The organism is Arthrobacter sp. D2-10 (assembly GCF_054161285.1).
In genome coordinates this window covers 2,178,555-2,409,240 of sequence record NZ_CP096431.1, presented here as the reverse complement: position 1 = coordinate 2,409,240, position 230,686 = coordinate 2,178,555, and the positions used below count along the sequence as shown (strand labels likewise).

207 protein-coding genes, 2 tRNA genes, 1 other RNA gene, 1 pseudogene and 1 riboswitch (2 of these 212 only partly in view) are annotated in these 230,686 nt (G+C 63.1%); of the genes and pseudogenes, 139 read left to right on the top strand and 72 right to left on the bottom strand.

Annotated features, from left to right (window positions below; all coding sequences use genetic code 11):
- From hemE to hemL, 8 genes are all read left to right on the top strand, one after another.
- Window positions 1-655: the 3' portion of a uroporphyrinogen decarboxylase gene (gene hemE, locus M1D74_RS11190; RefSeq protein WP_458115372.1), read on the top strand. Its footprint begins 413 nt before the window's first position; 655 of the gene's 1,068 nt are visible here — the last part of the coding sequence; its start codon lies off the left edge, out of view; the stop codon is at window positions 653-655.
- Complete coding sequence (gene hemG / locus M1D74_RS11185; RefSeq protein ID WP_309070689.1) at window positions 652-2,094, top strand: protoporphyrinogen oxidase; 1,443 nt, start codon at window positions 652-654, stop codon at window positions 2,092-2,094. Before hemE ends, hemG begins: the two co-directional genes overlap by 4 nt.
- Window positions 2,095-2,181: 87 nt before the next feature.
- Window positions 2,182-2,907, top strand: a complete 726-nt coding sequence (gene hemQ, locus M1D74_RS11180) for a hydrogen peroxide-dependent heme synthase (RefSeq protein ID WP_458115371.1) — start codon at window positions 2,182-2,184, stop codon at window positions 2,905-2,907.
- Window positions 2,904-4,106, top strand: a complete 1,203-nt coding sequence (locus M1D74_RS11175; protein WP_458115370.1) for a ferrochelatase — start codon at window positions 2,904-2,906, stop codon at window positions 4,104-4,106. The genes hemQ and M1D74_RS11175 overlap by 4 nt, the downstream gene beginning before the upstream one ends.
- Entirely contained in the window at window positions 4,103-5,059 is a 957-nt protein-coding gene (hemC, locus tag M1D74_RS11170; RefSeq protein WP_309123592.1) for a hydroxymethylbilane synthase, read from the top strand. Before M1D74_RS11175 ends, hemC begins: the two co-directional genes overlap by 4 nt.
- Entirely contained in the window at window positions 5,056-5,907 is an 852-nt protein-coding gene (locus M1D74_RS11165; RefSeq protein ID WP_458115369.1) for a uroporphyrinogen-III synthase, read from the top strand. The genes hemC and M1D74_RS11165 overlap by 4 nt, the downstream gene beginning before the upstream one ends.
- 3 nt (window positions 5,908-5,910) lie before the next feature.
- Window positions 5,911-6,894: a porphobilinogen synthase gene (gene hemB / locus M1D74_RS11160; protein ID WP_458115368.1), complete on the top strand. Its 984-nt coding sequence runs from the start codon at window positions 5,911-5,913 to the stop codon at window positions 6,892-6,894.
- The gene (gene hemL / locus M1D74_RS11155; RefSeq protein ID WP_309070943.1) at window positions 6,895-8,217 is read left to right on the top strand and encodes a glutamate-1-semialdehyde 2,1-aminomutase; all 1,323 of its coding nucleotides are present in this window, start codon (window positions 6,895-6,897) and stop codon (window positions 8,215-8,217) included.
- A gap of 104 nt (window positions 8,218-8,321) precedes the next feature.
- Here the strand turns inward: hemL and M1D74_RS11150 are convergent, their stop codons facing one another.
- From M1D74_RS11150 to M1D74_RS11135, 4 genes are all read right to left on the bottom strand, one after another.
- Window positions 8,322-9,164, bottom strand: coding sequence for a MetQ/NlpA family ABC transporter substrate-binding protein (locus M1D74_RS11150; RefSeq protein WP_309070942.1), 843 nt, complete (start codon window positions 9,162-9,164; stop codon window positions 8,322-8,324).
- A 127-nt stretch (window positions 9,165-9,291) separates the two neighbouring features.
- Complete coding sequence (locus tag M1D74_RS11145; RefSeq protein ID WP_309123594.1) at window positions 9,292-10,047, bottom strand: methionine ABC transporter permease; 756 nt, start codon at window positions 10,045-10,047, stop codon at window positions 9,292-9,294.
- Entirely contained in the window at window positions 10,044-11,024 is a 981-nt protein-coding gene (locus M1D74_RS11140) for a methionine ABC transporter ATP-binding protein (protein WP_309070940.1), read from the bottom strand. Before M1D74_RS11140 ends, M1D74_RS11145 begins: the two co-directional genes overlap by 4 nt.
- 311 nt (window positions 11,025-11,335) lie before the next feature.
- Complete coding sequence (locus tag M1D74_RS11135; RefSeq protein ID WP_458115367.1) at window positions 11,336-12,022, bottom strand: exonuclease domain-containing protein; 687 nt, start codon at window positions 12,020-12,022, stop codon at window positions 11,336-11,338.
- Window positions 12,023-12,121: 99 nt separating this feature from the next.
- Here M1D74_RS11135 and M1D74_RS11130 point away from each other — a divergent pair, with 99 nt between their 5' ends.
- Genes M1D74_RS11130 through M1D74_RS11120 form a run of 3 tightly spaced genes read left to right on the top strand, consistent with a single transcriptional unit; the run spans window position 12,122 to window position 19,322 of the window.
- Window positions 12,122-12,562 (top strand): MGMT family protein, encoded by a 441-nt coding sequence (locus tag M1D74_RS11130; protein WP_309070938.1) that lies wholly within the window; start codon window positions 12,122-12,124, stop codon window positions 12,560-12,562.
- A complete protein-coding gene (locus tag M1D74_RS11125) occupies window positions 12,559-15,843 on the top strand; it encodes an ATP-dependent helicase (RefSeq protein WP_458115366.1) in 3,285 nt (1,094 codons plus the stop codon). Before M1D74_RS11130 ends, M1D74_RS11125 begins: the two co-directional genes overlap by 4 nt.
- Window positions 15,840-19,322 (top strand): ATP-dependent helicase, encoded by a 3,483-nt coding sequence (locus M1D74_RS11120; protein WP_458115365.1) that lies wholly within the window; start codon window positions 15,840-15,842, stop codon window positions 19,320-19,322. Before M1D74_RS11125 ends, M1D74_RS11120 begins: the two co-directional genes overlap by 4 nt.
- Here M1D74_RS11120 and M1D74_RS11115 read toward each other — a convergent pair.
- Window positions 19,319-20,461 carry a macrolide 2'-phosphotransferase gene (locus M1D74_RS11115; protein WP_458115364.1) on the bottom strand — a complete coding sequence of 381 codons (1,143 nt, stop codon included), beginning with the start codon at window positions 20,459-20,461 and terminating at the stop codon, window positions 19,319-19,321. The genes M1D74_RS11120 and M1D74_RS11115 overlap by 4 nt on opposite strands.
- A 131-nt stretch (window positions 20,462-20,592) precedes the next feature.
- Here M1D74_RS11115 and nudC point away from each other — a divergent pair, with 131 nt between their 5' ends.
- The 3 genes from nudC to M1D74_RS11100 are packed head-to-tail and all read left to right on the top strand — an operon-like array spanning window position 20,593 to window position 24,236.
- Window positions 20,593-21,570 carry an NAD(+) diphosphatase gene (nudC, locus tag M1D74_RS11110; protein ID WP_458115363.1) on the top strand — a complete coding sequence of 326 codons (978 nt, stop codon included), beginning with the start codon at window positions 20,593-20,595 and terminating at the stop codon, window positions 21,568-21,570.
- Window positions 21,570-23,675 (top strand): ATP-dependent DNA helicase UvrD2, encoded by a 2,106-nt coding sequence (locus tag M1D74_RS11105; RefSeq protein ID WP_458115362.1) that lies wholly within the window; start codon window positions 21,570-21,572, stop codon window positions 23,673-23,675. The genes nudC and M1D74_RS11105 overlap by 1 nt, the downstream gene beginning before the upstream one ends.
- Before the next feature lie 27 nt (window positions 23,676-23,702).
- Entirely contained in the window at window positions 23,703-24,236 is a 534-nt protein-coding gene (locus M1D74_RS11100; protein ID WP_309070932.1) for a M48 metallopeptidase family protein, read from the top strand.
- 14 nt (window positions 24,237-24,250) lie between these two features.
- Here M1D74_RS11100 and M1D74_RS11095 read toward each other — a convergent pair whose 3' ends face one another.
- Entirely contained in the window at window positions 24,251-25,678 is a 1,428-nt protein-coding gene (locus M1D74_RS11095) for a zinc-dependent metalloprotease (protein WP_458115361.1), read from the bottom strand.
- A gap of 294 nt (window positions 25,679-25,972) precedes the next feature.
- Between M1D74_RS11095 and M1D74_RS11090 the strand changes: the two genes are divergently transcribed.
- The 4 genes from M1D74_RS11090 (at window position 25,973) to M1D74_RS11075 (ending at window position 31,032) form a co-directional block, all read left to right on the top strand.
- The gene (locus M1D74_RS11090; RefSeq protein WP_458115360.1) at window positions 25,973-27,085 is read left to right on the top strand and encodes a YlbL family protein; all 1,113 of its coding nucleotides are present in this window, start codon (window positions 25,973-25,975) and stop codon (window positions 27,083-27,085) included.
- 248 nt (window positions 27,086-27,333) lie between these two features.
- Window positions 27,334-30,279, top strand: coding sequence for a UPF0182 family membrane protein (locus tag M1D74_RS11085; protein ID WP_375164370.1), 2,946 nt, complete (start codon window positions 27,334-27,336; stop codon window positions 30,277-30,279).
- A gap of 56 nt (window positions 30,280-30,335) precedes the next feature.
- Window positions 30,336-30,409: transfer RNA gene (locus tag M1D74_RS11080), tRNA-Met, on the top strand.
- Window positions 30,410-30,507: 98 nt separating this feature from the next.
- A complete protein-coding gene (locus tag M1D74_RS11075; RefSeq protein ID WP_309123600.1) occupies window positions 30,508-31,032 on the top strand; it encodes a DUF6328 family protein in 525 nt (174 codons plus the stop codon).
- Here M1D74_RS11075 and M1D74_RS11070 read toward each other — a convergent pair.
- The 3 genes from M1D74_RS11070 to M1D74_RS11060 all read right to left on the bottom strand — a co-directional run bounded on the left by M1D74_RS11070 (window position 31,001) and on the right by M1D74_RS11060 (window position 35,456).
- Window positions 31,001-32,389 (bottom strand): cryptochrome/photolyase family protein, encoded by a 1,389-nt coding sequence (locus M1D74_RS11070; RefSeq protein WP_458115359.1) that lies wholly within the window; start codon window positions 32,387-32,389, stop codon window positions 31,001-31,003. The genes M1D74_RS11075 and M1D74_RS11070 overlap by 32 nt on opposite strands.
- A gap of 135 nt (window positions 32,390-32,524) precedes the next feature.
- Entirely contained in the window at window positions 32,525-33,289 is a 765-nt protein-coding gene (locus M1D74_RS11065) for a PspA/IM30 family protein (RefSeq protein ID WP_309070927.1), read from the bottom strand.
- 52 nt (window positions 33,290-33,341) lie between these two features.
- Complete coding sequence (locus tag M1D74_RS11060; RefSeq protein ID WP_458115358.1) at window positions 33,342-35,456, bottom strand: TPM domain-containing protein; 2,115 nt, start codon at window positions 35,454-35,456, stop codon at window positions 33,342-33,344.
- 293 nt (window positions 35,457-35,749) lie between these two features.
- On the opposite strand from M1D74_RS11060, the gene M1D74_RS11055 reads away from it, so the two are divergent.
- The 4 genes from M1D74_RS11055 (at window position 35,750) to M1D74_RS11040 (ending at window position 39,881) form a co-directional block, all read left to right on the top strand.
- Window positions 35,750-37,180 carry a S1C family serine protease gene (locus M1D74_RS11055; protein ID WP_458115357.1) on the top strand — a complete coding sequence of 477 codons (1,431 nt, stop codon included), beginning with the start codon at window positions 35,750-35,752 and terminating at the stop codon, window positions 37,178-37,180.
- Window positions 37,181-37,310: 130 nt separating this feature from the next.
- Window positions 37,311-38,129: an electron transfer flavoprotein subunit beta/FixA family protein gene (locus tag M1D74_RS11050; protein WP_458115356.1), complete on the top strand. Its 819-nt coding sequence runs from the start codon at window positions 37,311-37,313 to the stop codon at window positions 38,127-38,129.
- 44 nt (window positions 38,130-38,173) lie between these two features.
- Window positions 38,174-39,121 carry an electron transfer flavoprotein subunit alpha/FixB family protein gene (locus M1D74_RS11045; protein WP_458115355.1) on the top strand — a complete coding sequence of 316 codons (948 nt, stop codon included), beginning with the start codon at window positions 38,174-38,176 and terminating at the stop codon, window positions 39,119-39,121.
- A gap of 1 nt (window position 39,122) precedes the next feature.
- On the top strand, window positions 39,123-39,881 hold the full coding sequence (locus M1D74_RS11040) for a PIG-L deacetylase family protein (protein WP_309071418.1): 759 nt from the start codon (window positions 39,123-39,125) through the stop codon (window positions 39,879-39,881).
- Here the strand turns inward: M1D74_RS11040 and M1D74_RS11035 are convergent, their stop codons facing one another.
- From M1D74_RS11035 to M1D74_RS11015, 5 genes are all read right to left on the bottom strand, one after another.
- Window positions 39,882-40,673 carry an anti-sigma factor gene (locus tag M1D74_RS11035; protein ID WP_458115354.1) on the bottom strand — a complete coding sequence of 264 codons (792 nt, stop codon included), beginning with the start codon at window positions 40,671-40,673 and terminating at the stop codon, window positions 39,882-39,884. It abuts the gene before it with no gap.
- A gap of 16 nt (window positions 40,674-40,689) precedes the next feature.
- On the bottom strand, window positions 40,690-41,307 hold the full coding sequence (gene sigK, locus M1D74_RS11030; RefSeq protein WP_309071416.1) for an ECF RNA polymerase sigma factor SigK: 618 nt from the start codon (window positions 41,305-41,307) through the stop codon (window positions 40,690-40,692).
- A gap of 192 nt (window positions 41,308-41,499) precedes the next feature.
- Window positions 41,500-42,297, bottom strand: a complete 798-nt coding sequence (locus M1D74_RS11025) for a methyltransferase domain-containing protein (RefSeq protein ID WP_458115353.1) — start codon at window positions 42,295-42,297, stop codon at window positions 41,500-41,502.
- Window positions 42,294-42,788 carry a tRNA (cytidine(34)-2'-O)-methyltransferase gene (locus tag M1D74_RS11020; RefSeq protein ID WP_309071414.1) on the bottom strand — a complete coding sequence of 165 codons (495 nt, stop codon included), beginning with the start codon at window positions 42,786-42,788 and terminating at the stop codon, window positions 42,294-42,296. The genes M1D74_RS11025 and M1D74_RS11020 overlap by 4 nt, the downstream gene beginning before the upstream one ends.
- A gap of 9 nt (window positions 42,789-42,797) precedes the next feature.
- On the bottom strand, window positions 42,798-43,724 hold the full coding sequence (locus M1D74_RS11015) for a J domain-containing protein (protein WP_458115352.1): 927 nt from the start codon (window positions 43,722-43,724) through the stop codon (window positions 42,798-42,800).
- 52 nt (window positions 43,725-43,776) lie between these two features.
- Between M1D74_RS11015 and M1D74_RS11010 the strand changes: the two genes are divergently transcribed.
- From M1D74_RS11010 to M1D74_RS11000, 3 genes are all read left to right on the top strand, one after another.
- Complete coding sequence (locus M1D74_RS11010; RefSeq protein WP_458115351.1) at window positions 43,777-43,971, top strand: hypothetical protein; 195 nt, start codon at window positions 43,777-43,779, stop codon at window positions 43,969-43,971.
- Entirely contained in the window at window positions 43,968-44,861 is an 894-nt protein-coding gene (locus M1D74_RS11005; RefSeq protein ID WP_458115350.1) for a diacylglycerol/lipid kinase family protein, read from the top strand. Before M1D74_RS11010 ends, M1D74_RS11005 begins: the two co-directional genes overlap by 4 nt.
- A gap of 96 nt (window positions 44,862-44,957) precedes the next feature.
- Window positions 44,958-45,677: a hypothetical protein gene (locus tag M1D74_RS11000; RefSeq protein ID WP_458115349.1), complete on the top strand. Its 720-nt coding sequence runs from the start codon at window positions 44,958-44,960 to the stop codon at window positions 45,675-45,677.
- On the opposite strand, the gene M1D74_RS10995 is transcribed toward M1D74_RS11000, so the two are convergent.
- The gene (locus M1D74_RS10995; RefSeq protein ID WP_309071409.1) at window positions 45,674-46,420 is read right to left on the bottom strand and encodes a pyrimidine reductase family protein; all 747 of its coding nucleotides are present in this window, start codon (window positions 46,418-46,420) and stop codon (window positions 45,674-45,676) included. The genes M1D74_RS11000 and M1D74_RS10995 overlap by 4 nt on opposite strands.
- Window positions 46,417-47,346 carry a dihydropteroate synthase gene (gene folP, locus M1D74_RS10990; protein ID WP_458115348.1) on the bottom strand — a complete coding sequence of 310 codons (930 nt, stop codon included), beginning with the start codon at window positions 47,344-47,346 and terminating at the stop codon, window positions 46,417-46,419. The genes M1D74_RS10995 and folP overlap by 4 nt, the downstream gene beginning before the upstream one ends.
- 96 nt (window positions 47,347-47,442) lie before the next feature.
- On the opposite strand from folP, the gene M1D74_RS10985 reads away from it, so the two are divergent.
- From M1D74_RS10985 to M1D74_RS10970, 4 genes are read left to right on the top strand one after another with little or no spacing between them, the layout of a single operon-like run.
- The gene (locus M1D74_RS10985; protein ID WP_458115347.1) at window positions 47,443-48,654 is read left to right on the top strand and encodes a cysteine desulfurase family protein; all 1,212 of its coding nucleotides are present in this window, start codon (window positions 47,443-47,445) and stop codon (window positions 48,652-48,654) included.
- The gene (gene mnmA / locus M1D74_RS10980) at window positions 48,651-49,790 is read left to right on the top strand and encodes a tRNA 2-thiouridine(34) synthase MnmA (protein WP_309071406.1); all 1,140 of its coding nucleotides are present in this window, start codon (window positions 48,651-48,653) and stop codon (window positions 49,788-49,790) included. The genes M1D74_RS10985 and mnmA overlap by 4 nt, the downstream gene beginning before the upstream one ends.
- 60 nt (window positions 49,791-49,850) lie before the next feature.
- Window positions 49,851-50,216 (top strand): chorismate mutase, encoded by a 366-nt coding sequence (locus tag M1D74_RS10975; protein WP_309071405.1) that lies wholly within the window; start codon window positions 49,851-49,853, stop codon window positions 50,214-50,216.
- On the top strand, window positions 50,206-51,261 hold the full coding sequence (locus tag M1D74_RS10970) for a hypothetical protein (protein WP_458115346.1): 1,056 nt from the start codon (window positions 50,206-50,208) through the stop codon (window positions 51,259-51,261). The genes M1D74_RS10975 and M1D74_RS10970 overlap by 11 nt, the downstream gene beginning before the upstream one ends.
- Before the next feature lie 3 nt (window positions 51,262-51,264).
- Here the strand turns inward: M1D74_RS10970 and M1D74_RS10965 are convergent, their stop codons facing one another.
- The 6 genes from M1D74_RS10965 to M1D74_RS10940 all read right to left on the bottom strand — a co-directional run bounded on the left by M1D74_RS10965 (window position 51,265) and on the right by M1D74_RS10940 (window position 57,521).
- Complete coding sequence (locus tag M1D74_RS10965; protein WP_458115345.1) at window positions 51,265-51,939, bottom strand: DUF4166 domain-containing protein; 675 nt, start codon at window positions 51,937-51,939, stop codon at window positions 51,265-51,267.
- An 88-nt stretch (window positions 51,940-52,027) separates the two neighbouring features.
- Window positions 52,028-53,320, bottom strand: a complete 1,293-nt coding sequence (locus M1D74_RS10960; RefSeq protein ID WP_458115344.1) for a DUF58 domain-containing protein — start codon at window positions 53,318-53,320, stop codon at window positions 52,028-52,030.
- 16 nt (window positions 53,321-53,336) lie between these two features.
- Window positions 53,337-54,386: an AAA family ATPase gene (locus tag M1D74_RS10955; RefSeq protein ID WP_458115343.1), complete on the bottom strand. Its 1,050-nt coding sequence runs from the start codon at window positions 54,384-54,386 to the stop codon at window positions 53,337-53,339.
- The gene (locus M1D74_RS10950) at window positions 54,383-55,627 is read right to left on the bottom strand and encodes a DUF4350 domain-containing protein (RefSeq protein ID WP_458115342.1); all 1,245 of its coding nucleotides are present in this window, start codon (window positions 55,625-55,627) and stop codon (window positions 54,383-54,385) included. The genes M1D74_RS10955 and M1D74_RS10950 overlap by 4 nt, the downstream gene beginning before the upstream one ends.
- Window positions 55,624-56,301 carry a DUF4129 domain-containing protein gene (locus tag M1D74_RS10945; protein WP_458115341.1) on the bottom strand — a complete coding sequence of 226 codons (678 nt, stop codon included), beginning with the start codon at window positions 56,299-56,301 and terminating at the stop codon, window positions 55,624-55,626. The genes M1D74_RS10950 and M1D74_RS10945 overlap by 4 nt, the downstream gene beginning before the upstream one ends.
- 5 nt (window positions 56,302-56,306) lie before the next feature.
- Window positions 56,307-57,521, bottom strand: a complete 1,215-nt coding sequence (locus M1D74_RS10940) for a glycerophosphoryl diester phosphodiesterase membrane domain-containing protein (protein WP_458115340.1) — start codon at window positions 57,519-57,521, stop codon at window positions 56,307-56,309.
- Window positions 57,522-57,822: 301 nt separating this feature from the next.
- Here M1D74_RS10940 and mtrA point away from each other — a divergent pair, with 301 nt between their 5' ends.
- The 7 genes and pseudogenes from mtrA (at window position 57,823) to secA (ending at window position 67,835) form a co-directional block, all read left to right on the top strand.
- Window positions 57,823-58,500 carry an MtrAB system response regulator MtrA gene (gene mtrA, locus M1D74_RS10935; protein WP_309071062.1) on the top strand — a complete coding sequence of 226 codons (678 nt, stop codon included), beginning with the start codon at window positions 57,823-57,825 and terminating at the stop codon, window positions 58,498-58,500.
- A gap of 77 nt (window positions 58,501-58,577) precedes the next feature.
- The gene (mtrB, locus tag M1D74_RS10930; protein ID WP_458115339.1) at window positions 58,578-60,218 is read left to right on the top strand and encodes an MtrAB system histidine kinase MtrB; all 1,641 of its coding nucleotides are present in this window, start codon (window positions 58,578-58,580) and stop codon (window positions 60,216-60,218) included.
- Window positions 60,215-61,912 carry an LpqB family beta-propeller domain-containing protein gene (locus tag M1D74_RS10925; protein ID WP_309071064.1) on the top strand — a complete coding sequence of 566 codons (1,698 nt, stop codon included), beginning with the start codon at window positions 60,215-60,217 and terminating at the stop codon, window positions 61,910-61,912. Before mtrB ends, M1D74_RS10925 begins: the two co-directional genes overlap by 4 nt.
- Window positions 61,913-61,987: 75 nt before the next feature.
- Window positions 61,988-62,932 carry a ComF family protein gene (locus tag M1D74_RS10920; RefSeq protein WP_458115338.1) on the top strand — a complete coding sequence of 315 codons (945 nt, stop codon included), beginning with the start codon at window positions 61,988-61,990 and terminating at the stop codon, window positions 62,930-62,932.
- Window positions 62,933-63,042: 110 nt separating this feature from the next.
- Entirely contained in the window at window positions 63,043-63,768 is a 726-nt protein-coding gene (gene hpf / locus M1D74_RS10915; protein ID WP_309071066.1) for a ribosome hibernation-promoting factor, HPF/YfiA family, read from the top strand.
- Window positions 63,769-63,796: 28 nt separating this feature from the next.
- Window positions 63,797-65,113: pseudogene (locus tag M1D74_RS10910) on the top strand (winged helix-turn-helix domain-containing protein).
- Window positions 65,097-67,835, top strand: coding sequence for a preprotein translocase subunit SecA (secA, locus tag M1D74_RS10905; RefSeq protein ID WP_309123612.1), 2,739 nt, complete (start codon window positions 65,097-65,099; stop codon window positions 67,833-67,835). The pseudogene M1D74_RS10910 and the gene secA overlap by 17 nt, the downstream one beginning before the upstream one ends.
- Before the next feature lie 33 nt (window positions 67,836-67,868).
- Here the strand turns inward: secA and M1D74_RS10900 are convergent, their stop codons facing one another.
- Together M1D74_RS10900 and M1D74_RS10895 are read right to left on the bottom strand one after the other, a co-directional pair.
- Complete coding sequence (locus tag M1D74_RS10900; protein ID WP_458115337.1) at window positions 67,869-68,414, bottom strand: Rv3235 family protein; 546 nt, start codon at window positions 68,412-68,414, stop codon at window positions 67,869-67,871.
- A 13-nt stretch (window positions 68,415-68,427) separates the two neighbouring features.
- Complete coding sequence (locus M1D74_RS10895) at window positions 68,428-69,192, bottom strand: LysM peptidoglycan-binding domain-containing protein (RefSeq protein WP_458115336.1); 765 nt, start codon at window positions 69,190-69,192, stop codon at window positions 68,428-68,430.
- Between the two features lie 118 nt (window positions 69,193-69,310).
- Here M1D74_RS10895 and M1D74_RS10890 point away from each other — a divergent pair, with 118 nt between their 5' ends.
- The gene (locus M1D74_RS10890; RefSeq protein WP_458115335.1) at window positions 69,311-69,859 is read left to right on the top strand and encodes a hypothetical protein; all 549 of its coding nucleotides are present in this window, start codon (window positions 69,311-69,313) and stop codon (window positions 69,857-69,859) included.
- Window positions 69,860-69,918: 59 nt separating this feature from the next.
- Here the strand turns inward: M1D74_RS10890 and M1D74_RS10885 are convergent, their stop codons facing one another.
- Window positions 69,919-70,146 carry a helix-turn-helix domain-containing protein gene (locus M1D74_RS10885; protein WP_309071072.1) on the bottom strand — a complete coding sequence of 76 codons (228 nt, stop codon included), beginning with the start codon at window positions 70,144-70,146 and terminating at the stop codon, window positions 69,919-69,921.
- 213 nt (window positions 70,147-70,359) lie between these two features.
- Here M1D74_RS10885 and M1D74_RS10880 point away from each other — a divergent pair, with 213 nt between their 5' ends.
- Genes M1D74_RS10880 through M1D74_RS10865 form a run of 4 tightly spaced genes read left to right on the top strand, consistent with a single transcriptional unit; the run spans window position 70,360 to window position 78,746 of the window.
- Complete coding sequence (locus M1D74_RS10880; RefSeq protein ID WP_458115334.1) at window positions 70,360-71,016, top strand: hypothetical protein; 657 nt, start codon at window positions 70,360-70,362, stop codon at window positions 71,014-71,016.
- The gene (locus M1D74_RS10875) at window positions 71,013-72,338 is read left to right on the top strand and encodes an AAA family ATPase (protein ID WP_458115333.1); all 1,326 of its coding nucleotides are present in this window, start codon (window positions 71,013-71,015) and stop codon (window positions 72,336-72,338) included. The genes M1D74_RS10880 and M1D74_RS10875 overlap by 4 nt, the downstream gene beginning before the upstream one ends.
- Before the next feature lie 46 nt (window positions 72,339-72,384).
- Entirely contained in the window at window positions 72,385-77,226 is a 4,842-nt protein-coding gene (locus M1D74_RS10870; protein WP_458115332.1) for an NAD-glutamate dehydrogenase, read from the top strand.
- An 11-nt stretch (window positions 77,227-77,237) separates the two neighbouring features.
- Complete coding sequence (locus M1D74_RS10865) at window positions 77,238-78,746, top strand: sensor histidine kinase (RefSeq protein ID WP_458115331.1); 1,509 nt, start codon at window positions 77,238-77,240, stop codon at window positions 78,744-78,746.
- A 78-nt stretch (window positions 78,747-78,824) separates the two neighbouring features.
- Here M1D74_RS10865 and M1D74_RS10860 read toward each other — a convergent pair whose 3' ends face one another.
- The gene (locus M1D74_RS10860; RefSeq protein WP_056549944.1) at window positions 78,825-79,073 is read right to left on the bottom strand and encodes a WhiB family transcriptional regulator; all 249 of its coding nucleotides are present in this window, start codon (window positions 79,071-79,073) and stop codon (window positions 78,825-78,827) included.
- Window positions 79,074-79,311: 238 nt separating this feature from the next.
- Here M1D74_RS10860 and M1D74_RS10855 point away from each other — a divergent pair, with 238 nt between their 5' ends.
- A complete protein-coding gene (locus tag M1D74_RS10855) occupies window positions 79,312-79,743 on the top strand; it encodes a hypothetical protein (RefSeq protein WP_309071077.1) in 432 nt (143 codons plus the stop codon).
- Between the two features lie 41 nt (window positions 79,744-79,784).
- Here the strand turns inward: M1D74_RS10855 and M1D74_RS10850 are convergent, their stop codons facing one another.
- A complete protein-coding gene (locus M1D74_RS10850; RefSeq protein WP_458115330.1) occupies window positions 79,785-83,648 on the bottom strand; it encodes an FtsK/SpoIIIE domain-containing protein in 3,864 nt (1,287 codons plus the stop codon).
- 172 nt (window positions 83,649-83,820) lie between these two features.
- On the opposite strand from M1D74_RS10850, the gene M1D74_RS10845 reads away from it, so the two are divergent.
- The 6 genes from M1D74_RS10845 to M1D74_RS10820 all read left to right on the top strand — a co-directional run bounded on the left by M1D74_RS10845 (window position 83,821) and on the right by M1D74_RS10820 (window position 91,060).
- Window positions 83,821-85,881, top strand: a complete 2,061-nt coding sequence (locus M1D74_RS10845) for an acyltransferase family protein (protein ID WP_458115329.1) — start codon at window positions 83,821-83,823, stop codon at window positions 85,879-85,881.
- 67 nt (window positions 85,882-85,948) lie between these two features.
- Window positions 85,949-87,238: a nucleotide sugar dehydrogenase gene (locus M1D74_RS10840; RefSeq protein WP_458115328.1), complete on the top strand. Its 1,290-nt coding sequence runs from the start codon at window positions 85,949-85,951 to the stop codon at window positions 87,236-87,238.
- Window positions 87,239-87,262: 24 nt separating this feature from the next.
- On the top strand, window positions 87,263-87,859 hold the full coding sequence (locus M1D74_RS10835) for an acyltransferase (protein WP_458115327.1): 597 nt from the start codon (window positions 87,263-87,265) through the stop codon (window positions 87,857-87,859).
- Complete coding sequence (locus M1D74_RS10830) at window positions 87,856-88,947, top strand: DegT/DnrJ/EryC1/StrS family aminotransferase (RefSeq protein WP_458115326.1); 1,092 nt, start codon at window positions 87,856-87,858, stop codon at window positions 88,945-88,947. Before M1D74_RS10835 ends, M1D74_RS10830 begins: the two co-directional genes overlap by 4 nt.
- On the top strand, window positions 88,947-89,939 hold the full coding sequence (locus tag M1D74_RS10825; protein ID WP_458115325.1) for a Gfo/Idh/MocA family oxidoreductase: 993 nt from the start codon (window positions 88,947-88,949) through the stop codon (window positions 89,937-89,939). The genes M1D74_RS10830 and M1D74_RS10825 overlap by 1 nt, the downstream gene beginning before the upstream one ends.
- Window positions 89,936-91,060 (top strand): glycosyltransferase family 4 protein, encoded by a 1,125-nt coding sequence (locus M1D74_RS10820; RefSeq protein WP_458115324.1) that lies wholly within the window; start codon window positions 89,936-89,938, stop codon window positions 91,058-91,060. Before M1D74_RS10825 ends, M1D74_RS10820 begins: the two co-directional genes overlap by 4 nt.
- A 33-nt stretch (window positions 91,061-91,093) precedes the next feature.
- On the opposite strand, the gene wecB is transcribed toward M1D74_RS10820, so the two are convergent.
- Together wecB and M1D74_RS10810 are read right to left on the bottom strand one after the other, a co-directional pair.
- Complete coding sequence (gene wecB / locus M1D74_RS10815; RefSeq protein ID WP_458115323.1) at window positions 91,094-92,158, bottom strand: non-hydrolyzing UDP-N-acetylglucosamine 2-epimerase; 1,065 nt, start codon at window positions 92,156-92,158, stop codon at window positions 91,094-91,096.
- A gap of 31 nt (window positions 92,159-92,189) precedes the next feature.
- Complete coding sequence (locus M1D74_RS10810; RefSeq protein ID WP_458115322.1) at window positions 92,190-93,269, bottom strand: hypothetical protein; 1,080 nt, start codon at window positions 93,267-93,269, stop codon at window positions 92,190-92,192.
- 271 nt (window positions 93,270-93,540) lie between these two features.
- Here M1D74_RS10810 and M1D74_RS10805 point away from each other — a divergent pair, with 271 nt between their 5' ends.
- Together M1D74_RS10805 and M1D74_RS10800 are read left to right on the top strand one after the other, a co-directional pair.
- Complete coding sequence (locus M1D74_RS10805) at window positions 93,541-94,656, top strand: glycosyltransferase (RefSeq protein WP_458115321.1); 1,116 nt, start codon at window positions 93,541-93,543, stop codon at window positions 94,654-94,656.
- A gap of 3 nt (window positions 94,657-94,659) precedes the next feature.
- Window positions 94,660-95,763: a glycosyltransferase gene (locus M1D74_RS10800; RefSeq protein ID WP_458115320.1), complete on the top strand. Its 1,104-nt coding sequence runs from the start codon at window positions 94,660-94,662 to the stop codon at window positions 95,761-95,763.
- A gap of 23 nt (window positions 95,764-95,786) precedes the next feature.
- Here the strand turns inward: M1D74_RS10800 and M1D74_RS10795 are convergent, their stop codons facing one another.
- Window positions 95,787-97,265, bottom strand: coding sequence for a lipopolysaccharide biosynthesis protein (locus tag M1D74_RS10795; protein ID WP_458115319.1), 1,479 nt, complete (start codon window positions 97,263-97,265; stop codon window positions 95,787-95,789).
- A gap of 140 nt (window positions 97,266-97,405) precedes the next feature.
- Here M1D74_RS10795 and glf point away from each other — a divergent pair, with 140 nt between their 5' ends.
- Genes glf through M1D74_RS10775 form a run of 4 tightly spaced genes read left to right on the top strand, consistent with a single transcriptional unit; the run spans window position 97,406 to window position 102,185 of the window.
- Window positions 97,406-98,593 carry a UDP-galactopyranose mutase gene (glf, locus tag M1D74_RS10790; RefSeq protein WP_458115318.1) on the top strand — a complete coding sequence of 396 codons (1,188 nt, stop codon included), beginning with the start codon at window positions 97,406-97,408 and terminating at the stop codon, window positions 98,591-98,593.
- Entirely contained in the window at window positions 98,590-100,599 is a 2,010-nt protein-coding gene (locus tag M1D74_RS10785) for a glycosyltransferase (RefSeq protein ID WP_458115317.1), read from the top strand. The genes glf and M1D74_RS10785 overlap by 4 nt, the downstream gene beginning before the upstream one ends.
- On the top strand, window positions 100,596-101,459 hold the full coding sequence (locus tag M1D74_RS10780) for an ABC transporter permease (protein ID WP_458115316.1): 864 nt from the start codon (window positions 100,596-100,598) through the stop codon (window positions 101,457-101,459). The genes M1D74_RS10785 and M1D74_RS10780 overlap by 4 nt, the downstream gene beginning before the upstream one ends.
- Complete coding sequence (locus M1D74_RS10775; RefSeq protein ID WP_458115315.1) at window positions 101,460-102,185, top strand: ABC transporter ATP-binding protein; 726 nt, start codon at window positions 101,460-101,462, stop codon at window positions 102,183-102,185.
- Between the two features lie 197 nt (window positions 102,186-102,382).
- On the opposite strand, the gene M1D74_RS10770 is transcribed toward M1D74_RS10775, so the two are convergent.
- Window positions 102,383-104,344, bottom strand: a complete 1,962-nt coding sequence (locus M1D74_RS10770; RefSeq protein WP_458115314.1) for a DUF6541 family protein — start codon at window positions 104,342-104,344, stop codon at window positions 102,383-102,385.
- Between the two features lie 130 nt (window positions 104,345-104,474).
- On the opposite strand from M1D74_RS10770, the gene M1D74_RS10765 reads away from it, so the two are divergent.
- From M1D74_RS10765 to M1D74_RS10740, 6 genes are all read left to right on the top strand, one after another.
- Complete coding sequence (locus M1D74_RS10765) at window positions 104,475-105,140, top strand: glycosyltransferase family 2 protein (RefSeq protein WP_458115313.1); 666 nt, start codon at window positions 104,475-104,477, stop codon at window positions 105,138-105,140.
- Window positions 105,141-105,146: 6 nt separating this feature from the next.
- On the top strand, window positions 105,147-105,500 hold the full coding sequence (locus M1D74_RS10760; RefSeq protein WP_458115312.1) for a DUF2304 family protein: 354 nt from the start codon (window positions 105,147-105,149) through the stop codon (window positions 105,498-105,500).
- A 95-nt stretch (window positions 105,501-105,595) separates the two neighbouring features.
- Window positions 105,596-107,392, top strand: coding sequence for an ABC transporter ATP-binding protein (locus tag M1D74_RS10755; protein ID WP_458115311.1), 1,797 nt, complete (start codon window positions 105,596-105,598; stop codon window positions 107,390-107,392).
- A 118-nt stretch (window positions 107,393-107,510) separates the two neighbouring features.
- A complete protein-coding gene (locus M1D74_RS10750) occupies window positions 107,511-108,617 on the top strand; it encodes a glycosyltransferase family 1 protein (RefSeq protein ID WP_458115310.1) in 1,107 nt (368 codons plus the stop codon).
- A gap of 59 nt (window positions 108,618-108,676) precedes the next feature.
- The gene (locus tag M1D74_RS10745; protein ID WP_458115309.1) at window positions 108,677-109,870 is read left to right on the top strand and encodes a glycosyltransferase family 1 protein; all 1,194 of its coding nucleotides are present in this window, start codon (window positions 108,677-108,679) and stop codon (window positions 109,868-109,870) included.
- The gene (locus M1D74_RS10740; RefSeq protein WP_458115308.1) at window positions 109,863-110,861 is read left to right on the top strand and encodes a glycosyltransferase family 4 protein; all 999 of its coding nucleotides are present in this window, start codon (window positions 109,863-109,865) and stop codon (window positions 110,859-110,861) included. The genes M1D74_RS10745 and M1D74_RS10740 overlap by 8 nt, the downstream gene beginning before the upstream one ends.
- An 85-nt stretch (window positions 110,862-110,946) precedes the next feature.
- Here M1D74_RS10740 and M1D74_RS10735 read toward each other — a convergent pair whose 3' ends face one another.
- Complete coding sequence (locus tag M1D74_RS10735; protein WP_458115307.1) at window positions 110,947-113,619, bottom strand: GH25 family lysozyme; 2,673 nt, start codon at window positions 113,617-113,619, stop codon at window positions 110,947-110,949.
- 257 nt (window positions 113,620-113,876) lie between these two features.
- On the opposite strand from M1D74_RS10735, the gene M1D74_RS10730 reads away from it, so the two are divergent.
- The 17 genes from M1D74_RS10730 to M1D74_RS10650 all read left to right on the top strand — a co-directional run bounded on the left by M1D74_RS10730 (window position 113,877) and on the right by M1D74_RS10650 (window position 128,774).
- Window positions 113,877-115,100, top strand: coding sequence for a CpaF family protein (locus tag M1D74_RS10730; RefSeq protein ID WP_458115306.1), 1,224 nt, complete (start codon window positions 113,877-113,879; stop codon window positions 115,098-115,100).
- Window positions 115,097-115,954 carry a type II secretion system F family protein gene (locus M1D74_RS10725; RefSeq protein ID WP_458115305.1) on the top strand — a complete coding sequence of 286 codons (858 nt, stop codon included), beginning with the start codon at window positions 115,097-115,099 and terminating at the stop codon, window positions 115,952-115,954. Before M1D74_RS10730 ends, M1D74_RS10725 begins: the two co-directional genes overlap by 4 nt.
- Window positions 115,954-116,883 (top strand): type II secretion system F family protein, encoded by a 930-nt coding sequence (locus M1D74_RS10720; protein ID WP_309072740.1) that lies wholly within the window; start codon window positions 115,954-115,956, stop codon window positions 116,881-116,883. The genes M1D74_RS10725 and M1D74_RS10720 overlap by 1 nt, the downstream gene beginning before the upstream one ends.
- Window positions 116,884-116,942: 59 nt before the next feature.
- Window positions 116,943-117,161, top strand: coding sequence for a hypothetical protein (locus M1D74_RS10715; protein WP_309072739.1), 219 nt, complete (start codon window positions 116,943-116,945; stop codon window positions 117,159-117,161).
- Between the two features lie 4 nt (window positions 117,162-117,165).
- A complete protein-coding gene (locus M1D74_RS10710) occupies window positions 117,166-117,582 on the top strand; it encodes a TadE/TadG family type IV pilus assembly protein (RefSeq protein WP_458115304.1) in 417 nt (138 codons plus the stop codon).
- On the top strand, window positions 117,563-118,015 hold the full coding sequence (locus tag M1D74_RS10705; RefSeq protein WP_458115303.1) for a hypothetical protein: 453 nt from the start codon (window positions 117,563-117,565) through the stop codon (window positions 118,013-118,015). The genes M1D74_RS10710 and M1D74_RS10705 overlap by 20 nt, the downstream gene beginning before the upstream one ends.
- Window positions 118,012-118,500 (top strand): pilus assembly protein TadG-related protein, encoded by a 489-nt coding sequence (locus M1D74_RS10700; protein ID WP_458115302.1) that lies wholly within the window; start codon window positions 118,012-118,014, stop codon window positions 118,498-118,500. Before M1D74_RS10705 ends, M1D74_RS10700 begins: the two co-directional genes overlap by 4 nt.
- A 37-nt stretch (window positions 118,501-118,537) precedes the next feature.
- Window positions 118,538-119,653, top strand: a complete 1,116-nt coding sequence (prfB, locus tag M1D74_RS10695; protein WP_309072632.1) for a peptide chain release factor 2 — start codon at window positions 118,538-118,540, stop codon at window positions 119,651-119,653.
- Between the two features lie 149 nt (window positions 119,654-119,802).
- The gene (ftsE, locus tag M1D74_RS10690; RefSeq protein WP_458115301.1) at window positions 119,803-120,516 is read left to right on the top strand and encodes a cell division ATP-binding protein FtsE; all 714 of its coding nucleotides are present in this window, start codon (window positions 119,803-119,805) and stop codon (window positions 120,514-120,516) included.
- Complete coding sequence (gene ftsX, locus M1D74_RS10685; RefSeq protein ID WP_458115300.1) at window positions 120,513-121,424, top strand: permease-like cell division protein FtsX; 912 nt, start codon at window positions 120,513-120,515, stop codon at window positions 121,422-121,424. The genes ftsE and ftsX overlap by 4 nt, the downstream gene beginning before the upstream one ends.
- Window positions 121,425-121,452: 28 nt before the next feature.
- A complete protein-coding gene (locus M1D74_RS10680; protein ID WP_458115299.1) occupies window positions 121,453-122,985 on the top strand; it encodes a peptidoglycan DD-metalloendopeptidase family protein in 1,533 nt (510 codons plus the stop codon).
- Window positions 122,986-123,113: 128 nt separating this feature from the next.
- Window positions 123,114-123,587, top strand: a complete 474-nt coding sequence (gene smpB / locus M1D74_RS10675; protein WP_309070734.1) for an SsrA-binding protein SmpB — start codon at window positions 123,114-123,116, stop codon at window positions 123,585-123,587.
- Window positions 123,584-123,955, top strand: coding sequence for a hypothetical protein (locus tag M1D74_RS10670; RefSeq protein WP_458115298.1), 372 nt, complete (start codon window positions 123,584-123,586; stop codon window positions 123,953-123,955). Before smpB ends, M1D74_RS10670 begins: the two co-directional genes overlap by 4 nt.
- A 119-nt stretch (window positions 123,956-124,074) precedes the next feature.
- Window positions 124,075-124,442: a transfer-messenger RNA gene (gene ssrA, locus M1D74_RS10665) on the top strand.
- A gap of 149 nt (window positions 124,443-124,591) precedes the next feature.
- Window positions 124,592-126,772, top strand: a complete 2,181-nt coding sequence (locus M1D74_RS10660) for a S8 family serine peptidase (protein WP_458115297.1) — start codon at window positions 124,592-124,594, stop codon at window positions 126,770-126,772.
- A gap of 42 nt (window positions 126,773-126,814) precedes the next feature.
- Window positions 126,815-127,039 carry a hypothetical protein gene (locus M1D74_RS10655; protein WP_309070737.1) on the top strand — a complete coding sequence of 75 codons (225 nt, stop codon included), beginning with the start codon at window positions 126,815-126,817 and terminating at the stop codon, window positions 127,037-127,039.
- Between the two features lie 7 nt (window positions 127,040-127,046).
- Entirely contained in the window at window positions 127,047-128,774 is a 1,728-nt protein-coding gene (locus tag M1D74_RS10650; RefSeq protein WP_458115296.1) for an alpha-glucosidase, read from the top strand.
- Window positions 128,775-128,841: 67 nt separating this feature from the next.
- On the opposite strand, the gene M1D74_RS10645 is transcribed toward M1D74_RS10650, so the two are convergent.
- From M1D74_RS10645 to M1D74_RS10615, 7 genes are all read right to left on the bottom strand, one after another.
- Window positions 128,842-129,942 carry a carboxylate-amine ligase gene (locus M1D74_RS10645; protein ID WP_458115295.1) on the bottom strand — a complete coding sequence of 367 codons (1,101 nt, stop codon included), beginning with the start codon at window positions 129,940-129,942 and terminating at the stop codon, window positions 128,842-128,844.
- A gap of 71 nt (window positions 129,943-130,013) precedes the next feature.
- Window positions 130,014-130,412 (bottom strand): fluoride efflux transporter FluC, encoded by a 399-nt coding sequence (locus M1D74_RS10640; protein WP_309070740.1) that lies wholly within the window; start codon window positions 130,410-130,412, stop codon window positions 130,014-130,016.
- Window positions 130,409-130,810 (bottom strand): fluoride efflux transporter FluC, encoded by a 402-nt coding sequence (locus tag M1D74_RS10635; protein ID WP_458115294.1) that lies wholly within the window; start codon window positions 130,808-130,810, stop codon window positions 130,409-130,411. Before M1D74_RS10635 ends, M1D74_RS10640 begins: the two co-directional genes overlap by 4 nt.
- Entirely contained in the window at window positions 130,807-131,532 is a 726-nt protein-coding gene (locus tag M1D74_RS10630; protein WP_458115293.1) for a metal-dependent transcriptional regulator, read from the bottom strand. The genes M1D74_RS10635 and M1D74_RS10630 overlap by 4 nt, the downstream gene beginning before the upstream one ends.
- A 1-nt stretch (window position 131,533) precedes the next feature.
- A complete protein-coding gene (locus M1D74_RS10625; RefSeq protein ID WP_458115292.1) occupies window positions 131,534-132,415 on the bottom strand; it encodes a metal ABC transporter permease in 882 nt (293 codons plus the stop codon).
- Window positions 132,416-133,198 carry a metal ABC transporter ATP-binding protein gene (locus M1D74_RS10620; RefSeq protein WP_458115291.1) on the bottom strand — a complete coding sequence of 261 codons (783 nt, stop codon included), beginning with the start codon at window positions 133,196-133,198 and terminating at the stop codon, window positions 132,416-132,418. It lies immediately after the preceding gene.
- Window positions 133,195-134,076 (bottom strand): metal ABC transporter substrate-binding protein, encoded by an 882-nt coding sequence (locus M1D74_RS10615; protein WP_458115290.1) that lies wholly within the window; start codon window positions 134,074-134,076, stop codon window positions 133,195-133,197. Before M1D74_RS10615 ends, M1D74_RS10620 begins: the two co-directional genes overlap by 4 nt.
- Window positions 134,077-134,196: 120 nt before the next feature.
- Between M1D74_RS10615 and M1D74_RS10610 the strand changes: the two genes are divergently transcribed.
- Both M1D74_RS10610 and M1D74_RS10605 read left to right on the top strand, forming a co-directional pair.
- Window positions 134,197-134,514, top strand: a complete 318-nt coding sequence (locus tag M1D74_RS10610; RefSeq protein WP_309070746.1) for a hypothetical protein — start codon at window positions 134,197-134,199, stop codon at window positions 134,512-134,514.
- A 77-nt stretch (window positions 134,515-134,591) separates the two neighbouring features.
- Window positions 134,592-134,756, top strand: coding sequence for a hypothetical protein (locus tag M1D74_RS10605; protein WP_309070747.1), 165 nt, complete (start codon window positions 134,592-134,594; stop codon window positions 134,754-134,756).
- Here M1D74_RS10605 and M1D74_RS10600 read toward each other — a convergent pair.
- The 7 genes from M1D74_RS10600 to M1D74_RS10570 form a co-directional block, all read right to left on the bottom strand.
- The gene (locus M1D74_RS10600) at window positions 134,753-135,511 is read right to left on the bottom strand and encodes a class I SAM-dependent methyltransferase (RefSeq protein ID WP_458115289.1); all 759 of its coding nucleotides are present in this window, start codon (window positions 135,509-135,511) and stop codon (window positions 134,753-134,755) included. The two genes, M1D74_RS10605 and M1D74_RS10600, sit on opposite strands and share 4 nt — an antisense overlap.
- Window positions 135,512-135,604: 93 nt before the next feature.
- Window positions 135,605-136,963, bottom strand: coding sequence for an aminotransferase class V-fold PLP-dependent enzyme (locus tag M1D74_RS10595; protein ID WP_458115288.1), 1,359 nt, complete (start codon window positions 136,961-136,963; stop codon window positions 135,605-135,607).
- A 43-nt stretch (window positions 136,964-137,006) separates the two neighbouring features.
- A riboswitch (SAM riboswitch) is annotated at window positions 137,007-137,121 on the bottom strand.
- Window positions 137,122-137,178: 57 nt separating this feature from the next.
- Entirely contained in the window at window positions 137,179-138,003 is an 825-nt protein-coding gene (hisN, locus tag M1D74_RS10590; protein ID WP_458115287.1) for a histidinol-phosphatase, read from the bottom strand.
- A gap of 153 nt (window positions 138,004-138,156) precedes the next feature.
- On the bottom strand, window positions 138,157-138,360 hold the full coding sequence (locus M1D74_RS10585) for a cold-shock protein (protein ID WP_026545912.1): 204 nt from the start codon (window positions 138,358-138,360) through the stop codon (window positions 138,157-138,159).
- A gap of 175 nt (window positions 138,361-138,535) precedes the next feature.
- Entirely contained in the window at window positions 138,536-139,657 is a 1,122-nt protein-coding gene (gene rsgA, locus M1D74_RS10580; RefSeq protein ID WP_458115286.1) for a ribosome small subunit-dependent GTPase A, read from the bottom strand.
- Window positions 139,654-140,988, bottom strand: a complete 1,335-nt coding sequence (gene aroA, locus M1D74_RS10575) for a 3-phosphoshikimate 1-carboxyvinyltransferase (RefSeq protein WP_458115285.1) — start codon at window positions 140,986-140,988, stop codon at window positions 139,654-139,656. The genes rsgA and aroA overlap by 4 nt, the downstream gene beginning before the upstream one ends.
- 5 nt (window positions 140,989-140,993) lie before the next feature.
- Window positions 140,994-141,542, bottom strand: coding sequence for a DoxX family protein (locus M1D74_RS10570; protein ID WP_458115284.1), 549 nt, complete (start codon window positions 141,540-141,542; stop codon window positions 140,994-140,996).
- A 207-nt stretch (window positions 141,543-141,749) separates the two neighbouring features.
- Between M1D74_RS10570 and M1D74_RS10565 the strand changes: the two genes are divergently transcribed.
- Together M1D74_RS10565 and rsrA are read left to right on the top strand one after the other, a co-directional pair.
- Window positions 141,750-142,535, top strand: coding sequence for a sigma-70 family RNA polymerase sigma factor (locus tag M1D74_RS10565; RefSeq protein WP_375164386.1), 786 nt, complete (start codon window positions 141,750-141,752; stop codon window positions 142,533-142,535).
- Window positions 142,532-142,792 (top strand): mycothiol system anti-sigma-R factor, encoded by a 261-nt coding sequence (gene rsrA / locus M1D74_RS10560; protein ID WP_309070755.1) that lies wholly within the window; start codon window positions 142,532-142,534, stop codon window positions 142,790-142,792. Before M1D74_RS10565 ends, rsrA begins: the two co-directional genes overlap by 4 nt.
- Window positions 142,793-142,884: 92 nt before the next feature.
- On the opposite strand, the gene M1D74_RS10555 is transcribed toward rsrA, so the two are convergent.
- Window positions 142,885-142,959 carry a 50S ribosomal protein bL37 gene (locus M1D74_RS10555; RefSeq protein WP_369299106.1) on the bottom strand — a complete coding sequence of 25 codons (75 nt, stop codon included), beginning with the start codon at window positions 142,957-142,959 and terminating at the stop codon, window positions 142,885-142,887.
- Between the two features lie 185 nt (window positions 142,960-143,144).
- On the opposite strand from M1D74_RS10555, the gene M1D74_RS10550 reads away from it, so the two are divergent.
- Window positions 143,145-144,116 (top strand): zinc-binding dehydrogenase, encoded by a 972-nt coding sequence (locus M1D74_RS10550; protein WP_309123746.1) that lies wholly within the window; start codon window positions 143,145-143,147, stop codon window positions 144,114-144,116.
- Window positions 144,117-144,140: 24 nt separating this feature from the next.
- Here the strand turns inward: M1D74_RS10550 and M1D74_RS10545 are convergent, their stop codons facing one another.
- From M1D74_RS10545 to M1D74_RS10530, 4 genes are all read right to left on the bottom strand, one after another.
- Entirely contained in the window at window positions 144,141-144,761 is a 621-nt protein-coding gene (locus tag M1D74_RS10545) for a PadR family transcriptional regulator (RefSeq protein WP_458115283.1), read from the bottom strand.
- Entirely contained in the window at window positions 144,761-145,609 is an 849-nt protein-coding gene (locus tag M1D74_RS10540) for a DUF4097 family beta strand repeat-containing protein (RefSeq protein ID WP_458115282.1), read from the bottom strand. The genes M1D74_RS10545 and M1D74_RS10540 overlap by 1 nt, the downstream gene beginning before the upstream one ends.
- Window positions 145,610-145,723: 114 nt before the next feature.
- The gene (locus tag M1D74_RS10535) at window positions 145,724-146,323 is read right to left on the bottom strand and encodes a GDSL-type esterase/lipase family protein (RefSeq protein ID WP_458115281.1); all 600 of its coding nucleotides are present in this window, start codon (window positions 146,321-146,323) and stop codon (window positions 145,724-145,726) included.
- A gap of 131 nt (window positions 146,324-146,454) precedes the next feature.
- Window positions 146,455-150,270 (bottom strand): multifunctional oxoglutarate decarboxylase/oxoglutarate dehydrogenase thiamine pyrophosphate-binding subunit/dihydrolipoyllysine-residue succinyltransferase subunit, encoded by a 3,816-nt coding sequence (locus M1D74_RS10530; RefSeq protein ID WP_458115280.1) that lies wholly within the window; start codon window positions 150,268-150,270, stop codon window positions 146,455-146,457.
- 221 nt (window positions 150,271-150,491) lie between these two features.
- On the opposite strand from M1D74_RS10530, the gene guaB1 reads away from it, so the two are divergent.
- From guaB1 to M1D74_RS10515, 3 genes are all read left to right on the top strand, one after another.
- Entirely contained in the window at window positions 150,492-151,943 is a 1,452-nt protein-coding gene (guaB1, locus tag M1D74_RS10525; RefSeq protein WP_309070761.1) for a GMP reductase, read from the top strand.
- A 378-nt stretch (window positions 151,944-152,321) separates the two neighbouring features.
- Window positions 152,322-153,671 (top strand): hemolysin family protein, encoded by a 1,350-nt coding sequence (locus tag M1D74_RS10520; RefSeq protein WP_309070762.1) that lies wholly within the window; start codon window positions 152,322-152,324, stop codon window positions 153,669-153,671.
- A complete protein-coding gene (locus tag M1D74_RS10515) occupies window positions 153,668-154,768 on the top strand; it encodes a hemolysin family protein (protein ID WP_309070763.1) in 1,101 nt (366 codons plus the stop codon). Before M1D74_RS10520 ends, M1D74_RS10515 begins: the two co-directional genes overlap by 4 nt.
- A gap of 65 nt (window positions 154,769-154,833) precedes the next feature.
- Here the strand turns inward: M1D74_RS10515 and M1D74_RS10510 are convergent, their stop codons facing one another.
- A complete protein-coding gene (locus M1D74_RS10510; RefSeq protein WP_309070764.1) occupies window positions 154,834-155,622 on the bottom strand; it encodes a nitroreductase family protein in 789 nt (262 codons plus the stop codon).
- A gap of 21 nt (window positions 155,623-155,643) precedes the next feature.
- Window positions 155,644-155,982, bottom strand: coding sequence for a hypothetical protein (locus M1D74_RS10505; RefSeq protein ID WP_458115279.1), 339 nt, complete (start codon window positions 155,980-155,982; stop codon window positions 155,644-155,646).
- 149 nt (window positions 155,983-156,131) lie between these two features.
- On the opposite strand from M1D74_RS10505, the gene M1D74_RS10500 reads away from it, so the two are divergent.
- The 3 genes from M1D74_RS10500 to M1D74_RS10490 are packed head-to-tail and all read left to right on the top strand — an operon-like array spanning window position 156,132 to window position 158,868.
- A complete protein-coding gene (locus tag M1D74_RS10500; protein ID WP_309123748.1) occupies window positions 156,132-157,121 on the top strand; it encodes a metal ABC transporter substrate-binding protein in 990 nt (329 codons plus the stop codon).
- A 44-nt stretch (window positions 157,122-157,165) separates the two neighbouring features.
- Entirely contained in the window at window positions 157,166-157,990 is an 825-nt protein-coding gene (locus M1D74_RS10495; protein ID WP_458115278.1) for a metal ABC transporter ATP-binding protein, read from the top strand.
- Entirely contained in the window at window positions 157,987-158,868 is an 882-nt protein-coding gene (locus M1D74_RS10490; protein ID WP_458115277.1) for a metal ABC transporter permease, read from the top strand. The genes M1D74_RS10495 and M1D74_RS10490 overlap by 4 nt, the downstream gene beginning before the upstream one ends.
- 12 nt (window positions 158,869-158,880) lie before the next feature.
- Here the strand turns inward: M1D74_RS10490 and M1D74_RS10485 are convergent, their stop codons facing one another.
- Entirely contained in the window at window positions 158,881-159,312 is a 432-nt protein-coding gene (locus M1D74_RS10485; RefSeq protein WP_309070769.1) for a Fur family transcriptional regulator, read from the bottom strand.
- A 117-nt stretch (window positions 159,313-159,429) separates the two neighbouring features.
- On the opposite strand from M1D74_RS10485, the gene M1D74_RS10480 reads away from it, so the two are divergent.
- A complete protein-coding gene (locus M1D74_RS10480) occupies window positions 159,430-160,089 on the top strand; it encodes an MBL fold metallo-hydrolase (RefSeq protein WP_309123749.1) in 660 nt (219 codons plus the stop codon).
- Window positions 160,016-160,228 carry a pentapeptide repeat-containing protein gene (locus M1D74_RS10475; protein WP_458115276.1) on the top strand — a complete coding sequence of 71 codons (213 nt, stop codon included), beginning with the start codon at window positions 160,016-160,018 and terminating at the stop codon, window positions 160,226-160,228. Before M1D74_RS10480 ends, M1D74_RS10475 begins: the two co-directional genes overlap by 74 nt.
- Here the strand turns inward: M1D74_RS10475 and M1D74_RS10470 are convergent.
- Window positions 160,161-161,837 (bottom strand): alkaline phosphatase D family protein, encoded by a 1,677-nt coding sequence (locus tag M1D74_RS10470; RefSeq protein ID WP_458115275.1) that lies wholly within the window; start codon window positions 161,835-161,837, stop codon window positions 160,161-160,163. The two genes, M1D74_RS10475 and M1D74_RS10470, sit on opposite strands and share 68 nt — an antisense overlap.
- A 149-nt stretch (window positions 161,838-161,986) precedes the next feature.
- On the opposite strand from M1D74_RS10470, the gene M1D74_RS10465 reads away from it, so the two are divergent.
- From M1D74_RS10465 to M1D74_RS10455, 3 genes are read left to right on the top strand one after another with little or no spacing between them, the layout of a single operon-like run.
- Complete coding sequence (locus M1D74_RS10465; protein ID WP_458115274.1) at window positions 161,987-162,817, top strand: sulfurtransferase; 831 nt, start codon at window positions 161,987-161,989, stop codon at window positions 162,815-162,817.
- A 53-nt stretch (window positions 162,818-162,870) separates the two neighbouring features.
- Window positions 162,871-163,932: an NAD(P)-dependent alcohol dehydrogenase gene (locus M1D74_RS10460; protein ID WP_309072331.1), complete on the top strand. Its 1,062-nt coding sequence runs from the start codon at window positions 162,871-162,873 to the stop codon at window positions 163,930-163,932.
- On the top strand, window positions 163,929-164,357 hold the full coding sequence (locus M1D74_RS10455) for an HIT family protein (protein ID WP_458115273.1): 429 nt from the start codon (window positions 163,929-163,931) through the stop codon (window positions 164,355-164,357). The genes M1D74_RS10460 and M1D74_RS10455 overlap by 4 nt, the downstream gene beginning before the upstream one ends.
- On the opposite strand, the gene hrpA is transcribed toward M1D74_RS10455, so the two are convergent.
- The 3 genes from hrpA to M1D74_RS10440 all read right to left on the bottom strand — a co-directional run bounded on the left by hrpA (window position 164,354) and on the right by M1D74_RS10440 (window position 170,047).
- Window positions 164,354-168,256: an ATP-dependent RNA helicase HrpA gene (gene hrpA / locus M1D74_RS10450; RefSeq protein ID WP_458115272.1), complete on the bottom strand. Its 3,903-nt coding sequence runs from the start codon at window positions 168,254-168,256 to the stop codon at window positions 164,354-164,356. The genes M1D74_RS10455 and hrpA overlap by 4 nt on opposite strands.
- Window positions 168,257-168,326: 70 nt before the next feature.
- Entirely contained in the window at window positions 168,327-168,986 is a 660-nt protein-coding gene (locus tag M1D74_RS10445) for a DNA alkylation repair protein (RefSeq protein WP_458117175.1), read from the bottom strand.
- A 53-nt stretch (window positions 168,987-169,039) separates the two neighbouring features.
- A complete protein-coding gene (locus tag M1D74_RS10440) occupies window positions 169,040-170,047 on the bottom strand; it encodes a helix-turn-helix transcriptional regulator (protein ID WP_309072329.1) in 1,008 nt (335 codons plus the stop codon).
- Window positions 170,048-170,134: 87 nt separating this feature from the next.
- Here M1D74_RS10440 and M1D74_RS10435 point away from each other — a divergent pair, with 87 nt between their 5' ends.
- A complete protein-coding gene (locus M1D74_RS10435; protein ID WP_458115271.1) occupies window positions 170,135-170,704 on the top strand; it encodes a DinB family protein in 570 nt (189 codons plus the stop codon).
- 58 nt (window positions 170,705-170,762) lie between these two features.
- On the opposite strand, the gene M1D74_RS10430 is transcribed toward M1D74_RS10435, so the two are convergent.
- From M1D74_RS10430 to M1D74_RS10415, 4 genes are all read right to left on the bottom strand, one after another.
- Window positions 170,763-170,835 (bottom strand) — tRNA-Arg (locus tag M1D74_RS10430).
- A gap of 98 nt (window positions 170,836-170,933) precedes the next feature.
- Window positions 170,934-172,466 carry an FAD-dependent oxidoreductase gene (locus M1D74_RS10425; protein ID WP_458115270.1) on the bottom strand — a complete coding sequence of 511 codons (1,533 nt, stop codon included), beginning with the start codon at window positions 172,464-172,466 and terminating at the stop codon, window positions 170,934-170,936.
- On the bottom strand, window positions 172,467-173,339 hold the full coding sequence (locus M1D74_RS10420) for an FAD:protein FMN transferase (protein ID WP_458115269.1): 873 nt from the start codon (window positions 173,337-173,339) through the stop codon (window positions 172,467-172,469).
- On the bottom strand, window positions 173,336-173,794 hold the full coding sequence (locus M1D74_RS10415) for an FMN-binding protein (protein WP_309072415.1): 459 nt from the start codon (window positions 173,792-173,794) through the stop codon (window positions 173,336-173,338). The genes M1D74_RS10420 and M1D74_RS10415 overlap by 4 nt, the downstream gene beginning before the upstream one ends.
- A gap of 150 nt (window positions 173,795-173,944) precedes the next feature.
- Between M1D74_RS10415 and argS the strand changes: the two genes are divergently transcribed.
- From argS to M1D74_RS10370, 9 genes are all read left to right on the top strand, one after another.
- Window positions 173,945-175,594, top strand: a complete 1,650-nt coding sequence (gene argS, locus M1D74_RS10410; RefSeq protein ID WP_458115268.1) for an arginine--tRNA ligase — start codon at window positions 173,945-173,947, stop codon at window positions 175,592-175,594.
- Window position 175,595: 1 nt separating this feature from the next.
- Complete coding sequence (gene lysA, locus M1D74_RS10405) at window positions 175,596-177,056, top strand: diaminopimelate decarboxylase (RefSeq protein WP_458115267.1); 1,461 nt, start codon at window positions 175,596-175,598, stop codon at window positions 177,054-177,056.
- An 8-nt stretch (window positions 177,057-177,064) separates the two neighbouring features.
- The gene (locus M1D74_RS10400) at window positions 177,065-178,399 is read left to right on the top strand and encodes a homoserine dehydrogenase (protein WP_458115266.1); all 1,335 of its coding nucleotides are present in this window, start codon (window positions 177,065-177,067) and stop codon (window positions 178,397-178,399) included.
- Window positions 178,399-179,529, top strand: coding sequence for a threonine synthase (thrC, locus tag M1D74_RS10395; RefSeq protein WP_458115265.1), 1,131 nt, complete (start codon window positions 178,399-178,401; stop codon window positions 179,527-179,529). The genes M1D74_RS10400 and thrC overlap by 1 nt, the downstream gene beginning before the upstream one ends.
- Window positions 179,522-180,496 (top strand): homoserine kinase, encoded by a 975-nt coding sequence (gene thrB, locus M1D74_RS10390; RefSeq protein WP_458115264.1) that lies wholly within the window; start codon window positions 179,522-179,524, stop codon window positions 180,494-180,496. The genes thrC and thrB overlap by 8 nt, the downstream gene beginning before the upstream one ends.
- 346 nt (window positions 180,497-180,842) lie before the next feature.
- Complete coding sequence (gene rho / locus M1D74_RS10385; protein ID WP_458115263.1) at window positions 180,843-182,957, top strand: transcription termination factor Rho; 2,115 nt, start codon at window positions 180,843-180,845, stop codon at window positions 182,955-182,957.
- A 215-nt stretch (window positions 182,958-183,172) separates the two neighbouring features.
- Window positions 183,173-184,249, top strand: coding sequence for a peptide chain release factor 1 (gene prfA / locus M1D74_RS10380; protein WP_458117174.1), 1,077 nt, complete (start codon window positions 183,173-183,175; stop codon window positions 184,247-184,249).
- A 17-nt stretch (window positions 184,250-184,266) separates the two neighbouring features.
- Window positions 184,267-185,130: a peptide chain release factor N(5)-glutamine methyltransferase gene (prmC, locus tag M1D74_RS10375; protein ID WP_309072272.1), complete on the top strand. Its 864-nt coding sequence runs from the start codon at window positions 184,267-184,269 to the stop codon at window positions 185,128-185,130.
- A gap of 4 nt (window positions 185,131-185,134) precedes the next feature.
- On the top strand, window positions 185,135-185,953 hold the full coding sequence (locus M1D74_RS10370) for an L-threonylcarbamoyladenylate synthase (RefSeq protein ID WP_458115262.1): 819 nt from the start codon (window positions 185,135-185,137) through the stop codon (window positions 185,951-185,953).
- Here the strand turns inward: M1D74_RS10370 and M1D74_RS10365 are convergent.
- The 3 genes from M1D74_RS10365 to M1D74_RS10355 are packed head-to-tail and all read right to left on the bottom strand — an operon-like array spanning window position 185,895 to window position 188,711.
- A complete protein-coding gene (locus tag M1D74_RS10365; protein WP_458115261.1) occupies window positions 185,895-186,848 on the bottom strand; it encodes an NAD-dependent epimerase/dehydratase family protein in 954 nt (317 codons plus the stop codon). The two genes, M1D74_RS10370 and M1D74_RS10365, sit on opposite strands and share 59 nt — an antisense overlap.
- Window positions 186,845-187,804: a glycosyltransferase gene (locus tag M1D74_RS10360; protein ID WP_458115260.1), complete on the bottom strand. Its 960-nt coding sequence runs from the start codon at window positions 187,802-187,804 to the stop codon at window positions 186,845-186,847. The genes M1D74_RS10365 and M1D74_RS10360 overlap by 4 nt, the downstream gene beginning before the upstream one ends.
- Before the next feature lie 7 nt (window positions 187,805-187,811).
- Complete coding sequence (locus M1D74_RS10355; protein ID WP_309072055.1) at window positions 187,812-188,711, bottom strand: glycosyltransferase; 900 nt, start codon at window positions 188,709-188,711, stop codon at window positions 187,812-187,814.
- Window positions 188,712-188,889: 178 nt separating this feature from the next.
- Between M1D74_RS10355 and M1D74_RS10350 the strand changes: the two genes are divergently transcribed.
- The 13 genes from M1D74_RS10350 (at window position 188,890) to M1D74_RS10290 (ending at window position 200,283) form a co-directional block, all read left to right on the top strand.
- The gene (locus tag M1D74_RS10350) at window positions 188,890-190,752 is read left to right on the top strand and encodes a polysaccharide biosynthesis protein (protein WP_309072056.1); all 1,863 of its coding nucleotides are present in this window, start codon (window positions 188,890-188,892) and stop codon (window positions 190,750-190,752) included.
- A 2-nt stretch (window positions 190,753-190,754) separates the two neighbouring features.
- Window positions 190,755-191,765 carry an MraY family glycosyltransferase gene (locus M1D74_RS10345; protein WP_309072057.1) on the top strand — a complete coding sequence of 337 codons (1,011 nt, stop codon included), beginning with the start codon at window positions 190,755-190,757 and terminating at the stop codon, window positions 191,763-191,765.
- A gap of 100 nt (window positions 191,766-191,865) precedes the next feature.
- Entirely contained in the window at window positions 191,866-192,360 is a 495-nt protein-coding gene (locus tag M1D74_RS10340; RefSeq protein ID WP_309072058.1) for a hypothetical protein, read from the top strand.
- Window positions 192,347-192,688: a hypothetical protein gene (locus M1D74_RS10335; RefSeq protein WP_375164403.1), complete on the top strand. Its 342-nt coding sequence runs from the start codon at window positions 192,347-192,349 to the stop codon at window positions 192,686-192,688. The genes M1D74_RS10340 and M1D74_RS10335 overlap by 14 nt, the downstream gene beginning before the upstream one ends.
- Window positions 192,689-192,763: 75 nt before the next feature.
- Entirely contained in the window at window positions 192,764-193,588 is an 825-nt protein-coding gene (gene atpB, locus M1D74_RS10330; RefSeq protein ID WP_309072060.1) for a F0F1 ATP synthase subunit A, read from the top strand.
- 76 nt (window positions 193,589-193,664) lie between these two features.
- The gene (atpE, locus tag M1D74_RS10325; RefSeq protein ID WP_009356484.1) at window positions 193,665-193,868 is read left to right on the top strand and encodes an ATP synthase F0 subunit C; all 204 of its coding nucleotides are present in this window, start codon (window positions 193,665-193,667) and stop codon (window positions 193,866-193,868) included.
- 50 nt (window positions 193,869-193,918) lie between these two features.
- Window positions 193,919-194,470, top strand: coding sequence for a F0F1 ATP synthase subunit B (locus M1D74_RS10320; RefSeq protein WP_309072061.1), 552 nt, complete (start codon window positions 193,919-193,921; stop codon window positions 194,468-194,470).
- Window positions 194,470-195,285: a F0F1 ATP synthase subunit delta gene (locus M1D74_RS10315; protein WP_309072062.1), complete on the top strand. Its 816-nt coding sequence runs from the start codon at window positions 194,470-194,472 to the stop codon at window positions 195,283-195,285. Before M1D74_RS10320 ends, M1D74_RS10315 begins: the two co-directional genes overlap by 1 nt.
- A gap of 106 nt (window positions 195,286-195,391) precedes the next feature.
- Window positions 195,392-197,026, top strand: a complete 1,635-nt coding sequence (gene atpA, locus M1D74_RS10310; protein WP_309072063.1) for a F0F1 ATP synthase subunit alpha — start codon at window positions 195,392-195,394, stop codon at window positions 197,024-197,026.
- 84 nt (window positions 197,027-197,110) lie between these two features.
- Entirely contained in the window at window positions 197,111-198,004 is an 894-nt protein-coding gene (locus M1D74_RS10305; protein WP_458115259.1) for a F0F1 ATP synthase subunit gamma, read from the top strand.
- A gap of 81 nt (window positions 198,005-198,085) precedes the next feature.
- Complete coding sequence (gene atpD / locus M1D74_RS10300) at window positions 198,086-199,549, top strand: F0F1 ATP synthase subunit beta (RefSeq protein ID WP_309072065.1); 1,464 nt, start codon at window positions 198,086-198,088, stop codon at window positions 199,547-199,549.
- Window positions 199,550-199,555: 6 nt separating this feature from the next.
- On the top strand, window positions 199,556-199,840 hold the full coding sequence (locus M1D74_RS10295; protein ID WP_204531162.1) for a F0F1 ATP synthase subunit epsilon: 285 nt from the start codon (window positions 199,556-199,558) through the stop codon (window positions 199,838-199,840).
- 11 nt (window positions 199,841-199,851) lie between these two features.
- The gene (locus M1D74_RS10290; RefSeq protein WP_458115258.1) at window positions 199,852-200,283 is read left to right on the top strand and encodes a DUF2550 domain-containing protein; all 432 of its coding nucleotides are present in this window, start codon (window positions 199,852-199,854) and stop codon (window positions 200,281-200,283) included.
- Between the two features lie 108 nt (window positions 200,284-200,391).
- Here the strand turns inward: M1D74_RS10290 and M1D74_RS10285 are convergent, their stop codons facing one another.
- Together M1D74_RS10285 and nucS are read right to left on the bottom strand one after the other, a co-directional pair.
- Entirely contained in the window at window positions 200,392-200,595 is a 204-nt protein-coding gene (locus M1D74_RS10285; RefSeq protein WP_026545871.1) for a cold-shock protein, read from the bottom strand.
- A 317-nt stretch (window positions 200,596-200,912) separates the two neighbouring features.
- Window positions 200,913-201,608, bottom strand: a complete 696-nt coding sequence (nucS, locus tag M1D74_RS10280) for an endonuclease NucS (protein WP_309072214.1) — start codon at window positions 201,606-201,608, stop codon at window positions 200,913-200,915.
- A gap of 65 nt (window positions 201,609-201,673) precedes the next feature.
- Between nucS and M1D74_RS10275 the strand changes: the two genes are divergently transcribed.
- Together M1D74_RS10275 and M1D74_RS10270 are read left to right on the top strand one after the other, a co-directional pair.
- Window positions 201,674-201,994, top strand: coding sequence for a hypothetical protein (locus tag M1D74_RS10275; protein WP_458115257.1), 321 nt, complete (start codon window positions 201,674-201,676; stop codon window positions 201,992-201,994).
- A gap of 54 nt (window positions 201,995-202,048) precedes the next feature.
- Complete coding sequence (locus M1D74_RS10270) at window positions 202,049-202,837, top strand: alpha/beta hydrolase (RefSeq protein ID WP_458115256.1); 789 nt, start codon at window positions 202,049-202,051, stop codon at window positions 202,835-202,837.
- A 17-nt stretch (window positions 202,838-202,854) separates the two neighbouring features.
- Here the strand turns inward: M1D74_RS10270 and M1D74_RS10265 are convergent, their stop codons facing one another.
- A complete protein-coding gene (locus M1D74_RS10265; protein WP_375164846.1) occupies window positions 202,855-204,180 on the bottom strand; it encodes an AI-2E family transporter in 1,326 nt (441 codons plus the stop codon).
- Window positions 204,181-204,387: 207 nt separating this feature from the next.
- Here M1D74_RS10265 and M1D74_RS10260 point away from each other — a divergent pair, with 207 nt between their 5' ends.
- The 7 genes from M1D74_RS10260 to M1D74_RS10230 all read left to right on the top strand — a co-directional run bounded on the left by M1D74_RS10260 (window position 204,388) and on the right by M1D74_RS10230 (window position 213,284).
- A complete protein-coding gene (locus tag M1D74_RS10260) occupies window positions 204,388-206,088 on the top strand; it encodes a hypothetical protein (protein ID WP_458115255.1) in 1,701 nt (566 codons plus the stop codon).
- A 61-nt stretch (window positions 206,089-206,149) separates the two neighbouring features.
- Entirely contained in the window at window positions 206,150-207,151 is a 1,002-nt protein-coding gene (locus tag M1D74_RS10255) for a tetratricopeptide repeat protein (protein WP_309123911.1), read from the top strand.
- 113 nt (window positions 207,152-207,264) lie between these two features.
- Complete coding sequence (locus tag M1D74_RS10250) at window positions 207,265-208,104, top strand: ABC transporter ATP-binding protein (RefSeq protein ID WP_458115254.1); 840 nt, start codon at window positions 207,265-207,267, stop codon at window positions 208,102-208,104.
- A complete protein-coding gene (locus tag M1D74_RS10245; RefSeq protein ID WP_458115253.1) occupies window positions 208,086-209,657 on the top strand; it encodes a transporter in 1,572 nt (523 codons plus the stop codon). Before M1D74_RS10250 ends, M1D74_RS10245 begins: the two co-directional genes overlap by 19 nt.
- Window positions 209,658-209,696: 39 nt before the next feature.
- The gene (locus tag M1D74_RS10240; protein WP_309072207.1) at window positions 209,697-209,993 is read left to right on the top strand and encodes a DUF3039 domain-containing protein; all 297 of its coding nucleotides are present in this window, start codon (window positions 209,697-209,699) and stop codon (window positions 209,991-209,993) included.
- A 67-nt stretch (window positions 209,994-210,060) separates the two neighbouring features.
- On the top strand, window positions 210,061-211,512 hold the full coding sequence (locus M1D74_RS10235; protein ID WP_458115252.1) for an MFS transporter: 1,452 nt from the start codon (window positions 210,061-210,063) through the stop codon (window positions 211,510-211,512).
- Window positions 211,509-213,284 (top strand): DEAD/DEAH box helicase, encoded by a 1,776-nt coding sequence (locus tag M1D74_RS10230; RefSeq protein ID WP_309123909.1) that lies wholly within the window; start codon window positions 211,509-211,511, stop codon window positions 213,282-213,284. Before M1D74_RS10235 ends, M1D74_RS10230 begins: the two co-directional genes overlap by 4 nt.
- 74 nt (window positions 213,285-213,358) lie before the next feature.
- On the opposite strand, the gene M1D74_RS10225 is transcribed toward M1D74_RS10230, so the two are convergent.
- Together M1D74_RS10225 and M1D74_RS10220 are read right to left on the bottom strand one after the other, a co-directional pair.
- Window positions 213,359-213,982, bottom strand: coding sequence for an isochorismatase family protein (locus tag M1D74_RS10225; protein ID WP_309071080.1), 624 nt, complete (start codon window positions 213,980-213,982; stop codon window positions 213,359-213,361).
- Window positions 213,979-215,247 carry a nicotinate phosphoribosyltransferase gene (locus M1D74_RS10220; protein ID WP_458117173.1) on the bottom strand — a complete coding sequence of 423 codons (1,269 nt, stop codon included), beginning with the start codon at window positions 215,245-215,247 and terminating at the stop codon, window positions 213,979-213,981. Before M1D74_RS10220 ends, M1D74_RS10225 begins: the two co-directional genes overlap by 4 nt.
- 212 nt (window positions 215,248-215,459) lie before the next feature.
- Between M1D74_RS10220 and clpS the strand changes: the two genes are divergently transcribed.
- The 11 genes from clpS (at window position 215,460) to M1D74_RS10165 (ending at window position 223,650) form a co-directional block, all read left to right on the top strand.
- A complete protein-coding gene (clpS, locus tag M1D74_RS10215) occupies window positions 215,460-215,765 on the top strand; it encodes an ATP-dependent Clp protease adapter ClpS (protein WP_309071082.1) in 306 nt (101 codons plus the stop codon).
- A gap of 9 nt (window positions 215,766-215,774) precedes the next feature.
- Window positions 215,775-216,341, top strand: a complete 567-nt coding sequence (locus tag M1D74_RS10210) for a DUF2017 domain-containing protein (RefSeq protein ID WP_309071083.1) — start codon at window positions 215,775-215,777, stop codon at window positions 216,339-216,341.
- 105 nt (window positions 216,342-216,446) lie between these two features.
- Entirely contained in the window at window positions 216,447-217,403 is a 957-nt protein-coding gene (murI, locus tag M1D74_RS10205) for a glutamate racemase (RefSeq protein WP_458115251.1), read from the top strand.
- Entirely contained in the window at window positions 217,400-218,191 is a 792-nt protein-coding gene (locus M1D74_RS10200) for an MBL fold metallo-hydrolase (protein WP_309071085.1), read from the top strand. Before murI ends, M1D74_RS10200 begins: the two co-directional genes overlap by 4 nt.
- Before the next feature lie 64 nt (window positions 218,192-218,255).
- Window positions 218,256-219,059: a ribonuclease PH gene (rph, locus tag M1D74_RS10195; protein ID WP_309071086.1), complete on the top strand. Its 804-nt coding sequence runs from the start codon at window positions 218,256-218,258 to the stop codon at window positions 219,057-219,059.
- Window positions 219,052-219,687, top strand: coding sequence for an RdgB/HAM1 family non-canonical purine NTP pyrophosphatase (rdgB, locus tag M1D74_RS10190; protein WP_458115250.1), 636 nt, complete (start codon window positions 219,052-219,054; stop codon window positions 219,685-219,687). Before rph ends, rdgB begins: the two co-directional genes overlap by 8 nt.
- An 85-nt stretch (window positions 219,688-219,772) precedes the next feature.
- A complete protein-coding gene (locus M1D74_RS10185; RefSeq protein WP_309071088.1) occupies window positions 219,773-220,432 on the top strand; it encodes a DedA family protein in 660 nt (219 codons plus the stop codon).
- Between the two features lie 174 nt (window positions 220,433-220,606).
- Window positions 220,607-220,984 (top strand): GntR family transcriptional regulator, encoded by a 378-nt coding sequence (locus M1D74_RS10180; RefSeq protein ID WP_458117172.1) that lies wholly within the window; start codon window positions 220,607-220,609, stop codon window positions 220,982-220,984.
- On the top strand, window positions 220,981-221,901 hold the full coding sequence (locus M1D74_RS10175) for an ABC transporter ATP-binding protein (protein ID WP_458115249.1): 921 nt from the start codon (window positions 220,981-220,983) through the stop codon (window positions 221,899-221,901). Before M1D74_RS10180 ends, M1D74_RS10175 begins: the two co-directional genes overlap by 4 nt.
- Window positions 221,898-222,581, top strand: coding sequence for a hypothetical protein (locus M1D74_RS10170; protein ID WP_309071090.1), 684 nt, complete (start codon window positions 221,898-221,900; stop codon window positions 222,579-222,581). The genes M1D74_RS10175 and M1D74_RS10170 overlap by 4 nt, the downstream gene beginning before the upstream one ends.
- A 79-nt stretch (window positions 222,582-222,660) precedes the next feature.
- Complete coding sequence (locus M1D74_RS10165) at window positions 222,661-223,650, top strand: exonuclease domain-containing protein (protein ID WP_458115248.1); 990 nt, start codon at window positions 222,661-222,663, stop codon at window positions 223,648-223,650.
- 37 nt (window positions 223,651-223,687) lie between these two features.
- Here M1D74_RS10165 and M1D74_RS10160 read toward each other — a convergent pair whose 3' ends face one another.
- Window positions 223,688-224,641, bottom strand: a complete 954-nt coding sequence (locus M1D74_RS10160; protein WP_458115247.1) for an ADP-ribosylglycohydrolase family protein — start codon at window positions 224,639-224,641, stop codon at window positions 223,688-223,690.
- 152 nt (window positions 224,642-224,793) lie between these two features.
- On the opposite strand from M1D74_RS10160, the gene M1D74_RS10155 reads away from it, so the two are divergent.
- From M1D74_RS10155 to M1D74_RS10145, 3 genes are all read left to right on the top strand, one after another.
- Window positions 224,794-225,957 (top strand): exonuclease SbcCD subunit D, encoded by a 1,164-nt coding sequence (locus M1D74_RS10155; protein ID WP_458115246.1) that lies wholly within the window; start codon window positions 224,794-224,796, stop codon window positions 225,955-225,957.
- The gene (locus M1D74_RS10150) at window positions 225,954-229,049 is read left to right on the top strand and encodes an AAA family ATPase (protein WP_458115245.1); all 3,096 of its coding nucleotides are present in this window, start codon (window positions 225,954-225,956) and stop codon (window positions 229,047-229,049) included. Before M1D74_RS10155 ends, M1D74_RS10150 begins: the two co-directional genes overlap by 4 nt.
- A 71-nt stretch (window positions 229,050-229,120) precedes the next feature.
- Window positions 229,121-230,479, top strand: coding sequence for an MFS transporter (locus M1D74_RS10145; protein WP_458115244.1), 1,359 nt, complete (start codon window positions 229,121-229,123; stop codon window positions 230,477-230,479).
- Here the strand turns inward: M1D74_RS10145 and M1D74_RS10140 are convergent.
- Window positions 230,472-230,686, bottom strand: partial view of an IclR family transcriptional regulator gene (locus tag M1D74_RS10140; RefSeq protein WP_458115243.1) — the 3' end only. Its footprint extends 493 nt past the window's final position; only the last 215 of its 708 coding nucleotides appear in the window; its start codon lies off the right edge, out of view — the gene reads right to left on this strand; the stop codon is at window positions 230,472-230,474. The two genes, M1D74_RS10145 and M1D74_RS10140, sit on opposite strands and share 8 nt — an antisense overlap.

The window sequence follows — 230,686 nt, the reverse complement described above, 5'->3', positions numbered from 1 at the left end:
TACCGTCTCAGAACTGGGCACTACGCCGTTGATCGGTTTCGCTGGGGCACCTTTCACCCTCGCCGCCTACATGGTTGAGGGCAGGCCGTCACGCGACCACCTTGGCCCGCGCACCATGATGCACGCAGACCCGGCCGCCTGGCGTGCCCTCACTGAATGGGCAGCGGACGCATCAGGCAAATTCCTGCGCGCCCAGCTGGAAGCCGGAGCCAGTGCCGGCCAGCTTTTCGATTCGTGGGCCGGATCGCTGGGGCTCAGGGACTACATCGAGCATGTTGCGCCTGCGTCCTCCCGTGCCCTGGACCACGTCCGCGGCCTCGGTGCACCACTCGTGCACTTCGGAACGGGGACCTCGGAGCTGCTCGTAGCCATGCGGGACGTCGGCGTTGACGTCGTCGGGGTCGACTACCGCCTCCCGCTCGACGAGGCGAACAGGCGGCTCGGCGGAACAGTAGCGCTTCAGGGAAACATTGACCCCGCGCTGCTCTCAGCACCGTGGGAGGTACTCGAAGCGCATGTACGGGAAGTTCTCGACGCCGGCTCAGCAGCTCCCGGGCACGTGGTCAATCTCGGTCACGGTGTCCCGCCGGAAGCGGACCCCGACGTGCTGACCCGGGTCGTTTCGCTTATCCACTCGGTGCCGCCCGCCCCATGAGCCGCGAAAAGCAGGTCGAGGCAGGTCCCGGCGTCGTCGTCATCGGAGGCGGTATCGCAGGGCTCTGCGCGGCGCGTGAGCTCGTGGCGGCCGGCCTGCGTGTGACCGTGCTCGAATCGTCGGAGAGGTTCGGCGGGTCAGTGGCCAGCCACGAACTGGCCGGCCTCACGCTCGACGCCGGTGCAGAGTCCTTCTCGACCCGCTCCGACACCGTGCCGGCCCTGGCACGGGAACTGGGCCTTGGGAGCCTGGTCTGCAGTCCCGATCCCGTCGGCGCGTGGTTGCACCTGCCCGGGCCCGAGGGCGGCTCCACCGCCGTCCCGCTTCCGAAATCCGGGCTGCTCGGGATCCCGGCAGATGTACGGGATCCGGACCTGCCGCGGCTGATCGGCCGGGCAGCCAGCGTACGGGCCGGTCTTGACCGCGCCCTGCCCCTGGGCGGACTGCTGAACCAGGATCAGCTCAGTCTGGGAGCGGTTGTGCGGGCACGGATGGGCTCCGAGGTATTGAAGCGGCTGGTGGCTCCCGTCGTCGGGGGTGTTCTCTCTGCCGATCCGGACGATCTCGATGTTGATGCCGCCGTGCCGGGACTGCGGGCGATGATGCGCAAGCACGGGTCACTCGGTGCGGCCGTCGGCGCGATGCGGCAGGCCGCTCCCGCCGGAACTGCCGTTGCCGGTCTGGACGGCGGAATGCACCAGCTCGCCACAGCCCTTATCGAGCGCCTCAGGCAGGACGGCGCGAACCTGCAGGCGCAGCAGGACGTTCGAAGCCTCGTCCGTACCGGCGACGGCTGGACCGTGAACACTCAGAACGGGTCGTTGGCCGCCGACGCCGTCATCGTTGCCACCGGCGGTCCCACCGCGGTTGACCTGCTGGCGCCGACAGTGCCGCGACTGCACGATGACCGGCCGGCGGTGGTGCCCGCAGTGGCGCTGGTGAGCCTGGTGATGGACGTACCCGAACTCGACGCCGCGCCACGCGGGACGGGTGTTCTGGTTGCCCGTGATGTTCCGGATGTCCGGGCGAAGGCCCTTACGCACGCCACAGCCAAATGGTCCTGGCTGGCGGAACGCGCGGGCCCCGGTAACCACGTGGTGCGCCTCTCCTACGGCAGGGGAGCGGACGACGACGACTCGGCGAGGCTCGCTGACGACGACCTGTATGAACTGGCCCTGCGGGACGCTTCGGTGCTGCTCGGCGTGGAAGTCAACCCGACCGACGTCGTCGACTGGGATGTGGTCCGGTGGACCAATGCGCTGCCCCACGCCACGCTGGGCCACAGGGACCGCGTGGCGCGCATCCGGGCTGCCGCCGCGGAGGTAAGTGGTCTGGAGATCACCGGCGCCTGGCTGGCCGGCACCGGCCTGGTGGCGGTAATCGATAACGCTCGGGACCGCGGGGCGGCGCTCGCGCGGCGTCTTCAGCCGGGCCGCTAACGCGGTGAGCCGGGAGGTTGATAAACTTCTACCGGCTGTAGAACCGATCAATTTTTATTTGCCTGTTGACAGGAGCAGACTGGATTCATGAGCGAGAAGGCGGGGCACGACCACGTGCAGAGTACCTCCACCAGCGACACCCTCCAGAGCGGCGACGGGAACGGTGGTTCCGAGTTCTACACTCTCTGGACCGTCTTCAAGCGGTCAGCGGCCGCGCCAGACGACGGCGGTGCGCTCGAATCCGCAGTGTCGGAGCTTGAGGCGGCCGGCGTCGTCGTACGCGGTTTCTACGACGTATCCGCGATGCGCGCCGAAGCCGACATCATGGTCTGGCTCCACGGTCCGAAGCCCGAGGAGCTCCAGGCCGGTGTGCGTACCCTGCGGAGAACCGCAACTCTGGCCGACGCCGAGATCGTCTGGTCGGCCATGGGCGTACACCGGGATGCGGAGTTCTCCAAGAGCCACTCGCCGGCGTTCTCGCGCGGTGTGGCGCCGGAACAATGGGTCTGCGTCTATCCCTTTGTCCGCTCGTACGACTGGTACATCCTGCCCAGCGAGGAACGCCGGGAAATGCTGTACGACCACGGCATGAAGGGACGCCAGTACCCGCAGGTCATCTCCAACACGGTGTCCTCCTTCGCGCTCGGCGACTGGGAATGGATCCTCGCTCTTGAGGCTCCCGAACTGGTCGATCTGGTTGACCTCATGCGGCATCTTCGGGAGACCGAGGCACGCCGTCATGTCCGCGAGGAAGTTCCGTTCTACACAGGCCGGCGGATCAACGCCAAGGAAGTAGCAGAGGTACTCCGATGAGCACGCACACCTTCCACCCCCTCGAGGGCGTCGACGAGGACGGCCGGATGGCGCCGAAGAAGTACGACGCGATCGTGCTGGCCTCCTTCGGTGGCCCCGAGGGTCAGGAAGACGTCATTCCGTTCCTGCGCAACGTCACCCGCGGCCGCGGTATCCCGGATGAGCGTCTCGAAGAGGTCTCGCATCACTACCGCGCGTTCGGCGGGATCAGTCCGATCAACCAGCAGAACCGTGAGCTGAAGGCCGCAATGGAGGCCGAGCTGGCCCGCCGGGGCATCGACCTGCCGGTGCTGTGGGGAAACCGGAACTGGGCGCCCTTCATCGCTGACACCCTGAAAGAGGCGTACGACGCCGGTCACCGCCGAATCCTGGCCGTCACCACGAGTGCGTATTCCTGCTACTCCAGCTGCCGGCAGTACCGGGAAGATCTCGGCATGGCGCTGGTGGAGACCGGCTTGGCCGGACAGCTCGAGGTGGACAAGGTGCGCCAGTACTTCGACCACCCGGGCTTCGTCGAGCCGTTCGTCGAGGGCGTCAGCAAGGGGCTGAAGTCAGTGCGTGAGCGCCTCGCTGCCGCAGGCGAGGCCGACGCACCCGTGCACATCATGTTCGCGACTCACTCAATTCCCATGACCGACGCCGAGGCCGCCGGTCCCCGTGACGCGGACGGAGGACCCCTCCTCGAGGACGGCGCCTACGTTGCCCAGCACCTGGCCACGGCGCAGTCCGTTCTGGATCGCGTGCCGGAAGCAGCCGGCGCCGAGTGGTCGCTGGTCTACCAGTCACGTTCCGGCGCTCCCCACGTTCCCTGGCTCGAGCCGGACATCAACGATGCCCTCGGTGACCTCGCGGCGACCGGCGCGAAGGGCGTGGTCATCGTCCCGCTCGGGTTCGTCAGTGACCACATGGAGGTGGTCTGGGACCTCGACACTGAAGCCATGGAAACGTGTGCCGAACTCGGACTGGTGGCAGAACGAGTCCCCACGCCGGGAACGCACGCCAAGTTCGTTGCCGGGCTGATCGACCTCGTCAGCGAGCGGACTGCGGACAACACCATTGTCGAACGTCCCGCCACCACGGATCTGGGCCCCTGGTACGACGTCTGCCGTCCCAACTGCTGTGCCAACCGGCGCGGAGAGAAACCGACCGTCGCGGGTGCCGACTCAACGGTGGGGCTTCCGGAAACAGAACAGGCATGACTCAAGCCGTACGGGTCGGAACCCGGGCCAGCGCCCTGGCACTGACGCAGACCACGACCGTCGCCGAAGCCCTCTCCGGCCTTGGCGGGTTCGACTACGAGCTTGTCCGGGTCAGCACAACAGGTGACGTCAACCGCGCGTCGCTGTCGCAGATAGGCGGCACAGGGGTGTTCGTGGCTGCTCTGCGGGAGGCACTGCTGGATGACAGCTGCGACGTCGCGGTTCACTCGCTGAAGGATCTTCCAACCGGCGACGCGGAGGGGCTCACGGTGGGAGCTGTGCCGGAACGCGCGGACATCCGCGACGCGCTCTGTGCGCGTGACGGGCTGACACTCGCCGAGCTGCCGCCAGGTGCCAGCGTAGGCACGGGCTCGCCTCGCCGTGCCGCGCAGCTGCGCGCTGCACGACCAGACCTCTCGGTCATCGACATCCGCGGCAACGTCGATACGCGACTCGGGCGGGTGGCTGGTCTGGTGGACGGGGGACCGGGTGACCTCGACGCCGTCGTGCTGGCAGCAGCTGGTCTTTCGAGGCTGGGTCGTGAGAATCTCATCACCGAGTACCTGGACCCCGCGCTCATGCTTCCGGCTCCTGGCCAGGGAGCCCTGGCTGTCGAGTGCCGGACCGGTGACGCCGGAGCTTCTGCCTTTGCCGAGGCTCTCCGGCAGTATGACCACATGCCTACCCGGCTGGCGGTCACCGCTGAGCGTGCCGTCCTGCGCCGGCTGGAGGCGGGCTGCACCGCCCCCATCGGAGCTCATGCTGCCGTGGACACAGGTGTCCTGACCCTTGAGGCAGTGGTGTGCAGTGCGGACGGCAGCAGGCTGCTGCGGCGGACACAGACGACGACGGCACTCACCGTGGAGGGGGCGGCCGCCGTCGGCGTCGTCCTCGCCGAGGAGCTCCTTGCCCACGGGGCAGCGGAGATTGCCGAGCTGACTCCAGGTTCATGACCGTCGGCTCATCGGTCGGCAGCCTGTCCGGGCTCACCGTAGCTTTGCTGCGCAGTCCGGACCGGGGAGCTGCGATGTCGTCTGAGCTTGTCCGGCGGGGAGCCGAGACGTTGCTGGTTCCCCTGGTGGACTGGGAGCTGCCCGCGGACACGAGCGAGCTGGACCGGCTTCTCGACGCGGCGCCCACGTACGACTGGATGGTGATAACCAGCGTGACCACAGTGCGTGCCCTTGCCCACCGGGCTGAAGCCCGACGGCTGTCACTGGCATCGCTTGTGGGTTCCGCCAGGGTCGCCGCGGTTGGCACCGCTTCCCGGGACGCCCTGGTGGAAAGAGGAGTGCGGGTCCATCTGGTTCCTTCCGAGGACCAATCCGCGGAGGGGCTCCTGGCCGCCTTGCCCGCGGAGCCTGCGCGGGCGCTGCTCCCGCAGTCTGACCTTGCTGCCGACACCCTGGAGAAGGGGCTGACCGGGCGCGGCTGGACCGTCGATGCAGTCACTGCCTATTGCACCGTGGATCATCCAGCAGCCGCGGAGCGGCGGCTGAGCGGACCCGCTGAGATCGCTGCCCACGCCGCTCGAACGGTGACGCGGGAGGAGCTGTCGGAGGGGATACTGCACGGGACGATTGACGCCGTCGTGCTTACCTCGCCCAGCATCGCCGGGCGCCTGCATGCCATGATGGGAACCCTGCCCGAGACCGTGATGACAGTCGCGATCGGGCGACGGACGGAGCGGGACGCCTCCGCCCTCGGACTAAGGATCGACGCAACAGCCGCGTCCCCCAGCCCAACAGGAATCGCAGATGCGGTGAGCAACGCCGTCGTCAATCATCGGAAGAGGACCTGACCCATGAGCTTCCCTCAGCACCGGCCACGCCGACTTCGCTCGACCCCGGCTATCCGCCGGCTCACCGCTGAGAACCGTCTCAGCCCGTCTGAGCTGATTCTGCCCGCCTTCATCCGGGAGGGCCTGAGTGAGCCTGCCGCTATCAGCTCGATGCCCGGCGTCGTCCAGCACACCACCGACACACTGAAGCGCGCCGCCGTCGAAGCTGCGGATCTCGGCGTCGGAGGCATCATGCTCTTCGGTATACCGGCCCAGCGTGATGCCACCGGCAGCGCCGGTCTCGACCCCCACGGCGTCCTGAACCGGGCTATCGCTGATGTGCGCTCGGAGGTGGGGGATGCCCTCGTCGTGATGAGCGACGTCTGCCTGGATGAATTCACCGATCACGGGCACTGCGGCGTATTGGATGCCGATGGTGCTGTGGACAATGATGCCACGCTGGACCTCTACGCACAGATGGCCGTTGTACAGGCTGAGGCAGGTGCCCACGTCCTTGGACCCTCAGGCATGATGGACGGCCAGGTAGGAGTCATCCGCCAGGCCCTCGACGCAGCCGGTCATCAGGAGACCGCCGTCCTGGCTTACGCCGCCAAGTACGCATCGGCTTTCTACGGCCCGTTCCGGGAAGCGGTGGACTCGCAGCTGACCGGCGACCGCCGGACCTACCAGATGGACGCGGCCAACCGCCGGGAGGCCCTCGTCGAGGTCAAGCTCGATCTTGAGGAAGGTGCCGACATGGTGATGGTGAAGCCGGCCATGAGTTACCTCGATATCGTGGCGGATGTCGCCGCGATGTCGCCCGTCCCGGTTGCGGCCTACCAGATCTCGGGAGAGTACGCCATGATCGAGGCGGCCGCTGCGAACGGCTGGATCGACCGGCGTCGTTCCATCGAGGAATCAGTGCTGGGAATCAAGCGTGCCGGCGCGCAGATCATCCTCACGTACTGGGCAACTGAACTGGCCACCTGGCTGAAGGAGAGCAAGTAAATGACACAGTCCGAAGACCTGTTTGCGCGCGCACAGACCCTGATGCCCGGTGGGGTGAACTCGCCGGTGCGGGCCTTCGGCTCGGTCGGCGGCACGCCGAGATTCCTGGTGTCTGCGCAGCGGGCGTATGTGACGGACGCCGACGGCCGCGAGTACGTTGACCTCGTCTGCTCCTGGGGCCCGGCGCTCCTTGGACACGCCCATCCGGCCGTGCTCGAGGCCGTTCACCGTGCCGCGGACAGGGGACTGTCCTTCGGCGCTTCGACCCCGGCTGAAGCCGACCTGGCGCAGTTGGTCCGCGAGCGGGTGTCCGCCGTCGAACGCATCCGGATGGTCTCGACCGGGACCGAAGCCACCATGACGGCAGTGCGCCTGGCGCGCGGCTACACGGGCCGGAACCTCATCGTGAAGTTCGCGGGCTGCTACCACGGTCACCTTGACGGGCTCCTCGCCGCAGCCGGATCGGGAGTGGCAACTCTTGCCCTTCCCGGATCTGCAGGGGTCACGGATGCCACAGCTGCCGAAACACTGGTACTGCCGTACAACGACGTTGCAGCAGTCGAAGCGGCGTTCGCTGAGCACGGTGGATCGATCGCCGCAGTCATCACCGAAGCGGCTCCCGCGAACATGGGCGTGGTCGAACCGGCCCCCGGTTTCAATGCGGCGCTGTCGCGTATCACCGCCGAGCACGGGGCACTGCTGATCGTGGATGAAGTTTTAACGGGATTCCGTGTGGGTCCCGGCGGCTACTGGGGGCTAACCGGCAAGGATGAAGGCTGGGCTCCGGATCTCTTGACCTTCGGCAAGGTCATTGGCGGCGGGCTTCCGGCGGCAGCACTTGGCGGCCGCGCGGACGTCATGGAATATCTGGCGCCTTTGGGGCCGGTCTACCAGGCCGGAACCCTTTCGGGGAACCCGCTCGCCATGGCTGCGGGTGTCGCCCAGCTGACCCACGCCACTGACGAGGTGTACCGCACGATCGATGCCCGTTCGCTGGAGCTGTCCGCGGCTGTGTCGGAGGAGCTCACGCGGGCCGGCGTCGATCATTCTGTCCAGCGGGCGGGAAACCTGTTCAGCATTGCTTTCGGCACCTCGGAGCGCGGCGTACGCAACTATGCTGACGCCCAGGCACAGGAGACTTTCCGCTACGCGCCGTTCTTCCACTCAATGCTGGACTCCGGGGTTTACCTGCCGCCGTCTGTCTTTGAGGCCTGGTTCCTCTCCTCGGCCCACGACGACGCCGCCATGGAACGCATTGTGGCCGCATTGCCCGCAGCCGCTCGGGCTGCAGCCGCCGCGGGCGCTACGCCGTCGGGAGTATAGGTCGGCATCCGTCCGGAACGTCCTGGAACAGTAATGGCCGGCGGACCCGTGAGGGTACGCCGGCCATTCTTCTGTGTACATCTTTGCGGATTACCGCGGGCGGCTTAGAAGCCGGGGGCTACGTCCCCGTTCGGCCAGGTCTCCTCGATGTACTGCTTCACCTCGGGGGAGTGCAGCAGTTCCTCAAGCTTGGCGATCCGCGCATCACCCTCGGAGGATGCGTTCCATGCCAGGAAGTTGGCGTACGGGTTGTTCTCGACGGACTCGACAATCAGGGCGTCCTCAGTGCTGAGGCCGGCATCCAGGATGTAGTTGCCGTTGATGATTGCAACGTCCACGGTGGGGTCCTGCAGGTCGTTGAGCAACAGTTCGGGCTGGTTCTCCACGAACTCGAGACCCTTCGGGTTCTGCTCTTCAGTCAGGGACAGCACCGAAGCGTCGGCCTCAATGTTCTCGAGCAGGCCTGCTTCCTGGAGCAGCGTCAGTGCGCGCGCCTGGTTCGAGGGGTCGTTTGTGATCGCTACGCGACCGCCGTCGGGTACTGCTGAGACGTCGTCGTGCTTCTCGGAGAACGCAGCATAAGGCTCGATGTGGACGCCCTCACCGTGCGCGAACTCGTAGCCCTGGCTTTCAACCTGGCTCTCGTAGTAGGGCAGGTGCTGGAAGTAGTTAGCATCCAGGTCGCCCTCGCTCAGCGCGATGTTCGGCGTGGTGTAGTCGTCGAACTCCTGAATTTCGAGTTCGATACCGCTTCCCTCGGCGAGGTTGTCGCGGACAAATTCGAGGATCTGGGCATGGGGTACGGGGCTTGCACCGACGGTGACCGTGGCCGGACTGGCGGGGTCGAGGGTTTCAACGGCGGCGGGAGCGCTGTCGCCCGCACCGCATGCTGAGAGGGTGAGAAGTGTGGCCAGCCCGGCGGCTGCCAGCGAGAACTGCTTACGCATGGTGATGTGCGTTCCTTTCTTTGGACCGGCGGTCGGGTGGGACCGTGGACGCCGGGAGGATGACGGCTGGCGGCTACCGGCCGTCGTCGGCCCCGCCTGGCGGGCGGAGCAAGTTGGGGGAGCGCCTTCAGACGCCGATCACGTTGTTGGCTGCTTCCTGACGACGGTTCCGCCTGCTGCGGCGGGCACCTGCCGTGGCGGCAGTCCGGTGGTCCACACGCTGAGCGAGGCGGTCGCCGATCAACTGGATGATCTGCACGATGGCGACGATGATCACGATGATGACCACCATGACCGTAGTGTCGAACCGCTGGAGTCCGTAGTTATACGCGAGCCGGCCCAGGCCTCCACCACCGATGATTCCGGCCATTGCCGAGTATCCGACAAGGGTGACAAGCGTGGTGGTGAACGCCGCGATGAGCGACGGGAGAGCTTCGGCGATCATGACCTTGGTGATCACCTGGAGACGAGTCGATCCCATAACCAGTGCAGCATCAATTTTTCCGGACGACACATCACGCAGGCTGGTCTCGACGAGGCGGGCGAAGAACGGGATGGCGCCGATGCTCAGGGATACGGAAGCTGCGACTGGACCGATGGAGGAACCGGTCAGGAACCGGGCGAGCGGGATCAGGGACACCATCAGGATGGCGAAGGGAATGGACCGGGTGATGTTGACGACGACGTCGCTCACAATGCGGTTGGTCACGGGCATCGGCCGGAGCCCGCCGGGGCTGCTGGTATGCAGGAAGATTCCCAGCGGGAGACCGATAAGCAGAGTGAAGAATCCCGAGATGCCGATCATCTGAAGCGTGGCGAGGAACTCCTCAGGAAGCGCCTGGGTGATTCCGGGATTTTTGAAAAGGCTGTCGAGGAAATTCACGCTGCCACCTCCACATGTACGCCGGCACCCTCAAGGTAGGCGGTGATCTCGCTGAGCGGCACGGGAGAGTCAACCTCTACCCGGAGTCGGCCGAAACGTGACCCTGCCAGAGTTTCCACGGTTCCTGCGATGACGTTCACATTGGCGTCGAACCGCCGGGTCAACTCCGACAGGATCGGTGCTGAGGCCGTCTCACCGACAAGCAGCAGATCAAGCTCGGGCAGGGTCGCATCGAGAGAGCTTGAGGGCAACGGCATCAGGGACTTCCCCAGGGAGCCGGAGCGGTCGCCCACAACTTCGTGAAGGGGTCCGTGCTCGATGATTCGGCCGCGCTCAAGAAGCGAGACCGAGTCGCAGATCCGCTTTACGACGTGCATCTCATGCGTGATGACCAGAACGGTCAAATTCAGGGTACGGGTCAGGTTCCTGATGAGCGTCAGGATGTCCTCGGTGGTCGCGGGATCAAGCGCCGAGGTCGGTTCGTCGCACAGCAGCACATCCGGATCCGAAGCCAGAGCGCGGGCAATGCCCACCCGCTGCTTCTGACCGCCCGAAAGCTGGGACGGATAGGCATCAGCGAACTCGGTGAGGCCAACAAGGCCAAGGAGTTCGTCGACCTTGCGGCTGATCTCGGATTTCGGGGTCTTTACAAGCTCGAGCGGATGAGCGACGTTCTGCGCTGCAGTCCGGGAATCCATCAGGTTGGCGTGCTGGAAGACCATGCCGATCCGGCGACGGGCTGTGCGGATCTCAGAATCCTTGACGCTGGTCAGTTCGCGACCATCAATGACGACGGATCCCGAGGTTGGGCGGTCGAGGAGTGTCAGGCAACGGACAAGCGTTGACTTGCCGGCCCCGGAGTGTCCGACGATTCCGTGGATGGAACCTTTCGGTACTGCGAGGGTGACGTCGTCCAGTGCTGTAACGGTTCGCTCACCCTGGCGGTAGGTTTTGCGCAGGTTGGTGACTGTGATCATTCGTCCTCATGCTGTCTGGGAGTTCACAGGATCTCTGTGAACTCCGCTACTCCGCGAGCAGGAAAGCGGCATCCTTCAGGGCGTCGTTCGGGAGTGTGATGGGTCCTCAGCCGGCCGGAATTCGGCGCGGATGGACGCAGAGTAATGCCAAGCAAGTATGGCACGGTCGAAAGATCCGACTGAAATTTAGTGCGGGGGATCACGTCGCCGGCTATGAAGAAGTAGTATCCCGGGGCGGGGTCGAATAATCTTCGATCTGATGGACGAGCGGCACCTACTTGGGGTCGTTGCTGCGTGACCTGCCTGTAGATTCAGCACGCAATTGCAGGCCATCCGCCCTCGACCACCGCTGCTGGGTCACTGCGGCGTAGATATTCCTGGAAACTTTCAGCCTGGCGACGAGCCCAGGTCACCTGGAATCCATGCAGGTCGGGCGCCGGCTTTTGAAGCTGATGGAACCGGTCTGCAAGCACTGCACCGACGCCGAGTGTGGCCAGGACGTCAGCTGCGGAGGTATGCGCGTTCTCAAGGGGGACGCCGTAATGGGCGCATGTCGCGCTGAGCGTTCGTTTCCCGCGGCGGTAACGGTCCGCGTACTTGTCCATGACATAGGGATCCAGCACAGGGAATGGGTTGGGCGTGAAGACGTTATGCCTGGAACCTTCGCTGGCGAGGACCGTGAAGTCATAGCGGGCGTTGAACGCCAGGACGGGAATGCTCCTCCGAAAGTAGCAACGCAACACTTCGGCTACCTCGTGCACTACCTGCGCGGCAGGTGCTCCCTGTTCTCTTGCGGTGCTGGTGGAGATCCCGTGGATGGATGTTGCCTCACTGGGGATGTCCACGCCTGGATCGGCAAGCCACTCGTGGTGGTGCAGGACTTCTCCCTGCCCGTCGACGAGGATGATCGAGGCGGTGACGATGCGCGCAGTGAGCGGATCGCGGCCGGTGGTTTCAAGGTCAAAAGCCGCCCTGGGATGCATGTGCCAGCTGTTCATGGCCCAGACGGTATCCGCCGGGTATGACAATCTTGTTCGCCGACGCCGCGCCGGCGACCCGACATCGTTCCCCTCCAGGGCTTTCGGTACTGTGGTTCGGTGCGCGGCAGAGGTCTGGACTATGAAGAGGCGGTCCTGGACATCGTCAAGCTCATTCCCTCCGGGAAAGTTCTGACGTATGGCGACATAGCGGAGGTCCTCGAAACTGGCGGACCGCGTCAGGTGGGAGCAGTCATGTCCCGGGGCCCCGTCGACGTGCCGTGGTGGCGGGTTCTGAGCGCCGACGGCAGGCCGCCCCAGAGACTGGAGACCGCCGCCGTCGAGCACTATCTAAGAGAATCCACCGCTTTGCGGAAGGTTGCAGGCAGGGGGAGCAGGTCCGGAGCCGGGTACCGCGTGAACCTGGCCGTGGCCCGCTGGAACCCGACTCCTGACGAAGAGGACGCGTTGCAGCGCGTGCGCGCGTCTCTGGAATGCGTTCCCGGGCGCGGAGATCGCTCGTTCGGATTGTCGGAGGCGGATGATGGTGTGGAGCCATGAGTAGTAGTTCCTTTCGGGACACGGCACCCACGCCGTCCATAGTCAGTCTGAGGTCGCCTTCGGGTGCGGCTCAGCTCTTACAGCGGCCCCGCCTCGACCCGGAACAACGGGAAGTGTTGGGTCTCGGGGCAGGGGTAGGTCCGGTACTGGTTCTCGGCGGTCCGGGCACAGGCAAGACCGAAGTCCTGATCGAGACAGCGGTCAGCAGAATTACGGATGGTGAGGTGGATCCGGGCCGGGTCCTGATTCTGGCCCCCACCCGGCTGGCAGCAGCACGCCTTCGTGATGACGTGACGGCACGGCTGCACCGCAGCATCAGTGCGCCTCCCGCCCGGACCTGGTCGTCCTATGCCTTCGACCTCATCCGCCGGGCCCGTGTGGCAGGCCTTCTGCCTGAGCTGACACGCTCCCCGCGGCTTTTATCGGGCGCGGAACAGGACCTCATCATCAAGGAGCTCCTCGAGGGACACCGCAGGCTTGGATTGCTCGATGCCCTCTGGCCGGAGGGACTACGTCAGGCACTGGGGACGAGGGGATTCCGTCAGGAGGTGAGGCAACTCTTTGACAGGGTCAGTGAGTACAGCCTGCATGCGGATGAACTGGCAGAGCTTGGGCGCAGGTTTGATCGCCCCGACTGGGTGTCCGCAGCCGCGCTGTACAGCGAGTACCGGGATGTTCTGGACCTCAGAATGCCGGAAGCGTTCGATCCCGCGGGAATCCTCACGGCAGCCCGCGGCATCCTCGAAACAAACCCGGACTTCTTGAGCGAAGAACGGGACAAGTACGCGCTGATCCTGATTGATGATTATCAGGAGTCGAACACGGCAGTGCACGCGTTGTGCGGAGTGCTGGCAGAAGGAAAGGATTGCCTGATCTCGGCATGCCCGGACACCGCAGTGCAGGGATTCCGCGGCGCACGCCCCGAACTGGCAGCACGTCTCCCAGAGATTCTGGGGCAGGTGCACACTGTCCAACTGACCGGTTCGCACCGTCTAGCGGGTGCGCTCGCCGAGAGATGGGCCGCCATCGCGGCAAGGACACCGGTGAGCGGGACACCGGTGGGATACCGACGGCTGACCGTGCCGGAAATGGGCCCCGACGCCCAGTCCCAGTCCTCCGGGCATGGCGTCGTGTCGGTGCATGTGGTCGATTCCGGATATCACGAGCAGCGCTACGTCGCACAGCGGATCCTGGAAGCCCATGTCGAGCAGGGCAGAAGCTTTGACGAGATCGCCGTCATCACAAGAACCGGCGCACAGGTGTCCGAACTGCAACGGTATCTCGCGGGGCAGGACATACCGGTGAGCGTTCCACCGGCTGAACGAGCCATCCGCGATGAACCCGCTGTGCGCCCACTACTGGAAATCCTCAGCGTGGTCACGGGCGCTCAGGAACTGGACGCCGAGTTGGCCGTTTCGATCATGACCTCCCGGATCGGCGGCGTCGGTGCCCTGGAGATCCGTAGGCTGCGCCAGCTGCTGAGGCAGGAGGAACGGTTGACCGGGGGAGAGCGGGACTCCGATCAACTGATCGTCGATCTACTGGCTCAACCGCACATTGACGACCCCCGCCCGCAGTTCCGGCCCGCCCGTCGGCTGCACTCGATGGTGAGTGCGGGCCGTGAGGCGTTGCAGGACGAGGCGAGCACGCCCGAAACGGTCCTGTGGTCCGTGTGGTCGGCATCCGGGCTCTCTTCGCGGTGGGAAGAGGCGGCATTGCGGCACGGACCCGCGGCGGCGCGAGCCGACAGGGACCTGGATGCCGTCGTCGCGCTCTTTCAGACCGCTGAACGCTACGTGGACCAGGTACCCGGGGCCCCTGCATCCGGTTTCCTGGAATACCTGCTGAGCCAGGAACTCCCCATGGACACTCTTGCCGCCCGTGCACAGAAGGGTGCAGCTGTGGCAATCATGACCCCGGCCGCAGCAGCTGGACGCCAGTGGCCGGTAGTCATCCTCGCCGGAGTGCAGGAAGGTGTATGGCCGAACCTGAGGATCAGGGGTGAGTTGCTCGGATCGGGGGACCTCGTCGCCCTGCTTGAGCATGGCCGCGAGTTTCGACACCATCGCGACCCGCTTTCACTCATGCAGTTCACCAGAGCGGACGAACTGCGAAGTTTCTCTTCGGCGGTGAGCCGTGCAGCCGAGGAGCTGATCTGTGTAGCCGTTTCCTCGGAAGATCAGCAGCCCTCGTCATTCCTCGAGATTCTCGACCCCCTGCCGTTCGGGATCTACGAACGCCCGCGCACCGAGGTGAAGCGGCCTCTCACCCTTCGGGCGCTGGTTGCCGAACTCCGCAGGTACACCCAGCAGCCTGACCGTGACCCCGACGCTGCCGCTGAAGCAGTGCATCATCTGGGGATGATGATGTTGCACCGTCCCCTTGTCCCGGGCGCAGATCCCGCGCAGTGGTGGGGGTTGGCCGGTCTCTCATCAACCGATCCTGTGGTGCCTCCCGAAGCGGTCATTCCCGTCTCCCCCTCGAAGGTGGAGGCAGTACTCGCTTCGCCGCTGAACTGGTTCGTCTCGGCTGCCGGCGGCGAGCGGCCCACCGACTTCGCCCGTTCTCTCGGAACGCTCGTCCATTCGATTGCCCAGGACATGCCGGATGCCACCGGTAATCAGTATGCTGCGGAACTGGTCCGCCGATGGCCGGCTCTCGGCATGAAGGACACCTGGGAGTCGAAAAGCGACCTGCGGCGTGCCGAGCACATGGTGAGGAAACTTGGAGCCTACCTGGTGGAGATGCGGAAGGCGGACCGTTCCCTGCTACGTGCAGAGGTGGACTTCAGCGTCGATCTAACCGTCCTCGTCAACGGTTCGGAACGTCAGGCCAGGCTCCGCGGTTCTGTAGATCGCCTTGAACTGACACATGACGGACATGTCTTCATCGTGGATCTTAAGACAGGCAAGTCAGCCCCGCCAGATTCCGAGGTCTCCTCCCACCCGCAATTGGCGGCGTACCAGGTCGCTGCGCTGGCCGGGGCTTTCGGTGAGTCGGACCGCCCGTCACATGATCAGCCCGAGGGATCGCGGTCCGTCGGGGGAGCCGCCCTGGTGCATCTCGGCACGAGCGCGAAGGCACCCAAGGTCCAGGACCAGCCAGCTCTGCACCCTGACGATCCCTGGGCACACGAGATGATTGAGCAGGCGGCGGGACTGATGTCAGCTGCCGAGTTCGAGGCAGTCCATGATCCTAAACGTTCGGCTTACGGCGGCGGTGCATGCCGTCTCCCGGAGATATGTCCGCTCTGCGTCGAAGGAAGGCAGGTAACCGAATGAGCACCGATACGGCTCATACGGCAGCGGTGCCGCCCAAGCCGGAACAGCACCTCTCTGCGGAATCACTGGCTCGCTTGCTTGCGGGCGGTAATGATGCTGACGTTCACTACCCCACGCCGGAACAAACGCGCATCATTGAGGCGCCGCTGCAGCCGCAGCTGGTCATCGCTGGAGCAGGCTCAGGAAAGACCAAGACCATGGCCGACCGCGTCGTGTGGCTGGTGGCCAATGGATTGGTGCGGCCGGAGCAGATCCTTGGGGTCACGTTCACCCGGAAAGCGGCCGGGGAATTGGCCGCACGCATTCGCCAGCAACTTCACGCCTTGTATCGGGCGCAAGGGGAGGGCGTTTTCGAATCCGGAGAAGACCGGCTGGAACCTACCATCTCCACCTATCACTCCTATGCCAACGGCATCGTTCAGGACTACGGCCTGCGCATAGGAGTGGAACGCGACGCCGTCATGCTTGGCACGGCACAGTCCTGGCAGCTGGCGGGCAGGATCGTCGAGTCCCACCGCGGTCCGTGGGAACACCTTTCCGCAGCAAAGGCTACGCTGACCAACGCAGTCCTGACCATGGCGTCGGAATGTGCGGAGCACCTCGTGGAACCTGCTGCCGTGCGGGCATCGTTGTTGGAACACATCGAATCAATGACTACCCGCCCTTATGAGGCAAACAAACCGAAAGCCTCCACCCAGCGCGCAAAAGACCTCCTGGACAAATTGCGAACGCGAGTTACCGTCACTGAGCTCGTGGAGCGGTATACCCAAGCCAAACAACATGCAGGGCAGCTCGACTACGGCGACCTCGTTTCACTGGCAGCACGTATTGTCAGCGAAGTTCCGCAGGCCGTCGAGGTCGAGCGACAGAAGTACTCGGTCGTCCTCCTTGACGAGTTTCAGGACACCTCGCACGCTCAGATGGTCCTTTTCTCCAGGTTATTCGGTGACGGCAGGTCTGTGACGGCAGTGGGCGACCCGCACCAGTCCATTTACGGTTTCCGGGGCGCTTCAGCAGGGCAACTGGGTACCTTCAGATCGCGCTTCCCGCTGCATACGGACAAAGGGCGGAATCCGGCGCCCATGGTCAACCTCTCGGTGGCATGGCGGAACTCCACGAGCATTCTGGGAGCGGCGAACGCCGTGGCGGCTCCGCTCAACGTTCCGCCTCCTTGGGTTGGTCCGCAGCAGCAGCTTCAGGTGCCCGGGCTGTTGCCCCGGCCCAACGCACCAACCGGAGAGGTTTACCTTGCACGCTATCTCAGCGAGAGCGCCGCCCAGGAGGCCGACCCCTCCGACCCCGATAGCCCGCTCGCCAACGAGGCTGCTGCGCTGACGCGATTCATCCAGGCAAAACGCCGCCAGTTTTTCGACATGGATGAGGACGGGCGGCCGCTGCGGCCGACTATCGCCGTCCTCTGCCGTGGCCGCCGCCAATTCGAACCGCTTCGCCGAGCGCTTCAATCGGCCGGTATACCCGTACAGATCATCGGCCTCGGCGGACTCCTTCGCACACCGGAGGTCATCGAAATTCTCTCGGTTCTCCGGGTCCTCGGCGACCCCGAACGATCCGACGCAATGTTGCGCCTTCTCGCCGGAGCACGCTGGCGTCTGGGCAGCGCGGATCTGATGGCGCTGGGCGACTGGGCCCGTCAGCTCGCCTATGATCGCGACGCCCGTATCCACCGCCTCAAATCCGCCAGCGAGGCGCCGGAGGAGGGCACTTCGGTCAAAGGTCAGGCAGGAGGAGCATCCGAGAGCGAAAGTCATAGCGAGTCTGTTCCGACGCCGACAGAGGACTCGGAGCCGGCCAGCCTTGTGGACGCCGTCGATCATCTACCGCCGGCTGGATGGGTCTCGGGCAGCGGCCGCACTCTCTCACCTGCAGCAAGAGAACGACTCATGCTGCTTCGGGACGAACTCCGCGGGCTCCGTCAGTCAGTCGGAGACGATCTGCATACCCTGATCGGCGAGATAGAACAGACACTCCTGCTCGACATCGAACTCGCAGCGAAACCGGGGGTGAGCGTCCACGAGGCACGACGAAACCTGGACGCCTTCGCTGACGCCGTCAGCAGTTTTGTTTCGACCTCGGATCGTATCGACCTGCCCGCCTTTCTCGCCTGGCTGGAGGCGGCCGACGCGGAAGAAGACGGACTGCCGGTAACGGCCCTGGAGACCAGCAGGGAAGCGGTTCAACTCCTCACGGTTCACGCGTCCAAAGGTTTGGAATGGGACGTTGTACTGGTGCCGGGCATGAACGAGGGTTCCTTTCCCAGCGGTACAGGCTCGCGCTGGAGCTCAGGGGACTCATCTGTTCCGTGGCCGCTGCGCGGTGATGCTCCTGAACTGCCGCAGTGGGACTGGGACCAGCCCGACCAGAAGTCATGGCTCGAGAGCGAGAAGCTCTTTGCCGAAGACGCCCTCACCCACAGCGAACGGGAGGAAAGGCGGCTTGCTTACGTGGCCCTCACCAGGGCACGCCATGTCCTGTTCTGTTCCGCCTCGGCATGGGGAGGCGGAAGATCCAAGCCGACGGCCCCCAGCCGTTACCTTGAACAGTTGCGGGAGCTTGCGGCTGCCGGTGCACAGGGTTACCGCGAACTCGCTTGGATCGAAGATACCGCGGTCGGTGACGAGAACCCGGCGCGCGCCCACAGCGACCGGGCGGTATGGCCCATCGATCCGCTGCGCGAGCGCCGCGACACCGTGGAACAGGCAGCAGCGGCTGTCCGTGCAGCGGCGCATGACCTAGGGTCCGCGGACCACGAGGCACCCACCCGCGAACAACCTGCTCCCGGACGATGGGGTAACGAAGTCCGGAAAGCCCTCGCCCGTCAGCAGAGTAGGGCTGTCCTGGCGCCGGTCGAGCTTCCCACCCATATCTCTGCCTCGCTGATGGTTGAACTAACGGAAGACAGCGCGGCTGTGGCCAGGCGATTGCGACGGCCGGTGCCACGTCGTCCCGGCTCGGCTGCCCGGCGCGGCACTGCCTTCCACGCGTGGATCGAGGAGTTCTACGGCACAACGGGAATGCTCGACCTGGGGGAGTTCCCCGGGGCCGCCGACTCCTTCGTGGAAGAGGGCTTACAACTGGAGGTGCTCACGGACACGTTCAGGAAGTCGCCGTGGGCGGATCGCGTTCCGTATGGCATCGAAGTGCCGGTGGAAACCCGTGTCGAGTCTGTTGTGGTGCGCGGTCGGGTGGACGCGGTCTTCAGGGACGACGACGGCGGCTGGGACCTTATCGACTGGAAGACAGGGCGACCTCCCGCAGCGGGAAGCAGGGAGGCGAAGTCAATTCAGCTGGCCGTCTACCGGCTTGCATGGGCGCGCGTGATGGATGTGCCGCTGGCATCAGTGAGAGCCGCGTTCTACTACGTGGCTGAGGACCTGCTCGTACGGCCGCACGACCTCGCGGACGGCAGAGCGCTTGAAGGCATCATCCGCCGCGCAACAGCCGCAAGCGGGTCCGGCTAGGGTCGGGGCACCACGGGCAGGGCGGATGTTTCCAGGTTTTCCTGGTCCTGCGGCGCTGGAGATTCTGTGCCCGGTGCCTGGTGCGCAGGAGGTTCGGTGTTCGAGGGGCCGGAAACCCGTGTGCTACCCGGGCGGTTATCTGCTTCGATAATGATTCGGGATGTGCCGGAGGGTGTTTCTACATCCTCGGCTGAGTCGTCTTCAGCCGCGGCGGCAACGGCCGCCTCTTCGGCCGCAAGATCAGCAGAAAGCGTGCGCATCATTTCTTCTGCCTCTTCGATCATGTCCTCATCGCCCAGGGCGAGGCCGCGCACCATCCATTGAGCCAGGGCAAACTCTGCAGCGAGTGATGCCCGCCGCAACAGGTGATCATCGGTTGCATCCGTTCGGGCGCCGAGGTAGGCCGCATGTACTTCATCGGAGAAATGCGCGTCCTGTGTCGCCGCCAACCAGGCGAAGTCATCCGCCGGGTCCCCCACCGACAGGTCGGTCCAGCCGGTGACAGCACACACCCGTCCCGCCGCGAGGAGCAGATTGTCTTCGTGGATGTCCCCGTGGATCACGGTGGGATTGAAGCGCCACAGCGAGACGTCTTCCAGCGCATGCTCCCATCGGCGTAACAGGTCTGACGGGATTCTCCCGGTTGTGGCCGCCTGGTCGAGCTCGTTGAGACGCCGCTGCCGCACTTCATTCGCTTCGTACGCGGGCAGGTCCGCTTCACTGACGAGCGTCCGCGGGAGTTCATGGATGGTGGCTATCGACCGGCCGATTTCCCTCGCCAACTCACGACCGCCCGCTGCGAGATCATCGAGGGATCGCGTCGAACCCTCGATGTGCGAGTAGACGAAGGTGCGCAGGTCGCCGATCCGCACCGTGCCCGCGACGTGGGGGACGAGGAATGGAAGCTCCGCCCTCACTCCGGGCGTGAAGGCGCGCAGTACCTGCAGCTCTGTTTCCAGCCGCATGCTCGCCTCGGCATGCCGGGGTGCACGGACGCGCCACTGTTTGCCTGAGCCATCAATCAGAAGGGCCGATTCGAAATCGGCGGGATCATCGGGTGCGCCGGAGACACCCGTCGGGGAGAGACCCGGCACGGCCGCGCTGGCGAGGGCGGCAAGTTCCATTGGCGAGCGTTTCACATCATCCACCGTAAGCGCGCAAGGTCATGTGCCCGAATGTCCCGGACGGCGAGTCGCTGCTCGCCATCACTATTCCTCCAGAAAAGTGCTCCGAATGTCCTTTTGGGGGTGCGGGACCGTACCGTAGAAATATGACCCAAGCCGTCGGCATGCAGGCAGCCGGTACTGCCAGCCTCCCCCCACTCGGATCCCTGCCTCTGGCCCGCGGCACGGCTGATCGCGGCTCAACCTTCCGCACCACCCCTGATCTGTTCGACCGGCTGTGGGAGGAACCCGGGACCCGGATCCTTCATCTTGCCCAACGGCGTGCGCCCGTTCAACAGCGGAGGCTCGTGCTGAGTCCTGTGTCAGAGGTCGTTCGCCCGGAGAATCCGATTTACCTCGGCAGCACAGTTGAACCAACGCCGGACCTACCCTCCGGCACGCACATCGTCCTTGTGCAGTACGAGGAAGTTCAACCTGAGGTTTCACCGGAAGAGTCGTGGGTCACGTTGCGGGACGCCGCGGCTGAACTGACCCCTCAGGAATCGGGCCTGTTCGTTGAAGCCGTGGCCATCTCCAACTGGCACGCCACCCATACGCACTGTCCGCGCTGCGGTCAACGAACTGACCCGATCGACGGCGGTTGGGTCCGGCGATGCCCGGCCGATGAGAGCCAGCATTTTCCACGGACGGATCCGGCAATCATCGTGACGGTGACGGACGAGGAGGACCGCCTGCTCCTGGGATCTTCCGCCGCCTGGCCGGAAAATCGCTTCTCCACTCTCGCAGGGTTTGTCGAACCGGGTGAGTCTCTTGAAGCTGCCGTGATACGCGAAGTGGAGGAAGAGTCGGGCATCGTCGTGCATTCGCCGACTTATCTGGGATCGCAGCCCTGGCCGTTCCCGGCCTCCCTGATGCTGGGCTTCACCGCCAGGGCATCGCACGCTGAGCCCATGGCCGACGGCGTCGAAATCAGGGAGGTGCGCTGGTTCACCCGGGAGGAACTGTTCGTCGGCCTTCGGGAAGAGCGCTTGTCCGTGGCCTCTGGAGCATCCATTGCACGCGCGCTCATCGAGAATTGGTACGGTGGCCCCCTCGATGAAGAACCGTCCGCCGGGAGACCGTAGTGGAGGGTTCCGTCGAAGAAAAGATCCTCGCCGGCCTCGATGACGAACAGCGCGCGGTGGCATCTCAATTGAGCGGTCCGCTCTGCGTTCTTGCCGGAGCCGGAACGGGAAAGACCCGGGCAATCACCCACCGTATTGCGTACGGTGTGCACACGGGAGTGTACAAACCCCAACAGGTCCTTGCGGTGACCTTCACTGCACGGGCAGCAGCGGAGATGCGCACACGTCTCCGCGATCTGGGAGCCCAGGGCGTACAGGCGCGCACCTTCCACGCGGCTGCCTTGCGTCAACTTCAGTATTTCTGGCCGCAGGCAGTCGGAGGAACGCTGCCTGCTCTCGTCGACCATAAGGCGCAACTGCTGGCGGAAGCTTCGCGCCGGCTGAGGCTGAGTACTGACCGCGCCACCATCCGGGACCTCGCTGCTGAAATCGAATGGGCAAAGGTATCCATGCTGACGCCGGACACCTACGTCGAGGCTGCCAGCGGCCGGGTGGAACCGGCGGGTATGGATACCACCACGGTTGCCCGTGTGTTCAGCACCTATGAGGATCTTAAAGTGGATCGCAACGTCATCGACTTTGAGGACGTACTGCTCATCACGGTGGGAATACTGCAGGAAGATGCCAAGGTGGCAGCGACCGTCCGTGCTCAGTACCGGCACTTCGTGGTGGATGAATACCAGGACGTGTCGCCGCTGCAACAGCGCCTGCTGGACTTGTGGCTGGGGGAGCGGGATGAGCTCTGTGTCGTGGGAGATGCCAGCCAGACCATCTATTCCTTCACCGGCGCCACCAGCGCCCACCTGCTGAACTTCACCGGGAGGTATCAGAAGGCCCAGGTCATCAAGCTCGTCCGGGACTATCGTTCGACGCCCCAGGTCGTGCACCTTGCCAATTCGCTGCTCGCTGCCAGAACAGCCGAAGTTGAGCGTCGGGGCGGCGCCGGCACCTGGGCTACGCCGCTACAACTGATTGCCCAACGACCTCCGGGGCCGGCGCCCAGCTTCACTGAGTGCAGCGACGATGAAGCAGAGGCCACTGATGTCGCTCGACGGATCTCGGCCCTGCTCGATGAGGGCGTGCCCGCCAGCGAAATCGCAATCCTCTACCGGACCAACGGCCAGTCAGAGGCGTATGAGCAGGCCCTCGCGACCGCGGGCATTGGATACCAGTTGCGCGGAGCGGAACGATTCTTCGCACGGCGTGAAGTACGGGAGAGCCTGCTTCAGCTTCGGGCTGCCGCGCGCGCGGCGACTGACGATGATGTGCCGCAGCTGGTGCGCGATGTCCTCGCATCCCTCGGGTACACCGGCGAAGCTCCGCAGAGCTCCGGTGCCGTCCGTGAGAAGTGGGAGTCGCTGGCCGCGCTGGTCTCACTCGCCGACGAGCTTCACGCGGCGCGCTCAGAGCAGGGCTTCACACTCCAAGACTTCGTCGTCGAACTCGACGAAAGGGCGGCTGCACAGCACGCACCCACAGTTCAGGGCGTAACCCTCGCGTCACTGCACTCAGCGAAAGGCCTCGAGTGGGACGCCGTGTTCCTCGTAGGGCTGAGCGAGGGACTGATGCCCATCTCGTTCGCCGATACGCCGGACGCCGTCGATGAGGAGCGCCGCCTCCTCTACGTCGGCATAACCCGTGCCCGCAAGCACCTTGCCCTCTCCTGGTCTACCTCCCGCACTCCGGGCGGTCGGGCATCGCGGAAGCCTTCCCGGTTCCTCGACGGCCTCCGTCCTGACTCCGGTGGTACACGATCCTTCCGACAACCTACTGCCCGACGCGAGCGGAAGATGTCTGCGCCTGCGAACTGCCGCAGCTGCGGGAAGGTCCTCGGAACGGGAGCCGAACGCAAGATCGGCCGTTGCGGGGACTGCCCTGCGAATTACAGCGAGGAGACGTTCGAAGCGCTGCGGAACTGGCGTCTGCAGGCAGCCCGGGAAACGGACGTTCCTGCCTTCGTTGTCTTCACAGACGCCACACTGGTCGCGATCGCAGAAGCTCGTCCTGACTCGCTGGAGAAATTGGCGCAGCTTGCCGGTGTCGGCCCAACCAAGCTGGAACGTTACGGGGAGTCGGTGCTTAGCGTCCTTGCGCAGGGCAGCTGAGAGCGCACACGTGGAAGGAAACGCCGCATGACCGCGAATAATTCGCCGGCACCATACCCGGTGGAGGTGCGTCGGTCGGCCCGCCGTCGCCGGACGGTCAGCGTGGACCTGCGCGACGGCGTTGCAGTGGTTTCGATTCCGGCTTCCTTCAGCGCGCGCCAGGAAAAGCAGTGGGTGGAGAGAATGGTTGCCAAGCTTCACGCGAATTCCCAGCGGCCGGCACACTCCGAATCCGGGTTGAGCGACCGGGCCTCCGAGCTTTCAAAGCAATACCTGGTCGGAAGGGGCATGCCCACGAGCATCCGCTGGGTCACGAACCAGAACTCCCGCTGGGGATCCGCGACACCCGCTTCCGGCGCTATCCGGTTGTCCCACAAGCTGCAGGGGATGCCGGACTGGGTTATCGACTACGTGATCCTGCACGAAATGGCACACCTCATCGAGCCAACACACAACGCGACTTTCTGGAGTCTGCTCAAAAGCTACCCGCACACCGAAACCGCCAAAGCGTTCCTGCTTGGTGCAGCCTATGCAGCAGACCACGGTCTGAGCGGCCGGTAACCCGGCCGCTCGGGTCAGCGGCCGTCGTCGCTTGTGCCGTTTGAGGTATCGTCGCCGTCGTCAGCTGCAGGAGGAGCATCCTCGTCCTGGGACTTCTCATCCGCGGTTGGCTCGAAACCGCCGGCGAGGAGTTTTTCCAGGGCGGCGTCGACGTCTGCGTCCTCTGATTCGGCCAGCTGCCGCCGCTTGCTGAATCCTGCCGGATCGTCAAGGTCTTCAGGTGTGGGAAGCAGATCGGGATGCTGCCAGATGGCATCCCGCCCAGCGATTCCGCGCTCCTGGCGCAACTGTTCCCACAGGGCAGCGGCATCGCGCAGGCGCCGGGGGCGTAGTTCCAGGCCCACAAGCGAGGCAAACGCGTTCTCCGCGGGGCCACCGGTGGCGCGGCGGCGGCGAACCATCTCGCGAAGCGCGACCGACGACTCAAGCTTGGCGGTGGCGGCCGCACTCAACTCATCGACCCAGCCTTCGACAAGGGCCAGAGTGGTCTCCAGACGAGCGAGAGCCGCTTCCTGGGAGGCAGTGCGCTCCGGCATGAAAACGCCCTCGGAAAGCGCGCCCTGCAGCGACTCGGGATTCGACGGATCGATGTCGCGGGCGACTTCCTCGATCTTCGACATGTCGATGTGAATGCCGCGGGCGTAACTCTCAATTGCACCCAGAAGGTGTCCCGTCAACCAGGGCACCTGGGTGAACAGCCGAACGTGCGCAGCCTCCCGCACCGCGAGGAACAGTCGGACATCGTAGTCGGAGATATCCAGGCCTTCACCGAATGCCTCAACGTTAGCCGGGAGGAGGGCCATGCTGTGTTCAGCCAGGGGTATGCCGATGTCAGTGGAACTGACGACGTCGCGCGAGAGCGCACCGACCGCCTGCCCCAGTTGCATCCCGAACATTGCGCCGCCCATGTTCTGAAGCATCGATGCCGCACCGCCCATCATGGACTTCATTTCTTCCGGCATCTGTTCCGTGATGGCGTTGGAGAGCGCGAGCGCGATGCTGGTAGCTACCGGTTCCGTGAGCCGCCGCCAAGTGTCCATGGTGGCTTCGACCCATTCGGCGCGGGACCACGCCTTGCCCAATAGGGCTGTGGACGGGAAGTCGGTGACGGGGTCCAGCCACATCTCGGCGAGCCTGAGTGCGTCGTCCACCTCACGCTTCGCGGTGCTGCTCACTGAGGGATCCCCGCCGGTCGCGGCGGCGCGGCGGGCCTGATCGCGGGCGAGACTCCAATTCACCGGGCCTTCAGACCGTGCCGCAAACATGGCCTGAACCTGCTGCATCATCATCGCCATGGCCTGGGGGTCATTGGGCAGCCCTGCTGCCTTCGCGATTTCCTGTGGGTCGATGCCCTGCATGTTCCCGCCCATGAGACGCTCAAGCATCTCAGAGAGCGGATCCTTGGGAGTGTCGTCTTCGTTGTTCGACGGATTGGAACTCATCGATACCACCGGTCCTTGGTCGAAACTGGTTGAAGCTGGACGGAGCATGGCAAGCCGGACGGGATCCGGCGGGGGCTTCGAAGGTGCCCTACTCCAACCTGCAGCTGCGGTCGCTCAGGACCTCAAACGTTACCGGGAGCCAATGGACTTGTCCTGCACAGCGTGAATGAGTTCGCTCTAGGCAAAGCACCTACGTTTGCAGGGGCGCCTCGAGCGCAGGGTGGGCTTGTAGGCTTGGAGTGGAATGCCCTGAAATCTCGCCATCCCGGGATACTTGGCGCCCCCAAATCGAAGGTGAACCACTTGATTCAGCCCCTCGCCCAGAGAACGGACAGGCCCCGGCACGACCCCGTGAAACGGGATCCCCGCTTCACGGTGATGTCGGTTTCCGGCCTGCTTGCGGTTGGCCTTGGCGCTGCGGCAGTCCTCCTGCCGTCCCCGTACGTGGTCGAGTCTCCCGGTCCGACATTCAACACCATCGGCGCGATCAACGACGAACCGTTGATTTCCATCGACGGACAAGAGACCTACCCCACGGGCGGTGCGTTGGATCTCACGACCGTGTTCGTCGCTGGCGGGCCCGGTCAGAGCGTCAGCATCTTCGACGCGTTCCGTGCCTGGGCAGACCCATCCCAGGCCGTAACCCCTCGTGAACTGGTTTATCCCCCGGACGTTTCCGAGTCGGACGTCGAACAGCAGAACGCACAGGCAATGACCTCATCGCAGGAATCGGCGGTTGCTGCAGCCCTGGCCCACCTGGAAATCCCGTACGAGGAAACTCTTTCTGTCGTGGGATTCGCACCTGAGTCTGCCGCCGAAGGGCTTCTGCAGGAGGGAGACCAGCTCAACCGTGTCGGGAACGAGGAGATCGAAGCGTTGCAGCCGCTCAAGGATGCGCTGAATGCCTCGGGCGGCGACGACGTGAACATCACCGTCACGCGTGACGGTGAAACGGTCGTCGAAACGGTGAAGCCACGCAAGGGGGAGTCCGGTGACTATCAGCTGGGCGTCTTCCTGATGTCCGAATTCCAGTTCCCGTTCGACGTCGACATCGCCCTCGACAACGTGGGTGGCCCGTCAGCCGGCATGATGTTCGCGCTGGGAATCGTGGACAAGCTGACTGATGGGCAGTTGACGGGCGGGAAGCATTTCGCCGGCACCGGGACCATCGACTCCTCAGGCGCTGTCGGACCCATCGGCGGCATCCGGCAGAAACTGGCGGGCGCCCGGGAATCTGGAGCGGAAGTCTTTCTCGCTCCGGCGGCTAACTGCGGTGAAGTCGCCGGTCATGTTCCCGACGGCTTGAGGGTGGTCCGCGTTGAGACCCTTGAGGACGCGGTGACAGCCGTCCGCACTCTGGGTGAAGAGAACGACGGCGGTGCTGATCTGCCGTCCTGCGAGGACTGATTTCGCCGGTGAGACCCGCGATGGACACGATTGGGAAACGATTCACGGCCGGCCCCCGCCGGGCGGAACTGAATTGTGTGGCCCGTACGTGCACAGGGCAGAATAACAACAGTGGACCCATGCGCCGCTGAGCGCACACAGCACTCCGTACCCCCGAGGATGAGGTAATAGTGACATCCGGACCAGACCGGCCATTCAGCAGCAGGCCGAGCCAACCGTACTCGGCCCCAAGCAGGCGGCGTGGACCGCTGATTCCTACCCTGATCGTTCTCGGTCTGCTGGTGGTGGGATTCGTGTACTTCTCCCAGGTCTACGCCGACGTGCTCTGGTACAACCAGCTTGGATTCCTTGAGGTATTTGTCACCGAGAATCTCGCACGTATCGGTCTCTTTGTCGCCGCCTTCCTGATCATGGGCGCAAGCGTCTATCTGAGTCTGCGGATCGCATACCGATCACGGCCGATCTACGCGCCGGACAGCAGCATCCAGGACAACCTGAACCGTTACCAGGCTCAACTCGAGCCCATTCGCCGGCTGCTCATGCTCGGCATCCCTCTTGTGCTCGGCGCTTTCGCGGGCACGGCGGCCTCGTCCCAGTGGGAGCGCATGCTCCTCTTCTTTAACACCGAGGCATTTGGTGAGGAGGACCCCCAGTTCGGACTGGACATCGGGTTCTACGTTTTCACCTTGCCGTTCCTCGGATTCCTGATCGGTTTCCTTGTCAGTGTTGTGGTGATCAGCGGCATTGCAGGTGTGCTCACCCACTACCTGTACGGTGGCATCCGTCTGGAGGAAAAAGGGCTGTTCACAAGTAGGGCTGCCCGGACGCACATCGCGGTTCTCGCAGCACTATTCCTGATTCTTCAGGGCGTGAACTATTGGCTGGATCGGTACGCCACGGTTACCAGCGGCGACGGCAAGTGGGCCGGTGCCCTGTATACCGATGTCAACGCGGTCATTCCGACCAAGGCAATCCTCGCCGCCGCCGCTGTCATCGTCGCTGTGCTTTTCATCGTTTCCGCGATCATCGGGCGGTGGCGTCTGCCCATGATCGGCACGGCGATGCTGGTCATCACCGCCATTCTTGCCGGTGGTGTCTACCCGTGGGTGATACAGCGCTTCCAGGTAGTCCCCTCGGAATTCAGTCGTGAAGAGCCCTTTATTGAACGCAACATGACCATGACACGTGCCGCCTACGGTCTCGATGAAGTGCAGGTCAATGACTATGGTGTCGAGGACGTCCCCCAGGAAGGAGCGCTCAACGAAGACGGCGAGACGACCGCCAATATCCGGCTTCTTGACCCCAACCTGGTGAGCGACGCGTTCAGTCAGCTCCAGCAGTTCCGTCAGTACTATCAGTTCCCCGAAATCCTCAACGTCGACCGCTACGAGATCGACGGTGAGATCGAGGACACCGTCATCGCGGTCCGCGAGCTCAACACGGCCGGCGTTCCCGAAGGCTGGATCAACGAACACGTCTACTACACGCATGGTTACGGCGTGGTGGCTGCTGCGGGTTCCACTGTGGAACCCGACGGTCGTCCGGAGTTCATCCAGTCCGGCATCCCTTCGACCGGTGTACTCGGCGACGAGACCACGTTCGAACCCCGCATCTACTTCGGCGAGGAATCTCCCGAATACTCAATCGTGGGTGCCCCGGATGGAGCAACACCCCTGGAAATCGACCGTCCGCAGACGGAGGAATCCGACCAAGAGGCGCGCAGCACCTTCCAGGGTGAGGGCGGCCCGCAGGTGGGGAACTTCTTCAACCGGCTCGTGTATGCCCTGAAGTTCCAATCGACGGATTTGCTCCTCTCCGACCAGGTGAACGGCGAATCGCAGATTCTCTACGACCGGGACCCTGTCGACCGTGTCGAGAAGGTGGCACCGTACCTGACGCTGGATAGCAACACCTACCCGGCCATCGTCGACGGGCGCGTCAAGTGGATCATCGACGGATACACCACCACCGCGGACTACCCGTACTCCACGCAGCAGGAACTCCAGTCAGCAACGGTTGACTCACTCACTGCGGAAGGTGTTACCGCGGCCCTACCGGCAGAACAGGTGAACTACATCCGCAACGCGGTGAAGGCAACGGTTGATGCCTATGACGGCTCGGTCAACCTGTATGCCTGGGATGACCAGGACCCCATCCTGAAGGCCTGGCAAAAGGTCTACCCGACGTCCCTGCAGCCCTTCAGCGAGATGTCGGCAGACCTCATGGCACACGTCCGGTACCCGGAAGACCTGTTCAAGGTTCAGCGTGAACTGCTTGCCCGCTACCACGTGACCGAGACCCAACCCTTCTACAGCAACAACCAGGCCTGGGCGGTCCCTGTGGACCCAACGCTGGAGGACGGCGAGCAGAACGTCAAGCAGCCTCCGTTCTACCTCTCGCTGCAGATGCCCGATCAGGATTCCGCCAGCTTCTCGCTCACCACTCCATTCATCCCGTTTGTTCCCGAAGGCCAGGAACCACGAAACATCCTTTACGGGTTCCTCGCGGCGGACGGCGACGCGGGCACCGGTGAGGACGGGGTCAAGGCGGAGAGCTATGGAACACTCCGGCTGCTTGATTCTTCCGGGCAGGATTCGGCGGTTGGCCCGGGCCAGGCAGCGAACCTCTTCAACTCCGACACCGAAGTGTCACAGCAGTTGAACCTTCTGCGCCAGGGCGCGTCCGAGGTGATCAGCGGAAACCTGCTCACCCTGCCCATCGGCGGCGGCATCGCTTACGTGCAGCCCGTATACGTCCAGTCCTCGGGAGATTCGTCCTTCCCCGTCCTGCGGCGCGTGCTGGTGAGCTTCGGCGAGCAGGTCGGTTTTGCTCCGACGCTGGATGAAGCCCTGGATCAGGTGTTCCAAGGCGACTCTGGGGCAGTAACGGGCGACAGTGAAAATGTCGGTGAAACGCCGGACGACCCGGCTGCTCCACCTGCAGGGGAAGAACCGACGGCGGAGCCTACCGAAGAGCCCACCACGCCGGCCGATCCGGGTACGGGTGATCCGGCCGCCGATCTTCGGGCTGCTCTGCAGGAAGCTAACACCGCCATCCAAGAGGGCCAGACGGCCCTCGCAGAAGGCGACTTCGCAGCCTATGGGGAAGCGCAGGAGCGGCTCGACCAGGCCCTGCAGCGGGCTTTGGACGCTGAAACGCGCCTCTCGGAGGCTTCTGGAGGAGCCACCGAATAGGGTGAATCAGCCCGATTTGGGATCCGAGCCCGCGGCGGGTAGAGTAGTAATCACGCCGCGGGGTGGAGCAGTTCGGTAGCTCGCTGGGCTCATAACCCAGAGGTCGCAAGTTCAAATCTTGCCCCCGCAACAAGTAGATGAAGGTCCTGGAAGTTCGGCTTCCAGGACCTTCTCTGTTTCCTCAGCCGGTTTCGCCCGTCGGCAGCGCCGCTCACCTACACTATGTCCATGATCGATCAGGGACCGGTGGGTGGTGATGAAGAACGGGGAGAAACCGCGCTGCAACGCGTCGACCGTAACTGGCTTGAACTATTGCAGGAACTCCGCGTGCTTCAGACCGGTATCCAGATCCTCACGGGATTCCTCCTGACGCTGCCCTTCCAGTCCCGTTTCAGCGATCTTGATGCGTTCCAGGTGACCGTGTATCTGGTCCTGGTGGTGCTCTCCGCCCTCATCACGGCGCTGCTGCTGAGCACCGTGATCATGCACCGGACGTTCTTCCGGTTGAGGATCAAGGAAACGCTTGTGCGCAACGCAGACCGGATTCTGCGCATGACCATGCTCCTGGTAGCGCTGGTCCTGGTGGGGACCACCGGTCTCATCTTCGATATCGTGTTGAACCGGACGGCGGGAACCATTACTGCGGTCGGTCTGTTCGTGCTCATTCTCGCTCTCTGGGTGGTCGTTCCAGAGATGCTCAAGCGGCGGTCGGTGAGAGCTGCTAACCCTGACGCAGCTCCTGGTATGCGGTGAGCGCCCTGTTGCGTGAGTCCTTGAGATCGAGCAGCGGCGCGGGGTATCCCGGCGGCGCGTCCTTCCACGGTTCGTGGACATGGGCTGCGGAGCGCAGCTCCGGCACCCACCGCCGGAGGTAGTCGCCGGCGGCGTCGAACTTCCTGCTCTGAGTTACTGGATTGAAGATGCGGAAATAGGGGGCGGCGTCTGCTCCCGAGCCGGCCACCCACTGCCAGTTCGCGGCATTATTCGCCGGATCTGCGTCAACGAGGGTGTCCCAGAACCACTGTTCGCCCACTCTCCAGTCCACCATCATGTTCTTCACAAGAAATGATCCGACGGCCATGCGAACCCGGTTATGCATCCAGCCGGTGTGCCACAGTTGACGCATCCCGGCGTCGATCAGGGGATAACCCGTGCGGCCATAACGCCAGGCGTTCAGTTCCTCCGGGTCCGGTTGCTGCCACGGAAAGGCGTTGAATTCCGTTCTGTAGTTGTCGGTGGCGAGGTGCGGGTGATGATAGAGCAGCTGCCAGCAGAACTCACGCCAACCGATCTCCTGGATGAAGACGGCAAGGTCATTTGCTACCGATGGTGCTGATCCGGCGCGAGCGGCATGCCAGACCTGAAAGGGGCTGATCTCGCCGAACCGGAGGTGAGGAGACAGACGGCTCGTGCCCTCCACATTGGGCAGTTGCCGGGCCTGTGCGTAACCGTCAACAGTGTCACTGAGGAAATTCGCAAGCAGATCCTGTGCGGTCTTCTCACCCGGCGTCCATGTCTCACGGAGACCCCCTGCCCAGTCAGGAGTGCGGGGGAGCAGTTGCCAGCTGTCGAGCTCAGCAGAAGGGAGTGAAGGACCCCTCAGGGCGGACGGAGCCTCGAGAGGCATGCGCGGGTCGGGCAGGCGCCGGCAAGCCCTCCAGAAGGGACTGAACACTCGGTACGGGGAGCCGCTTCCGGTAGTTACCTCCCACGGTTCGAACAAAAGGTTCGCCTGAAAGCTGCTCACCTCACATCCGCCGGCGCGCAAGGACGCTTTGAGTGACGCATCAACAGTTCGCTCGGCCTGCGCGTACCGACGATTCCAGTAGACGGCATCCGCTCCTGCCTCTTCGACAAGGCGCGGTATTGCATTCGAAGCCCGGCCCGCCCGAAGGACCAGCGGGATTCCGCGCGCTTCTAGTCCAGCGGAGAGGGCCGTCAGGGAGTGATGGAGCCACCAACGGGAGGCGCTGCCGAGCGGTCTTATGTCCTCGCTCGCCTCATCCAGCACGTAACAGACGACGACGTCACCCCTCTCCGCTGCTGCGTGCAGGGCAGGGTTGTCGGCTAGACGGAGGTCGTCGCGAAGCCATACTACGGTCAGAGCCATACAGGTCAATCTACCGGCGGGCTACAGGCGTCGTTTATGCCGGCCCTAGCCTTATGCGCTTTCGATAGGGCAGGAGGCCTGAAAACAGGACGGCGGCTCCGTCAGGAACCGCCGTCTTGCGTTCAGAAACTGCCGTCAGTATTTGGGAACTTCCTCACCCTGCTCGATGGCGGACTGGCCGGCGCCTGCGCTGCCAGACTTCAGAGCGGCGAGCCGGGCCTCGATCTCGCTCTGCTCACCGAGGTCCTCCAGGCTTTCGAACTGCGCGTCAAGACTCGAGTTGGCAAGTTCAGCCTGCCCGAGGACGCGTGCTTCCTCGCGACGGATCTTCTCTTCGAATCGGCCGACTTCACTGGTGGGATCCATGAAGTCGATGCTCTTCATGGCGTCATGAACCTGCGCCTGAGCTGCTGCCGTGCGGGAGCGGGCAATGAGCTCATCACGCTTGCTGGTCAGCTCGTTGAGCTTCCCCTTCATCTGGTTAAGCCCGCCCTTGAGCTTCTCCACGATCTCAGTCTGAGACGCGATGGTCGGCTCGGCGCCCTTGGCCTCGTTCTCGGCGGTAATCTGGCGCTGGATCGCGACCTTGGCCAGATTGTCGAACTTCTCAGCGTCCGCCGTGTCGCCGGACGCCCGGTACTCGTCGGCCTTCTTGGATGCTGCCAGGGCCTTGTTGCCCCAGGTGCGGGCGTTCTCCCGGTCCTCGTTGTAATCCTCCTGCAGCATCCGCAGGTTGCCGATGGTCTGCGCAACCGCACTTTCGGCCTCCGCGATGCTGTTGGAGTAATCGCGCACCATCTGGTCGAGCATCTTCTGCGGATCTTCCGCCTGATCAAGCAGCGCGTTGATGTTGGCCTTTGCCAGTGTTGCCATACGTCCGAATATTGATTGCTTTACCATGGGATACCTTTCGATCTGCCTGACTATTTACTGCCTGGTTGAGGTCGCTCTCCTAGAAATCTCCGAAGCCGCCTCCGAAGTCACCGAAACCGCCGCCGCCGGCATCGAACCCGCCGAAACCGCCTCCACCGAACATGCCGCCGTCCCCGCCGCTGAAGCCTCCGCCGTCTCCGCCGAAGAAGCCCCCACCGTGGCCGCCGCCACCGTTGAGGATGGAGCCGATCAGGATACCGCCGAGCAGGGCACCCCCCATGCCGTCACCACGGCCACCGAACATACCGCCTCCACCGAAACCACCCATCCTTCCGCCGAAGCCGTCCACATCGCTCTGCGCGATCTGGCCGGCCTGCTCCGCAAGTGACACGGCCTGCTGAGCGTGCGACAACGCGGTGACCGGATCCTGCGACTGAATGCGCACCGCGTAATCGAGGTTGCGTTCCGCTTCAGCCAGACGTGTCCTGGCTTCGCTGCCCACCCCTCCGCGTCGAGCCCGAATATAATCGGCGGTACCGGATATCCGTGATTGGGCAGCCATGATGGTGTGCTGCAGCGTCTCGCGTGCCCGGCGGGTCTGCTCCGCCTGGTCACGGACGCCCCCAACGGCAGCGTCAAGCTGTGTGTGGGCGTTCTCGACCCGCTGAAGAAGCGAGACGGGATCGATCCTGCCCGACGCAATCTCCCGCTGTACAGACTCAAGGGCGGCGGTTGCACCGGCAACTGGACCTGCAAGTTCCGGATTGGATCCAGCAGCGACCATCGCCTGTGCCTGGGCAAGGTCCTGGGCCGTCTCTGAGACGGCTCTTTCCATCTCCCGCTCAGCGGTGGACAGCTCGGCGGCACGCCGGTCTATGGCTTCCAGCAGGACCTTTGTCTGGTGGACCCCTTCTTCAGTGGCTCGGACGGCTACAACTGCCGCGCTGGTGTTGCCCTCTGTCAGTTGCCTCTGGGCTGTCGAAGCAGCGTTGTCGACGAACTGCAGCCGCTCCCGTGCCTGGTCAACATTGTCCTCGATCTGCGATGTGGCTGAGCCAGCGTAACGTCCCTGAAGCTGGCGCAGCGTTCCCTCTGCCGCCGCAAGACGTGCGCTGACATCCGCAGCTGCGGCCTGTGCCTCAGCGAGGGCCTGGGGCGCATTGCGTTCCAGCTTCCGCAGGGCATCGAAATCGGCTTTGTGCTCCTGGAGGCTGGCGTTGACTGAATCACACCTGCGGATGATGTCGCCGAGCCACTTCCGCTGATCCTCTTCGGTGTCGGGGATGTGGTCGTCGAGCTGCTGCTGCAACTTGAAGGACTCGCTCATGTGAGCCCTCGCAGCGGCGATATCCTCCGCGAAGGGCTTAACGGCCTCATCACCGTATTGGGCCTGGGCGAAACCCAGCTCCTGCTCGCTGGACTTGATGGCGTCATCGGCTGCGATGAGCAGGGTTCCGGCACGGCGCCGGAGATCTTCCACGCTGAGTGACGCCAGCGGATCCAGCACCTGACCGTCCGCTCCGCGGCCCGGTCCGAACTCGATCTCTGAGGCCGACTGGGTCTGCTGCTGCTGCAAGCCGCGGTTTTTACCCTTGGACCTCAGGTAGAAGTAACCGCCGACTCCGGCAAGTACGAGTAGCCCGCCGATGAAAAGGAATGAGCCCCCACCCCCGCCGTCGGCGGAAGTCCCGGCGGTACCAATGGCGCCGCCGTCGAGAACCTGGTCAACCCCGGTTACGGCTGCGATCGCAGCCCCTGCCCAGTCACCCCCACTCAGCTCCGGTCTGGCGAGACTCTCGTAGATAGCTGTGGATTCATTGTCGATCTCGCTTGAACTATCGGCGAGAATGCCACCTCTGCTTTCATCGACGCTGACAACGAAAATCGCGTCGTCGGCCTGAAATGAGCTCGCTTCAGCAGTTGCCGCGGCCCAGTCGCGGGGGCTGGACGGGTTGCTGAAGGAATCGATGTAGGCAACGTGCAGGGTATAGCCGTGCTCGCTCTGCAGCTGCCCGATCGCCTGCTCCACTTGTTGCTGCTCTGCGTCGGAGAGGACATCAGCCTGGTCAATCACGGTCTCAGAACTGAAGTCGACCGGGTCAACGGCAAATGCCGGAGTTGCGAGGAGTGGGCTGAGCAGAACCAGTGTTCCAACTCCCGCGGCGGAGCAGACGCGCGTGATGCTTGACTTCATTCACAACCCTTCAGCCATGTCCGCCGGGCGCTCCGGGAACGGGCGAACCGCCGTAATGCAAGGCATTAATCCCCCGGTCCGCCTGATTGCGATTCTATGGCGCGCTTCTGGGGCAGTCCACCGAGAGCGCTATGCCCCGAGCGAAACTGCATACGGTGCGACAGATCGGCCTATGCGGGAGAATGAAAGTGAAGGCTCCATTCGGCTGGTTCACAGCGCTCGTACAGGAAACATCAGCTTTTAATACAGCCTGATTTGCCATAGTTCAGGAAGCACCAGTGAAAGGACAAACGATGACCGAGAACAACGGGTCGTACGATGGACCGCTTCCACCCCGCCCGCAGAATCCCCCCAGCCACAACCCAAATATCCCGCCCACGCAACAGCATCAGGCCCACCCCCTCACGGCGCCGATCGACACAACCGGACAGGAACGCGGGGAGTCCTTCGCGGCACATCCACGGCCGCAGGGCACGGCGAATGGATATGGACCCTACGCCACCCCCGGCGGACCCCCGAAGAAGCGCGAGTCCAAGAAGCGGGTGGGAACAGGCACGTTCATTACGGGAATGCTCGTTGCGGGCCTCCTCGGCGGTGGCGTCGCTGTCGGTGCCGACGCGCTGCTGGACTCCGGCGACCCGGCCTCAAACAACGGCGGCTCGCAGGCGCAGTCCGTTGTGGTCAACGACACCGAGAACGTCAACGAAATCACTGGCGCTGCTGCCAAAGCCTCGCCCAGCGTAGTGACTATCTCCGTCAACGGCGGCGGTTCCGGGGGATCCGGGTCGGGCATCATTCTCGACGCGGAGGGCCACATTCTCACCAACACGCACGTGGTGACCCTCGGCGGCCAGGTTGCAGACGCGGCAGTAGAAGTCCGAACCAATGACGGGCGGGTTTTCCCGGCAGAGATCGTCGGAACAGACCCGCTATCCGACCTTGCAGTGATCAAGATCGACGCTCCGGACCTCCAGCCGGCAACACTGGCGGACTCCTCCGAACTGAACGTGGGAGACGTCGCCATCGCGATCGGCGCACCCCTTGGTCTCAGCGGAACCGTCACGGACGGCATCGTGTCGACCCTCAACAGGACCATCAGCGTGCAGTCCTCGGCGGTTCCGGAAGAACAGGCCGACGCACCCGAGCAGGATCCGGGCGACGGATTCAACTTCCTCCCGCCTGACGGCTCCCAGGCGCCGCAGCAGGGAGGCCAGGGTTCGATCTACCTCAATGTGATTCAAACCGACGCGGCGATCAACCAGGGGAACTCCGGAGGAGCGCTGGTCGATTCACAGGGCCACATCATCGGAGTGAACGTGGCAATCGCGTCGGCCGGAACGGGCGAGAGCGCCGGCAACATCGGCGTCGGATTCTCGATCCCGATCAACTACGCGAAGCGCGTGGCTGAGGAAATTATCGCCAACGGCGAGGCGACCCACGGGTTCCTCGGGGTGAGTGTCGGCGCCGCATCCGGCAGCGGGGAGGGCAGTTCCTTCTCCGTCGGCGCCCAGGTCCAGTCCGTCGAGGCCGGCAGCCCGGCAGAATCCGCCGGTATCAGGGAAGGGGACATCATCACCCGAGTCGGCGACTTGTCGATTGAGGATCCGAAGTCCCTGACCGCAGCGGTACGGATGCTCGCCGAAGGGGAGTCCACCCAGGTGGAACTGAAACGCGGTGAGGAGACCCTGACCCTCGATGTCACGGTCGGACAGGCACCCGCCTAGAGCAAGCGAAAACCACCGAGCAGCAGCCCCCGTTCGAGGGGGCTGCTGCTTCGTCATATAGCTGCGGTAAACGGCATGCCTGTGTGGTTAGCTTGTGTGCGGGCAGCTACTAGCCGGAGGAAAGGCACCAATGGACGAGACACATTCCGCGCTGAATATCGCAGTGTTGGTGAAGCACGTACCGGATGCGCAGTTCGACCGTCACCTCAACGGAGAGCACAACACCACCGATCGCTCGGAAAGCATCCTGTCGGAACTCGATGAGTACGCTCTCGAAGCGGCACTGCAGCTGGTGGAAGCCCTGGGTGGAACGGACCACAAAGTCACGGCCGTCACAATGGGCCCGTCGCAGGCGGTCAATGCCGTGAAGAAGGCCCTGCAAATCGGTGCCCACGAGGGCGTCCATCTCAGTGACGACGCCCTGGCCGGATCGGATGCCTCCGGCACGTCGCGTGCCCTCGCCGCCGTCGTGCGCCATCTTGGCGACGTCGATCTGGTGGTGACCGGCATGGCCTCCACCGACGGGGAGACCTCCCTTGTCCCGGCACAGCTCGCTGAACTGCTCAACCTTCCGCAGGTCACGTTCGCCTCGAAACTGGAACTGCAGCACGACGGCGGCGCCTGGCAGCTCACGGCGCAGCGCGAGAGCGACAATGTGGCCGAGACCGTGGAAAGCAATCTTCCGGCAGTCGTCTCGGTTACGGACCAGATCAATGAGCCGCGGTACCCGAACTTCAAGGGCATCATGGCGGCCAAGAAGAAGCAGATCACCACCCTCGGTCTGGCCGACGTCGGACTGGAGGCTTCGGAGGTCGGGCTCACAGGTGCCTGGACCCGGGTCAATGAGGCGCAGCAGCGCCCGCCGCGCTCGCAAGGCGTCATCATCACCGACGAAGGCGACGCCGGACGCCGGCTGGTTGACTTTCTCACCGAGCAAAAGCTGCTCTGACCGCAGAGCCTCCCAGCGACACAACTCTTCAAGGAGCCTTTGGTATGGCAAAAGTCCTCGTATACATCGACACGCCCGGTAAGAACCTGCACAAGACCGATCGAGAACTGTTGACCCTTGCGGGAAGCCTCGGCGAGCCGGCGGCCGCGGTGCTCGGTGACCTGACCGACGGCGTTGCAGCGGAGCTTGGCGCTTACGGCGCAGGGACCGTCTACCGTCCTTCATCCGATGGGCTTGGTGAGCTGCTGGTGGCAGGGAAAGCCGCATTCCTCGCCGCAGCGGCCCAGGAATCACAGGCCGACGCCGTGCTCCTCGGCAACACGTTCGAAGCCAAGGAGATCGCAGCACGGACCGGTATCCGTCTGTCCTCGGGCGTCATCACTGATGCAGTAGCGGTGAATGAGGACTTCAGTGCGACGAAATCGGTCTTCGCAGGGTCATACAGCGTGAACTGCGCCGTGACGACCGGACGTCCCATCATCACGGTCAAGGCCAATACCATCGAGGTTGCAAACCCGGAGGGCGGTTCCGCGCCCGAAATACGCACGGTGGACGTGGCAGTGCCGGACGCGGCCGCACACATTACAGGACGGACCGAAAAGACTGCGAGCGGCAGGCCGTCGTTGGATGAAGCCCGGATCGTGGTGGCCGGCGGCAGGGGAGTGGACGGTAACTTTGGTCCCGTCGAAGACCTCGCGGATGCGTTGGGTGCAGCTGTCGGGGCGTCAAGGGCAGCGACCGACGCCGGGTGGATCGATCATTCGGCTCAAATCGGCCAGACCGGCAAGACGGTCTCCCCGCAGCTCTACATTTCGGCTGGTATCTCGGGTGCTATCCAGCAGAAGGCAGGAATGCAGACCGCGAAGGTGATCGTCGCAGTCAACAAGGATCCGGATGCCCCGGTGTTCGAGATCGCCGACTTCGGCGTTGTGGGAGACCTGGCAACCGTCCTGCCGCAAGCGACCGAAGAAATCAAGAAGCGCCAGAGCTGAAATGGCCAAAGTCCCTGAACAGTCGTTGGACGGCGTGAGCCGTGTTCTCTGTTTCGTAGCGCACCCGGATGACATTGATTTCGGTGCGGCGGGGACGGTCGCACGATGGCGTGCGGGCGGCGTCGTCGTTGAGTACTGCATCATGACCGACGGTGATGCCGGGGGATTTTCCGACGAGCACCGGCCCGACATCGTGGAGTTGCGTCGCGAGGAGCAGCGCGCCGCTGCGCGTCTGGTCGGTGTTGAGAATGTGCATTTTCTTGGTCATCGGGATGGCTATCTGGAGCCTAGCCAAGAGCTCGTTGCGAGCGTTGTTGAACTCATTCGAACGGTGCGTCCGCAGGTAGTCCTCTCCATGCACCCTGAGCGCAACTGGGAGCGAATTCAGAAAAGCCATCCGGATCACCTCGCATGCGGGGAAGCGGTCACGCGCGCGATCTATCCGGCCGTAGAAAATCCGTACGCCTTCCCTGAACTCGCCGCCCGGGGACTCGACGCCTACCGGGTGCCGTGGCTTTGGTTCTTCGGCGGGCCCACCCAACTCGAAAACCACTTCGTCGACGTGACCGACCACGTGGAAGACAAGATGCGGGCTCTGCGGTTCCACGCCAGCCAGCACCCTGACATCGAGCGCATGGACAGCGCAGTCCGGGGGTTTCTCGCCGCCAATGCTCGCCGTGGCGGTCTGCCGGAAGGGCGCAGCGCGGAAGTCTTCCAGGTTGTGCCTATCAACACTGACGAGACGATTGCCGGTTTCTGACTAGGCGTCCCCGAAAGGAATCTGCACGACGATCGGAAGGGTCGGCGTCTCAGATCCGCCTTCCGGCTCCACAGTGATCGCAAGTCCGCTGTAGGTGTTGATGCCTTCGATAGCCAGCTCGGTATGGGCGACGTCCTCGCCGGTCATCGTCCCCAGCGATTCAGGGGAAGCACCGTCAGCAGGGACCCGCCACATCTGGTAGACCTTGCCTTCCGGCGGGGACGGCACACCGTCCAGGGTAACGACGGCTGCATCCCGGGACTCCGAGAACGCCAGTACAGCGGTACCGGTGTCACCGATCTCAACCTCTTCGCGCTGGACATCGTCCGCCTGCAGAACTTGCTCCTGAACTGATGATGGCTGCAGGTTCTGCGCCACAGTGACACCGCCGACGGCAACGACCACTGCAGCCGCGGCGGCGAGCAGCCACCTCGCGGCCGGGGACTGGCCCCGGCGCGCGTTGCGGCGTGCGCTCAACTCATCCGTCGCTGAAGCGCCTGCCGGCTCGGCAGCTGACGGTCCGTCAGCCGGAAGATTCGCAACAATGCGTGAGAGCAGGTCGGCGGGGGGTTCTTCCTCATGGGTTGCGAACGACTGCGCCAGTGCCTCACGTGTCGAGCGGACCCGGCGGTGGAAGGTCTCGCGTACCTCGGGAGCGGCGTCTGAGATGTAGTCCTCGAGTGTGGTGCGCTCCTCGTCAGTCACAGCATCCAGGGCGTACATCTCGGCCCACTCGGCGACCAGGCCTTTGGCCAGGTCCTGCCGGAGATCGTCTGTAAAGTGCTTGTTCATTTCCTTGTCCTGCATCTCAGTTCACCCCCAAACATGTTTTCAACCGAATCAGTCCGTCCCTGATTCTCGACTTGATCGTGGGCACCGCCACGCCAAGTTTTTCTGCCACTTCGCGATACGTCAGGCCGCCGTAATAAGCGAGCCGAACGGACTCCTGCTGCGTCTTCGTCAGTGTTTCCAGACACTGGACCACAGCTTCGGCCTCCAGGCGCTGCGTCACTGTATCGACGACGTCGTCATGGTCCTTCACCTGCATCGCCGCTCCGTACCGAGCCTCCCGGTCGGTGGAGCTCTGTTCGGAGCGCACTCTGTCCACGGCCCGGCGATGCGCCAGAGTCATGAGCCAAGCCATAGGGCTGCCGGCGTCCGGGTTGAAACGGTCGGCCATGTTCCACACCTGCAGGTAAACCTCCTGCGTTGTGTCCTCACTGAGTTCGGGATCGATGAGCACTCGTCGGGCGAGGCCGTAAACCCTGCGGGACGTCTGTGCATAGAACTCAGCAAAGGCGCTCTGGTCCTGCAGGGCGACCCGCGCTAGAAGATCAGCGAGGTCAACCGCTCCTGAGGATTCACCGGCAGCCTGGTCGGGGTCCGACCTGGCGGGCGTTATCCGGCTCACACGTGGCGTATCCATAGGTTTCAAGCATAAAGCGCCCCGCCGGGTATCCCGAACAGGTCGAGCGGCCGCGCGGGTCAGTACGTGACCAACCACCGTTCCGCCCATGCTGCACCGCCCGTTTCTGCGCCAGTCTTCACCGGCCTGCTGCCGGTACTACCCCTCATTCGAAACGGCGGGCGAAACGGATGGGTCAGCCTACGCTGGGGGCTAGGGGCGGGTCGCGACGGCGATCAACGAGTCAGCGTTGAGGGTCATGTCCTGTCCCAGGCTTTCGAGGAACCGCGTTCGTACCCGTTCCCTGCCGTCCGGGTCGGACGGCAGCATGAAGCGGTACCCCGTGCCGAGTACCAGCGTCCAGGTCAGTTCGGCGTCGAGCGGTACCTGCAGGGGCGTCTCGTGTACCTCAATCGATTCGAACCCCACTGTGGTGAGGAAAGCATGCAGTTTCTCGGCCGATGCGACCTCTGCCATCTGGCGTGTCGCTTTGGGGACAGCAGCTTCCCGCAACTGCGGCTGTTCCTCGAAGCACACCTCGCGCAGGAGCGATGCGAAGGGTTCGTGGGCGTGTTCCTGCCAGGTGCTCACCGCCAGCTTGCCGCCGCTGCGCAACTGCGACGCGAGGTGGACGGCGCCGGCAGCCATGTCGGGAAGGAAGAAGAGGCCATACCCGCACAGCACTGCATCATAGGGTTCGCCCGAGGTCCAGGTGGAGGCGTCTGCGTTCACGAAGTTGACCGAGCTGAGATCCAGCGCGGCTGCCTTTGCTTCGGCGAGTGCAAGCAGCTCGACAGACAGGTCCACAGCGTCCACCCGTCCTTCGGGACCCACCTCCTGTGCGGCGGGAATGGTACCCGAACCGCTGCCGCAGCACGCGTCCAGAACTCTGTGTCCCAGGTGTAGGTCCGCGGCGGCCACCAGCACGTTTCCCATGGTGTTCCACAGAACGGGTGCCAGGCGCTCAAAATGCTCCGCGCCGTCGTCGAAAAGGTTACCTACGCCGGTCATGAGTGCTCCTTTGCGACGGGTTGCACATCCTGTGCGCCCCCGAACCCCTGCTGGCGCCATGCTTCGTACACCACGATCGATGCCGAGTTGGCCAGATTCAGGGACCGGCGTGAAGGCAGCATGGGGAGGCGCACCCTGGCTGTCACGGCGGGGTGGTTCTTCACCTCGAGGGGAAGCCCGACAGATTCCGGCCCGAACAGCAGGACATCACCTGGCCGGTACTGGATATCTGAGTAAGTGACTGTTCCCTCGGAGGTATAGGCAAAGAGCCTCTCAGGCCGGAGCACGCCGAGCGCTGTATCGAGGTCCGGGTGAACCGTCAGTACGGCGAGGTCGTGGTAGTCCAGCCCGGCCCGTCGGAGCTTCGTGTCATCAAGGTCGAAGCCCAGCGGTTCCACCAGATGGAGCTCAGCTCCGGTGACCGCAGCCAGCCGAATGGCGTTGCCGGTATTGCCGGGAATTTCGGGCGTGTAGAAGAGGATGCGGAACACTGTGCAATCCTAGCGTCCGGCCGCGTCGAGCAGCCTCGCAAGCACCGGCACCTGCACAGTGTTGGGCTGAGGACCCTCGGACAGGAAGCGCCGTAGCTCCCGGAGGAGCGTCCCGGCATTGGCGACGTGCACGGACGCCAGTGCCGAGCGGTCGAGGGAGGGCGGGTAATCGACAATCGGCTCGAACGGATTGTCCAGCCTGCCGTGAAGCACCAGCCAACCGCGCACGTTGCACTCCGGGAACAGGTCCTGCACCTGACGCACCGTCTGGGTGATGCGCACATCGCCGGCCTGCCGCCCGCGGTGCCGCAGCCGGTGTCCGTCCCAGGAGTAGTTCCCCGGCGGTGCCACGAGTGAGTCCACCACGGCGATGCGGTAGCCCGCCAACAGCGCATGCCCTACTTCGACTCCGCCGCCGAACGCCAGCCCGTTGACGAGCCGCGCCGCAGGAAAGCCGGGCAGCAGGCTGCCCTCGACGAGGCGTGCAGTGGCGCGTTCCCCGTCGTATCGCGCCGTCGCCCCGGGGCGAAGGCGGGCAAGGGCGCCCGGTTGACGGGCTGTACCGTGAACCTGCTGCTGCGCGAGGGTGAGCGGGACCGAACCGGCTGTTGCGCCGCCGTCGTACGGGGGCTCATACCGGGGCGGCAGGGCGTGAGCCTCGGATGGAGCGGGCCGCGATGGCCGCGAAGAGTTGGATCTCGGCCGGGCATCGGGCAGCGGATCCTCCACTCCGAGTGTGCGGTCGTAGCGCCGGCGGCGTTCGGGATCGGCAAGCATCTCATAGGCCACGGCCACGTCATGGAACAGTTCCGCACTTCCGCCGGCATCAGGATGGGCCGTCCGCGCAGCCCGGCGGTAGGCGTCCTTGATCTCCTTCGCGGTCGCACTCCTGCTCACCCCAAGCACGGCGTAGTACGTGCGTTCGGGGGCTGCCATGGTGGCCTTTCATCCGGAAGGGGATCGGGAACGGTGTTCGCAGGTTCCGCGCTTGACTGTAAACGGTGCGTCCACCTCCGGCAAATGGGCCGATAACATCGAAAGCATGGCGGGCAAGGATCAGGCACCGAGCAGGTTGGACTGGTACGGGCTGAGCGGCGAGCGGGAGGACTGTGGAAGAGCCCGCTTCGTCGACGCTTCACAGGCGATGGTCATCGCGGAGCCACACGGCAGGGTAGTCCGGTGAGGCTTGTCCTTGCAGTGAATCCGACGGCCGGATCCGGCGCAGGCGCACGCGCAATGCCCGGTACGCTGGCCGGGCTGGAGGCTTCCGGCCACACGCTTCGGGTGGTGGGGCTACAGGGCCTTTCATCTCTGCATGCCGAGCTTGAGACAGCGCTCGCGGGAGACCCGGACGGACTCATCGCAATCGGCGGAGACGGTCTCGTGCATGTGGCGATCAATGCGCTCGCCGGTACCAGTGTGCCGCTGGGCATCATTCCGGCGGGCACGGGCAATGACATCGCGCGGTCTCTGGGCGTTCCGCTCGGCTCGCCGTCGGCCGCGCTCGCCGTCATTTTGAAGTCGCTGACCGGTGATTCGCGGTTAATTGACCTCGGACGGATTCGCGGCTCCGACCGCCCCGACGTCTGGTTTGCGGCCGCCTGTTCGGCAGGATTGGATGCGGTGGTGAACGCCCGGGCGAACCGCTGGTCCTGGCCGCGGGGGCGGGCGCGGTACGTTCTGGCGCTGTTCCGCGAGCTGCCATTCTTCCGGCCGCCGCAGTATCGGTTGAGCGCCGACGGCCACCGGACCGATCCGCACGCGGTACTTGTCTGCATCGCAAACATGCGCTCCATCGGCGGGGGCATGTTGATCGCACCTGATGCACGCCCGGATGACGGTCAACTGGACCTCCTCGTGATTGACCCGCTGCCGCGCCTGCGTCTTCTTATGCTGTTTCCGCTCCTCTTCTCCGGCGGGCATGTTCGGTTGCGGGCAGTCCACATTCGCCGGGTGTCGTCGGTTGAGCTTGAGGTGCGGGACGTCGAACTGTTTGCCGATGGCGAGCCGGTCGGGGACGGCCCGGTGCAGATCGACGTTGTGCCGCGGGTGCTCAGGGTGCTCGCGCCGTAGGAACAAACCGTATGGGCACGCCTCCCCATGGGTGCCATGCACCGCGCTCGGTAGAGTGGGCAGGGCAATTCGGAAGGTCCAGACGTTAGGGAGTGCGTGGTGCAGACATGGCGCAATAGACCGCTTCCGGCGTGCCTGGTCCTGCTCTGCCTTGCTCCGGTGCTCGCCGGGTGCCGTATAGAAGTGCCGGTGATGCCGGGTGCTGAGACCCCCGCCAGCAGCACGACGGCGCCGGTGCAGCCTGCGCCGGTGGACAACGCAGCGGCGGAGGCTTCCGGTCCGCCCGAACTTCCCCCGCTTCCCCGCGCCGACATCGTGGGCAACGACATGACGTTTGACCGCGGTGGGTACATCGAGCAGGCGGATATGGTCGCGTTCTCCGACGGCATCACCCGCACCCCGGGCTGGACCCAGAAGAAGCTGCTCGTCAACGGGGAGTCCGTCTACGTCAGCGAGTCCGGATGTACTGCGTCGTTGCGATACACACCCGCTCAGGGTCCGCTCCTGGTCGACGGCGACGACCGCGCGTCCACCGAGGCTCTGTTCCGCTTCATGGACCCGAGTATCCTGCCCGAATATCTGGTCATCACGGAATGGCTGTGGGGAGAGTCCGCGGGCGAATCGAAGGCCTCAGTCGAGTTCCTGACGTACATCCAGGAGGCGACGGGGGATACGCCCGCCAGCGCGATTTCGCTGCGGCTCTTTCACGCCACCGGCACGGGGTTGGCGTTCGTCGTGTCTTGCCCGTCGGACGAAAATCTCACAGCCGCCGTCGCAGACATCCGGAGCCGAATCTCGGTTGTTCCGCCGGGCTAGGCCCCGCCCGACCTCACCCAGCGACCGAAGAGGGCGGAGTTCGATTCAAGCAGTGAGGCAAGCGTCATCGCTCGCAGTTGCGGGTTGTCAGCGCCGGCCGAAATGCGGGTGCCCTCGCCGCCGGTCAACAGGGGGCTCACGGAAAGGCACAGCTCATTGACGGAGTCCTCGGCGATGAACCCTCCGAAGATGCCCGGTCCGCCTTCGCACAGTATCCGTCCCAACCCGCGGCTATGGAGCCAGTCTGCGCAGGTACGGGAATCGATGCGGTCCTCACCCACGACGACGACGTCGGCCACTTCGGAGAGTGATCGCACCCGCTCCGGGTTCGCAGTCGCTGCTGTGAACAGAACCGGGCGAACCGGAGACCGTTGGAAAAGCTCGCTGTCCCGATCCAGCCCGAGAGTGCCGGAGATGATCGCGAGCGCCGGATGGCCGGACATCCCGTGAGCTACGCGCCACCGGGTGTCCTCTTCGCTGACGAGCGGTCCCGCGTATCCCTCGGCCCGCACCGTCCCTGCTCCCACCAGGATGACGTCGCACAACCTGCGGAGGAGACCAAACAAACGGCGGTCGCCCTCGTTGCCCAGGGGTGCGGAAACGCCTTGGTGTGTTGCGGACCCGTCGAGACTGGCGATGAAGTTGAAACGTACCCATGGGCTATGGGCCGGGTAAGCGTACAGGGCGAGCAGATCCTCGTCTGTCCGATCGACGGCACCCGCCGGGAGGACCTGGTTGATCATGGCTGGTTGAACTCTCCCATGTTGTGCCGGAGGTAGACCGGCTCACGCCACCCCATCGCTGCTTCGATTAGATTGATGGTGGACCGCGCGGCAGTGACGTTATGCATCCGGAGAATCCTCGCCCCGCCGAGCGCGCACATGACAGCTGCAGCGAGGGAACCCTCATCCCGGGCCTTCTTCGGCCGATCCAGGGTTTCACCGATGAAGTCCTTGTTGGATACAGCCGCAAGGGTCGGGTACCCGAGTCCGGCGATTTCTGAGAACCGCCGTGTGATCTCAAGGGAGTGCATCGTGTTCTTGTTCAGATCGTGGCCGGGATCAACCAGGATCCGGTCCTCACTGATACCCAGGGAAACCGCGAGCTCAACCTGGCGCACGAGGAAGTCGGCTACCTCGGTCACCACGTCGGTGTAGTTCGGCCGGCCAAGAACGGTCCTCGGTTCGGCCAGACTGTGAGTGATCACGACGTGGGCGCCCGTCTGCGAGATCACCGCGGCAAGATCGCGGTTGCGCAGGCCGGTGGTGTCATTGACGACGTTGGCGCCGGCCTTGATTGCCTGTTCCGCCACCTCCGGGAGGAACGTGTCCGCTGAGATGACGACGTCGGAGGCTTCCCGCACGGCCTGGATGACAGGAACAATACGGTTAGCTTCCTCGGCGGCCGGTATCCCAGGCCCAGGAGCGAAGGGCGCCCCGCCGATGTCAACCCAGTCCGCGCCGTCGGCGACTGCCTGAAGTGACGCGTCCACCGCCGCCTCCAGCGCAAAGGTGCGTCCGCCGTCGTAAAACGAATCAGGAGTGCGGTTGATGATGGCCATGAGGGCGATCTGGTTGTCGAAATCAAGGACCCGTGATCCGAAGTCATGCCTGGCGTGCAGCAGTTGGGGAATGAACTGGGCGCCTGTGCGCACGGGGAGCTTTTCCACAGCTTATTTCTATCAGGCGTTCCTGACCGTTCCTCCCGGGGGAGACAACTCACAGGCCCGTTCGGCTTTGGCGACACCCAACGATAGAATTGCGGGGTGCCCGTGTACCTTGACCACGCGGCGACCACGCCCCTCTCGGCGCCCGCGCTCGCCGCTCTCACCACCGAACTCAGCCGTAGCGGCAACCCCTCGTCGCTGCACGGCTCGGGCCGCCGTGCCCGCCGGGTGGTCGAGGACTCCCGGGAAACCATTGCGCGGGCCGCCGGCGCGCATCCCTCGGAAGTCATCTTCACCTCCGGCGGAACCGAAGCGGACAACCTCGCCGTCAAGGGTCTCTTCTGGGCCCGCCGCGACGCGGACCCGCGCCGCCTACGGATACTGTGCAGCGCCGTCGAACATCACGCCGTTCAGGACACCGTCGAGTGGCTGGAACGTCACGAAGGCGCCGAAGTTACCTGGTTGCCGGTCACCGACGAGGGGATCGTCCGGATGGACGTGCTCGAGCGGGAGCTCGCCGCCGCCGCCGACGAGATCGCGCTGGTCACCGTCATGTGGGCCAACAACGAGGTGGGCGCGCTCCAGCCCATAGCGGACATTGCCGCTGCCGCTGCCCGCCACGGCATCCCCCTGCACTCCGACGCTGTTCAGGCGTTCGGGTCAGTTCCGGTGTCCTTTGCGGATTCCGGACTTGCCACCATGGCGATCAGCGGGCACAAGATCGGAGGCCCTGTAGGTGTCGGAGCCTTGCTGGTGGGTCGGGCAGTGAAACTGACCCCGGTCCAGCACGGTGGCGGACAGGAGCGCGACATCCGATCGGGCACCCTTGACGCCGCGGGCATCGCCGCCTTCGCAGCAGCAGCCGACGACGTCGTCACCAACCTCTCAGTTGAGTCCGCACGTATTTCCGGTCTGCGCGACCAGCTGATTTCCGGCGTCGAACGCGTTGTTCCGGAAGCTGTCCTGAGGGGCCCGCGCACACAGCGGCTGCCGGGAAACGCCCACTTCACCTTCCCGGGATGCGAGGGAGACTCGCTGCTCTTCCTGCTCGACGTGGCGGGAGTGGAGTCCTCCACAGGGTCTGCCTGCACCGCCGGAGTGCCGCGGCCATCGCACGTCCTCCTGGCCATGGGGCTGACCGAAACCGAGGCGCGTGGTGCCCAGCGTTTCAGCCTCGGGCATACATCGACGCCTGAAGACGTTGACACCTTGGTGGCCGCGTTGCCCGACGCGTACGAGCGAGCGCGGAAGGCTGGGATGTCCGGCCACGCATCATCCATCCAGACAGCAGGAACGGGTTTCAGTTCATGAAGGTACTCGCAGCGATGAGCGGCGGAGTCGATTCGGCCGTCGCGGCTGCCCGCGCCGTTGAGGCGGGGCACGACGTCGTCGGTGTTCATCTAGCGCTATCCCGGATGCCGGGAACCCTACGAACCGGAAGCCGTGGATGCTGCACCATCGAGGACAGCCGGGACGCCTGGCGTGCCTGCGACATCCTCGGCATCCCGTACTACGTCTGGGACTTCTCCGAGCGGTTCAAGGAGGACGTGGTTGACGACTTCATCGCCGAGTACGCTGCCGGTCGTACCCCCAACCCATGCATGCGGTGCAACGAGCGGATCAAGTTCGCTGCGCTGCTGGAAAAAGCGCTAGCCCTCGGGTTCGACGCCGTCTGCACCGGCCACTACGCGAAGGTGATAGAGAATGCCGACGGCAGCCGGGAGCTGCACCGTGCGGCCGACTGGGCAAAGGACCAGTCATACGTCCTGGGCGTTCTCACGCATGAGCAGCTGAAGCACTCGATGTTCCCGCTCGCGGACACGCCGTCCAAGGCCGAGGTGCGCGCGGAGGCTGAGCGGCGGGGCCTGTCGGTCGCCAACAAGCCCGACAGCCATGACATCTGTTTCATCCCCGACGGCGACACGCGCGGTTGGCTGGAGGAACGCATCGAGCTCACCGAGGGCAACATCGTCGATGTGGACGGTGAAACCATCGGCACCCATCCGGGAGCGAACGCCTTCACCGTCGGGCAGCGTAAGGGCCTGAAACTAGGACGCCCGGCACCGGACGGAAAGCCCCGATTCGTGCTTGAAATCCGACCGAAGGAAAACACGGTAGTCGTCGGTCCCGAGCGCATGCTCGCGGTCGATCAGCTGCGGGGCATCAAGGTCTCCTGGGCGGGTCTGCCCATTCCCGCCGTCGAGAGCGGGGAGGAGTTCGACTGCATGGCCCAGGTGCGCGCCCACGGTGACCCCGTGGACGCCCGCGCGCAGGTCGAGTACGACGACGATGGTCGCCAGAGTCTCGTGGTGCGGTTGATCGAGCCGATGCGCGGTGTCGCTCCCGGACAGACAGTGGTCATCTACCAGGGCACCCGCGTGCTGGGGCAGGCGACGCTGGATTCCGCCCGCTCGCTTGAGCGGCCGGACCTTGCGGCAGCGCGCTGACCCTTCGGCGTCCCGGGACACAATGCGCTGTGCGTCTGCCGGTTCTGCTTAACTGGAACCATGACTGAGAAAACCCGGCGCTTCGACCCCGCGGCGAGTTCAATCGCCGGTGAGGTCGACCCCGCCGTCATGGAAGAACTGCTCTCAGTTCGGGGCAGCATCGACAACATCGACGCGACCCTGGTCTATCTGCTGGCTGAACGGTTCAAGGCAACCCAGCGGGTGGGTCATCTGAAGGCTGAGCACAAGCTTCCTCCAGCTGATCCCGCTCGTGAAGCCGCGCAAATTGCGCGGCTGCGGGCGCTCGCGGAAGAAGCCCACCTTGATCCGGCCTTTGCCGAGAAGTTCCTGAACTTCATCATCTCCGAGGTCATTCGCCATCATCAGGACATCTCACAGAATCATTCCTCGCGCGATGGTGCTTGATCCCGCTGCGGCGTCGCACGCCGTTGTGCCCGACTCCGGCGCGGTGACGGTCACCGCCCTCGGTGACTGGCCGGGCCAGGATCCGGTCGAAGCGCTGCGGATCATCCGCGGTGAGCTGGGCAGCCCGAACCTGCCGTTCCTGCCATCCCTTCCCGAACGCGGTGTAGGCAGTGACGAGGTCGGCAGGACCGCCGGACTGCTGCCGGAACTTCCGGTCGATCTGCAGCCGCATGGCTGGAGACTCGTTGACCGCCCCGGACGGGATATCCGGCGGGCGGTGTCAGCGCTCTCCACAGACTTCAACGTCCTCGCGGATCTCGTGGGGGCCGAGGAGCGTCCCACCCATGAACTCAAGGTGCACTGTCGGGGACCGCTGTCCCTCGCGGCCAACCTGCACCTGCACAACGGTGAACGAGCCCTGCTGGACCACGGGGCCAGGCGTGACCTCCGCGATGCACTGGTCGACGGCGTCGGATCGCTTCTGGCTCGGGCCGCTGCGGCCAGTCCCGGGGCTGCCCTCACTCTCCAGCTGGACGAACCCGAAATTGCGGAAGTCCTGCAAGGTGCCATCCCGACCGCCAGCGGATACCGGACCCTCCGCGCCGTAGGGGAGCAGGAAGTCATCGAAGCCTGGACGCTGCTGGCCGAGGGCGCGCGCGCAGCCGGGGCTGCCGCCGTCGTGCTTTCCCTGAGTGAAGCGGAACGGATAGCGCTGCTTCAGCGCGTGCCCGACGTGGGATTCGCTGTCCCGGTCAGCGGAGTGACCAACCGGGACTGGGAAGCGATAGCCGAACTGGTCGAGGCGGGACGCACCCTGTGGGCGGGTGTACAGGTGCCCGGCCGCAAGCCCCTGCGTGTGCAGGAAACAGCCGATGCGCTTCTGCGGCCGTGGCGGGGACTCGGACTGGCCCTTCAGTCGCTCGGATCAATCCGGCTTGTCCCCTCCGAAAGCCTTGCGGAGCGCGGGGCGGATCACAGCCGCCGCGTGCTCTCCCACCTTCACCAGAGCGCCGACGCGCTCAACCAGGCCATCGCCGACGCCTGACGCTCAGGTTCGCGGCTCCCACCGTGCCGGGGCGACGTCAGCGGGCAGGCCGCCGTCGTAATCAACCAGGTCATAGGTGAACCACCCGGCGTACACCAGGACTGGCCCGAGCTGCCGGTGCAGGACGTTCGTCTTGATGCGGAACCGGCTCTCGGCGCCGTCCCACCACTGCTCCATGTACGCCTGTGCGCCGACCACGTCGGGCAGCCCCAGTCTCAGCCGGCCGGCGAACAGGCGCGTTGATGACGAGATCATTCGCATATGGCCGTCGGCCGTCACCTCGCAGGTCAGCGCCGTGGCCATGCGGCGATGACGCCCGAGGTAGTCGACCAGGCTGTCCCCGGCCCAGGACGTGGTGTCTTCGAACACTCGGGATACGGTGCTGAACGAGATGTCGCGGCGCGCGGTCAGGGAGGGCCTGCCGTACGGATCGGAATGGGCCCAGTTCCGCACCGTGAACTCGACGTCGTTCTCGTACTCGGGGAAGAAGCTGTTTTCCTTCGCAGCCAACGCGAAAAAGGGCCTCACGAGAGGGGCAGGACTCCCCGCTACCGCAAAGACGCCGCGGCCAAGGCCGAATGCATGGGAGCCCTCGTTCAGGCTGAAGTACTCCTGGAGCTCCGGTTGCAGGCGTCCGAACTCCGCTCCGAGCGCGCGCTGGTACACCGACGGCGTCATACACTTCTCCTTCGTAAATTCCGGTCAATGGAGGTGCAGGCAGGGAAGCGTGCAGGACTCGGGGGGCTTATGATTCGCTTCCCGGCATTCACAGGCGCCCGGTCGCTTTGAGACGAATGTAGACATCAGCCAGCTTCGACGGAAGCTCGTGGGGAGGCTCGTCCACTACTTCGGCGCCGAGCTGCCGAAGCCGCTCCTTGATGGCAGCCCGGTCTAGGAGCGCGCGTTCCGCGGCTGCAGCCCGGTAGGTCTCCGCGGCGGTGCCTCGCTGACTGCGCAGCTCATCGAGATGCGGGTCCCGCACAGATGCAACGACGACCACGTGCTGTGCGGTGAGGGATGGAAGCATGGGAAGCAGGCCTTCCTCCACTGCGCCCGAATCGAGTGCGGTCAGGAGTACCACCAGGCTGCGGTGCGCGGAGATGGAGCGCACCTGTGAAGGAATCCGCGAAAAGTCGGCTTCAATGAGCTCTGACTCCAGCGGAGCCATCGCCGACACGAGCGAAGCGAGCATATTCCCCTTGGCCGCCGATTGCACCCGTGCACGAGGACGCCGGTCGAAAGCGAGAAAGTCCACACGGTCCCCGCCGCGCTGGGCCAGCACCGACAGGAGGAGAGACGATTCGATCCCCGTGTCCAGACGGGGCTCATCCTCGATCCGTGCTGCCGAGGTGCGGGAGGTGTCGAGCACGATCACCACCCTGCGGTCACGTTCGGGTCGCCAGGTTCGCACCACCGTATCCCGTCGGCGAGCTGACGCGCGCCAGTCAATGGACCGGACGTCATCCCCGCGGACGTAGTCCCGCAGCGAATCGAATTCAGTGCCGGCACCACGGATCTGCACTGCGGCGCGGCCGTCGAGTTCACGCAACCGCCTCAACTTCGACGGCAGGAGCCGTTTGGAATGAAACGGCGGCAACACCCGTAGGGTGCCGGGCATCGGAATGGTAACCTGCCGGGCAGCCAATCCGAGAGGGCCGGCACTGCGGATGGTCACGTGGTGAACGGATAGGTCGCCGCGACGACGGGGGACCAACCGGACCTGTAGGTTGCGGCCTTCGCCTGCAGGAATGCTCAGGTGATGCACCGGATTCTGGGCACCGGCTGAAGGTTGCCACCCCTCACGTATCCAGCCCCGAAACGTCCGCCTGGCGTGATTGCGTACCGTCAGGGTGCTCGTTGTCTCCTCGGTGAGACGGACGGTTTCCGGAAGCTTGCGCTGGAGGCCAATCGCACGGGGAGAAGCGGCGAGCACCAGGTCGACGACGCAGCCCGCAACAAGCAGCGCGAGCCACACAGCGATAGACACAGCGCCCGGATAGAGGATCACCGGAATGACGCCGAGAGCGGCCAGGAGGACGAGGCGGGCAGTGATACTCATGCTGGGAAGCTCACGACTACCTCGGCACGGGAACGGTTGCCAAGATGTTCCCCAGCACGGTGTCGACGCTCACGCCGTCCATTTGCGCTTCAGGGCGCAGCGCCACCCGGTGCCGGAGGGCGGGTAGAGCCAGGGCCTTGACGTCATCAGGCGTGACGAAGTCGCGGCCGGACAGCCAGGCCCACGCCCGGGAGGTGTTCAGCAAGGCCGTGGCCCCACGGGGTGAGACTCCGAGCTGGAATGAGGGCGCAGTACGGGTAGCCCGCACGAGGTCGACGATGTAGCTCAACACCTCCGGCGCCATGCCCACCCGCTGAACTGCCTGCCTTGCTGCCGCAAGGTCACTCTCACCGGCGACAGCTCGCACGCCTGCAGCATTGAGGTCGCGCGGATCGAATCCCGCGCTGTGCCGTCGAATAACCTCGATCTCATCATCGCGCCCGGGCAACGGAAGGGTCAGCTTCAAGAGGAAGCGGTCCAGTTGGGCCTCGGGAAGCGGGTACGTACCCTCATATTCCACGGGATTCTGGGTCGCCGCCACGATGAAAGGCTCCGGCAGGGGCCGGCTCACGCCGTCTACGGATACCTGCCTCTCCTCCATCGCCTCAAGCAGAGCCGCCTGTGTCTTGGGCGGGGTGCGGTTGATCTCGTCCGCGAGGAGGATGTTGGTGAAGACGGGACCCTCACGGAACGTGAACTCAGCCGTGCGGGATTCAAAGATCAGGGATCCGGTCACATCACCCGGCATGAGGTCCGGGGTGAACTGGACCCGTTTGGTATCGAGGCTCAGGGCCGCGGAAACACTCCGGACCAACAGGGTCTTTGCCACACCCGGTACGCCCTCCAGCAGGACGTGCCCCTTCGCGAGGAGAGCAATTAATAGGCCGGTAACTGCCGCGTCCTGCCCGACGACGGCTTTGGCCACCTCTTCGCGGACTGCAACGAGGGCTCGGCGTGTTGGGTCCGCCCGGGACGCCTCGCCCGACGACGGCGTCACCTGTGAAGCTCCATTGGCTCCAGGCTGGTACGCCGGGGGAGCTGGCGTGTGCTGGGGGTGCTGATTCATGAACGACGGATCTCCTGTTCGAGTTTTTCCAATTCCTGGCTCCACTGCACCAACTGGGCATCGGAGCGTGGGCTGTAGGAGTTGAGCAGCTGGTCGAGGTCGCCAAACTCCCGGCCGGTCTTCTGTGCAGCAGCGGCAACAACGGTCGCCCTGCTGCTGGAGGGCGGTATGCGCAGGGCTGAGGCCAGGCGATTCAGAGTGGCCGCGCGAAGGGTCTGGACGGCGTGGTCCACCGACCCCGCATCCTGGTAAAGGCGTGCACGTCCGGCGGCGGTTTCAGCAGAGCGCACGACGACGGGCAGCGGCTCCGTGACCAGCGGTCCCAAGCGGCGGCCTCGCCAAAGGATGGCGAGCAGGGCGGTGATCAACAGCCAGATCATCAACGGATTGACGAAGTCCGGCAGCAGGCTCAGCGGATCAACCGGTCCGGAACTTATGGCGAGGTCGTTTTCCGTGGGCTGGTACCAGACGAGGGTGGACGTGCTGCCCAGAACCCGAAGTGCAAGCGCTGCGTTGCCCTGCTCGTCAATGAAACCGTTGCTGATGATGTCGCCGTTACCCAGGACGGCCACCCTTGCGTCTGCGGTAGTCGCGAATACTCCGGCCGGACGTCCGCCTTCACCCGCGGGAAGCGGAAAGCAGGTCACCGCGCCTCGATAGGACAATCCACCCGGACTCACAGCCGCAGCGGCTCGGGCATCGGGATCAGCGCACGCTGCCTGCAGAGGCTCCTCGACGTCCGCAGGCACAACTCCGGCAGACCTTATTCCGTTTGCGAGCTGCGTCAGCATGCCCAGGCTCGGTTCGATCAGGACGGTGCGGTCGGCAAGGCCCCCGATGTTTCCGAGCTGCCCCGCAGTAAGCCAGGTATTGGGATCGTGCAGGAGCAGCGTGTCGTCCGGCCCCTCCAGCCGGTCGATGGCATCCTCGAGCGATTCCGCACGGACAACCTCTACCCCCTCGGCGCGGAGGACCTCCGCCACCGCCCGCGCTCCCTCCGGGGCAGCGTTGTCGGGCGAAAGCGGATCCTGCGCGCCGGAACCCGCGAACACAACACCGATGACGACGACGATCCCAAGGAGAACACCGAGAGCAATCCACCCTCGTGCCCGGGTGAGCCTGTCCAGAACGGTCGAACGCGCGCTACCGCCGTCCCCCATGATCTCATTGCCGGCCTCCTGTTCGATTTTCTTCGGAGGCAGCTCGTGTGCAGGTGGACCCGACTGGATGACGCTGCTCATACCGGCACCGTCCACTGCTGGCTTACGGTCCGGTGCCGGGGTTGTGAACGGAGCAGCACCTGATCGAGCTCCACTGTTCGCTGGTAATCGCCCTGGGTTGCAGGGCGCGCGCCGTAATGCACCTCGTTGAAGCGGAGCGCCAACCAGTCGAGATCGCCTGATTGAGCATTGAAGAGGTCCTGCAGCTGCCGGGCCACCTCGACAGCGGTGCGTCCGGCCTGCTCGTCGATGATTACCCGCTCCTCGGCAGAGCGGGTAATGGCGCGGAAACGTTCAGTCAGAGCCTCATCCCACTGGCTGTTCCGGGCAGCCGCGTCGGCAGCAGCCCGGTGCGTCTGCGCAGAGCTGCGGGCTGATGCCTGAAAGACCGACGGCTCGGGGCGCCTTCTGGCGTTCAATCGCGGTTTGATCAGGAGAATAGCTACAGCAATAACGACGACGGCGCCCACCGCAAGCAGGATCGTCCCTAATCCGGCGTCAACGCTGCGGATCTGACCGAGGAGCTCGCCCAGCCAGTTGAGGAACGCTGTCCACGCGCGTTCCAACAGGGAAGGTTCAGCTTCCTGGTAGATGCCTTTTGCGAGCTCATCCTGAAGGAGCCGGCGGCCTTCGTCGTCGTCCGGTTGAAGTGGCACGGTGGACGGAAGGAGCCGTGACTCGGGTCCGTCCTGCATGAAGCTCAAATTTCCGGTCCGCTGCGAGGGGGCGGGGGAGCGGAAGCTCCAGGGCCGCCTGCTGACTGCCCCGGGATGGGGGAGTAAGTGCCCTTTGCCCGGGCCTCGTTCTCGCGCAACAGGACGATGTCGAACCCCTCCCGCCGTATCCGGAGGTCCACGTAGAGCAGGGCTGTGACGCCCGCCTGGAACGCGAAGCCGACTGCGGTGAAGACAGCTGTCACTGCCTGGGCAATCAACAGCACCGGAAGGGACTCGAGCAGCGCCGCTTCCGTCGACGCGGGCGCGGTGGAGAAGGACCCGAATCCGAAAGCGAGGAACGAGACGGGCGCGGCCACAACCTGGGTGATGATCGAAACGATGATGGATGTCAGCACGAGGATGCCAAAGGTCCGCCACCAGTTGCCGGTTGTGAGTGTCCAGGACCGGCGAAGCGCTGCTATGGGGCCGACTCCTTCCAGCATCAGGGCGGCGGGAGCCATGACCCACTTGATGTTGAGCCAGATTGCAGCGGCGACTGCTGCAAGGACACCAATGATCACGATGGCAATAGCAGCGTCTTCGAGTGCCAGCGACAACCCCACCAGGATGAGTACGAGGACGACGACTGAAACCGTCCACAAAAGGAAAAGGATTGCTCCGAGGCCGATCAACGGGAGGATACGGCGGCCGGCGAGCTTCCATAGCTCCGCAAACCCTGTTCGTTCATCGAGTACCGCCCGGGCGATCGGAATAATCAGGACGCCCTGCAGGATGAGGACACCTACCGATGTCAGAAGGATCAGAACGGAACCGACCGAAAGCGCCGAGGCTACCAGCCCGGTCACTTCTGCCGACGATGCCGTGATCGGATCGAAGGTAGCTAGTGATCCTGTCAGGCCGATGGTCAGCAGAACAGTGAGAACAGCGACGATCACCTGGAACAGGATCGCCGTTCCGAAGGTCGAGAGGGGATTGCGGCGGCAGGCCTGGAATGCGCCGTCAAGTATCTCGCCGAGACCCAGCGGGCGCAGGGGAATGATGCCGGGCTTCGGTGGTGCCTGATATCCGTGGAAGTGGCCGGGCGGAGGGACCGGCCATCCGGGCTGCTGGCCCCACTGAGGCTGTTGCTGGTTCTGGCCCCACTGAGGCTGTTGCTGGTTCTGGCCCCACTGGGGCTGCCCGGACGGGGACTGCCATGGCCGGTCCTCTGGATTCCCTCCCGGGACGTTCCCGCTCATGCTTATCCCCTTACGCCTCATGTCTGTTCACTGCGCGCGATCCGGTCGAGCTGCCTCATGCTTCACAGCGCGATCTGTCGCGGCTCTTCCGGCACCTTCACCTAGAACTATAGTTACCGGCGCGGTCGATTCCGCCTGAACGCGATCACGTTCAGGGACTGCCCCGTTCCATTCTTCTCCACCGCCGGTTCGTCGGCAGTGGTTCCCGGGAAGTTTCCTGTAAATCGTCCTCTAGGATGACAAAGGCATGCCAGGCGCGCGCCGATGCGACATTGATGGGGCAATGGGAGAATATGAGGATATGAAGGCACGCATTCTGGTCATAGATGACGACGAAGCACTGGCTGAGATGATCGGCATCGTGCTGCGCAATGACGGGTTCGACCCGGTGTTCTGCGCAGACGGCGCGCAGGCGGTAGATGTCTTCAGAAGCACCAAGCCGGACCTCGTTCTTCTAGACCTCATGCTTCCAGGGATGGACGGCATAGAGGTGTGCCGGCAGATCCGCAATGAGTCCGATCTGCCGATTGTGATGCTGACTGCCAAATCGGACACGTCCGACGTCGTCCGCGGACTTGAATCCGGAGCTGACGACTATGTGCCTAAACCATTCAAGCCGGCCGAGCTGGTGGCGAGAGTCCGCGCTCGCTTGCGGCCGGGTGACCAGAAGGCACCTGAAACCCTGCGGATCGGCGAGGTCAGCATCGACGTGGCGGGGCACTCCGTAACACGGGCTGGGGAACGCATTTCTTTGACACCCCTTGAGTTCGACCTCCTCGTCGCCCTTGCGCGGAAGCCCTGGCAGGTATTCACCCGCGAGTTGCTGCTTGAGCAGGTGTGGGGGTACCGGCACGCAGCAGACACCCGGCTCGTTAACGTACATGTGCAGCGGCTGCGCTCGAAGATTGAGCGGGATCCCGAAGCACCGGAAATCGTACTCACTGTTCGCGGCGTCGGATATAAGGCAGGACAAGCGTAATTTTGGAAGGGCGTGCAGGTCGGTCCCTGAGCTCGGTGTCCACCGGCGCCGCGCGGGGCTGGCGGTGGGTTCATTCCATGACGGCGCAGGTCTCGCGGCGCTGGCGCCGGTCGCTGCTGTTCCGGACTGTGACTTCCACTCTGGTACTCACCGCCGTCGCGCTGATGGCTGTCGGCGCTTTCCTCTCCAGTCAGATCGCCAATGGGCTTTATCAGGAGAGGCTTGAGCAGTTCAAGGTTGAGGCCAGTGCCGGCTTGAGTGAGGTGCGGGAAATTTTCGCGCAGACTTCGGTCACCGACCGTGAGTCCACTGCCCAGTTGGTGCGCGATACCCTGCCCAGCCTCGAAGGCGGGGGAGCGGACGCGCCCAGGCAGTTCGTGCTCAACAGCGTGCCCAATCAGGAAACCCCTATCTTCGTGACACCGACCGCGAGCTCAAATCTGGTGGAGTCCTCAGCCATTCCGGACGCTCTCGCTGAAGCCGTCCGGAACGGGGACGACCAGTACTGGTCCCCAATTACCCTCGCCACTTCCGCATCCGGCACGGAGTTCAACGTGCCCGGTATCGCCTTCGGCACCAAGGTGACACTGCCTCCCGAGCAGACGGAATACTCGCTGTACCTCATCTACGATCTGTCCTCGATGCAGGCCACTCTGGACTACATCCACGGGGTCACCTGGATCGGCGGGACGCTGCTTCTCGTGACCATCGGCGCCATCGTCTGGCTCGTCACGAGGAGCGTGGTGGGTCCCGTCAGCCATGCTGCGCTGGTTTCCGAGAAGCTGGCCGCGGGACAGCTACAGGAGCGCATGGAGACTCAGGGCGAGGATGAAGTCGCGCGGCTGGGGGCTTCCTTCAACCATATGGCCGCCAGTCTCCAGGACCAGATCACCCAACTCGCCCAGTTGTCGCAGATGCAGCAGCGTTTTGTTTCCGATGTCTCGCACGAGCTGAGGACGCCTCTCACCACAGTCCGCATGGCGGCCGAGGTACTGCACGACGCGCGCCAGGACTTTGATCCCGTGAATCGGCGATCAGCGGAGATTCTTTATAACCAGGTGGAGCGCTTTCAGGCACTGCTTGCGGACCTTCTGGAAATTTCCCGATTCGACGCAGGCGCAGCGGTGCTCGACGCCGAGCCGACGGACATCTTCCAACTCGTTCATCACGTCATTGAGGGAACGAAGCCGCTGGCAGAGAGTCACAACTCCGACGTCACGATCATTTCGAGTGAGTCCAAGTGCGTGGTGGACGTCGATCCCCGGCGGATTGACCGCATCCTGAGGAATCTAGTTGTCAACGCCCTGGAGCACGGCGAAGGAAAGCCAATCAACATTTATATTGCCTCCAATCCTGATGCAGTGGCGGTGGCTGTTCGGGATCATGGCATCGGTATGACTCCGCTCGATGCAGCCCGGGTATTCGACAGGTTCTGGCGAGCTGATCCCGCTCGTGCGCGGACAACCGGCGGCAGCGGGCTCGGGCTCTCCATCGCCACCGAGGATGCCAGGTTGCACGGTGCCTGGCTCCAGGCCTGGGGTTCACCCGGAGAAGGTTCCTGCTTCCGCCTCACTCTGCCCAAGCGCCGGGACTCAGTGCTGAAGGTCTCGCCGCTTCCGCTCCCGCCGCGCCAGGCCGCCCTGCCTCCCGGACGGAACGCCGGCACCACCCCCGACGCTGTGCCGTCGATGCACGGAGTTCCGGGAGGGGACCAATGAGATGCGCTGACCGTTCCCTGCGAGCCATTGCAGCGCTCTCGCTTCTTGGGATGCTGGGGGCCTGCTCGGCAATTCCGACGGCCGGACCCGTGGGCACCATCGAAGCCACGGCCGAGGCTGAAACGGATGCTCTCTTCGTCAACAACCCGGCGCCCCCGCGCGAGGGTGCAAGCGCAACAGAGGCGCTCTCCGGTTTCCTCGTAGCGGGAATCGGTGTGTCCGAGAACTACAGTGTGGCTCGCGAATACCTGACGCCCGCGCTGTCGCAGGTCTGGGAGCCCGAGGAACAGATAACGATCTACCGGTCGGATCCCAAGATCAGTTCCACTCCTACTGAAGGCCAGCTGCAGCTGCAGGTGGAGGTCGCCGGATACATTGATGCCGCCGGCATTCGAAGGGACGTGGGTCCGGGCACCACTGAGACCATCACAGTGCGGATGGAACAGGTCCGAGGACAATGGCGGGTTGCGGAGATACCCAGCGGAATCATGATTTCGGCGGCGGACGCGGAGATTCTCCTGCAGCCGCATGAGCTCTACTTCTACAGCAGTTCCTACCGGTACTGGGTGCCGGATGTTCGCTGGTTCGTGAATCGTCAGGGCATTGCCACCAACATAGTCCAAGCGCTGATCGATGGCCCGGCACCGTATCTGCAGGGGGCAGTGACCAGTGCTTTCCCTGAGAACGCAGCCCTCGCCGTTGAATCCGTTCCGATCGAGTCAGGAACGGCTACGGTCGATTTCACCGCTGATATACGTACGGCGACGGATAACCTGCGGCGCCTGCAGATGGAACAACAGCTGAGCGTCACACTGTCCGGGCTGAATACGGTGAACTCAGTGGAGCTTCGCGCCGGCCAACCCATACCAATCGAACCTGATCCCGACCTGGTGCAGCCTGAACTGAATTCAGCCGTGCCAAGCAGGCAGGTCGTGCTCAGCGAGGACGAACTGGCTTTTTTTGAGGGCGGCCAGCTCATCTCCGTGGAAGATGTGCCGTCCATAGCGGAGTTCGACCCCGTGGACCCGGCTATGTCCTATGACGGCAGAAATTTCGCCTTTCTCAACGAGGACCGCACGGAGTTATTGGCTACAGGTGAAGGACAGACGGTAAGGGCGGTCACAGCCGGCTCGAGCTTGACGACACCGAGCTATGACCCAGCCAACTGGATCTGGACGGCGGGTACATCAGACGGACGGTCATACATTCGCGCCGTTCCGCCCGGCGGAAGCGCGAGCAACGCCGTTGAGGTCCTCGCGCCGTGGCTCGGCAACAGGACCATCAGTGAAATCAGGATCTCGCGCGACGGGGCTCGGGCACTTATCGTTGCCCAGCAGTCGGGGCAGAGCCAATTGCTGCTGTCCGGGATCAGCCGGAGCGAAGACGGTGTACCAAAGACACTGAGTGATCCTGTGTCACTCAACCCGCCCGGGACAATCGACACAGCAAAGTGGGTGACGGAAACCTCTGTTGTGGTTGCTGATACTGCAAGCGAAGGACCAGTGACGGTCACGCTGATCCCATTCGCCGCCGAGGCAGACGATTACCTGCCACTCGAAGGGCTGGAGCATCTCAGCGCCGGTACGGGACGCACCAATGTCTATGCTCAGAGCGGTGACAGTATTTGGGGGGTAGTAGGTAATACCTGGACAGACCAGAGCGTTACGGCACGCGATCCCGCTTTTGCCGGATAATCCTTAGGCCGGGTCTATTATCCACACTGTGCTGGATTCGTTTTTCTCCGTCTAGCGTTGTGGGACGGTGGAGACATGCGGCAACGACTGGAGCGATATCTGGACGAGGCGCGTCTGCATCCTCTCTGGGATCGGACCGGTGGGGCGCTGCGGGAGTTCTGGTCCTTGATTCTGCCCACGGAATGCGTGGTTTGTGAGCAGGCTGACAGCTCATTGTGCGTTGATTGCGCAGTGATTCTGCGGCGGGCAACAGTGCGCCCCTTCCGAGCGGAGCACGGAGCGGAGGGATTGCCGGAAGCGGAAGCTGGGCTTGCGGTCTCCTTAAACCCGGCTGTGCATCTCTTTTCCCCTCTACCCGTCGTCGCTGCCGGCGAGTACGCCAAGGCGGTGGCGGCCGCCATCCTGGCATTCAAGAACCACGGCCACACTGACATCGCACGCTGGCTTCAGGCTGCGCTTGCCGGTGCTCTCCATGACGCCAGGTGGAGGCTCTGCGGGGACTATGAACACGTGCTGCTCATTCCTGTTCCTTCCCGGGGTGTCTCTATCCGGCGGCGTGGCTATGACCCGTTGGGTCTTCTGCTCGGTGGTCTGGCCAAGCGACGGGAGTTCCCGGCTGGAACAAGGGTTGTCGGTGCGGTCCGACTCAGCCGGCCTTCGCTTGGCCCGGCAACCCTTGTGCCGGACGGATTGTCCCAGAAGTCTCTTGGGCGGCGAGGCAGGCGCCGGAATGTGCATGGCAGCATGGAGGCATCTCCGATGATCCGGAACATCCCAAAGGGTGCGCCCTGCCTCATCGTCGACGACGTCCTGACAACGGGCGCCACCATCGCCGAGACTGCACGCGTACTTCGTGCCGCCGGAATCATCGTGGCGGGTGCTGTCGTCGTCGCTGCAACTCCCGCCCCACGCGGAGAGAATCAGGCGACGGTTACGGCCTTTCCAGCTTCCGTAGAGGGAGCTTCCAGCGAACCCACCGAAAAAAACCGGCGGGTAGGGGTGAATTCAAACAACGGGTGAACTACCGTGAAGTATGGGTATCACAACGAAGACAGTTACCCATCGACAGCGGCTGGAAGGAGCACATCCTCGGCCGCTGTTGTGTCACCTGAGCGATTTTGGAGGGCACTATGGAATTCATGATCAACGGACGGAACCTCGCAGTCTCTGACCGATTCCGGGAATACGCGGAAGAGAAGATCGACAAAATCGAACAACTGGGGGACAAGGTCCAGCGGCTTGACGCAAAAGTGACGAAGGAACCAAACGCGCGTCAGGCAGACAGTGCACTTACGGTTGAGCTCACCGTTCTGCAGAAGGGTCCGGTTATCCGGGCCGAGGCATCAGCTGCGGACAAGTTCGCCGCGTTCGACCTCGCATACAGCAAGTTGCTCGAGCGGCTTCGCAGGGCGCGGGACCGTCGGAAGGTACACCACGGACGGCACACACCCGTAGCAGTCCGGGAAGCGACTGCCACGCTGGAACCCGCCAGCACGGAGCAACCCATCTATGCGGCATCTGCCAATCACACGGGCAATACCGACGCTGACACCGGCGATCAAACCGGATACGAAATTGACACCGACATCCCGGCGGGCGATTCACCGGTCCTTATCCGTCGGAAGGTCTTTTCGGGAACCCCGATGAGCCTTGACGATGCGGTCGACAATATGGAGCTTGTCGGCCACGATTTCTACCTTTTTGTGGATTCACAGACGGGTGCGCCCTCGGTTGTTTACCGGCGACAGGGTTGGACCTATGGAGTGATCACGCTTGACTCTAAGTGCGCGGACGGTCCCGAGGACCCGCACGAGGAGCTCGTTGCATACCGAGCGCGAGAATCGGCAACCGCCTGAGGACTGAACTGGCACCTATGATCGAGCAATGACCCTTTCCCTGACTCTCCTCCAGGCACGTCGGATTGCGCTGGAGGCGCAGGGACTGGCACGGGAGCGGCCCACCAGATCCCCGGGAACACGGGAGGTGGGCCGTACCCTTGCCCAGCTGCAACTCCTTCAGATCGACTCCGTCAACGTACTCTCGCGAAGCCACTACCTGCCCCTTTTCGCTCGCTTGGGCCCGTACGATCGATCGATCCTCGACCGGTTTTCGTCCCGGGCTCCGCGGCGTCTGGTCGAGTATTGGGCGCACGAAGCCAGCCTGATCTTGCCCGAGCTGTACCCCTATCTTGTCGCAACGCAGAGCCGGAAATGGGCGGGCGCATCTTCCCTTCCCACGGATACCAGACAGGAACTCAGTAGGAGGATCCTTGAACTGTTAGGTACGAGCCGGCCACTGACTGCAGCGCAGGTTCAGGATCGGATCGGCCATACCGAAGTGAAGACTTACGATCGATGGGGCTGGAACTGGAGCTCGGTGAAGAGGGTACTTGAGGACCTCTTTCAGCATGGGCTCATTTCATCGGCGGGCAGGACCGCGCAGTTTGAGCGCCGCTACGCGCTGACGAAGTAGGTTCTGCCGAACAGGTCGCTGGCCGGGCTGGAGGTTCCGGCGGAAGACGCTTACCTGCACTTGACGGAACGCGCTGCCCGCGCGCTCGGGGTTGGTACCGTCCGGTGCATTGCGGACTATTTCCGCATACCCATCAAGGCGGCGACCGCGGCTATCCATACCCTCACACAGCGAGGGACTTTGGTTCCGGTTTCGATTGACTCCTGGGCACAGCCCGCCTATAGATATGCCGGATCCGTCTTGCCCCGGGCTGCAACAGGCAGAGCGCTCCTCAGCCCCTTTGACTCGGCTGTCTTCGAACGTCGGCGGCTCGAGGCGCTGTTCGACTTCCACTATCGCCTTGAGATATACACTCCGGCAGAGAAACGCAAGTATGGCTATTACGTGCTTCCCTTCCTCCTCAGAAACTCTATGGTTGCGAGGGTGGATCTCAAGGCGGACCGTGCTCAGAATCAGCTGCTGGTGCGGGCTGCCCACGGCGAACCTTCTGCACCGGCAGACACCGTCGTCGAACTTGCAGCGGAACTGGTTCTCATGGCTGGCTGGCTGGAACTCGACGAAGTGGTGGTTGAACCGCGGGGAGATCTGCACCAGCCGTTGGCTGCCCATCTGGCCGAAGAGTACGGGTGGGAACTAAATCGGGGGACAGCACGTCTCTCACGTAGACTGATTTCGCCAGGAAACGGCGTACCTAGATTGGGAGCAAAAACCAGTGCCATCACTTCTTGAACGAGTCCTTCGTACCGGCGATAAGAAGACACTGAAGCAACTCCGCAACTACGCCGACGCGATCAACGTACTCGAAGACGAATTCCGCGCCCTCAGTGACGAGGAGCTGCGTGGAGAAACCGACAAGCTGAAGAAGCGTTATCAAGACGGCGAAACCCTCGAGGCGCTGCTGCCCGAAGCATTCGCAGCTGTGAGGGAAGCCGCCGGCCGCACACTCGGACTCCGCCATTTCGACGTCCAGTTGATGGGCGGCGCAGCCCTGCATCTCGGAAACATCGCTGAGATGAAGACGGGTGAAGGCAAGACGCTCGTCGCGACTGCGCCCGCCTACCTGAACGCACTCACGGGTAAGGGCGTCCACGTCGTCACAACGAACGACTACCTGGCCGAGTATCAGTCCGACCTGATGGGCCGTGTCTTCCGTTTCCTCGGACTGAGCTGCGGATGCATCCTGTCCAAGCAGGACCCTGCTACCCGACGAGCACAATACGCAGCGGATATTACCTACGGCACGAACAACGAGTTCGGGTTTGATTACCTGCGCGACAACATGGCCTGGAGCGCAGCAGAGCTGGTTCAGCGTGGGCACAATTTCGCGATCGTCGATGAGGTGGATTCGATCCTGATCGATGAGGCGAGGACGCCGCTGATCATCTCGGGTCAGGCATCCGGAGACGTGAACCGGTGGTATACGGAATTCTCCAAGGTCGTCACTCGGCTCACGAGGGAAACCGACTATGAAGTCGACGAGAAGAAGCGGACCGTCGGTGTTCTCGAGAGCGGCATCGAGAAGGTTGAGGACTACCTCGGGATCCACAATCTTTACGAATCGGCGAACACGCCCCTGATCGGGTTCCTCAACAATGCGATCAAGGCCAAGGAACTTTTCAAGCGTGACAAGGACTACGTCGTTCTCAACGGCGAAGTCATGATTGTCGACGAGCACACCGGTCGTATCCTTGCGGGCCGGCGCTACAACGAGGGAATGCATCAGGCGATCGAGGCCAAAGAGGGCGTCGAGATCAAGGCAGAGAACCAGACTCTGGCTACTGTCACGCTTCAGAATTACTTCCGTCTCTACGGCAAGCTTTCGGGCATGACAGGCACAGCTGAAACCGAGGCGGCCGAGTTCATGGGCACCTACAAACTGGGTGTCGTTCCCATTCCGACCAACCGGCCCATGGTCCGTGAAGACCGCTCTGACCTCATCTACAAGAATGAAGTCGCCAAATTCGATGCTGTCGTCAAGGACATCGTGGAGCGTCACGAGAAGGGCCAGCCGGTCCTGGTTGGCACTACCTCGGTCGAGAAAAGCGAGTATCTGTCCAAGCAGTTGGCCAAAGCAGGCATTCGCCACGAGGTCCTGAATGCAAAGAATCACGCGCGTGAGGCAGCGATTGTCGCACAGGCGGGGCGCAAAGGTGCAGTCACCGTAGCAACCAATATGGCGGGTCGCGGTACGGACATCATGCTCGGCGGAAACGCGGAGTTCAACGCGGTCGCCGCGATGGAGAAGAAGGGCCTTCACCCGGCCGAGAATCCTGAAGAGTACGAGGCGGAATGGCCGAAGGCACTCGCGGAGGCGAAGGATGCGGTTGAGGCCGAGCAGGAAGAGGTCCGAGAGCTTGGCGGGCTTTACGTGCTCGGTACTGAACGGCATGAATCCCGCCGTATCGACAACCAGCTGAGAGGCCGTTCCGGCCGTCAGGGTGACCCCGGTGCATCCCGCTTCTACCTGTCGCTCACCGACGATTTGATGCGTCTGTTCAACTCCGGTGCCGCTGAGCGCATCATGAACAGCTCGTCAATGCCCGACGACGTCGCCCTCGAATCGAAGATGGTATCCAAGGCTATTGAAAGCGCTCAGGGCCAAGTCGAAAGCCGCAACGCCGAGCAGCGCAAGAACGTTTTGAAGTACGACGACGTTCTCAACCGGCAGCGCGAAGCGATCTACAGTGATCGGCGACGAATCCTGGAGGGTGACGACCTGCACGAGAAGGTCGAGCACTTCCTGGAAGATGTCGTCACCGCAATGGTCGACGAAGCCACGGCCCAGGGCCACGGCGACGATTGGGACTACGAGCTTCTGTGGAGCAACCTGAAGACGCTCTATCCGATCAGCCTGACCATCGACGAAGTAGTTGAGGAAGCCGGCGGAAAGTCGAAAGTTACCCGGGACTTCCTTCACGCGGAGATCCTGTCGGACGCAAAAGTGGCCTACAAGCAGCGGGAGGAAGCTCTCGGTGAAAAGTCAATGCGCGAGCTGGAGCGCCGCGTAGTGCTCTCCGTGATCGGTCGAAAGTGGCAGGAACACCTGTATGAAATGGACTACCTGAAAGAGGGCATCGGCCTTCGGGCCATGGCCCAGCGTGATCCGCTCGTTGAGTATCAGCGCGAAGGTTTTGTGCTGTTCCAAGCCATGATGGAAGCCATCCGCGAGGAGAGCATTGGCTACATCTTCAATCTCGAGGTTGAGGTTACCCCCGCCCAGCAGACCGGGCTCCCAGGAGTGGCGGATGGTCGCGGACTCGTGGGCACCCCCACTATCAAGGCTGCAGGTCTTGAGGCACCGGAGAAGCCGGCCAGCTTGGCATTCACCGCCCCCAATGCGCAGGGCGAGGTGGAGACCCGGGTTGAACGCAGCGGAAGCGCCTCCGACGGGGATGCAGTGAAGGGCGGACGGGCCGAACAGCGCGCAACGGCAAAGCGCCGACGGAAGTAGCTCGGGCAGGACCCAACGCAGCGGCGAGGCGCGTCATCCAATCTCGAGTTCCGTGACGCGCCATTGACCGCGCCATCGCTCAATCCTGAGAGCGATTGCCCTGGCCCGCTTCTGCTCTGCCGCCACTACAGAAGCCTCAAAGACACTTGGTGTTATGGCGCATATGCGTACCGCCCGGATGAGGATATTGCGGTGAAGTCGCAGGGGGCGAGCGGCGGCATTCGCTCTAGGAGATGCTCCGTGCAACCCATCTATGCTGCGAACCAGGTTGGAACGCAGCTGAAGACGCTCATAGCTGCGTCCGTCGAGTAGCCGTGCCATTTGCTGTAAGGGCCTTGTGCCGCCGAGAACCTCAAGTGAACCTCGGGCGACTTTACGAGCCAGAGCCTCGAGTTCCAGCGGGATCTCTGGTTCTGCTGTCGGCGCAGGTGCCGGCGGACGTGGGAGCGGAAGTACCGCGGCGTCGACCGTTCCGGTGGACGCAAACGTAGGCGACTGCACGATGGGTCTGGGCGCTCCGCTGGCCTCGGCGAGGGAATCGACACTGTGCGGTAGCGGCATGTGTGAGATGGTGCTCATGTCAGTTCCTCGCTTATTTCGATTCGGAAGGGGCAGCCGAGGGCGCTTTGAGTACTTGGCCGGGCTGAAGTAGTTCGGGGTCCTCGCCGATTACTGATCGGTTCGCCTCATACCACCGGGGCCAAGCTTCCGCCACGCTCGCATCCGACGCATGTGGATCCAGATGTCGGGCGGCAATTGTCCAGAGGGAGTCGCCAGGCTCAACGACTGTCTCCACCTGGGCTGTGGCGCTGGGGGATGAGCGGCCTTCCCTTGATTTCTTCACCAGTAGCCCGCCACCCGGCAGTGGGGTTGTCGGTTGCCAGGACGGCTCAAGCATGTGCCGTGACTCAACCGGTATCCATTGGGGAGTGAGAACCGCATCCTCAAGGACGGTGTTGATCTGCTCGGAGGCAGAGGAGGCAGAGGAGGCAGAGGAGGCAGACGTAAGGCCGGTTGCCGCTTGAGCTGCCGGCAGCACCGCAAGGTTCATGCCCAGGGCGAGGCAGGCCGTCCGTCGCATGAAGACAGGAGCGAGCGCTCCAACCCGGCGGGCGGCGTCAGTGCTGCCTCCTCGGCGAAGGAGTTCCGCGCTGACCGCGAGACAGAAACTTAACGCCCACCAAAGCACCACGAGACCGCCAATACCTGTTACCCCGAGCCCAATCAGCCTGGTGAGTGCCGTACCAGGTGCGGCATCCTGACCGTCGGCAAGAAATCTCCCCAATGAAAGGAGCGTGATTCCAAGAATGAATACGACAGCGGCCAATCCCGAGCCACCCCTGCCTGAGATTCGCACCCCCGCATTTGATGCAGTTTGATGTGATTTGCTGCTTTGCATGGCTACTTGTCTACCCTGAATGTCATTCGATGTCTACCAGTTGACCGAGGGAAGAATGGAACCATAGGGTGAACTAATGCGTTGGACCGCCCTCTTCGAGGATCTTGAGACTCAGCTCGATGCCGCAACGCGTGTTGCGGATGACGCAGAGATCGCGGACAGAGTGCGTCGTGGCCATAGTGAAGTGCCACTGGCCGATCGACTTCGGGGCCAGCTGGGACTCACGCTCAGGGTGAGCACGTTCGGCGGTGAAATCTTCCAGGGCCAATTGACGCACGTGGGCGCGGAATGGTTGGTTTTGCGAGGCCAGACAGCCGAGATTGTTGTACCACTGACGGCCATACGCTTTGTCGACGGCCTGAGCCGAACCGTAGTCGGGGAGAAATCGCAGGTGTTAAGGGCCCTCGGATTGGGATCCGTTCTGCGGACTCTCGCCAGGGATCGCGCTCGGGTAGTCATCCATACGGTCGATGGCGGTCCACGGCTTGAGGGAGTCATCGATCGCGTGGGAAAGGATTTTGCGGAGATTGCTGTGGTACTGCCGGGTGAGGCGCGGCGCGCGGCCACGGTGTCGGCTGTCTATGCGGTCCCGTTCGCTGGCATAGCTGCGGTTTCTTCGCGCTGAGGGCAAAGACGGACGCGGGTGGCCTACACCGAATGCGCGGTCAGCGCTGCAAGGAGGCGCTACACATCCTGCTCGACGTGCAATCCTTCCTTCACGCTGGCGGCAGTCTTTTGGTAGGCGCGGGCGATGTAGTCCTCGAGAACCTGGGTCTCGACCCGCCACTGCCCTCTGCCACCCACCTGAATGGCCGGTAGTTCACCCGAGCGCACCAGCGCGTAGGTCTGCGACGAGGAGATATTGAGCACCTCACCAACATCCGCGAGGGTCATGAATCGTTTCTGTGCCACTAAAGCCGCCTTCCCTTCGTACAAGGCAGGAAACCTTATCTGTACATCTTGCCACCTCGGAGGCGCGGTCGGTGCCGTTATCCACAGTTTGACGTCAATCGTGCAAAGTCGTTTCCGTTTGCCGTGCCCCTGAAAGACAATTGGTTTTTGAAGCGCGTGGTCTCACCGCGCTTCGCCTAAACGGCAGCACCAGGGGAGTAGGGGAAACAACGCGTGAGTCTCACATTCGATAGTCCGGCAAATGCGGATACGCCACTTCGGCTGCGCAAGCCCTCATGGAAGGATCCGCGGTTGCTCGTCGGGCTGCTGCTGGTGTGTGTGTCCATCGCCGGGGTCATAGTCATTGTCGAGAATGCGGATAGGACGGTCGGCGTCTATGCAGCCAGGAAGGACCTTCCCGTCGGTCAGGAACTCACAGAGGATAGCCTGCGGGTCGTGCCGGTGCACCTGGGCGAGGTTGAGGGATCCTATGTGACCGTGAGCGATGGGCTGCCTCACGACGCTGTGGCTCAGCGCATGCTTTCAGCGGGAGAGCTCCTCCCTGCGTCCGGTATCGGATCCGCCGATGCTCTCGACCGGAAGCCGGTGGGCTTGACCATTGAGGAGCCGCTCCCGATAGCCACTGCCATCGGGGATCGCGTCGACGTGTGGATCTCCCCGCGAGGAGAGGGGAACGAGTTTTTGGAGCCGGAGTTGCTGCTTGAAAGCGCCGAGATCTATGACTACTCAGAACAGGATTCCGCGTTGGGCGCTACCCAGTCGGCGCGGGTGTTCGTGCTCGTCGGTGAAGAGAGCCTCCCGGCTCTTCTCGATGCGCTTTCCAATGAAGCCAAGATCGCAGTTCTCGTCAACGCGGGCAGCACAAAGTGACTATCCCCGTAGTGACCGTAGGGCGTTCAGCCAGCGACTGCGTAACAGGCCTTGAACAACTGCGCGGACCGGTCACTGTGGTTCGCCGCTGCGACGAATTCGCCGACATGATCGCAGCTTGCCAGACCGGAGTTGCGCGCGCTGCGATAGTTGCAGTCGACGCCGGCGAGATAACGACGACTCTGGTCGAGCGCCTGCGCGCGGCGGAAGTCGCCATTGTCGCGTTGGCAGACGACGACGACGCTCGGGAACGGATGCGCGCGCTAGGCGTGCGACACACCCGCTCGGCGATAGATCCGGGTGTACTTGCGGAGGAGGTCGCTGCTGCTGTAGCCGACTTGGAACAGCATCGCAGCGGCGTTCCGAGCGTTGCTTTTGCTGACCCGTCGTACGCTCTAGCCCCGATGATTCCGCCCTCTGGTCAAAGTCAGGAACCGGCTGGCGACGGAACCGTGATTGCTGTCTGGGGCCCTACGGGTGCCACTGGCCGCACTACGGTCGCAGTCAATATCGCGGCGGAACTGGCCGCGACGGGCTCTCGGATCCTGTTGATGGACGCAGACACATACGGCGCGAGCGTGGCCGCTTTCCTTGGGCTCCTGGATGAGTCAGCCGGCATCGCTCAAGCCTGCAGGATCGCGGATCAGGGAGTATTGGACCCACCTTCTCTGAAGCGGGTGTGTGCTGAGGTGAACGTAGGAGGAAATTCTCTGTACGTCCTGACAGGCGTCACGCGGGCGGATCGGTGGGCAGAGGTAAGGCCTTCGGCGCTCTCCGCTTTGCTTACTGTTGCGCGTTCTGTCTTTGACACCGTTGTCATTGACTGTGCGTTCGGCATCGAGGCTGATGAGGAGCTGAGCTTTGATACCCTCGCTCCCCGCCGTAACGGGGCAACTCTGCGTTGTCTTGAACTCGCGGACGAGGTGTACGTGGTGGGTTCGGCGGACTCCGTTGGAGTGCCTCGACTGGTTCGAGCTCTTGCGGAACTGGATGAAGCGGTGCCAACCGCAGTGCCGCGAGTCGTCTTCAACAAGGTGAGGGCGGCTTCTGTGGGTCGATCACCTGATCGGCAGTTACGGGAGGCATGGGACAGGTTCGGTCCATCAACTCCGATCTCGGCTTTCCTGCCGGCAGACTTCGACGCCGCCGACGCCGCCCTCCTCAACGGCGAGGCGCTCTGCGAGACGGCCCCCGGCTCACCGCTCCGAAGTGCCATCGCCGGGCTTGTGGATGCACCGGTTGAACAACGGAGACGGCGCCCTGCTGGCTCATCTCACAACGAAATGAAGTTTTTCGGTAACGGCGTTAGGCTCTCACAGTAAGGGGGTCGCGAAGGGGCGGCCTTTCATCTCGTTACGGAGGCGGTTCATGTCGTCTGGATCCAGCACCACGGAACAGTCCAGCTCTGACACTTCACTCACCGAGTTCTTTCAGCACTACTACCAGCACCTCGCGGATGACGACGCCGGCGCCTACTCGCCGGACGCGCTGACGGAACGGGCGCTCGAGCATCGCTCTGTGGCCTCCATCCGGTCGACCGGTGAGGCGCGAGTGGAAGTGTTCGATCAGGATGACGCGAGCATCGTCATGATCGTCACGGACGACATGCCATTCCTCGTCGATTCCGTGACTGCCGAACTCGTACGTCAGCAAGCCGCCATCCGATTGGTCGTCCACCCGACCTTCGTTGCAGTGCGGAACCGCGCATCGTCAGAACTGCTGAAGCTGCGGCGCGTTCCCTCCTCCGCCGGCTCATCCAGCGGAGATACCGCGGCGTTGCCTAATCTGACTGATCTGGTGGCCGAAGGCGACATCAGTGCGCATGTCGAGTCCTGGATTGCGGTGGAGGTGGCCCGAATCGTCGACGAGACCCGGCGGGCTGAACTTATCGAGGGTCTGTACCGGATTCTCTCGGATGTGCGTGCCGCCGTCGAGGACTGGACGGCAATGCGAATCAAGCTCCGTGAGGTATCGGACACGCTGAAAAGCGTCCCAGACAACGCGGGTGTTCCAGGTCTGGATCAGGCACAGGAACTCCTGGCCTGGCTGGACCAGGGCAACTTCACCTTTTTAGGCTTCAAGGAATACGACCTTGAAACCATCGACGGGGAGGACGTTCTTCGTGTCCGCGACGACAGCGGGCTAGGCCTGTTGCGCCACCCGATTGACGGTCGGCCTATCCAGCATCTGACTCAGGCCGGACGCGCAAAGGCTCGGGAAAAGCAGCCGCTCGTCATCACCAAGGCGAACTCAAGGTCGACCGTCCACCGCGCTGCCTACCTCGACTACATCGGGATCAAGCGATTCGATCAGCAGGGGAACGTCTGCGGTGAACGGCGCTTCATTGGACTGTTCGCAACCAGCGCTTACACCGGATCCGTCCGCAATGTGCCGATCATTCGGGACAAGGTGAACGAGGTCCTGCACCGATGCGGATTCCCGTCCGACTCCCACTCAGGCAAGGACTTGCTTTCGATCCTGGAGACCTATCCGCGGGACGAGCTGTTTCAGATAGACGTCGATGATCTGGTCACTACAGCCATGGGCATCCTGCGTCTACAGGAGAGGCGCCGTACCAGGCTGTTCCTACGTCCTGACACGTACGGGCGCTTCATGTCCGCTCTTGTCTACCTTCCGCGGGACCGCTACACAACCAGCGTTCGGCTGCGGATAGAAGACGAGTTGCGTCGTACCTTCAATGCCGAGTCCATCGACTACGAGGCGCGGATGAGTGAGTCAGCCCTCGCGCGACTGTTCTTCCGGATTCGGCTTCCCAAGGGCGCTGAAGTGGCACATGTCGAGTTGGCGGAGTTGGAACAGCGCCTTGTGATGGCTGCTCGTTCCTGGTCCGAGGGAATTGACGAGGTGGCACGGAACCGTCTGAGCCGACAGGAGGCAGAGCAGTTCTCCGGCCTATGGGCGGAAGCCTTTCCAGCGGCTTATCGAGTGGACTATGAAGTCGAAGACGCGCTCGAAGACATCGAGCGCTTCTCTATCTACGACCGCACAGATACACCTGGTCCGATCATGCACGTTTACGTGCCGACGGGAGCGGGTGAGCACCTGGAGGAGGACGCGCGGCTCAAGCTCTACTTGACCGAGCCCAAGAGCCTCAGCCAGATCCTGCCTTTCCTGCATAATCTCGGACTGGAGGTGCTCGACGAGCGTCCCTTCGAGATCGAGCGTTCTGATGGCCGGGATTTCTTCCTCTACGACCTGGGCTTGCGATATCCGGCCGGCATCGATCCGGAAGGCACCGGGGAATTGTTGGAGGGCGCATTCGCTGCTGCCGTCGCCAACGCCAGTGAATCAGACTCGTTCGACCGACTCGTGCTGAAGGAGAACCTTCACTGGCGAAAGGTCGCCATCCTTCGCAGCTATGCCAAGTACATGCGCCAGATGGGCAATATGAACTCGTATGGCTTCATCAGCGATACCCTTTTGGCCAACCCTGAAGTGACACGCAGATTGGTCGGGCTCTTTGAGGCCCGATTTGATCCGGATCTCAGTTCGACGCAGCGAGCAGAGGCCACGGCGCTGGTGCGTCAGGAACTGGATTCCAGTCTTGAGCAAGTCCCGACACTCGATGCAGACCGTGTGCTGCGGACATTCGCCAATGTTATCGAAGCGACCCTTCGCACGAACTACTTCCAGAACAAGCGCCACATCAGTTACAAGCTGAGCACTGCTGCGATCGACGGCGCTCCGCATCCCCGTCCGAAGTTCGAGATTTGGGTGTATTCGCCTCAGATCGAGGGTGTGCACTTGCGCTTTGGAGATATCGCCCGTGGAGGTCTGCGGTGGTCCGATCGTAGGGAAGACTTCCGAACGGAGATACTCGGCCTCGTCAAGGCCCAGACGGTGAAGAACGCCGTGATCGTGCCCACCGGAGCGAAAGGCGGTTTCTACGCCAAGCAATTGCCGGATCCTGCCCAGGACCGGGCCGGCTGGATGGCGGAAGGTCAGGCAAGCTACCGAACATTCATCCGAGCCCTTCTCGATGTCACCGACAATCTGGTGACCACAGAAGAGGGCGAGCAGGTAGTCCCACCCGAAAGGGTGGTTCGGCATGACGGGGATGACAGCTACCTGGTGGTTGCGGCGGACAAGGGCACCGCATCGTTCTCGGACATAGCGAATGAACTTTCAGCGGAATACGGCTTCTGGCTGGGTGATGCCTTCGCCTCCGGCGGCTCCGTCGGGTACGACCACAAGGCAATGGGCATCACTGCCCGCGGCGCCTGGGAGTCGGTGAAGCACCACTTCAGCGAATTCGGCGTCGATACGCAGACCGAGGACTTCACGGTTGCCGGTGTCGGAGACATGAGCGGCGACGTCTTCGGGAACGGCATGTTGCTGTCGGCACACATCCGACTAGTTGCGGCCTTCGACCACCGGCATATCTTCCTCGATCCCAATCCGGACGCATCGGCGTCGTTCGCTGAGCGTAAGCGGCTCTTCGAACTGCCCCGGTCCAGCTGGGCGGATTACAGCCCTGAACTGATCAGCGACGGCGGCGGCGTATATGCGCGTAACGTGAAATCCGTTCCTATCAGCGAGCAGGTGCGGGCGGCGCTTGGTCTGGACGAGTCCGTCATTGCGTTGAGTCCTCCGGAGCTTCTGCGAGCAATCCTCACTGCCCCGGTCGACCTCCTCTACAACGGTGGAATCGGTACCTACGTCAAGGCTTCAACCGAGACCCACAGCGATGTCGGAGACAAGGCAAACGACGCGATCAGGGTCGACGGTAACCAGTTGCGGGCACGGGTCGTCGGTGAAGGCGGAAACCTCGGGATGACGCAGCGCGGACGGATCGAGGCGGCACTCAGTGGAGTGATCCTCAATACGGACGCGATCGATAATTCAGCGGGCGTTGACTGTTCCGATCATGAGGTCAACATCAAGATCTTCGTTGACCGGATGGTGCGTATCGGCCGCCTCCGGGCGGACGAGCGTGCTCAGTTCCTCCACTCAATGACTGATGAAGTAGCCGAGCTCGTTCTGCAGGACAACATTGACCAGAACGTGCTGCTGCTCAATGACCGGCAGCGGGTTCTCGAGTGGAGCCCCACGTTCGAACGGCTGATGGACTGGCTGGAGTCGCACGCGGACTTGAATCGCGAACTGGAAGCACTGCCGACCACGAAAGAGCTGAGGGCGCGAGTCGAGCGGGGGCAGGGGCTTACTTCGCCCGAGCTGTCCGTTCTGGCTGCTTACGCCAAGATCGAACTCACCAAGGCGCTGACCAAGAGCGACCTTGCAGACGATCCGTGGTTCAAGGACACGCTTCGTCGTTACTTCCCGCAGCAACTGGTTGAACGCTTCGACGAAGAGCTCGACAGCCATCCGCTGCGCCGCGAGATCATCTCCACGGTCATCGCAAACGACATGGTCAACCTGGGAGGCATCACCTTCGTTTTCCGGGTCATGGAGGAAACCTCGGTCAGCGAGCCTGTAGTGGCGCGTGCATTTGTGGCGCTGCGTGAGATTTACGAGCTTGACCGGGTCGTCGGCGAACTCGCCGAACTGCCTCCCAGTTTCCCGGTTGAACACCGGACAGCGGTGCACCTTGATGTTCGACGGCTGTTGGACCGGGCGGTTCGGTGGTTCGTCAACCATGTAGGACGCGGCACAACTGTGCAGGAAGATATCGCAGCCTTCAAGCCGCTGATCGATCCGCTGCGCACCCGACTAGTCAGCTACGTCCGCGGGGGAGACCTGGAGCGGGTTCGCAGCTGGTACCGGCGCGCCGAGGAGTGGGGACTGCCTGACTCGATCGCACATTACTGGGCAGAGCAGTTCGAGTCGTTCGCTCTGCTTGACATCGCACTCATTTCCCGTCGTGTCGATGAACCGGTGGAGCGCATCGCAGAGGTCTACTATGCGATCTACGACCGCTTCAATGTGGACGATCTGCTCGAACGCATCACTTCGCTGCCGAGGGAAGACAGATGGCAGGCGCTGGCTCGCGCGGCCCTGCGGGATGACCTCTACTCCACGGTGTCCGAGATGACTGTCTCCGTCATGAACAGTTCGGCACAGATGGCATCGTCGGACGCCTCGAGCAGGCTTCAGGAGTGGGAGCAGCTCAACGCAGAACACTTGGAACGGGCGAAAAAGATGTTCGCTGAGGTGAATCAGCTTGAGCGCGATGATATGGCGTCGCTCTCCGTTGCATTACGCTTGCTGCGTTCAATCGTGCGGCAGTAAGGAATAAGTCGATGGCAATCTTCACGGATCCAATCCGGGAACATACAGGGTTTGCTCCGGGAGATGCTGAGTGGCTGCACCTGCTGGTGGGGGACTGGCAAATGGTCGCGGACCTCGCGTTCGCCGACCTCGCACTCTGGTTCCCTCTGCACGACGGCGGATACGTTGCTCTTGCACACGTCCGCCCCTCGACGTCCCATACTGTCTTTCACAGCGACTTTGTGGGGGAGCGCATACGGGCTGACCTTCAACCGCTGGTAGACAAGGCTTGGGAGAGCCAGCAGATCGAACGTTCCGGGGAAACCAACTGGACCACCGAGATGGCCATGCGCGTTGAGGCTGTGCCGATGGTGCGAAATGGGCGGACGCTGGCCGTCGTCACCTCGCACATGGATCTCTCCAGCTCGCGTATGCCCTCGAGGTTGGAATTGACCTATCGTCAGTGTGCGTACGACCTCCTACGGATGGGCACGCTCGGACTTTGGCCCGACTTCGCCACTCCGACGGGATCAAGGCGCGGTGCGCCGCGGGTCGGTGACGGTCTGATCCGGCTCGATGTTGACGGTGTCGTGCAGTACGCAAGCCCTAACGGCGTGTCGGCGTTCCGAAGGCTCGGCGACGTCGAGACGCTGGAGGGCCGTCCGCTCGCGGAGATCGTCACCTCCCTGCTGAAGGACCGCAGGATGGTAGACGAGACGCTTCCGCTCGTGCTCACGGGCAAAATGCCTTGGCGGACGGAGATTGAGTCGCGCGGAGTAAGTCTCTCTTTGCGCGCCATTCCGCTGCGTGACGATAAGGAACGCTTCGGAGCTCTAGTGCTCTGCCGGGACGTCTCCGAGCTTCGGCGCAGAGAAATGGAGCTGGTGTCCAAAGACGCCACCATCCGGGAAATACACCACCGGGTGAAGAACAACCTGCAGACCGTCGCCGCTCTGTTGAGGATGCAGTCCCGGCGCATGGTGAGCGATGAAGCGAAGCAAGGCCTTGAGCAGGCTATGCGCAGGGTGGCCACGATTGCGCTGGTGCATGAAACCCTCTCCCAGGGCCTGTCCCAGAGCGTTGACTTTGATGAACTCATTGCCAGGCAGTTCCGTCTGTCGGCAGAGGTCGCGTCCCCTAACCAGGCCGTGCGGACCGAGAGGTCAGGTGAGTTCGGGGAGCTCCCCAGCGACTTCGCCACCCCGCTGGCACTGGTGATCAACGAGCTGGTGACGAATGCCGTTGAGCACGGTCTGGCCGACAAACCGGGGACGGTGTGGCTAAGGGCGAACCGGAGCGTGAGCGACGAGGGTGAAGTGCTTACGGTTTCCATCATGGACGACGGGGCGGGACTGCCCTCCGAAGGGTATAGCGAAGGCTTGGGCCTGCAGATCGTGCGTACGCTGGTGATGAGCGAGCTTGGGGGAACGATCGAGTGGGCATCACGCGAGGGCGGCGGAACCGTCGTGACAATCGAAATGGGTATCCCCGGAGCCGGTCGCAAGACGGGCGCAATCGGCGCTCCGCCGACCCGGAGCTGATCCTCGCAGGGCAAGGCCGCAAACGCGCTGAAGGGAGGGCATCAGGCGATGCCCTCCCTTCAGCATGTACAAGGTTTGCTAGGAAGCGCGGCGGGCCCGGGCTGCGCGGCGCTTGAGCGCGCGGCGCTCGTCTTCGCTCAGGCCGCCCCAAACTCCGGCGTCCTGGCCGGACTCGATGGCCCACTGCAGGCAGGTGTCTATCACCTGGCAGCGGCGGCAGACGCTCTTCGCTTCCTCAATCTGAAGCAGGGCGGGCCCTGTATTGCCGACCGGGAAGAACAGCTCCGGGTCTTTGTCTAGGCAGGCAGCGCGGCTACGCCAGTCCATGCTGATCACTTTCTCCTTACGACTCGCGAGCTTTGTGAAAACATTCACGAGGGGTGTCATAGTAAAGGGGGCCACTACGGCCCCCGCATTTTCCTTCATAAAGGCTGTCACGTTACGCGGGCGCAAACAAGGGGTAACGAACAGGTAATCGCCTCAAACGGTGAGGGATGCGTCACACAGTTGACATCGACGCAAAGCGGTCGTAGATGTCATTGACTATGTCCGGTAGTGTGCCACTGTGTCAAGACCCGTACCCCTGTCCCAGCCTGACGGAAGCACGCGGCCTGTTGGGGTGAAGCTCATTGCCTTAATTCTCCTGTGTGAGGCAGCAGGGCTGCTCGCAATTGCCGGGTGGTTTGCCCTCGGTCTTCTGACCAGCACGCCTGCGTCCCTCGGTGGTGCAGTGTTCATGCTGGTCCTTCTGCTTGTCTTCGCCGTGTGGCTCCTCGTCGTCGGTCACTTCTTCTTTCGGGGATATCGCTGGACCCGTTCAGCGGCGCTGGTGTTCCAGTTTTTCGTCATAGTTGTAGCGATTCCCACGCTGACAAGTGGCGTGATTTGGGTCGGCCTCCTGCTTCTCATCCCTGCAGCAGTGGTGACGCATCAACTCTTCACGCGTCCCGTCATGACGTACACGCGCAGGTCCGGCGACGGTATACCGATGCTCTAGGGCTCTCGTTGACAGGTGTTCCATCTAGTCAGGAGCCCGTTTCAGGTGCAGAGCGCGATCTGAATCTCCGTCGACCCACGTGAGTTGACCAAAATGCCGCGACCGGGTGGAGCCTTGCCGTCTACGTCAACACGGAGGCCGAATATTTCTCCGTCCGTTTGCGCCCGAGGGCCGAGAATAACGCCTAAAGGGTTGACGCGCAGGCGGGCCAGTGCAGGGCTCGTGCCCAGCGCAGGTGAGGGTGAACCGGCGAATACTGCCCTGGCGCCGGTTGACACCATAGCGGCGAGAGTCTGGTGTGTTTCTCGGGACAGCTGGTCGGCGTCGTCGATTAGCAGCAGATCCTCTGGGCCGGCTACTTTCGAAGCACGCTGCCAATAGGCTTCCGGGTCTTCTCCTGCTGCTGGTCGTGAACATCGAACCGACCGCGGGGCCGTCTGCGCGATGAGATCAAGGGCCTGCGATTTGCCTGTTCCTGCAGCTCCCACAAGCAGAGCGACAGCACGCTGCGGCAGATCGATGTGAACCGTTGCCAAGTCGTCTCCACCTACGCCAATCGGAACATGTACCACCCGTGGACGCGCGGTTGCTGAAGATCGGAGGGACGCGCTGCTGACGGAGCTGGGCAGCGTTGACACTTTGAACGGGGGGCGGGTTGGAGACGTTGACGGCCCCACCGCAGAGGCGGTGAGCAGTTGGGCCACCGAGCCGATGTCTGTACTGAGTCTCCCCTGCACGAAAGCGCGACCGGGGACAGCATCCATCGGCGGTAGCTTCGGCCAGCTGAGCAACGATTCCGGGCTGGCATCGAGGGGCAGGTAAAGCCGGTTGGGCAGCAGCGTGAAGAACCTGCTGGCGATGAGTTCGCGTTCACCCGCGATGATGAGGGCGATTCCGCACGCTTCACCGTCTCGGGCGATGTCTTGTAAAGCGTCTTCCGCCCAGGCGAAGCGTCCCGACCGAAAGGCCGCGGCCCACCGGCCCCACCCGGTGACAACCACTGTGATCGACGATTCTTCAACCGAAGTCCCGACTTCCCCAAGTCGGTCAGCGACAAGTTCGGCGATCCGCTGAAGCACCCGGGCTGCTCGCTTAACTTCGGAGGGGGTCACGTAGGCACCGACCTGAGGAGCGTGCCTGAAGGATCGCAGCGCTGAGGTGGCATCGAGCAGGTAGAGGTGCCGGTCGGGGAGCGCGCGAAGGTGCTCTGCGGTCACGGCGGGAACCACAACCTCAAGTCCTCCGCTGCCCTGACCCAGGAAAGCAAGATGGGCGTGGCGGGCGGGATTCCACGCCAGAGACCGTTGTTCTTGTTTCTCCGGGATATCAAGGAGCCCCAACTGAAGGACATCGGGCGGGAGTGTCCGCGGTAGCACGACCATCGCGGGCAAAGGTGGGAGCACCGGTTGGCATAGCGCCGGAAGCGGTAAGCTTCGGGCCACGTCGACTGCAGTCCGCACGATGACCTGAAGACCGTCCTTTCCGGCGAGGGTTTTCGGCACTGCGACGGGGTTGCCTGTTACAACCGACGGGCCTGCCGACATCGCCGCGGTGAAGGTGAGGATCGACGCCGACTGCCACGAAGGGTCTGCATCCGTCGTCGCTGTCTGAAACTCGACTGGCGGTGCCGACGCTACGCGCAGGTACCCGCGTCCGGGTGAACCAATCGGGAGGGAACTGGCGACCGGCGAGTCGAGGACGTCCTGCGATTCCATCGCAGACTGCATTCTCAGGGCAACGCTTGCCGTAATGTTGGCGCGGATTTCGGACGTGATTGCGCCCTGCGGACGTTGTGTTGCAAGCAACAGGTGCATTCCGAGGGATCGGCCGAGAACGGCGATCCGCATGAGCTCATGAACGGAACCCGGAACCTCCTCGCTCAGAATTCGGAACTCGTCAATCACTATGACGAGGCGCGGTAACTGTTCCGCTGATTTCCCGCGATGCTCGCGGAAGTTCGATGCTCCAGTCTCCGCGAAGGCACGTTCCCTGCGCTTGACCTCGGCGGTGAGCGAGACGAGAGCGCGCGAAACGTCGGCGGGGGACAGATCGGTAAGAATGCCGGTCACGTGGGGGAGTGAAGCGAGGGCGCCGAGCCCGGAACCTCCCTTGAAATCTATGAAGAGAAAGTTCAGGTTGGCGGGCGAATACTTCATCGCAAGACCCAGGACCATCGTCCTGAGGAATTCGGATTTTCCGGAGCCGGTTGTGCCCGCTACGAGCAGGTGAGGGCCATCAGCTACGAGGTCGAGGTTGACGGGCGCGGAAGCCGACGAACCGACTGGCGTGCCCAGATGCATGCCGTCCCAAGGCTCGCACCACCTCGCCACGACGCTCGCATCGTCGGTCGTGATCAGATCTTTCAGCGTTACCGCGGCAGGGATTGACCCGTCCGCTGGGCTCACAGTAGTCCGACCGCCACGGGCGGCGACCGCGCGAGCCAATCCCTCGAACGTCTCACCACGCATGTAATCAGGTTGGAAGGTGAGCGATCCAGCCGGGCTGGAAAGCGTCGGCTCGGCAGAGAAGTAATCCGCGGTCCACGGCCCATTTTTAGATCCCGTGGATGACACGAAATGCAAGATCCGCAGCCCGGGCGTTGACACCACAGGGTCTGCGTCAAGCAACACAAGGGAGGAGTATCGGCCGGTTGCGAGGAGTTCGATGAGACGATCAGGATGTGCAACGAGCGTGACGCCCGGCAGAAAGCGAGCCGCCGCCGGTAGCTGTGAAATTGACCCGAAGCACAATATCTCTTCCGCCTCTCTGATTGTGGCGAGTTGGAGGAGTAGGAGATGGGCAACGCGGAGGACTGTCTCGCCCGGGCCTCGAACGAGCAGGTGCAGTGGCTTTCCACCATTGGGTTCCGTTAGGGGCAGAAGCACAGGCATTCCCTTGAGGCACGGCGGTACCCAGCCTGGGGCCTTCGACCCGAGCGCGATATTTGCGGGCTGATCAGCAGTTCCCAACCGCAAGTACAAGCCTGCGGAGGATGAGTGGGAGGGCTGAATCGAGGGGTGTACGAGCGGCTGCAAAGCAGCGGCTGCCAGCAACCCGACGTCGGGTGCCGCGCACCGTCGTCGTGCGCTGTCCGCAGCTACAGCGGCAGCGACAGCTGCCCCGAACGCACGCGTCTTCCTGCGCCCGTTGACCAGTGGGACCAAGCCGGTGACAGCGGATAGTGCGCTGAACGCGAGGAAAAACCACATACCGGTGGCGACTGCCAAACCTATCCCGAGCACAAGCGGCAGCAGGGATGTGAGGATCAGCAGGCGCTGGCCCTCAGGAGGCGGAGGAGCGCTCACCTCGCACGGTTCGCTGACGTCCACTGCCGAAGTTGGCTCGGTAGGTGCATCGTTGAGGATGAGAGCGCATCGGCTCCGGCCCATGACAATGTCGGAATCCGTGGACACCACGGTCTCCGCAACCTGTTCTCCGTTCACCCAGACACCGTTCGCGGATCGCCGGTCGCGCAGCGTGAGGGAGTTGTTGGTGACGGACAGGACGGCATGGACTCGGGAGAGTTCGGGATCCTGGATGGTGATATCCGCAGAGCCGCGCCCGATGGTGTATGTCCCGCGGGATAATGAGACAACCTTGCCGGCGTCGGGACCGGAGCGCACAAGGAAGAAGAGATTTCCTGGACGGGATGAACTCCCCGCTTGAAGTGGACCAGTCGTGGCCACGATGACTGCCCCTGAGGTGAACGGCGGGACGCCGGGCTGAAGTACGCTGAGCGGCTTCTCGCCGACAAAAAAATACTCGACGCCGGCCCGCTCGCTGAACTGTTGGTGCAACTGTTCACCGGTGGCCAGGTGCACCCTCGTGATGACGAGTTCCTCTGTGGCTGCACCTCCAGGCAGGCTTGCACCGGGCCCTGCCGCCAGCGTCACATGCAGATCCATGATCAGAGCCTATGGGCGCCGAAGGAGTCGTGTCTCGGGTCACCGGTTCCTGTGGATAAACCCTTACTACCCGCGATGACCCACGTCAAGGCGCCTCCCGGTGCAGGGTAAAGTTTGTCGTCGGGCCTCGTGAAGAAGGCCCTCCGACTAGGATTCCCTGGAGACACACTTGGTGGCAGGTTTGGCAGCGATTGACAGAGAGCGGCCGTCGGGCGCAGCCGGAAAGGACGCGTCATATCGGCCCGAAATTCAGGGGCTTCGGGCGTTCGCTGTACTCTTGGTGGTCGTCTATCACATCTGGTTCGATCGCGTATCCGGCGGTGTTGACGTATTCCTGCTGATTTCGTCCTTCCTCCTCACCCTGTCGTTCCTACGCAAGGGCGAAAGTGGTCGCAGCTTCGAGCTGGGACGTTACTGGTCACAAGTGTTCAACAGACTCCTTCCGGCCGCCGCGACCGTGATGCTTGGCACATTGGCTGCCACGCTGTTGTTCGTTCCGCAATCCCGCTGGAGCGAAATCTTGGACCAAACGTGGGCCTCCCTGTTCTACGTCCAGAACTGGCTGTTGGCAGAGCGGTCAGTTGATTACTACGCACCGGACGACAGCCTTGCGAGCCCCCTCCAGCACTTCTGGTCCTTGTCTATCCAAGGACAGATCTTCATGCTTTGGCCGCTCCTCTTCTCGTTGTGCGCACTGCTCGCAAAACTCGGACGATTTCGATTCCGGCTCATCGTCGTCATTGTCTTCGGTGCCGTCTTTTGCGCTTCGCTCGCCTATTCGGTAGCGGAAACCTATACCAACCAGTCCTACGCTTATTTCGACACTCGGGCACGCCTCTGGGAGTTCGCGCTTGGAACTTTGCTTGCAGCCGCGCTTCCGTACATTTCACTGCCGCGTTCACTTCGCCTAGTGATTGGCTGGCTCGCGCTGTTGGCCATGGTCACCGGAGGATTCATACTCAACGTTGAGCGTGAATTCCCCGGTTACATCGCACTCTGGCCCCTTCTCGCCGGCGGCGCCATCATGGTGGCGGGTCCTACCGGCAGCCGGTTTGGAGCGGACAGGTTCCTGAGTTGGAAACCGCTGGTTCGCATTGGCGACTATTCCTATGCCCTCTACCTGTGGCACTGGCCGATCATGGTGATATACCTCATCTTCCGTTCCCGCTCCGAGGTAGGACCACTTTCCGGTGCAGCGATCATCGGTGTTTCTCTCTTCCTCGCTTACCTGACGACGCGCTTCGTGGAGGAACCTATCCGGGGGAGGAAACGTGTAAGCCGGCGATACGCAGCAGCGGCGATCGTGGTTTCATGCCTGACGGTGGCGCTGCCGCTAACGGCCTGGCAGGGCGCCCTCAAGATACAGGCTGACCGGCTTAGCGCCCAGACTATCGCCGACAACCCCGGTGCGCGGGTGCTGGCGGGACTGGTTGAACCGGTCGGAGAGTATCAGGCCGCGATCATTCCAGCAGCCAGTGACATTCAGGGTGAGTGGGCGTCGCTGTCTGACTTGTGCATGGGCAGCGACCTCGCTCCCGAGGAGGATCGCCTGGCCGAGCACTGCAGCCATAACGGCATCGATCCTTCCGCGAGCGAGCGCACGCTTGTGGTGGTTGGCGATTCGCACGCCGAACAGTGGCTCGGGGTGATGCGTCCCTTGGCCGAGCAAAACGGGTGGACGCTGGTCGCGCTGCTCGACGGCGGCTGCGACTTCGGTGTACCCGCTGAGAGTCGAGGAGCCGACTGCAGGGACTTCAATGAAGCAGCACTTACTTACATCAGCAGACTCAGCCCGGACGCCGTCTTTGCCGTGGCTACCGAAGCGCATCCTGACACGGCACAGGATACGGTTGTTCCCGGTTTCCCTGCTGCCTCCAAGATGCTTCTTGCGCAGGACATTGAAGTTATCGGCATCCGAGACAACCCGAGATACTCGTTCAACATGACCAGCTGTCTGAATCAGTCCAAGGGGGACGTGACCCGGTGCAGCCGGGACCGCAACGTGACCCTGAATGACAAACCCCCGTTCGGGGAGATCCTGAACGTCGCGCCAGGCACCCTTCTCCTCGACGCGACTGACTTGATTTGTTCAGATTCCGCGTGCGAACCGGTTGTTGGAAACACCTATGTCTATATCGATGACAATCACCTCACGGAGACTTACGTGGAGTCCATGTACCCGGCGTTCCTCGAGATGTTCAAGGAAGTGACCGGATGGGCGGATCTCCGGTAGGAACGATAGTCTTGGTCACTGAATTGTCGGGTCGAACCAACGCCCTAGAGAAAAAGGTCATTTCGTCTTGAAAATTGCTGTCATTGCCCTCGGGAAGATCGGCCTGCCACTCGCGGTCCAGTTCGCGTCAAAGGGGCACGAAGTGGTGGGCGTCGACGTCAACGCACAGGTCGTCGAGTCCATCAATAACGCCGTGGAGCCCTTCCCCGGTGAAGCGCACCTTCAGGAGAAGCTCTCCGAACTCGTGCCTGCAGGCAAACTTCGAGCAACAACCGATTACGCGCAGGCCGTCCCCAATGCAGACGCTGTAGTCCTCGTGGTGCCCTTGTTCGTGGACTCAGATGCCAAACCGGATTTTGGTTGGATGGACGGTGCAACCGCCGAACTCGCCAAACACCTGACGCCGGGCACGCTTGTTTCCTACGAGACGACGCTCCCGGTCGGGACCACCCGGAACCGCTGGAAGCCCATGCTTGAGGAAGGCTCCGGTCTTGTCGAGGGCCAGGACTTCCACCTGGTGTTCTCCCCTGAGCGCGTATTGACAGGACGCGTCTTTGAGGATCTGCGCAAGTATCCCAAGCTCGTGGGCGGCCTTTCCGATGACGGAGCCAAGGTAGCGATCGAGTTCTACGAGTCCGTGCTTGATTTCGACGAGCGCCCTGACCTGGTTCGCGGCAACGGAGTGTGGGATCTTGGCTCAGCCGAAGCATCGGAACTGGCTAAGCTCACTGAAACAACCTACCGCGACGTGAACATCGGTTTGGCGAACCAGTTCGCCCGGTTCGCCGCGACAGCGGGTATCGACATTTATAAGGTCATCGAAGCGTCGAACTCCCAGCCCTATAGCCACATCCACCAGCCAGGAATCGCCGTCGGCGGTCACTGCATTCCCGTCTATCCCCGCCTTTACCTCTGGAATGATCCTTCCGCAACGGTCGTTCGGGCCGCCCGCGAGGCTAACGCGGCGATGCCCGAATATACCGTCGGACTGCTGGAGGGCGCCCATGGCACCCTTGACGGCGCCACCGTCGTCGTTCTCGGTGCTGCGTACCGGGGGGAAGTCAAGGAGACCGCCTTCTCGGGCGTTTTTGCGACGGTTGAAGCGCTCAAGCAGCGAGGCGCGAAAGTCCTTGTGCACGACCCGCTGTATACCGACGATGAGCTGGCAGCGCTGGGCTTCGATGCCTACCATGTTGGCGAACCCGTCGATGCGGCAGTGGTGCAGGCGAACCACGCGGAGTACGCGGCGTTGTCGCCGGCCGATCTCCCAGGAGTGAAGACGTTCATTGATGGTCGGCGGGTAAGCACCGCTGATCAGTGGGCCGGAGTCACCTATAGGGTCATCGGTAAAGCCTGATTCGCGCAACGAAAGGGAATTCCCATGACTTACATCGCCGATAGCGCTGACGTCTCGGAAGAGGCCGAACTGGGCGAGGGTACGAAGGTGTGGCATCTGGCACAGGTCCGTGAGAAAGCCAAACTCGGAGCCAACTGCATTGTTGGCCGTGGCGCCTACATTGGGACGGGAGTCCTGATGGGGGAGAACACCAAGGTTCAGAACTATGCCCTGGTCTATGAACCAGCAACGCTCGGGAAGGGCGTCTTCATCGGCCCGGCCGTTGTCCTGACGAATGACACCTACCCACGCTCCGTGTCACCGGACGGCACGCTGAAGAGCGCGCATGACTGGACGCCCGTGGGTGTCACCATTGAGGACGGCGCTTCCATCGGCGCACGTGCTGTGTGCGTCGCCCCGGTGACTATTGGCGCCTGGGCTACAGTGGCCGCCGGCGCCGTCGTAACCAAGGACGTACCCGCTTATGGGCTCATGGCCGGAGTGCCTGCGCGCCGTCTGGGGTGGGTGGGCAAAGCCGGTCACCCGCTCAAGGAGCAGGACGGGCTGTGGATTTGCCCTGAGACCGGTGAGAAATATAGCGAGACAGACGGAACATTGGCCCCAGTAGAGGAACAGAAATGAGCACAGGATTCATTCCGGCAGCGAAGCCGATTGTAGGGGATGAGGAGCGGGCAGCAGTTGATGCAGTGCTCCTTTCAGGCATGCTGGCGCAAGGCGCCGAGGTCGCGGAATTCGAGAAGGAGTTCTCGGATGTGCTCCTCGACGGGCGCGCGTCTGTCGCGGTGAACTCGGGGACGTCCGGGCTGCATCTCGGTCTGTTGGCTGCGGGGATCGGTCCGGGCGATGAAGTGATCGTTCCTTCCTTCACTTTTGCTGCAACGGCGAACTCGGTAGCACTCACGGGTGCGACGCCGGTATTCGCCGATATCGAGCTGGACCACTATTGCCTTGACATCAGCCATGTCGAGTCGCTGATTTCGGACAGGACCAAGGCGATCATGCCGGTTCACCTGTATGGGCATCCGGCCAACATTGTCGCCTTCCGGGAGTTGGCTGACGCCCGCGGCATAAAACTTTTCGAGGATGCCGCACAGGCTCACGGTGCCGGACTGAACGGACGGAAGGTCGGCACCTTCGGCGATTTCGGGATGTTCTCGCTGTACCCGACCAAGAACATGACCTCAGGCGAGGGCGGAATGGTGTCGACCGGAGACTCCACGATCGAACGGAATCTTCGTCTTCTGCGTAATCAGGGCATGGAGCGCCAGTACGAGAACGAGCTCGTCGGCTTCAATGCGCGCATGACGAACCTTCATGCAGCGATCGGACGCGTGCAGCTGACCAAGGTACTTGGCTGGACTGCCCAGCGCCAGTCAAACGCAGCGTTCTTCAACGACAACCTCGAAGGCGTCGGGACCCCGACCGTAGCGGAGGGGGCCGAGCATGTGTACCACCAGTACACCATTCGCATCACCGGAGACCGGGATGGTTTTGCAGCCGCGCTGAAGGATGAGTACAACATCGGCAGCGGCGTTTACTACCCGATCCCCAATCACCGCCTGCCCTCGTTCAACCGCAGCGAGGACCTCCCGAACACCGAAGTCGCAGCACAAGAGGTGCTCTCCCTCCCGGTGTATCCTTCGCTCGATGAGGAGGACCTGGACCGGATCGTGTCCGCGGTGAACAAGCTCGCGGGAGCGGGCGCCTGATGGCGGATCTGCGAGTAGGCCTGATCGGTTTGGGGATGATGGGCCGTCACCACGCCCGCGTGGTGCGCGAACTCGACGGTGTCCAGTTGGTCGCGGTTGCCGATGCCTTCGGCGACCCGCACGGTGTTGCCGGGAACCTGTCGTTGTGCGGGTCCGTGGACGAGCTGATCGACCAGGGGATCGACATGGCGGTGTGCGCAGTGCCGACGGGTCTGCATGAGGAAGTCGGCCTCGCGCTTGCCGCTGCCGGAGTGCACACGATGGTTGAAAAACCGATCGCCTCCACGATCGAAGGCGGGGTGAAGCTGGCTGATGCGTTTGAAGACGCTGGACTGGTGGGCGCCGTGGGACACATCGAACGGTTCAATCCCGCTTTGCAGTCGCTGCGGTCCCGTATCGAAAACGGCGACCTTGGCGACGTCTACCAGGTGGCAACCCGTCGTCAGGGACCGTTCCCTTCACGCATAGCCGATGTCGGCGTCGTGAAGGACCTGGGCACTCATGATATCGACCTCACTGCGTGGCTCGCCCAGTCACCCTACAAGTCTGTCTCTGCCCGAACCAGTACACGGTCAGGCCGCCCTCATGAAGACATGGTGACCGCGTCATGCCAACTGGCAAACGGCGTGATCACATCCCACTTGGTGAACTGGCTTTCGCCCATGAAGGAACGGCTGACGGTGGTCACCGGAGAGACAGGTGCTTTCGTAGCTGACACGCTCACAGCTGATCTGACGTTCTACGAGAACGGCACCATCAATACTGAGTGGGAAGCTGTATCGAACTTCCGGGGCGTCAGCGAAGGCAATATCACCCGGTTGGCGCTCACCAAGCGTGAGCCGTTGAAAGCGGAGCATGAGGCGTTTCGCGATGCGGTGTCGGGCAAGCGCCATGACGTTGTAACAATGCGCGAAGGACTCAACACCCTGCGGGTGGCCGAAGCAATGATTGAGTCGGCCCGTAGCGGAAGAATGGTGGATCTCGGCGCGTGACTATTCGAACAGTAATTGCAACGAGGCTTTATCCCCCGGAAGTAGGAGCCGCAGCTTTCCGCCTACGCGCGCTCGTGAACGCGCTTCAGCGATCTGGCGCTGGAGTGAGAGTAATGACGACAGTCCCACCATCCGAGTATATGAAGGAGCCTGGAGTATCCCGATGGCCGGTCTTGCGAGACCGGGGGGGGAATGTTCGGGGTTATGTCCAGTATTTAAGCTTCGACCTTCCTCTGTTCTTCCGACTGCTTCTTAGCCGGGCGGATGTGGTCGTGTGCGAACCTCCTCCAACTACAGGACTCATTGTCGCGATGTCCTCCTGGATCAGGAGACGTACGTATATCTACTACGCAGCTGACATCTGGACGGATGCAGTGATGGCAATGGGCGCTCCACGCCCGGTCGTTTCGATCATGCGGTGGGTCGAGGGAGTGGCGCTGAGGAAAGCCACGAACGTACTGGCGATATCCGACGGAGTGGCGCAACAGTTGCCCCAATTTGGGGTCCCGTCCCATCGTGTAACTGTTGTAGGGAACGGAGTAGATACGGACACATTCAACCCGAACGGACCGCACGAAGAACCCGGACACCCATACTTCGTCTATACCGGCACCATGTCCGAATGGCAGGGTGCTGAGATCTTCATCGAGGCGCTGAAGGAGTTCGAAGAAGATGTGAGGATTTACTTCCTGGGTCAAGGGGCGTCTGAGTCCAAGCTGCGCGAACTTGCCGAGCAGGTTGTTTCCGGCCGAGTCACCTTTCTGGGGGTGCGGCCGCCGGGGGAAACTGCTTCATGGATCCGCGGAGCAGCGGCAGCGCTGGTCAGCATAGTGCCCGGGAAGGGCTACGACTTTGCCAAACCGACCAAGATTTACGCCGCTGCCGCCTGCGGCACTCCCGTTATCTACGCCGGTGTCGGTGAGTCAGCCACCATGGTGGCTGAGAACTATCTGGGCGTAAGCGTCGCTTACGATCCGAGACACGTAGCAGAGGTGATGCGTCGCTTCCTCATAGAGCAAGATGACGCCCGACAGCTGCGCGTGGATTGGGTGAACAACAATGCGTCGCTGCGTATGGCGGGCGAACGCGCTGCTGCGGCCGTCTTATCCCACCGGAGTTAGGAGCGGGGACGAGCGCAGGCTCAGGAAACCGGGTTACGACCTTTTGGCGTCAAGAAGGGCAGTTACCACCTGATGCGCTGCTTTCCCGGTTCCATACGGCGCGGCCTCAGTAGCAGGGGGTAATGGACGGGTCACCGCTCGCCCGATTTGACTCAAGTCCTCTGACACAAGTGCGTTCCACCCTAGCTCCACCGTTTCCACCCACTCAGTTTCAGGCCTTACTGTCGTGCAGGGAACCCGAAGTAGGAACGCTTCTTTCTGCAGACCGCCAGAGTCCGTGATGACGCCTGCAGAGTTCTGAACAGCGTTGATGAGTTGGGGGTAGGCAAGCGGATCGATGGATCGGAGGGATCCCCGGTTGAGAGCGATCCCGTGGTCCTTCGCCAGCGAGCGAAGACGCGGATGAGCCAGGAGGAGAACCGGCTTGTCGAGCTCGGCGAGCTGCGTAACGATGGCGGAAAGCCGAGCTGCATCGTCCGTATTGTCTGGCCGATGGATGGTGCTTACGTAATATTCTCCGGCGGACAAGTTGTTGGGCAGCGGTTCTCGCTTTCCTGTTACTGCATCCCTGGTCAGGTACAGCACATCCGTCATAACATCCCCGACCAGCACGCTGCGATCAGCTAGCCCTTCGCTGGCAAGGTGGGTCATTGCCACTTCAGTTGGGGCAAGAAGCAGATCTGCCGCGTGATCAGTCAATACACGATTGTGTTCTTCCGGCATTCGTCGATTGAATGAGCGCAAACCGGCTTCCAGATGCGCGACCGGAATGTGCATCTTCACGGCGGCTACCGCAGCAGCGAGCGTTGAGTTTGTGTCTCCGTAAACGAGCACCCAGTCGGGCTGAGCCTGCTCAAGCACCTCTTCCAACCCGGCGAGCATGGCCCCCGTCTGCCGTCCATGCGGCCCGGATCCAACAGCTAGATTGAAATTCGGCGTTGGTATGTTGAGATCTTGGAAGAACACGTCTGACATCAGCTCGTCATAATGCTGACCGGTATGGGCGATAAGGTGGTCCGCTTTGCCTTGCATGGCTGAGGCTATGGGAGCGAGTTTAACGAACTGAGGGCGCGCGCCGACCACGCTGAGAATACGCATAACAAGCAGTGTAGTTTCTCTTTTCAGCTGATCATGCAGCGGTTGGCTTCAGCAGCCTTCGAAGGATGTCTCTCTCGGAGTTCTCATCGGTCTGTGAGCTCAGCAAGGTAGCGGCCCGGTGAGCGTTCTCCTTCAGTCTCTGAATGTCTGCACGGCTTATTGATCGAATTGTCTCAACCAAAGACTCTGAAGAGAAGTCGCGGGTGATCGCGCCCAGATCATGCTCTTTGATCAGCCGATCAGTTTCAGGAGACGGGCTGAACACTACGCCAAGTCGAGCCTGAACGAAGTCGAAGAACTTGTTCGGAAGCATCAGCGCGTGGTTGCGTGTCTGTGGAGGGAGGCTGAAAACTCCCAGGTCATATGCGTTAAGAACCAAGGGAAGCTCATGCGGCAGTACCGGCGACAGCAGTCGGACGTTGCCGTAACTGGTGGCCAAGGCTTCGAGTTCAGCCTTGTACCGGCCTCCGTCCCGTGCCGGCACGAGATACATGTCAAGCGAATATTCGTGTCCCAAGACGCCCGCGGCGTGAATCATCCCCTCGAGATTCCTGCCCGGCACTGCCCCGCCGCTATGTACGAGACGAATAACTCCCGGGTCCATCGGTGAGGGCTTGAGGTCTTCGAACGGCCGTGCGTTTCGCACGGTGGTTGTGGTCACCCCGAAATGTGACTGATACAGCTGCGCTATGGAGTCATTGACAACGGTGACAGCAGTGGCAGCTGGCAGATACTTTTTACAGATCCAGGTAATGAAGGGCTTTATAAGGATCTTCCATGACTTCACGTGGACTCGTTCTTCGGGCGCCCACTCATGCATGTCTCCCCAAACAGGAACATCGGGTCCGGCAATGCGGCGGGCGAGAGGAAGTGCCCGAGCTTCATTCGCGACCACCAGGTCGAAGGGAGCCTCTCCTACCAGTTCCAGACCTCGTTTGACAGCCGGTGCCCGGAACTCAACCGCCCGAAAGGCTCGAACCGCGAGTAGAAGGACGCCTAACGGCGTTTGAGGTAAAGAAGGTAGATGGGTCTCTATCCTCATGTGGTTGGATGACTGTGTCGGTTTCTTGCCGTAGGAAAGAGTCGTGACGTCACCGAATTCGCTCAGCACGGCGAGCTGGCGCAGCACACGCGCATCGGAGCAGATGTCCGAGAAGGAGATACAAAGAATTCGTGCCCGCATAGAACTCAGCTTAGCGGCGGGCTGAGCGATCAAAGCCCGTCCCAGGTGTTCGGGTAACCTAGACGCGACAGCCGTTTGTTTTCACCCTTATGTCGACTTACAGGAGAACTTGTGAAGTTTCAGCTCGTCGGTGAGCACCAACGATGAGGGGGTCGATCACCGAGCCGGGGTATTTGTCGAGGATAGGAGAGGCGGACGGATGAGGGTTCTTGCTGTAACAACCTGGTACCCCTCTTCAAGCAATCCCACCGAAGCACCGTTCAATCATGAACACGTTAAGGCTATAGGTTTGCGCCACTCCGTTCGCGTAGTGCACGTCAGGTTGCACTCAAAAGGATCGCCTCGGTCATCGGTGTATGACGGCGTTGACGTCTTAACACTGCCCGTCAGTCTTGGCCGCCCATGGAGTTTTGCTCGCGCCGCATTGCGTTTGCTGCGCGAAGCTCGTTCAAGTGATCTTGTGCACACCATGGCGTTCTCAAGCGCCCTCGTCATGGCGCCAGTCTGGACGTTCCTACGGCTTCCTTGGGTCCACACTGAGCATTGGAACGGTGTATCGAACCCTTCTAGCGTTGGGCCCCTTTGGGAGAAATTCGCCTGGAGCAGGCACGTGCTTCGTCTACCTCATCGGGTCACCGGGGTCACACAGCAACTAGCGGACTCGCTGCAGAAGTTCTCACGGACAGGAGCCGCATCAGTCGTGCCTTGCGTCGTCAACAACACTAGGCCGATCGTGCCCAGGTCCTCCAGCGGCACGTTGCGTCTCGTTGCGGTGGGTGGCCTTCAGCTTCGAAAACGGCCTTATCTCGCGCTGGAGACGATAAGGCGACTCGTGGACATGGACATTAATGTGGAATATGAGTGGGTAGGTGGTGGCCCGCTCGAATCGGACGTTCGAACTTGTGCGTCGCGGCTGGGTATTGCCGACCGCGTGCACTTCGCCGGCTCTGTCCACCCTGCTCAGGTCCTTGAGCGTATAGAAGGAGCGGATCTCTTCTTCTTGCCGTCTGCACAGGAGAACTTCTTCACAGCGGCTGCCGAAGCTCTGTCCGCTGACAGGCCCGTGGTTGCCGCGCTCGTCGGCGGGTACGACGACTACTGCACCAGCGAAAACAGCGTACTCGTGAAAGAACCAAATGCAGAGTCTCTTTCGCAAGCTATCCTCGAAGCTCGCGATCGCTTACTTCCCATGCCGATTGGCGCATTGGCCGAACCCATTCGCGTGCGGTTCAGCCCGGATTCCGTGTCGCTTCTTTTCGATGGCATCTATGGTGCAGCTACCCGGCGCGCCGTAAACGTTGCATCTGGGCGGTGAGCGTTGGTTCCCCCCGAGCAGCAGGATTTTGCCGTTGACCTGGTGATCGCCGTCCACAACACAGCGCGGCCTGTCGGACGGGCCGTTGAGTCGGTAGCACGGTCCGGACTGGTGCTGGGTGAACAGGGCGGCGTTCGCGTCACTGTCGTTTGTCATAACGTGAGCATCGAGGAGATAGCAGCACAGATCGGTGAAAACCTGAGGGACAAGATCCGATATCTTCATCTGCGCGATGGTATTCGAAGCCCCGCTGGACCTCTTAATATGGGTTTGGACCACGCGACTGCTCGGTACAGCGCGGTGATGGGTAGTGACGACATGCATGAGCCAGGCGCACTGCGAGACTGGTTCGACCTAGCTGAAAAGTACGGCTCCGACGCCGTAATTGCGCGCCAGCGGCACGCTGACGGGCGCAAAATCAGGACGCCAGTCTTGCGCGTTGGTCGGACCCGTGACCTCGACCCCGTCAAGGACCGGTTGTCTTATCGGACGGCTCCGCTCGGGCTGATTCGTACGGCAACGATCCGCCGACTTGGTCTGCGCTTCTCGGAAGGTCTTCCGACAGGCGAAGACCAAGAGTTTTCCGCGAAGCTTTGGTTTGGAGCGGATCGCATAGATTATGCCGCGCGGGCAGGGCAATATGTCGTTGGTGCTGATGCCGCCGATAGGGTGACATACGCACGTAGAGCAGTGTCGCAGGAGCTTGAATTTGTAGTTCGTCTTGCGCGCAGCGACTGGTACCTCAGTAGGTCACAACGGACGAAGAACGCCATCGCAACCAAACTCACTCGCGTCCACTTTTTCAATCTCATTCTTACCAGGCACGAGTCAGGCGGTTGGTCCAATCAAGACCTGGGTGAATTGAGATCGATTTTGAACGAGTTGCTCGCTACGGCTGAGACTGCGGTGTGTCCGCTGAGTATCGCTGATAGGCGCCTGATCGATGCGATCCTTGAACCACATTCCACGGAAGGCCGCTTAGTTGAGCTCGCGCTCGCCCGCCGTCGATTCGGTCGAATCGACACAGTACTTCCACAAGTAGTGCGTTTCGCGTGGAGCCCTGAGTCCCCGGTTCGGTTCTTGCCGGCATCGGCCATGTTGCGTTGATCTCGGATTCGCCCGTCAGTGGGTTATCTAGGGCGCCGCAAGACGCTTCTCCCTCTCCGCATTCCCGAAGTGAAAGCTGTGGCGTTGAGCAGCGACCAGATCACCACAAAGACGCCTGAGCAGGCGATGTTCCACCAGATGGCCCCTCCCGTCGAGTGCTGCCCGACCAAGGCGACTACCATGGCGAGATAGGCTACGGTCAGCCGTGCGAGCACCGGAAGCCAAGCCATCGAGTCCCTTCTCCAAACGATCAAGAAGGGCACCGTGCCGCTGATGAGAGCCCCGGTAAGGTACCCGACTGCTGAACCTGATGCCCCCAAAAGCGGCCCCAGCCAGAGCATGACTGCCACTCCCGCCACTAGTGCTGTGAAGTTCACCGCAGCGAGTTCTCTAATGCCTCGCTCCTCAGTGCCATTCAACCTTGCGTTCGCAGCATTGAAGCTTGTCACCGAGACGGCAACAAGTAGTGTCCCTAAGTACGTCGCACCCTGGGTGAACTGAAACCCGAATACGATCAGCATTGCTACTTCAGCCCAGATCACACCGAAAACGAATAAGGGCATAAAGAAAGCAATGGTTATATTCATGATCCTCCCGAGCTCCTGCCGCATCCCCAAAAGGTCCCCGGCCGCGAACTTGGTGACCAGAGAGGGTCCCATAGCCGTCAGCATGGCACTGGAGAGCATCGAAGCAGGGGTGGCGAGTTGCACGGCGGCGCTGTATAGGCCGAGTTCTACGCCGCTGGACCATGAACGCGCGAGGACGATGGATAACTGCAGCAGTCCTCCAGCCGCCATGATGTTGAGCGAAGACCAAGCCGAAAACCGGAGGATTTCCCGTTTCCGCTCCGGGGACAGCTTCCCGGAAGCGTTGGCAGGCCAAGCGGTAACGGCGAACAGCGTATAACCGGCCACCAGCGGTAGTAGCAATACCGCCTCCCAACCCGCGACCAGCACGCCCATGAGAAGTGTCAGACTGAGTGCGGATGCAAGGATGTCCCACACAGCGGTGGTAACAAAATGACCGTAGCCGACCCTAAGGCCCCGCGAGAAGCTATATCCGGATAGTGCGACAGTGAGAGCGCCAGCCATTATTCCGGCAAGCCAGCCAGCCCCAAACTGGAACACGACGACGAGGGCAGCTACGGTGCTGAGGATGCAGCCTGCGATAGTCGATGAGCTCGCTACGAAGCGTTCGGTGGCGCGCGCTGTCTGCAGATCTTCTTCGCCCCGTGCAAGCGCAATGAACTTGCCAGCGGCGTTGGCACCCGCAGCAGGCCAGAAAAGTACAAGGAACGATGCGAGGGCTAGGACAGAGGCGAGGTCGCCAAGGGCAGCGGGCCCGAGGACACGTCCGACTAATACGCTATACCCAAGACGCGTCAATCCTTGAACGAAGATGCCCGTTACCGTAAGACCGAACGCGGCTCCCAGGCCGCCAGGCGCCGGGGCAAGAACGGGCGCCGGAAACAGAACGCGGCGAAGGGTAAGGCGTGCCGTCACAGGTTGGAAGTCGTAGCTGTCATATACAGATCTTATCTGCGCAAGAGGTGTGCGTAGGAGGGCTGGAGTCGGAGTCGGGTAACCTTGTGGCGCGGGCAGTGCACACATGTTGTCCGTAGCTATCCAGTACAGGAGATTTTGTGAACGTTGACCTCGTCATCGTAGGTTCCGGCTTTTTTGGCCTGACAATCGCTGAGCGTGCGGCCGAGGACCTCGGTCTGAAAGTAGCGGTGCTGGACCGTCGGCACCACATCGGCGGAAACGCCTACAGCGAGAATGAACAGCAGACCGGCATTGAGGTTCATCGATACGGCGCTCACCTTTTTCATACGTCGAACGAACGCGTGTGGGAGTACGTCAACCGCTTCACCGACTTCACCAGCTACCAGCACAAGGTGTACACGAGCCACAAGGGCGAGGTATACCCCATGCCGATCAACCTCGGCACCATCAATCAGTTCTTCCGCACCTCGATGGGGCCGGGCGAGGCCCGCGCGCTCATCCAGGAGCAGGCGGGTGAGCTGGCGGGAACCGACCCCGAGAACCTCAACGATAAAGGGATACAGCTCATCGGCCGTCCCCTGTATGAGGCCTTCATCAAGTACTACACCGGCAAGCAGTGGCAGACGGACCCCAAAAACCTTCCAGCCGAAATCATCTCCCGGTTGCCCGTGCGTTATACCTATGACAACCGGTACTTCAACGACAAGTACGAAGGTTTGCCGGTGGATGGTTACACCGCCTGGATCGAGCGGATGGCTGCCCACCCCAACATCACCGTCGAGCTCAATACGGACTTCTTCGATGACGGCCACCCCTATTCGCGGAGTTCCACTCTGGGCCAGGTTCCGGTTGTGTACACCGGCGCGGTTGACCGGTACTTTGACTACGCAGAGGGCGATCTTTCGTGGCGGACCATCGACCTCGAGGAGGAAGTGCTTCCCATCGAGGACTACCAGGGTTGCCCGGTGATGAATTACCCTGACGAAAATGTCCCCTATACCCGCATCCATGAGTTTCGGCACTTCCACCCCGAGCGCGACTACACCAAGGACGCAACGGTGATCATGCGTGAGTTCTCACGGTTCGCCGAAAAGGACGATGAGCCCTACTACCCGGTGAATACTGAAGCTGACCGTGCGAAGCTCCTTGCTTACCGCGACCTCGCCCGAGGCGAGGACATGGTGCTTTTTGGAGGTCGTCTCGGCACCTACAAGTACCTCGACATGCACATGGCCATCGGGTCGGCGCTGTCGATGTTCGATAACAAGATCAAGCCCCACTTCAACGGTGGCGCACGGCTCGAAAGCGGAGGCGTGGAGGAATGAGCACGACGACGGCGACACACGGGAACAACAGCGAAGACACCGCGCAGTGGCAGACACTTCAGCGTGTCATCTTTCCTCAGGAGAGCAACCTCGACACTGCAGCGCTCTACATCGACAGTGGTAACGCGCTCAGTGTGCAGCTCAACACCATGGACGGCAGCGCGTCGCAGGACCGCTCCCCGTCCGGAAGCTTCAGCAACGCCAAGCAGATCCATGCCGAGGATTTTCGATCACGTCATTCGACACTGGTCCGTCGGGGCGAACGCCTTTCCTTCGGCAGTTACTTCAACGCATTCCCGGCGAGCTACTGGCGCAAATGGACTTCACTTCGGGAAATTCGCCTATCGGTTTCGACTTCCGGGCAGGGCAGCATCAGTGTGTACAAATCCAACGCCCGAGGTTCGTTGCAGCACGTCGACACGCAACGGGTTTCCGATGCGGCGACGACCACTTTCGACCTCTCCCTGAAGCCCTTCGGGGACGGAGGGTGGTACTGGTTCGACCTGGTGGCCGGTTCGGAGGACTTCCTGCTTGAATCTGCCCAGTGGCGCGCCCGCGAGGAGCCGAGGGAGCCGGGAAGCATTACTCTCGAGATCACAACCCTGAACAAGCCTGATTTCTGCCTGAACAACCTGCAGATCCTCGCCGACCACCCAGAGAATCTCGAGCGTCTGAAAGAAATCCTCGTTGTCGATCAGGGAACCCAGAAGGTTGCCGATGAACCTGGATTCCACGAGGTCCGTGCTGCCCTTCAGGGGAAGCTGCGCATAATCGACCAGGACAACCTGGGCGGTTCGGGAGGCTTCGCCAGGGGCATGTACGAAGCCGTTGAGAACGGAAGTGACTATGTGCTCCTGCTCGACGATGACATCGTCGTCGAGCCTGAGAGCATTTCCCGTCTCCTGACCTTCGCCGATCGCTGCAAGACTCCGACCATTGTCGGCGGCCACATGTTCGATCTGTACAACCGGACGGTCCTTCATACATTCGGCGAGACGGTCAATCCGTGGCGTTTCCAGCCAGACCAGCCAGTGGCCGAACAGATACTCGGCCACGACTTCGTGCGGTCCAACCTGCGTCAGACGCCCTGGTTGCACCGCCGGGTGGATGTGGACTACAACGGGTGGTGGATGGCCCTGATCCCCACGGCAGTGATCCGCGACATCGGACTTTCACTCCCTGTATTCATCAAGTGGGATGACGCTGAGTACGGCCTCCGTGCCAAAGCCGCCGGTTATCCGACTGTCTCCCTGCCCGGTGCCGGCGTCTGGCATGTGTCGTGGATTGACAAGGACGACCTGGTGGGCTGGCAGGCCTACTTCCACACGCGCAACAGGCTGATTGCAGCGCTGCTCCATAGCCCGTATGAGCACGGCGGCAGGGTAGTCCGTGAAACCGGCTACATGGACATCAAGCACCTGATTTCGATGCAGTACTACACCGCCATGGGCCGGCTGATGGCGTTGCGGGATGTCCTCAAAGGTCCCGGCCAGTTGCACGCGATTCTTCCGACCAAGCTCCCGGAGATCAGGGCGATGGCGAGTCAATACCCGGACTCCCAGTTCCGCAATGACCCGGATGCCTTTCCCGCGCCGAAAATGGACAAGCCGCCACGACACGGTATGGGTTTCAGAGCACCCTCTCATCTCCAGCTCGTGCCCTGGGCTGCGAAGACTATCGTTCGGCAGCTGAGCAAGCCCATCGCGAACACCAGCAAGGAGCGGCCCCAGGCCTTCGTTGCCCACCAGGACAACAAGTGGTGGCGAATGTCGCAGTACGACAGCGCTGTGGTTTCCAATGCCGAGGGGACCGGTGCTTCCTGGTACCAGCGTGACCCGCGGAAGCTTCGGGCCATGCTTGCGGAATCCGCCAGGCTCAATGCGGAGATCCTTCGCGAGTGGCCAAGACTGCGCGAGCTATACCGGAAGGAACTGCCGGAGATCACCTCGTTTGACGCGTGGAAGAAGACCTTCGAGGCGCATTCGCAGAACGGAACCCGGGATTGAGCACAGAATTGACGACGCCCGGGCTCGGGCGTGGTTTAAAGGACGTGCTTCGCTCACGATTCCTGCTCAAACTGCTCGTCGCAAAGGAAATCAAGGTCCGTTATCGCGGATCGGTACTGGGTCTCCTCTGGTCATACGTCAAGCCGGGTGTGCAGTTCGTGGTCTTCTGGTTCGCTCTTGGGATTTTCCTGGGCATGAACCGGAACACTGAGAACTATCCGATCTACCTGTTTTCCGGAATCATCCTCATCAACTTCTTCACCGAGGCATTAGGCAACGCCTCCCGTTCCATTGTTGGAAATGGCGGGTTGATCAAGAAAATCTACCTGCCGAGGGAACTCTTCCCCGTTGCCTCCGTGTGGGTATCGGCGGTCCACTTCGTCCCGCAGCTGGTCGTGCTGCTCATTGCATGCCTCTTGACCGGGTGGGCACCCGGTGTGCCACAGATCGCTGCCGCTGTACTGGGGTTCGTTATCGTCGCTCTCCTCGCAACGGGTTTGGGCCTGTTCTTCGGCGCCGCCAACGTCTACTTCCGTGACTCCGAGAACTTCGTCGACATGCTGCTGATGATAGCTACCTGGGCGTCGCCGGTGCTCTATTCGTGGACCATGGTGCGCGACACGCTGGGGGAGACCTTTCTCACCCTGTACCTGCTCAATCCGATAACCATCGCCGTCGAACTGTTTCACGTAGCTTTCTGGCAGCCTACGACTGACGCTGCAACCGACCCGGCGAGCCTGATGCCGCCGAACCTGTTCACTGTTTGGTCTCCCCTCGCGGTGGGAATTGCAGTACTGGTGATCGTGCTGGGTCAGTACACCTTCCGCCGCCTTGAAGGCCGATTCGCCCAGGAGCTATGAGTGAGTACTGCAATCGAGGTCGAGAGCGTCACGAAACAATTCGTCCTTCGACATACCCGCTCCATTAAGGAAGCGTTCGTCTGGTTGGTCAAGGGGCGTAAAGGCGATCTGTCCCAGAAATTCCATGCCCTCAGTGAAGTGACTCTCACGATCGAGGAAGGCGAGGCCGTCGCTCTGCTCGGACTGAACGGCTCCGGGAAGAGTACATTGCTCAAGCACATCTCCGGAGTCATGTTGCCTGATTCTGGACGTGTACGGACTCGCGGCAGGGTTGCGGGGCTGATCGAGGTCGGTGCCGGTTTCCACCCGGATCTGAGCGGCAGGGACAACGTCTTCCTCAACGGAGCGATACTGGGGATGACCGAAGCACAGATCCTCGACCGGTTTGACTCCATCGTCGAATTCTCGGAGATCGGGCAGTTCATTGACACAGAGGTGAAGTTCTACTCCTCCGGAATGTACTTGCGGTTGGCTTTTTCCGTTGCCGTTCACACCAACCCTGAGGTGTTTCTGGTCGACGAGATTCTCGCCGTGGGGGATGAGCCTTTCCAGAAGAAATGCATCTCGAAGATCAAGGAGTTGGCAGCGGCAGGTAAGACGCTTGTCGTCGTGAGCCATGACCTTGATCTTGTAGCTCAGATATGTGACAGGGGGATCGTCCTGGAAAGGGGCAAGGTCCGCTTTGATGGGCCTGTCAATGAAGCGGTGGCCGAGCTCCGCGGCTAGAGCACCCGTATGACCTAGCACCCGGACGGTTCCCTCAGCAGTAGATTACTGTCTCTAGCGACAGCTCGTAATCCGCTGAGGTTCTTCGGCGCGCCTGATCAGCCGATCACCATCGTGTGAACGAAGTGGAAACCTGACTATAGACGCGCCTGAATATCAACAATGCATCGGGCTAAAGCGCCGCTCGCCGACCGTCATCAACAACCAACGGCTTTCCAGAGGGAAGCCTCGCCCTCTTGAGCGACGAGCTCAAAACCGGTGGCTGGCGATATGCTGTCGGTCCCCTTAAACGGGTGAGAACCACCATGAACCTCATCCGGACCGAAGTCCAGGACGAAGACTTGCCCCATGTTCTCGACCACGGAGCAGACCTCGGGATTCGTCAGCATTTCGTCCAGTTCATTGAGGAGAACCTGTGCCTGCGGGTTCTGCCCCTGTGCTACGTGCGGCGATGGCGTGGAGCGGTCGGCTAAGGCATATACCAGAGATGCGCCCGTGTAGGGGTTGCCCACAACTGTTGCCGACTCCGGCACCAATTCCGGTACTCGCTCGAGCAGTGCAGCCTCATCAGCGGAGATGAGAGGGGAATTTTCGCTGATGCCGTAACTCTCGGAGGCAGTTCGAACCGCGTATGTCACCGAATCGCCCTGCGTAGCCGCGATCAACAGGATAAGAGCGATGGCATTTAGTCCAATTGAAGCGGAGCCGGCGTGAAGATTGTCCGTGCGCACGACTTGTGCCGCCATGCGCTCGTACGCGTCACTGACCGCTCTCCAACCCAGCAGAATGACGGGCAGGAGCGCGATAGGCAGCAGAGCTGCAAGACGGTATGCGTCGTTGTACCAAATCCCTGTGATGAAGTAGCGAACGTCGTCATTGGGGAAAGAAGTGACGACTACATATAGGAATGAGCCCAAGAGCATCGGAATGAGTGTCCAGCGGTGTAGCTGAAACCGGAGGGCCGAGTACATCCCGGTGAGAATGAGCGCGAGCATGAGCCATGCAATCGGTGCTCTCATAGGGGCCAGCGTCGCTATCTCTCCAAGCGCCTGTGCGCTGGTTTGAGTTGGCGGCCAGAATGATGCTCCTCGTGTGGGTCTCGCAATGGTCCAAATCTCGCGAACAACGTAGGTCGATACCGTCAGGACCCCTACCATCGCCGTAGCAGACAGGAGCTTCCTCCTGAGATCCCCTGGGGCGAGTAGACGTTTGAGGAATGGGAGGGGGGTGAAGAGCAGCACAACCAACATCAGGAAAAGAAGCGCGCTCGGGTGGGCTAGTCCAAGCCCAGGGACAAGCGCGCCGAGAAATAGTCCGATTACCCGACGATCCGTAGGCGTCCTCCTCACCATGCCTACCCGGAAGAGTTCGCAAACCAAGGCGATGGCTGCAGGAAGTATCGCTAAAGCCAAAAGATATGGATACAAGACACCAAAATTGATCATGAGGTATGGGAACGCACCGAATCCGGTTGATATGACCGCTGTGCCGAGCATGACCAATGGGCGTGGGCGGCATAGGACGGTCGCGATCAACAGGCATGACGCTGGCCAGATGAACGCGCCAATTACTAATGACGCCGCCGTTATGGCCACTGGAATCGAGGCGCCGGTGAATAGATGGATAAGGGCAACGAAATCATGCCACGCTGCCGGGTAGAAGATGTTTGGCCCTGTACCCAACATACCCATTGTCAAGGACGTACCTGAGCCGCTGTCGGCAATATAGCGGACGGCGCTCATGTGAAATATGTTGTCGTACGTCTGTGAAAAATTGTCGGGGCGCTCGATAATCTTAATGAAGTTCGATCCAATGAGGCTGCTTGCGACCGCCAGTGCAGTAAGCGGGACACTCCAGTTCATGCGAACCACGGTGTGATGACCTGTAGGAGGCACTAGCGGGCAACGCAACATCCGCCGTGCAAGCAGCGCAACCGTACAGCTAGCTACAGTAAGTCCCAGCAGTGGAATGAAGCCGAACCTGATCGAGAGCGGCGCGGCAACAATCGCAGAGAGCGCGACAAGTGAGATTGAAAGCGGAGCGGCCAGAGCAAGGAGGTGATAGCTCCGCGCTCCCGCGGTATAGGCCAACAACCCGCCCGGCACGAAGGCCAAGGCCAGAGCACATGCGAAGGCAGGCGCAATTTGGATCCAGGACATCAAAGACTTTCGAATGGCTGAGACTGGTCGGAGGCACACATACGTAACCAGCCATCGAGCATATCACCGCGTCTGGCGCCTTCCACTGGAGTGATCAGAGCTTCTGAGGCTCTGTGGAATACTGAACGACGTGAGTCATGCCTGGATTGTCATCCCTATGTACAACGAAGCGACCGTAGTTGGCGGGGTCGTGCGAGACCTGCGGAACCACTTTGAGCACGTTGTGTGCATCGATGACGGGAGCACAGATGGTTCTCAGGACGTGGCCCGGGCCGCCGGCGCCGTTATCGTGCAACATCCGATCAATCTCGGGCAAGGGGCGGCCCTGCAGACCGGCTTTGAGTACGCTCTACAGGATCCCGACATGGATGCTGTTGTAACGTTCGACGCAGACGGACAACACCGTAAAGTTGACGCCCTCGCGATGCTTGAGCGAATTCGGGCCGGGGAAGCCGACGTTGTTTTGGGCTCCCGCTTCCTCGACGACCGGACGAACGTCTCCCGGATGAAGCGGCTCGTTTTGAAGACGGCGGCAATCCAGTCGCGTCTTGCGACTGGCTTGGACCTCACTGACGCACATAACGGGCTTCGTGTGCTCGGAAGAGATTTCGTTCAGAACGTTCATCTGACGCAGAACCGCATGGCTCATGCGTCCGAAATCGTGCACCGGATCGCGGAGTTGCAGCCCCGATGGGTGGAGCATCCGGTGGAGATCGTGTATACCGACTATTCAAAGTCTAAAGGCCAATCCTTGCTGAACTCGGTCAATATCCTTGCTGAATTGTTTTTGAGGTAGGTAATCGTGATCATTTTCATTCAGCTCGCTCTGGTCCTCGCGGTCGCGGCATCCGCGCTCGTCCTCATGCGCGGCGGTAGCAATGCTCGGCATCTCGCTATTCGGCGTATGCTCTTGATTGCTTTCGGATTTGCTGCGGCATTCTCCATATTCTTCCCATCAGTGATGTCGACTGTCGCCTCATGGTTCGGAATAGGACGTGGAACCGACCTGGTGTTGTACGGTCTCGTCGTTTCCTTTTTGGTTTTTATGGCCACCACCTACCAGCGCTTCCGCCAGACGGAGCTGAGCATCACTCGTTTAGCGCGTCGGATCGCCATAGATGAAGCCGAGCGGCCGTGGGAGGTTGCGTCCAAGTAGCCCGTGGCCATAGGCTGTTTCCGGCACTGCGGAGGGCTTGGACGTGGGTAGCGGAGCTCCCCGGAAGCCGCCACTGAGCTAGTCTTTCTGTAGCCATGAATTCACTCATTCAGATAAATAAGCGGTTGCTTCGCGTCTTACCGGACTCCGCGCGCCGCTTCCTCGTCCGCTATGCGGTACTTTCCTCCTCCCTCGCGTTGATCGACGTAGTCGCCCTTGGCCTGTTGGCTATAACACTCTCAAGCATCATTACCGAGCGACCAATCAGTCTGGGTCCTGTCACTCTCGATTCAGTCCCTGACTACGCCGCGGTACTTGTGGTTTTTTGCGTCTTGATAATCGCCAAGAGCGCTCTGAACGTCGTGTTGCTCAAGGTCGCTACTACACGGTTTGCTGCTCACGAAGTTGCCATCGGCGACCGGTTGCTCGCTGCATACATGAGGGCTCCCTGGGTGGACCGGCTGAAGCGAAACTCGTCGGAGCTCGTGCGCTCCGTCGATTCAGGCGTGTCGATCACTGTTTCCGGAGTCCTGATGCCCTCAATGGGCCTAGCCGGAGAGATTGTTTCAGTCCTTGCAGTAGTTGTCGTGCTGCTGGTGAGCAACTGGATTACCGCCATCACGGCCATCATCTATCTTGGCCTAGTTGCATTATTTCTCTCCCGCGGGATCTCTCGGCGCGCAGTCGCCAACGGTCGGCGGAACCGCCAGTTCTCCCTGCGCACGGTGCGCCTTATCACCGAGGCGATGGGAGCACTGAAGGAAGTGACGCTTAAAGGTGCCACCGAGGACGTGGAGAAGGCCGTCCACGAGAACAGGATCCATTCCTCACGCGCTCGCTCAATGGCGCTCTTTCTGGGGCAGGTCCCCCGATTCGTGCTCGAATCCGCACTGATAGGAGGATTCGTCCTCGTGGGGATCGTCGGCATGTTGACCAGTCCCACTGGAGTTGACCCCGTGACTAACACTCTCGCGTCGATTGCACTTTTCGGGGTGGCAGGCTTCCGGATAGTCCCCTCGCTGACCCGCTTTCAGTCGATCCTTTCAACAGTGCATTCCAGCACGCCGTTTGCTGAGCAGGTTCTCTCGGACATCAAGGAGGCCGAGGCCCGGGCAAAGGAGCAGGAGTCCCCGGACCAGTCCGAGCTTCCTGATGGCGTCCCCGACATAGTCCTCAGCGATGTTAGTTTCACGTATCCCGGTGCGGACCTCCCTGCACTGATTGACGTGAACATGAGTATTCCGGCCGGATCCCGTGTGGCCATCGTCGGGTCCTCAGGAGCCGGCAAGTCGACCCTGGTCGATCTGTTGCTCGGTTTGCTTCTGCCGAGCAACGGGGAAGTTCTCATCGGCGGCGTGCCGATGAATCAGGTGCTGCATTCCTGGCGTTCACGGGTCGGATATGTGCCGCAGGAAGTATCTCTGTTCGACGCTTCAATTGCCCAGAACGTCGCGTTGACATGGGACCCGGAGCAGGTGGACCCCGAGCGCGTTCGAAGGGCGCTCAAGCGGGCCCAGATGCTGAACGCAGTGGAAGCGCGTCCCAACGGGATCTATGGTGCTGCCGGGGAGCGGGGAATGGCACTGTCCGGCGGCCAGCGGCAGCGACTTGGCATTGCACGCGGTCTCTATGCCGATCCCGTCGTGCTGGTGCTCGATGAGGCAACAAGTGCCCTTGACACGTCGACCGAAGCGGCTGTGACCGATGCCATCCGTAACTTGGCCGGCAGGATCACCACAATCACCGTGGCCCACCGCTTGTCCACCATCAAGGACAGCGACATTGTGTTCTTCTTTGCTGACGGGCGGCTTGCGGCCCAGGGGACCTTCACCGAGGTGGTGGAGTCTATGCCGGACTTCGCGAGGCAGGCTACATTGGCGGGACTCGTCTGAACATTGACCACTTGTTCCTGGATCCAGAGGGATGGAAATGATGACTGCAGACAGACGTGACACATCACGACCGCGGGTCCTGGTTCTGTCGTTCTCGCCTATCATTCGGGATCCGCGGGTGCTGCGCCAGATTGCCCTCTTCCGTGAGTTTGCGGACGTCATCTCCTGTGGGTACGGGGAGTCGCCGGAAGGAGTCGTCGAGCACATCCAGATTCCGGATCGTTTCAAGACTTGGCGCACGAGCTACAAGAAGGTAGCGGCACTTCTGGCCACCCGTCGGCACAGGCGGCTCTATTTCAGGGCGGAGCGAGTCCGGTTCGTGCAGGACCGAATCCCCGAGGGCAGCATGGACGTGGTGATAGCAAATGACGTGCTTGCCGTTCCGCTGGCATTATCCCTACGGCCGGAGAGAGGTGTGCATGCCGACCTTCATGAGTACGCTCCCCGCCAGGGAGAAAACAATCTGAAATGGCGGCTGCTTGTGGGCCCCTTGATGGACTGGGCCTGTCGCGAGTACGTGACAACAGCAGATTCCGTATCGACCGTGGGCAAGAGGATTGCCGAGGAGTATGCCTCGGTGTACGGCATTGCCGAGCCCACCGTGGTGCCTAATGCCTCAGGATACGACGACAGGTTTGCGCCTACCCCCGTTCAGTCACCGCTGCGGCTTATCCACACAGGAGCCGCAGGCCGCGGACGGCAGATTGAGGTAATGATAGATGCCGTCGAGCGGGTCAATCAGCTCCGTCCCGGGACGGCGACAATGGATCTGGTGCTCGTGCCGGGTGAGCAACGGTATATCGATGAGCTGACAGCCCGTGCAGCTTCCGTACCCGGCGGAGCGGTGCGTATGAAACCTCCGGTACCGTTCGACCAGATCGTGCCCATGCTGCAGAACTACGACGTCGGCATCTTTGTCTGTCCACCGAGCACGTTCAACCTGGAACACACGCTGCCAAACAAATTCTTCGAATTCATTCAGGCCCGTCTCGCGATTGTGATCGGTCCCTCACCGGAAATGGCCCGGCTGATCCACGAGTACGGTGTGGGATGCGTGGCCGCGGGATTCGACGCGGAGTCGACCGCGCGTGTCATCCTGTCACTCACGGAGGAGCGGGTGGCCGAGCTGAAGGAGAACGCCCACAGGGCGGCGGTTCCATTGAGTTCAGAGCAACTGACCCGCCCATGGATCGATGCCGTGAAGAAGCTCGCCGCCGTCGGCTGACGTCGTGTGAATGTCCGACCCAGCCTGCGGCCTGAACCAATGTCGATAGAGTGAAAAATATGCCGCACGATGAAGCTCCTGGATCCACCCGCCCACAGGTACTTGTCCTTTCGTTTTCACGAATAGCCCGCGATCCCCGCGTGCTCAGGCAGATCCGTCTATTCCAGGAGTTCTCCGACGTCGTCTCCTGCGGTTACGGGCCCTCGCCTGACGGTGTGATCCGGCACGTTGAAATCCCCGATAACCTCCCTGTCTGGTACTCGAGCAAGGCTCGTGTGAGGTTCCTCCTGGGCGCGCGCCGGTACCACCGCCTTTATTTCGGGGCCGATAAGGTCCGGCTGGTGCAGGAACACTTTCCCGCGGGCAGCGTGGACGTCGTAGTCGCGAACGACGTCCTGGCCGTTCCATTGGCTGTCTCCCTGCGCCCGCGCAGGGGAATGCACGCCGACCTTCACGAGTATGCACCCAAGCAGGCCGAGGACGACCTGAAATGGCGCTTGCTGATGGGCCCTTTCATGGACTGGGCCTGCCGGCAGTTTGTCACCAAGGCGGATTCTGTATCCACAGTGGCTGACGGCATAGCGGAAAAGTACGCCGCTACATACGGGATACCGAAGCCCTCAGTGGTGCCGAACGCTTCCGCTTATGACGATCGTTTCAGCCCGTCTCCTGTTCAGTCACCTCTGAGGTTGGTTCATACCGGCGCGGCCGGTCGTGTACGGAGAATCGAAGTGATGATCGAAGCCGTCCGGCGCGCCAACCAACTCCGTCCCGGCACCGCGACGCTGGACCTGGTGCTTGTGCCGGGGGACCAACGGTACATTGACGAATTGGCGCAGAAGGCCGCCACCGTGCCTCATGGGGCAGTGCGGATGAAGCCGGCGGTCCCTTTCGAGCAGATCGTCCCCATGCTGCGGGCCTACGACATCGGGTTCTACCTTTGTCCGCCCAGTAACTTCAATATGGAACATGCGTTGCCCAACAAGCTGTTCGAATTCATTCAGGCGCGGCTTGCCCTTCTCATAGGTCCCTCTCCGGAAATGCAGGCACTGGTTGAGCGTCACGGCGTCGGGCTCGTAGCGGGGGGATTCGACGCGGAGTCCGCCGCAGCCGTTCTCGCTGGTATGACAGAAGCTGACGTGGCGCGGATGAAGGAAGCTTCGCACTGCGCAGCATGGGAGTTGAGTGCCGAAGCGACGAGCAGTGCGTGGTCTGCCGCCGTCCGAGAGATTGCTGGTATCAGCAATGGTTGAGTCGACGAACCGCATTCGCGCGCTTCACATCCACGATGCTGCGAGCACCGCTAGGAACCTGGTCGATCACGCCAACGAGACAGGACAAAGCTGGACCACAACGGATATCCCCTGGTATTACCGGAAGGTGTGGGCCGGCCCCCTGAAGCATCCGGCACTCCGGGCGCGCCCGGTGCTGTGGGACGGCACGCTGGCGCTGAAGAGCACGCAGACGGACGTGGTTCACCTTCACACGGGGGGGCTTTCTCCTCACATGCGGTGGGTGCGGCGACCGTGGGTGTTGCACCTGCACGGCACCGATGTGCGAAGCCGGCAGTATGAGGGGTGGGGGGATAAGCTGCACTTCGGCGCCCAACATGCTGCCGCAGTCCTCTATTCAACGCCCGATCTGCTGTCTCACGTTCGTAACATCAACCCCCGGTCAGAAGCGATCTACTTCCCCGTTCCGGTCCGGTTGGATCAGGCGCCAGACTGGTCACCAGTCCCGAACCGCGTGATTTTTGCCTCCCGATGGGAGGAAGTGAAGGGCAGTGAAGCCCAGATCGAGGTCGCACGGCGCCTACGCAGTGAACTCCCCGAGGCCGAACTGCTGGGACTCGATTGGGGAGAGGACGCTGACGCCGCGCGTGCTGCGGGGGTCGAACTTGTACCCAGAATGCCCTACCAGGAGTACAAAGCCTGGCTGGGGAGCGCCGCCGTCGTCGTCGGACAGATGACAAGCATCCTTGCAGGAAGTGAGCTTGAAGCGCTGTCGATCGGCGTACCTCTGGTCAGCAGCGCTTCACATGAGTTCTACCCCGATCTGGTTCGTTTGAGTGGCCCCACACCGGAAGGGGTGGCGCAGGCAGCCGCGGACATTCTCGCTGACCCGGAACAGGGCTCCCGACGGCAAGCAGGCAAGAAGTTCATCGCCCAGCATCACGACGTAAGGGTTGGCGTGCAATCCCTGCTGGAGTTGTATGGGCGGCTTCTTGGCGAGGACCTGGGTTAGTCCGCAGCCGTCTCACGTTCAGGTCGGTTCGACGGCGCAGTTGAAGCCGCCGTGCTTTCAGCGTGTCCGTTCGAGCCGAACACGGTCATCGAGTGAAGTCGGTGCCTGAGATGGTGTAGGTGTTCCAGCCGGTGCCGATGGGTGTGGGGGTGCCGAAGCCGGTGGTGGTGAAGGGGTAGTACGTGAGGTTTCCGGTGGTTGTGCGTCCGATAAGTCCACGGCTGGTTGGGCCGTTGAAGCTGTCGACGGCGTTGACCGCGTCGATTATGTCCCAACCGGTTCCGACGGTGGTGCGTGAGCCGGAGACGATGGTTCCGGTTCCGCTGCCGGTGTAGCGCAGCAGGTTGTTGTGGGAGTCGCGTGAGAGCAGGTCCATGCGTCCGTCGAGGTTGTGGTCGGCCATGACGATGGGCATGTTGGTGAAGCCGGATCCGATTCTGACGGCGTTGCCGAGTCGGTGGGTGGAGGTGTGTGGCCAGTAGTGCAGGGTGCCGTCAGGGCGGGCGCCGACTACCGTGATGCCTTGTCCTTTGACCCAGGGGCCGACGGCGATGCTGATGCCTTGCCAGCCGGAGCCGATCTGGATGGGAGCGTTGAAGCCTCCGGTGGGTTTGCCGGGGTAATAGCTAAGGGTTCCGTTGTTCCACTGGGTGAGGATGTCGATGGTGCCGTCGACGTTCCAGTCGACGGGGTTGATGGATGCGGCCCCGGTCCAGCCCGAACCGATCTGGAAGCGGGTACCGAAGCCACCTGTGCCGCTGGCCGGGTAGTTCCACAATCGACCGGAGGAGTCGATCGCCACCATATCCGCCAATGAACGCACAGACGGCAGCTGCGGAGCAGGACTCGGCGTGGGCGCGGGTTCAGGCTCAGGTGCGGGTGCCAGTTCGGGGGCCGGAGCAACCGGCGTGAAGTCGGTGCCTGAGATGGTGTAGGTGTTCCAGCCGGTGCCGATGGGTGTGGAGGTGCCGAAGCCGGTGGTGGTGAAGGGGTAGTACGTGAGGTTTCCGGTGGTTGTGCGTCCGATAAGTCCACGGCTGGTTGGGCCGTTGAAGCTGTCGACGGCGTTGACCGCGTCGATTATGTCCCAACCGGTTCCGACGGTTGTGCGGGAACCGGAGACGATGGTGCCGGTTCCGCTGCCGGTGTAGCGCAGGAGGTTGTTGTTGGAGTCGCGTGAGAGCAGGTCCATGCGGCTGTCGAGGTTGTGGTCGGCCATGACGATGGGCATGTTGGTGAAGCCAGATCCGATTCTGACGGCGTTGCCGAGTCGGTGGGTTGAGGTGTGTGGCCAGTAGTGGAGGGTGCCGTCCGGGCGGGCGCCGACTACCGTGATGCCTTGTCCTTTGACCCAGGGGCCGACGGCGATGCTGATGCCTTGCCAGCCGGATCCGATCTGGATGGGAGCGTTGAAGCCTCCGGTGGGTTTGCCGGGGTAGTAGTTCAGAGTTCCGTTGTCCCACTGGGCGAGGATGTCAATGGTGCCGTCGGCGTTCCAGTCGACGGGGTTGATGGATGCGGCCCCGCTCCAGCCCGAACCGATTTGGAAGCGGGTACCGAAGCCACCTGTGCCGTTGGCTGGGTAGTTCCACAGTCGACCGGAGGAGTCGATCGCCACCATATCCGCCAATGAACGTACAGACGGCAGCTGAGGAGCAGGAGTCGGCGTCTCGCCGCCGCGAGCGAAGTTCTGCAAGTCCGTGAGGGTGCCGTTCCAGTGGTTCCAGTCACCGACCACGGGGCCATCATCGGTGTACTGCCACACGCTGTAGTAACCCCAGCCTGCCGGGATCGCTGGACGGGTTGTCTGGTAGTGCGCAACGTGCAAAGCATGGTCGGACAACGCAGTGGAGTTGTTGGTGCAGTAGTTCCACCAGCCAGCGGTTGTGTAGATCATGGGCTTCCGGCCAGTGAGAACAACCATCCGATTCGAGAAGTCGCGTACCCAACTCACAAGTTGCGAGGCCGACATCCCGTAACACGTGTCGCCCTTACCCGAGGGCAACGTCTTCGCATCGTAGGGGTTGTACTCGAAATCCAGCAGGGGCGGAAGCGTTCGTCCGTCGGCGGACCAGCCTCCGCCGCGGGCTACAAAGTAGTCTGCTTGCGCAGCGCCTGAGCTGTTACTAGGGATGGCGAAGTGGTAGGCACCCCGTATGAAGCCTTGTGAGTACGACTGCGAATACTGGTTCGCGAAGGTGTTGCTCTCGTGATAGTTGCCTTCAGTGGCCTTTACGTAGGCGAAGCGGGCACCGTTTGCCCATACAGAAGCCCAGTCGACCGTCCCCTGCCAGTTCGAGACATCAACACCCAAGACGCCGCCCGAAGGACGCCAGGTGGTTGCCTGCGGAGTTACCAGGGTCCCATCGCTTGCGGCTGCCCCGTGCTCGAGTGGGGATGGGATCGCTTTCCCATCCAGCTCACGAGTTGGCGGAACCGGTGAATCGCCGCCCTCCGCCATCCTCGACAGCCCTTGTCCCATGCGCGCGCTGCCTAATTCAGAAGCATCGCCCACACTGCTTGCGTCAACTTTGCTCTCCTCCGCGTTCTGGCCTGCCGAATCCGACGGCGAGGGCGTGCCTTCCGCTGGGGGAGCGGTTGACTCGGTGGTAGCAGTTGCTATTGCAGTAGGAGCAGCTGGAACAGCCGGAACTGTATCTGCCGCCTCCATTCCTGCTGCCGGCGTCATACCGATGAGAAGACTAAGCGTGACCAGCGATGAGAGAGCGAGGGATTTGGACGCGCGGGAAACTATCACGAGGGATCTCCAGATGGTGCAAGCCCCGGATTGCACCGGGCATTTTCCCCACAAAGGGTACCTGCGTGTTACATGAGTGACTAGAGGGACAGATGTGATGGCCCGCGGAAGGTTCTCCACAGGCCTTCATCAGGCTAGGTAAGTGGATTCAGTGTGTCCTACGCTTTGAGGCAGGAAACAACTTCGAACGTGTATTACCAGTCTGACAGTCTCCGGCATGCGTCTCCCGTCTGCATGCCGAATCCTTGGGGAAAACTATGGATGCAGTGCGCATTGTTGAGGATGAGGTAAGAGAGCTCATTCGTCGCCGTGGGCTGGACCCGACGATGCAAAGCTCGGAAGTGCGGCGTCTGGTCGAAGCCGCAGTTCAGGACTATGACGAGCGGTCCCTTGTCGGTTCGCTTCCCCCGCTGGGGCATATCGAACAGGCAAGCCGGCATGTCTTCGACGCCGTTGCAGGGTACGGTGCACTGCAGCCGCTGCTCGATGATTCCACTGTCGAAGAAATATGGATCAACGCCCCATCGGAAATATTCGTCGCACGGGCGGGCGAATCAGAACTCACCTCCCTTACGCTCACCCAACAGCAGGTCCGCGATCTCGTGGAGAAGATGCTGAAATCATCCGGTCGTCGGCTCGACCTTTCGTCCCCGTTCGTCGACGCTTCGTTGCCCGATGGCTCGAGGTTGCACGTGGTCATCCCTGACGTCACCCGCCGCCATTGGGCAGTCAACATCAGGAAGTTCATTTCCCGGGCCACTCGTCTGGAACACCTCGTCGAGCTGGGGTCTCTGTCGCCGCACGCAGCTAGATTCCTGAGCGCCGCGGTAGCAAGCGGCCTGAATATCCTCGTATCCGGAGCGACCCAGGCGGGCAAGACGACGATGCTCAATTGTCTTGGAGCCAGCATCGGGCCGCGAGAACGGGTTGTGACCGTTGAAGAGATTTTCGAACTCCAGTTTCCGCTGCGTGACGTCGTCGGCCTGCAGTGCAGACAGCCCAACCTTGAGGGGCAAGGGGAAATTCCGCTGCGTCGTCTTGTGAAGGAAGCGCTCCGCATGCGTCCGGACCGTCTTATCGTGGGTGAGGTCCGAGAGGCTGAAAGCCTGGACATGCTGATCGCCTTGAATTCAGGTCTTCCAGGGATGTGTAGCGTCCACGCCAACAGTGCGCACGACGCAATAACCAAGATCTGCACGCTGCCCTTGCTGGCGGGGGACAACATCTCAAGTGCGTTCGTGGTGCCTACCGTCGCCTCCTGCATCGACCTGGTCGTACATTGCGTTCGAGAGCGGACCGGTCAACGCCGGGTGGTTGAGATAGTTGCGCTCGGCCGCAGGGTCGAAAATGGCGTGATTGAAACGTCGACGGTATTTCGGCGAGTCGACGGTGAATTGCGAATGACGGCGTCGAACATGCCGGCCGAAGAGAAGTTCGCTGCTGCGGGCTACAGTGTTGCCTCCATTCTGAGCCCATCGTGACCGTCGCTGTGGGGGCGGCGTTGGGCGCGGGCCTATTCATGATCTGGTGGTCGACATGGGCGGAGCCGCCCTGTCCAGCCAGGATCAAACGCCGCGCCGGCAAGGTCGACGAGCTACTGCTACGTGCCGGAGTAGAGCGGGTATCCGCGATGGGTTTGTTGACGGCAAGCGCCGCCGCAGGGCTGTTCGTGTTTCTCATCGCTTTCGTCTTTACAGCAACCCCCGCCATTGCTGCCTGTTTCGCGCTCTTCGGTGCGCTTGCACCCTTCATGCTGGTGCGCTGGCGCGCGCGAAAACGGACGGCGTCACTCCGGGAGCTATGGCCGGACGTCGTGGATCACCTGCGCTCGGCCATCCGGGCTGGCCTCTCACTGCCCGAAGCGTTGATGCAACTGGGCGTAAAAGGCCCTGAAGAACTCCGCCCCGCCTTCGGCGACTTCGCACGCGACTACCGGGCAGGCGGACAATTCGACCATTCATTGGACCGTCTTAAGGACCGGTTGGCGGATCCTGTGGCGGACAGGATCGTCGAAGCACTGAGACTAACCCGCGAAGTTGGTGGGACCGATCTGGGGCGGCTTTTGGGCACGCTGGCCGAATTCCTGCGCGATAGCGCGCGGACTCGTAGCGAACTTGAGGCCCGCCAGTCGTGGACAGTTAACGCAGCCCGACTCGCGGTAGCCGCACCTTGGATCGTACTCGCCCTGCTGTCGACGAGACCGGAGGCAGTGGCCGCTTACAACACCACGGGCGGGGCTGCTGTACTCATTGGAGGCTTGCTCGTATCGGCCTTCTGTTACTGGGTGATGCTGCGGATCGGTGCGCTGCCCGAGGACGAGAGGGTGCTTCGCTGATGGAACTTGCTCTGGCGGCCCTGGCGGGGGCGACACTCGGCTCTGGGCTCTGGCTCACGTTCGTGCGGCTACCGGTGATGCGTCAACCCCGCTTCGTCGAGCGAATTGCTCCCCAGCTTAAGTCCGTCGATGTGCAATCCCGCCTGCTGAAGACTCAGGCAGTGACTCCCTTCGGCCCGTTGGAACGGATCATCCGCCCGGTCGCGCGCGACGCCGTCACCTGGCTGAACAAGTTCAGTCCAGCGTCATCTGTGCTCGCCCGCAGACTCGAACAGGCCGGGCGGACGCAATCCGTCCTCGACTTCCGCGCGGAACAGGTCATCTGGGGGAGTGTCGGGCTCGCCGCGTCAACGACCGTCATCCTTACCCTCGCTGCCTCCGGCAGCTTCAACCCGATGCTGGCGGTTCTCATCGTGTTCGGAAGTGCGGCCGGTGGGTATCTGCTTCGGGACTACCTACTGGGCGCGGAGATAAGAAAACGGGAGAGCCGCATCCTTGCCGAGTTCCCCAGTCTCGCCGAGCTTATGGCTCTTGCCGTCAGCGCGGGGGAGAGTGCCACGGGCGCGTTGGAACGGATCTGCCGCACGGGTCATGGCGAGCTCGCGAGAGAGTTCGGCCGTGTCCTCTCAGAGACCCGAGCGGGAACACCACTACTGCAGGCGCTCCAGAACTTCTCCAACCGCACACAACTGGCGCCGCTCGTGCGCTTCGTGGATGGTGTCAGCGTCGCTGTAGACCGCGGAACGCCGCTGGCTGACGTGCTGCGCGCTCAGGCGCAGGACGTTCGGGACCTGTCCAAACGGGAGTTGATGGAGTCCGCTGGTCGCAAGGAGATCGCCATGATGGTGCCGCTGGTATTCGGGGTCCTGCCGCTCACCGTTCTTTTTGCCGTGTACCCCGGCATAGCCCTGATCAACCTGGGACTCTGACCACCGGGCAACTCCGCCTAGACCTCAAACGAACACCACGGAAAGAGAGAAAAACCAGCATGCGTAACCGCCTCATCGCAAGCTTCCTGCTCACTGCTGCCGTTCTACGCGCCCATGTGCCGGCGGCACCATCCGATGACCATCGGGAGCGCGGAGACGTCCCAGGTTGGGTCATGATCACCCTGATGTCTGCGGTCCTTGTCGCTGCCCTTCTGGCGATCGCCGCACCCGCCCTTGAAGGGCTGTTCAACGAAGCGATCAACCGCGTAAGCCCGTAAGCCGGTGGAATTCTCGCAGTGCAAAGGCGCGCCACGGCCCTCGACTCAACGAGAACGAGAACGAGGTGCCGCCACCGTCGACTTCGCGCTCATCGGCGGATTACTGACCGTCGTCTTCATCGCGATCGTTCAACTCACTCTGGTGCTGCATGTCAGGAACACGCTGATCGACGCTGCATCCTCGGGTGCCCGCTATGGCACCCTGGCCGACCGTTCGCCCGCTGATGCAGCCGCTCGCACCACCTCTCTTATCACTGGTGCAATCAACAGCGCCTATGCGCAGGACGTGTCGGTAGCCCGGATCGAGCAGGGAGGTTCGCCAATTCTTCAGGTCACGGTTCGCGCGCCCATTCCTGTGATCGGGCTGATCGGTCCGAGCGGGACCATGGAGGTGACCGGGCATGCTGCGCTCACTTCCTGAGCGGGTAGGTGCTGCCGCGCCCGACGGCGAGGCCGGCAGCGCCGTTCTTGAGTTCACTTTCCTTGGACTACTCCTGCTGGTGCCTGTGGTCTATCTGGTGCTGACCATCGGCGCCATCCAGGGAGCGTCCTTCGCTGTCGTCGGTGCGGCCGACCAGGCCGCGAAGGTCTTCGTGGATTCGGAAACTCCGGAAGAAGCACACGTGCGGGCACAGCAGGCAGTCGATCTTGCTATCTCCGACTTCGGGCTGCCCGCTGACGACGCCGGCGTGACCATCACCTGCGGCGGAATGTGCCTCGAACCGGGCTCAAGCGTGACTGTCGACGTTGATCTACGGGTTCCACTCCCGTTGGTCCCCACAATGCCCGGGTTGAACACGTCAGCAGCAACGGTCGACTCAAGCGCAACCCAACTTGTGGAGCGGTTCGGATGACGGAAACCGGAGCAGACAACCCACGTTCGCGCGTCATGAACAACGACGTCATGAGCAACGACGACGGCCAGATCACCGTGCTGATCATCGGCTACATGCTGCTCTCACTGCTCGTCGTCGCCGTCGTCACCGCTGCGTCCGCCGTATATATCGAGCACAAGAAGCTGCTCTCCGTTGCAGATGGAGCGGCGCTCAGTGCAGCCGATACTTTCTCGGTGGCCTCCATCAACTCCGGCGGCGGCGAACCGACTCCCGCGCTCGATTCGACGTCGGTGTCCCAGGCCGCCGCCGCGTACCTTGAGCGCTCCGGCTCAGTAGCGCGCTTCAACGACCTCGCCATAGATCCCGCAACTGGAGCGCCAGACGAGCGCACGGCCAGGGTGGTTCTGACCGCCGTCGTCCACCCGCCGATCGTCAACTTCCTCGTTCCTGCAGGCATACCCATCGCGGCGACCGCGGATGCACGCGCCGACCTTACACGTTGACCAAGCGAACAGGACCATGACGTAGTCTTGAAACACCATGGCAGATATTGATTTTTCCGCGGAAATCCGCGCGCTCCGAGCAAAATACGACTCCATTGAGGCAGTAACGGACGTAGAAGCGATCCGCGCAGAAATAGCCGAACTCAGCGAGCAGGCGGGTGAACCCAACCTCTGGGATGATCCCTCAGCAGCGCAACAAATCACGTCGAGGCTGTCCCACAAGCAAGCCGAGATCGACCGGTTGCAAAAACTGACGGCACGCATCGATGACCTCGAGGTCCTCGTCGAACTCGCGCAGGATGAGGACGACGAAGACTCCCGCACTGAGTCCGTCAAGGAACTGACCTCCCTGAGCAAGGCCCTGGACGAACTCGAAGTCGTCACCCTGCTGGCAGGGGAATGGGACGAGCGCGAGGCGGTTGTCACCATCCGCTCGGGGGCCGGGGGAGTGGACGCCGCAGATTTCGCCGAGATGCTGCTGCGCATGTATCTGCGCTGGGCGGAACGCCGCGGTTACCCCACCCAGGTGCTGGATACGTCTTACGCGGAAGAAGCCGGACTCAAATCGGCAACGTTCGAGGTCAAGGCCCCGTACGCGTTCGGTACGCTGTCCGTTGAAGCCGGCACGCACCGCCTGGTCCGGATCAGCCCGTTCGACAACCAGGGCAGGCGCCAGACATCCTTCGCCGCCGTCGAGGTCATCCCGCTCATCGAACAGACGGACTCCATCGAGATCCCCGACAATGAGATCCGCGTCGACGTCTTCCGCTCGTCGGGTCCTGGCGGCCAGTCGGTCAACACGACGGACTCGGCTGTACGTCTGACCCACATCCCCACCGGCATCGTTGTCTCGATGCAGAACGAGAAATCCCAGATCCAGAACAGGGCAGCAGCGCTCAGGGTTCTCCAGTCCCGGTTACTGCTGCTGAAGAAGGAGCAGGAGGACGCCGAGAAGAAGGCGCTCGCCGGCGACGTGAAGGCTTCGTGGGGGGACCAGATGCGCTCCTATGTTCTTAATCCGTACCAGATGGTGAAGGACCTTCGCACGGAGCATGAGGTGGGAAACCCCTCTGCCGTCTTCGATGGCGAGATTGACGACTTCATCGACGCAGGCATTCGTTGGCGGGCCAACAACCGCAACAGCGAGGCCTGATCCGCACAGCCCTGCACGTTTCGAATCGACGACACACCGCGAAGCTGTCCGGATCCGCGGGGACCGGCTGCCTATAGTCGAGGAGGCCGGTCTCTCCTTCCCCCACCCATGCCCGTGTACCGGCAGCATTTTGTGGGCGCAGAGTAGTCATGATCAGATTCGAGCAAGTCACAAAGGTCTACGACCAGAAGTCGAAGCCCGCCCTGGACAGCGTTAGCCTGGACGTCGACCGGGGCGAGTTTGTCTTCCTGGTGGGTGCTTCCGGTTCCGGTAAGTCGACGTTCATCCGTCTTGTGCTCAAGGAGGACCGGGCAACGCGCGGAGGGGTGTACGTGGCAGGCCAAAACGTCGCCAACATCCCCAGCTGGCGAGTGCCGAAACTCCGGCGGGGGATCGGCGTCGTCTTCCAGGACTTCCGCCTTCTGCCCAACAAGTCGGTGTTCGCCAACGTGGCCTTCGCCATGCAGGTCATTGGGAAGAGCCGCGCGGTCATCAGGGAAACGGTTCCGGAGGTTCTGAAAACAGTCGGCCTTGAAGGCAAGAACAACCGCATGCCCCATGAACTGTCGGGCGGCGAGCAGCAGCGCGTAGCGATTGCACGCGCAATCGTGAACAAACCCGGAATCCTGCTCGCTGATGAGCCCACCGGAAACCTCGACCCCACAACCTCCATGGGCATCATGAAGGTGCTCGACAAGATCAATCAGAACGGCACGACAGTAGTAATGGCAACGCACGACGACGACATCGTGAACACCATGCGCAAACGCGTGGTCGAGCTCCGGGATGGCTCCGTGGTCCGCGATGACGCGCAGGGCATCTACATCGGAGAACCAACGACGACGACGGCGGCCGCCGGATGAGGTTCGCATTCGTTCTGGGCGAGATCGCTTCCGGCATGCGACGGAACCTGGTCATGGTGGTTTCGGTCGTTCTTGTCACCTTCATCTCGCTCACCTTCGTCGGCGCTGCAGGTCTTCTACAGTTACAGATCAACCAGATGAAGGGGTACTGGTACGACCGCGTCCAGGTCGCAGTATTCCTGTGCGTCGAAAACTCGACCTCGGAGAGCTGCGCATCCGGACCTGTCACGGACGAACAGCGCGCAGCGATCGAGGCGAAGCTGAAGTCGCCCGAACTCGGCGCGTACGTCGACACGGTCGAGTACGAATCGCAGGACCAGGCACTGGTTCACTTCCGTGACCAGCTTGCCAACTCGCCCATCGTGGAGGCGGTGACTGCCGAGCAGCTTCCCGAGTCGTTCCGGGTGGGACTTGTCGATCCCGAGAAGTACGAGGTCATCAGTGAGGCCTTCTCCTCGGAACCGGGAGTGGATATCGTCAGCGATCAGCGTGAATACCTGGAAGAGATCTTCGGGTACATCAATATCGCCTCCCTCGTCGCCCTCGGAATCGCCGTCGTCATGAGTGTGGGGGCAATCCTGCTGGTTGCCACCACCATCAGACTGTCCGCCTTCAGCCGTCGGCGGGAAACGGGCATCATGCGGCTGGTCGGCGCGAGCAAAGCGATTATTCAGTTACCTTTCGTCCTGGAGGGCGTCATTGCGGCCATCCTGGGAGCGGCAATCGCCTCGGGGACGCTGTGGGCGGTGCTGCGATATGGCGGCGAGTGGCTCTCGAGGGAGTACCCGCAGATGGGGTTCATCTCGACGCAGGAACTCCTCCTGGTGGTTCCGGCCCTGTTCCTCCTCGGAGCGTTACTGGCCGGTGCGTCGTCCCTCCTAACCCTCAGACGCTACTTGAAGGTTTAGGATTGTTGATTGTGAGAAACGAGACCGTATGCCCCGCGTGATCCCCTGCAAGCCCGGCCTGACTGCCCGGCCCGCGGCTGGAAAAAGCCTGATCGCCCTGTCATTGGCTGCCGTAACGGCCCTGACGCTGACGCTGAGTGGGCCGGTCCACGCCGATGAGCTGGAGGATCGCAAGTCGGCGTTGGAGCAGCAGATCGAGGAAGTCCAGCAATCGATCGAGTACCTCGACGCCGACATCTCCGAGACGATTGCCCAGCTGAAGGTTTACCAGGGCCAACTGCCGGGAGCGCAGCAGGCACTCGCGGATGCGCAGGGTCGGGTGGAAGCCGCTACGGCCGAGGTCAACGCTCTCGCTCAGCGGGTGCAGCTGGCCCAGGAGACGAAGAACAAGATCACCGAGCAGTTGAAGCAGGATGAGGCCGAGATGGCTGAGACCCGGACGGTGATTGGCCAGATTGCCACCCAGGCCTACAAGAGCGGGGGTGTGCCCACCGGCCTCTCACTGATGCTTGGCAGCAAGGGCTCCGATGGATTCGCATCCATTGAACTGGTTGAGCAGGCATTGCGCAACCAGAATTCCGCACTGGAGCGTCTGGCGCAGCAGAACGCGACAAACGTGAACTCGCAGGCCCGTCTCGTCGCGGTCGAGGAGGAGATAGCTGACCTGAAAACGAAGGCTGATGCAGCCCTTGTCGCAGAACAGGTTGCCAGGGATGAGGCCGCTGCCGAAAAGGCGAAGGTCGACACCCTCATCTCCGATACGTCCAAGCTCTCAGAAAAACTGCAGAAGCAGAAGCCCGTCATTGAGGCAAAGCTTGCGCAGGTGGAAGAAGCACATCAGCAAGTCGTTGTCGATATTGCGGAACGCCAGCGCAAGCTGATCGAAGAGGCGCGCAAGCGTGAAGAGGCGAGGCTGAAGGCCGAGGCTGAGGAACGGGCGCGGATCGAGAACGAACGGCGCGCAGCCGCAGCGGCGGAGGCCAACCGTCGTGCAGCAGCAGAAGCGGCAGAGGCGAACCGGCGTGCTGCCGAAGCAGCAGCCGCAGCGAATCGTCCCAAACCCCCGCCCGTGGTGCCGAAACCAGTCGTCCCGCAGCCTGTGGCTCCCGTCATCGTCCCGCCTCCGACGTCGAGCCCGTCCGCCTTCGGGTTGCGGGCTCCTGTCAGCGGACCGATTACGTCCGGATATGGGTGGCGTCCGACACCGCTGGGAACAATCGATTTCAACGGTACCGGCGGGTACACTCACACGGGCATCGACTACGGCGTCGCGTGTGGAACTCCGCTGTATGCGCCCGCGGCCGGCGAAGTCTGGTATGCGGACTCGAACGTGCTTCCGGGTGCGGGCAACCGGATCGTATTGAGCCACGGCGTGGTCGGCGGAAACGCTCTGGCCACCAACTTCTACCACCTATCGAACTACGTGGTGGGTCCGGGCCAGCGCGTGAGCGCTGGGCAGCTGATCGGCTACACAGGTACCACCGGTAACTCCACCGGCTGCCACCTGCACTTCGAAACAGTACTCAACGGAAGCCTGGTCGACCCGATGGGCCTCCTCTAGGACTGTCGGCGTGGCCCGGTTGGCGGCCGGACACCGCACGACACAATGAGCTGATCGACGCCGTAGACTAGGACGCACCGTCCGCATCTGCGGGTTGAAGCGCACCGCACTATTGAAGGAGTTGAACCGTGCCCAAGGAAAGTGGCCGTCAGGTAGTGGCCACCAATCGGAAGGCCCGGCACGACTACCAGGTGCTGGACACCTATGAGGCGGGAATCGCCCTCCAGGGCACCGAGGTGAAATCCCTTCGGGCGGGCCGCGCATCCCTGGTGGACGGGTTCGCCATCTTCTATAACGACGAGCTCTGGCTCGAGGGAATCCACATTCCCGAGTATTCGCAGGGAAGCTGGACCAACCACGCCGCGCGCCGTCGTCGTAAGCTGCTTTTGCACCGCGAAGAGCTGACAAGAATTTCGCACAAGATCCGGGAGAGTGGTTTCACCATCGTGCCGTTGCAGTTGTACTTCCTCAATGGGCGAGCAAAAGTGGAGATCGGCATAGCGCGCGGCAAACGGGATTACGACAAGCGTCAGACCCTCCGCGAGCAACAGGACAACCGTGAGGCGCAGCGCGCCATGCGAGAGCGGAACCTTGGCGCATGAGCGATGTCTTCTGGGACGCGCAGGAACCGGACGACGTTGAGGAAGGCTCGGAACTCAGGTACAAACGCCCCTGGTGGGTAACGGCAGGTGCTGTTGTAAACCTGCTGTTGCTGTTCGCCGTAGTTCCGGCGGGCTTTCTGGCCCTGATACCGTTCTTCTTCTTGATCTACGTCTTTTTCGCGCAAATTCTCGTGTGGATTTCCCCGGTCCTGATCCTGCTGAATATCGCCGTCTTCTGGTGGAGCTTCCGGCGCAAACAGGCGGCGACGACGGCGCTGGCCGCTCTGGGCCTGGCTTTCGTGGCCGTTTCCTTTGTTGTGTTGATGATCTGGCAGTCGGAGATCGTCATTCTCGGCGTCAGGTTCTGACGGGACCTCCGGAACTCCACGTGTCGGGGAATGATTCCAGCGAAGGGTGCGTTAGACTAGATAGCCCCGGAGCGATTCGGGGAATCAGCGAGTGGTAACGCTGCTTGAAAATTGAACACGGGGATGACAGGTTTCGACGATGTTAGTCGCGACAGGGGAAGCGGGCCGAGGATACAGAGTTATCTCGTAAACGCTCTCTGTAAAACAATAAGTGCCGAACAGAAGCGCACTGACTTCGCTCTCGCTGCCTAAGCAGCAGAGCTAGTCCGTCAGCCCGGGTATGCTCTCGACCCGGTTCCTGGCGTCATTTAGAGGGCCACTGCTCTTGGTTTTCGTTGCAGGAACCAAGGGGACTCTTATGCAACTGAGCTCGGCAGCCACTTGTTTGCATGATGGCTGGAGCTGAGAAAAACCGACGCAAACTGCGCCCGGAGAAGCCCTGACTAAACTGCATCGGACGCGGGTTCAATTCCCGCCATCTCCACCGACAAAGCCCCGGTTCGCCGGGGCTTTTTCGTTGCTCAGTTTTGCCCGGTGCAGACCCGAAAGTTACGCACAGCTCTGTGGTCCGGGCTGCAGAGGTTCTGTACCGTTGATGAAAGTGCCACCTGCTCCCCACCTCTCAGGATTCTCTCTATGCCTTTCCTGTCCCCGCGCTTTCATACCTTTCTACCCGCCGCCATCACGACGGCGGTGCTTGGCACCTTGCTCGCCGCGCCACCTGCCGGAGCTGCTCCCACCCCGCCGGGACAGGGCCTTACGGACGAGGTGGTTGCAGGCGCGTCCAGGGTGGACTCGGTCCCAACCGAATCCACCGACCGCTTCATCGTCAAGTTCGAAGGCGGTGCATCAGCCGCCTCGAACATCAAGGGCAACGCCTTCGGCCGCGTAGCCAAGGACCTGGGAATCTCCGTGAAGGAGGTGCGTCAGACAGTCAGCGGCGCCGTCGTTGTGGAAGCTGCCGGCGAGGTCCCGTCCCAGGGCGCTGACAGCGCGGTTGCGCTTTTGAACTCGCTTCCGGGGGTGGAGTACGCCGAGAAAGACGTGCTCATGCGCCCGCTCGCGGCCGTCAATGATGAATATCAGGGGTTCCAGTGGAATCTCTTCAATGACTTCTCGGGTCTGCGCGTGTCTGCTGCATGGGACCGGTCAACGGGCGCAGGCCAAACGATCGCCATTCTGGACACGGGAATCACCGCGCACAATGACCTGTTGGACAACGTCCTGCCGGGATACGATTTCGTCGCTGACCCCGAGATCGCGGTCGACGATACTGGCCGCGATGCCGACCCAAGCGACCCGGGCGACGCTTGCCAGGACCCCGAACTAGGCGAAGCTGGCGCGTCCTCCTGGCACGGAACCCATGTGGCGGGCATCGCCGCGGCCAAGGGCAACAACGCTATCGGCATAGCAGGAGCAGCTCACGGCGCGAACCTTCTTCCAATCCGCGTTATGGGAGCCTGTGGCGGGGATCTTCTGGATACGGTCGACGCGCTCACCTGGGCAGCGGGCGGCATGGTGAGCGGTGTTCCCGCCAATCCGAGCCCTGCCCGGATCATCAACCTGAGCCTGGGAAGCGAGGGTGCCTGCAGCCGCACCCTGCAGAACGCTATCGATTTTGCGGTGCAGCAGGGCTCTGTCGTCATCGCTGCGGCCGGCAACGAGTTCCAGCCCGCAGCGAACGTGATGCCGGCGAACTGCAGGAACGTGGTCACCGTAGGAGCCACCAGCAGGGCAGGCGACAGCGCCAGCTACAGCAACTATGGTCCCGAAGTGGACGTCAGCGCGCCGGGCGGAGACGGAAGTACCGGTAGCGAGAACATCCTGTCGACCTTCAACACCGGGATGACCACGCCCGGCACCGCAACTTACGCGTACATGCAGGGCACATCCATGGCCGCCCCGCATGTCGCCGGGGTAGCGGCATTGATGCTTTCGATCAACCCGGCGCTGACTCCCGCACAGATTGAACAGATGCTACGCGATTCCGCCCAGCCGTTTCCCGGCACGTGCGCGGGGGACTGTGGTACCGGCATCGTCGACGCCACCGCCGCTGTTGCCCTGGCCGCCGGCGTCAGCAGTTCGCCTTCTCTGCGCAGTTCTGCCGACGTCGTCGCTGCGGACTCCGGTGGCACTCTGTGGAACTATCCGTCGAACGGCAGGGGCGGTTTCCTGCAGCGCGAGAAAGTGGGTAGCGGATGGTCGTCGCTGAAGCAGGGTTTCGTCACTGACTGGAACTCCGACGGCGTCCTGGACATCATCGCCCAATGGAAGGACGGACGACTGACGTTCTATGCCGGGCGGTACGACGGCGGATTCGCGACCGCGAGGTCAATCGGAACCGGATGGGGCGACTATTTCATAACCGTGGGAAAGTGGCGATCCTCAGATCGCTTCCCGGGCATTGTCGCCACCGATCCGAACGGCGCTCTCTGGTTCTACGCAAACGCCAGCGGCGGGGCGCTGAGCCCCCGGACGGGTATCGGTACAGGTTGGCGGGGACTGTACCTCACCATGACCGATTTCGACGGTGATGCGAGAATGGACATCCTTGCGAAGCGGGCTGACGGGAAACTGATTCAGTATCGGTCTGACGGAAGCGGGCGCTTTCTGGCAGAAGCGCGCAAGACCGTCGGAAGCGGCTGGCAGGTCGCCGACTCCATGGCACCGACAACAGGCTTCACCGGAACGGGACAACAGGGTCTGATGACTCGGCTCACCGACGGATCACTTGCCTACTATCCATACGCGAGTGGAGGCTGGGGAGCGCGTTCCATCGTCGGCTCTGGTTGGGGCAGCTTCAACCTCTTCCGCTAAGCCTCCCACCGGCAGGCACGAGGACAAACGTAGACTGTGCGTGTGAGCTCGATGAATGACCGCCCGCCGTGGCTGCCGCCTTTGCCGCCGCCCCACCGCGGCCGGGCGTTGATCACGGTCGGGCTGGTGCTCGTCATCGCCACCTTTATCTACATCTTCGTGATGAGCTATCTGGGCGGGACTCACACACTTTACACACTGCTTCCCCTCGCGGTCGGACTGATCTGCCTGATCGTGGGCCTTACTCGACGCAACGAAGGGCGGTAGCTCCGACATGAACCGAGATCCGGACGAAACAGTGAGTGAACCCGCATGGTGGACAGGCGCCGTCGTCTACCAGATCTACCCCCGCAGCTTCGCAGACTCCAACGGGGACGGTATCGGCGACCTCCGTGGCATCATCAGCAAGCTCGACCACCTGGAGGAGCTTGGTGTCGACGTTGTGTGGCTTTCGCCGATCTACTCTTCACCGCAGCATGACAACGGTTACGACATCAGCGACTACCAACAGATCGACCCGACCTTCGGCACGCTTGAGCAATTCGACGAGCTCCTCGAAGGAGTGCACCAGCGCGGCATGAAGCTGGTCATGGACCTCGTGGTCAACCACACCTCCAGCGAACACCCGTGGTTCCGTGAGTCTTCGTCGTCGACCGATAATCCCAAACGCGACTGGTACTGGTGGCGGGATGCCCGGGAAGGTTTCGAGGCCGGCGAGAAAGGCGCCGAACCCACCAACTGGGGTTCCGCCTTCAGCGGCCCCAGCTGGTCGCTGGACCCGACGACGGGGCAGTACTACCTCCATCTCTTCGCTCCCGAGCAGCCTGACCTGAACTGGGAGAACGCGCAGGTACGGCAGGCGGTCTACGCGATGATGAACTGGTGGCTGGACCGCGGGGTCGACGGCTTCCGGATGGATGTCATCAACTTCATCTCCAAGGATCCGGCGCTGCCCGACGGCCCGGTACAGCCTGGCAAGCTCTGGGGCGACGGCTCGCAGTATTACATCTCCGGTCCGCGCATCCACGAATACCTTCAGGAAATGCATCGTGAGGTTTTCGACGGCCGCGAGGCGGAGCTGATCACGGTCGGCGAGATGCCCGGCGTCACCATCGACGAGGCGAAACTCTTCACCGATCCCACCCGACGTGAGGTGGACATGGTCTTCCAGTTCGAGCATGTCGGACTCGACCACGGACCAGGCGGCAAATGGGACTACAAGGGCCTGGACCTCAGGGATCTCAAAACCTCCTGGAACCGGTGGCAGAAGGGGTTGGCGCAGACGGGCTGGAACAGCCTGTACCTCAACAACCACGATCAGCCGCGCCTCGTCTCCCGTTTCGGCAACGACGGCGCGTTCCGCTACGAATCGGCCACGCTCTGGGCGGCGTTGCTCCACCTGCACCGGGGGACGCCGTATATCTACCAGGGCGAGGAAATCGGCATGACCAACGCGCCGTTCGAGACCGTCGAAGACTTTCGGGATATCGAATCGATCAACCACTTCTACGAGGCGACGGGCCCATTGCGCCACGAGCCTGAGGAAGTACTGCGCAATCTGCGGATCATGAGCCGGGACAACGCGCGCACACCGGTGCAATGGACCCCGGGTGTGCACGCAGGGTTCACGACCGGAACGCCGTGGATCGGAGTCAACCCGAACCATGCTTCGATCAACGCCGAGTCGGACCGGGCGTCGAGCAGGTCTGTGTTCCGGTTCTACCAGCAGCTCATCGAGCTGCGGCATAAGAACGAGACGGTTCGCCTGGGCGATTTCGCGATGCTGGCGGAGGACCATCCCACGCTTTACGCGTTCACGCGCACGCTTTCGGGGAGCAAGCTTCTGGTCGTCGGCAACGTCTCCGGTAGCGACCTCGCACTGCCCGATGACCCGTCGCTGAAGGACTCGTCGCTTGGCGGGTCGCTGGTCCTCGGAAACTACGACGGCGGGCTGACTCCCGAACTGCGTCCCTGGGAAGTACGGGTCCTGCAGATGACCTGACGCCGAGTTGGCAGGACACACACCCCTTCTCACCCCCGAAGAAGGGCAAGTCCTGCCAACTCATGGACTAGCGCTCGGCAATCAGCGTTTCGGCGTAAAGGTCGAGCAGTCCTGTCATGCCGCTGTGGTGCATCGCGCGCCGCTGCCGGACCGCACCGGTTCCCCGGTCCCAGACGGTCTTGAGCCCTGCGAGGACCCAGTTCGTGTCACCGGCTGCATCCAAAGCCGAGCCGGTGTACTCAAGGAGCCGGTCCATTTGTTCACGGGCGGGCACCAGCTTGCCGCTGAGCGGATTGACGACGACGTCGCTCAGACCCTGCCGCGCCGCCTGCCACTGCGCTGCATCCAGCAACTCCGCGTCAGGGTCAGCGTACGGCTTTCCGGCTAGTGCGTCGTCGACCGCGGTGGTCACAAGACCGCGCACAAGCGCAGCGATCAACACCGAATCCTGCGCCTCGAGCTGTGAGTCCGCCGTGCGCACCTCAAGGGTGGGGTAGTGATCCGACAGCCGCGCCACCCACGTGAGGACTCCGCGGTCGATGATGACACCGGTGTCCACCAGTCGCTGGATACGACGTTCGTATTCCCCGGCGTCGGCGAAGACCGGCGGGCAGCCCTGCACCGGCCAGCGTCGGTAGTGCACGGTGCGCCAGCTTGCGAAACCGCTGTCGCGGTCGAGCCAGAACGGCGAATTGGTGCTGAGGGCCGTGATAATCGGCAGCCAGGGGCGGATCCGGTTCAGCGCCTGGACTCCGGTCTCCTTATCCGGAATTCCCACGTGAACATGGAGCCCGTTGACGAACTGGTCAGCGACGATCCCGGGAGCGCTCGACTTCAGCTCGTAGTAGCGCTGTTTGTCCGTGAGCTGCGGGTATCCCTCCTCGATGCGGGGCGCCGTCGCCGAACCGCTCGCCCGTACCCCTGACTTCCTGGCCGCCGCTGAAAGCTGACGCCGGAAGTTCAGCAGGGATTCCTCCGCTTCGGTAAGCGTCTCGCACACCGGCGTCGCAGTCTCGATCTGGCAGCTCAAAAGCTCCCGCTGGATATCTTCGGTGCTGATGGAGTCGCCGGTCTCCAGAAGCGCCTGCACTTCCGTCGCATTGAATACGGGCAGGCCTGATTCCGGATGGAGCAGGAGATACTCTTCTTCGATACCCAGGGTGGTCATGGGAGCCTTTCGATGCATCGACGGTTCGCACCCAGTCTAGGCAGGCCGCGTCGCGTCGAGGGACCGCACGGTCACAGAAGGCTCGCTCCGTGCAGCCCCAGCCACGCTGCTGTGAGACCACACACCAGATTTGCGCTCACATGCACGACGGCGGCGCCCCGCCTCCCACCCTGCCACAGCGAGGCAGCAGCGACCGAGAAGGTGCTGAACGTTGTCAGGCCACCGGCCAGCCCGGTTGCCCACACGGAGTACCAGAAAGGGTCGAGCGCAGAGCTCTGGAGCAGCCCCCACAGCACGCCGATCGCACCGGATCCGAGAATGTTGACCACGAGGGTTCCCCCGGGGAAGGGGGGACGGGGCGGCACAGAGTGCCGCCGTCGTGCGCGGAGTGTTTCAAAAGACCTGTCGACGGCGAAGCGAACCAGAGCGCCGGCAGAGCCGGCAAGACCCACGACCAGCGCCGCGATCATGCCGACTTCTTCTGCCCGAGAGCCATCCCGGCGGCCGCTGCGGCCAGACCGAGCACCACGGAAACGCCGAGGTACGGCAGCAGGAGATCCGGTTGGATTACCCCGGTCAGGGTGATGGCCGAGAAGGTGGTGAAGGAGGCGATGAGGCCGGGCCCCACGGCGGCCTGCACCCATCGGGGGCTCCGCGCTCCTCCGGACCAACGGACGGTCAGCAGGCCCAGCAGGAAACTCCCGACCACGTTGATGGTGAGCGTGGTCCACGGGAACGAACCGGCCGGCTCTGGAAACAGCAGGCTCAGGAGGTACCGCCCTTCCGTTCCGGCGAAGCCGCCGGCGGCCACGGCAACCCAAACCTTCCAGCCGGCGCGGTCCGGTGCACCGGGTCGAGATGCAGTCATCGCACCAAGCTACAGCCAGTGTGCTCGCCGACCGTTTCCACCCAGATCGCCCGGGTGAGTTCATCCCCGAGACTGAGCTCGCGCGCAGCACCGCCTATGCCGACGCGCGCCTGAAGCGGACCTCCGAAGGGGGTACGCCCCACAACAGTCACGGCCGAGCCGATGCCGATGCCCTCGTCCGCCAGGAACCTCAGCAGCTGCGGATTCTCGTCACTGATTCTGGAGACGCGTCCGGAGTGCCCGTCGTCGAAGCTGCCGAGGGGGAGCGCGTCGGGAAGCGTGATGGACCCCTCGGCGGTGGGGATCGGGTCACCGTGGGGATCTATTGGAGGAAAACCGAGGCGGGCGTCCAGCCGGTTGATGAAAGTGTCGGAGACGGTGTGTTCGAGTAACTCGGCTTCGTCGTGTACCTCGTCCCAGCGGTAGCCGAGATCCTGGACCAGAAAGGTCTCGAGGAGCCTGTGCCGCCTGACCATGGCCAGCGCGAGACGTAGACCGCTTGGCGTCAGCTCGACAGGCCGGTAGGGCGTGTGATCCACCAAGCCAAGCTCTGCCAGCTTCCGGATCATCTCGGAGACGGAGGAGTTGGCCACTGACAGCCGGGCTGCCAGCCGTGAGGATGTCACCGGCTCGTCGTGCCACTCCGACAGTGCATAGATGGTCTTCACATAGTCCTGCACGCTGGAGGAGTCGCTGCCCGACGGGTTGGGCTTTGTCGCCACGTCAGCCGGCCGTTCCAGCAGCGGAGCCGGCGCGCCGCCGTCGTCGTTGCCTCAGCTGATGGATGAGTCCGGTGCGCGGTGCTGCGAAGTACGCGACAGCGAAGGCAACCGCCTGCGCCAGTACCACGGACGCCCCGGTGGAAAGGTCGAGGTAGTAGCTGGCGTAGACCCCCGCGACGGCGGCCGTGGTGGTGATCACGACGGCGAGGATCAGCATGCGGTCGAAGCTGCGTGACAGCAGGAACGCCGTCGCGCCGGGGGTGATGAGCATTGCCACCACGAGGATGATTCCGACGGCCTGTAGTCCTACCACGACACTGAGCGCAAGCAGCCCCAGGAGCAGCGCGCCCAGCGCTTTGGTGTTGAGCCCAATGACGTGGGCATGAGTCCGGTCGAACGCGAGCAGCGTGAGATCCCGCCGCTTGACCAGTACGATCGCGAGGGTCAGCGCACCGAGGACCAGCACCTGCCAGAGTTCACCGTCTGTGACTCCAAGAACGTTGCCGAAGAGGATATGCATGAGATCCACCTGGGACGGCGTTCGCGAGATGATGGCCAGGCCCACGGCGAACAGTGCCGTGAACACCACGCCGATCACCGTGTCCGACTTCAACTTTGTGGTCGACTTGACTGCTCCGATGAGGGCAACCGCTCCGGCGCCGAAGATAAAGGCGCCAATGGAAAACGGAACACCGACTATGTAGGCCAGGGCGACGCCGGGCAGCACAGCATGGGAGACGGCGTCGCCCATGAGCGACCAGCCCATCAGGATGAGCCAGCACGAGAGGACGGACGCGACGACGGCGGCCGCAAGGGTCACGAGCAGTGCGCGGGTCAGGAATCCGTACTGAAGCGGCTCGAGCAGAAAGGTCAACGGGTCCATTTATGCTCCCGGAGCGGTAGGAGTAGTGACGGACGAAGTGCCGGCCGCGCCGAAGGCTCTCGCCAGATTGGCATGGGTGAGCACATCACTGGGCGTACCCTCGGCAAGGATTCGCTGATGAAGGAGGATGGCGCGGTCACAGAGGCGGGGTAGGCCCGCGAGGTCATGGGTGGAGATGAGCACAGTCCGGCCCTCACTCTTCAGTTCGTGAAGGAGCTCGACGATGGTGGCCTCACTACTCTTGTCGACACCGGCGAAGGGTTCATCGAGGAGGAGGAGTTGCGCGTCCTGAGCGATGCCGCGCGCAACGAAAGCCCTCTTCTTTTGACCGCCGGACAGTTCGCCGATCTGGCGATTGCGCAGTTCGGTGAGGCCTACCCGCTGCAGTGCATCCTCCACGGCGGAGCGGTCGGCACGCGTGGGATGCCTCAGCGGGCCCATGTGCGCGTAGCGGCCCATCATGACGACGTCGCCGACGGACACGGGGAAGTTCCAGTCCACGTCCTCGGACTGTGGAACATAGGCGACCAATCTGCCTTTCCTTGCGGCGGAGGACGTCTGGCCGAAAAGCGACAGAGAACCGTGCTGCGCGGTGACCAGCCCCATCAGGCACTTGAACAGCGTCGACTTCCCAGAGCCGTTCACCCCGATCAGGCCGCAGACCTGGGCACGACCAAGGGTGAAGCTCACGCTGTCGAGGGCAGTGACATCGCCGTAGTGGACACTGAGGTGCTCGACGGCGATTGCTGGCTGGGTAGCGCCCGCCGCATGTGAAAGGGTCATGGGGCCAATCCTTCGACGATGAGATTGATGTCGTGCCGTAGGAGGTCAAGGAAGGTTGGCACAGGGCCGTCGGCCTCGGAGAGGGAGTCTACGTACAGCGGTCCGGCCAACGCGGCGCCGGTGCTCCGGGCCACCTGCTGCTGCGCCGACGGGTTCACCGTGGACTCGCAGAAGACGGTCGGAACATCGTGCTCCTCGACAAAGGAGATGACGTCCTTGATCTGGCGTGGAGTACCCTCATTGTCGGAATTGACCGGCCATATGAAGGCTTCCTCCAATCCGGCGTCGCGGGCGAGATAGGAGAAGGCGCCTTCGCAGGTGACCAGGGCGGGTGTTGCCGTACCGGTCTCAAAAGCCGACTGCAGTTCGGCAAGCAGGTTCTGAAGCTCCTGCTTCAGCATGTCGCCGTTCGCTTCGTAGTCCGCTGTGTGGGAGGGATCGAGGTCTGAGAGAGCGGCGACTATGTTGTTGACGTAAATCTGCGCTGTCTTCGGCGACATCCACGCGTGCGGGTTAGGCAAACCCTGGTAATCGCCGGAACGGATATCGACAGGATCAACGCCCTCGGACAATACGACATGCGGCGCATCCACGGACACAACGAACCGCTCGAACCAGCGCTCAAGGCCCAGCCCGTTGTCGAGGATCAGATCGGCCTGCTGCGCACTGATGAGGTCGGATGGTGTGGGTTCGTAGCCGTGGATCTCCGTCCCGACCTTGGTGATTGATTCCACGCGCACGTGATTGCCGGCCACCGTGCGGGTAAGGTCGGCGAGCACCGAGAACGTAGTCAGGACGACCGGCCGCGGATCCTCGCCGGCTCCGGTTCGTTCCACCCGCGGTCCAGTACAGCCCGAGAGCAGAAGAACGGCGATCATTAGGAAAGCCGTAACCAAGAATTTCGGCATACCGAAACCATAGCGCTGAGCGAGTGTTTTCGCCACCGCCCGCGGGGCGCCCCCTCGACAGCGACGCGCCCCGCGGTGCAAGGTGGCACCATGGCTTTTTATGTTGAGTACACCGTGTCGGCCGCTGCCGATGAGAAGTTTGAGATGCCAGTCAGCGACGAGGAATCGGGTTACACAGTTCCACTCACTGAAACTGACGCGCCCGTAGTCACAGCGGGCGCGCTTCCCATCCGAAGCGGTGTCTTCGGCTCGTCGGCGGAGGAGGCTAGAAAGGCTGCCGAGGAAATCATTGCGCACAGCAAGGCGTCAGAAGCGAAACTGTATGAAGATGGTGACAACTCAGACCAGATGGGTGCCGGCACACTGATTGCAAGCTACGCCGAAGGTGTCGGCTGGACCGACCGTTAGACACCAACTATGAGGCACGGAACGTCTTCAGGATCGACACACAACTTCAGGATCAGCACACACGGAGGGTATGAGGGATGAGCAACGAATCGCAGTATGAAGAAGAGCCGCGCCAGCACACCGAACAGCCGGCGGAGGGGAAGCCCTCCCAGGATCCTGCTGATACGGGGATACACTCGCAGGACCCGGCTGAGGGCGCAGATACCGAATCGGAAACCTCTGACGACTCAGGGCAAGACTAGAGGCGAGTGGCCCGCCAGCAGTAGGTCAGATACGGGAGCGGCAGCACGGCGTCGGCCTCGTGGCCGAGGTGGTCGTGAAGATACCAGCGCAGGTTCGACTCGACCTTCGCACGGACACCGGGAGAAGCGTTCTGGTAATAGCTGCGGGACCGGCCGAGTTCCACGATGTCCGGAACCCGAATGGACTGCGCCCAGCCGACTACCTTCGATTCCGGTACCGAGAATCCGGGGCCGAGGGCAGGGCGATAGCTGGGTTTGAAGACATCGCCAGCGTGCATGATCCTCGAGAGCCGGTGCACCCAGGGCATGCTCACATCCAGCTGGTTCCAGACCAGAGCGAAACTACCACCCGGGATGAGGATGCGCGCAGACTCGGCGCTCGCGGCAACAGGATCGCACCAGTGCCACGCCTGCGCGATGGTGACAAGGTCGACGCTCGCGGTATCGAGTCCGGTCGCCTCCGCAGTGCCCTGAATCCTTCTGACATCGGGAAGGTGCTGGGCGAGGATTGAAAGCATGTCGTCAGAGGGATCGACTGCGGTCACGTCCGGGCAGCGCAGCGCCAGCTCCCGTGTGAACTTACCGGTTCCCGCGCCGACGTCTGCGACGCGTTGTGTCCCCGCCGGCACCAACCAATCCACGGATGCAGCAGGGTAGCCGGGACGGACACGGTCATAGCGTTCACTGTCCTGCAGGTAGCCCCGCGCCATCTCACGACGGCGGTGCGCGGCGAGGCGCGGACCTCCAACGCCCATGACGGCAACTCCTGGATTGACGGGTACAGCCGGACGGCTACAGAACCCGTCAATTAAATCATCCGTCGGCAGTCCCGGTCCCGCTCGCGAATGTCAGTCGGTGGTGCAGGGGGCAGCCCCGGCCGTTCCGGGCGTATGTGGAGCCCAGTCGGGGAAGGCCCGTGTCTCCACTGCAGGCACCCAGCGTCCGGCGTCAACCACGTAGTCCGTTCCCAACCCGTTCCTGATCAGCGTAGCGAGGCCTGCAAGCAGCCTGTCGACGTCGTCGTGCCGGGAGCCCAGGCCGAAGCTGGCGCGGAGTGATCCGGAGGGCAGGCCGAGACGCTTCAGCAACGGGTGCGCGCAGAACTTCCCGTCGCGAAGCCCCACGCCATGCTCAGCGGAAAGATATGCGGCGACGAGGCCGGCGTCGTAACCGTGAACTGAGAAGTTCACCACTCCTATCGCATCGGTGCTGTCCGAGAAGATACGGTGCACCGTCACGCCGGACAGGGCGGCAAGCCCTTCAATCAGAGCGTTCCGGAGAGCCGACTCGTGCGCGAGCCATTCATCCGCATCGAGAGCCGCGAGGACTTCTGTCGCATGCGCGAGCGCTGCCGCGCCGAGGACATTCGGGGAGCCGCCCTCATGCCGGGCTGGGCCGGTTGTCCAGGCCACCGAATCAACCTTCACCGTTTTCACAGCTCCGCCACCGGCGAGGTGCGGCGTCCCGGCGTCGAGCCAGTCAGGCCTCCCAACCAGCACACCGGCTCCGAAAGGGGCGTACAGCTTGTGACCGGAGAAAACGACGTAGTCGATGCCATCCCTGACCAGGTCCAGCCGCCGGTGCGGGGCCAACTGGGCGGCGTCGACGACGATGCGCGCCCCGTGCTCATGCGCCACACGGGCGAGCCGGTCGATCGGTAGGATCTCCCCGGTGACGTTCGAGGCGCCCGTCACGGCGAGGAGACTCACACGGCCGGACTCCAGTTCTTCCTCCAACGCAGTCAGCGTTCCTTCGATGGTCTCTGCTGCGACGATTCCGCGGTGAGGGCGGTCGAACCAGGGGAGGAGGTTGGCGTGGTGTTCCAGGTCGAGGTAAAGAACCTCCCCGTCCACCGGTACGCAGCCCGCCAGGAGATTGAGGGAATCCGTGGTGTTGCGGGTGAAGATGACCGCGTCGTCTTCTCGGCCACCGACGAAGGTCCTGACCGTTCTCCGAGCGTTCTCATACAGAGACGTTGAAATCTGCGAAGCGTATCCGGCACCCCGATGAACGCTCGCGTAGTAGGGAAGAACGCGCTGCACATAGTCATTTACCGACTGAAGCGCGGGCGTAGATGCTGCGTAATCCAGGTTGACGTAGCGAACCGTCGCGCCGTCAATCACCGGTGCCTGCAGTTCTGCGCCGAGAACTGCAGCAAGTGGTGCAGTGGTCAGCCCATCAACGTCTTCGAGAAGTGCATTGGTCACAGGAATTTACCCCACAAATTCTCATGGGGCTCCACCGAGGTTGGCCCCGCGCTTGCCGAACCAATTTTCTGGACGGCCTGGTCGTCACCCGGGGCACCCCACCGCGGAAGGAGGGTTGCCGGCCAGCAAACCGGGGTTTAGCGCTGGCACTCGTGACCTAGTAGTTCAGAATAGGGCAGTCCCGAATAAGATGCGGATTTTGTTACGCGGCGTTGTCAGGCGCCGGCGCCTTTCTGCAGGAGATCGTCCAGCGAGGGGTTGAGCATCTTCAGCACATCGTTGTGCAGAATGCTGTTGGTAGCCAGTGCGTTCCCGCCGAAGGGGCCGTCAGCACCTTCGAGTGATGTGAACCGCCCGCCGGCCTCCGTAACAATGGGCACCAACGCAGCCATGTCGTACAGATTCAATTCCGGTTCGCATGCGATGTCCACTGCACCCTCCGCGACCAGACAGTACGACCAGAAGTCGCCATAAGCGCGGGTACGCCAGACCGAGTCGGTGAGCGACATAAACTCGTCTAAGTTCCCGCGTTCCTTCCACCCGGTGAGGCTGGAATAGGAGAGGGAGGCGTCCTCCAGCCGGGAAACGCTCGAAACCCGCAGGCGGGTTGCCGCGGCAAGCGACTTGCCCATGAACGCACCGGTTCCGGTCGCCGCCCACCAGCGCTTGCCCAGGGCAGGAGCGCTGACGACGCCGACAACCGGACGACCCTCATCAACGAGGGCGATGAGGGTGGCCCACACCGGAACCCCTCGGACGAAGTTCTTGGTGCCGTCGATCGGGTCGATGATCCATCGCCGGGAGCCGGCGCCGCTGCTTCCGAATTCCTCACCGAGAACGGCGTCGCGGGGGCGGGCTCGCGACAATTGTCCGCGGATAGCTTCTTCGGCCGACTTGTCGGCATCCGTGACCGGAGTGAAGTCAGGCTTGGTTTCAACCGCCAGATCCTGTGCCTTGAACCTCGACATGGTCTGGTCGTCCACGGAGTCGGCCATCACATGGGCAAGGCGGAGGTCATCGTTGTAGCTCTGGAGGTTCATACCCTTCAACCTATATGGTCAGGGCTTCCAGATGCGCCAGGCCGGAACTGGCGCGCTGGCGTGGACATGGACGACTTTCAGAACCACGATCTTAAACGAAAGAAAGGCGCACCGGCCGATTGGCCGGTGCGCCTTTCCTGGAAGCTCTAAGACTTAGAGAACGGAGATGTTCTCAGCCTGGGGGCCCTTGGGGCCCTGGGTGGTCTCGAAGCTGACCTTCTGGTTCTCCTCGAGCGAGCGGAAGCCGCCGGAGTTGATTGCGGAGAAGTGAGCGAAGACGTCAGCGCCGCCGTCATCAGGAGCGATGAATCCAAAGCCCTTTTCAGCGTTGAACCACTTGACTGTACCTGTTGCCATTTTTTTATTCCTTGAGTGTGAGGATCCCCCCGTACTTCGGGGTTCCCGTCGCGGTGTTCATTTCGCCTGCAAAAAAAGCTTTCGAACTCCGTAGAGAAATCAAGGCTTAACATTCGTGCGCAACACAACAACTTCCATCAGTCTAGCAGGCATTGGGCCGCTGTAAACGCATTTCTTATTGCAGGCCCAATTCCTTGGTTCCCTGGGCGGGTTCAATGCCGGCGCCGAGAAGCCGCCGCAGGGAAGCAAGGCGTACGGGGCCGGACTCTCCGGCTGCCCCGGAATCAACCCATCCGTCCAGTCCGCAATTGACCGCAGAGTCGTCGTGCCTGCACCCTCGTTCACATTCTCCCGTTCCGGGTGCGAGGTCAGGGAATGCAGCAAGGATGCGGTCGGCGTCGACGTGGGCGAGGCCGAAAGAGCGTATCCCGGGCGTGTCGATGATCCAGGTTCCGGGGGCCGAATCGGCGGCTTTCAGCGCGTACGCCGAAGATGAGGTGTGGCGTCCGCGGCCGGTCACCGCGTTCACGCCGCCGGTTGCACGATTCGCTCCAGTAAGGGCATTGACGAGCGTTGACTTGCCCACGCCCGAGTGGCCCAGAAGCACGCTCACCCTACCGTCCAGAAGACCCTTCAAATGTGCCACCGCACCGGGCGCCAAGAGGGCGGATGTGCCGCTGGCCGAGGTTGTTGCCACGGCATCGGGGGTGGACGCGGTCTGGCTGGTGATGATCGGCAGGTCAAGGTGCTCGTAATTGGCCAGCAGTTCCGCAGGATCCTTCAGATCCGCCTTGGTGACGCAGAGCAGCGGCTGGATGCCGGCGTCGTACGCGGCGACCATGGCGCGGTCGATGAAACCGGTGCGGGGTTCCGGGTTGGCGGCCGCCACTACGATCACCAGCTGTTCAGCATTAGCAACCACCGCGCGTTCCACCGGGTCGGTGTCATCGGCGCTGCGGCGCAGGAGAGTCAGACGATCCTGTATCCGCACCAGACGGGCCAGGGTGTCCGGCTCGCCGCTGACGTCTCCCACGAGGGAGACAAGGTCCCCGGCCACGACGGGGGAGCGGCGGAGTTCGCGTGCACGGGCAGCGATGACCACCCGCTCCGCCTCGGTGTCCTCGTCCACTATGGCTGTATACCGACCGCGGTCGACCGTGATGATGCGTCCTGTCACTGCATCGTCGTGGGCCGGGCGGTCTTTGGTGCGCGGACGGGAGCCCTTCTTGTTCGGCCTGATGCGTACGTCCGACTCATCCCAGGAGGAGGTCCCGCGCCGGGAACCGGCTGGTGTCACCGCGAGCCGCTCGATTCGGCCGTGGCCGTCAGTGCTTCCCAAAGGGCAGGGAACTGCGGCATGGTCTTCCCGGTCGTTGCGATGTTCTCGACCTCAACGCCCTCAACGGCAAGACCCAGGATCGCTCCAGCGGTGGCCATGCGGTGGTCATCATAGGTCTGGAAACGGCCGCCGTGGAGTGCGGCCGGACGGATGATCAGGCCGTCTTCGGTCTCTTCCGCGTCACCACCCAGACGCGTGATCTCGGCGACCAGCGCTGCCAGCCGGTCAGTTTCATGCCCGCGCAGGTGGGCGATGCCCGTCAGTAAGGACGGTGACTGGGCCAAAGCGCACAGTGCCGCGACGGTGGGTGCCAGCTCGCTCGTGTCAGCCAGTTCAGCGCCGCTGACCACTCCTGATCCGCGGACCACGAGGGTGGAATCGTCGGTCAGCTCGACCTCCGCGCCCAGCATCGGAAGGATGGTCCGCCATTTCTCGCCGACCTGCGTGGTGTCTCGCGGCCAGTGCGGCATGCGGACGGTGCCCCCGGTTGCGACCGCGGCCGCAAGGAATGGCCCGGCGTTGGAGAGATCGGGTTCGATCCGTACGTCGAATGCGCCGATGACTCCAGGCTCCACACGCCAGGAATTTGGGACGGAGTCATCCACGGTGACGCCGGCCTCACGCAGCACCCGAACCGTCATGGCGATGTGGTCCAGGCTCGGAACCTTCGCGCCCGAATGCTGCAGGTGAAGGCCGTTGGTGAACCGGGCGCCGACGAGAAGCAGTGCCGAAACAAACTGCGACGAAGCGCTCGCGTCAATAACCAGCGGCCCGCCCTCAACCGCGCCGGAGCCGACGACGGTGAACGGGAGGGCGTCGTCGTCATTCTCAAGCTGGACACCGAGGCCCCGGAGCGCGCTGATCACGGCACCCATCGGACGGCGACGGGCGTGGGGATCGCCGTCGAAGGCAGTCCGGCCGTGACGGAGCGCAGCCAGCGGGGGCACAAAGCGCATGACCGTGCCTGCCAGTCCGCAATCAACGCTTGCATCGCCCGACGCCCCATCGGGGATGGGGGTGACAAGAAGGTCCGGCCCGAAACTGCCGTCACCGTCGACCTCCTCGACACCGGCACCGAGCGACCGCAGCGCATCGACCATCAGTTGCGAGTCCCGCGAATGCAGGGGAGCGCGCAGCCGGCTTGGTCCGTCGGCAAGCGCAGCGAGTATGAGGTACCTGTTGGTCAACGACTTTGAGCCGGGGACCTCAACGGTTGCATCGACGGGACCTTGTGCGTGGGGTGCAGGCCAGAATGACGTGGCCGATGGTGCAGCGGACAGCGCGTTCATTCCCCTTAGCTGCCCGTGACTTCCGAGGCGGTCTTGCGCACAGCCTTCTCGGCCTTCCTGATGCCCTTCTTGGTGTCGTGAGTGAGCGCCAGGGCGTTACGACGGGCATCTTCGGCGAAGTGTTCCGCGCGCCAGGCCCAGCTCGGACGGCCGTTGGTGTCCACCGCTGCAAGCAGCACGGCACCGATCAGGGAGATGTTCTTGAGGAGCTGATTGCGCCGGTCCTTGCGCGCCTTCGCTGTGGAGGAGTCGGCATTGTTGAACTCGACGACGGCATTGAGGGTGGACGTACCGACCAGTATGACCGCCGAAAGCCGGGAGAAACGCCCGATTCCCAGCAGCACGGCAGCACCGATATGTGCGGCGCCGAGTACCTTCGCTACGCGCTGTTCGTCGCTCGCCACCGATGCGGCGGAGGGCACCATCTTCGTGATGCGGTTCAGCGTGGGACGGAGGGCGGTGGCCGCGGCGTCGGTGTTCCGGAGCCGGTCAAGGCCCGTCAGAACGAAGCTGCTGGCAAGCAATGGGCGGGCGAATACACGAACAAGGGTCACAATGCCTCCTGGCTTCCAGCACCATCAAGGGCACCGGATCTACTCATGCGAACAAAGTCAGTTACAACCGTGGATGGATGAGTCTAGTTTTGCACCTTTGGCGCAACGAGGCGATCCAGTCCCGGGGCCTGCGACGGAATATCCCACCCCGGCTTCTGGTTAGCGATAGGGAAGCCCGGATGAGGCAGCAGACGATACGAGGAGCAGATGGGTACAGCGACATCGGTACGGGACCATTTTCCGCTTATCCAGGTGGACGCACCGGCACGGCCGGCGCCGCGCCGTCAGACTGTCGGGCGCGTAGACTTTGCAGCAATGAATACCACAGCAGCGGCGGGACCCACCCCGACCGAAGATGAGGAACTGGATCTGTCCACCGAGTCCGTTGCGGAACGGACGGCGCGGTTCGAGCGGGACGCCATGCAGTACGTGGACCAGCTGTATTCGGCTGCCATGAGAATGGCTCGTAACCCCGCTGACGCGGAAGATCTGGTGCAGGAGGCCTACACCAAGGCTTTCTCCGCCTTCCATCAGTACAAGCCGGGAACCAACCTGAAGGCCTGGCTGTACCGGATTCTCACGAACACGTACATCAACCTGTATCGCAAGCGGCAGCGGGAACCCCTGCAGTCGAATTCGGACACCATCGAGGACTGGCAGCTCGCGAAGGCAGCCGAGCATACCTCGTCAGGGCTGCGGTCGGCTGAGGTTGAAGCACTCGATCACCTCCCTGACTCGGACGTGAAGCAAGCTTTGCAGGCAATTCCGGAGGAGTTCCGCCTGGCGGTCTACTTCTCGGACGTCGAGGGTTTCGCGTACAAGGAAATCTCGGAAATCATGAACACCCCCATCGGCACCGTGATGTCACGGCTGCACCGCGGACGCAAGCTCCTCAGGGACCTGCTGTCCGAGTACGCGCACGAGCGCGGAATGGGCGGTTCGGCACGCGCTTCCACCGGAGATGGTGGAACTACACAGGAGAACGGAAAATGAGCGACTGCCACAGCCTTGGCGACTGCGACGACTCACGCATCGAGCGGCTGTATGAGTACCTTGACGGGGCTCTCTCGCACGCTGACCTGGTCGAAATCAAGGACCACCTTGAGGATTGCCCGGAGTGCGCCCAGGAACACGATCTTGAGTGCCTCATCCGGTCTGTAGTGAAGCGCTCCTGCACAGAGGTCGCGCCTGCGAAACTGAAGTCGAACATTCTGGACCGGATCAGCCAGATCAAGACCGTCGACCACTAGCGTCATCTGCGCTCTGTTGATGGCCAGCCCCATACAAACAGAAGAACCCCCGTACGAGTACGGGGGTTCTTCTGTTTGCTTTGACTGTGATGTCAGGTGTTGGGGCGCTTACCGTGGTTAGCGCCGCCGCGCTTGCGATCACGGCGCTTGCGTGCACGCTTGCTCATGGCTGCCTCCTTACGTTGCCTATAGGGCTTTTGCCGATCGACCACATGGGTCCGGACTGCCCTCCAGTCTCCCACACCCGGACGCACTGAACCTAAACGGCCGGGGCAGTCGGCGGCTACCTGCTCGCACCGGTGCCTAGGATGGAACGGAATGATCCGAGCGACCCCGGAGCAAAGGAGCGCCGATGCGCGCAGTGTACGCAGAGTCCCTGTCCGCCCAGTCCCCGCTTGACGGGTTGAGGGTGGGAGAGCTTCCCGAACCGAAGCATCCCGGAGAATTCCGCAGGGTGCGTGTCCGGGCGTCCGCTCTGAACCACCACGATCTGTGGTCATTGCGGGGAGTGGGCCTCGGACAGGACAAGCTGCCGATGATCCTGGGCTGTGACGGCGCCGGAGTGGACGACGACGGTAATGAAGTCCTCATCCACAGCGTCATCTCTTCTCCCGACTGGCAGGGCGACGAGACGCTGGATCCCCGCCGCTCGCTCCTCTCAGAACTCCATCCAGGCACGATGGCCGATTACGTCTGGGTGCCGGCACGTAATCTGGTACCCAAACCGTCCGGTCTGAGCTTTGAGGAAGCAGCGTGCTTACCGACGTCCTGGCTCACCGCATACCGGATGCTGTTCACGACGTCGCCGGCCGCTCCGGGCTCCACCGTTCTGGTGCAGGGCGCGGGGGGAGGGGTCTCCACCGCGCTCATCCTGCTCGCCGGCGCGGCGGGCTACCGTGTGTGGGTGACCAGCCGCAGCGAGGCTAAACGTGAGCTGGCCCTGAAGTTGGGAGCGCAAGACGCGTTCGACGCCGGTGCTCGCCTTCCGGAGCGCGTTGACGTCGTTTTCGATTCGGTCGGGGAAGCGACCTGGGCGCATTCGTTGAAGGCACTCAAGCCCGGTGGCGCCGTCGTCACCTGTGGCGCGACAAGCGGACCGAGTCCGTCGGCGGACCTCAACCGCGTTTTCTTCCTCCAGCTGCGGGTACTGGGTTCAACGATGGGCTCCCGCGATGAGCTCCAGCGACTGGCGGAGTTTCTTGCCGTCACTGGCGTGCGACCCATCATCGATTCCGTGTACCCGCTGGAGGACGCGCGGACCGGATTCGAACGGATGGCCAAGGGTGAGGTTTTCGGAAAGGTCATTTTCAACCACGGGAACTGAACCGCGACTTTCCGAGGGGGACGGCTACGGCCGCTGTTTCGATGAGAGCGACGCCCGGATTGATGCCTGTGCCTGGCGTAGGACTGTCACCACAGTTTCGGCGACGGCGTCGCTGATTCCCTGCTCGGTCTCGGCGGCGTGTCTCCGCAGCTCCATGCGAACGTCGTCCCGGAACTGGTTGACGATCAGCTCAAGTTCCTTCAGCGATCGCCGCTGGTCGGAACGGCTGGCGTCCGCGGCCGCCTGCCGTCCGGACCGGCGCGCACTTTCGGCCGACGCCGCGAGGTCCGCCCGAAGGCCGCGCATGTTTGCCCGGATCTCCTGCCGCAGGCCATCTGCGAGCCGGCGTATTGACGCGGAGATGTCCTCCTCGATGTCAGCAAGCTCCCCGCGCCGTTCCGTTAGTTCGCGGCGCCCTTCTTCGGTAATCAGGTAGGTGGTTCGACGCCCCTGTGCCTGGGTTGACACCAAGCGCTCCGCCTCCAGCTTGGCCAGCCGCGGGTAGATAGTGCCTGCGCTGGGGGAGTAGGTCCCACCGAACCGGTCTTCAAGGGCCCGGATTATCTCGTATCCATGTTTGGGGCCGTCCTCAAGGAGTGCCAAAAGATAGAGACGCAGAGCGCCGTGGGCGAAGACAGGGGGCACTAGTGCCCCCTGTCCTGTGCTTCGCCGGTACCCTGATCGGCGGGTGCGTCCGGGGAACGATGGAAGATCGCCACATCACCCGAAACAGAGTTGGCCCGCACCGTCAGGGTGGAGCCGGAGGAGCCCGGCTCGATGAACGTATTTTTCCCGTGACCGGTGAATTTTCGGTTGTCCACGGAGAGGGACCCCGAAACGGTGGAGGCCGCGACGTCGACTCCGAGCGTCTGCGACAGCCGTACGACCAGGTCACCGGAAACGGTTCGCGCGGCCAGGTTTCGGGGCTCTCCCAGGAGGTCCAGGGTGACCGCCCCGCTGACGCTATTGGTGCGGATGCTTTCGCAGTAGCCCGAGGCTGTGACCTCACCCGAAACGGTCTTGATCACCAAATGCCCGGAGTGATGGCGCACGATGGCCTCCCCGCTGACGGTATTGACCGTCAGCCTTCCGGAGGTGTCATCGGCCATGATGGAACCGGACACGGTGTCGATGGATGTGTCCCGCGTACCGCACGCCAGTCCGTCGCCGCTGACAGTCCTCAGCGCAACAGAGGTTCCTTCGGGTACCGCGATGCTGATGACGGCGGCTTCCTTCGGCTTGCCCAGAATTACCTGGCTCGTGACTCCCAGCCAACTCCGGGACGACCCGCTGAGGTGCGAGATTTCCAGCGCGCCCCCGTTCAGACGGACGTCGATGGGCTGCCCCTTGACGTCGGAGACCTCCACCCTGGTTGTCGGCTCATCATGCACCAGGATGTCAATGCGCCCGGCGATGATGCCCGCCTTCACGGACAGCACGTCATCGAACTCAAGGGTCTGAGGAGTTCCGATCTCCCAACGGTCCTGCTGCATGGCTGCTCCTGAGGTATGGATGGAGGAGAAACGCGATATATCGCGTTAACAACACGATATATCGCGTCTTCAGGTCCAGGCAAGGCAGCTGGGCACTTTTTCTTAGAAGTGCCGTCAGAGCGGCGCTGGAATCTCCAGCCACTGGAACCAGCCTCGGTGCAGAACCAGCCACGCCATGAGCCCATAGCCCGCCTGACCGGGGCCGCCGCCGTTCGCCGCCAGATCGGAGCGCCACTGTTCATGCGCGTGCAGGGGAGTGAATGTATCCACGAAGACGTGTTTGCGGCGCGTGGTTACGTCCGCGAAGGCCGCGGAGAGATCGGCGAGACGGCGGTTACGGTCAGCATCCAGTCCGGGCGGCGGCCCGACAACCAGAACTTTGATGCTCATTTGCGCTGCACCGTCGAGAATGTTGGCAAGGTTCAAGCGACTGCGCGCGGTAGAGATATCGAGATCGAGGTCGCGATCGGAGAGCGCGATGACCAGCCGGTTCTCCGTGTGAGCCGAGAACCTCCGACCAGCTTCCTCCAGCCAGCGCGCAGCGAGCGCTTCGGTACCCTCACCGGGGGCTGCCAGGCTGAACGCTTCGAGCGTGGCATTGTCCGGGGTGGTACGCGCCAGGACACGGCCAATCCATCCCAGAGCACGGGGATCACCCAGACCCGCAAGGAGTTCGTCTCCCACTGCGGCAAGCCTTATTCTGCGCTGTTCCACTTATCACCTCGGGTTTGCTGGTCGTGGTCGGTTCTCGATAGGGCAACAGGGCGCCCAACTGGTCCGGGAAACGCCAATGGGCAGGGTCCCCAACAGACCCTGCCCATTGTACGTTCGGGCTTCAGGCTCGCTTAGCCGCGGTCGAATGCCTTCTTGATGAGAATTTCCTGCTCCACAGCGTGGTGCTTCGCCGATCCGGTTGCCGTCGAGGCCGAGGCCGGACGGGATGCCAGGCGAAGCGGGCGATCCAGATGCTCAGGGAGGTTGAGGCCAATGAATGGCCAGGGTCCCTGATTGGCCGGTTCATCCTGTGCCCAGACCAATTCAGCGTTCGGGTACGCTGCGACGGCGGCCTTGATTTCTTCGACCGGAAGCGGTGCAAGCTGCTCCACGCGCAGGATTGCGGTTGAGGTGTCATTCGCCTTCTGGCGCGCGGCCGCGAGATCGTAGTAGAGACGGCCGGATACCAGGAGGACACGTGTGACATCCGCCGGGTTGAGGCCAGCGCTGTCTTCGATTACCGGCTTGAAGCTACCCTGCGTGAAGTCTTCGACGCTGCTTGCTGCCGCCTTGAGGCGCAACAATTGCTTCGGCGTGAAGATGATGAGCGGCTTACGCGGGCGGCTGTAGGCCTGCCTCCGCAGCAAATGGAAGTGTGATGCAGCGCTGGTGGGGTTGGCGACCACCATGTTGTCTTCCGCACACATCTGCAGGAAACGCTCGATGCGGGCGGATGAGTGGTCGGGGCCCTGTCCTTCGTAACCATGCGGGAGCATGAGTACCAGTGACGAACGCTGTCCCCACTTCTGCTCAGCGGACGAGATGAACTCATCAATGATGGTTTGCGCACCGTTCACGAAGTCGCCGAACTGCGCCTCCCAAAGCACCAGCGCGTCCGGCCGCTCAACGGAGTACCCGTACTCGAAGCCCATCGCTGCATACTCCGACAGGAGGGAGTCGTAGATCCAGAACTTCGCCTGTCCCTCACTCAGCTCGCCAAGCGGCAGCCATTCAGTGCCGTTGGCGCGGTCGTGGAAGACCGCATGGCGCTGTACGAAGGTTCCGCGACGCGAATCCTGCCCGGCAAGCCGCACCGGCACGCCTTCCATGAGGAGGGAGCCGAAAGCCGCGATCTCGCCGAAGCCCCAGTCGATCCCCCCTTCGCGGGACATCTGCTCGCGCTTCTCGAGCAGCGCTTTCAGCTTGGGATGGACTGTGAAGCCCTCCGGGAAGTTCAGGTGCGCCTTGCCGATGTGAGCCAGCGTCTCGGCGGTAATGGCCGTGCTCGCCGGGACTCCCACGCCGCTGTCCGCACGCTGCGAGATCGGCCGCTCGATATTCGAGACGGCCGCTGCGTCCTTGGTCACCACCGGAATAGGCGAGGTTTGGGCAGCATGCGTTTCGGCGAAGACCCGCTCGAGCCGCTCCTGATAATCGCGCAATGCCTGCTCGGCTTCTTCCTGGCTGATGTCACCGCGCCCAATCAGGGCCTCGGTGTACAGCTTGCGAACCGAGCGCTTGGCTTCGATCAGGTTGTACATCATCGGCTGGGTCATCGAGGGATCGTCGCCCTCATTGTGACCGCGCCTGCGGTAGCAGACCAAGTCGATGACAACATCCTTGTTGAACCGCTGACGGAACTGGTACGCGAGCTGCGCCACGCGGACAACAGCTTCCGGATCATCTCCGTTCACGTGGAAGATCGGTGCCTGCACCATCTTCGCCACGTCGGTGGAATACACCGAGGACCGTGATGCGGTCGGTGAAGTCGTGAACCCGACCTGGTTATTCACGATGATGTGGATTGTTCCACCCGTACGGTACCCGCGCAGCTGGGAGAGATTCAGTGTTTCCGCCACGACACCCTGACCGGCGAAGGCCGCGTCGCCGTGAACCAGGATCGGGAGGACCGGGAAAGTGTCGCCCTGGTCCAGGCGGTCCTGCTTGGCCCGGACGATACCCTCAAGCACGGAGTCGACCGCCTCGAGGTGCGACGGGTTGGCGGCGAGGTAGACCTTCGTCTCATTGCCGCTGTCGGAGGTGTAGGTGCCTTCAGTGCCGAGGTGGTACTTCACATCTCCCGAGCCCTGCACCGAGCGGGGGTCCTGAGTACCTTCGAACTCGCGGAAGACCTGGGCGTAAGTCTTGCCGGCGATGTTGGTGAGTACATTCAGACGGCCGCGGTGAGCCATGCCGATGGCGACCTCGTCCAGTCCGTCGTCGGCCGCGTCCGAAAGGATGGCGTCCAGCAGCGGAATAAGCGACTCGCCGCCTTCCAGCGAGAACCGCTTCTGCCCGACGAACTTGGTCTGCAGGAAGGTCTCGAAAGCCTCTGCAGCGTTCAACCGGTGCAGGATACGCAGTTGTTCTTCACGGCTTGGCTTGGAGTACGGGTGTTCCAGCTCGTCCTGGAACCATTGCCGTTCCTCCGGGTCCTGAATATGCATGTACTCGATGCCGGTGGTCCTGCAATAGGCATCACGCAGAACCCCGAGGATGGTCCGGAACTTGAGGGCAGGCTTTCCGCCGAACCCGCCGGTCGGCCATTCGCGGTCCAGGTCCCAGAGCGTCAGGCCGTGGGTACGGACGTCGAGGTCGGCGTGCTTGCGCTGCACGTACTCCAGCGGGTTTGTGTCCGCCATGAGATGGCCGCGTACCCGGTAGGCATGGATGAGCTGCTGGATCCGGGCCACCTTGTTGATCTCGTCCATCGGATCAACCTGGATGTCCGCGCTCCAGCGCACGGGCTCGTAGGGGATACGCAGGGCTTCGAAGATTTCGTCGTAGAAGTTCTGCTCGCCCAGCAGGAGCTGGTGCACAATCCGCAGGAACTCTCCGCTGCCCGCACCCTGAATGACCCGGTGATCATAGGTGGAGGTGAGGGTGATGGTCTTGCTGATCGCATGTTGAGCCAGCGTCTTTTCGCTGGCGCCCTGGAAGGCTGCCGGGTACTCGAGGGCTCCCGCTCCGATGATGCAGGCCTGGCCCTTGGAGAGCCGGGGAACCGAATGTACGGTGCCGATGCCGCCGGGGTTGGTAAGGGAGACAGTGGTGCCTGCGTAGTCGTCAGCGCCGAGCTTGCCTGCGCGGGCGCGCTTGACGAGGTCTTCGTAGGCATGCCAGAACTCGGAGAAGTTGAGTGTCTCCGCCTTCTTGATGTTTGGCACGACCAGGAGGCGCGTGCCGTCCGGCCTGGGCATGTCGATTGCGAGGCCAAAGTTCACGTGGGCGGGCTGTACCGCTGCCGGCTTGCCGTCGACCACGTCGTAGTACACGTTCTGCGAAGGGAACTGCGCGAGGGCTCGGATGATCGCGTAGCCGATGATGTGGGTGAACGAGACCTTGCCGCCCCGGGCACGCTCCAGATGGTTGTTGATGACCACGCGGTTGTCGATCAGCAGCTTCGCAGGAACAGCGCGAACGCTGGTGGCGGTGGGAACCGTCAGGCTGGCATCCATGTTCGTGGCGATCGCCTTGGCGGGGCCGCGAAGAACAGTGACGGTGTCTTCGTCCATTTCCGGGTTCAGATCCGACTTCGGGAGCTGGGCCGGGATGGGAGCCTTCTCTGCCTTGGGCTCGGTCTTGGGTTCCGCCTTCGCGGCGGGCTTTGGCGCAGACGCCGGCTTCGCGGTTTCCTTGGCGACAGGAGGAGTGCCCGTTTCCTGGGTTGCAGCAGGGGACTCGCCGGAAGCCTTGGGAGCATTCTGCTCAGTTGAGACGACGGGAAGCTCCCGTGTTGGGGGATGGGGTTCGGAACCAGCTGACCGCCCGGCCGCGTGCCGCCCATTGTCAGAACCGGTGTTCTCAGCCTCGAAGGATTCGAAAAGGCTCCACCACTTCTTGTCTACGGAGTTCCGGTCCTGCCGGAATTGCTCATAGAGCTCATCCACAAGCCATTCATTTCCGCCGAATTCTTCCGGTAGACGGTGGTTGGGTTGTTGTGGCACTTGTTATACGCCCTCTTCCGTGAGTTGCCCTTGGCCCAAAAAAGGTTACGTCGGCGCTCGCCTGACCCTGTTGACCTGCACTTCAGTCTAATGACAGTTTCAGGCAACAAGCCAATCTCTACCGCTTCCTTGCGCTTATGTTCCGATCCGGTTCAGAAGCGGTCCGGATCGGTCGCAAAAACGGCATACACTCGCTTGTGTAACCGACTGCAGGAGCACCCGTGCGTTTCATCAACACGCCCTCAACCGACCTCACTTATTCGGACGTTTTCCTAGTGCCGTCGGCGTCCGAAGTCATCTCGCGGTTCGACGTCGACCTGTCCAGCGATGACGGAACCGGCACCACCATCCCCCTAGTGGTGGCGAACATGACCGCCGTCACTGGCCGCCGGATGGTGGAAACCGTGGCCCGGCGGGGTGGGCTTGCCGTACTGCCGCAGGACGTTCCTACCCGGGTGATCAGCGAAGTCACCCAGTGGGTGAAGCAGCGCGACCTGGTGTTCGAGACACCGCTGAAGCTGCACCCCGCAAACACCGTCATTGACGCACTGCACCTGATCAATAAGCGTGCTCACGGCGCCGTCATGGTCGTCGATGACTCCAACCGCTGCGTCGGAGTGGTCCATGCGGCCGACTGCGAGGGCGTGGACCGCTTCGCCTCCCTTGAAGCGGTGATGCGGACGCGGCCGCTGATCCTCGACGCAACACGTTTCTCGACTGACCGGGACGCGGCCCTCCAGCAGGCTTACGAGGAACTGGACGCCGCCGGTGTATCGCTGGCAGCAGTCCAGCAGGATGGTGAGCTCGTCGGCGTTATCACTCGCAAGGGCGCGCTTCGCTCCACCATCTACCAGCCCGCGACGGACAGTCAGGGGCGTTTGCGGGTGGCGGCAGCCGTCGGAATCAACGGCGACGTGGCAGCGAAGGCCGCCGAACTTCTCGACGCCGGTGTGGATGTTCTCGTTGTTGATACGGCGCATGGCCACCAGCGCAAGATGCTGGACGCGCTCAAAGCAGTGACAGCGCTCGATCCGTCGGTTCCCGTGGTTGCCGGAAACGTGGTGAGCGCAGACGGCGTTCGCGACCTCGTTGAGGCGGGCGCTTCGATCATCAAGGTGGGCGTGGGTCCGGGTGCCATGTGCACCACCCGAATGATGACGGCGGTGGGCCGTCCGCAGTTCTCGGCTGTTTATGAGTGCTCACAGGCTGCGGCCGAGCTCGGCGCACATGTGTGGGCAGACGGCGGCGTCCGGTATCCGCGGGATGTGGCGCTCGCGCTTGCGGCAGGGGCCAGCCAAGTCATGATCGGCTCCTGGTTTGCGGGTACCTATGAGAGTCCCGGCGATTTGCAGACCGACGGCCAGGGGCGCCAGTACAAGGAGAGCTTCGGCATGGCTTCCGCCCGCGCCGTCCAGAACCGGACGCAACGGGACGATGTATTCGCTCGTGCTCGCAAGGGCTTGTTCGAGGAGGGCATCTCGACCTCAACCATGTACCTCGATCCAGCCCGCCCTGGGGTTGAGGACCTGCTGGACATGATCACGGCAGGGGTACGCAGCTCGATGACCTATGCAGGCGCGCGTTCCCTCGCAGAGTTCCGTGAGCGGGCAATAGTCGGCGTGCAATCCGCCGCCGGCTACGAAGAGGGTCGTCCGCTCCAGCAGAGCTGGTAGAACCGCGTCGGCCGCAGGGCTTGAAGCGCCGGCGGCCCTTCGGGTGCTGTAAACTGGAGATCTTATGGACAGTTCCTCTAGGGGCCGGCCCATGGCGCGCACGCAGCGAGAGGCAACATCGACCCGATGTGCAGCGCAGCCATCCAGTGCCGGCAGACCCCGTTCACTTGCCCATCACTCAGCTTCCGCGCGTACTGCCACAGGCGGTTCGCCTCGGGCTGGGCTTCCCAGTGCGGACGCCGGCGGCGATGCGGTCTGCGGTGACGCCGTCTCGGAGCCGTCTCAACCGGAGGACTCCTCCGAGCCGACGGAACCTCCGAAACCCGTCCCGCCCGTTAGGTCCGCCACGCCGCTGACCGCCCTGGCGGTGATCGCGTAGTGGAATGGCTCTATCTGGTTGCCGGTCTCCTACTGATCCTCGGCACGGGCTTTTTCGTCGCAGTCGAATTCGCACTGGTCGCACTTGACCAGACGTACGTGCAGAGAGCGGTGGACGAAGGCGACAAACGCGCGGAACCCCTGCTGAGGTGTTTGAAGTCGCTGTCGACCCAGCTGTCCAGCTGCCAGTTGGGCATCACGCTCACCACGCTGCTGACCGGCTACGTCATGGAGCCCTCAGTGGGCCGGCTGCTGGAGACGCCCCTGGCCTCACTCGGTGTGCCGGATGCTGCAAGTGCATCCGTCTCCCTCGTCCTCGCCATGGTGTTGGCAACCCTGCTTTCGATGCTGATCGGCGAACTGGTGCCGAAGAACATGGCTATCGCGCTGCCTTTCAAGGTCGGCCGGACGCTGGCGCGTCCCCAGCTGATCTTCACCGCCATCTTCAAGCCCGCCATCGTCCTCCTCAACGGCTTCTCGAATCGTGTGCTTCACCTGTTCGGGCTCGAAGCGAAGGAGGAGATCTCGGGCGCACGAACTCCGTCTGAACTTTCCTCCCTGGTCCGACGGTCAGCTGAACTCGGCACGCTGGACCAGGGCACTGCCACGTTCCTGGCACGAACGTTCAGTTTCTCGGAGCGCACGGCAGCGGACGTGATGACGCCCCGTATCCGCATGGCAGCCGTCGAATCGGACCAGACGGTAGCCGACGTCGTTGATCTTGCACGCAGGACGGGCTATTCACGCTTTCCTCTCATCGGGGACTCACCCGATGACATCCGCGGGGTGGTGCACGTCAAAAAGGCGGTTGCCGTGCCGCGATCCAGGCGCGCAGAGCTGCCGGCCGGCACGATCATGACCGATGTCCTGCGCATCCCCGAGACTGTTCACCTTGACTCTCTGCTCAGCGAGCTCCGGGAAGCGAACCTGCAGCTTGCCGTCGTGCTGGATGAGTACGGTGGAACGGCAGGGGTCGTCACTCTTGAAGACCTGGTGGAGGAGATCGTTGGAGAAGTTGCCGACGAGCATGACAAGCTCAAGCCGGGCGTCCTGCAAAGTGCGGCCGGCAACTGGTTCTTCCCGGGGATCATGCGGCCGGATGAGGTCAGCGACCAGATTCCCAACCTTGTGGTGCCTGACGAATCCGGTTATGAGACAGTCGGCGGCTTCATGATGTCCGTCCTCGGCCGGATCGCCGAGACAGGTGACCGTGTGGAGGTGTCCGGCGGAACTCTTGAGGTGGAACGTATGGACGGACGCAGGATCGACCGCATTAGTTTCCTTCCTGCAGAGCCGGAGGACGCCGGTCACTCCGGATCCGGCCCAACTGCAGTGGGAGGTTCCCGATGAGCGACTGGGCTGGAATTCTCTGGCTGGTCATCCTGCTGGTCGGCAACGCATTTTTCGTCGGCGCCGAGTTCGCGGTCATGAGTGCGCGTCGAAGCCAAATTGAGCCTCTCGCTGAACAAGGCCTGAAACGTGCCCGCACCACCCTCTGGGCAATGGAACACGTTTCGCTCATGCTCGCCTGTGCGCAACTCGGTATCACCGTCTGCTCCCTGCTGATCCTTCAGGTGGCAGAGCCCGCCATTCACCACCTGATGGTGGTCCCGCTCGAGGCGATCGGTCTGCCGGAAGCGCTGGCCGACGGCGTCGCATTCGGCATCGCGCTGGCCCTGGTAACCTTCCTGCACGTGACGTTCGGGGAGATGGTGCCGAAGAACATCTCGGTATCCGTCGCCGACAAGGCAGCACTGTTCCTCGCGCCGCCGCTCGTCATGGTGGCGCGCATCGTTCATCCCGTCATCTCTACCCTGAACTGGACCGCCAACCATATTTTGCGCGCACTGCGCATCGAGCCGAAGGACGAGGTCACTTCCTCCTTTACGCTCGAAGAAGTGCAGTCCATTGTGCAGGAATCGACGAGGCATGGTCTCGTGGACGACGACGCGGGGCTGATCAGCAGTGCACTGGAGTTCTCCGGACAAACGGCCGGAACCGTCATGGTGCCGCTGGACGAGCTGGTTACGCTTCGTACCGATTCAACTCCTGAGGAATTCGAAAAAGCCGTTGGGCGCACGGGGTTCTCCCGTTTTGTCCTCGTGGATGAACACGACAACCTCACGGGTTACATGCACCTCAAGGACGTCATGTCGATGCCGGAAGGCGCCTACTCGCGTCCTATCACGGAGAACAAGGTGCGGGCTCTGGCCAACCTGAGCGTGGACGATGAGATCGAGGACGCGCTGGCAACAATGCAGCGCACCGGCTCCCACCTCGCCCGGGTAATGACCAGTGACGGGCAGGCGCGGGGCGTGCTCTTCCTGGAGGACGTTATCGAACAATTGGTGGGCGAGATCCGGGACGCTACGCAGAACCAGGGACTTCGGAGAACCGGAGAGTTCCTCCAGGACGGCGGAGACCTGCGAACCCGACCGGCACGCTAGTCTCCGGTGAGGCAGCGGGGGTTCCCATCGGAGTATGGGGACCTCCGGCCGTCATGGCGGGAACGTCAGTCCCATCCTTGCTGAGGAGTGGCACAGGTGTCCCGGAACACGTACTGCGAGGGTCGCTTGCGTTGACGGCTGGACCAGTCGATAGCAGGCCGGCGCTGCTTCTCGGGAAGGTAGCCGAGGCGGTAGACCGCCATCAGCTCAAGACCGTCCGGCACACCAAGAATGGCCTCAACCCGGCTCCAGTTCTCCGGAACTTCCATCGGGAAGGAGACAAACTGGATGCCCATCCCGAGCTCCACGGTGGTCAGCCATACATTTTCCATCGCGGCGCCCATGCTGAAGACGGAATAGAAGCCGGACAGTTCGCCTGGTCGATACTCGCTCCTGTCCAGCATGACGCCCAGTAGCAGCGGGGAGCCCGCAACGAGCTTTCTGTTTTCCTCGCCGAGGGTCTGGGGGACGCGGAGCTTGTTCATCAGCGTCTGACCGGACGGAGTGAACACCTTCCTGGTGAATGGGCGGAGCAGCGCCGGAAGCTGGTCGAACAGCATGCCGTCCCTCCGCTCCTCCATCTCGGATTCGCTGAAGCGGAAATAGCGCTTGTAGCGCTCGAAGAACGTTCCCTCAGCCATGACCTGCGTCATGCTCTCGCCGCTGATGGCTGCAATCTTGCCGATGGTGTCCTGGTCCTCAACGAGGACAAAGCGCCATGGCTGGCTGTTCAGCTGTGACGGCGCAGCGCCGGCCACCTGCATCAGAACCTTCTGGTGCTCTGTGCTCACGGGCTCGGACAGAAAGGGACCGTTCGTGGTCTTTCGGTTGAATACGACATCGAGGAATTCCACGGGTGTCCTAATGGTTGCGGTTCACGTTGGGAGTGCGACTATCAGGCTCAGAATATAGAACGGCAGCGGAACCAGGGCAGCCCAGATATGCCGGTAGGGGTGGCGTCGAGCCGACCCGGCGTACGGCAGGGCGACCAGCGCCACCAGCGCTGGAATGAGGAACCACCCTGCCGTGCTGGAACTCCACCACAGGGAACTCAGCGCAACGAGGCCGAGGCTGAGGGTCGCGACATACAGCGCGTGATGGATCCAGTGGAATCCCTGCGAGTTGATCAACCCGGTCCGCACTGACGCGCCGAAAGCCGCGTTCGCGGCGTAGAGCCCAAAAGCCAGCGCGACGACGCCGGCTGCACCGTTCATGCTTCGGAACCTCCGCGGAGAAAGGGTCAGGAAGGATCATCGTCGCACCATTCCTACACCGCCGCACAAACTGCGAATGATTCGCGTTTAGGTTAGAGTTGACCTTGCCTGATGGCCCGACCCTCTCCCCAAAAAGATCGAGGATACTCATGCGCTCCGTTCTCGCGCGAACCACTGCGGTTCTCTCCGCTTCGGCCCTTCTGCCGCTGGCGTTGGCTGGCTGCGGCCAAAATGCCGATGGAACGGCCTCCGCCGAGGACGCGGGCACTCTTCAGGTGGTGACTTCCACGAACGTCTACGGGAACATAGTCGAATCCGTCGGCGGTGACCTCGTGGAAGTGACGGCGATCGTCGACAGTTTGAGCCAGGATCCGCACTCCTACGAGGCGACGGTGCAGGACAAGCTCGCTGTATCGAAGGCTGACCTGCTGGTGGAAAACGGCGGCGGTTATGACCCCTTCCTGCACACGCTCGCTGATTCGGTCAAGGTGGATCATGAGTATGTATTGAGCGCCGTCGACATCGCGGGAGTAGCAGGCGGGGAAGAGGCCCACGCCGAGGAAGAGGCTCACGCCGAGGAAGAGGCTCACTCCGAGGGTGAGCACGGGCACGGCTCCTTCAACGAACACGTCTGGTACAAGCTGGACGCCATGGCCGATCTTGCAGGCGCTGTGGCGGAGAAGCTGGCCGCACTCGATCCCGACAACGCGGAAACTTATGAGAGCAACGCTGCGACGTTCGAGAAGGACATCGCCGCGCTGCTTGAGGAGGCGCAGGCACTGGCTCGCGAGGCTGAAGGTAAGTCCGTTGCCGCTACTGAGCCGGTGCCTGCCTACCTCCTGGAGGCGGCGGGCCTTGAAGACGTTACCCCCGAGGATTACTCGGAGGCCATCGAGGAGGGCTCCGATGTTCCGGTGGCTGCCATGAGCGAGATGCAGCAACTCGTGGAAAGCGGCTCTGTTGCTTTCCTTGCCTACAACGAGCAGACCGAAGGCGCGCAGACGCAGGCGGTCCGCAGCTCCGCGGAGAGTGCCTCCGTGCCCGTGGTCAGCTTCACCGAGACGGTGCCGGACGACGCTGATTACATCTCCTGGATGACCACCAACATCCAGAACATCGCCGAAGCACTGAAGTCCTGACAGAATTGGCCAGTACCCTCCCTTCCCAGTACCAAGGAGACCGCGTGGCCAACGACGGCGGTGCTGCAGCACGCCCCGTAGTCAGCCTGCGCTCAGCTTCACTTTCCTTCGGCCGTCGCACTCTGTGGCACGACCTGGACCTGGACATCCGGACCGGGGAGTTTCTAGCGGTGCTGGGTCCGAATGGGTCGGGCAAGACCAGTCTTCTTCGGGTTCTTCTCGGCCTGCAGGACCTGGACTCGGGAACGGCCACGGTGAACGGCCACGCCCTGCACCGGGGAAGCCGTGCCTTCGGCTATATCCCGCAACAAAAGTCCTTCGCCGCCGAAACGCCACTTCGTGCCCGTGACCTCGTGGGGCTGGGAGTGGACGGACACCGTTGGGGCTTTCGCCGCGCGGGATCGGCGTACCGGCGAACCGTCGATGCACTCCTCGAAAAGGTGGGAGCGTCGTCGTACGCTGACGCCCCGGTCGGCCGATTGTCGGGCGGAGAGCAGCAGCGGCTCCGCGCCGCCCAGGCGCTCGCAACTGATCCGCAGGTGCTGCTCTGCGACGAACCGCTGCTTTCACTGGACCTGCACCACCAGCAGGCAGTGAGCCGGCTGATCAACGACCAATGCCGGGAGTACAACACCGCGGTGGTATTCGTGACCCATGAAATCAATCCCATCATTGAGTACGTGGACCGCGTTCTGTACCTTGCGGGCGGACGTTTCCGCGTGGGCACACCGAAGGAAGTTATGACCAGCGAAGTGCTGTCCGACCTCTACGACAGCAGGGTCGACGTGATTCACAACAACGGCCGCATCGTTGTGGTCGGTCTGCCTGACGCCACCACGCACCATCATGCCGAAGTTGCGCACCCGTGAACTTCGAGGAAATGCTGAGGGCCATCTTCACGTTCGACAACTACGCCGAGCTGCTGCCCCTGGTGCAGAACTCGATCTGGGCCGGCGCCGTGCTGGGCCTGTTGGGCGGGCTAATCGGCACCTTCGTGATGATGCGGGACCTTGCCTTCGCGGTCCACGGGATTGCTGAACTCTCCTTCGCGGGTGCGGCGTTCGCCCTGCTCGTCGGCGCGAACGTTGTATACGGTTCCCTGGTCGGGTCCGTGATTGCGGCGCTGCTGCTCGGGCTGATGGGCATTCGGGCACGGGACCGCAACTCGATCATCGGCGTCATCATGCCTTTCGGCCTCGGCCTGGGGATCCTGTTTCTGGCGCTCTACGAGGGCAGGGCCGCGAACAAATTCGGTTTGTTGACCGGACAGATTGTTTCTGTCGACCAGGTTCAGCTGACACTCCTGGCGGGATGCGCGGTGGTTGTCATGGCCGCACTCGGCGCAATCTGGCGCCCACTCACCTTCGCCAGTGTGGACCCGGATCTGGCTGAAGCCCGGGGCGTACCCGTCCGCGGGCTGTCGCTGGTGTTCATGTTCCTGCTGGGAGTGTCGGTGGCGCTGTCCATTCAGGTGGTCGGCGCGCTGCTGGTGCTCGCGCTGCTCATTACCCCGGCCGCCGCAGCCCTGAAGGTTACGTCGTCGCCCCGCCTGGTCGTGTTGCTCAGTGTTGTGTTTGCGTGCACGTCAGTGGTGGGCGGAATCCTGCTGGCACTGGGGGGACGGATCCCGATCAGCCCCTACGTGACCACTATTTCCTTCGTGATCTACCTCGTGTGCAGGACCATCAACTGGCGACGCTCGAAAAAGGCGACGGCCTCGGAGTCGCGTGCGGTCCAGCCCGCCTAGTTCGCCCGGTTCCTAGTCCTTCGCGGCAGTGCACTCCGGGCATAGTCCGTAAATCTCGACTGTGTGGGCTACATCGGTGTAGCCGTACTCCCGTGCCATCCGTGCCGCCCACTGCTCAACGGCCGGAGCCTCGATCTCCACGGCCCTTCCGCACTTGCGGCACAGCAGGTGATGGTGGTGGTGCTCGACTGCGCAGCGGCGGTACACGGCCTCGCCCTCGCCGTTCCGCAGGACGTCCACGAGGCCGTCGTCGGCCATCGACTGCAGGATTCTGTAGGTCGTGGCGAGGGAGACCGACTCACCGCGTTCATGAAGTTTCCGGTACAGCTCCTGTGTGCTTACGAAGTCGTCGAGCTCATCGAGGGTAGCGCCGACGGCCCGGCGCTGCTTGGTCACGCGTTGTTCCGGTCCTTTGCGGACCGGCTGTGCTGCCTCCGATGACATGCCTGGCTGGTCACCTTCCTGTCCTCGATTCGACCCGCGTCAAGGGTAGCACCGGGGTGGCGGCAACCCCGCGGCGCCGCCGCTGACAGGCTGCACCGACGGCGGTAGTCTGGGCGGATGTTGATGACGAAGTTCACTCATGCGTGCGTCCGGCTGGAGAAGGATGGTTCCGCCCTCGTGCTGGATCCAGGCAACTTCTCGGAGGTCGAAGAGGCCGTTGCCGGAGCGGCAGCGATCCTCATCACTCATGAACATGCGGACCACTTCGACGTCGGTAGGATCGCTGAGTCGATGCGATCTGATCCCTCACTGGAGGTTCATGCGCCGGCTGGTGTCGCGTCGCAGTTGACGGAGGCGCTGGGAGATGACGGCGGGGCGCGCGTTCACGCCGTGGATCCTGAGAGCAGCTACACCATCGCAGGCTTTGACGTGAGAACCTTCGGCGGGCAGCACGCGCTCATTCATCCGCACATCCCGGTGGTGAAAAACATCGGATACCTGATCGATGACAACCTCTACCACCCGGGTGATTCTTTCATCGTCCCGCACGGCGTCCAGGTGAATACGCTGCTTGTGCCGGTCCACGCTCCCTGGTCAAAGACCGCCGAAGTCGTTGACTTCGTCACGGCCGTCCGCGCGCCGCGGGCACACCAGATCCATGATGCGCTGCTGAACGAAACGGGCCTTGCGATGGTCGAAGGCCATGTTGCCCGCCTGGGGAAGCACTACGGCACTGACTTCGAACATCTCGAGCCGCGCCAGAGCGTCACTGTCTAAAGCGTCACTGTCTAAAGCGTCACTGTCTAAAGCGTCACTGTCCAGAGCGTCACTGTCCAGAGCGTCGCTGTCTAGGGCGCGTTCGACGGCGAGGGTGCGTGTGACCGCGGGGACACCGTGTAACTGGCCACTTCCTTGAGCCGTGGAGTTCTGGGGTCGCCATCGGCCACACCGGTGGCCCACTGCAGCCTCAGTCCGTCATCGCTGTCCTCCAGCACGGCCAGGTTGTTGTCGAACCACGGCCCCTTGATGTTCTCCCAGGAGAACGGCGGCTTCGGAACCCTCACCGAACGCGCCACCAGGGCACCGATGGGGCTTGCGACTCCGTACGACATCGCCACAGTGGCGAAGCGGAGCGCCCGCGGGAGCGGGTTGCGGATGGGGGAACACACTGCCTGAAGGATACGGCTGCCCGAGGACCGGTTGACTTCCGCGATATAGGAGAAGTGGACATCGCCGGAGAGGAATGTGACTGTCTGCGGTGCCGGCCCCCGTTTCCCATCGGCGACCTCCGTTGCCAGTTTCGCTACCGACCGGAAGCTGCGCTGGAACGCCCCCCAGTGCTCGAGGTCGAGCGCCTGACGCAGTCCCTCGCCGATCCGCGACCCCTGCTTCCCCCAGGCGCCTTCCGCGAGTGCCTCGTCCCATGACTCGATGTGGTGCAGGCCGCGAGGGAGAAGGAAGGGGAGCGAGGTTGCCACGAGCAGATGCCTCACGCCGCCCTGGAAGTGCTCGTTCAGCCAGGCCAGTTCCGACTCGTCCAGCAGGGAACGCCGACCGGGGTCCAGGACCCGCGCAGCGCGCGAATCGACGGTGATGATCCGGACGTCACCGATATCCCGGAAGTAGCTCCAGCGGTAACTGACCGGATCCGAGTCGGCCTGTTCGGCGAATGATTCCAGCTCGCCGGTCAGATCCAGTTCACCGGGGCCGTCGTGGGACGTGATCCTGTTCCACAACGGATCCTCCGCTCTCGCACCGGGTGAGAGGTTGCCGAGGTGCTGGTACACCCAGTAAGAAGCAAGCCCGGCAACAATCCTGCCGTGCCACCAGTCGGTGGCATGCATCTTCTCCCTCCAGGTCAGCGACGCGTTCCAGTCATCGCGGATGTCGTGGTCGTCGAAGATCATCGCGCTGGGAAGGGTGGAGAGTAACCAACGGTTTGCTTCGTCCGACCACGCGAGCTTGTAAAGATGCGCGTACTCCTCGTAGTCCTTCAGTTCCTCGCCCGGCGGTTCCGACAGCGACCGGCGGGACTCGATGAAGTCCTGCATCTGGCTGCTCGTCGAGTCGGCGTAAACCTGGTCACCGAGGAAAGCGACTAGGTCGGGACGGCCGCCGTCGTCGTTCGCGACATGCAGCGCATAGGCACGCAGGGCATCCACGCCGTGAGTGGCGTTGCCCATCCTGTCGTGGGGGACACTTGTCCGGCACGATCCGAAGGCGAGCCGCAAGCGCCTTTCCGGGTGGAGGGTCCGGATGGATGAGGGCGGGAATTGTGAGGCAGGATCCGGCCAGAGGCGCTCTCCGTCTATCTCAACGGAATACTCGAGTGTTTCCCCGGGAGGGAGGTCCCGCACCTCCACCAGCGCGTAGTGGTGGCCATATACCGCGAAGGTGGGCGCGGCGGCTTTGCCTCCGCCGACCCGCACCACCACCGTGCATGCTTCGCTTGTTTCCAGCCACACCGTGGCAGAGGTTTCGTCGACATACCGGAGCATCGGTCCGAGCACCAGGGAGACTGTCATTACCCTGTTGTACTCCCTGACGCCGCGGAGGGCCAGAAGTTCGGCGGGCAACCGGCGCGGGCATGGCTTGGTGGGTTCCCGGAGCTGTGATGAACTTGGTTCACACCCTGACCGGTGTGCCACCGGTCACACTTCATAAGGAGATCTTCATGGAGACTCTGATGGACGTGCAGGCGCTGCGGAACCGGATGACCTCCGGTCAGCAGACCGTCCTGCTGGATGTTCGTTGGGCGTTGGGCAACCCCCACGGCCATGAACAGTACCGATCAGCTCACATCCCCGGCGCCGTCTACGTTGACCTGGAAGCCCAGCTTTGCGCCGGCGCGTCACTATCCGAGGGACGGCATCCGCTTCCGGAACCCGTAGAACTTGAAGAAGCGGCCCGCCAGTGGGGAATCAACGACGGTGATGTCGTTGTCGCCTATGACGACACGGGTAACCTCGCCGCTGCACGCCTGTGGTGGCTGCTTCGGAACGCCGGCCTGACCAGTGTCTACCTTCTCGACGGTGGACTGAGTGCCTGGCAAGCGGCCGGTTTTGAGACGGAGCGCGGCGAGGAGCAGCATTGCCTGGGCGACGTGAACCTGAGCTCGGGCCATATGCCGGTTCTGGCGATCGAGGACGTTTTGTCGTTCACCGAACACGGTGTCCTTCTCGATGCAAGGGCACCTGAGCGGTTCCGCGGCGAGGTCGAGCCGGTCGACCCGAAGGCCGGTCACATACCTCGTGCTGTCAGCGCCCCGACGACCGGTAATCTCACGCCCCAGAAGACCTTCCAGCCGCCGACTGAGCTGCGTCGCAGGTTTGCAGCGGTCGGGATCACGGAGAGCGCCGACGTCGCCGTGTACTGCGGTTCAGGCATCACCGCCGCACACGAGATAGCTGCCCTTGAGGTTGCCGGTTTCCGGGCGGCGCTGTACCCGGGATCGTGGTCGCAGTGGTCCCAGCGCGCTGATCTGCCGGTGGCAACCGGTCCGTGACGGTCGCCATTTGCTGATCGGCTGGATAGCCCGGATATGGAAGAGTAACCGGTATGACCACTGCATTCGCTTATGCCGCCACGTCGCCGTCCAGCGGGTTGGGCCGAACCACCCTTGAGCGTAGGGAACCGGCACACGACGACGTCGAGATAGCCATTGATTTCTGCGGACTGTGCCACTCGGATGTTCACGCCACACGGAGCGAGTGGGGCTCCGCCCGGTACCCGCTGGTGCCCGGTCACGAAATAGTCGGCCGGGTCACCCGCATCGGCGGCTCAGTGACGTCGTTCGCCGTGGGCGACCGGGTTGGGGTCGGCTGCATGGTTGATTCCTGCCGCGAGTGTGAAAGCTGCGCCGACGGTCTGGAGCAATACTGCGAGCGGGGCATGACCGCCACCTACGGTTCGCCCGACAGGAGGCACGACGGCGAAGTCACACAGGGCGGGTACGCCACCTCCATCGTCGTGAATGAGGGGTACGTTCTTCGGATTCCGGAGGGGATGGACCCGGCCGCAGCAGCACCCCTGCTCTGTGCAGGCATCACCACCTTCTCGCCGCTGAACCACTTCGGTGTCGAGAAGGGCGACGCCGTCGGGGTCGTTGGCTTGGGTGGCCTTGGGCACATGGCCGTGAAGATCGCCAAAGCGATGGGGGCGTCGGTGACTGTTTTCACGACGTCGTCCGGCAAGGTGGACGCCGCGCACGAGTTGGGGGCGGACCGCGTGGTTATTTCCAGGGATGCGGACGCCATGGAAGCAGCTGCCAACACGCTCGATGTTGTCATCGATACCGTGGCAGCCCCGCATGACCTCAACCAATTGATCCGGACGCTCCGGCTCGATGGGGCCTTATTCCAGCTAGGTCTTCCGGCCGACCCAATGCCGGCCGTCGACCCGGGATTGCTGATCCGGAAGCGGCGGACGTATGCCGGCTCGCTGATCGGCGGCATCGCGGAGACACAGGAGATGCTCGACTTCTGTGCGGAGCACGGGGTCGTATCCGACATCGAGCTCGTCGCCGCCGACCAGCTCAACGTGGCCTACGACCGCATGGTAGCGGGAGACGTGAAGTACCGATTCGTACTTGATGCCGCTTCACTTGAGGAGGAATCATGAGCACGCTGTTCACCAGGATCATCGCCGGTGAGATCCCGGGCCGTTTCGTCTGGAAGGACGATGACGTGGTGGCTTTCCTGACCATTGAGCCGATCACGGACGGACACCTCATGGTCGTGCCCCGCCGAGAGGTGGCGCACTGGATCGACCTTGAAGCGGAGCTGCTCGGCAAGGTGATGAATGTTGCGCAGAAGATAGCGAAGGTGCAGGAGGCGGTGTTCAACGCCAAGCGCATCGGCGTGCTGATGGAGGGGTACGAGATTCCCCACGTCCACGTCCACATCTGGCCGACGCACAGCCCTGCAGACTTCGACGTGCACAACGTGGACCGCTCAGCGGATCCTGAGAAGCTCGACGGGAACGCGGAACGGTTGCGCACCGCACTGCGTGCCGCTGGATACGCGGAGTTCGTTCCACAGCCCTAAGCGGCAAGTGCCTCGCCGAGGGCCGCGCGGATACGTTTCTCCGACACGGAATAGGCGGTCCCAAGTTCCTGGGCGAAGAGACTCACGCGGAGTTCCTCCAGCATCCAGCGAACGCGGCCCAAGCCGGGTGGCACAGGGCGTCCATGGGGAGCGACGGACGCAACGGCGTCGTCGTACTCGTCCTCCAGCCGCTGGACGATGGCCGTGCTGAGACCGTCGCGCTGCACGTTGCTTTCGAGCTTCTCCAGCCGCCGCTCGATGCCCGCGAGGTAGCGGGGAAGGTGCGCCAGTTGGGCGTAGCCCGTAGTCGCCACGAATCCGGGGAAGACCAGCTGCTCCAGCTGGCTCCTCACGTCATTGAGGGCGGTGATGAGCGCCAAACTGGTCGAGCCCTTCAGCCTCTTCTCGATCCGGCGCGCGCTTGCAAGAATCTTCTCCACGGTCGCTGTGACTGTGAAGACCGTGTCGATCAGTTCGGCTCTGACAGCCTCGTATAGTGCGTCAAATTCCTCGGGCGACCAGGGCAGTTGCTCGGGCGTGAGCTTGTCAATGGCCGCGATAGAGCAGTCCTCGATCAGTGCGCTGACGCTGCCGTGAGGGTTCTGGCTGAAGGTCAGCTTCTCCGTGTTGCTCAGGTGCTCCAGGACGTAGCGGGCGGGACTTGGGACCCGCAGCGCGAGCAGGCGGATTACCCCTGCGCGCATGGCGGCGGACTGTTCGGCGGGGTTGGGGAAGACCCTGAGCCCCACGGCGTTCTGCTCGTCGACGAGGGCCGGGTAACCCGTGACGCGGTGCCCGCCGACGATGCGGGACACTTCCTTCGGCACCGTGCCGAAGGTCCAGGCGGTTGCGCCGGTGATCTCCTTGATTCCCGGATCACCATTCCCCGACGACGACGCCTGCTCCTGGCGGTGCCGGCGCCCCGCCGTCTGCTTCTGCTGGATCGAGCCCGGTGTAGCGCCGAGGGAGTCGGCGATAGCCCGCCGGGTCTGCGGCGCGAGCCGGTCCTGAAGCGCATGAAGGTCCGTGTCTTCGTCCAGGACCCGGCCGTTGGCGTCGACTACCTGGAAGTTCATGAGCAGGTGCGGCTGCAGCGTTTCCCTGTTCCATGATCCCGGCGGAATGATGTGTCCCTTCAAGCGCCGCAGTACGAGCTCCAGGGATGGTTCGAGCTCATCCCGCGCGGGATCGAAGTCGGCATGGAGTGCTTCGACGGCGGTTCGGGCGACATCCGGAGCGGGAATGAAGTTCTTGCGGACCTGCTTCGGCAGGGACTTGATGAGCGCAGTCACCAGTTCCACCCGCAATCCGGGGATCTGCCATTGGAAGGGCGCCGGTTCCAGCTGGTTCAGGAAAAGGATCGGAACCTGCACCGTGACGCCGTCGGATGCGCCGGGAACGTTCGGCGAGAACTCATAGCTCAGCGGCAGTTCGAATCCCTGCTGGTGCCACGTCTTCGGAAAAGCACCCTCGTCGAGATCGGCATCCCGGCTGAGCAGTTCCTCGGGCTTGAAGTCCAGCAGATCAGGGCTGTCCTGCCGGGCCTGCTTCCACCACTTGTCGAAGTGGCGCTCCGAGACAACGTCGGGGCCCACACGCGCATCATAAAAGGCGAAGAGAGTCTCGTCGTCGACCATGAGGTCGCGGCGGCGCATCCGGTTTTCCATCTCTTCGATCTCCGCGATCCGCGCCTTGTTGCGGTGGAAGAACTTGTGATGAGTACGCCAGTCGCCTTCGACCAGTGCATGCCGGATGAAGAGCTCGCGTGCGACCTCCCTGTCGATTCGGCCGTAGTTGATGCGCCGTTGCGGGACAATCGGCACGCCGTAGAGTGTGACCTTCTCGTACGCCATGACTGAGCCCATCTTGCGGGACCAGTGCGGCTCGCTGTAGCTGCGCTTCACCAGGTCCGGGGCGACCTCCTCAGCCCAGAGCGGGTCGAACCTGGCAACCACCCGCGCCCAAAGCCGCGACGTCTCTACGAGTTCTGCTGCCATCACCCAGTCCGGGCTCTTCTTGAACAGAGCGCTGCCGGGGAAGATGGCGAACCGGGTGCCGCGGGCACCGGCGTACTCGCGTTTGCGCTGGTCGTACAGGCCAATGTGGCTGAGCAGCCCGGACAGCATGCTGATATGGACCGCGTCATGCTGGGCGACCGGGTCCACCTCACCGGGCGGAAGGGTGATGCCGAGCGGTTTGGCGAGCTGGCGCAGTTGGGTGAACAGGTCCTGCCACTCGCGCACGCGCAGGTAGTTGATGAAGTCGTTGCGGCACAGCTTGCGGAACTGGGTCGATGACAGTTCCTTCTGCTGGTCCTGCAGGTATCGCCACAGGTTCAGGTACCCGGTGAAGTCCGATGTCTCGTCCACGAACCTGCGGTGCTTCTCGGTGGCGCTCTGGAGCTTTGCGGCCTGGTCGGGTTGCGGTCGTTCCCTCGGGTCCTGGATGGTCAGGGCCGCAGCCAGGACCATAACCTCTTTCGCGCAGCCTCGCCTGCCCGCCTCGACAATCATGCGTCCGAGCCGGGGATCTACCGGCAGTTGGGCCAGTTGCCTGCCCACCGGAGAGATCCCGCCGTCCGGGGCCAGGGCGCCCAGCTCGCGCAGGAGGGTGACGCCGTCGTTGATTGCCTTTGAATCAGGCGGCTCGACGAACGGGAATGCTGCAACGTCCTTTGGTCCGCGGGTCACGCCCATCGCCGTCATCTGGAGGATGACGGCAGCAAGGTTGGTTCGCAGGATCTCCGGGTCGGTGAAGGGGCGCCGCGACTCGAAGTCCTCTTCCGAGTACAGGCGGATGGCGATGCCGTCGGAAACACGGCCGCAACGGCCCGACCGTTGGTTCGCCGATGCCTGTGACACGCGCTCGATCGGGAGCCGCTGCACCTTGGTCCGATGCGAATACCGGGAAATTCGAGCGGTTCCCGTATCGATGACGTACTTGATTCCCGGCACCGTGAGAGAAGTCTCCGCGACGTTGGTCGCGAGGACGATACGCCGGCCTGCACCCCCGGGGTTGAAGACGCGGTGCTGTTCCTGCAGCGACAACCGGGCAAAAAGCGGAAGGATCTCGGTCCCTCGCAGACGCGGATTCACCTGGACGCGTGCACGAAGCGCGTCGGCCGCATCGCGGATCTCGCGCTCGCCGGAGAAAAACACCAAAATGTCACCGGGGGCTTCCCGTGCAAGCTCGTCAACGGCGTCACACACGGCATCGAGCGGGTCGCGGTCTTCCTCAAGCTCGTCATCGGTGTCCGACTCTGTGTCACCCGCAGGCTGACTGAGCGGACGGTAACGGATCTCTACAGGGTAGGTGCGCCCGGACACCTCAATGATGGGCGCGGGCGCCTTCTCACGCGCGAGCTCATCCGCTGCGAAGTGGTTGGCGAAACGCTCTGGATCAATAGTGGCGGAGGTGATGATGACTTTCAGATCCGGACGCTTGGGCAGGATCCGCTTGAGATAGCCGAGAATGAAGTCGATGTTGAGGCTGCGCTCGTGCGCCTCGTCAATGATGATCGTGCTGTATTTCTTCAACAGCCTGTCGTGTTGTATCTCGGCAAGCAGGATGCCGTCCGTCATGAGCTTGATCCGGGTGCTTCGGCCCACCTCGCCGGTGAAGCGCACCTGATAGCCGACCTCCTCGCCCAGCTTCACGTCGAGTTCTTCGGCGATGCGCTCAGCGACGGTCCTCGCGGCCAGGCGGCGAGGCTGCGTGTGGCCGATCATCCCGGACTCGGCAAGGCCGAGCTCCAGGCACATCTTTGGGATCTGCGTGGTTTTCCCGGAGCCGGTTTCACCCGCGATGATGGTGACCTGGTTCGCCGCGATGGCAGCCATGATGTCTGCCCGCCGTTCCGAAACCGGGAGCTGGGCGGGGTAAGAGATTGTCAGCGACATGATTACCCGCAAGTTTACGTGATCATGCCGGGTCAGGACCTGATCGCGGCCGCCGCAGGCTCGATTCCGGTCAGCCGGCCTCCTGCCTGTCAACCATTGCCTTGATCCAGATGGGTGCATAAGGCGATGTACAACCTGGGGAGGCGGGGTAGTCCTTGAGGACTTCCAGGCCCTCCCCGATGGCGAGTGCGCGATCGCGTTGCCCGGGATGGTTGATTCCGATGTGCGCCAGGCAGGTGTTCATGGCCCACTGCAGGCGATCCGGAGCGTCCTTCATCTTTGCCTCGATGCTGTCCAGCAGGGCCGGGAGGTCCAGCTCACCCGGGCTCTTCACTACGCGGTCCGCCGTCAGGGCCCAACCGGCACTTGCGACCACGGGATCCGGATCGGTGAACCAGGCAGCCCGCAGATCTTCCACATGAGGGCTCTTTTTCACCACGTAATTCAGGAACCAGTCGAGCACCTTGGGTGAAGGTGCGGAACGAAGCATCCCGTCCAACTCGTTCCGGTCGAATGCCTTCGGACGGCAGATCAGAGTTGCGAGGAGTTTGGCGGCGGTGTCCCCGGTCTCCCAGAGCTGCAGGGCGAGCTCGTGGTTGGTCTTCAAGCCCTTGGCCAGTGCGCGCAGCTTGCTGAGGTTCACCCCGTGGTCATCATCGTGCCTGGCGTTCACTTCACGCGTCCTCGGATCCTCAAGCGTGGCCAACTCGGCCATGACAACGCCAAGCATCGACTCGGCCGGTGCTGTCTCTACCACTACTGTCTCCTGTCCTGAGTGCCGGCTTAGCTTGCGGGCTTTCGGGATTCAGCCCCCGCGGCGCTTTCCATGACGCCTGCGTCGGCCCGGGCTGCCCGGACCAATCGCCCAGCGGCGGCGGCGGCGTGGTCCCGAAGCTCCGGAGGGCCGAGGATATCGAAATCCAACCCTAGCGCCACCAGATGCATCAGGGGCCAGTCGAACGAGTCTGCCCCGAAGCGCATGAGGGTGGTTCCGGCATCGTCCTCAAGTTCGGCAATGTTGGGTGGGATCATCTGGCCGACATCCACCGCGGGTGCATGGACGCGCACGACGATGTCGTGGCTGTAAGGGGAGCGCGTAATCGACTTCTGCACGTATGCGGCGAGGTCTGTGGCGGGAAGGGGCCGGGCGGCGAACCTGTCGCGCGGCGAAGGCACGCTTTGGCACCGATCCACACGGAATGTTCGCCAGTCCTGCCTGGCGGTGTCCCATGCGACAAGGTACCAACGGCGTCCGGTGTCCACCAGCCGTACGGGCTCGACAACACGTCGGGAGGAATCGCCGTCCTGACGTGCATAACGGAACACCACCACCCTGCGCTCAGTAATCGCTGAGGAAAGGGCCGTGAGGACCTCCGGGTTCACCGGCGTGCTCACCGCAGCCATGTGTGTAACTGCTGTCCGCAGCCCGGCGAATTTCGGCCGAAGTCTGCCGGGAAGCACCTGTTCCAGCTTGGTCAGGGCGCGGACCGAGGCTTCCCCGAGCCCTGACACGGGGCTCGCGGTGACGGCGCTCAGGCCAATCGCAACGGCGAGCGCCTCATCATCATCAAGGAGTAGCGGGGGCAGCTGCGCTCCTGCGCCCAGTTGGTAGCCGCCCGCGATGCCGGGCGACGCGTGGATGGGATAGCCCAGAGTGCGCAGCTTGCCGATGTCTCTGCGTACCGTGCGTTCGGTGACCGACATGCGTTCCGCCAACGCAGAACCCGTCCACTCACGCCGAAGCTGAAGCAGGGACAGCAGCTGCAGCAGACGCGCTGATGTTTCCAACATGGAACCACGGTACCCAGCAACACGGACAGTTGCTGTCCGCAATGGCTTCTATTCTTTCAGCGAATATCCGGGAGGAAAGGAAGAACGATGGACATCAGCAGGGAGCTCACCGACCAGCTTGCGTGGCACTGGGAGCATCACGCGCGGCCGCGCCTGGACGGGCTGGAGGATGAGGAGTACTTCTGGGAACCCGTTCCTGGCAGCTGGAGCGTGCGTCCGCGCGGAACTGGCACAGCACCTCTGCAGGTTGGGGGAGGGGACTACACGATCGACTTTGCCCTGCCCGAACCTAAGCCGGCGCCGGTCACCACGATCGCCTGGCGGTTGGGCCACATCCTCGTCGGTGTACTGGGCGGTCGGCTGGAGGCGCATTTCGGCGGTCCGCCGGTCAGCTACGAGACCTATGAGTATCCGGGCAGTGCGGGTACAGCGCTCGAACAGCTGGACGGCATGTACGCTCACTGGTCCGGTGCCGTGTCCGCCCTGTCGCTGCACGAGCTTGACCGCCCGGTCGGCCCGGCGGAGGGACCCTTTGCAGAGGCTCCCATGGCTGCACTCATCCAGCACATCAACCGGGAGATGATCCATCACCTCGCTGAGGTGGCGCTGCTGCGGGATCTGTGGGCTCACGGCTACATGCACCGCAGGCCGGCCTGATACTGGTTCACCAGGCAGTCATGACCGCTGACGAAGGGCGATTCAGGTGGAAGAAATGTGCCCTCGATAGGATTCGAACCTACGACCTTCTGCTCCGGAGGCAGACGCTCTATCCCCTGAGCTACGAGGGCGCGGCCACCGGAGTGAACCAGTGGCCGAAAGGGACTCATGAAGCTTAGCAGGGAAAAGTTGGCTGAACGAAACGCCGCCTGAAGGGCTCGGAGAGGCCTTAGTAGCCGAGGAAAGCGTCGGTCCTGATCGACTTCCCACCGGCGCTCCGAATAACCGGTTTGGCTCGCGCCAGGGTGGTCGGTGACCCGGAAAGGTAGACGCGCCGCCGTCCCAGGTCCGGAACCAGCGAGCGCAACTCCTCGGCAGTCGGGAAGTCCGTGCTGCCTCGGGTCCAGCCCTCCGGCAGCCGTCCCGGATCTCCGGGGCAGAAGAGCAGCACACGTGCGCTTGCAAGCTCGTCGACATAGCCGAGTTCCGTTGGCCGGCTGACAACATAGACCACGACGACGTCGCGCCCCTTATTATTCCCGGCGCTCTTGTTCCCGGCGATCGATCCCAACTGGCTGAGGAACGGCGTTATCCCGATTCCACCGGCGAACAGGAGCAGCGGCACCGACGGATCTTTGGGCAGCACGAAATCACCGCCCACGGACGTTGCCTCCACCGACGCCCCGGGGCGAAGGCTCAACAGGGCAGCTTTGAAGGAACTCGGTGGATTCGAGAGTCGCAGTCCGAAGCGGATGGTGCCGTCGTCGGGCGCTGAACTGATGCTGAAAATGCGGCGCAGGCCGCGGCTGTCCGCCCGAGCGTGCGGCAGGGTGAGTTCCATATACTGACCTGCAGTGAAGCGCACCGGTGACTCCGGAGAGAAGGAGACTTCCGCGCTGGTGGGAGTCAGCTGCCGGGAACCCTCGTAGCGCAGGCGTACACGCCGTCGCTGGCCCATCGTGAATGCGACGGCGTTGCCGATCAGCAGAGCGTACTCGGGTCCCAGGAAAACGGGCGGGATGCTGATCTGCAGCGCAAGGACCACAGCAACGACGGCGGCGACCAGGAGCTGCTGCCACTGCCTTGGCGGCAGGGTCAGCGGCTCCGTCAGCATGAAGCCCAGCAGGAAGAGCAGGGGGTAGGAAACGAAGACCAGCTGCAGAGCGGTGATCGGATCCGTTCCGCCCGCCGCCAGGCGCGCCACCAGGATTCCGACCGCGAGGGCGAGGAAAACGGCGCCCATGGGGAACTTCCGGGTTCGGAACAGGATCAGGATGGTGGCCAGCAATACCACCGGCAGCATTGCGGGGTTGGCAGCCCACCAGGCGGCGGCGCCGAACCCGAGCAGCGTCGCTGCGACGGCGCCGAATGCGGCCGGGTTGAAGATGTGACGGCCGCGGACAGCGAGCAAGTACTTGGACGCGGCGGCAGCAAGGCCGGCGATCGCGATGCCGCCTACCCCGGAGGCCTCGTCGGACGGAAACATCACGAAGAAGAGCAGGAGCCCGGTGATGAGAGAGGACTCGGTGTGGGGACGTGCCCGGAGCATCATCGCCATCACCCGCGTACCGCCCCAGGATGCGATCACCGCGGTAGCCAGGGTCGCGCCGAGCTCCGTTGGCGTGAAGGCCAGGAGGCCGAACGCGGACAGGACGAAGGCGTATGCACTCAGGATCAGCAGAAGGATAAAAACCAGGCGGTACATGGTGGTCCTGCCCAGGAAAGTGTCCAGCCTGGTGACCCAGTTCAGCCGTCCGACCATCTAGAACAACGCTCCTGCCAATGACGATGAAAAATGCGCGCGTCCCTCCGAGGAAACCCGGATGTAGTCGAAGTCGAACTCGGCAAGGAGTACTTCCGGCGGGACAAGGAAGAGGGCGGTGGCCAGAGCATCGGCAACGAGCGCATTGTCAGCCAGCACCCAACTAGCCACCACTGTATCGACGCATTGCCCCGTTGTTGCATCCAGCACGTGGTGCAAGCCATCAGCCCAGCGGCGCCTGTTGGAGGCCGATGCGCAGAGCGCCCGGTCCTGCAGCGTCACGACGCCGATTGCCGTGTCCAGAGCGTACGGATGCTCGAGCGCTACGCGGAGGGCCCCGGTTCCGTAGTGCACCATGTCTCCGCCGGCATCCACGGTGTGCTCCCGGTGACCAGCCTCCGCCAGCGTTGCCGAAACAAGGTCGACAAGCTGTCCCTTGCCGGCGGCCCCAACATCAAGCATGACCGGCTGCCCGGAGGAGATGGTGCTCCCACGCCACTGGAAGGTTGCGTCCCACGCCGCTGCCGGCACGGGGGCGCCGCGGGGCACAAAGGAGTAGTCGGCGTCGTATCCCAACTGGTCAAGTGACCGCCCCACCAACGGTGACATGGCTCCATCGGTCAGCCGGTGGAGCGTTCGGAATACGCGACCCAGTGCATCACCACTGGGAGGCAGGTCAACGCAACCACCGTCCGCGGCGAGCGCCGAGACCAGCGAGTCGGCGCGGAAGCGGGAATAAGTGGCATCGTAGTGGTCGATCACACGGACGACGGCGGCACGGACCTCCGCGGTCAACTCGCCTGGAGTGTCGATATGCCACCGTGTGCCGATGGCGTCGAAGCTGAATCTGTGCGCGTAGCCCGCGGGGCTCACTGCGCGGCTTCTCCCTTGATCTGCTCGATCGCGTCGCTGAAGCCGCCGCTGGTCAAGGAGGAGCCTGAGACCTTGTCGACGCTCAGCTCGTCGAGCGGGGTCCCTACGATCTGCTCCTTGATTCCGCTGCTGAACTTGCCCTGGTACTGCTCGGTGGTGGCGTTGCTCGGCATGGGCTCGGTCTGCACATCGGCAACACTGCCTGCCTCGAGGGTGACGGTGACGCCGATTGACTCCTCGCCGCCGGGCGTCTGGTAGGACCCTGTTGCGGAGTAGGTGCCATCGGCATAACTGCCGGATCCGCCGGCTCCGGGCTCGGCGGCGTTGGCAGCGTCACCTCCGCCACCGGGCGACGGCGTCGGGCTGGCAGCACACGCCGCCGATCCCATGAGGGAAACGGCGGCAAGCCCCGTCAGGGCCCAGCGCTGGTAAGGCTTCTTCACGGCGTCAGTCACGCAAACTCCTCGGTGGGGAACTGGAAGCGGTTCTGCTCCTGTACAACGCTAATGGCCCTCATTCGGTTCAGAACGGCTGCGGGATGGGTCGGCGACTTGGCGTCCGTCACAGAATCAGGGGGATTAGACCCGCGCCGTTATGCTGGATGGGTGACTCCCGAAGAACTCTCCTCCGCAATCTCCTCATGCCTGAAAGACGCCGTCGCAGCCGGTGAAATTGACGTGGAGCTGCCTTCCGAGGTACGAGTCGAACGGCCGAAGAGCCGCGAGCACGGAGACTGGGCAACCAACATTGCCCTTCAGCTGTCAAAGAAGGCCGGCATCAACCCCCGCGAGTTCGCGGGCATCCTTAAGTCCCGGCTTGAAGCGATCGACGGCGTTGCTTCCGTCGAGATCGCCGGTCCGGGCTTCCTCAACATCCGCCTCGACGCAGGTGCCGCCGGTGAACTGGCACGCTCGATCGTTGAGGCCGGACGCGCTTACGGCACGTCGGATGCCCTGAACGGCACGAAGATCAACCTGGAGTTCGTGTCCGCGAACCCTACGGGGCCGATCCACCTTGGCGGTACGCGCTGGGCTGCCGTGGGCGACGCGCTGGCGCGTATGTTCCAGTCCCAGGGCGCTTCCGTCACGCGGGAGTACTACTTCAATGACCATGGAGCGCAGATCGACCGCTTTGCGCGCTCGCTGTACGCCAGCGCCAAGGGCGAGCCCACACCGGAAGACGGTTACGGCGGCGATTACATCTCGGACATCAAGGACCGGGTCCTGGCGATCGTTCCGGCCATCCTGGACCAGCCGGACGAGGAAGCGCTCGAGCAGTTCCGCGCTGTCGGCGTCGACCTGATGTTCGGTGACATCAGGAAATCGCTGCATGACTTCGGCGTTGATTTCGACGTCTACTTCCATGAGCATTCGCTGTTCGCCGACAACTTCGTGGGCGGACTTCTCGAGCAGTTGAAGTCCTCGGGGAACCTCTTCTTCGAAGGCGGCGCCTGGTGGCTCAAGTCCACGGAGTTCGGTGACGACAAGGACCGCGTGGTCATCAAGTCGGACGGCCGCCCCGCTTACATCGCCGGCGACATCGGCTACTTCGTGAACAAGCGGCAGCGCGGTTTCGACCTGAACATCATCATGCTGGGGGCGGACCACCACGGCTACGTCGCCCGGCTGAAGGCAGCGGCAGCGGCGCTCGGTGACAACCCGGACACTGTCGAGGTGCTGATCGGCCAGATGGTGAACCTCATGAAGGACGGCCAGCCCGTCCGCATGTCCAAGCGAGCCGGAACCGTTGTCACCCTCGAAGACCTTGTGGACGCCGTCGGCGTGGATGCTGCCCGGTACACCCTCGCGCGGTTCTCGGCCGACTCGAACATTGACATCGACCTCGACCTGCTGACCAAGCGAAGCAATGAGAACCCGGTGTTCTATGTGCAGTACGCGCACGCCCGGACCCATGCCGTCCAGCGCAACGCCGCTTCCGCCGGCGTCGATACCCGCGCATTCGACGCTGCCGCCCTGACGCACGCCACCGAAGGTGAACTGCTGGCGGCGCTGGGTCAGTACCCCGGTGTGGTGGCCCAGGCCGTCACCTTCCGCGAGCCGCACCGGGTCGCCCGGCACCTTGAAGTCATTGCCGGCACCTACCACCGGTGGTACGACGCCTGCCGCATCGCTCCCATCGGCGATGCTCCGGTCGAGGATGTCCACCGGACCAGGCTGTGGCTCAACGACGCCACCCAGCAGGTTCTCGCCAACGGGCTGGATCTTCTGGGCGTATCTGCTCCGGAACGGATGTAACGTGCCTGCCTCACCTCTCGCCCCCGAATGGCTGTCCTACCCGAAGGACGTCAATTCTCTCAATCCCGCCCTGTGGGCATCCACTGTCACCAGGGGGCGCAACGGCGTCCTGTCGGTTGACGGTATTGCGGTCACTGACCTGGCCGAGCAGTTCGGCACGCCCGTCTACGTGGTGTCCGAGAAAGATTTTCGTGCCCGTGCCCGCGGCTTCCGGGATGCGTTCAATGCTGCCTTCCGGGATCTGTGCGGGGGAGTCGACGTTTACTACGCGGGCAAGTCCTTCCTATGCTCGGAGGTAGCCCACTGGGTTGCCGAAGAAGGCCTCCGTCTGGATACATCCTCCGGCGGCGAGCTCGCGGTCGCCATGAGGGCAGGTCTGCAGGGGCGCCAGCTCGCGCTGCACGGCAACAACAAGTCCGATGCCGAACTGAACCGCGCGCTGGACCTGCAGCTCGGACGCATCGTCGTGGACAGCCTTGATGAGCTGCAGCGGGTGGGTGCGCTGGCGCAGGCCCGCGGTGCGACCGCCAACGTGATGCTCCGTCTCACCCCCGGCGTGCACGCACACACCCACGAATTCATCGCCACCGCGCACGAGGACCAGAAGTTCGGGCTCTCCCTGGCTCCGTCGTCGCCGGGTGGGGACTCACCTGCCGCGCAGGCCGTCGCAGCTGCGCTTGGCCACCCCTGTATTCACCTGCTGGGAGTTCACAGCCACATCGGGTCGCAGATCTTCGAGTCCGCGGGGTTCGAGCTGGCGGCGCGCCGGCTGCTCGGGTTCCTCGCCGAGGTGCGCGACCGCCACGGCGTCGAGCTGGAAGAACTCGACCTGGGCGGCGGGTACGGCATCGCCTACACCGAAGCCGACACCCCGCGTTCCCCAGCCGTCATCGCGCAGGCGATGGCCGCCGTCGTCGGTGATGCCTGCGCCGGGCACGGGCTGCGCGCGCCGCGGATCTCGATCGAGCCCGGCCGCGCCATCGTCGGTCCCAGCACCCTCACGCTGTACACGGCAGGCACCACCAAGACCGTCCAGGTGGACCTCGACGGCGGCTCCCATCCGCGGCGCTATGTGTCGGTGGACGGCGGCATGAGCGACAACGCCCGCCCTGTGCTGTACGACGCCGACTACTCAGCGACGGTGGCATCCCGCACCTCCGTCGAGGAGCCGGTTCTGTCGCGCGTGGTCGGCAAGCACTGCGAGAGCGGCGACATCGTGGTGCGCAGCGCCTACCTGCCCGGGGACACCACATACGGTGACCTCATCGCGGTACCCGGGACGGGTGCTTACTGCTGGTCTCTGGCCAGCAACTACAACTACCTCACCCGCCCTCCCGTCGTCGCGGTGAAGGACGGAGAAGCCCGCGTGATCGTGCGCGGCGAAACCGAGGAAGACCTGCTCTCGCGCGATGTGCCGCGCGGGCAGAGCAACGACCGAGCAACTCTGAAAGCAGGAGCCTGATCGATTTGATGAACGCCACCAATCCCACCGGTGCCAACCGAACAGTGCGAGTTGCGCTGCTCGGTTGCGGAAACGTCGGATCGCAGGTTGCGCGGATCCTTCTCGAGGACGCCGATAATCTAGCCGCCCGCGTCGGTGCGCGTCTGGAGCTCACGGGCATTGCCGTGCGGACAATCGACGCACCCCGTGAAGCTGATTTGCCGCGTGAGCTGTTCACCACGGACGCCGAGGCTCTGGTCGAGGGTGCGGATATCGTCATCGAACTCATGGGCGGGATTGAGCCGGCACGCACGCTGATCCTGCGGGCGATCGACCACGGGGCCACTGTCGTCACCGGAAATAAGGCGCTGCTCGCTCAGGACGGCCCGACGCTGTATGAGCGGGCGGACGCTGCCCACGTGCAGCTGTCCTATGAGGCAGCAGTCGCCGGCGCGATCCCCATTCTCCGGCCGATCCGCGACAGCCTCTCCGGCGACCGCATCACCCGCGTGCTCGGCATCGTGAACGGCACCACCAACTACATCCTCGACCAGATGGACAGCACGGGCGCCCAGTTCGCGGACGGACTGGCCGATGCACAGCGTCTCGGGTACGCAGAAGCTGACCCGACGGCCGACATCGAGGGATACGACGCCGCGTCCAAGGCCGCGATTCTCGCTTCGCTCTCCTTCCACACGCGCTTCGCGCTAGAGAACGTCCACTGCCAGGGCATCAGCTCGGTCTCCGCAGAAGACATCGCCGCCGCCAAGGATGCAGGGTTTGTCATCAAGCTCCTCGCCATCGCGGAGCTGATCAAGGACGCCGCGGGCGACGACGGCGTCAGCGTTCGGGTCCACCCCACGTTGCTGCCGCGCGAGCACCCGCTCGCGGCCGTCCGCGGTGCTTTCAACGCCGTCTTCGTTGAGGCCGAGAATGCCGGGGAGCTGATGTTCTACGGTCAGGGCGCAGGAGGAACCCCCACCGCCTCTGCCGTCCTTGGTGACGTGATCAGCTCGGCCAGGCGCATGGTCCTCGGTGGTCCCGGACGCACCGAGACCACTACCGGCCATGTTCCCGCCCTGAGCATCGACATGGTCAACACGAGCTACTACATCGGGCTCGACGTCGCTGACCAGCCGGGCGTGCTCGCCAAGATCGCCCACCTGTTCGCCGAGCATGGCGTGTCGATCGAGACCATGCGGCAGACCATCCATCCAGCAGCCGACGGCGGTGCAGCCAGTGCGGAACTCCGGATCGTGACGCACCGCGCGCCGGAATCCGCTCTGGCGGCGACTGTGAAACACATCCAGGACCTTGACGTCATCAACGCGGTGACCTCCGTCCTCCGAGTAGAGGGAGTCTGATGGCTCACCAATGGCGCGGAGTAATCCGCGAATACGCTGACCGGTTGCCCGTCACGGAATCGACGCGGGTGATCACCCTCGGTGAGGGTGGAACGCCCCTGGTGCACGCACCGGCGCTGTCGGAGCTGACCGGGTGCAGTGTGTACCTGAAGGTTGAGGGGATGAACCCCACGGGATCCTTCAAGGACCGCGGTATGACGATGGCCATCACCGCCGCTGTGGAGGCCGGTGCCAAGGCAGTCGTGTGCGCGTCCACCGGCAACACCTCCGCGTCTGCCGCGGCTTACGCCACACAGGCTGGATTGACCTGCGCGGTGCTCGTCCCGGACGGCAAGATCGCCATGGGCAAGCTGAGCCAGGCCATCGCGCACGGAGCCGAGTTGCTTCAGGTCCACGGCAACTTCGATAACTGCCTGGAGGTCGCCCGGAAGCTCGCTGAGTCCTACCCGGTGTTCCTCGTCAACTCGGTGAACCCGGCCCGCATTGAGGGACAGAAGACCGCCGCGTTCGAGGTTGTCGACTTCCTCGGTGACGCTCCGGACTACCACCTGCTCCCGGTCGGCAACGCCGGCAACATCACGGCTTACTGGAAGGGCTATAAGGAGTATTCACAGCCTTACACCTCGCAGACGGCCGGAGAGCTTCCCGCCGTGTCCACCAAGACTCCGGTGATGTGGGGATTCCAGGCCGAGGGCGCGTCTCCGCTCGTGAAGGGCTATCCCGTAACCGAACCTGACACCATCGCCACGGCCATCCGCATCGGTAATCCGGCGTCCTGGGAGCAAGCCATTGCAGCGCGGGATGAGTCGGAAGGACTCATCGAGGCAGTGACGGACACGGAAATCCTTGACGCGCACCGCTGGCTGTCATCCCGTGAGGGTGTCTTCGTTGAGCCCGCCTCGGCTGCAGGAGTGGCCGGGCTGCTCAAGAAGCACGCCGCCGGCGAGGTGCCCCAGGGCAAGACCATCGTGATCACTGTGACGGGCCATGGCCTCAAGGACCCGCAGTGGGCGCTGAAGGCAGCGGACGGCTCCGATGTCGAGCCCACCAAGGTGGAGTTCGACGTCGTCAGTGTCGCCGGCGCGCTGGGTCTCGCCGATGCGCACGTGGGCCAGCCGGCAGATGCTTAGTGGAGCACAGGCGGTGACCTCGGCAGCTGTAGTCGCTTCCGGGCAGGAGGTGTCGGTCGAAGTGCCGGCGACCAGCGCCAACCTGGGTCCGGGTTTTGACAGCCTCGGCTTGGCGGTCACCCTGTACGACTCAATCCTCGTCCGGACCACTGATTCCGGCACGACGACGGTGACGGTCACGGGGGAGGGTGAGGAAACCCTTCCCAGAGATGAGACACACCTTGTCGCCGCCACCATACTGGGCACCCTCGAGCGTGCGGGTTTCTCCAGTCCGGGCCTCGAGATCGAAACCCGCAACGTCATCCCGCACGGCCGTGGTCTTGGATCCTCGGCTGCTGCGATTGTCTCCTCGGTTCTGGCGGCCAACGCACTGCTGCCGGAGTCCGCCCAGATGGACGGTCCAGCGGTGCTGCAGCTGTGTTCCACGCTTGAGGGGCACCCTGACAACGTTGCGCCGGCACTGCTGGGATCGCTGGCGGTGTCCTGGGAAACCGGCCGGGCCTACAAGAGCACCATCATTCCGGTACACCCTGATCTTGTGCCCGTCGTGGCCATTCCTGCCAGCGAATTGTCCACGGAGGCGGCCCGCGCATTGCTCCCCGCCTCTGTTCCGCACAACAGCGCTTCCTCGAATGCAGGGCGGGCGGCACTCCTGGTGCACGCGATGACAACAGCGCCGGAGTTCCTTCTCGAAGGGACCCGGGACCTGCTGCATCAGGACTACCGCGCCCAGGCCATGCTGCAGAGTGCAACGTTGATGCGGGCGCTGCGTGCGGAAGGGTTCGCTGCCGTCATCTCGGGCGCCGGTCCCACCGTCATGACCCTCGCTGTCGGCGAGGGACAGGCATCGGCGGTCATTGAGGCCGTCGAGCGCATTGTCGCCGGCGAAGAGGACAGCGTTGAATGGCGTGTTCTTCGGCTGAACGTTGACACAGAAGGTGCTAAAGTGAAGGTGCACCAACGGTAATAGCCAGCTTGTATCGCTGACGCTAATCACGCATTGATATCACGAAGGCAATTCCGTACTCAGATGTGCTTCTGTTGATCTGGCCGTCACACTCTGTGACCGTCGTGAAACTGCCTGTGTGTCAGCAGTGGCTCAATCTCAGGTGTACCTCCCAGAACCTGATGCGGCAGCTCGTCACGTGGTGACTGCTCCGCACTGGGGTTAGAGGTTTCAGCTCGGCCCCACCGGAGAGCATCCGGTCAGCACCGAAAACCTTAGCTACCAACTCTTCTGACTTGGCGGCGGGCAAACCAAACCGCGATCCACATCAGAGATGGATCGCCCGACGAGGGGGAAGGAATCCTTCGTGACTCAAACCACTGACCTGCCGACAGGCGTGGATACTCAAGCCGCCGAGACGAACGGCGCACCAGCTTCCAAGAGTTCCGGGCTTGCCGGACTGAAGCTCGCTCAACTGCAGGCCCTTGCCGGCCAGCTAGGCATTTCCGTGGGCTCCCGCATGCGCAAGGGCGACCTGGTGGCTGCAATCTCCGACCACCAGCGCGGTTCGGCAGTAGCGGACCGACCCAAGGCAACAACAGCAGCAGCTCCCGTCCAGGAAGACGCGGCGCCTGCCACCCGCAACGGCGCCGTCCAGAACGGTGCCGCTGCGCCCGAGCAGGAACAGGCATCGGAGCCTGCCGAGAGGCCTTCGCGCACCCGCAACCGCAACCGGCGCGCCGGCAGCGACGGGGTCGTCAAGACCGAGCAGACCACGCAGGACGCCGTGTCCGCCGAGCCGGCAACGGCTGCGCCTGCTGATGCCGCGCCCGTTGATGCTGAAGCCGGCCAGGCGCAGGAGAATGCAGCAACTGACGGCGAAACCGTTGAACGCGGACGCCGCAGCCGCGACGGCCGCCGTGGTGGACGACGCGCAGAGGCAGAGACCCAGGCTGCTCCAGCCCCCGAGGCTGAAAGCACCGAACAGGGCGGCGACAGCGCGGAAGCCGCGGACGGACAGGGCGAAGGCCAGGGAGACCGCCGCAACGACCGCCGCGACCGCAATGAGCGACGCAATGAGCGCCGTTCCAACGAGGACGGCCGCGACAACCGCAACGAGCGCCGCTCTAGCGAGGACGGCCGCGACAACCGCAACGAGCGCCGCTCGAACGACGAGAGCCGCGACGAGGGCAACAGCCGCAACCGCCGCAACCGCAACCGGAACAACCGCGAAGAAGATCGCAACACCCGGTTCCGGGACCGCAACGAGCGTCGGAGGGGCCGCAGTCAGAACCCCGATGTCGACGACGTCGAGGTTACCGACGACGACGTTCTGCTGCCCGTTGCAGGCATCCTTGACGTCCTCGAGAACTACGCGTTCGTTCGGACGTCCGGGTACCTCCCGGGCGCTAACGACGTCTACGTCTCCCTGGCTCAGGTCAAGAAGTACGGACTTCGCAAGGGCGACGCCGTCGTCGGTGCCATCCGTGCGCCGCGCGAAGGTGAGAACCAGAACAGCACGCGACAGAAGTTCAACGCGCTGGTGCGCCTGACCTCAGTCAACGGGAAGAACCCCGAAGAGCTGAAAGACCGCGTCGACTTCGCGAAGCTCGTACCGCTGTACCCCTCCGAGCGCCTGCGCCTCGAGACGGAGCCCAAGAAAATCGGCCCGCGTGTCATCGACCTCGTGGCGCCGATCGGCAAGGGCCAGCGCGGACTCATCGTCTCGCCGCCGAAAGCCGGCAAGACCCTGATCCTGCAGGCAATCGCCAACGCGATCACGGTGAACAACCCCGAAGTACACCTCATGATGGTCCTCGTCGACGAACGTCCCGAGGAAGTCACCGACATGCAGCGCACCGTCAAGGGTGAGGTCATCGCCTCCACCTTCGACCGCCCCGCCGATGACCACACCACCGTGGCCGAACTCTCAATCGAGCGTGCCAAGCGCCTGGTCGAGATGGGCATGGACGTCGTCGTCCTTCTGGACTCCATGACCCGCCTCGGACGTGCCTACAACCTGGCCGCTCCGGCGTCGGGCCGTATCCTGTCCGGCGGCGTCGACTCCGCTGCCCTGTACCCACCGAAGCGCTTCTTCGGTGCAGCCCGCAACATCGAGAACGGCGGTTCGCTGACCATTCTCGCCACCGCGCTGGTTGAGACGGGTTCGAAGATGGACGAAGTGATCTTCGAAGAGTTCAAGGGAACCGGCAACATGGAACTGCGCCTGTCCCGCAATCTCGCGGACAAGCGCATCTTCCCGGCTGTCGATGTCAACGCATCCGGTACCCGCCGCGAAGAGAACCTCCTCTCTCCGGACGAGGTCAAGATCATGTGGAAGTTGCGCCGCGTCCTCTCCGGGCTGGAGCAGCAGCAGGCACTTGAGCTGCTCACCAACAAGATCCGGGAGACGCAGTCGAACGTCGAGTTCCTCATGCAGGTCCAGAAGACCACACTGGGATCGAAGAGCGACAACGATTAGCTAAGTAGCCGTTCGAGACATGCCGGCCCCGCCCCTGCGCGCGGAGGCTTCGTCCTGTCGGACTCGCGCTCCGCGCTCCGACAGGCCCGAAGCCACTCCCTGGCCGGCATGTCTCGAGCGGCTTCCCGCGTTAAGCCACCGTCGCTCCGAAACGGGACGACGAAACCGTCCTAATCTAGACTGGCTCGAAGGAGCCGAAAGAGGTTGTGTCTGCCATGTTTGAGTCCATTCAGGGCCTGCTCGACGAGCATGCTGACCTGCAGGTCCGGCTGTCCGATCCGGCCGTACATGCCGATCAGTCACTGGCACGGAAGCTTGGCCGACGCTACGCGGAACTGAGTGGGATCGTCGAAGCCCATACCCGGTGGAACGCACTGCAGGACGACCTCGAAGCCGCACGCGAAATGGCCGACGACCCGGAATTCGCTGCGGAAATCCCTGAACTGGAAGAGCAGCTGGCCACCGCCCAGGAGCGCCTCCGCCGGTTGCTGATCCCACGGGACCCCAATGACGCCCGCAACGTCATCATCGAGGTCAAGGGCGGTGAAGGCGGCGACGAAGCTGCACTGTTTGCCGGCGACCTGCTCCGTATGTACACCCGGTACGCCGAGTCGCGCGGCTGGAAGACAGAGATCATCTCCGCAACCGAGTCCGATCTCGGCGGCTACAAGGATGTCCAGATGGCCATCAAGGGTTCATCCAACGATCCCGCTGAGGGCGTGTACGCGCGCCTGAAGTTCGAGGGCGGCGTGCACCGGGTGCAGCGCGTGCCGGTTACGGAGTCGCAGGGCCGTATCCACACCTCTGCTGCCGGTGTGCTGGTGCTTCCCGAGGTTGATGAGCCGGAAGAGGTCGAAATCAGCCAGAACGACCTCAAGATCGACGTCTACCGGTCCTCGGGTCCCGGCGGCCAGTCCGTGAACACCACCGACTCCGCCGTGCGCATCACCCACCTTCCCACGGGCATCGTCGTCGCCATGCAGAACGAGAAGTCCCAGCTCCAGAACCGTGAAGCGGCGATGCGCGTGCTGCGTTCGCGCATCCTGGCTGCCAAGCAGGAAGAGATCGACGCCGCGAACTCCGACATCCGCAAGTCCCAGGTGCGCACCATGGACCGCTCGGAGCGTATCCGTACGTACAACTTCCCGGAAAACCGCATCGCCGACCACCGCACCGGTTACAAGGCGTACAACCTTGACGCCGTCATGAACGGTGAACTCGAACCGGTGATCCAGTCCGCCATCGAGCTTGACGAGCAGACCCGCCTGGCCGCCATCGGCGACGACGCATAGTTTCAACGCCAAACATCATGGAGTCGCTCGCCGATGCCCTGCGAAACGCTGCTTCGACACTGGCGGACGCAGGTGTGCCCAGTCCCCGGACAGACGCGGAGCTGCTCGCTGCCCATCTGCTGGGGGAGAGCGTAGGCCGGGTCCGGGCGCTCGCGCTGATCGGAGCCGACGCGCCGGCACGGTACGACGAACTGGTCGCTGAGCGATCAAGGCGCGTACCGCTGCAGCACATCACCGGTGTTGCCCACTTCCGGGCTCTCGACCTCGCGGTAGGACCGGGCGTCTTCATCCCTCGTCCGGAAACTGAATCGGTGGCTCAGCTCGCCATCGATGCAGCCCGGGTGGTACCCGGCGCGCGGGTTGCGGACCTCGGTACCGGCTCCGGCGCGATTGCCGGTTCGATCGCGCAGGAGGTGCCCGACGCAACGGTGTTCGCCGTCGAACTGAGCGATCTGGCGTATGCCTGGGCAGAACGCAATCTCGCTGCGCTGCCGGTCACGCTGGTGAAAGGGGATTACGCAAAGGCGCTGGGTGAGCACGACGGGACGTTCGACGTCGTGGTATCCAACCCTCCGTACATTCCCACCGAGGCTGTTCCGCGTGATCCGGAGGTGGCCGAGCATGATCCCGAGATCGCGCTGTACGGTGGGAGTGCCGACGGACTGCGGCTGCCCCTCGCCGCAGCCGACGCAGCGGCACGTCTATTGAAGCCGCGCGGCTACTTCGTCATGGAACACGCCGAGGTGCAAGCCGCGGCACTGTCCCGGATCCTGGGCGCAAACCCTTCCTGGACGTCGGTGCGTACGCATCAGGACCTCACCGGACGGGACCGGGCCACCTCCGCAGTTCGCACCGATGTGCCATGGGCAGGCAGTAAATGAAAGGATGGCAGCCGTGAGTGCCACTTTTGAGTGTTCAGACCCCACCGAGCGCAGCGAGGGAATTGCGCGTGCGCAGCGCGCGCTTGCGGCAAAGCAGTGCGTGGTGATTCCCACCGACACGGTGTACGGGATTGCCGCGGACGCGTTCTCCCCACAGGCAGTCGCTGCCCTGCTTGAAGCCAAGGGAAGGGGCCGCAGCATGCCGCCGCCGGTCCTTATTCCGCGCAGGCAGACAATGGACGGGCTGGCCATTGACATCAGCCTCGAGGCGCGCACGCTCGCGGAGGAGTTCTGGCCCGGAGGACTGACGCTCATCTGCCACGCCCAGCCGTCTTTGACCTGGGATCTCGGTGACACCTATGGAACCGTCGCCCTGCGCATGCCCAATGACCGCGTTGCGCTGGATCTGCTCATCCTGACGGGCCCGCTCGCGGTCTCCTCAGCGAATCGCACCGGGCGCCCCGCTGCATCCACTGCCGCCGAAGCCTATGAGCAACTCGGCGACGCCGTGGAGGTGTACCTCGAGGACGGTCCCCGCTCCGCCGATGCCGGCGCATCGACCATTGTGGACACCACCGGTGATCTGCCCGTGATAGTCCGCGAGGGGGCCATTTCCTTCGAGGAGATGCGCGCGGTAGTTCCGGGAATTGTCCTTGGAACCAGCGACGACGACGCATCCACCGACGACGGCGCGCCTGCTGAGCCGGGCGCATCCACCGACGACGACGCATCCACCGACGACGACGACCCCGCCGCGGACCGGATCACGGAGCCCGGCGAGGACCGCGTCGACGCGCCCCGGCCTGCTCAAGGATTGAACTGACCCTGGCAGGAAGCGTGATGCGCTGCTCAGCGGTCCATCCGGCAATCTGATCCTGGCCGAACCACATCAGTTCGACCCGACGGATCGATCCGTGCAGGCGTTCCCGCAGCAGCGCTGAGACACCGTACCCGGCGCGCAGGATCAGGCGGCAGAGCGGTGCCGGCAGCACCAGGGGAGTGCCCCCGGTGGCTTCCAGCACGCTTCGTACCGTCATCCCTTCCCAGGGCTGCAGCACGATGGCAGGCATTGGACCGTCATGAAGCCCCACCTGCCGCACCAGTTCCGCCAGCGCATCAACCGAGGTGAGGGGGCTCGGCGCTGTGCCGGGAGAGGCGACCGACGCGAGAGGCGACGCTGCCAGCCGAGCCAGGGCCGCCGTCGTCGGGCGCGCGGCGCCCTGGACGGAGGTGGCGCGAACTGAAACAACCTCCAGAGCACCGGAGCTGAGCAGGGCGAGCGATTCCTCTCCGAGCGCCTTGCTGCGGGAGTAGGGGGAGAACGGTTCTGTTTCCGGTGACTCGTCCAGTACCGGTCGGTGGCCCTGTACGGCGGCGCTGCTCAGGTGCACAAGCCGTCTCACCCCGGCGGCAGCGCAGGCGCGCGCGACCAGAACGGGCAGAAGCGCATTGGCCCCGGTCAGCTCCGGTGACGCCGGGCTCTTGGGGGATGCGGCTCCGGCAGCGTTCACGACCACGGTGGATCCGGCCAGTTCCCGCGCGAGTGCTTCCACGGCGTCGGAGTGGCGGTCCGCTTCAGCGGCAATCTCTCCCGGCGTGCGCGCCGACGACGCGACGCGCGGGGCGGCGACAGGGCGCGCCGTCTCGCCGGCCGCACGAAGCGACGTCAGGACGGCGCCGCCGATGAACCCGCTGCCACCCACAACAGACCACGTCATGCGGTGCGCTCCGTTCCACGGTCAAGCGCCGGCATAGGTTGCCAATCGGGGTCATGCAGGAGGAACCGGGACTCCCGCCATCCGTTCCAGAGCGACCCCACCCCCGACAGGGTGCGCTCGACAGCTACGAGCCGCAGCAGTTCCTTCGCCGCAGTCAGCGCGGTGCCGATGCCGAATCCGAACCTGTTATAACGCCCGTGCACCATCAGGTACCTCGCCAGGTGGCCGCGGTTGCGCATGCCGCAGTACCGGCCAAGGTTGCTCGAGTCGTTCAGGTGCCGCACGCCCAGGTCGATCTGCTTCTGCGGACGGGCCTTCCGCAGGACGAACTCGTCGAGGTAGACAACCGGCTCGCGCTGGGAAATCAACCAGCCGTACGTGGTGTCATCCCCGTTGATGAAGAAGCGCGGGTCGGGCAGCCCCACCGCGCGGACGACGTCGGAATGCAGCAATACGCCCTCGAAGCAGGCGACATTGGTTCGAAAGACCGGCGAGTTCACGAAGACGTCACCGGGTACCGGAAAATGGACGCCGAGGAACGCGTTGAACCTGTGCTGCCAGAAGAACGGTTCATCGTTATGGTCGAGGCGCCTGCCGTGCAGGCACCTGTACTTGTGCTGCCAGGGAGCGAACGCCGCGAGCGCGTCCGGGAGGACCTCGACGTCGTCGTCCATCAGCCAGACCCATTCGGCTCCATCGGCCAGTGCACGCTCCACCCCGGCGGAAAATCCACCGGAACCGCCGGCGTTGACCGGCAGCCGGTGCACAGTCAGCGGCACCGGCAACGCCACGCGGGCCGCTTCGAGCACCTCGGTCGTGGAGTCCGTGCTTGCATTGTCGACCACCACGACGGCGGCAGGCGCCGGATCCAGTTTCCCGAGTGAATCGAGCAGGCGCGCCAGGTAATCTGCACGGTTGAACGTGGCGACAACCACGGTAACCGGCGGGTACGTCACCTCCAACTCAGAACCCAAAGTCCGACGGCGGCCCGAAGCTGCGTCCCCGTACTCCCGCTGAGTAGGCGCGTGCCCAGCCCGCAAGTCCGCGAACATCGCCGCGACGCAGGTAGTAGAGCGGGTACCCCACCACGTCCGCGATGAATGAGCGTCCGCGCAGGTACCGGCGGGTCAAATGACCGCGGTTGCGGAAGAAGTAGAAGCGCTTGAACGGCGTCTCCGGCACCAGCACATGAAGTCGGTCACCGATCACGTGCTGGACTTCGGCCCATCCCGGAGGATGGCTCAGGGCAACGGTTGTGACGGTGCCGAAAGGGATACCCGCACGGCGAAGCCGAAGCATGAAGTCGGTTTCATCGCCCCGGATGAAGAGCCGCAGGTCCGGCAATCCCACTCGGAAGAAGACACTGGTGCGAATAAGGGCGCCATTGAAAAATTGCGCAATATCCGGAATGAAGCCAAGTTTCCCAACCTGTTCCCGGTCGTGAGTCGTACGACCCTGAATCCGGAAGGGGAAGGAGAGCCTGGTCGAATCAGTAGGCGCAACAATCAGCGGGACAACGACGTCGAGATTGCGGGAGCGCGCAGCCTCCATCAGGCTACTGAGGACAGCAGTGTCCTCAGGGTGGGCGTCGTCGTCCATGATCCAGATCCACTCAGCTCCGCTGGCCATGGCCGAGAGGATTGCGAGGGAGAATCCTCCCGCCCCACCGAGGTTCGTGCGGGACCGGATGTAGTTCACCGGAGCGTTCGAGCGCTCTGCCAGGGCAGCTACGTCCGAGGTGCCCGAGTCGACGAGGGCCACCGATTCGATCGGGTGATCCTGCCTCGCGAGAGCCTCCAGGAGTGTCTGTACGTCATCCGGCCTGTCGAAAGTCACTGCCGCTACAGCCACGGTTTCCTGCAAAACAGTCCTTTCGGCCAGCCTCGTCGGACGCGGTCACTCACCGTGCGGTGGTTCCGGAGGGCGCGCATCAGTCGGGCTAGTATTCTCGGGTACGGAAAGTCTATTACACGGCCCGGCTGGCGATTTCGCGCCGGACGGTGGTGGCGGAACGCAAGCTGCCTGCCCACTCAAAGGAACCATGACACAGACGGACAACCAGCATTCGGCGCACCGCGCGAATCGCGACGACTCCGCCGGCAGGACCGACAAGCCGGCTCTGTGGCTGTGGTCGCAGTACGCGTTCGACTCGCTCGCCTGGATCGTGGCGGTCTTCCTTGCGCTGATTCTCCGCCTCGAACTCCTGGTCACCCAGATCAACGTTCCCGGAGCCGTCGCCATCTGTGCCGTGGCTGTCCTCTCACAGCTCATCATCGGCATCAGCTTTGCGCTGTACCGGGGGCGCTACGCGTTCGGCAGCTTCCACGAGGCGCGGCTGCTGGTCATCGTCACGGTGATCGTGTCGGTCATTCTGCTGCTCGTCAGCGTTGCTTTCATCAGTGTCATCCAGATACCGCGCAGTGTGGCGGTCATCGCCTTCCCGTTCGCCTGCATCTTCATGGCGTCGACGCGCTACCTCAAGCGGATGTACGTCGAGAGCAAGGCCAAGCCGGGTGATGACGCGCAGCGCACCTTGATCTATGGCGCGGGGTTCCTCGGCAAGTCGCTGGTCACCCGCATGATGCAGGACCGCGAATCCCCATACTTTCCGGTCGGCCTGATCGACGATGACCCTGCAAAGAAGCACTTGCGGCTGGCGACGGTACCCGTGCTGGGGCGGCTCGAGGACCTGCCCGACATCGCCAAACGCACACGCGCAACCGCCCTGGTCATTGCGTTCTCCGACGTCGAAGCCTCCCAGGTACGGCGGGTTTCGGACCTTGTGGACGGGCTGAACATGCGGGTGCTGGTTCTGCCTCCGTTGAGCGAGATGCTTGCCGGAGGGGGCGGCAAGGACCTGGCCGACTTCAGGGAGGTGGCAGTCGAGGACCTCATCGGCAGGCGACCAGTGGACATCCACCCTGATGAAGTCGCGGGGTACATAGCGGGCCGACGCGTGCTGGTGACCGGTGCCGGCGGTTCGATCGGTTCCGAGCTGTGCCGTCAGATCGCCGAGTTCAGTCCGGCGGAGCTGATCATGCTCGACCGGGACGAGACAGGACTCCAGACGACGCAGATCTCACTGACCGGCAGGGGACTGCTGACGGGACGGGACACCGTTCTCGCTGACATTCGGGAAGCGGACACACTCCGCGCAATCTTCCTGGACCGCAAGCCGGAAGTCGTCTTTCATGCAGCTGCGCTCAAGCACGTCTCCCTTCTCGAGCAGTATCCCGAGGAAGCGTGGAAGACCAATGTGCTCGGAACACTCAATGTCCTTCGCGCAGCCGAAGCGGCCGGAGTCAGCAACTTCGTGAACATCTCGACTGACAAGGCAGCCAACCCCACCAGCGTTCTCGGACATTCCAAGCGCGTGGCAGAGAAACTCACCGCCTGGACTGCCGGCGCGTCCGGCAAGCAGTACGTATCCGTCAGGTTCGGAAACGTCATTGGAAGCCGCGGGTCCATGCTGCCGCTCTTCACCGAGCAGATCCGGGTGGGCGGTCCCATCACCGTCACCGACCCGGAAGTCACCCGGTTCTTCATGACCATCCCCGAAGCGTGTCAGCTGGTCATTCAGGCTGGGGCCATCGGCAGGGGAGGGGAGGTGCTCATCCTGGACATGGGCGAACCGGTCAAGATCCTGGACGTGGCGCGACGCATGATCGCGATGTCCGGGAAGGATATCGACATCGTTTTCACCGGATTACGCAAGGGTGAAAAGCTGCATGAGGACCTGGTAGGCATCGACGAGGACGACTCCCGGCCACTCCATCCGAAGATTTCGCACACACGGGTGGCAGCGCTCGATCCGGCAATGCTGGACCTGCGGGACTGGAAAGCCAAGGGCGGCATCGAAGTATATTCGGAGCGTATCGACCCTCCGGCTGAAAAAGGGGCCTGACCATGCTGCTGTGGGTAGTCGTGGGTGCGGCCCTGCTGCTCAGTCTTCTCCTGCCGTTCGTGCTGAAGCCCATCCTCCAGAAGCTCGGAGTGCTCGACGTACCCAACGAGCGTTCTTCCCATACCTCCGTGGTGATCCGCGGGGTGGGGATTACCGTTGCGATCGGTATTTTCGTCGGGTTGTCATTGTCAATACTGACCGGTCTGGTTCCTGTCGACCGATCCATAGTTCTTATCATCCTCGCCATCGTGTCGGCTGCGGCGCTGCTCGGGTGGATTGAGGATTACAGGGGGCTGTCCATCCGCTCGCGTGCCCTGGTCCAGCTGGCGATCGGCGCTATCGGCACAGCCGCTCTCGCCTGGACCACTGAACAGTCGTTCTGGTGGATTCCGGTCGGTGCCCTTGCCGTTGCGGCCTACGTGAATGCTGCCAACTTCATGGACGGCATCAACGGGATCTCCGGGTTCCACGGCGTTCTGGTCGGAGTCTTCTACTCCGTTGCCGGCGCCATGGTGGGTCAGTTCTGGCTCACAGTCGCGGGCCTGGTGGTCGCCGCGGCTTTTGCCGGATTTCTTCCCTGGAATCTCGGGCGGGGTTTCGTCTTTCTGGGCGATGTCGGCAGCTACCTCCTGGGGGCATCCATCGCGGGAATGGCCGTGGCGGGATTGCTGGCAGGGGTCTACCTCGAGTATCTCTTCTCGCCCGTGCTGATCTATCTGGCTGACACCTTCATCACTTTCCTTCGGCGCGTCCGGGCGGGTGAACGCTGGTACGCATCGCATCGTGAGCACGTCTACCAGCGGCTCACGGACGTGGGACTCAGCCACGTGCAGGCAGCGCTCGTGGTCACCGTCAGCTCAGCGCTGGTCGGTGTTGCGGGCTTTGTGTTGGCCACCGCTCCGCCGCCGCTGGCAATCGCCTGTTCACTGTTTGCGGCGTCGGTTGTAGCGCTTTACATCTATTCCCCGAGAATTCTCGGCGGGCGGAGGACCGCTCAGGTTGTAGTTAGGTGAGGCAACTACCGCGGGAGGGTGATTTCTATCTGTTGTAGAATTTCATGGAACAGTCCGGCCAGTCTCGCCGGCTTTGCCACCCCTTGATGGACGGAACCCGATGAGTACACCAGACGCCTCGCGCGCCCGTGTGTCCGGCGTCCCCGCCTCAGGGCCCACGGATTCCTTGTGGCTGCGAATACTGCTGCGCTGCCTGGTTGTGACAGGTTCCACGCTCCTGGTCGCGGTCCTCGTGGCCGTACTGCTGCAGGGCATGAATGCTGCAGCAAGCGCTGCCTTTGGTTATGCAGTCGTCGCGCTTTTCTTCGGAGTAAGCCTGCTCATCGGCCACTTCGTGGGCAGGTCGAATCCCAGCGGAGCCCTCGGCATCTTCATCGTCACCTACGCCATCAAGGTGGTCGGTTTTGCCGGCGTCCTTTTCGTCATCGGCACGCCGGCGTGGCTTGAACGGGCCTGGTTCTTTGGATCCGCTGTCGGTGCTGTTGTCCTGTGGCAGGTCGTTGAGGTCGTGGTCTTCAGCCGTTCGCGTCACCAGCTTTACAACGAAGTTGATGGCCAGCCCTCCCGAGCGCAGGCGGTCGATGGGCGTGCCTAAGGACAATTCCAGCACTGGTGGGAACCAGGGAAATGACTTTGGGAACCCCGACGCACGCGGGCGATTCGGCGAGGGCGGATACAACGACGGCCTGGCCGTTTTCAGCTACATCATTGGCGGGATCCTCGTCTGGAGTTTGATAGGGTTGGGTCTGGACAATCTCCTGGGAACGCGTTGGTTCGCGCTCGCCGGGGGCCTCTTGGGTGCTGTGGGTGGTTTCTACCTCTCCTACAAGCACAACCTCACCCGATCCACATCTTCCGGTCCTGGTTCAGTGCCAGAACGCAAGCAGGGTTCGGAGGAAGGTCCCCAGAGTGACGTCAAATAACTTCATGCGTCGGAGCAGTAATGCTGTGCCCGATCTAACCACGCCCAACGATGGACACTGCAGAGAGGAAACGCGTTGATCGCGCTTGCGCTCCCCGCTCAAACCACCACTGAAGAGGGCTTCGTCCCACCCACGATCGAAGAAGCGCATCCGCCGAACATCCTTCCGTGGAACACCGAGTACGGCGTATGGTTCGCCCCGGGATTCGGCAAGCAGATGCTGCTCGTCATCCTGTCGGTCGTCCTCATCGGTGCCTTCTTCTACGTTGCATCCCGTCGCGGCCAGCTGGTGCCCGGAAAGCTGCAGTTTGTTGGTGAAGCCGCCTACGGCTTCGTTCGCAACTCCATCGGCAAGGACATCATCGGCGGTCGCGACTTCCTGAAGTACGTCCCGTGGCTGTTCACCGCCTTCTTCTTCATCCTGGTGAACAACATTTTCGGCGCAGTTCCCCTGCTGCAGATCCCGAGTTTCTCCCACCCGGGCAGCGCCTACGCGATCGCCGCGATCTTCTATATTCTCTGGATCGCGGTCGGCGTAAAGAAGCACGGCCTGCGCTACTTCAAACTTGCGGTCGTCCCGTCGGGCGTCCCGTGGTACATCATGCCGCTCGTGGTGCCGATCGAAATCATCTCCAACTTCCTGGTTCGACCGGTCACACACTCCCTCCGTTTGTTCGCAACCATGCTGGCCGGCCACCTCATCGTCATGCTGGCGGGCAGCGCGATCGAATTCATGGCGCTCTCCGGCAACGTACTGCTGCAGGGGACCGGGCTCCTGGTTCTGGGCGGAGCGATCGCCATGTACATGCTCGAAGCTTTGATCATGGTCCTGCAGGCCTATGTGTTCACCCTGCTTGCCGCGATCTACATTGAGGGCGCGCTCCACGCGGACGCCCACTAACACGTAACAAAGTCTTCCCCGCTGGGGATGATCCCAACCAACCTGCCGCATAGCGCGGCATCTTGAAAGGAAAAAAATGGAAGGCAATCTGAACCTCGTAGGTTACGGTCTCTCCGCAATCGGCGGTGGTATCGGTGTGGGCCTCGTGTTCGCCGCGTACATCAACGGTGTTGCTCGTCAGCCCGAAGCACAGCGCGTGCTGCAGCCAATCGCATTCCTTGGTCTCGCACTGACCGAAGCCCTCGCCATTCTCGGTCTGGTCTTCGCCTTCGTACTCTAGAAGAGTCGCTGGTCAACCAAACGGACTAGTTGTAGAAAGACGGGTGAAACATGGATAACGCAGTCATACTTGCAGCCGAAAGCCCCCTCGCACCCAACCTGTGGGAGTTGCTGGTCACGGTCGCGGGCTTCGCTGTACTGATGTACATCGTTATCAAGTTCGTCATGCCGGCGTTTGAAAAGACGTTTGCAGAGCGGACTGAGGCCATTGAAGGCGGCATCGCGAAGGCGGAGGCCGCACAGGCCGAGGCCAACGCAGCGCGCGAGGAGTACAAGCAGCAGCTCCTGGACGCTCGCACTGAGGCTAATCGCATTCGCGAGGAAGCACGTGCAGAAGGCGCCCAGATCCTGGCTGAGCTCAAGGAGAAGGCTGTCGTGGAAGCGACCCGCATCTCCGCGCAGGCTGAGGCTCAGATCGAGGCGGACCGCCAGGCAGCAGTCGTTTCGCTGCGTGCAGAGGTCGGAACCCTCGCGACCGAGTTGGCCAGCCGAATCGTTGGCGAGTCCCTGGCCGACGACGCACGTTCAGCTCGCGTCGTCGATCGTTTCCTTGCTGACCTGGAGGCGCAGTCCGCTACCCAGAGCGCAGGTGCAGCCAAATAATGGCAGGCGTATCAAGCCAGTCCCTCACGGCGGCACAGCTGGAGCTCGAACCCCGCCTTCGGTCAGCGTCGCTGGTCCTGGCGGAGGAGCTCTTCGGAGTGCTCGATACTCTCGACAGCAATGCAGGACTCCGCCGTGCCCTGACGGATCCCAACCGTGAAGGCGAGGACAAGGTTTCCCTTGCAACACGGTTGTTCGCGGGTCGGGTTTCCCCCGAGGCTGGGGAAATCCTCCGGGATCTTGTAGCCCGCCGCTGGGCCAAGCCCCGTGACCTCGGGGATGCGTTGGAAGCACTTGCTGCGACCGTCGCCATCGCGGTGGCGGAAAACAGGGGACAGGGAATTCTGGGCCTCGAGGGTCTGGAGAACGATCTTTTCTCCTTCCTGAGTGTCGTTGAGTCGAACCACGATCTCCAGCGCGCGCTGTCGGAGCCCCAGGCTGCCGGATCTTCCAAGGTGGCACTTGCCCTGAAGCTCGTTCCCGCGGCCGGAGATGAAGCGCGGCTGCTGATTCGCCAGGCGGTTCTTTCGCCCCGCGGGCTGCGTCCTTCTGCATTGGTGGAACGCTTCATTGAGCTCGTGGCCCTGCGCCAGGAGCGGTGGATTGCTCACGTCAGCGTCACCCGTCCGCTGTCTGATGAGCAGTACGCACGTCTTCAGGCCGGGTTGAACTCACTGTACGGGCGGGACCTCAAGATCAATGTGACCGTGGATCCGCTCCTCGTGGGTGGCGTTCGCGTCAAGGTGGGCGACGAAGTGGTGGACGCCACGGCGGTAACCCGCCTGTCCGAACTCCGCCGGAAAATGGCTGTTTAGCCTCGGGCTACGGCAACGCTGAAGCTCGCGGGCTTCGACACAGACGAATACAACACCGGTCGCCGCCACCCGCGGTGATCACAACACAGGAGAGCAGGGACTGCAGATGGCCGAATTGACCATCAACGCCGACGACGTCCGTAATGCGTTGAACGAGTTCGCGGCGTCCTACGAACCCGGAAACGCGGAGCGGGTCGAAGTCGGCCGCGTAACAACCGCAAGCGACGGCATCGCCAGGGTAGAGGGCCTTCCCTCCGTCATGGCGAACGAGCTGCTGCGCTTCGAAGACGGCACTCTGGGCCTCGCCCAGAACCTCGACACCCGTGAAATCGGCGTCGTCGTCCTCGGTGACTACACCGGCATCGAAGAAGGTCAGGAAGTACACCGCACCGGAGAGATTCTCTCCGTGCCCGTCGGTGACGCATTCCTCGGCCGCGTAGTCGACCCGCTGGGACAGCCCATCGACGATCTCGGTGAAATCAAGGCGGAGGCGCGTCGCGCGCTCGAGCTTCAGGCGCCTGGTGTCACCCAGCGTAAGTCGGTACACGAGCCGATGCAGACCGGGCTCAAGGCTATCGACGCAATGATTCCGATCGGTCGCGGTCAGCGCCAGCTCATCATCGGTGACCGCCAGACCGGCAAGACCGCGATCGCCGTGGACACGATCATCAACCAGAAGGCCAACTGGGAGTCCGGAGACGTCCAGAAGCAGGTTCGCTGCATCTACGTCGCCATCGGGCAGAAGGCCTCGACGATCGCTGCTGTTCGCCAGACCCTCGAAGACAAGGGTGCCCTGGAGTACACCACCATCGTGGCTTCTCCGGCGTCTGACCCCGCAGGCTTCAAGTACCTTGCACCCTACGCAGGCTCGGCCATCGGCCAGCACTGGATGTACGGCGGCAAGCACGTTCTGATCATCTTTGATGACCTGTCGAAGCAGGCGGAAGCCTACCGCGCTGTGTCTCTCCTGCTGCGTCGTCCGCCGGGACGCGAAGCCTACCCGGGCGACGTCTTCTACCTGCACTCCCGTCTGCTGGAGCGTTGTGCCAAGCTCTCTGACGAGCTCGGCGCAGGTTCGATGACCGGTCTTCCGCTCATCGAGACCAAGGCGAATGACGTATCGGCCTACATCCCGACCAACGTCATCTCCATTACGGACGGTCAGATCTTCCTCCAGTCGGATCTGTTCAACGCCAATCAGCGTCCTGCCGTAGACGTGGGTGTGTCAGTGTCCCGCGTAGGCGGTGCCGCTCAGGTGAAGGCGATGAAGAAGGTTTCGGGTACTTTGAAGCTCGATCTCGCCCAGTACCGTGACATGCAGGCCTTTGCGATGTTCGCCTCGGACCTGGATGCCGCTTCTCGTCAGCAGCTGACGCGTGGTGCCCGCCTGATGGAGCTCCTGAAGCAGGGCCAGTACGCACCGTTCCCGGTGGAGGAGCAGGTTGTTTCAATCTGGGCCGGCACCAACGGTTACCTTGACGATGTTCCGGTTGAGGACATCCGCAAGTTCGAGTCCCGCTTCCTGGAGCACCTGCGCCACAAGTCCTCCGTGCTGACGACAATCGGGCAGACCAACCTGCTCGAGGACTCCACTGTCCAGGAGCTGAAGACCCACATCACGGACTTCAAGCAGGGCTTCTTCAATGAGGGCCATGACGGTCTTGTTGCGGGGCACGAGGAATACAGCCCGCTCGACGAGGGCGCTGTGGACCAGGAAAAGATCGTCAAGCAGAAGCGCTAACGGCACGGGCGTCCGCGCATAGCGCGCGGACGCCCGGCGCCTGAGCCGTAGTGCCTTCACGGGACTACGAAGGAAAGGACAAGTATGGGAGCCCAGATCCGGGTCTACCGCCAGAAGATCGTGTCGACGACGTCGATGCGGAAGATCTTCAAGGCGATGGAACTGATCGCCACCTCTCGCATTGGCAAGGCGCGCGCACGCGTATCCTCGTCACTGCCCTATGCCAACGCAATCACCCGCGCAGTTTCCGCTGTGGCGTCGCAGTCCGAGATCGATCACCCGCTGACCACCGAGCCGGAGCAGATTCGGCGTGCGGCAGTGCTCATCCTCACCTCGGACAGAGGCCTGGCGGGCTCCTATTCCGCCACCGTGCTGAAGCAGGCAGAATCCCTCATCGAGCTGTTGCGCGAGGAGGGCAAGGAAGTCAAGACCTACCTGATTGGACGCAAGGCCCAGGCGTATTTCGACTTCCGCAGCCGGCCGTACGAGCAGGTGTGGACCGGAGGCACGGATGCACCGGAGTTCGAGACTGCACGCGAGGTGGGTCAGGTGCTCCTGGAACAGTTCGGGACGGATTTCGAAGACGGTGGCGTCGACGAGATCCATGTCGTCTACACCCGCTTCCGTTCGATGGTCACCCAGGAACCGACAGTCATCCGACTGTTGCCACTGGAGGTCGTGGAAGAGGAAGCCGCCAGCGAATCGGAAATCCTCCCGCTGTACGAGTACGAGCCGGAACCCGAGCGGGTGCTGGATGCTTTGCTTCCGCGATACATCGAGTCCCGGATCTTCGCAGCGCTGCTCCAGGCGGCTGCGAGCGAGCTGGCGGCCCGTCAGCGCGCTATGAAGTCGGCGGGCGACAACGCCACTGAACTGATCAAAAAGTACACGCGCCTTCGCAACACCGCCCGCCAGGCGGAGATCACGCAGGAGCTCTCGGAGATCGTGGCGGGCGCGGACGCACTGAGCGCGTCCTGACCCCCAGCCTCCGCGGATCCCTCCGGGTCCCACCCCGCACTACTATTAGCACCACGCCATCTACCGAATGAAGTGAGAGAGATGACTGCCCAGACTGTTGAGAACAGTACGGACTCAGTTGCCCCCGGCGCGACCGGCCGCATTGCCCGTGTCATCGGCCCGGTTGTCGACGTCGAGTTCCCGGCTGACGCCATTCCCGCCATCTACAACGCGCTGACCACCGAGGTGACCCTCAACGGCCAGACACACACGATCACCTTCGAGACCTCGCAGCACCTCGGCGACAACCTGGTTCGCGCGATCTCCCTGCAGGCAACTGACGGCCTTGTTCGCGGCACCGTCGTGCAGGACACCGGGGCAGCCATCTCGGTTCCCGTCGGTGACGGGGTCAAGGGTCACATCTTCAACGTCCTGGGCAAGCCCCTCGACGTCGAAGAGTCCCAGCTCCAGATCACCGAGCGCTGGCCGATTCACCGTAAGGCTCCGTCCTTCGCGTCCCTCGAAGGCTCCACCGAGATGCTCGAGACGGGCATCAAGAGCATCGACCTTCTGACCCCCTACATCAAAGGTGGAAAGATCGGACTGTTCGGTGGCGCCGGCGTCGGCAAGACCGTCCTCATTCAGGAAATGATCACGCGTGTTGCACGTAACTTCGGTGGTACCTCGGTATTCGCCGGTGTCGGTGAGCGCACCCGTGAAGGTAACGACCTCTGGGTTGAAATGGAAGAGGCAGGCGTCCTAAAGGACACGGCCCTTGTGTTCGGCCAGATGGATGAGCCGCCGGGCACGCGTCTGCGCGTAGCACTGTCGGCGCTGACCATGGCGGAGTACTTCCGTGATGTTCAGAAGCAGGACGTGCTGCTCTTCATTGACAACATCTTCCGCTTCACCCAGGCCGGTTCCGAGGTTTCGACCCTGCTGGGCCGCATGCCTTCCGCCGTTGGCTACCAGCCCAACCTGGCAGACGAGATGGGCCTCCTGCAGGAGCGCATCACGTCCACCAAGGGTCACTCGATCACCTCGATGCAGGCCATCTATGTCCCTGCAGACGATTACACCGACCCTGCTCCGGCCACCACCTTCGCGCACCTGGATGCAACCACCGAGCTTTCGCGTGAAATCGCGTCGCGCGGCCTGTACCCCGCTATCGATCCGCTGACCTCGACTTCGCGAATCCTTGATCCGCAGTACATCGGTCACGATCACTACAACACTGCAGTCCGCGTCAAGCAGATCCTGCAGAAGAACAAGGAACTCCAGGACATCATTGCGATCCTGGGCGTGGACGAACTGTCTGAAGAAGACAAGATCGTCGTCTCCCGTGCTCGCCGTATCCAGCAGTTCCTGTCCCAGAACACCTACACCGCAAAGCAGTTCACGGGTGTTGAGGGCTCCACCGTGAGCATCAAGGACACCATCGAGGGCTTCAATGCGATTTGCAACGGTGACCTCGACCACATCGCGGAGCAGGCATTCTTCAACATCGGCGGCCTGGACGACGTCGAGCGCCAGTGGGCACGGATCCAAGAGCAGAGCGGAAAGTAAGCCCCCATGGCTGAACTTGAAGTTGAAATCGTCGCGGCGGATCACTTCGTGTGGTCCGGCGCTGCGACCATGGTCAAGGCCCGTACAGCTGACGGTGAGATCGGGATCCTTCCCGGCCACTCTCCGGTACTGGCTATCCTCGCCGAGGGCGAACTCGCCATCCAGCCGGTGTCAGGCGAACGCCTGACCGTAGGCGTGGATGGGGGCTTCTTCTCCGTGGACAGCAACCGTGTGGTGATTGTTGCCGACAACGCCAGGATCGGCGGTTCAGTGACCGCAGACGCAAAGTAGCGTAGAGCCTGATGGACGGTATCGATCTGACGTTCATCACGCTCGCAGTGCTCTTTGCCCTGCTGGTGCTCGTGATCGGCGCTTTCTGTCTTCGGCGCTATCAGTTACGCACGGCTCTCGGGACGTTCGACGCCTCCATCCGTCTCCCTAACAAGGGATGGCGGGTGGGGGTTTGTCGGTATACGGACAAGCACCTGGAGTGGCTGCGGTTGGTCTCGCTGAGCCCACGGCCCAGGCACCGCTACCTGCGAAGCTCGCTTGAGTTGAAGGGACGGCGTGAGCCTACGGAGGCCGAGAAGGCGTCCATTCCAGCGGACGCTGTGGTCGTAACCCTCAGTTACGAGGGGACCGAAGTGCTCCTCGCAATGAAGTTCGACGTCTATGCGGGTCTATCATCCTGGCTTGAAGCCGGCCCGGTCATCGGAATCGGTACCTGGCGTTAACGGCCCGGCGGCCGCAACGACTCCCGCGCTGGTAAAGCCTATGGAAACCCGTTAAATAGTCAGGGCCCCCGCACAAGTGGGGGCCCTGACTATTTGCGCTGGAACGAGTTACAGGGCGGTGACGCCGGTAGCCTGGGGACCCTTGGCGCCCTGGCCGATCTCGAACTGTACACGCTGGTTTTCATCAAGAGTCCGGAATCCGCCGGTCTGGATTTCGGAGTAGTGAACAAAAACATCGCCTTCGGAGTCGTCCGGCGTGATGAAGCCGAAGCCCTTCTCAGCGTTGAACCACTTGACGGTTCCCTGTGCCATTTATATTTCTCCTCATAATGGAACAAATTTCCAGCCGGCACACTGTGCGCCGACCGCGAGTTACTTCGCGGAAATTCCATCGAGGACAAGAATTACCTTGTGCCGTACGAGAAACTTCACGCTCGCAACCTGTCTTGCGAGCATGAAAACCACGTACACAAAGACTGAAATAAGCATCACATAGCCGTATGCACTGGTCAACGGACAATCCGACGATTAAACCGATTGTTAAGCCGAAATTCGAATATCTGGCTGAACAGCCACATGCTAACCGGTTCAAACCTGACTATTGACAGTCAGGATCAGCGGCGACGCCGTTAGAACAAGCGGGAATCGACGTCGTCCACGCCGCGCATCGCATCGTAATCGAGGGTGAGGCAGTCGATGCCGCGATCCTGAGCGAGTACCCGTGCCTGGGGCTTGATCTGCTGCGCCGCAAACACGCCCTTGACCGGAGCCATGAGGGGGTCGCGATTGAGCAACTCCAGGTACCGGGTCAACTGCTCCACCCCGTCGATGTCGCCCCGACGCTTCAATTCGATGGCCACAGTACGGCCCTGTCCGTCCCTGGCGAGAATATCGACCGGCCCGATAGCAGTCATGTATTCACGGCGGATGAGTGAATAGCCATCCCCGAGGAGAGAGATCTGCTCGGCGAGCAGGCGCTGCAGGTCAGCTTCGACGCCGTCCTTGACCAGTCCGGGGTCCACTCCGAGGTCATGGGAACTTTCGTGAAGTAGTTCGTGAATGCTGATGACCAGGCGGTCATCACTCTTGGCATGCTGAACGTTCCAGGTCTCGGTCACGCCAAGCTCGATGTCCTCGGCCGCGGGCTCGACAATGCGGAGGGTGGCAGGCGGGCTCATCCAGTTCAACGGCTTGTAGGAGCCGCCGTCGGAATGCACCAGCACCGATCCATCGGCTTTGACCATCAGGAGCCGGGTGGCGAGCGGAAGGTGGGCGCGAAGGCGACCGATGTAATCGACTGAGCAGCGGGCTATGACTAAACGCACCCTTGGCACTTTACCGGCCCGTCGCTGGTTTCCTGATCATCGAGCACTCGGTGCAGACTGGTTCCATGCCCCGATCCAACCAGCCGCGCAAGCCCCGCGGACAGCCGCGCCGCAAGTGGGCCGACGCCCCGGAACTGGATCTTGAGAGGGCGCGCGCCGGCATCCCGACGAGGGAGTCTGCGCCCGACGGCGTGTGGTCGGTGAGGATCATCACTGAACAGAACGCCGCGAAGCACTACCTGTGCCCCGGTTGCCACCGCGACATTCCGCCCGGCGTCGCGCATCTGGTGGCGTGGCAGGAAGATTCCCTGTTCGGAGCTGAAACGGCGCTTGCGGACCGGCGCCACTGGCATCTGACGTGCTGGCGCACCCGACGCTCCGGATAGCCAGGCCCTCGCCGTTACCGCGACCGACCGCGCTCCATCGGTAGACTCGACCAGATGACAAGCGCAGAGCCGGCCTACCAGTTTTCCGACAGCCCCGAACCCACGAGGATCCGTCCGGGCACCGTTCTGCCGGCAATCCGGCGCAACATTGAGCTCACCACGGCGGACGGCAAGACGCTGGTGGGGGAGTTCGCCGCACCCGAGGGCAAGACGCCGGCGGCCACGCTCGTGACGCTGCACCCACTGCCCACGGCCGGCGGATTCATGGACTCCCACGTCTACCGCAAGGCCTCGTTCCGGCTTCCCGCGATGGCAGACATCGCGGTCCTCCGGTTCAACACCAGGGGAACCTGTTCCCCGCGCGGCTGCAGCGACGGCGAGTTCGACGGCGGCGGGCTGGAACGGCACGATCTCGAAGCTGCCGTGCACTGGGCGGTCAACGAGGGACTGACCAACGTGTGGCTGGTCGGCTGGAGTTTCGGCACCGAGCTGTGCCTGAAGTATGGCGCGCGCGAACCGGTCGCCGAGCTGATCGAGGGTGCAGTGCTGCTCTCCCCGCCACTCCACCGCGCGGTCGACGCGGACCTTGACTCCTGGGCTGCAGCGGAGCTTCCGCTGCATGTCCTCGTACCGGAGCACGATGATTACCTGCAGCCCCCGGAAGCCGCCGAGCGTTTCGCTAGGATTCCGCAGGCCAAGGTGGTGGGCGTCGACGGGGCGAAGCATCTCTGGGTGGGGGAGAAGTTCGTGAGCCGGGTGCTGGAGGAGATTGCGGGCGTCGTACTCTCGCGGCCGGTGACCCTCCCGACTGAATGGGACGGACGGGCGGCAAGCGCCGACTAACGGTTGATCAGCCGTGGTTACTGGTTGTCCTGGCGCGCGATGAAGACCTCTTTGAGGAGCAGCATCGCACCCGCCGCCAGGGGGATGGCAATGAGCGCGCCAAGCACGCCCAGCAGGGTTCCGCCCGCGATCACCGCGATGACGGCGACCGCGCCCGGTACTGCGACTGCCTTCTGCATGATGCGCGGCGAAATGAAGTAGGCCTCCACCTGCAGATAGGCCACATACAGCACCGCGAACAGGGCCGCGGTCTGCCAGCTCACCGTCAGCGCCACGAGGCTGACGACGACGGCGGCAATCACCGCGCCGACCAACGGAATGAACGCCAGCATCGCGACGATAAATGCGAGCAGCACGGAGAATGGAACGTCCGCGATCGACATGAAGATGAACGCGAAGGAGGCGTTCAGAAGGGCGACGCAGGCCTGGCCGATCACGTAGTTGCCGACGCTGCGGGTGATTTCTTCCGAGAGCCTCTCAACACGGGCGCGCCGGGATCGCGGGGCAAGGCGGTAGGCCCACTTCTTCATCGCGGGCAGCGACGCAAGGAAGTACAGGGTCAGGACGAGGATCACGAGGACGCCGAACAGGCTGTTGAGGATGACGGTTCCAACTCCCAGAACCCCGCCGAAGATGCCGCCCACCGCTTCGGAGTCGGCGAAGAACCTGTTCACTTCGTCGGTGACGCGCTCGCGCACCTCGAATTGCTGGTCCACAGTCTGGAAGAAGTCGGACGCGAGGAAGTCCCGGGCATAGCCGGGCGCACGCTCCACGAGCTGGGTCGTCTGCGAAACGATCGTGGGAATCAGGACCGCGAAGAAACCGACGATGATCCCCACGAGCATGAGCAGGGCGAGGAAGATGCCGGCGGGGCGCGGAACGCCTCTGCCTTCCAGCCACCGCACGATCGGGTCGAGCCCGAGTGCAATGAAGAGTGCGGCACCGATCCAGACAAGCAGCTGGCCGACGTTGGTGATCATGAAGTACGCCAGGAGCGCCAGCCCGGCACCGACACTGGCCATGAAACCGAAATGGATGGGGTGCTGCCGCATCGAGCGCGGCTGTGGGCCGCCGAACTTCAAGCGCTCATCGCTGATGCTGACGGATTCGTCGACTGGAATGTCGTCGCTGCGCTCAGGCGGAAACTCGAAACGCGGGCGGGGCTGCGCGACCGGAACCATGTGCCGCAACCGGGTCACGGCGAAGCCGAGACCCCGGCGCCGGACCTGCGGGCGGGCCGGCGCAGCTTCCCCTGCGTCGGCCGGCTCAGGCTGCGTCTGGTCCACTGACGACGCCGGACGCGGCAGAGGTTCGCCGACCGGCACGTCCTCGTGTTCACTCACGTAAGATCCGCTTTCCTTTGCGTATCGGTCCGGGCAGGGCCGGTTGCATGACTAGCGAAACAGTAACAGGACCGCACCGCCCGCCGTCGGACGGTCGAGGTGCGCCCGCTGCGGCCGACAGGTTCTACCGAGACTTCTTCGTTACCATGGGGTCTAGTCCCTTCCGCCCGGTCACCGGGCTTGACCCAACCAACGTTAGGTTCTCGAGTGCGCTTTCCTTTTGCTGTTCCCGTCATGGTGATCGGCACGCTGCTGGTATTGCTGGGAATCGGCCAGCTCACGTGGTGGGCGCCGCCCGCCACTGTGACTGTTGCGGTTCCGGCAGATGCCCCGAGCGGCCCGGTCACCGTCATTGACGCCGGTGCGAAGGAAGCAGATGCCGAGGACATCGACATCACGGTGGAGTCGGAGGGCGCTTTCACGCTCGCAGTGGGCAGGGCGTCCGACGTCGATGCCTGGGTGGGTGAGGCTGCCCACCTGACCATCACCGGCGTAGGCGAGAATGAGCTTCAGACTGAGTTCGCCGAAGGTGAAGACACGGTTCCCAACCCCAGCGGTGCGGACCTGTGGACGAGCGAGGAGACCGCCGAAGGCACCCTGACTCACCGCTGGCTCGATCCGGGAGAGGGCGAATGGTCCATCCTCATTGCCGCCGACGGCGAAGCGCCCGCACCAACCGCGATCTCAGTCACGAGCCCCAATGACACTGCCACACCCTGGGCTGTTCCACTGATCATTCTTGGCGCCCTGCTCTTGGTTCTCGGTATCGCGCTGCTGTTCGTCAGACCTCGTCGAAGCCGCCGTGAAGCCGTCGCTGCCGGAACCCGGGCGCATACGCGGCAGCAGAACCGTCGTCGCAACAACGGGCATTCTTTCGCCGTCCATACGGTCCGTCCGTGGTCGGTCCTGGGTCTTGCCGCCGTGCTCGGATTGTCGGGAACGGCAGTGAGTGCCGCATCGGAAACAGAATCAGCGCCGCCGGTTGAATCCGCTGCGCCGGCCGAGGGGACATCCGGGGAACAGTACCCAGTGATCCTCGACAGCCAGCTCGACCGGATCCTCGCCTCGGTCGCCACTGCAGTGACAGAGGCCGACGCCGCCGCTGATGCGACGCTCCTCGAATCGCGTGTCGCGGACGCAGCCGCCACGTTGCGCAGCGCCAATTATTCAGTCCGCTCAACGGCGGACGAGGTGCCCGCGCCGACGCCGGTAGCAGCCGATCCGGTCCTCACCACGATGATTCCCACCGGAAGCGACTGGCCCCGGACGGTCGTTGCCCTGACGCAGGGCGATGCCAGCCCGGTGCCCCAGGCCCTGGTGCTGGTGCAGGAGGATCCGCGGTCGAACTACAGGCTTACCTCGTCCATCCAGATGTTGCCGGGCACCACCTTCCCCACGGCAGGGTCCCCAGAGGGTCTCAGTGAGTTGGCAGCGGATGCAGGCGAGGAGCTCGTGGCTTCCCCCGAAGACGCAGTCGCGGCTATCGCTGACTACCTGACCAGCCCGGACGGTGGGAACGCGGCCACCTTCGAACCGAATTCCTTTGCGGATGCGATCACATCATTCCAGTCCGATGTCGTTGCGGACGCAGGCAATGACTCGGCCGAGATTACCTTTACGCATGAGCCGGTGGCCGAGTACACCAAGGCAATCTCCACCGGTGACGGGGGAGCTATGGTGTTCGGTTACCTTGACCATACCTACAGCAGCATTCCCGAAGGACCGGGTGACTCGATCGCCCTCGAGGGAACGGTCTACGAGACACTCACCGGCGAGGAATCAACGGAGGACGGCATCGACGTCCGTTATGGGGAAGCCGTCATGATGTATGTTCCCGCCGCAGGCAGTGACCAAAAGATCACCGTGATCGGAGCAGCCCAGCAGTTGCTGTCCGCCGAGCTCCGCTAAGGAACAAGACTGCTGCAATTTCCTTTGCCCATCGATATTGCCCCAGTAATAAGGTGACAACATGACGATTCCCAATACACCCGGCGGCGCTGCGCCGTCGTCGATGAACCTCCGCGGAGCAGTCGACCTCTCCGCATTGAAAGCCCGTGCCCAGGCCCAGGCGTCAAGCGCCCCGACTGCTGCCCAGGGCGCCGGGGGCGCCGCGAGCCCGGGTGCCGGGAGTGCACCCGCCGGCGGCAGCCCCTACATTGTCGACGTCACCGAGCAGGTGTTTCCGCAGCTCGTGCAGCTCTCCGCGCAGGTGCCGGTGATTGTCGCCCTCGGCGCATCCTGGAGCGACCAGTCGTCGCAAGTCCTCTCCGCTCTCGAATCGATCGCTGTGGAGCAGGCGGGCCGGGTATTGCTCGCACGGGTCGACTTCGAAACGCAGCCGGGAATCGCGCAGGCGTTCCAGGCGCAGGGGGTTCCCACCGTCGTCGGTATCCTCAAGGGACAGCCTGTACCGCTGTTCGAGGGAGCACTCCCGGAAGCGCAGATCCGAACCTATGTGGATGAGTTGCTGAAGGTCGCACAGGCCAACGGCGTGAGCGGTTCGTTGAACGATGCGCCAGGGGCCGGCCCGGCCGCCGGTGAACCGGCAGAGGAACCGCTTCCCCCGCATCACCAGGAGGCGTTCGACGCCATCGAAGCAGGGGACTACGCAACTGCTGCCGCGGCCTACCGCAAGGCGCTCGCCGAGCAGCCGGCCGATGCTGATGCAAAGGCGGGACTCGCCCAGGTGCAGCTCATGCAGCGCCTCCAGGATGCCGACGCCACGTCCCTGCGCACAGCGGCGGCGGACGCTCCTGACTCGGTTGAGGCGCAGCTTGCCGTCGCTGATCTTGACCTGTCCGGTGGGCATGTTGAGGATGCGTTCGCACGCCTCACCACTTTTATTGCGCGATCCTCCGGCGAGGACCGGGAGACGGCGCGCGTCCGTCTCCTCGAACTGTTCGATATTGTCGGCCCAACCGACCCTCGGGTGAACAAGGCACGCAGCGCCCTCGCCAGAGCTCTGTTCTAGCCTCAACCGGGTCCCGCTGCGCAGGGCAGCACCGGACTATCCCGCTGTGAAGCAGGGGTTTTTCGTCCTTTTGGATGAGGGGCGGACACCGGCTCCGTTGTTAGCGTTGACGCATGACCTCGCAGCCTGTTTCCTCACCCGCGCATGCCCCGGAACCGCAGAAGCAGAAGCAATCCGCCAGCGCCGATGCGGCGGCCGGGCGACCGGCAATTGCCCTGAGGGGACTGGCCAAGCGTTTCGGCGACAAAATTGCTGTCAACGGCATTGACCTCGATGTGCCGACCGGATCGTTTTACGGCCTGGTCGGACCGAACGGCGCAGGCAAGACCACAACCTTGTCCATGGCCACGGGCCTGCTTCGTCCTGACTACGGCCAGGCCTGGGTGAACGGGGTCGATGTCTGGCAGAATCCGCTCGAGGCCAAGAGGCTCATGGGGATCCTGCCCGATGGCGTCCGGCTCTTCGACCGGTTGACCGGTGAACAGCTGGTGACGTATGCAGGCCTGCTGCGCGGGATGGACCGCGGCGAGGTTGCAGAGCGGGTTGCGGACCTGCTCAAGGCGTTGGACCTGGCAGACGACGCCGGGACCCTCGTGGTGGACTACTCAGCCGGCATGACGAAGAAAATCGCGCTCGCCTCTGCTCTCGTGCATGCGCCGAGGCTGCTGGTGCTGGATGAGCCGTTCGAATCGGTCGATCCTGTGTCTGCGGCGAATATCCGCGACATCCTCGCCACCTACGTGCACTCCGGTGGAACAGTAATCGTCTCGAGCCATGTCATGGACCTGGTTCAGCGGATGTGCGACCACGTTGCGGTCATCGCGGCGGGGACCGTTCTGGCCGCCGGAACAGTCGACGCTGTGCGCGGTGATGCGAGCCTCGAAGACCGGTTCGTGGAGCTCGTCGGCGGCCGGAACACAGCGGAGGGGCTGTCGTGGTTGCGCACCTCCTGAAACTCAAGCTCCTCCTCCTGCGCAACTCACTCCGCCGAAGCACCTGGCAGCTTGTCGGCGTCATCCTCGGGGGCCTGTACGGATTGGGCCTGTTGGGGCTGGTCGTCGCGGGCCTGGTAACCCTCGGTACTTTGGATCTGGAGCTCGTGCGGACCGTTGTGGTGCTGGGTGGGTCGGCTGCCGTGCTGGGCTGGTTGGTAATCCCGCTCGTGGTCTCCGGGGTGGACATGACGCTGGATCCCGCCCGCTTCGTCACCTTCGCCGTGCCCATGCGCCAACTCATGACGGGCCTTGCGCTTGGCGGGGTCATCGGCATCCCCGGCATCGTTACGCTGATCGCGCTCCTGACCCTGGCCGTCACCTGGATCCGCCATCCCGTTGCAGCCCTCGCGGCGATCGTGTGTGCTGCCGGTGCAATCCTTCTGTGCGTGGTCGGTTCCCGTTTGATTACGACGGCGGGCGCCGCCCTCGCGTCGTCACGTCGGTTCAAGGACCTCAGCTCCACCGTGGCGATCATCCCGCTGGTCTTGCTCGGCCCCATCTTCGCCGGCATCACGGCAGGATTCCAGAATTCCCCGGGGTTCGCCGGTGAGCTGGCACATATCCTCGCCTGGACACCGTTGGGCGTCTTCCTCGCCGTTCCTGCGGACCTGGCTGTGGGAGAGTGGCCTACTGCTCTGGCACGCTTTGCAATCGGGGTCGGCACCATATGCGTGATGGCGTTCCTGTGGCAGAAGAGCCTCAGTCACGCCCTGGTCACGCCGCCGCACAATGCAGTGACCCGCAAGGGGGCAGGCGACCTCGGTTTGTTCTCACGCTTCCCGGCGTCACCCACCGGCGCCGTCGCTGCCCGGGCCCTGACCTACTGGATGCGGGATCCGAGGTATGCAGCATCAGTGATCCTGGTGCCGCTGCTGCCGATTCTTCTCTGGTTCATCAGCGGTGAGTCAGGTGACCTGGCTCTGCTGAACTATCTCGGTCCGATCACTGCATTCCTGCTTGCCTGGTCCATCTCGGCGGATATCTCCTACGACAACACCGCCTTCTGGATCCACCTTTCGGCCGGGTTGAGCGGAAAGGCCGACCGCGCTGGACGGGCGCTTGCCCTGATGGTCTTTGCGACGCCCGTGGTACTCGTTTTCACTGTCGTTCCGCTTATAGTGAGCGGCTCACTAGCTGACCTTCCCATGATGCTCGGGCTCAGCGCCGGCGCGCTCCTGACCGGTGCGGGCTTCTCCAGCGTCCTGTCGGCCCGCTATACCTACAACGTCCCGCTTCCGGGGGAGAGTCCGTTCAAGACACCCCCGGGAACCGGCTTTTCCATGCTCGCCATCCAGTTCGTTGGCTGGGTGGTCCTGGCGGTGCTCCTGCTGCCTGAGCTCGGGTTCGCGATTGCGTATCTTGTGACCGGGAACGCCGTGTTCGGCTGGCTGACGCTGCTTACAGGGTTGGTCCTGGGGGCCGGGGCGCTGATCGGAGGTATACGGCTCGGCGGTGCCTGGTATGACAAACGGGGCGCGGAACTGCTGCAGGCGGTCAGCGTCAACAAGTGAGTCCCGGTCGGAGCTCTTCATCGGCAGTAGGATGGATCCATGAGTACGCCAGCAGACCCCTTTGACGACAGTCCCTACGGTTCGCCTGGAGACTCCGGTACGTCCACGGCCACGATTGAGCGCGAAGAACTGCGCGAGGAGCTGGAACCTGGCGACCGGGAGCGGTTCGCCCACTACGTGCGCAAAGAGAAGATCATGGAGTCGGCCCTCTCCGGAGAGCCCGTCATTGCGCTCTGCGGCAAGGTGTGGACCCCCGGAAGGGATCCGGAGAAGTTTCCGGTGTGCCCAACGTGCAAGGAAATTTACAATTCAATGCGTCCCGGAGATAAGTCCTAGGGATACCGCATGACAGAACGTCCGCCGGGCAGGGCCCGGCGGACGTTTGCGCGCTCGTGAGGAAGCCATGTCACAATCCGAGGCTTTGCCGCGCGGCGGAGCAATGTCCGCATCGCTGAGGCCCCTGACCATCGGGGTTATCGCAATCATCACGTGCGCCGCGTTCGAGGCGATGGCGGTGGTCACGGCGATGCCCTCAGTCGCTCAAGAACTCGACGGCGTTTCCAGTTACGGGCTCGCGTTCTCGATGTACCTCACCGCGTCGCTGCTGGGCAGCGTCCTGGGCGGTATCTGGTGTGACCGGCGGGGGCCGCGTCCCGCGTTGGCTGCCGGCCTTGCACTGATGGTCGCCGGGCTGGCGGTGTCCGGTAGCGCGCCGGCTTTCTGGCTGATGACCTTCGGTCGGGCAGTGTCAGGCCTTGGGGGCGGCTTCATGATCGTTGCTGTCTACGTGATCATCGCCAAGGCTTACCCGCAGCGGATGCAGCCGGTTGTGTTCGGCTGGCTGGCGGCGGCGTGGGTAGTGCCCTCCCTGATTGGACCGTACGTCTCAGGCGTGCTGGCCGAACAGGCGAGCTGGCGCTGGGTCTTTCTCGGGGTTGCTCCCGTTGTGGTTGCCGCATTTCTGTTGGTCTGGCCGCGAACGGCCAGCCTGCGCGTGACCGCCGCCCGTGAACCACTTGACGCCCCGGCGCGAAGGAACGCCGCGACCGGGGTCCTGCTTGCCGGAGGGGTCTTCGCTGCACAGTACGCGCTGACGAAGATTGCTGCCGATGGTTTTGCCGATCCAGTTTCTGCCTGGCTCCTCGTTGCATTGGGAGTAGCCGGCTTCGCAGTTGCCGCCGTTGCTTTCCCTCGTCTCCTGCCTACCGGTACCGTGCGTCTCGCGCCCGGACTGCCGAGCGTCATTGCCACCCGCGGGTTGCTGACCGTCGCATTCTTCGGCGCAGAAGCCTTTGTTCCGCTGATGCTTGTCTCCGCCCGAGGCCTGGACGCCTCGACCGCTGGTTTGGCCCTCAGCGCTGCCGCCATCGGGTGGAGCGCAGGCTCCTTCGTGCAGGCGAGGGTGAGTTTCCGTCGCCAGTGGCTGCTCGTCATTGGCTCCACCCTCCTGTCCCTGTGCATCGGCGGTCTCGCCCTCGCCGCGGCGGCCGAGGTCCCCTTCTGGGTTCTCGTGCTCGTATGGCTTGCCGCCGGCTTTGCCATGGGACTGACGCTTTCCAGCACCTCGGTTCTCGTCCTGAAGCTGTCAGCGCCGCACGAGCAGGGGCGCAATTCGGCGGCGCTGCAGCTCTCGGACCAATTGGGAGGTGTCATAGGAACGGCGGGCGCCGGAGGGTTGTTCGCCCTCCTGCGGGACCCCGATGCACCCGGACAGGTGTCCGTGTTTGTTGCAATCTGGTTGGCTCTGTGCGTCTTTGCGGTAGTCGGTATAGTGGCCGGGTTGAGGGCCGCCCGCGGTGACCGGGAACCCCTTGCCGCAACAACAGATCCAGGAAAGGTGCCGTCCCAAGAGTGAGCAATAACGCACTGTTCGGAGCCGGCCAGACCCTTCCTCCCGCGTACCCGGAGCGTGCTGCCTGGGGCACTGCACCCAAGCTTCGACAGTGGCAGGAAGAGGCCCTCGCGAAGTATTTCGCGAACTCTCCCCAGGACTTCCTGGCTGTCGCGACGCCCGGCGCCGGTAAGACCACCTTCGCCCTGCGTGTCGCCACCGAACTGGTTGACCGGCGCATCGTGAATCGCATCGTCGTCGTGGCCCCTACCGACCACCTCAAGCGGCAGTGGTCAGACGCCGCAGCCCGCGTCGGCCTTTCGATCGACCCGAACTTCCGTAACGCGGACGGCCGGCATGGTGAGGGCTTCATCGGTGTCGCTGTGACCTACGCCCAGGTCGCCAGCAAGCCGATGCTGCACCGGGCGAAGACCGAGGCGGCGAAGACGCTGGTGATCCTGGACGAGATCCACCACGGCGGCGACGCACTGTCGTGGGGCGACGGTATCCGCGAAGCGTTCGAACCCGCAACCCGGAGGCTAGCCCTCACCGGTACCCCATTCCGCTCTGACACCGCGGCGATCCCTTTCGTGGAATACGCCGAGGACGCCGACGGTATCCGCCGGTCCCGGTCGGACTACACCTACGGCTATGGCGATGCCCTCCGGGACCACGTGGTCCGCCCGGTGATCTTCATGGCGTACTCGGGCCAGATGCGCTGGCGCACTAGCGCGGGCGAGGAAATGGCGGCGTCGCTGGGCGAAGCGGCCGTCACGAAGGACATCACGGCCCAGGCCTGGCGGACCGCCCTGAACCCGAACGGCGAATGGATCCCCGCTGTGCTCGCGGCTGCCGACCGGCGCCTTACTGAGGTTCGCCGGGCTGTTCCTGACGCCGGTGGTCTGGTGATCGCAACTGACCACGACGACGCCCGCGCGTACGCCGGACAGCTCAAGAAGATCACCGGTGAGTCACCCACTGTCATTCTCTCGGATGATGCCAAGGCCTCCGGAAAGATTGAGGAATTCTCGGCGGGCGAGACCCGCTGGATGGTCGCAGTCCGCATGGTGTCCGAGGGTGTCGACGTCCCCCGGCTGGCGGTGGGCGTGTACGCCACCTCCACTGCCACCCCACTGTTCTTCGCTCAGGCGGTGGGCCGGTTTGTACGTGCCCGACGGCGGGGAGAGACGGCGTCGGTCTTCCTGCCGTCGGTGCCCAACCTGATGATGCTGGCCAACCAGCTGGAGGTGGAGCGCGATCATGCGCTCGATCGTCCGGATAATAACGAGGACGGCTTCGCGCCCGAAGAGGCCCTCATGGAAGCCGCCAACCGGGAGGAGAAGGCCTCCGGCGAGCTGATGAAGCAGAAGTTCGAAGCGCTTGAGTCGCAGGCGGCGTTTGACCGCGTCCTGTTCGACGGAGGCGAGTTCGGCACGGGCGGCGAGATGGGCAGCGAAGAGGAGCTCGACTTCCTCGGGATTCCAGGCCTGCTCGACGCGGACCAGGTGGGTGTGCTGCTGAGGCAGCGCCAGCAGGAACAGCAATCACGACGACGACGGCCGGTCGCCGCCCACGAGCCGGCGGCGCCGGAAGTCGTCGATCACCGCCAGCTCACGGAACTGCGCGGGCAGCTCGCCAAGAACGTGTCGGCCTGGTCGGCCCGGTCCGGGATGCCCCATGGCGTCGTTCACACTGAACTCCGCAAGGCCTGCGGCGGTCCGGCCGTGGCCCAAGCCAACGAGGAACAGCTTCGGCGCAGGTTGAAGAAGCTGCAGGACTGGTTCATCGGCCGCTGACCGCCAGGCCGCTGTAGAGCAAGCCGCTGACGCCTAGGCCGCTGTGGAGCAGGTTGAGTTGGACCCCGCCTGGTTCAGCCTACGAGGTCGACGCCGGCGTCCTCCAACTCGGCAAGCACCTCGCTGAGGCGGTCGGGGTGCACCGGACGGGTGTAGTCGACCAGCAGGCGCGTGGTGTAGCCGGCGCCCACGGCATCCAGGGCGGTGGCCCGCACACAGTAATCGGCAGCCAGACCTGCAATAGCCACTTCGTCCACTTCGTGGTCGCGCAGCCAGTCATCGAGCGAGACGGCGTCATCGGCAGTGACGGGTACGGCTGCGGCCAGTTTCTGCTCACCCGTTGGCACGAGGTCTTCGGGCGCGAGAACGCCCTCGAATCCGGAATATGCGGCCTCGTACTGTCCTTTCCGGAAGACTGCGTCGAGTCCTTCCGTGTCCAGATTCGGGTGGAACTGGGCGCCGGGCCGGTCGGCCACGCAGTGAACCGGCCAGGAGTCAACAAAGTCCGGATTGTCGGAAAAGTGCGAGCCCGGATCGATATGCCAGTCCTGGGTGGCGACGACGTAGTCGTAGTGGTCCCCCTGCGCGTCAAGGTAGTCACTGAGCGCCTGGGCGACCTCCGCCCCGCCCCTCACGGCAAGGGAGCCGCCCTCACAGAAGTCGTTCTGCACGTCGACGATGATCAGCGCCCGTGTCATTCGGACTCCTCCTCGAATTCGGTGGGAATCGCGGGCTCGCCGCGCTGGAGCCTCATCACTGATCCAGGCAGCTCGGCCATGGTCTCGCGGTGGCGTTCGACGGCGCGCTGCACGCCCTCGGGTCCGGTCCATCCGGGCAGGACTTCACCGTCGGCCACGAACTGCTGCAGCAGGGGGCGGTCATTGCCGTCGTCGTACGGGTGGCTACCGATGCCGATGACTTCCGCCACGGCGGTGCCGGACTCGTTGAGACGGCGCAGGGCGTACTTGCGGCCGCCCACCGACGCCTTGTTCTTGGCGGCCTTGGCCACTGAAACGAATTCGCCGTCGTCGTCCGTCCTGCTCACCAGCTTGTACACCATCCCTGCGGTCGGCGCGCCCGAGCCGGTCACGAGGGACGTGCCGACTCCGTAGGAATCCACGGGTGCGGAGGCAAGGAGGCCGATAGCGTACTCATCGAGGTCGGAGGTGACCACGATGCGTGTCTGGTGATTGCCGAGGTCGTCAAGCAGCTGCCGCACCCAGCGGGCCTGCTCGACGAGGTCGCCGGAGTCGAGCCGTACCGCACCAAGGTCCGGACCGCCGGCCGCGACAGCGTTGCGGACACCCTGCTCGACGTCGTACGTATCCACGAGCAGTGAGGTTCCCTTACCGAGGGCGGCAACCTGCGCGGCGAAGGCCTCCGGCTCGGAGTCGTGGAGCAGCGTGAAGGAGTGCGCTGCCGTGCCGACGGTGCGGATTCCGTAGCGGCGTCCCGCTTCGAGGTTGGAGGTGCTGGCGAAACCGCCGATGATGGCTGCGCGTGCGGCTGCCACCGCGGATTCCTCCTGGGTGCGCCGCGAGCCCATCTCGATGCAGGGCCGCGTTCCGGCGGCACCGGTCATGCGGGAGGCAGCGGACGCGATGGCGCTGTCGTGGTTGAGGACGGAGAGCAGGTAGGTCTCAAGGATGCAGGCCTCCGCGAAGCTGCCCTCGACGATGAGGATGGGGGAGGAGGGGAAGTAGGCTTCACCCTCTGCGTACCCCCAGATATTGCCGGTGAATCGGAAATCGGAGAGCCAGCCGAGCGTGGCGTCATCGACGACTCCGGCAGCGGAAAGCGCGTCCAGCTGGGCCTGTTCGAAGCGGAAATGCCTCAACCCCTCCAGCAAGCGGCCGGTGCCGGCCACGATACCGTAGCGGCGGCCCTCCGGCAGGCGTCGGGTGAAGACTTCGAAGACTGACTTGCGGTGCGCGGCTCCCGAATGGAGGGAGGCCTGCAGCATGGTCAGCTCATAGTGATCCGTGTAAAGAGCGGAGTTCGGGTGCTGCCAGGTTCGGTGTGGGCTCACAGGAAAACTCTAGCCCTGCAGTTGCTGCGTGAGTACCGCGATGGCGCCGTGAGCGGAACAGCCAGTGGCGGCGAGGTGGGGCGGCGGGGTGGGCGGCGGAGTGGAGCGGGCGGGACGGACGGGCCTGCCAACCTACAATGGGGACCATGAGTGTTGGCGTTGTTCCCGAAACCCATCAGGCTGAGGAAACGGAAGAGGACTCGCTGACCAGCAGCGATGTTCCGTGGGTGGTCATCGTCTGGAATGACCCGGTGAACCTGATGAGCTACGTGACCTACGTCTTCCAGACCTACTTCGGTTACAGCGAGGCGAAGGCCCGCACCCTCATGCTCGAGGTGCACGAGCAAGGCAGATCGGTGGTCTCCACGGGATCGCGTGAACAGGCCGAACGGGACACCGTGGCGATGCACTCGTACGGCCTGTGGGCCACTTTCCAGACAGCGGACGCGTAGGGAGCGGCAGTGGCCAGGGCATTTCGTAAGACACGGCGCGGTATCACCGGGGAGTTCGAATCCGGGGAGGTGAGGCTGCTGCGGCGGCTATTCGCCGACGTCGTGCAGCTGCTTGAGCCGGAGAAGCGGGAGAACGAGGATCCGCTGGCCGCACTGGTGGGCCTCGACCTGGAAGCGGTGAAGCCGGATGACAGCGCGGTGATCCGTCTGCTTCCGGATGCAGTGAGGAACGACGACGGCGAGGCGCTCGAATTCCGGCGCCTCACCGAGCGCTCGCTACGGGAGGAGAAAGTCAGTGCCCTGCGCGGCGCGGCGCTTCTGCTGGAGAACACGCAGGTGGTCCTGAACAACGACCAGGCCCAGGTGCTGGCCCGCGCGCTCAACGACGTGCGGCTGGTGCTGGCCGACCGCCTGGACATCACATCCGAGGAGGATGCGGCACGGCTGCATGAGATCTCCGATCTCGAGGACGCCGAGGATCTCGAGTCCTACCTGGCCCTCGTCTATAACTTCGTGACCTGGGTGCAGGAGGGGCTGATGCAGGCGCTTCTCGCCTCTGTCGATGCTTCCGACTAACCGCTGTCGAGCGGCCGCAGGCCGAGCGGACATCTCTGCACTGTGATTAAGGCCACGCCGCGCCGCTTAGCCAACCGGTGCGGTGCGTCCTATCCTCAGAGGATCATGAGTTCGAACACTGCCGCAGCTGAGGCTGCCGAGCTGGCCGCTCTGAGGTCCACTGAAGCACCCATTGGGATCTTCGATTCGGGAGTCGGGGGCCTTACCGTGGCGCGGGCCGTTATCGACCAGCTTCCCCACGAATCGGTGATGTACGTCGGAGACACCGCACATGCGCCCTACGGTCCGTTGCCCATTGCGCAGGTGAGGGCCTACGCGCTGGGTGTGATGGACGAACTGGTGGACTCGGGAGTGAAGCTCCTCGTCATTGCCTGTAATTCGGCGTCGGCCGCGGTGCTCCGCGACGCCCGGGAGCGCTACACCGCGCGCTACGGCATACCCGTCATCGAGGTGATCCAGCCGGCGGTGCGGCGCGCGGTCGCATCCACACGGACCGGACGCATCGGCGTCATCGGCACCAGCGCTACCGTGGGCTCGCGCGCCTATGAGGACACCTTTGCCGCTGCCCCCCATCTGGAGATTTTTTCCGCAGCCTGTCCCGAGTTCGTCGACTATGTGGAGGCGGGTGTCACGGCGGGGTCCGACGTGCTGGAAACCGCCGCCCGCTATCTCCGCCCTCTGCAGGAGGCCGACGTCGACACCCTGGTTCTCGGGTGCACGCACTATCCGCTCCTTACGGGCGTGATTTCCTACGTCATGGGAGATTCGGTGACCCTCGTCTCGAGCGCGGAGGAAACTGCGAAGGACGTCTACCGCGCCCTCGTATCGCATGATCTGCTGCGCAAGGGCCCGGGCCAGCCCCGGCACCATTTCGTCGCGACGGGGAACGCCGCCCGCTTCGAGGAACTCGCACGGCGCTTCCTCGGTCCGGAAGTGCTGAGCGTGGAGCATGTTGACCACGTCTCAGCCCAGTATCCGACAGGGAGTATGGCCCGGATCACGCCGGAGATGATTGCGTCGGCGCGAGCGGATGTGGGCGCGGGCGGGAACCGCCTCGCATGAAGCTGACCATCGTCGGGTGCAGCGGATCCTTCCCGGGTCCGCAATCACCGGCCTCCTGTTACCTCGTGACGCTGCAGGAGGACGGCAAGACGTGGCGGATTCTGCTGGATCTCGGTAATGGGTCGCTCGGCGCCCTCCAGCGCTACATGGACCTGAGGGATATCGACGCTGTCCTGTTGAGTCACCTTCACCCCGATCACTGCATGGACCTGTGCGGACTGCATGTGGCAGTGCACTGGGACCCGGAGGGGTGGAACCAGCCCCGGATTCCCGTCTGGGGGCCCGCTGCGACCGCAGACCGCATGGCCACCGCATACGGCCTTGACCTGGATCCGGGCATGCACGAGGACTTTGAGTTCCGGGCCTGGTCACCGCGCACGCCCGTGCAGGTAGGGCCCTTCACCATCACGCCCTTCCCGGTACTGCATCCTGTGGATGAGGCCTACGCCCTCCGCGTTGAAGTGGCCGATTCCGAGGCGCCGGGCGGCAAGCGTGTCCTGACCTATTCGGGCGACACCGATGCTTGTGACGGGCTCATCGAGGCCGCCGCGGACTCCAATATCTTCCTGTGTGAGGCAGCCTTCCATGAGGGCAGGGATGACGCCGTCCGCGGCGTCCACCTGACCGGTAAGCGTGCGGGCGATGTGGCCTCAGCCGCCGCATCACACCGGCTGCTGCTGACTCACCTGCCCGTCTGGAATGACGCAGTCCGGACCATGGAAGAGGCACGCAGCAGCTATACGGGAGACGTTGCCGTAGCTGTTGCCGGAGTTTCATACCTGGTCTGACGACGGCGGACCGCCCCGCGGGATCGAATCGCCCGCGCGGAAGGCCTCTGGCAGACTGGATCCCATGACTTCCCCATCCTCCGCCGGGCAGGCTTCCGCGTCCACCTCTCGTTCCGCATCCGGAAGCGAGGTTGTCCGTGCCGACGGTCGTGCTCCGGACCAGCTCAGGAACATCAGCATCACGCGCGGCTGGTCGAACCAGGCGGAGGGTTCAGCGCTCATCGAATTCGGCAACACCAGGGTGCTGTGCACCGCGTCACTCACTACAGGCGTTCCCCGCTGGCTCAAGGGCGAGGGTAAGGGGTGGGTGACGGCTGAGTACGCCATGCTGCCCCGCGCCACCAACACCCGCTCGGACCGCGAATCGGTGAAGGGACGGATCGGCGGGCGCACCCACGAGATCTCCCGGCTGATCGGCCGGTCACTCCGATCGATCATTGACACGCGCGCGCTGGGAGAGAACACCATCGTGCTCGACTGCGACGTTCTCCAGGCCGACGGAGGCACCCGCACCGCTGCGATCACCGGTGCCTATGTGGCGCTCGCCGAAGCGATCCGCTACGCGAAGGAGCATGGAATCATTCCGGCGTCTTCCCGCCCGCTGACCGATACCGTTGCAGCGGTAAGCGTCGGCATCATCGACGGGGTGCCGATGCTCGACCTGCCCTATGTGGAAGACGTCCGCGCAGAGACCGACATGAACGTCGTCGTGACCGGAAGCGGGAGCTTCGTTGAGGTCCAGGGGACCGCCGAGGGCGCCCCCTTCGACCGGTCGGAACTTGATGCACTCCTTGACCTGGCACTGCTCGGTACAGCGCAGCTTGCACAGATTCAGCGGGAGACTCTGGGGGAGGCGGCCGGTGCCTGAGGACACACCGCCGGCCCGGGCGCGGCTGGTACTCGCCACACGCAATGCCGGGAAGCTGCGTGAACTTCGTGCGTTGCTGCGTGGCAAGGTGCCGGGCCTCGATGTCGACACGCAGGTAATCGATGCAGCTGCCGCGGGCGCCCCCGATGTTGTGGAGAGCGGCACAACCTTCGAGGAGAACGCGCTGCTCAAGGCACGGGCCGTTGCCGAGGCCACGGGCATCCCGGCGGTCGCGGATGACTCCGGTCTTGCCGTTGACGTCCTCGGCGGCGCTCCCGGTATCTTCTCGGCCCGCTGGGCAGGCCGCCATGGTGATGACTCGGCGAATCTCGATCTCCTGCTGAACCAGCTGTCGGATATTCCGGCGGACCGGCGAGCCGCGCAGTTTGTCTGTGCCGCAGCTCTTGCGGTACCGGGCGGGACCGACGTCGTCAAACGTGGGGAATTGGCCGGCACTCTGCTGAGTGAGCCGCGCGGCGAGGGGGGATTTGGTTATGATCCCGTGCTGCAGCCGCTCGGCGCGGAGCGCAGCTGCGCCGAACTGACGGCCGAGGAGAAAAACGCCATCAGTCACCGTGCCAAAGCGTTCGAGGAACTTCTGCCGTCAATCGTCGACGTCCTGCGCTGACCGGTGGGAGGAGCGCCTGCGGCCCCCTGCTCTTTCGGCGTGCACAGTTCAATAGGGCAGACTTAACCGGGATATGAGAACAGACGTGAAGAACTTGCCCCTGCAGACCGGAAACGAATCCACACTCGGAGGTGTCGCTGATTGGGCTGTTGCCATGATGGAGACCATCGGGGCGCCCGGCGCCGGTCTGGCCATCGCACTGGAGAACCTCTTCCCGCCTCTCCCCAGTGAGGTCATCCTTCCGCTGGCCGGATTTACAGCGAGCAGGGGAGACTTCACTCTGTTCGAAGCCCTCTTCTGGACCACAGCGGGCTCCGTTGTGGGTGCCTATCTGCTCTATATGCTCGGCGTTCTGCTCGGGCGGCAGCGGATGCGACGCCTCGTGGCCAAGGTCCCGCTGGTGGACCTTGAGGACGTTGACAGCGTCGAGGCGTGGTTCAACCGACACGGTTACAAGGCGGTGTTCTTTGGCCGTATGGTCCCGATCTTCCGCAGCCTCGTATCAATTCCGGCAGGCATCGAACGAATGCCCGTGTGGAAATTCCTGGGTCTCACGCTGGCCGGAAGCCTCATCTGGAACTCCATCTTCGTGCTGGCCGGCTACTACCTCGGCGAGAACTGGCATCTGGTGGAGCAGTACGCGGACATCTTCCAAAAACTGGTGATTGCCGCCGTCGTGCTGGTGATGGCGTTCTTCGTCGTCAATAAGGTGCGGAAGGTCCGACGCAAGCGCGAAGCCTCATAGCGCCAGCAGTCCTGGGTGACCCCGGGCATCCTGTACTACTCCTTCTCCAGGGGCGATAACTCTTTCCTCTCAACTGCTTGTTGACTTTGACCCGCCGGGTTGTATGGTTAGTTACATGAGTGATGAACCAATCAAGCGGGCAACCGCCGTGGCCGTGGTTGGTGAAGCAACGTGTTGACCGATGATGGTCGGCCGATCTTTCTCCAGATCGCTGAACGCATCGAAAGCGACATCATCGACGGGACGCTGGCAGAGGAGTCTCAGGTGCCGTCCACCAACGAATTCGCGGCCTTCTACCGCATTAACCCGGCGACTGCAGCCAAAGGTGTCAACAGGCTCGTCGACGACGGAATTCTGTACAAGCAACGGGGAATCGGCATGTTCGTATCCACAGGAGCGCGAACCGTGCTGATGCAGCGCCGACGTGAGAAGTTCTTCGACCGGTACGTGCAGCCGCTCACGCGGGAGGCGCGCAAGCTGGGCATCGAACCGGACGAACTTGCAGAAATGATCAGGCAGGGCGAGCACGCCCTCCAGGGGGGAGCACAGTGAATACCATCATCGAGGTCAACGACCTCACCAAGAAGTACAGGAAGTCGGAGGCTCTGCGGGGGGTCAACCTCGCACTGCAGCCGGACCGCATCTACGGCCTTCTCGGCCGCAACGGTGCAGGAAAAACCACCCTGATGTCCATCCTCACCGCGCAGGGGTTCGCATCGTCCGGGGAGGTGCGGGTATTCGGTGAGCACCCCTACGAGAACGAGCGCGTCCTCAACCGCATCTGCTTCATCCGCGAATCCCAGAAGTACCCGGACTCCTTCACGGCCGAGCATGCCTTCAGGTCCGCGGCGCTTTTCTTCGCCAACTGGAATCAAGAGTTGGCGGACCGGCTGGCAGCAGACTTTCAGCTACCGCTACGCCGTACCATCAAGAAGCTCTCCCGCGGGCAGCTCTCAGCAGTCGGCGTGATCATTGGACTGGCATCGCGCGCGGAGATCACCTTCTTCGACGAGCCGTACCTGGGGCTGGACGCCGTCGCACGCCAACTCTTCTACGACCGGCTGGTTGAGGACTACTCGCGGCATCCGCGCACGGTCGTACTCTCATCCCATCTGATCGATGAAGTCGCCAACCTGCTGGAGCACGTGATTGTGATCGACCAGGGCCGGATCATCATGGACGACGACGCCGACACGATCAGAGGATCGGCTTTCACCGTAGTGGGATCCGCCGACAAGGTGTGGAGCTTCCTCGGTGACCGTGAAATCGTACATACGGACAACTTCGCTTCCCTGGCGTCGGTAACGGCACTCGGCCCATTGACCGCAAACGAAACCCGCGCTGCCGCCGAACTTGGCCTTGAGCTGGCGCCCGTTTCACTGCAACAACTCATAGTCCGTAAAACCATGTCCGCGTCGTCGGCAGCATCTGGTGCCACGAACCGATCCTTCTCGGAGGCGGCACGATGAACCGCGTCATCAATGTCATGCGGATGCAATTGACCAATCGGTGGGTCTTCATCGGGATTCCGCTCATTATTGTGGCTGCCTCCTTCCTGCTCACCCTGGTCATCTGGTCCCTTGTCCCGGAGCAGGGACGCTACTCCGGTGGCGCTCAGGCAGTAATGTGGTACTTCTTTGCGCTCGGCATCCAGTCCCTGACCCTCACCTTTCCCTTCTCGCAGGGGCTCAGCATCACACGGCGGACATTCTTTTTCGGAACCATCGCGCTCTTCTCGATCATTGCCCTCATCACCTCAGTCTCGTACTACCTGCTGGGCCTCCTCGAGCAGGCAACAGGCGGATGGGGTGTCAACGGCCGGTTCTTCGCGTTGGAATGGATTGCAGGCGGCCCGTGGTTCCATCCCATCGCCTTCTACTTCGCGGTCATGATGGCGCTGTTCCTCATCGGTTTCTGGGCAGCCACCATCTACAAGCGCTGGCAGGCCACAGGGCTGCTATCGGCGGGTATCAGCGTTGCACTGGTGCTGGTAGGAACGCTCTACCTGATCGGGTCCCGGCAGGCCTGGGGTCAGGTTGGAGCTTTTCTTGGAGCACAGTCGCAGCTTGATGTCGCCGGGTGGCTCGCGGTGCTCGCTGTTGTGCTGGCGGGCGGTTCCTTCCTGACATTGCGCCGCACCGAGCCGTAACTGGTTTCACACAGGCAGCGGAGGCGCCACGCCAAGCCGGTTCCGCTGCCTGTGCTTCTCTACCGGCTACCGTGAACGGGTGCGAATTGAGTTCACGGCGATCGACTTCGAGACTGCCAACGGGTTTCGCGGGTCACCCTGCGCCGTCGGTCTCACCAAGGTTCGCAATGGCCGGATTATCGAGGAAGCCCAGTGGCTGATGCGGCCGCCCGCCGGACACGATCACTTCGATCCGCGCAACGTGGCTATTCACGGCATTACAGCCGACATGGTGGCGCACCAGCCGCGTTTCGGTGAACTGTTCCCGGAGATCGGTGCCTTCATCGGTAACGACGTCCTCGTGGCGCACAACGCCGCCTTCGACATGGGCGTCATCCGCTCCGCGCTCGAAGTGTCGAACCAGGGCGGTCCCGCCTATGACTACGCCTGCACCGTCCTGCTCTCACGCCGCAGTTACTTCCTTGTCTCCTATTCGCTGCCCTACGTCGCGGAGGCGGCGGGAGTTCCGCTGGTGAACCATCACGACGCCGTTGAGGACGCCCGCGCGTGTGCCGGAATCCTGGTGGACATCGCCCGCCGCGCGGACGCAGCAACCATCGAGGACCTTGTGTCGGGGCACCGTCTACAGCTGTCCCGCCTGGAAGCTTACGAACCTGGCGTGTCCGAACTCTCAAAGGCGACCCGGACGGCTCTGGATCGGGGACCGGCCCGTACATGGATCGGATGGCCGGACGAAGGCCTGAACCCCGAACCCAACCCTGCCGCGGACCCATCTCATCCCCTGTTTGGCCAGACCGTGGTTTTCACCGGCGACCTGGGCATCCCACGGCCCCAAGCGAAGGAACGGGCGGCCGTTCTGGGAGCCAGACCGGCGAGTACCGTTACGCGAAAGACGACCGTACTGGTGGTCGGCGACGGTTTTGTGGCGGCCGACCTGCGCAGCGGAAGGGTCACGGGCAAGGCCCGCAAGGTGATGGAGCTGCACAGCCGCGGCCAGAACATCGAGGTGCTCTCCGAAGCTGAGTTCCTCCAGATGACCGAAGGCCGCTGGCCGGTCGCCAGCCAGTAGAGCGGAAGAGGCGCGGTCGCGCGAAGCGAACCAGCGGCTATGCTCCCATCGCTGTGGCGAAGCGCCCGGCGAGCTCCTCGATTACGTCTGTTCCCTCCAGCCGCGCACATGCGGCCCGCGGCAAGGACGCACGGCCGTACAGGGCTCCGGCGATTGAACCGGCAACCGAGCCGACCCCGGTCGCCCCGGGACCCTCCTGGGCGGCTGCTGCCGCAAGCAGAGCTTCCACGGAGGCGGCGCCGTCGTCGCTCGCGGTGGCGAGGACCAGCCTCACTGCCTCGCAGAGCACACCTCTTGCGTCGTTCGCCGGACGAGCCGGCGAGGCGGTGCCGATCGACCGTAGCCGCTCCGACAGAGCAGACGCCCCCAGCGTGGCTGCACGTTCCGCCGACGCGTCTACCGCCTCTGCCAGTGCACTTTCCTGCACCGCAATGGCATGAATCAGAGCGGAGTAGACGGCGGCGGGTATCTGCGCGGCCGAGTTGCCGTGTGTGATCGCCGCGGCATCAAGTGTGAGTTTCTCGATCATGGCGCCAGGGACGTTCGCCACCAGTCCGAAAGGCGCGGAACGCTGCAGCGCGCCGGGGCCGTCGTCGTCGGGTTCCAGCGGACGCTGCCGACTGCCCATTTCGCCGCTCCGGAGCGCGCGCACGCTGGTGCCGTCCGGGTGCCGCCGACGGTGCAGCACCTCCTGCCCATCGATCCAGCGGGCGGGGGGAGCAGGAGCCGACGACGGCGGAGTCTCGCTCTGGGTACCGAGCCAGCGGAGGTAGGCGAGCCAGAGGCAGGCGGTCTCGTCCGCGGCGACCCCATCATTGGCCCATTCAAGAGCCTCGGTCATGCCGTCGACCGTGTACAGCGTCAGCTGGGTTGCATCGGCGAAGGCAGAACCTTCGGGTGACTCCGCCGCTGCCTCGCCAAGGGCACCTCCCAGGAGGGCGCCGGTGATTCTGCTGCGAAGTGGAATGGAAGTACCTGCGGAATGTGTCACTGAGCCAGTGTAGGCATTCCGCGGCATCCGCCCCTGAATGGCGGCTCATCGGCGGGCTGAAGTAGCAGATCTCACGTGCCCGCGGCCTCCCGTTCCGTGGTGCCGCGGCGTTGCCGCCAGGAACTGTCGGAGGTGGCCGGTAGCTTGGAATCATGAGGTTACTGCACACGTCAGACTGGCATCTGGGGCGTTCCTTCCACGGGGTGGGGATGCTTGAGTCGCAGCGCCTTTTCGTCGACCAGCTGGAGAAGACGGTACGCGAGGAAAACGTCGACGTGGTTCTCATTGCCGGGGATGTCTATGACCGCGCGCTTCCCGCCGTTGACGTCGTCGAACTCTTCAACGAAGCCCTCGAGCGGATCATAGTGGCAGGCGCTCAGGCCGTCATCAGTAGCGGAAACCATGATTCTGCAGTCCGGCTGGGATTCGGCGGCAAGCTGATCGAACGCGGCGGCGTGCATCTCCGTACCCGGATCGAGGACATCGGGCGGCCCGCCCTTTTCCGCGTCGATGACGAGGTCGAGGTGGCTGTTTACGGGTTGCCTTACCTGGAACCGCGCATGGTCGCGGATGAACTCGGCTGCGACGGCGCAACCCATACCGCTGTCACGTCAGCGGCGCTGGAGCGCGTGCGGGATGACCTGGGTCGGCGCCGGAAGCGCAACACCGTGCACTCGGTGGTCATGGCCCACACCTTCGCCAGCGGGGGAGTGGGATCGGACAGTGAGCGGGAGCTCAGTATGGGCGGTCTGGGCGTGGTGCCGCTGAATCTCTTTGAGGATTTTGATTACGTTGCGCTGGGTCATCTGCATGGTCAGCAACAGTTGCATGAGCGTATCCGTTATTCAGGGTCTCCGTTGGCCTACTCATTTTCCGAGGCACGGCAGTCGAAGGGCGCCTGGCTCATCGACCTGGCGGCTGACGGCGTAGGGGAGGTACGCCCGGTCAGGTGGACGCCGCAACGGCACCTTGCCATCCTGCGGGGTCCGATCGATGAGCTCCTCGCATCACCGCAGCACGTCGAAGCCGAAGGCGCCTGGTGTCACGTCACCCTGACGGACAACGAGCGCCCGCAGCACGCTATGGAGCGACTGCGCGCGAGGTTTCCGGGCACTCTTGTGCTTGCATTCGAACCTTCCTCCCGTGGACCAGGGGAGGAACGCACCTACAGCGAGCGCATCGCACAAGCCGTTGATGATTCAGCCATTTGTTGCGGTTTCCTCGAACACGTCCGGCAACGCTCCGCCAATGCTGAAGAGGCGGCACTCTTCGCCGAGACGATCGACGCCGTGCGCGCAGCGGAGAGCGGCGCATGAGGATCCACCGCCTGGAGATCCAGGCCTTTGGGCCGTTCGCTGAGCGCCAGCACATAGACTTCGACGGGCTCACGGAGCAGGGGCTGTTCCTGCTGAACGGGCCAACCGGAGCTGGTAAATCGAGCGTTCTGGACGCAATCTGCTACGCGCTGTACGGTGCCGTGCCGGGGGAACGCCAGAACGCCAAGCGCCTGCGAAGCGACCATGCTCCCGATGGCCTCGCACCGGAGGTCGTGTGCGAGTTCTCCGCGGGTTCCCGGCGCTTCGAAGTGACCAGGAATCCCGCGTGGAGCCGGCCCTCGAAGCGCGGGTCCGGAACCACCACGGAGCAGGCCAAGACCCTCTTGCGGGAGCGTGTAGCAGGGCAGTGGGTCACCCGGTCAACCCGCAATGATGAAGCGGGCGCGGAACTTCAGGACGTGCTCGGAATGAACCGGGAACAGTTCACACGGGTAGTGATGTTGCCCCAGGGCGAGTTCGCTGCGTTCCTTCGGTCGGACGCCACGGCACGCGGCGAGCTGCTGCAACGGTTGTTTGCTACCGACAGGTTCTCCACGGTAGAACAGCTGCTTGCAGAGCACGCCGCCCGGACTGCGTCGGCCCTGCAGGAAGCCGAGGGTGAACTTGAAGATCTTCTGGCGCGGGCCGAAGAGGAGGTGCAGAGGCACGGGTTGACCACCCAACCACTTTCTCCTGCTGCCCGGGTGCAAGGACCAGCAGCTGCCGGCCTGGACCCGGAAAGCAGCGAGACAGACGGGTCTGGGCATGGACTGCTCGCCTTGCAGGATCAACTGATGGCTGCCGTGACCGAGGGCCGGATCCGCGTGAAGGAACTTACGGCGGTACGTGAGGCCTGCCGGCTCGACCGTTCCGGGATTGAGAACGAGCGTCGGGACCGCATCGCCTATCGCCGGTTGCTCGCGGAATGGAAGGCGAACGAGCTCGACCTTCAACAGGCCGCCACCCTGCGCACCATGCTCGAGAGCCACCGTGGGGCCCAGATCCTCGAGGGCCCTCTTCAGTCGCGGGATGAAGCGGCGGAGCAGCTCCGCGCTGACCAGGACCACCTGCGGTCCGTGATGCTCCGGCTGGAGGCTGACCCCGCTCTCCGGCACGAGCTTCCGGAAACGCTCATCCTGGAGGCAGAACCGGCGTTGGCGGATATCGAACGTGCGCATGATGAGATTCGGGAAAGGCTGGCAGCGGCGCGGGCATCGCTGCCGCTGGAGCAGGACCTCATGCATCTTGGCGTGCGCATCAGAGATGTGGAGCGCACGATCGAGCAGCAGCGTAGCAAGACTGCGCTGTGCAGAACGAAGCAGGAGGAATTCGCGAAGGAACTTTCGAACCTCGGAGCAGAACTTGAGGTCGCGCAGACCGTGGCGGCTCGCGCAGCAGAACTGAAGACCCAGTGCGCAGAAGTCACTGAGCGGCTTGAGCTGCTGGGCAAGGCAGAGTTGGCGGAGCGCGCACTCCAGAAACTGGACGAACAGCTGCAGGAACAGCAGATGATCTTCCTTGCAGCGAAAGAGGACTGGCTGGGGAAGCTTCAGCTGCGGCTCGAGCAGACGGCGGCAGAACTCGCTGCCCGGTTAGTCTCAGGGGAGCCCTGTGCGGTCTGCGGCAGCGTAGAGCACCCAGCCCCCGCAACACCTGCCAAACCGCCGCTGGTGAGTCGCGAGGATGAGGAAGATGCTCGGGCCAATCAGGACCGGGCGGAGGGACGAGTGCGGCAAATTTCGGCCGAGCGGGACGCAGCGGCACTTGAGGCAGCGATGCTGCGCACGCGAAGCGGTGAGTTCACGGTTTCAGAAGTTCGCACTGCCCTGTCGTCTCTCGAGCAGGAACGCTCGCAAGCGGAGCTGGCGGTGCGCTCTGCTGCTGAACTGACCGGGCGGAAAGCTACGCTCGAGGCTGCGCTCGCGGGGCTGCAGGAGGAAAATGCAACCCTCGCACAGAGTCTGGCCGAAGGCTCTTCACGCCTGACCACACTTCGTGAACAGGAGACCACTCTGAAGGACAGGCTCTCGCAGGTGCGCGGGTCCTACGGCACAGTGGTGGACAAGGTCGCCGCCCTGGAAGTGACTGAACGCCGGCTTGGCGCGGTCTGTTCTGCCCTGACGCGCACCGAGCAGGCTCGGGCACATCTGGACAAAGCCGAAACTGCCCTGCGGGAGCGTCTTGCAGTCACGGACTTCCCGTCGCCGGACGCAGTCCGGGCTGCCCTGCTGACAGGTCGCCAAGTGGACGAAGCTGAGCAGTCGATCCGGGATGCGGAGAACACAGCCCACAGAATAGAACGCGACCTTCAGCGCCCGGAGAATATAGCTGCCGCGGTCCTGGAAAAGGAAGGCGGTGCACTGCCGGATGAACGCGAGCTCACGCTCGCGGGGGAGAGGGAAGCGGAGGCCGGGAAGCAGCTCGACCGCGCGGTGCTCGAAGTAGGCCTGCTGGAACAATCAGTGGTGCAGCTCGGTTCCTACACGGACAGGGCGGCGCTTCTTGAGGAGCGGCTGGTGCCGCTGCGGCACGCGCACCAGCTCGCGAAGTCGATTGCGGATACCGCGCGTGGGAACGGCGAAAACCTGTACAAGATGAGCCTGGCCACCTACGTTCTGGCTGCCCGCCTGGAACAGGTAGCGGACGCTGCGACCGAACGACTGCAGCAGATGTCTGACGGCCGGTACTCCCTGGTGCACAGCGACTCGAAGTCCGGAAACCGGAAGTCCGGATTGGGATTGAACGTCATCGACAGCTGGACAGGGATGCGCCGCGACACCGCTACGCTCTCGGGTGGTGAGTCTTTCATGGCATCCCTGGCGCTCGCACTGGGACTTGCCGACGTCGTCCAGCACGAGACGGGCGGTCTTGATATCGAAACTCTCTTCGTGGACGAGGGATTCGGCAGCCTGGACGAGCAATCCCTTGAGCAGGTGATGGACGCTTTGGAGAATTTGCGGGACGGAGGACGCGTGGTCGGACTGGTCAGTCACGTAGCTGAGCTTAAGCAACGCATCCCAGCGCAGTTGCACGTATCGAAGGGACGAGCCGGGTCAAGCGTGAGCTTCGTGAATCAGCTGGAGCGCGTGTAAAATTGTGACGTTACCGGGTTGTGCGCATCGGGAGGAGGGACGATGCGCTTTTCGAAGCACCCGGAAAGCGCATGGCTAACCCAACTTCTGACTCCCGAATCGTCCCTACCGATCAATCCTCCGCAGCCCCGGCTCCGGTGGAGGACGCCACTACCGCGCAGGGCGCCGTGCCGTCGCCCCTCAGCACCGAGAAGCGCGGCCGCTTCAGCAGACTGCCGGAAATTGCGGGAGCGGGTTTTCTTCCACTGGGCCTCATTGCCCGCCTTCCTCTCGCGATGCTCACCGTCGGCGCGCTCACTCTGGTCACCGCGGCAACCGGCTCTTATGCTTCCGGTGGATTCGCGGCTGGAGCCGTAGGAATCGGCTCGGCAATGGGGGCGCCGGCCCTCGGCTACTTGGCCGACCGACATGGTCAGCGCCCGGTCCTGCTGCTATCAGCCGTCCTCAACACGTTGGCCATATTTGCGCTGCTTGGCGTTAGCGGCTTCTCCGGCGGCGACTCGGTACTGACACCGACCCTGATTGCGGCGTTCCTGATGGGTGCGACCTGCCCGCAGATCGGTCCGCTCGCCAGGGTTCGCTGGATGGCGTTGACCCAGGACAAGCGCCCCAGCGATCTCGACACGGCGCTGTCCTACGAAAGCACAGCCGACGAACTGACTTTCGTGCTCGGTCCTGCCCTCGTCGGTCTGCTGGCCAGCGTGATCGCGCCCTGGCTGCCCCTGGCACTGGCCGCGGCGCTTACAGCGGCGTTCGTTTCAGCCTTCGCGGTGCACCCGACCGAGCGGGCAGTCATTCCGCTGCGCCGTCGTCCCACTGCAGCGAACCGGCAGCATCAGCAAGGGCGCGGGGGAGCACGCACAGGCTTCCTGGTAGCGTTGCCTGTTCTCGGCATGGTCATGATGGGAACCTTCTTCGGGTCAACCCAAACCTCGCTCATCGCCTTCGCCGGGGGGTTCGGAGCGGAGACCGCGGCCGGCCTGCTCTATGCCGTGATGGGCGTCAGCTCAGCGCTGACCGCCTTGTCGGTGGCGTACTGGCCGCAGCGCTTCCGGCATCCCTTGCGCTGGGTTCTCTCGGCCGGCGTCATGTGCGCGGCCGCAGTCTTGCCCCTGTTCGTCCCTGACATTCCATTGATGCTCGTCGCCCTGCTGGTCCTTGGAATCCCCGTCGGGCCAACCATGGTGACCATATTCAGTGTCGGCTCACTGGTAGCGCCGCGGCAGCTGGTCGGGACAGTGATGACTCTGCTGGCCAGTGGAATCGTCGCCGGCACCGCAATCGGCGCATCGATTGCAGGAGCACTGGCGGAGAGCAGTGTGAAGCTGGCTTTCACGGTTCCGGTGGCGGCCGCCGTCGTGCTCCTGCTGTTGGGCTTGGTGTGTGCCGTCGTCCTCCGCAGCAGGCAGGTGGCCCGGGAGATCAGCTGAGCTGCTCCTCAATCGCCCGGGCACTGCCCGCTATGCGGGCGCCAAGTTCCGCCTCCGGATGGGCTGAGCGGATATAAACGACGGCGACTGCCGCGGGCAGGCGTCCCGGTACCCTGACCGGAGCGGCAACGGATGAGAGGCCGGCGATGACCTCGTCATGGCTTGTGGCGAAACCTTGCAGCCGTGCCGCACCGGATTCACTGCGGT

Coding starts and splice junctions, on each gene's coding strand:
- hemG (WP_309070689.1), top strand. CDS start 652: ATGAGCCGCGAAAAGCAGGTCGAGGCAGGTCCCGGCGTCGTCGTCATC.
- hemQ (WP_458115371.1), top strand. CDS start 2,182: ATGAGCGAGAAGGCGGGGCACGACCACGTGCAGAGTACCTCCACCAGC.
- M1D74_RS11175 (WP_458115370.1), top strand. CDS start 2,904: ATGAGCACGCACACCTTCCACCCCCTCGAGGGCGTCGACGAGGACGGC.
- hemC (WP_309123592.1), top strand. CDS start 4,103: ATGACTCAAGCCGTACGGGTCGGAACCCGGGCCAGCGCCCTGGCACTG.
- M1D74_RS11165 (WP_458115369.1), top strand. CDS start 5,056: ATGACCGTCGGCTCATCGGTCGGCAGCCTGTCCGGGCTCACCGTAGCT.
- hemB (WP_458115368.1), top strand. CDS start 5,911: ATGAGCTTCCCTCAGCACCGGCCACGCCGACTTCGCTCGACCCCGGCT.
- hemL (WP_309070943.1), top strand. CDS start 6,895: ATGACACAGTCCGAAGACCTGTTTGCGCGCGCACAGACCCTGATGCCC.
- M1D74_RS11150 (WP_309070942.1), bottom strand. CDS start 9,164: ATGCGTAAGCAGTTCTCGCTGGCAGCCGCCGGGCTGGCCACACTTCTC.
- M1D74_RS11140 (WP_309070940.1), bottom strand. CDS start 11,024: ATGATCACAGTCACCAACCTGCGCAAAACCTACCGCCAGGGTGAGCGA.
- M1D74_RS11135 (WP_458115367.1), bottom strand. CDS start 12,022: ATGAACAGCTGGCACATGCATCCCAGGGCGGCTTTTGACCTTGAAACC.
- M1D74_RS11125 (WP_458115366.1), top strand. CDS start 12,559: ATGAGTAGTAGTTCCTTTCGGGACACGGCACCCACGCCGTCCATAGTC.
- M1D74_RS11120 (WP_458115365.1), top strand. CDS start 15,840: ATGAGCACCGATACGGCTCATACGGCAGCGGTGCCGCCCAAGCCGGAA.
- nudC (WP_458115363.1), top strand. CDS start 20,593: ATGACCCAAGCCGTCGGCATGCAGGCAGCCGGTACTGCCAGCCTCCCC.
- M1D74_RS11100 (WP_309070932.1), top strand. CDS start 23,703: ATGACCGCGAATAATTCGCCGGCACCATACCCGGTGGAGGTGCGTCGG.
- M1D74_RS11095 (WP_458115361.1), bottom strand. CDS start 25,678: ATGAGTTCCAATCCGTCGAACAACGAAGACGACACTCCCAAGGATCCG.
- M1D74_RS11075 (WP_309123600.1), top strand. CDS start 30,508: ATGATCGATCAGGGACCGGTGGGTGGTGATGAAGAACGGGGAGAAACC.
- M1D74_RS11070 (WP_458115359.1), bottom strand. CDS start 32,389: ATGGCTCTGACCGTAGTATGGCTTCGCGACGACCTCCGTCTAGCCGAC.
- M1D74_RS11065 (WP_309070927.1), bottom strand. CDS start 33,289: ATGGTAAAGCAATCAATATTCGGACGTATGGCAACACTGGCAAAGGCC.
- M1D74_RS11060 (WP_458115358.1), bottom strand. CDS start 35,456: ATGAAGTCAAGCATCACGCGCGTCTGCTCCGCCGCGGGAGTTGGAACA.
- M1D74_RS11055 (WP_458115357.1), top strand. CDS start 35,750: ATGACCGAGAACAACGGGTCGTACGATGGACCGCTTCCACCCCGCCCG.
- M1D74_RS11050 (WP_458115356.1), top strand. CDS start 37,311: ATGGACGAGACACATTCCGCGCTGAATATCGCAGTGTTGGTGAAGCAC.
- M1D74_RS11045 (WP_458115355.1), top strand. CDS start 38,174: ATGGCAAAAGTCCTCGTATACATCGACACGCCCGGTAAGAACCTGCAC.
- M1D74_RS11040 (WP_309071418.1), top strand. CDS start 39,123: ATGGCCAAAGTCCCTGAACAGTCGTTGGACGGCGTGAGCCGTGTTCTC.
- M1D74_RS11035 (WP_458115354.1), bottom strand. CDS start 40,673: ATGAACAAGCACTTTACAGACGATCTCCGGCAGGACCTGGCCAAAGGC.
- sigK (WP_309071416.1), bottom strand. CDS start 41,307: ATGGATACGCCACGTGTGAGCCGGATAACGCCCGCCAGGTCGGACCCC.
- M1D74_RS11025 (WP_458115353.1), bottom strand. CDS start 42,297: ATGACCGGCGTAGGTAACCTTTTCGACGACGGCGCGGAGCATTTTGAG.
- M1D74_RS11015 (WP_458115352.1), bottom strand. CDS start 43,724: ATGGCAGCCCCCGAACGCACGTACTACGCCGTGCTTGGGGTGAGCAGG.
- M1D74_RS10995 (WP_309071409.1), bottom strand. CDS start 46,420: ATGATCAACCAGGTCCTCCCGGCGGGTGCCGTCGATCGGACAGACGAG.
- mnmA (WP_309071406.1), top strand. CDS start 48,651: ATGAAGGTACTCGCAGCGATGAGCGGCGGAGTCGATTCGGCCGTCGCG.
- M1D74_RS10975 (WP_309071405.1), top strand. CDS start 49,851: ATGACTGAGAAAACCCGGCGCTTCGACCCCGCGGCGAGTTCAATCGCC.
- M1D74_RS10970 (WP_458115346.1), top strand. CDS start 50,206: ATGGTGCTTGATCCCGCTGCGGCGTCGCACGCCGTTGTGCCCGACTCC.
- M1D74_RS10965 (WP_458115345.1), bottom strand. CDS start 51,939: ATGACGCCGTCGGTGTACCAGCGCGCGCTCGGAGCGGAGTTCGGACGC.
- M1D74_RS10960 (WP_458115344.1), bottom strand. CDS start 53,320: ATGAGTATCACTGCCCGCCTCGTCCTCCTGGCCGCTCTCGGCGTCATT.
- M1D74_RS10955 (WP_458115343.1), bottom strand. CDS start 54,386: ATGAATCAGCACCCCCAGCACACGCCAGCTCCCCCGGCGTACCAGCCT.
- M1D74_RS10950 (WP_458115342.1), bottom strand. CDS start 55,627: ATGAGCAGCGTCATCCAGTCGGGTCCACCTGCACACGAGCTGCCTCCG.
- M1D74_RS10945 (WP_458115341.1), bottom strand. CDS start 56,301: ATGCAGGACGGACCCGAGTCACGGCTCCTTCCGTCCACCGTGCCACTT.
- M1D74_RS10940 (WP_458115340.1), bottom strand. CDS start 57,521: ATGAGCGGGAACGTCCCGGGAGGGAATCCAGAGGACCGGCCATGGCAG.
- mtrA (WP_309071062.1), top strand. CDS start 57,823: ATGAAGGCACGCATTCTGGTCATAGATGACGACGAAGCACTGGCTGAG.
- mtrB (WP_458115339.1), top strand. CDS start 58,578: ATGACGGCGCAGGTCTCGCGGCGCTGGCGCCGGTCGCTGCTGTTCCGG.
- M1D74_RS10925 (WP_309071064.1), top strand. CDS start 60,215: ATGAGATGCGCTGACCGTTCCCTGCGAGCCATTGCAGCGCTCTCGCTT.
- M1D74_RS10920 (WP_458115338.1), top strand. CDS start 61,988: ATGCGGCAACGACTGGAGCGATATCTGGACGAGGCGCGTCTGCATCCT.
- hpf (WP_309071066.1), top strand. CDS start 63,043: ATGGAATTCATGATCAACGGACGGAACCTCGCAGTCTCTGACCGATTC.
- M1D74_RS10900 (WP_458115337.1), bottom strand. CDS start 68,414: ATGAGCACCATCTCACACATGCCGCTACCGCACAGTGTCGATTCCCTC.
- M1D74_RS10890 (WP_458115335.1), top strand. CDS start 69,311: ATGCGTTGGACCGCCCTCTTCGAGGATCTTGAGACTCAGCTCGATGCC.
- M1D74_RS10870 (WP_458115332.1), top strand. CDS start 72,385: ATGTCGTCTGGATCCAGCACCACGGAACAGTCCAGCTCTGACACTTCA.
- M1D74_RS10865 (WP_458115331.1), top strand. CDS start 77,238: ATGGCAATCTTCACGGATCCAATCCGGGAACATACAGGGTTTGCTCCG.
- M1D74_RS10860 (WP_056549944.1), bottom strand. CDS start 79,073: ATGGACTGGCGTAGCCGCGCTGCCTGCCTAGACAAAGACCCGGAGCTG.
- M1D74_RS10850 (WP_458115330.1), bottom strand. CDS start 83,648: ATGGATCTGCATGTGACGCTGGCGGCAGGGCCCGGTGCAAGCCTGCCT.
- M1D74_RS10835 (WP_458115327.1), top strand. CDS start 87,263: ATGACTTACATCGCCGATAGCGCTGACGTCTCGGAAGAGGCCGAACTG.
- M1D74_RS10830 (WP_458115326.1), top strand. CDS start 87,856: ATGAGCACAGGATTCATTCCGGCAGCGAAGCCGATTGTAGGGGATGAG.
- M1D74_RS10825 (WP_458115325.1), top strand. CDS start 88,947: ATGGCGGATCTGCGAGTAGGCCTGATCGGTTTGGGGATGATGGGCCGT.
- wecB (WP_458115323.1), bottom strand. CDS start 92,158: ATGCGTATTCTCAGCGTGGTCGGCGCGCGCCCTCAGTTCGTTAAACTC.
- M1D74_RS10805 (WP_458115321.1), top strand. CDS start 93,541: ATGAGGGTTCTTGCTGTAACAACCTGGTACCCCTCTTCAAGCAATCCC.
- M1D74_RS10785 (WP_458115317.1), top strand. CDS start 98,590: ATGAGCACGACGACGGCGACACACGGGAACAACAGCGAAGACACCGCG.
- M1D74_RS10770 (WP_458115314.1), bottom strand. CDS start 104,344: ATGTCCTGGATCCAAATTGCGCCTGCCTTCGCATGTGCTCTGGCCTTG.
- M1D74_RS10755 (WP_458115311.1), top strand. CDS start 105,596: ATGAATTCACTCATTCAGATAAATAAGCGGTTGCTTCGCGTCTTACCG.
- M1D74_RS10745 (WP_458115309.1), top strand. CDS start 108,677: ATGCCGCACGATGAAGCTCCTGGATCCACCCGCCCACAGGTACTTGTC.
- M1D74_RS10740 (WP_458115308.1), top strand. CDS start 109,863: ATGGTTGAGTCGACGAACCGCATTCGCGCGCTTCACATCCACGATGCT.
- M1D74_RS10730 (WP_458115306.1), top strand. CDS start 113,877: ATGGATGCAGTGCGCATTGTTGAGGATGAGGTAAGAGAGCTCATTCGT.
- M1D74_RS10720 (WP_309072740.1), top strand. CDS start 115,954: ATGGAACTTGCTCTGGCGGCCCTGGCGGGGGCGACACTCGGCTCTGGG.
- M1D74_RS10715 (WP_309072739.1), top strand. CDS start 116,943: ATGCGTAACCGCCTCATCGCAAGCTTCCTGCTCACTGCTGCCGTTCTA.
- M1D74_RS10705 (WP_458115303.1), top strand. CDS start 117,563: ATGCTGCGCTCACTTCCTGAGCGGGTAGGTGCTGCCGCGCCCGACGGC.
- M1D74_RS10700 (WP_458115302.1), top strand. CDS start 118,012: ATGACGGAAACCGGAGCAGACAACCCACGTTCGCGCGTCATGAACAAC.
- prfB (WP_309072632.1), top strand. CDS start 118,538: ATGGCAGATATTGATTTTTCCGCGGAAATCCGCGCGCTCCGAGCAAAA.
- ftsE (WP_458115301.1), top strand. CDS start 119,803: ATGATCAGATTCGAGCAAGTCACAAAGGTCTACGACCAGAAGTCGAAG.
- ftsX (WP_458115300.1), top strand. CDS start 120,513: ATGAGGTTCGCATTCGTTCTGGGCGAGATCGCTTCCGGCATGCGACGG.
- M1D74_RS10680 (WP_458115299.1), top strand. CDS start 121,453: ATGCCCCGCGTGATCCCCTGCAAGCCCGGCCTGACTGCCCGGCCCGCG.
- M1D74_RS10670 (WP_458115298.1), top strand. CDS start 123,584: ATGAGCGATGTCTTCTGGGACGCGCAGGAACCGGACGACGTTGAGGAA.
- M1D74_RS10660 (WP_458115297.1), top strand. CDS start 124,592: ATGCCTTTCCTGTCCCCGCGCTTTCATACCTTTCTACCCGCCGCCATC.
- M1D74_RS10650 (WP_458115296.1), top strand. CDS start 127,047: ATGAACCGAGATCCGGACGAAACAGTGAGTGAACCCGCATGGTGGACA.
- M1D74_RS10645 (WP_458115295.1), bottom strand. CDS start 129,942: ATGACCACCCTGGGTATCGAAGAAGAGTATCTCCTGCTCCATCCGGAA.
- M1D74_RS10640 (WP_309070740.1), bottom strand. CDS start 130,412: ATGATCGCGGCGCTGGTCGTGGGTCTTGCCGGCTCTGCCGGCGCTCTG.
- M1D74_RS10635 (WP_458115294.1), bottom strand. CDS start 130,810: ATGACTGCATCTCGACCCGGTGCACCGGACCGCGCCGGCTGGAAGGTT.
- M1D74_RS10625 (WP_458115292.1), bottom strand. CDS start 132,415: ATGGACCCGTTGACCTTTCTGCTCGAGCCGCTTCAGTACGGATTCCTG.
- M1D74_RS10620 (WP_458115291.1), bottom strand. CDS start 133,198: ATGACCCTTTCACATGCGGCGGGCGCTACCCAGCCAGCAATCGCCGTC.
- M1D74_RS10615 (WP_458115290.1), bottom strand. CDS start 134,076: ATGATCGCCGTTCTTCTGCTCTCGGGCTGTACTGGACCGCGGGTGGAA.
- M1D74_RS10610 (WP_309070746.1), top strand. CDS start 134,197: ATGGCTTTTTATGTTGAGTACACCGTGTCGGCCGCTGCCGATGAGAAG.
- M1D74_RS10605 (WP_309070747.1), top strand. CDS start 134,592: ATGAGCAACGAATCGCAGTATGAAGAAGAGCCGCGCCAGCACACCGAA.
- M1D74_RS10600 (WP_458115289.1), bottom strand. CDS start 135,511: ATGGGCGTTGGAGGTCCGCGCCTCGCCGCGCACCGCCGTCGTGAGATG.
- hisN (WP_458115287.1), bottom strand. CDS start 138,003: ATGAACCTCCAGAGCTACAACGATGACCTCCGCCTTGCCCATGTGATG.
- M1D74_RS10585 (WP_026545912.1), bottom strand. CDS start 138,360: ATGGCAACAGGTACAGTCAAGTGGTTCAACGCTGAAAAGGGCTTTGGA.
- aroA (WP_458115285.1), bottom strand. CDS start 140,988: ATGAACGCGCTGTCCGCTGCACCATCGGCCACGTCATTCTGGCCTGCA.
- M1D74_RS10565 (WP_375164386.1), top strand. CDS start 141,750: ATGGGTACAGCGACATCGGTACGGGACCATTTTCCGCTTATCCAGGTG.
- rsrA (WP_309070755.1), top strand. CDS start 142,532: ATGAGCGACTGCCACAGCCTTGGCGACTGCGACGACTCACGCATCGAG.
- M1D74_RS10550 (WP_309123746.1), top strand. CDS start 143,145: ATGCGCGCAGTGTACGCAGAGTCCCTGTCCGCCCAGTCCCCGCTTGAC.
- M1D74_RS10540 (WP_458115282.1), bottom strand. CDS start 145,609: ATGCAGCAGGACCGTTGGGAGATCGGAACTCCTCAGACCCTTGAGTTC.
- M1D74_RS10515 (WP_309070763.1), top strand. CDS start 153,668: ATGAGCGACTGGGCTGGAATTCTCTGGCTGGTCATCCTGCTGGTCGGC.
- M1D74_RS10505 (WP_458115279.1), bottom strand. CDS start 155,982: ATGAACGGTGCAGCCGGCGTCGTCGCGCTGGCTTTTGGGCTCTACGCC.
- M1D74_RS10500 (WP_309123748.1), top strand. CDS start 156,132: ATGCGCTCCGTTCTCGCGCGAACCACTGCGGTTCTCTCCGCTTCGGCC.
- M1D74_RS10485 (WP_309070769.1), bottom strand. CDS start 159,312: ATGTCATCGGAGGCAGCACAGCCGGTCCGCAAAGGACCGGAACAACGC.
- M1D74_RS10480 (WP_309123749.1), top strand. CDS start 159,430: ATGTTGATGACGAAGTTCACTCATGCGTGCGTCCGGCTGGAGAAGGAT.
- M1D74_RS10475 (WP_458115276.1), top strand. CDS start 160,016: ATGTTGCCCGCCTGGGGAAGCACTACGGCACTGACTTCGAACATCTCG.
- M1D74_RS10470 (WP_458115275.1), bottom strand. CDS start 161,837: ATGACAGTCTCCCTGGTGCTCGGACCGATGCTCCGGTATGTCGACGAA.
- M1D74_RS10465 (WP_458115274.1), top strand. CDS start 161,987: ATGGAGACTCTGATGGACGTGCAGGCGCTGCGGAACCGGATGACCTCC.
- M1D74_RS10460 (WP_309072331.1), top strand. CDS start 162,871: ATGACCACTGCATTCGCTTATGCCGCCACGTCGCCGTCCAGCGGGTTG.
- M1D74_RS10455 (WP_458115273.1), top strand. CDS start 163,929: ATGAGCACGCTGTTCACCAGGATCATCGCCGGTGAGATCCCGGGCCGT.
- hrpA (WP_458115272.1), bottom strand. CDS start 168,256: ATGTCGCTGACAATCTCTTACCCCGCCCAGCTCCCGGTTTCGGAACGG.
- M1D74_RS10445 (WP_458117175.1), bottom strand. CDS start 168,986: ATGCTTGGCGTTGTCATGGCCGAGTTGGCCACGCTTGAGGATCCGAGG.
- M1D74_RS10440 (WP_309072329.1), bottom strand. CDS start 170,047: ATGTTGGAAACATCAGCGCGTCTGCTGCAGCTGCTGTCCCTGCTTCAG.
- M1D74_RS10435 (WP_458115271.1), top strand. CDS start 170,135: ATGGACATCAGCAGGGAGCTCACCGACCAGCTTGCGTGGCACTGGGAG.
- M1D74_RS10425 (WP_458115270.1), bottom strand. CDS start 172,466: ATGGTCGGACGGCTGAACTGGGTCACCAGGCTGGACACTTTCCTGGGC.
- M1D74_RS10400 (WP_458115266.1), top strand. CDS start 177,065: ATGAACGCCACCAATCCCACCGGTGCCAACCGAACAGTGCGAGTTGCG.
- thrC (WP_458115265.1), top strand. CDS start 178,399: ATGGCTCACCAATGGCGCGGAGTAATCCGCGAATACGCTGACCGGTTG.
- thrB (WP_458115264.1), top strand. CDS start 179,522: ATGCTTAGTGGAGCACAGGCGGTGACCTCGGCAGCTGTAGTCGCTTCC.
- prfA (WP_458117174.1), top strand. CDS start 183,173: ATGTTTGAGTCCATTCAGGGCCTGCTCGACGAGCATGCTGACCTGCAG.
- prmC (WP_309072272.1), top strand. CDS start 184,267: ATGGAGTCGCTCGCCGATGCCCTGCGAAACGCTGCTTCGACACTGGCG.
- M1D74_RS10370 (WP_458115262.1), top strand. CDS start 185,135: ATGGCAGCCGTGAGTGCCACTTTTGAGTGTTCAGACCCCACCGAGCGC.
- M1D74_RS10365 (WP_458115261.1), bottom strand. CDS start 186,848: ATGACGTGGTCTGTTGTGGGTGGCAGCGGGTTCATCGGCGGCGCCGTC.
- M1D74_RS10350 (WP_309072056.1), top strand. CDS start 188,890: ATGACACAGACGGACAACCAGCATTCGGCGCACCGCGCGAATCGCGAC.
- M1D74_RS10345 (WP_309072057.1), top strand. CDS start 190,755: ATGCTGCTGTGGGTAGTCGTGGGTGCGGCCCTGCTGCTCAGTCTTCTC.
- M1D74_RS10340 (WP_309072058.1), top strand. CDS start 191,866: ATGAGTACACCAGACGCCTCGCGCGCCCGTGTGTCCGGCGTCCCCGCC.
- M1D74_RS10335 (WP_375164403.1), top strand. CDS start 192,347: ATGGGCGTGCCTAAGGACAATTCCAGCACTGGTGGGAACCAGGGAAAT.
- atpE (WP_009356484.1), top strand. CDS start 193,665: ATGGAAGGCAATCTGAACCTCGTAGGTTACGGTCTCTCCGCAATCGGC.
- M1D74_RS10320 (WP_309072061.1), top strand. CDS start 193,919: ATGGATAACGCAGTCATACTTGCAGCCGAAAGCCCCCTCGCACCCAAC.
- M1D74_RS10315 (WP_309072062.1), top strand. CDS start 194,470: ATGGCAGGCGTATCAAGCCAGTCCCTCACGGCGGCACAGCTGGAGCTC.
- atpA (WP_309072063.1), top strand. CDS start 195,392: ATGGCCGAATTGACCATCAACGCCGACGACGTCCGTAATGCGTTGAAC.
- M1D74_RS10305 (WP_458115259.1), top strand. CDS start 197,111: ATGGGAGCCCAGATCCGGGTCTACCGCCAGAAGATCGTGTCGACGACG.
- atpD (WP_309072065.1), top strand. CDS start 198,086: ATGACTGCCCAGACTGTTGAGAACAGTACGGACTCAGTTGCCCCCGGC.
- M1D74_RS10295 (WP_204531162.1), top strand. CDS start 199,556: ATGGCTGAACTTGAAGTTGAAATCGTCGCGGCGGATCACTTCGTGTGG.
- M1D74_RS10290 (WP_458115258.1), top strand. CDS start 199,852: ATGGACGGTATCGATCTGACGTTCATCACGCTCGCAGTGCTCTTTGCC.
- M1D74_RS10285 (WP_026545871.1), bottom strand. CDS start 200,595: ATGGCACAGGGAACCGTCAAGTGGTTCAACGCTGAGAAGGGCTTCGGC.
- M1D74_RS10275 (WP_458115257.1), top strand. CDS start 201,674: ATGCCCCGATCCAACCAGCCGCGCAAGCCCCGCGGACAGCCGCGCCGC.
- M1D74_RS10270 (WP_458115256.1), top strand. CDS start 202,049: ATGACAAGCGCAGAGCCGGCCTACCAGTTTTCCGACAGCCCCGAACCC.
- M1D74_RS10255 (WP_309123911.1), top strand. CDS start 206,150: ATGACGATTCCCAATACACCCGGCGGCGCTGCGCCGTCGTCGATGAAC.
- M1D74_RS10250 (WP_458115254.1), top strand. CDS start 207,265: ATGACCTCGCAGCCTGTTTCCTCACCCGCGCATGCCCCGGAACCGCAG.
- M1D74_RS10240 (WP_309072207.1), top strand. CDS start 209,697: ATGAGTACGCCAGCAGACCCCTTTGACGACAGTCCCTACGGTTCGCCT.
- M1D74_RS10235 (WP_458115252.1), top strand. CDS start 210,061: ATGTCACAATCCGAGGCTTTGCCGCGCGGCGGAGCAATGTCCGCATCG.
- M1D74_RS10225 (WP_309071080.1), bottom strand. CDS start 213,982: ATGACACGGGCGCTGATCATCGTCGACGTGCAGAACGACTTCTGTGAG.
- M1D74_RS10220 (WP_458117173.1), bottom strand. CDS start 215,247: ATGCTGCAGGCCTCCCTCCATTCGGGAGCCGCGCACCGCAAGTCAGTC.
- clpS (WP_309071082.1), top strand. CDS start 215,460: ATGAGTGTTGGCGTTGTTCCCGAAACCCATCAGGCTGAGGAAACGGAA.
- murI (WP_458115251.1), top strand. CDS start 216,447: ATGAGTTCGAACACTGCCGCAGCTGAGGCTGCCGAGCTGGCCGCTCTG.
- M1D74_RS10200 (WP_309071085.1), top strand. CDS start 217,400: ATGAAGCTGACCATCGTCGGGTGCAGCGGATCCTTCCCGGGTCCGCAA.
- rph (WP_309071086.1), top strand. CDS start 218,256: ATGACTTCCCCATCCTCCGCCGGGCAGGCTTCCGCGTCCACCTCTCGT.
- M1D74_RS10170 (WP_309071090.1), top strand. CDS start 221,898: ATGAACCGCGTCATCAATGTCATGCGGATGCAATTGACCAATCGGTGG.
- M1D74_RS10155 (WP_458115246.1), top strand. CDS start 224,794: ATGAGGTTACTGCACACGTCAGACTGGCATCTGGGGCGTTCCTTCCAC.
- M1D74_RS10150 (WP_458115245.1), top strand. CDS start 225,954: ATGAGGATCCACCGCCTGGAGATCCAGGCCTTTGGGCCGTTCGCTGAG.
- M1D74_RS10145 (WP_458115244.1), top strand. CDS start 229,121: ATGGCTAACCCAACTTCTGACTCCCGAATCGTCCCTACCGATCAATCC.